This window comes from Pseudoclavibacter helvolus, assembly GCF_014191305.1.
Classification (GTDB): domain Bacteria; phylum Actinomycetota; class Actinomycetes; order Actinomycetales; family Microbacteriaceae; genus Pseudoclavibacter; species Pseudoclavibacter helvolus.
Genome location: NZ_JACHWJ010000001.1, coordinates 800,753 through 1,024,563, shown reverse-complemented (window position 1 = coordinate 1,024,563; position 223,811 = coordinate 800,753). Strand labels below are relative to the sequence as shown.

Below are 223,811 nucleotides of genomic sequence, written 5' to 3'. Positions count from 1 at the left end.
CTATGCTCTTTCGGTTGCCGTGAAACGGCCGCGGATGAAGAGAGCTCGCACGCTGTGTGCCGAGCGCCGCGCAACGAAAGAGAAGGGGGTCTGTCAATGGCACTAAGCGCTGAGGGCAAGAAGGCCATCATCGAAGAGTACGCAACGCACCCGGGTGACACTGGCTCCCCTGAAGTTCAGGTTGCCATCCTCACCACGCGAATCAAGGAGCTCACCGAGCACCTCAAGGAGCACAAGCACGACCACCACTCGCGTCGTGGTCTCCTCCTGCTTGTGGGTCAGCGTCGTCGTCTGCTCGGCTACCTCGCCGACGTCGACATCGCGCGTTACCGTTCGCTCATCGAGCGACTCGGCCTTCGCCGCTAAGCACTTTCTGCGAAGAGCCCCTGCCATCGGCAGGGGCTCTTTTCGTGCGCGAAACGGCACGAACTGCTCCGAGAACTCCCTCTCGCGGTGCTTGGCCGCCGCTAGGCTGTTGGCATGGCAGCCCCTAGAACTCCAGCGAAGCAGCAGACCGAAACCAAGGGCCAGGCGAAGGCCGCGACCGAGGGCGACGATGCTCTCGTCGATGCGGGCAAGTCGGTCTCAGGCGCTTCGGGTCGCACTCGAAAGCCGGCCGCGGCAACACAGACGGCGTACCGGCTCAACCGCGCCGGCATCCCCGACATGACCCCAGAGGTCGACGAGCTCGCCGAGCTGCGAGACGAAGATCCGCTCGGGGAAGCTTGGCGCCACGGCTACCCCTACGACACGAAGCTCCCTCGCAAGGACTACGAGAAGCAGAAACGTGCGTTGCAGATCGAGCTGCTGAAGCTCCAGACCTGGGTCAAGGAGACGGGCCAGAAGGTCGTCATCATCTTCGAGGGACGTGACGCGGCGGGCAAGGGCGGCGCCATCAAGCGGTTCATGGAGCACCTCAATCCCCGTGGCGCACGCACTGTGGCGCTCGAGAAGCCGACGGAGAAGGAGCAGACGCAGTGGTACTTCCAGCGCTACGTCGAACACTTGCCGTCCGGCGGTGAGATCGTGCTGCTCGACCGCTCCTGGTACAACCGCGCGGGCGTCGAGCGAGTCATGGGCTACTGCACTCCAACGGAATACCTCGAGTTCACGCGCTCGGCGCCGGAGTTCGAGCGGATGCTCGTCAACTCGGGCACCACGATCATCAAGTTCTGGTTCTCCGTCGGGCGGGCCGAGCAGCTCGCGCGCTTCGCTGCTCGCCGCGATGACCCGGTTCGCCAGTGGAAGCTCAGTCCGACCGACCTCGCCTCGCTGGACAAGTGGGACGAGTACAGCGAAGCCAAAGAGGCCATGTTCTTCTACACGGACACGGCGGAGTCCCCGTGGACCGTTGTCAAGTCCAACGACAAGAAGCGAGCCAGGCTCGAGGCCATGCGTTACGTGCTCTCGCAGTTCGATTACCCGTCGAAGGACGAGAGCGTCGCCCACGAAGCTGACAGGAAGATCGTCGGCTCACCGAGCAAGCTCTACGACGAGGGGGAGAAGCCGACCGGCGAGTTCCCGCTCGTGAAGGAGCTCCCACGCGCGTCACGCAAGAAGTAGGAGCAACCCGTTCGGCAAACGCCGAACGGGTTCCAGCTGCTCGTCGTCCTCCGCTGGTAGAGTCGATGTCGCAATCACTCAAGATACGCGGGGCGGCGAGTAGCTGGTCCTCGGTGGTGGGTTCCTGTCGTGGCTTCGCGGTGAAGCGCGAACAAGACAGAGGTCTTCTACTGACGATCAGCCCGGGATGACCCGGTCGCGCTTTCCCTTCGCGTGCACACGCAAAAGGAGGAGACCTCTTGGAAGGTCCCGAAATCAAGTTCTCTGAAGTCGTTCTCGACAACGGCAAGCACGGACAACGCAAGATCCGCTTCGAGGCCGGGCGTCTCGCCCAGCAGGCGCAGGGCTCTGCCGTCGCCTACCTCGACGACGAGACCATGCTGCTCTCCGCCACGAGCATCTCGAAGAACCCGAAGGAAAACTTCGACTTCTTCCCGCTGACGATCGACGTTGAAGAGCGCAGCTACGCCGCCGGAAAGATCCCCGGATCCTTCTTCCGTCGCGAGGGTCGCCCCTCGACCGAGGCCATCCTCGTCTGCCGCCTCATCGACCGCCCCCTGCGCCCGTCCTTCGTCAAGGGCCTGCGCAACGAGGTCCAGGTCGTCGTCACGGTGCTCTCCATCGCTCCCGGCGAGTTCTACGACGCTCTCGCGATCAACGCAGCATCGCTCTCTTCGCAGCTCAGCGGTGTGCCGTTCTCCGGCCCGATCGCCGGTGTGCGCCTCGCGCTCATCGACGGCCAGTGGGTTGCATTCCCGAAGTTCGAGCAGCTCGCTGACGCGGTCTTCGACCTCACCGTCGCAGGCCGTATCGTGACGAAGGCTGACGGCACCGAAGACATCGCCATCATGATGGTCGAGGCCGAGGCCACCGAGCACGCGTGGGGCCTCATCCAGGCCGGCGCCCAGAAGCCGGACGAAGCGGTTGTCGCGCAGGGCCTCGAGGCCGCGAAGCCGTTCCTCACGCAGCTCGTGAAGGCACAGCAGGAGCTCGCAGACCAGGCCGCGAAGCCTGTCGTCGAGTACCCGGTCTTCCTCCCGTACACGCAGGAGGCGCTCGACGCCGTCACCGCGCTCGCGCACGACGGACTCGTCGACGTCTACCAGATCGCTGGCAAGATCGAGCGGCAGGACGCCGACGACGCCCTCAAAGCGACCGTCAAGGAGCAGATCGCTGCCAAGATCGAGAGCGGCGAGCTCGACGCTTCCGTTGCCGGTCAGGTCTCGGCCGCGTACAAGTCCGTCACGAAGGACGTCGTCCGCGGGCGCATCCTCCGTGAGGGCAAGCGCATGGACGGACGCGGCGTCGCCGACATCCGCCAGCTCGATGCAGAGGTCGACGTCGTGCCACGCGTGCACGGCTCGGCGATCTTCCAGCGCGGCGAGACGCAGATCCTCGGCGTCACCACGCTGAACATGCTCAAGCTCGAGCAGCAGATCGACTCGCTCTCGCCGATCACGTCGAAGCGCTACCTGCACCACTACAACTTCCCGCCGTACTCGACGGGTGAGACCGGACGCGTCGGTTCGCCGAAGCGTCGCGAGATCGGGCACGGCTTCCTCGCCGAGCGCGCAATCGTTCCGGTTCTCCCGAGCCGCGAGGAGTTCCCCTACGCGATCCGTCAGGTGTCTGAGGCTCTCAGCTCCAACGGCTCGACGTCGATGGGCTCCGTCTGCGCATCCACTCTCTCGCTCCTCAACGCCGGTGTGCCCCTGCGTGCACCTGTCGCAGGTATCGCTATGGGCCTCGTCTCCGACGAGATCGATGGCGAGACGCGCTACGCGGCGCTCACCGACATCCTCGGTGCAGAAGACGCGCTCGGCGACATGGACTTCAAGGTCGCAGGTACCGCTGAGTTCGTGACGGCTATCCAGCTCGACACGAAGCTCGACGGCATCCCGACGTCGGTCCTCGATGGCGCACTGACCCAGGCTCGCGATGCTCGCATCCAGATCCTCGACAAGGCGATCAACGCGGTTATCGACACGCCGGATGAGCTCGCCGCCACGGCTCCGCGCATCATCTCGGTCCGAGTGCCGATCGACAAGATCGGCGAGGTGATCGGGCCAAAGGGCAAGGTCATCAACCAGATCCAGGACGACACCGGCGCCGACATCTCGATCGAGGACGACGGCACCGTGTACATCGGTGCAGTCGACGGCCCGTCCGCTGAGGCTGCCCGCGCGGCCGTCAACGCGATCGCCAACCCGACGAACCCAGAGGTCGGCGAACAGTACCTGGGCACGGTCGTCAAGATCGCGTCGTTCGGTGCTTTCGTCTCCCTGCTCCCGGGCAAGGACGGCCTCCTGCACATCTCCGAGGTGCGCAAGCTCGCCGGTGGCAAGCGTGTCGAGAACGTCGAAGACGTGCTCGGAGTCGGCCAGAAGATCCTCGTTGAGATCACGAAGGTCGACGACCGTGGCAAGCTGTCGCTCGCTCCCGTGATCGAGGAAGCAGCTGCTGAAGAGGGCGTCGCTCTCGAGGCAAGCGCCGAGTAATTCGACTTCTTCACCAACAGGCTGGCCCCGTGCGTTCTTCGCGCGGGGCCAGCCTGCGTTGTGCGGGAGGTCTCCGTGACGCTGGGAGTTCTCACGTCGCTGACGCCCGTGCCGCCAACACGCTCTAGGCTTGACTAGTTATGCGCGATGCCATTGAACTGCCCCTTGACCTGCCCGAGATCGAAGCACGTGTATCGAACGGCGGACTCTTCCGCCGTTCCGTGCTGCCAAGTGGGGTGCGCCTGCTGACCGAGGAAGTGGTCGGCGCGGCCAGCACCAGCATCGGGCTGTGGGTACCTGTGGGTTCACGCGACGAGCTTCCACACGAGTACGGTTCCACGCACTTCCTCGAGCACCTGCTCTTCAAGGGAACGCCTTCCCGTACGGCCTTCGAGGTATCTGCCGCGTTCGAGCGCGTCGGCGGCGAGGTCAACGCGCAGACGGCCAAGGAACACACGCTCTACCACGCCAAGGTTCGCGACGCCGACCTGCCGATGGCGGTCGAGGTGCTCAGCGACATGATCACATCGAGCACGATCGACGCCGCGGAGTTCGAGATCGAGCGCGGTGTCATCATCGAAGAGCTCGCCATGGCTGACGATGACCCCAACGACGTCGTGTGGGAGCGCTTCTACGAGACGCTTCTCGGTACGCACCCCCTCGCAAGGCCGATCGGCGGGACTCCTGCCTCGATCAGGGCGGCGGAGCGGGACGCCGTCTGGAGCTCCTACAGGCAGCACTACCGTCCAGAAGAGCTTGTCGTGACGATCGCGGGTGCCGTCAAGCACGACGAGGTCCGTGAGCAGCTCGAGCGCCACCTCCGCGCCGGGGGATGGGACCTCGACGCGAATGCGGCCCCGGTCGCTCGTCGACAGACGGCGCTCCAGCTTGGATCTGCCGTCCCGACGGGCCCACTCTCTGCCATCGATCGGCCCCTTGAGCAGCTGGCTCTGGTCATCGGCGGGCAGGGCATCACGCAACTCGACCCGCGCCGGGAGGCGTTCGGGCTCATGCACCGGATCTTCGGCGGGGGTATGTCGTCGCGCCTCTTCCAGGAGATTCGCGAGAAGCGGGGCCTCGCCTATTCCGTGTACTCCTTCGGCGGAAGTCACTCCGACCTCGGGGTAACCGGAATGTACGCCGGTTGCGCACCGGACAACGTTCTCGAGACTGTTCGAGTGCTCCGTCAGGAGGCGGAGAAGCTTGTGCAGGACGGAGTGACCGCGACCGAGCTCGCCGACGCGAAGAGCGCAAGCGCCGGGGGATCCGCGCTGGCAATCGAGGACGCGGACACGCGGATGTCCCGCCTCGGCCGCGCCGAGATCCACACGGGGCGCTTCTACGACCTGGAGGCCGCTCTCTCTCGTGTCGACGCGGTGACCCTTGACGAAGTCCAGTCCGTTGCGGCGGACATGTTCAGCGGCGAGCTAGTCGCCTCGGCGGTCGGTAAGCTCTCTTCTGAAGCAAGGACCGAACTGGAGCGCCGCTGATGTCGCACTACCTCTACCTCGTGAGACATGGCGAGCAGGAGAACGCAGAGCACGGTATCAACGACGGTCCGCTCTCCGAGCGCGGACGTGCGCAGTCGCACCTGATCGGGCGCCGCCTCGCCGCTGTCCCGCTGAGCGAGAGCTACACGTCCCCGCTAGACCGTGCTGTCGAGACGAGCGCGGTCATCGATCAGTACACGAGCGGGCCGGCGGCCCTCGAGTCCACGCTCTTGTTCGATTGCATTCCCACGGGCCAGGATGGGGCACCGTCGATCTATGACGGATTCTTCGGCGGCATCGGTGACGAGGTCGTCGAGGCAGGCATGGCGCAGATGAGCGACGCCTACGACACGTTCTTCAGCAAGAGCCGTGAGGACCGGCACACTCTGCTCGTGACCCACAACTTCGTGATCGGCGAGTTCGTACGGCGGGTCGTCGAGGCCCCTGAGTGGCGCTGGCTCGGGCTCAACTCGGTGAACACGGGCCTCACGGTGGTGCGCGTACGCACGAGGAAGCCGGCGGAACTGCTGCTCTTCAACGACCAGTCTCACCTGACCCCCGACCTTCGCACGGGGGTCAGCACCGCAGTTGCTGTCTGACGACGCCCGAATGCCGGCGTTCGAGGCAGACGCGAGCGCGCACGGAGCGTCGGCGGTTGGCCGTACGCTTGTTGGCATGGAAACTCAGGTCGCCGTGCTCGGCGCATCCGGTCGCATGGGGACCCTCCTCGCACGCATCATCGACTCGACGGAAGGCCTCGTCCTCCACGCGGGGCTGACAAGCTCGTCGGCGCTCGAAGAGATGCTCGGCGCCGACGTGCTGGTCGACGTGTCGCGGATAGAGGCGTCTGAGGTGGCCGTGCCCTTCGCCCTCGAGCACGGACTCGATGTGGTCGTCGGAACAAGCGGGTGGGACGAGCAGCGCGTCGAGCGCGTCTCAGGACTTGTACCCGCCGAGCGTGCTCTGGTGTTCGTTCCGAACTTCTCGCTCGGCTCCGTGCTCGGCACAGCGCTGGCGAGCGTTGCCGGTCAGTTCTTCGACTCGATCGAGATCCTCGAGGCCCACCATGACAAGAAGGTGGACTCCCCGTCTGGCACTGCCGTTCGCACTGCCGAGCGGATCGCTGAGGCGCGAGAGCATCCGCTGGCCGCGCCCAACTCCGACCAGGAGGCGAGGGGGCAGCTCGTCGCCGGCGTGCCGATCCACAGCATGCGGCTGCGGGGCGTCGTCGCCGACCAGCAGGTCATCTTCGGGGGAGCCGGCGAGGTGCTCACGATTCGACACGAGACGATCTCCCCGGAAGCCTATGTCCAGGGCATCAAGCTGGCGATCGCGCACGCGACGTCGTCGCAGGGCACGACGGTTGGCCTCGACGGCGTGCTTGGCCTCGGCGACCTGGTCGGTCGCGCGTGAAGAGCAACCTTGCGACGAAGCTGGGCGTCGCCGCAGTCACCGTGCTGCTCCTGCTGTACGTCGTCTTCGTGGCAGGGATGGCCGTCTCACTCTTCGCGGGCGACCTCGTCGCGAAGATCATGGGGGCCGCGCTCATCGTCTTCCCGATCCTCGCTGTTGTCTTCGTCGCGCGAGAACTGCTGTTCGGCCTGCAGACGGAGCGGCTGCTGAAGCGACTCGCAGATGCGGGGGAGCTGCCGGAGGACGACCTCCCGAAGCGACCGAGCGGGCGCGTTGTCCGCGAAGCGGCCGATGAGGATTTCCCCAGGTGGAAGGCCGAAGCCGAGGCAGCACCCGGAGACTGGCGCACGTGGATGCGTCTTGGCCTGGCTTACTCGGCCTCGGGGGACCGCAAGAGGGCGCGAGCGGCACTCCGGGAGGGGATCCGCCTGGAGAAGACTTCTCCAGGCGCGCGTAGCTAGCCCGCTCGCCGCTTAGACACCCGCGCCTGGCTCCGGCACGAACTCCGGTGATTTCAACGCGAGCTCCACGGCGTGACCGGCCGTGCGCTCCTTGAAGGTGAACCCGGCGTCGAGGAGCCGCTTCGGCTGGATCTCCTGGTCGGCGAGGAAGAGCTCTCGGCCAGCCTTCTGCAACGTGAGGTCGATGAGGGTCGACGGCGTCTTGAGCTTGTACGGTCGCCCGAGTTCGGTGGCGAGCTGCTGTTGGATCTCGTCTGCGGTCGCTGGCGTTGGACCAACCAGGTTGTATGCGCCCTCCGCGTCGTCGGACTCTAGCAGGAATCGCAGCGCACGGACCTCATCTCGAAGGCTGACCCACGGCCAGTGCTGAGTGCCGTCGCCGAGCTGAGAAAGCAGCCCGACGCTCGCGAGCGTCTTGAGGACGGTGAGGACACCACCGCGGCCGAGGACAAGTCCGGTGCGGGCGAGCACAACTCGGGTTCCCTCCGGCGCAGTCTGCGCCGCACGCTCCCAACGGTCGACGACGCGGGGCAGGAACTCGTCGGTCTCCGGAAGCTCGGAATTCTCGTCAAGGACCTGACCGGGACGATCTCCGTAGGCGCCAGAGGCAGAGCCGTTGATGAGGAGAGCAGGCGGGTTCGCTGCGGCGGCCATTGCTCCCGTGATCGTGAGGGTCGCGTTTACTCGCGACCGAAGGATCTCCTTCTTGACGTTGTAGGTCCAAGGAAGCTTGCTGAGGGATGAACCAGAGAGGTTCACGACTGCGTCGACTCCGTCGAGCACCTTCGCGTCCAGGGTGCGCTGCGCGGGGTTCCACCTGAACTCGCTTCGATCCTTCGGCTCGCGCCGAACGAGCCTCGTGACGCGATGGCCATGCGAGTGGAGTTCCTCGATGAGGCTGCGGCCGATCATGCCGGATGCTCCGGAGACGAGGACGTGCTTTGGGGAGGTCGCCTGGGTGCTCATGACTCTGACGCTAGTCCCATCAGTTGGGCGTGAGCGCAACGCCAAGCGGTGCCAGGCGGACCCGACACTGGATTGCGCCTAGGCTGTGCGGGTGCATCACGTGACTCGCGCCCCGAACTGGGCCAAGCAGACTGGCCACCGTGGCGCCTAGCGCTCTTCCGCTCGGCGAACCCGTGCCCCCGAGCGGCGAGCTCCCCGAACAGGCCCTGGTGGGGGCCCAGGCGCGAGACTTCGGCGTGTACATCCACGTTCCGTTCTGCCGGGTCAGGTGCGGGTACTGCGACTTCAACACCTACACCGCCGAGGAGCTTGGCGGGGTCTCCCGGTCGAGCTATGCCGGCGAGGTCGAGAAGGAGATGGAAATCGCCGAGCGAGTCCTGAGCGGGTCTCCCCGTCGCGTTTCGACGGTGTTCTTCGGAGGGGGAACGCCGACGCTGCTCCCGGTCAGCGACCTCGCTGCCATGCTCGAGGGCGTTCGCAGTCGTTGGGGGCTCGCGGCGAACGCTGAGGTCACCGTGGAGGCCAACCCGGACTCAGTCGGCGAACGCGAGCTCGCTGAGCTCCGCGAGGCCGGCGTGACGCGAGTCAGCTTCGGGATGCAGTCAGCAGTCCCTCACGTGCTCGCCGTTCTCGAGCGAACGCACGACCCGGCGCGCATCCCGATCGTCGTGGCAGCCGCGAAGCGGGTCGGCCTCGAGCCGAGCCTCGACCTCATCTACGGAACGCCGGGGGAGTCGCTCGACGACTGGCGTCGCTCGCTCGACATGGCCCTGGCCCAGGAGCCGCTGCACGTCAGCGCCTACGCGCTCATCATCGAAGACGGAACGAAGCTCGCGAGGCAGATTCGCCGCGGGGAGGTGCCAGCTGTCGACGACGACCTGCAGGCTGACATGTACGAGCTGGCCGAGGAGCGTCTCGCCGACGCGGGGTTCGAGTGGTACGAGGTCAGCAACTGGTCGCTGCGAGGCGAGCATCCCTCTCGTCACAACCTGTCCTACTGGCGCGACGCCGACTGGTGGGGCTTCGGCCCAGGCGCCCACAGCCACGTCGGTGGCGTGCGGTGGTGGAACGCCAAGCACCCGAGCGCCTACGCGTCGAGGCTCGCGGCAGGTGAGACCCCTGCGATGGGCCGTGAGGTCCTGGACGAGGATACGAAGCGGTTCGAGCGCATCATGCTCGGCTCACGGCTCAGGGAGGGACTCGCCATCTCCGAGCTGGAAGACTCGAGTGTCGTCGCCGAGCTGATCGCTGAGTCCTTGGTTGACGGCCGGGAGGCGCTCAAGGGGAGGCTGGTCCCGACGCTGCGCGGGCGCCTGATGGCGGACGCGATCGTCAGGCGGATAGCCGCCTGAGTCGGCGGTACTGTCTGAGCCGCCTGAGCCGCTTCACGTGACGAAGCGGAACGTGACCGGATAGCGGTAGGGGCGGCCCTGATTCGCCTGCACTGCGCCGAGGATGGCGTAGACCACGATGGCGACCCAGAGAAGCGGGTACAGCATCGAGACGAGCAGCGCCAATGGTCCGCCGAACAGCGAGAGCAGCGAGAGGACGCCGATCCCGACATAGACGATCGCCGCCGTGATGCCGAAGTTGAGCGCCTCGCGTCCCTCGCTGTTCGCGAGTGGTCCGCGCCTCCTCGTGATGAGCCAGAGGACGAGGGGCCCTACCGCAGGAGCGACGATGTTAAGGAGGTGATCGAACATCGCGACGAGACGGTCACCGTCCGCGGTCAGCGGTGGTTCGCCAGAAGCTTGGGGCGGCGTGCCCTGGTATTGCCCAGGTTGCTGCTGACTGTATGGCGCCTGCTGCCCGAACTGCGCTTGCTGTCCGAACGGCGGCTGCTGCCCGAAGGGTGCCTGCTGCCCGTCCTGTCCGGGCTGACTGTACGGCTGCCGTCGAGCGGAGTCCTCTGGGTCTGGCTGCGGGGTCGGCGCGAAGGGATCTGACACGGAGTTCCTCTCGATGGTTTCGCGTCAGGCTAATGCGGTTCGTCGGGGAAGGGCTGGGCGTTCCGCTAGTGCGAGGGGCCGAACGCGGTAGGATTGGCAGTCTCAGGTTCGGAGTGCCAACAGGGCTCTCGGAGGTCGGCAGGGGAGGAGCACCGTGGTTTCGGACAGAAGCATGCAGGTGCTCCGAGTCATAGTCACCGACTACGTCACGAGTCGTGAGCCGGTCGGCTCGAAGTCGATCGCCGACCGTCATGACTTCGGCGTCTCGGCCGCGACCATCCGCAACGACATGGCGCAGCTCGAGGATGCCGAGCTCATCATCGCCCCGCACACGTCGTCCGGGCGCATCCCGACGGACAAGGGCTACCGGCTCTTCGTCGACCGGCTCGCCGAGTTCAGGCCACTCTCGGGAGCGCAGCGGCGCGCCATCGAGACGTTCATCGAAGGCAGCGAGGACGTCGACGAGGTGCTCGGGCGGTCCGTCCGCCTGCTCGCTCAGCTCACGAACTCAGTGGCGATTGCGCAGTACCCGTCGCTCGCCAACGCCTCGATCCAGCACGTCGAGTTCGTGCTGCTCTCCAGCATGCGTGTCCTCACAGTACTCATCACCGATTCCGGCCGCGTCGAACAGCGAATCGGCCACCTTCGCGCAGAGGTGAGCTTCGAGCAGCTGCAGGTGCTTCGCGACCGGCTGGCGGGGCGCCTCGTCGGCAAGACCGTCGCGCAGGCATCGGTCGAGCTGAGGGACGTGAGCGGCATCATGGGGGAGCAGGATGCGGAACTCTTCGCCCCGGTCGTGGCGAACCTGCTCGAGCTTGTCCTCGCGCACCGACAGGAGCGGCTCGTCATGGCGGGCACCGCGAACCTCGCCCGAACGGAACGTGACTTCCCCTCGAGCATTCTCCCCGTGCTGGAAGCAATCGAGGAGCAGGTTGTGCTGCTTCGACTGCTCGACGAACTCCACTCGAGCACGGAGGCGTACTCGGTGAGCATCGGCCAGGAAAACGTCGACCTCGGGCTCGGAGAGACCGCGATCCTCACGAGCGGCTACAGAAGCTCAGGTAGCGATGCGCGCCTCGGCGTCGTCGGACCGACGAGAATGGACTATCCGAGGAATATCCAGGCCGTCCGGGTCGTTGCGAGTTACCTGTCGCGCGTCCTCGACGACAGACACCTGGACGACTGACCGACACCGTCCGGCTAGCCGGCGGTTGCACCCAGCGCCTGGGACTACAGGCGCGACATTACACAGATGCAAAGAAGGAGTCGCCACTCTTGGCAGACCACTACGACGTGCTCGGCGTGAGCCGCGAGGCTTCCCAGGACGAGATCAAGAAGGCCTACCGCAAGCTGGCACGCCAGCTGCACCCGGACGTCAACCCCTCCGAGGACGCGGCAGAGCGCTTCAAGTCCGTCACGCACGCCTACGACACGCTTATCGACCCTGAGCGCCGGAGGCAGTACGACCAGGGCGGACCGGACGGGCAGTCGTTCGGTGGCTTCGGCGACATCTTCGAGACGTTCTTCGGTCAACAGGGTTCCCGTGGCCCCCGCTCGCGCGCTGAGCGCGGCCAGGACGCGCTCGTGCGCGTCGAACTGGATCTCGACGAGGTCATGTTCGGCACCCACCGCGATCTCGAGGTCACCACGGCCATCGCCTGCGAGAACTGCCAGGGCACGTGCTGCGCTCCAGGCACGTCGCCGTCGACCTGCTCGGCCTGCGGCGGCGCGGGTTCGGTGCAGCGTCAGGTCCGCTCGATCCTCGGCATGGTCGTCACGAACCAGCCGTGCGCGCAGTGCCGCGGCTACGGCACCGTCATCGAGCACCCGTGCGACACCTGCCACGGTCAGGGGCGGGTCCGCGCCAACGTCAGCATCCCCGTCGACATCCCGTCCGGTGTCGACTCCGGCCTGCGAATCCACCTGCCAGGCCGCGGCGAAGCGGGCCCAGCAGGCGGAGCCAACGGCGACCTCTACCTCGAGATTCGTGTCCGTCCGCACGAGGTCTTCTCCCGCGACGGCGACGACCTCCAGTGCATCATCGAGGTGTCGATGGCCGACGCGATCCTCGGTACGTCGACGACCGTCGGCGCACTCGACGGCGACGTCGACCTGCAGATCCCCGCCGGCGTCCAGTCTGGGGAGGTACTCACGGTTCGTGGTCGCGGCATCACCCGGCTGCGCTCGACGCATCGCGGCGACCTCGACATCGCGGTGCAGGTCGTGACCCCCGCCAAGCTCGACGGCAAGTCGCGGAAGCTGATCGAGGAGTTCGCTTCGCGTCACCGCCACGAGGCTCCTCGCCTCGCGCGTGAGAAGCAGGGCATGTTCTCCAAGCTCCGCGACCGATTCGGTCGCTGACGTGGCGTGGCTCTACCTCGCTGAGGACCTCGATGAGGGGCTTCGCGCTGGCGACGTCGCTGAGATTCACGGCGGGGAAGCCAAGCACATGGGCGTCGCCCGTATACGGGTCGGCGAGCGGGTGCAGCTCGGCAACGGGCGAGGGTTCGTCGTCGACGGTGAGCTTGTTGTCCTCGAGCGCGATCGTGCCGTCCTGAACGTCCACGATGCCAGGCGTCTGGCGGAGCCGGAACCCAGGGTCACCGTCGTCCAGGCTCTTGCCAAGGGCGGGCGGGACGACCTCGCCGTGCAAGTCGCGACCGAGCTCGGCGCCGCAGCTTTCGTGCCGTGGCAGGCGAAGCGGAGCGTGAGCCGTTGGGACCAGAAGGCCGACAGGGGTCGGGAGCGCTGGGCGTCAGTGGCCAGGGAAGCGAGCAAGCAGAGCCTGTCAGCGTGGGTCCCTGAGGTGGCTCCGCTGCACTCGACCGCTCAGGTCGCACAGCTCGCCGCGGACGGCCAGATGCTGGTGCTCGACCCGCTTGGCGACACGTCCCTGAGGCACGCGCTTGACGCTGGTCTGGTGCGAAACGCTGGCAGGATCACGCTTGTCGTCGGTCCGGAGGGCGGGATCGACGACAGCGAGTTCGAACAGTTCGAGGCCGCAGGCGCGAGGCGCGTGCATCTCGGCGCTTCTGTCCTCCGGACTTCGAGTGCCGCACCAGCGGCAATCGCCGCGATCCTCGCGCTCAGCGGCTCGTGGGACTCGCGGTTCCGCGACGGCACCGAGTCGTAGGCTGGGTGCATGTCGAGTTCAGAGCCGTCCATCTTCACGCGCATCATCAACCGCGAGATCCCAGCTGACATCGTGTTCGAGTCCGACCGGGTCATCGCGTTCAAGGACATCAGCCCGAAGGCACCGGTGCATCTCCTCGTGGTGCCCAAGACCGAGGCCTACGCGAACGTCGCGCAGCTGGCTGCCGGGGACCCCGAGCTTCTTGCCGAGGTCATCGCCGTCGCGCAGGGCCTCGCCGACCAGCACACGGACAGCGAGTTCCGTCTCATATTCAACTCGGGAGCGGCTGCGGGCCAGACCGTCTTCCACGTACACGCCCACGTCCTCGGCGGAGGACTCTCGGAAGGATCCCTTGCCTAGTCAAGACAGTTCAGCGCCAGGCGCCCCCGAGCACGCAGGGGCCGATGGCGACTTCGTAGAGCAGACCACGACGGTCGAGGGCGTCGCCATGGTGCGTCTTCTCGGCCCCGGCGACCGCCTGCTCAAGTCAGTGGAGCGAGAGCACCCGCGCGTCCGGGTACTGGCCCGAGGCAACGAGATCACGTTCAGCGGGCAGCGGAGCGACGTCGCGGCTGCAGAGGCGCTGCTCCGCGAGATCACGGCGATGGCCAGAAGCGGCGTCGACCTCGAACCGGCTCAGGTCGAGCGCTCGCAGCGCCTCATCGACCGCGGTGAGGAGACCCCGACCGACGTGCTCGGCCAGGCGATCGTGCAGTCCCGCGGGAAGATCATCCGCCCGAAGACGCTCGGCCAGAAGCAGTACGTGGATGCGATCGACGACAACACCATTGTCTTCGGCATCGGTCCTGCCGGCACCGGTAAGACCTACCTCGCGATGGCGAAGGCAGTGCAGGCCTTGCAGCGCAGGGAAGTCACGCGGATCATCCTGACGCGCCCCGCCGTCGAGGCAGGCGAGCGGCTCGGCTACCTGCCGGGAACGCTCAACGACAAGATTGACCCGTACCTGCGGCCACTGTTCGACGCGCTCAACGAGATGCTCGACCCCGAGGTGGTCGTCAAGCTCATGGCGAGTGGCACGATCGAGGTCGCGCCGCTTGCGTACATGCGCGGGCGCACGCTCAACGATGCGTTTGTTGTACTCGACGAAGCGCAGAACACGACCCCAGAGCAGATGAAGATGTTCCTCACGAGGCTCGGCTTCGGCTCGAAGATGGTCGTGACGGGTGACATCACGCAGCTCGACCTGCCCATGGGCGCCTCTGGGCTGAAGCTCGTCACGCACGTGCTCGGCGGCATCGACGAGGTGCATTTCTCTCACCTGACGAGCGACGACGTCGTCAGGCACACACTGGTGGCGCGCATTGTCGACGCCTACACCGAGTACGACCAGAAGAAGCAGGCGGACGATCACCGTCGCCAGGACAGGAACGCAAGCCGATGAGCATCGAGGTCAACAACGAGGCGAGCTACGAGGTCGACGAGGGAGCCCTGCAGCGCGTAGCGGCGTACGCGCTCGACCAGTTGCACGTGCACGCCGAGTCGGAGCTCGCGATCGTGCTCGTCGAGGTGGGCCCCATGGAGGAGCTGCACGTGCAGTGGATGGGGGAGCCGGGACCGACCGACGTGCTGAGCTTCCCGATGGACGAGCTCAGGCCGGGCAATGTCGACAGGCAGACGCCTCCCGGATTGCTCGGCGATATCGTGCTCTGCCCGCAGGTGGCAACCGACCAGGCGAAGGCCGCTGGCCACTCCATGATGGACGAGCTGCTGCTGCTCACAACGCACGGCGTCCTGCACCTCCTCGGCTTCGACCACGCTGAGCCAGAAGAGGAGAAGCAGATGTTCGGACTCCAGCGCGACATCCTCGTCGGCTTCCACCTTCAGGAGAGGAAGCGCGCCAGATGACGGCAGCTCTGCTTGTCGCCGCCATCGTCTTGATGGTGGCGATGAGCGGGTTGCTCGCCGCGACAGAAGCGGTCATCGCGCGTCTTTCCCGCCCAGAGCTCGAGCAGATCGCGGCCGAGAGTCGCGCGCGGCGCTCGATAGAGGCGATCGCCGCCGACCCCGGCGCGCACAGCAACGCCCTGACCTTCGCGCGTGTGCTCTTCGAGAGCATGTCGGCGGTCCTTGTCACGCTCATTCTGACCGATCTGTTCGACGTCAAGTGGCAGGCGTTCCTGGTGTCCGTGGCCATCATGATCCTGGTCTCGTTCATCATCGCCGGCACGAGCCCCCGAAGCGTCGCACGCGCGCACCCTCAGCAGGTCATGAGCTTCGCGGCGCCCATCGCTCGTGCCGTCAGGCTTGTCATCGGTCCGGTCGCGGACCTGCTGGTCGTGCTCGGTGACCGCGTGACGCCAGGCCGCCCGCAGCGCCTCGGCTCCGTCTCGAGCGAGGAGGAGCTGCTCAACATGGTCGACGAGGCCGCCGAGCTCAAGGTTCTCGAGCACGGGGATCGCGAGCTCATCCACTCCGTATTCGAGTTCTCCGACAGGCTCGTGCGTGAGGTCATGGTCGCCAGGACGGATATGGTCACGGTCGACGGCGACGAGGGCGTTCGGGATGCGCTCGAGCAGTTCCTCGAGACCGGGATCTCGCGAGCTCCCGTCATCGGCCGCGACAGCGACGACATCCTCGGGGTGCTCTACCTCAAGGACCTCGTCCGCCACTCGCTGCACGACGCGCAGGAGCCCAAGCCAGCCGTCGAGCTGGCGCGGCCAGCTGACTTCGTGCCGGAGTCGCTCAGAGCCGACCTGCTGCTACGACGCATGCAGGCGTCAGCAACCCACCTAGCTATGGTTGTCGACGAGTACGGCGGTATCGCGGGCCTCGTAACCCTCGAGGACCTCATCGAGGAGCTCGTCGGCGAGATCAGCGACGAGTACGATCGACCGAACGACGAGCCGCGAAAGCTGCTCGACGGAAGGTACCGGGTGTCGTCTCGCCTCGCGACCGGCGAACTCGGCGATCTGTTCGACATCGAGCTCGAGTTCGACGACGTCGATTCCGTGGGCGGCCTGCTCGCGAAATCACTGTCCAAGATCCCCGAGCGCGGGGACAGGGCGGTTGTTGACGGCATCGAGCTCGTCGCAGAGAGAGTCGGCCCTCGCAAGCGCATCCTCACCGTCCTGGCGCGTCGCCTGGAACCACTTCAAGAGTCAGGAATCGAAGCATGACGAACTACCGAGCAGGATTCGTGACCTTCGTTGGTCGCCCCAACGTGGGCAAGTCGACCCTGACAAACGCGCTTGTCGGCGAGAAGATCGCGATCATCTCAGACAAGCCACAGACGACCCGTCGTGCGGTGCGAGGCATCGTGCACCGCGAAGACGGGCAGATCATCATCGTCGACACACCTGGAATGCACCGTCCCCGTACGCTGCTCGGCGAGCGCCTCAACGACGTTGTGCACGCGACGCTGGCCGAGGTCGACGTCATCGGGTTCTGCGTGCCTGCGAACGAGCCGGTCGGCCCTGGAGACCGCTTCATCAATGAGCAGCTCGAGGAGGCGCCCAAGGCCCGCAAGATCGCCATCGTGACGAAGGCGGAGACCGTGAGCCGCGACGTGCTCGCATCGCGCCTCGTCGACGTGCAGGGGCTCCGCGAGTGGGACGACATCATCCCCGTCTCCGCCGCTGAGGACATTCAGCTCGACACGCTGACAGGGATCATCCTCGGGCTCCTCCCCGAGTCAGAGCAGCTCTACCCGAGCGATATGAAGACCGAGGAATCGTTCGAGCAGCGCGCGGCAGAGCTTGTCCGCGAGGCTGCGCTCGAGGGCGTCCACGACGAGCTCCCGCACTCGATTGCCGTCACCGTCGAGGAGGTCGTGACACGCGACGACGGCGTGACACGCGAGCTCTACGTCAACATCGTCGTCGAACGGGACAGCCAGAAGGGCATCATCATCGGCCGAGGCGGAGAGCGGCTGAAGCGCATCCGCGAGCGGGCGCAGCGAGAGATCTCGCAGATCACGGAGGGACGAGTCATCGTCTCGATCCGCGTGAAGGTGGCGAAGGAGTGGCAGCGTGACCCGAAGCAGCTCGGACGTCTCGGCTTCTGAGCTGGGCCAGACTCACCTCCCCGGGGGTGCACGGGGGCCTCGGGGAACGTTCCTCGTGGGCGTCGCCAGCCTCCGGCGAAACCACACCTATCGGCTGACGTGGCTCCAGTGGGTGACAGACATCATCCTCGGCCTGCTCTTCGCGATAACGTTCGGGCTGCCGCTCGACTACAACGCTGACGATGCGACGACGCTGACCTGGCTGCTCCTGCCCTCATGGGTGCTCTTCACGGTCGCCATCATCATCCGTCGCTACGCGCCGTGGCCGAGCTTCCTCATCGTCGTCCTCGCGGCCCTGCTGAAGTCGATCTTCGCCTTCGGGCCGCATCCGCAGGATGTGGCGATCTATCTCAGCATCTACGCGGCGGTCGCCTATGGAAACCGGGCCCTGCTTGTCACCTCGGGGCTGTACGGCATTGTTGCGCCGACGGTCACCGTCGCCCTCATCCCGCACTGGAACCCGAGCAGCTTCAGCTGGGACGCGATCGCCTCGAACGTCGAGGGAAGCCGGGACGAGTTCTTCGTTGTGGCGGCACTCATCTGGCTCCTGTTCGTGGGCGCGGGTGTCGTGGCCTGGTTGGCCGGCCTGCTGCGCCGCATGCATCTGCGCGCGCAGGAGGTCAAGAACCGGGCGGCGATCGTCGAGCTCGAGCGCTTCCGCGCGAAGGAGCAGTTGACGGCGGAGCAGGAGCGAACTCAGATCGCTCGCGACATGCACGACGTGGTCGCGCATTCGCTTGCCGTCGTCGTCGCCCAGGCTGACGGTGCCAGGTACGCCATGAAGAGCAGCCCGGAGACAGCGGAGGCCGCACTCGTGACGATCTCGTCGACGGCTCGGAGCGCGCTTGTCGACGTGCGAGGACTCCTGGGGCAGCTGCGCCACAGCCAGGAGGCCGGGCCGGAGCCGGGCCTCGAGGAGCTGCCTGCCCTGTACTCGCGGATGCGCGCTGCCGGGCTCGATCTGCAGCTCGAGACGAAAGGCGAGCCTCGAGCGCTGACGACGCAGGCCCAGGGTGCAGTGTTCCGGTTGGTGCAGGAATCCCTCACGAACGTCCTCAAACACGGTGACGCGACGCAGCAGGTTGTCGTTCGGCTGAACTGGGGGCAGGTGTTCGAGGTCACGATCGTGAACGCCGTCGCCGATCCGCCCCGGGCACGCGGCGAGAGCGGACACGGCCTGATCGGAATGGCGGAGCGCATCGGGATAGCTGGGGGTAACGTGCAGGCTGAGAGACTCGGTGGGCAGTTCCGCGTCCATGCGTGGCTGCCGCTCGCCTCAGCGCAGCCGACCACCACTGAAGAGCACACGGGCGAACCCGCTCGCACGACAACCGAGAGGCAAGCACTGTGACCAGCAGTCAGATCACCGTCGCGCTCGTCGACGACCAGCCGCTGTTCCGCAGCGGAATCCGGATGCTCATCGACAGCCAGGATGACATGCGCTTCATCGGGGAAGCCAGCGACGGTGTCGCCGCGGTCTCACTCGCGAAGGCGTTGAAGCCGGACGTGATGCTCATGGATGTGCGCATGCCTGGCCAAGACGGCCTGGAGTCCACGAAGCAGATCGTCGCGAGCGGCTCCGCTACGCGAATCCTGGTGCTGACGACCTTCGATCTTGACGAGGCTGTTGCGAAGGCCGTCGGTGCGGGGGCCAGTGGTTTCCTGCTGAAGGATGCCGACCCAGAGTTCCTCTTGGCGGCAGTGCGCACGGTAGCCACCGGCGCCGAGGTCTTCGCCGCCCAGGCCACGGCGGACCTCATCAGGAGGTACTCGGCCGCTGTGCCTGCAACGCGGGCCGTCCCGGAGCGATTCACGACCCTCACGGAACGCGAGCGGGAGATGTTCGCACTCGCTTCGCGTGGTCTGTCGAACGGCGAGATCGCCCGTCAGGAGTTTCTGAGCGAGGCGACGGTGAAGACCCACATCTCCCGCGTGCTCGCGAAACTCGGCTTGCGAGACCGCGTGCAGCTCGTCGTCTTCGCCTATGAACACGGGCTGAACTGACCGAGCAAGTGAACCCGCGCCTCGGTGTTACGCTGTGACCATGCTGTTCGGCACCCACCTTCTTCGCTGCCGCGGCGAGGCTTCGCTCTAAGCCCCCCTCGCCGCGGAGTCTGCTGTCGGCTTAGCACGTCTCGAAGCCAATCTCGGAGCCAAAAATGAAGAACATGCAGCAGCCGTCGTCCATGCCAGCGCACCGCTACATCCCGCACCACGAGCAAATCACCGTGGAACTGCCGGACCGCACCTGGCCGTCAAAACGCATCGAACGGGCACCACGCTGGTGCGCCGTCGACCTGCGCGACGGGAACCAGGCCCTGATCGATCCCATGTCCCCTGAGCGCAAGCGAGCGCTCTTCGATCTACTGGTCCGCATGGGCTACAAGGAGATCGAGGTCGGCTTCCCGTCTGCAAGCCAGACGGACTTCGACTTCGTGCGTTCGCTCATCGAAGAGGACGTCATCCCGGACGACGTGACGATCCAGGTGCTGACGCAGGCTCGTGGGCACCTCATCACACGCACCTTCGAGTCCCTGAAGGGGGCGAAGAGGGCGATCGTGCACCTCTACAACTCGACGAGCGTCCTGCAGCGCGAAGTCGTCTTCCGCAAGGACCGCCAGGGCATCATCGATATCGCGCTCGAGGGAGTGCGCCTGTGCCGCGAGGCTGAGGCGGTCGTGCCAGACACGCAGATCTTCTACGAGTACTCCCCGGAGAGCTACACGGGCACGGAACTCGACTTCGCCGTCGACATCTGCAACCAGGTCATCGAGGGTTTCGATGCCACCCCAGAGCGGCCCGTCATCATCAACCTGCCCGCGACCGTCGAGATGTCGACGCCGAACATCTACGCGGACTCGATCGAGTGGATGCACCGCAACCTGACGCGCCGCGAAAGTGTCGTCATCTCGCTGCACCCGCACAACGACCGCGGCACCGGCGTCGCTGCTGCCGAGCTGGGATACCTGGCTGGCGCAGACCGCATCGAAGGGTGCCTCTTCGGCAACGGCGAGCGCACTGGCAACGTCGACCTGGTGACACTCGGCGTCAACATGTTCACGCAGGGCATCGACCCGCAGATCGACTTCTCGGACATCGACGGCATCCGCCGCACGGTTGAGTACTGCACGCAGCTGCCGGTCGGAGAGCGTGCGCCGTGGGGCGGAGACCTGGTCTACACGGCCTTCTCCGGTTCGCACCAGGACGCCATCAAGAAGGGCTTCGAGGCCATGGCCGCGAAGGCCGAAGCGCTCGGTGTCTCCGTCGACGAGCTGACCTGGGAAGTCCCGTACCTGCCCGTGGACCCGCGCGACCTCGGCCGAAGCTACGAGGCGGTCATCCGTGTCAACTCGCAGTCGGGCAAGGGCGGCGTCGCGTACCTGCTGAAGGAGCACCACAACCTGGACCTGCCGCGTCGCCTGCAGATCGAGTTCTCCGGCGTCGTGCAGAACAAGACCGACTCCGAGGGTGGCGAGGTCTCGACCGACGCGATCTGGCGGATCTTCAACGACGAGTACCTGCCTGCCGAGAGTGAGCAGCACAAGTGGGGCCGCTTCGAGCTGTTCCGTACAGCAACCAGCTCAGCCCTCGACGGAGCCGTCGACCTCAGCGTCTCGCTGCGCGACGGGACGGCCGTCGCGGAGCATGCTTCGAAGGGCAACGGTCCGCTCGACGCGTTCATGAAGCTACTGGGCGAGCAGGGCCTCCAGGTCGAGCTGCTCGACTACGTGGAGCACGCGCTCTCCGTTGGCGGCGACGCGCGCGCGGCGGCCTACATCGAGCTCGACGTGGCAGGCGTGCGCCTGTGGGGCGTCGGTATCGACAGTGACATCTCGACGGCATCGCTCAAGGCCATTGTCTCCGGCGTCAACCGCGCGCTGCGTGGGCAGACCGAAGCCGAGCTGGATGCACAGCTGACGACGGTCGCCTAGGCACGTTCGACGTCAACCGTCCGTACGAAGGATGAGGGCGGGCGCCCGACCGGTCACTCCGGTCTCGGGTCGCCCGTCCTCTTCTGTTCCAGGTTCGCTCGCTTCTCTTCGAGCACGGCGATGGGACGTGTGTCGAGGGCGTGGAAGCCGGACGCCTCAAGGATCTCCTGATCCGTGAAGGGCTGCTCACGCTCCTGCTTGCCCGTGCGGGCGGATCGTCGGAAGCGGGGCATCCTCAGGGCTATCTGCTCGGGGAGGCTGAGCCCGAACCACACGCTGGCCATGCGGACCGCGAACGTCACCGCAACGCAGATCACGATGCCGATGATCTGGGAGACCCCGAAGTAGTCGGCAAGCACAAACGCTGCGCTGCCAGCCGTCGCGGCTATGGCGTACAGGGAGCCGACGAACAGGATCCCGACGGGCATCCCAAGGAGCATGTCGCGCACGACCCCGCCGCCGGCCGCCGTCACCGTGCCGACGAGGAGTGTCGGCAGGATGGGGAGCTCGAAGTTCATGGCTTTGAGGGTGCCGACCGCGCAGAAGAATCCGAGGGCGGCGGCGTCAAGCACCGAGACGAGGCCGTCCATTCGGCGGAGCAGGCGCTGAAGGAGCATCCCGCCGAGCGCCGAAGCTCCGGCGGTGAAGAGGAACCACTCGGTCTCCATGCTGACCGGGCGGATGCCGAGGAGCAGGTCGCGGATGATGCCTCCGCCGAGCCCAACGGTGATGCCGATGATCACGACGCCGAGCCAGTCGAGCTTCTTGTCACGGAACTGCTCGGCGACCATAGCCGCCGTGACCGCGCCGATCGCGATGGCGGTCAGGTCCAGCCAGAGGGGGAGCGTCGTGGCGGGCGAATCCATGATCCCAATGCTCGCACAGCGCCGTGATCTGCCGGGTCACGCGTCGTTCACGGCTCCGGATGCTTGGAGGTCCATACTTGGTGGATGCCCACCTATCGTGACGAGGCGGTTGTCCTTCGCACTCAACGCCTTGGCGAAGCCGACCGTATCGTGACGCTGCTTGGCAAGGAACGTGGCAAGGTGCGGGCCGTGGCTCGCGGAGTGCGACGCACCTCGTCCAAGTTCGGTGCCAGGCTTGAGCCCTTCATGGTCATCGACGTGCAGTGCTACGCCGGCCGCAGCCTCGACACCGTCACGCAAGCCGTCACGCTGGCAGCGTACGGGCGCGACCTGGTTGAGGATTACTCGAGGTACTCGACGGCGTCCGTGATCGTCGAAGCGGCCGAGCGGATCGCTGAGGCGGAGCCCTCGCCCAAGCAGTACACGCTGGTCATCGGGGCCCTCCGCGCGCTCACGCTCGGCACGCGCGTGCCTCAGGACATCCTCGACTCGTACCTGCTCCGCTCGCTCTCGCTGGCAGGCTGGGCGCCCGCTCTCGACGACTGCGCGCGGTGCGGGGCACCAGGCCCTCACGAGCGCTTCAGCGTGCAGCTCGGGGGAGTCGTCTGTGCGCGGTGTACTCCAGCTGGGGTGATGAGAGTGGACGCCGAGACCTTAGAAGCGGTGCGGGCGCTTCTCTCGGGCGACTGGGAGACGCTCGACGCCATCGAAGCGGCACCAAGGGCACGGGCGAGCGGTATCGTCTCGGCGTACTCCCAGCAGTACCTCGACAAGAAGCTCCGGTCCATGCAGGTCCTCGAGCACGATCGCCTGCTTGGCAGGCTGGAACCGGCCAGGACGAGTGCATCGGTGAGTGAACAGGGCGCGGAGCCCGGCAGTGAGGAGAAGGCATGAGCCGCAGCAGGCAGGCGCAGGAATTCAAACCGGTCGACTGGACGGGCGTCTACCCGCCGGAGTTCGAGGCGTCGGAGATCCCGTCGCACGTCGCCGTCGTCATGGACGGCAACGGGAGGTGGGCGAACCAGCGAGGACTCCCGAGGATCGAGGGCCACAGAGCAGGCGAAGCTGCGCTGCTCGACGTCGTCGCCGGTGCACTTCAGATCGGTGTAAAGCACCTCAGCGCCTACGCCTTCTCGACGGAGAACTGGAAGCGCTCGCCTGAGGAGGTGCGCTTCCTCATGGGTTTCAACCGGGACGTGCTGCACAGGCAACGCGACCAGCTGAACGACTGGGGAGTGCGCATCCGCTGGGCCGGCCGTGAACCGCGCCTGTGGAAGTCAGTGATCAAGGACCTGCAGCTGGCTGAGCGCCTGACGAAGGACAACACGAGGATGACGCTCACGATGTGCGTGAATTACGGGGGACGCCTCGAGATCGCGGATGCCGTGAAGAGCATCGCCGAGGAAGTGCGCGCAGGCAGGCTCCGCCCAGAGCGCGTCACCGAGCAGACGATCGCCAGGCACCTCTACGACCCGGAGATGCCAGACGTCGACCTCTTTGTGCGGTCGAGCGGCGAGCAGCGCACGAGCAATTTCCTGCTCTGGCAGGCGGCTTACGCGGAGATGTGCTTCCTCGATACGCTCTGGCCGGATTTCTCGCGCACCGACCTGTGGGAGGCGGTCGAGCGCTATGCGGGGCGTGACCGCCGATTCGGCGGGGCAGTGGACGCGCCCACCGGGCTCGCTGGCGCGGCCCCCGACGACGTCAAGTAGCTCGTCGCCGGGTTCGCTACCGACCCTCGCGTCAGCGGAACTCGACGGTGACGACGTCTCCGTCGACCGTGAACGAGCCGGTGCCCCAGATCGTGTCTGAACCGGTGATGGCCCGGCCGCGGTTCCCCGAGTACTCGTAGCTCGCCATCCCGTCCTCGACTTCGAAGGTGTTCGACGTCGTGCTCATCGACACTGTCGGGTAGCTGGCCACCGACCAGGACACGGCTGTGTTCGGGGTGGAGACGTACGTGCCGAAAGGGCAACCGTCAGTTGATGCCGCGGTCGATGCGGCGCATTCGTCGATCTTCTGCGTGACGGCTGTTTCGACGGCTGTTTCCAGTGCCTCAGTCGGCGTGTAGACGACGTTGCGGTCCGGCACGGTCTCCTCGACCGGCTGGCCGACCCGCACCGGCTCGGTCGACACCGAATAGAACTCCGACTCAGACCCGGCGACCGGGTAGATGCCAGGGTAGGCGGTGAACGGAACCCAGCTGACGGGCTGGTTGCCCTCCCAAGTGGAGGACTCGACGCGCCCGGGGGTGACAGGCACCGAGCCGATTGTCATATCGAAGGCATGGCTGCTGCCTGCGGCTGACTCGAAGACGAGCGGTGTGATGATCTGCCATCTCTCGAGCACCAGCAGTTCGTTCTCGACGCGCTCCGCAACCAGCACGGCCGTCTCTGTGAGGCCCCCGAGCCGGTAGGTGACCTGCACATTCTGCGTCTGGCGTCCCGTCGCGGCCGTCGGCTCGACGGCGGCACCGAACCAGTTGGCATCCGAATCTGCTGGGCTCAGCTCCGTCTCGGTGACGTCCAGGACGGTGATGCGTTCGGTGGCGGAGGCAAGCATCTCGTCGCTGACGTAGCCACGCTGTGAGGTCTCCATGTTCGGATCGACAAGCTCGTTCGCGCGGCTCGCCTGCCCAGCGGCGATGGCGTCCAGGTACTCGCGTGCCTGAGCCACCGCGCCTCGCTGCGTGTTCACTGTCGTGACGGCGATGGCCGCGCCGGTGACGACAAGGACTGCGATCACGGTCATGATGCCCGCAAGCCTGAGACGCTTCTTCGCCTGGGAGCTCAGCCGTCGAGCCTCGGCCGCTGGGGGCTGAGACGGCTGGGACGGCTGAGACGGTTGAGCCGGCTGAGCCGGCTGAAGATACGGGCGCGTTGCGGTGCTGTGTACTCCCCAGGTCAGGCGCTCGACTTTCTCGACGGAGCCGATGCGAGCGCGGATTCGGACTGCGCTGGCGTGGACTCTTGGCGAGAGGACTGCAAGGTGTCCTGGCAGGATCCAGGCTCCGAGTTCGACCGCGATGGCCCAGAGCGCAAAGAGCGCGGGGGTCCAGAAGGCCGGTCGGACTCCGAACCCGACATCGCCGACAGACAGACCGAGGACCGAAGCTGATCCGTGCAACGTGATGGGCATAAACAGTGAGGAGGTCAGGACCCACAGGAGCAGGACAAGAGCGGGGAGTCGCCAGATTCTCGACCATTGCGGGAACCGCGTCGGCGACCGGCCGACTCCGATGATGAGGGACGCACCCAGCGAGCTCAGCACAATCGGCAGCAGTGCGAGCCAGGCGAAGGGGAGCTCAGGCGAGAAGACGGAGATGGCCTCGCTGGCGACATATGGGACGTTGATGGTGATGGCGCCGAGATGTCCAAGAACGAGGGCTGTTAGAGCGAGATGGGGTGCGGATGCCAGCAGCGCGGGGAGCATTGCCCCCTGGCTTCCCGATTGGACGAAGAGCACAACAAGGGCGATCACGCCGAGGAGAGAACCCGCCACAGCGAGGCAGCCGGTGTAGATACCGAACTCCGTGAACAAGCTGGCGAGGCCCCTTGTTGTCGGCGAGGAGTGCGAAGGCGTCATGCCGTTCGGCGTCTCCCTACCGGGAACTCGGGAGCGCCCCAGCCAGCCACTTGCGAAGACCACCGTGAATGCGACGAGCGCGAGCGACGGAGTCAGCGCCGAAACCGTGAAGACGGACCCCATCGAATCGATGCGCATCCCGGGGATCGCTACGACCACCATGAGAAGCGTGAAGGCTCCGGCTGCCGCCGCGGCGGCACCGGCACGGCGTGCGCGGGTCTGCAGTGGGGTGCGCCGCTCGAGGATGTACGCGGCCACAAAACTCGAGATCGCAACAAGCGCCAGAGAGGCGAGCGGCCACACACCAAGCCTGAAACCCTGGTCGCCGGTAGTGAAGAACCCTCCGACCGTCTCGAAACCTGCGTGAAGCTGCCCGCTGAAGGGAAGCGCCGTCAGCACCAGGAAGAACTGCCAGAGCACTTCGGAGATTTCGGTGCCGCTCGTGGAGAGCGATGACGCGTCAGACGCGCCGGCATTCATGAGAATCACGACCGCCGCGAGCAGGGCTGCCCCACTCATGAAGCTGGCACCCGCCGCGATCCCGGCGTGAAGGGCGCTTGTCCTGATCAAGCTCGTGTCGACCGGGGAAGGACGAGTTACCGATTGTGTTTGCGCCGCGTCGCCGGGATGGGCCGAAGGGCCAGGCATCGGCGCCTGTTCGGAAGCTGGAGCGGGAGGAGTGCAGTCCTCACCACGCGTTGACGGTTGTTGCCCTGGCTGCTGCGACTGATTCGCGTCTCGGCTTGAGTGGTGCGTCACTGAGTGTCCTTCGGATGACCGACGTCCTGGGGGACTACGTCATTCGAGTGTTGGGGTGATTCGCGTCATGGTTGCAGATCGAGTACTCGCTGATGCGGCGCGGTCCGGATTCTGTGGATAACTTGCCAGGCGCGCCTTCGGCCATGAGCCAGCCACGAGGGCGACGGCTGACTAGACTGGCGACTTGCGGCGAGCACGACCCTGGGTTCGCCTTCGACACCCTCAGCAGGAGTTTTTCTTAATGGTGCAATCCACGCTCGATAAGGTCATCGCTCTCGCGAAGCGACGCGGCTTCGTCTTCCAGGCGGGCGAGATCTACGGAGGCACCCGCGCCTCGTGGGACTACGGCCCCCTCGGTGTTGAGCTCAAGGAGAACATCAAGAAGCAGTGGTGGCAGACGTTCGTCCGGGGACGCGCCGACATGGTGGGGCTCGACTCGTCGATCATCCTGCCCAAGGCGGTCTGGGAGGCCTCCGGCCACGTCGCGACCTTTACCGACCCACTGGTCGAATGCCTCAGCTGCCACAAGCGCCATCGTCAGGACCACCTCATCGAGGCGTTCGAGGCGAAGAAGAACCGCGCTCCTGAGGGCATGTCGGAGATCGTGTGCCCCGACTGCGGCACCAAGGGTCAGTGGACCGAACCGCAGCTGTTCTCCGGCCTGGTCAAGACCTATCTCGGTCCGGTCGACAACGAGGCTGGCCTGCACTACATGCGCCCTGAGACCGCTCAGGGTATTTTCGTGAACTTCAACAACGTCCTCACGACGTCGCGTAAGAAGCCGCCGTTCGGCATCGGGCAGGTCGGCAAGGCGTTCCGCAACGAGATCACTCCAGGCAACTTCATCTTCCGCACTCGCGAGTTCGAGCAGATGGAGATCGAGTTCTTCGTGCATCCAGACGAGGCCCAGAAGTGGTTCGAGGACTGGGTCGAGGCGTGCTGGACCTGGTTCACCGATCTCGGTCTCAACCCGGACAACATGCGTCGCTTCGACGTCCCCAAAGAGGAGCGCGCGCACTACTCGGCCGGCACGATCGACTTCGAGTACCAGTTCGGCTTCAAGGGAACCGGTTGGGGCGAGCTGATGGGCGTCGCGAACCGAACGGACTACGACCTCACGTCGCACTCGACGGCTTCCGGCACTGGTCTCAACTACTTCGACCAGGCCTCTGGCGAGCGCTACACGCCGTTCGTGATCGAGCCGAGCTTCGGCCTGACGCGCTCCATGATGGCGTTCCTCGTCGACTCCTACGTCGAGGAAGAGGCTCCGAACGCGAAGGGCGGCGTTGATATCCGCACGGTGCTTCGCCTCGACCCGCGCCTTGCGCCCATCAAGGTCGCCGTGCTGCCTCTGAGCCGCGACGAGCGCCTCAGCCCGGTCGCACGCGAGCTTGGCGACAAGCTGCGCAAGCACTGGAACATCGACGTGGACGATGCGGGCCAGATCGGCCGCCGGTACCGTCGCCAGGACGAGATCGGCACGCCGTTCTGCGTCACGGTCGACTTCGACACACTCGACGACAACGCAGTGACGGTGCGTGAGCGTGACTCGATGGTGCAGGAGCGGGTCGCGCTCGACCAGCTCGAGGGCTACCTCGCGGGTCGTCTCCTCGGAGCCTGATCGCAACGCGGACGTGAGCCCGAGCAAGCACGACGGCCTTGAGCGCCCGCCCGCGAGTTCGCGGGCGGGCCGTTCCTGGCGGGTCGGCATGCTTGTCGTCGCCTCGATAGGCGTCGCGCTTGCCGTTTTGGGCTACGTCCAGGTGTCAACGCGGGCTACTGACCGAGGCGGTGACACGCTCGGTGCGGACGAGGCGACCCCGTCATGGCGAGGTCCTGACACCGAGCTGAGGGCAAGAGGCTCGGTCGAGGTCGACGGCGTGGAGCTGACGGCCGGCGAGGTGCAGTGCGGACTGCCGAGACACGACTGGCAGGGGGGTAGCGCGCCTGCATCCGGGCAGTTCTGCGTCATGGAAATCCTGCTCGACAACAGCAGCGGGTCCCCGCTGGCGATCGCCCCGAGCGTCTTCGAGCTGCTTGATGGCGACGGCGTGACCACGGTCGCGCACGAGCAACTCACGGCCTACGGCACTGACCTGCCAGCCGGACCGCCGAGTCAGGCCCAGCTCGCTGGTGATGCGGCCACGCGCATCCATCTCGTCTTCGATGTGCCCGCGGCTGCCACCGGGCCCATGGAGCTGCACTTCACGCCAACGGCTCAGCTCGAGATCACCATCTGACCCGGCCTAGCGCGACTCATCCCCAGCCCGCCGCGGTTGGCGTGCGAAAGTCGCCTCGACCTGCGAGAATTAGTCGGTTATGACCTTGACTGAACTCGACTCGAAGCCGCTGCGCATCGGCCCCCTGGTTCTCGACGTTCCAGTGGTGCTCGCGCCCATGGCAGGAATCACGAACTCCGCCTTCCGGCGTCTCTGCCGCGAGTACGGTGCCGGCCTCTACGTCTCGGAGATGATCACGTCGCGTGCGCTCGTCGAGCGGACCCCCGTGACGATGCGACTTATCGAGCACCACGAATCGGAAGACGTCAGGAGCATCCAGCTCTACGGCGTCGACCCGAAGACCGTGCGGGAAGCCGTCACGATGCTGGTGGCGGAAGACCGAGCAGATCACATCGACCTCAACTTCGGCTGCCCTGTGCCGAAGGTCACGAAGCGAGGGGGAGGGGCAGCTCTTCCCTGGAAGACCTCGCTCTTCCGGTCCATCGTCGAGGGCGCTGCCGAGGCGGCGGGCGACATTCCGCTGACCATCAAGATGCGCAAGGGCATCGACGATGAGCACCTCACCTACCTCGAGGCCGGGCGGATCGCGGAGGGTGCAGGCGTTGCGGCCGTTGCGCTTCACGGGCGCACCGCTTCGCAGTTCTACTCGGGGCAGGCAGACTGGGACGCAATCGGGAAGCTCAAGGAGACGGTCACGAGCATCCCGGTCCTGGGCAACGGCGACATCTGGGCCGGCGAGGACGCCCTGCGGATGATGGAGCAGACGGGATGCGACGGCGTTGTGGTCGGTCGTGGCTGCCTCGGGCGTCCGTGGCTCTTCGGCGACCTCATGGCCGCGTTCCGAGGCGACTCCGCGCGCATCCAGCCCACGCTCGGGGGTGTGGCGGACGCGATTCGTCGGCACACGGAGCTGCTCGCAGAGTTCCACGAGGAGGAGGCGCGTGCCTGCCGCGAGATGCGTAAGCACATGGCCTGGTACTTGAAGGGCTACCCGGTAGGCTCCGACGTCCGCTCAGGACTGGCGCTCATGTCGACCCTAGAAGAACTCGACGGGCTGTTGGCGCAGCTCGACCGCGACCAGCCGTACCCCGGGCACGACGCGGAGGGCCCGCGAGGACGCGCCGGCACGCCCAAGCGGCCTGCGCTGCCAGATCGCTGGCTCGAGTCGCGTGAGCTCAACGAGGACCAGCAGGCGAACATCGCCGCTGCTGAGCTTTCTCATTCGGGAGGCTGAGGGTGGTCCTTCCCCCCGAGCCGATCGACCGCAGCCCGTACGGCGACCACGATCGGGAGCGGTTCCTTCCTGAGCACCACGAGAACCGGCGACGTTCGACCTTCGCTCGCGACCGAGCTCGTCTTGTCCACTCCAGCGCGCTGCGCCGCCTAGCCGCCAAGACGCAGGTACTTTCGCCGACCGCGGGTATTGACGCTGCGCGAAACCGCCTGACGCACTCACTCGAGGTCGCACAGGTTGGGCGCGAGATCGCCGGGACGCTCGAGCTCGACCCCGACATCGTGGACACGGCGTGCCTCGCGCATGACCTCGGCCACCCGCCGTTCGGGCACAACGGCGAGAAGGCGCTCAACGAGTGGGCGCAGGACATCGGCGGGTTCGAGGGCAACGCGCAGACGCTCCGTATCGTCGCCCGCCTCGAGCCGAAGGTCTTCGGCCCTGATGGCCAGCACTACGGCCTCAATCTGACCCGCGCGAGCCTCGACGCGAGCTGCAAGTACCCGTGGACCCGCGAGGTGGGCGCCGAGCGCGGCACCGGCAAGTTCGGCGTCTACGCCGACGACCGCCCGGTCTTCGACTGGGTACGGCAGGGGGCGCCAGAGGGACAGACGAGCATCGAAGCCCAGGTCATGGACCTGAGCGACGACATCGCCTACTCCGTGCACGACCTGGAGGACGCCATCGTGGAGTCCTTCGTGTCGCTCCCTGAACTCGACGACCTCGCAAACAGGCCGGCTATCCTGTACGCCGCCGCCGACTGGTCGGGCTCGAAGTTCTCGGAGGACGAGCTCGACGAGGCATTCAGCAGGTTGCAGCTGCAGCCCTACTGGATGCGGGAGTACGACGGATCGCGGGTCGCGCAGGCGGGCCTCAAGAACCTCACGTCGCAGCTCATCGGACGGTTCGCCAAGGCCGCGACGGCCGCGACCTGGGCCGCGCAGCCGGGTGAGTCGCTTATCCGCTATCGCGCCTCTCTTGTTGTGCCGCGCGAGATTCGCGCCGAGATCGCCCTGCTGAAGGGCATCGTTGCCGGTTTCGTTATGTCGCTTGACGCGAGACGCCCCATCTACGAGCACCAGCGCAAGATCCTGGTCGAGCTCTCCGAGATGTTCTGGCAGACAGGCGACCAGCACCTCGACGCCGCATTCGCGGCAGACTTCCGTGCCGCGGACGACGACACCGCTCGCAAGCGTGTTGTCGTCGACCAGGTTGCCAACCTCACCGACAAGGGGGCGCTCGTCTGGCACGACCGGCTCGCTGCAGCGTCGGAGGTGCCGTCTAGGGTGGCTTCATGGCACTGATCCGCAAGAGCGATATCGAAGAGGTTCGCTCTCGCACGGATATCTCTGAGATCGTGAGCGACCACGTCACGCTCAAGAACGCGGGGATCGGGTCGAAGAAGGGGCTGTGCCCGTTCCACGACGAGCGCACGCCGAGCTTCCACGTGCGTCCGCAGCTGGGCTACTACCACTGCTTCGGCTGCGGCGAATCGGGCGACGTGTTCACGTTCCTGCAGAAGATCGACCACGTCACGTTCTCGGAAGCCGTCGAGCGGCTGGCCGGTCGCCTCGGGTTCGCGCTCACGTACGAGGACGGCGGGCACGCCCCTGATCATTCGAAGCGCCTCAGGCTCCTCCAGGCGCACACCGCCGCGGAGACCTACTATCGCGAACAGCTGCAGGCTCCAGGAGCGGAGGCAGCTCGGGAGTTCCTCGGTGGACGGGGCTTCGACCCGAACGCCGCGGCGATGTTCGGCGTCGGCTACGCCCCGCAAGGGTGGGACTCGCTTTCGAAGCACCTCACCGGGTTGGGCTTCACTATGCCGGAGCTCAAGGAGTCCGGTCTCCTCTCGACGAACGAGCGCGGGTCGAGCTACGACCGGTTCCGCGGTCGCGTGATGTGGCCCATCCGCGACACTTCTGGTCAGACGATCGGGTTCGGTGCCAGGAAGCTCTACGACGACGACAAGGGGCCGAAGTACCTGAACACACCCGAGTCGCCGATCTACCACAAGGCCCAGGTGCTCTACGGGCTGGACGTCGCGAAGCGCGAGATCGCCAAGCAGCGCAAGGTCGTCGTCGTTGAGGGCTATACGGATGTCATGGCCGCCCACTTGGCTGGGGTGCAGACTGCTGTCGCGACGTGCGGCACCTCGTTCGGCGTCGATCACATCAAGGTGCTGCGCCGCATCATGGACGACGAGTCGGCTGGCGGGCAGGTCATCTTCACCTTCGACCCTGACGAGGCAGGCAAGAAGGCCGCGATGCGCGCGTTCGCCGAAGAGCAGCGCTTCGTTGCGCAGACCTTCGTTGCAGTTGCCCGCGACGGGCTCGACCCCTGCGATCTGCGCCTTGCGCGCGGCGACGCGGCGGTGCGCGACCTCATCGACCACCCCACGCCGATGTACGAGTTCGTCATCTCCCAGCAGCTCCTCGGGCACGACCTTGACACGGTCGAGGGGCGGGTCGCGGCGCTCCGCCAGGCAGCGCCTGTCGTCGCCGGCATTCGCGACCCAGCCATGCGACCCGGCTACTCGAGACGTCTCGCCGGGATGCTCGGCATCGACCTTGTGCAGGTTGAGCAGGCCGTGCGTGCGGCTCGTGGAACGAGCAAGAACGCGCCTCGGCGTCAGTCGGAGAGGCGTCCTCAGGCACGAGTCCTTGATCAGCGTTCCCGTGTGCCCGCGGGACAGGCGCCCGCGCGCGGACACTTCGAGGAGGAGCCGCCGTTCCCGGACGGCGAGGGCTACGACTTCCCGCCAGACACCAGCGATTTCGGCGGTGGGGCCGTGCGCGCGGTTCGCATGAGCGATTTGCCGAACGACCCGGTCACACGGCTCGAACGAGACACGCTCATGGCCGTCCTGCAGCATCCTCGTCGCCTCTCGGATGAGCGCTTCCAACAGGTCATGGCAGCCGGCTTCACGAACGCCTCCCTTTCGACGGTGCGTGACGGGATCGTCGCGACCCGCGACTCTCTTGGCTCGATGGAGTGGCTCACCCGCATCGGTGAGGAGGTCCCGCAGGCGTTCACGACGCTCGTCACTGAGCTGGCGATGGCGTCGATTCCCGCGGGCAACAAGGACGAGCAGATCGATCTCTACGTGCGCTCGCTGAGCGCCTCGCTGGTCGAGCGTGACCTGCTGCGCAGGAAGGCTGAGCTGCTCGGAGCGCTGCAGCGCACTGACGGGAGGACGGAGCCCGACCGGTTCCGCTCGCTCAACGAGCAGCTCATGTCCATCGAGAATCAGAAGCGCGAGCTGCGCGAAGGCTAGGCTCGCACGGTGGGCTCGGAACTGCGGAGGATGAACTTCGCGAGCAATTCGGTGGGCTCGAAGAACAAAAGGGGAGACCAGGCATGGCAACCAGTGCAGATCATCAGCGGGCCGTCGTCGCCGACGACCTGTCGATCTCCTACATCGAGCACGGGTCGAATCGCAAGCACGAGGCAGTGAGCGGCATCTCGTTCGAGCTGGAGCCTGGTGAGATCCTCGGGGTTGTCGGCACCGCTGGGTCGGGCAAGTCTGCGCTCGGGCGCATCCTCTCCGGTCGCCGCAGGCCAGGCAAAGGGGAGTGGCCGTTCATCACGGGCGGCACGCTCGAAGTGGTCGGCATGGACCTGCGCCACCCGTCTCGTCTCGACCGCCGTCGCATCGACCTGGACATCGGCTACCTCGCTCAGGATTCGGGCGACCAGCTCCGCAACGACCTGACGGTCGCAGAGAACATCGCTGAGCCGATCCTGTCGCGTGACCGCACGTTCGACAGGAAGCGACTCGGGCGGGCCGCCGCGATGCTCATCGACGCCGTCGACTTGGAGCTCGGCATGCTCGGGAAGTTCCCGTTCGAGCTCTCCCGCGGTCAGCGCCAGCGCGTCGCCTTCGCCCAGGCGCTCATCGTCGAACCGAGCGTCCTCGTTGTCGACGAGCCTGCCCAAGGCGTCGACATCATCGCGAGACCCGCTCTGTTCAGCCTGCTCGAGCGCATCAACGTCGCGCGCAACTGCACCATGATCCTGTTGAGCCACGACCTTCGCGCCATCGAGCGCCTCACGAAGAACGTGCTGGTGCTCGACCGCGGTTTCGTGCTCGCGCGCGGCACGATCGACGAGGTGCTCGCAGATCCGCACCACGCCTACCTGAAGCGGATGCGCGAGGCCCGCGAGTACGCGCTCACGCCGCTGCCTGGCCTTGTGGAGCGCGAGACGCTCGCGGCCATGGATCTTGTGGCCGACGGGCTATTCGGCGACCCCGACCCTGACCGGCTCGACGCCGACGCCGAACGCTCGGCGCGCGAGCAGCTCGTTTCCCAGCGCGCCGAGTTCGCGCGCTTCCACACCGACGAAGATGGCAGCGAGAAGGAGTAGCAGCGGATGAGCGCGAGTAGCGGGCAGGTTCAGCACCAGGCGAGACTGGCGGAGGAATCGACGCTGCTCCAGGGGGAGGCGCGGCCTGAAGCCGGCGGCGTGACCCTGTTGCCGGCGAGCCATGCCCAGCCCTTCGAGGACGCGGTGCGGTCGAGCGGCGGTCAGATTGTCGACCTCGGGCCGCAGACGCGCGGTATCGTCTACCTCTCCGCATCCAAGGTGCAAGGTCTCATCGACGCGCTTGAGGCGAACCCGCAGGTCACCTGGGTTCAACTTCCTTTCGCTGGGATCGACAACTTCGCCGCCAAACTCAGGCCGTACGCCGCACGAGGAGTGGTCTTCACCTCGGCCAAGGGTGCTTACGCCGAGCCAGTTGCCGAACACGCGTTGGCCCTGACGCTCGCGCTGCTCCGCGAGTTCCCGCGGCGCCTTGCCGCCCGCACTTGGGAAAAGAGCTCCGGCACCTCGCTCTACGGCAGGCACGTCGTGATCGTCGGGGCGGGCGGTATCGCTCTTGAACTGCTCGACCTGCTGCGTCCCTTCCGCGTGACGACGACTGTGGTTCGGGCCAGCAATCAGCCTGTAGACGGAGCAGATCGAACCGTCACGGCCGACAAGTTCGACGAGGTGCTCCCGGGAGCCGACGTCGTCGTGCTGGCTGCAGCGGCGACGGACAAAACGCGGGGGCTCATCAACGAGACACGCTTGCGTGCCATGAAGGAGTCTGCCGTGCTCGTGAATATCGCCAGGGGGCCGCTGGTCGACCCTGAGGCGCTGCAGGTCGCTCTTGAGCAGTCCTGGATTGCCGGGGCGGGTATCGACGTCACGTCGCCCGAGCCCCTCCCAGACGGGCACCCACTGTGGACTACACCCCGACTCATCGTCACGCCGCACACGGCTGACACTCCTGAGATGGTGCAGCCACTGCTCCAGGAGCGCGTGCGACGCAACGTTGAGGCGTTCGTCTCAACGGGCCGGTTCGTCGGCGTTGCGGACCCGATCAAGGGTTACTGAGCCCCCATCCGGGAGGCGATCTCGGAGGTCGCGCGACACGCCAGCCACTCGATTTCGCATTCGGGCGAAGGTGTTGCTATTCTCTTCGAGTTGCCAATCCCTGATAGCTCAATTGGCAGAGCAGCCGGCTGTTAACCGGCAGGTTGATGGTTCGAGTCCATCTCAGGGAGCTCTTCGAAAAGCCGTGCCACCTTCACATTCAGAAGGTGGGCGGCTTTTTCCATGTCGTCCGGTGACCAGTCGGTCGTGCCGTTGATGCGACGGCTCATTGCGCCCTGAGTCACGCCGAGCGCAGCAGCCATCTGCTTCTGCGTGATCCGCCGCATCCGCATGATGATGCTTGCGTTCATACCTACTCGACGGTTGACGGGCTTAGAACTCTCGTCAACTGGTTGAGGTTCCGGGAAGATGCTGGCGACGTTCGACATGTGTGCCATCGTATGCCAAACGATGACAACCGCGCAAGCGTATGAGAAAAATGGCACAGCATGACGTGGATGTGTGTTAGCGTCCTGCGGTATGACGAAAGCTCAACAGGTTGAGGCGGATGAAAACCTGACCGCCGCCGAAGCGATGGATGTGCTCAACATCAGTCGCCGCACGCTCGACCGCTACGTCGAGGACGGCCGTCTCGAGGCATCCAAGCTCCCAACTGGCCACCGCCGCTTCAAGCGCCGCGACGTCGCGGCGCTCCTGACGCCAAGCGACGCATCCCCAGTAGAGGCCCAGCGGGTCTAGCTCACAAAGAAGTGAGCCCCCGCGACTGGTACTCGCGAGGGCTCTGAACGAAAGGCAAGGCAAAATGTCTCTCTCGAAGCAGAATAGCCGAGGTGTCGCCGTTCTGGCGGTTCTCGGCAACATCGCGGGAGGTGCTCTCGCGCTCGCGGTGTTGATCCCGCTCGTCTGGGTGCTCGACGCGGTGCGCCGCGATGCGCCGGCGGGCCCGCTCGTCGGTGGTCAGGTCCGACTCTCGCCCCCGCCGGGGTTCTGCTCGGAGCATCCGTCGGGGACGGCCGTGCCGTGCCTCCCCTGCTACGCGGCTGCCGTTTCGCGCGCGGCGTGGATTGAAGCTCACGAGGAGGTGTCCTCGTGATCGAGCTCGACCGTCGCCGGAAGCGGCACGCCGTTGCGTGGACGCTGGTTCGTCGCGCCTCGGATCTCGTGCGGGGGTGCCTCGCATGATCGTCGTCGGCATCCTGCACGCGCTCCTGCAGCTGAGTCTCCTGGCTCTGCTCGTGCTCGTCACTCGTCGCGCCGTGCAGCTCTTGCGTGCTCGAGCAGCGCGCCGTCGGGCTGTGCGCCTGGTTGACTGGTCCACCTTCGAGCTCGGTGAGCCGAGACAGGAGCCGTCCGGTATCTGGATGGTTCGCGTCGCTCCCGACATGGTCGTCTTCGGCACGTCGCGTGAGGACGTGCTCCGCGAGGCGTTCGCTCGCATGGGTGCGGGGGTGACGGCATGACGAAGGCAGCCGAGCCGCGCGCGGCCGCAGATCAGGTAGCGGTGTTCTTCACGCGGGATGAGATCCAGGCGCTCGCGAAGCAGGGTCGCCCTCGTGACGGGTTTCCGTCCGCGGAGGAGCTGGCCCTGCAGCAGGACGCGTGGAAGCGCATCCTCAAGGCCGAGTCGGTCGACCGCAACGCGCAGGCCAAGGTGGCGGGCAAGTGATCGCGCCGACGTCGGATGTTCGCACGGAGGTCTACTTCCGTGACGGCAACCAGTGCGCCTCGTGCGGCACGCACACGCTGCTGACGTTCCAGCATCGGGGTGCGGTGGGCATGGGCGGATCAAAGATCATGCCGCTCGTGGATGAGGGGCTGACGCTTTGCCTCGAGTGCAACGACCGCACCGAGCGCGACCTGCAGACGAAGGCACTGCTCTATGGGTGGAAGGTTCGCCGCTGGGTTCAGCAACAGGGTCGGTGCCAGGACGTGCCGGTGTTCTACGAGCACGTCGGCATCTGGTTCCGCCTCGATGACCTCGAGCGCATCCGAATCACTGAGGAGGATGCGCTCGCCATGATGCATGCGGTCTATGGCCGCGTCGAGTACGAGAAGTGGGGGCTCGCCGCATGAGCGACCAGAAGACTGACCATGAGGCCGCGGCGGAGGCGTTGGAGCTTGCCGCTTGGCGTCTCGGGGACACGGAGCTCGACACGGTGTGGGAGGCCGTCGCCTGGTTGAACGGTCAGGCGAGTGCGATCCGGGCGACGGGTGACTTCGCTGAGGATGGCGTGGAGGCCTTGCCGGCTTCTGCTGAGCAGATCACCCGCGCGGCTCGGGCGATGTACGACGCGAACCGCTCGACGTACTTGAACCGTGACCAGCATGATGCCGCTTGGACGGGCCCCGTGCGAGAGGCCTATGAGCAGCTGGCGATCGCTGCTTTGTCGGCGGCGGGTCGGGTGCGTCATGTCGGCGCCTGATCTTCGGACGACGTACGTGGCGTGGTGGCCGGAGTCGGGCGTGCTGAAGGTGGGCCGCGCGGTGCCGAGCGGGTCGCGCATCCGTGAGCTCGTGGAGCACGGCGCGCGCATCCTCTTCGCGTTCCGGCGCACGCCGGCGTCGTGGGAGGCCGCTGCTCTTGCCGAGCTGCGTCGTGTCTTCGAGCCGGCGTTCCGCGACAACCTCGACGCGTGGGAGCACATGCCTCGCGGTCATGGCTGGTCGGAGTGCGTTCGCGTGTCCGCTCGGCAGATTGATCGCGCTATCGACTTGATCTTGAAGGGAACGCAGGCATATGCAGATGCGGAGGCAGAGGACGGTGAAGCCGTCATTCTTCCGCGATCCGCGGGTGACGGCGGTGCCGATGGGGATGCGGTTCTTCGCGACCGCGTTGATGGCGTGGGCGGACGATCACGGGCGGGGGGAGGTGCTGCCTCGTCGGATGCAGCGGGAGATGTTGTCGGACGACGACGTCGTGTCGCCGGAGCGGATCGAGGAGGTCATGTTGTACCTCGCCGAGTCCGGGTTCCTGCTGTTGTGGGCGGACGAGGACGGTCGTTCGTTGTTCCAGATCGCCCCGGATCTGTTGGGCACGGTGGATCGCCGCAATCCGTCGACGTACCCGGAGCCCCCGTTCGCGAATTCGTTCGCGAATTCATTCGCGAATCGTGTCGCGAATCGTGGCTTAGGGGAGAGGGAGAGCGCGCGGGTCGAGTTCGGGAGCGCGAGCGGGCGGGAGCGCGAGAGCGTGAGGCTCCCACCAGAGCCCTTCTGTCATCGTCACCCCGCTGGGGCCGAGTACGACTGCAGGCATTGCGGCACTGCTCGCTCGAAGAACCGCCAATGGGAGTTGCTCCGCCGCGCAGGGAAAGACAACTCGCACCTGGAGGGGCCAGCTGATGCCTTCGATGACGACTTCTCAGATGTCCCCGCGTTCTAGCTCCGCTGACCACCACGTGAAGTTCTCTGGTGACACCTGGGCGAAGCTCGCTGCTCTCGGTGCTGGTCGTGGCCTCTCGGTGCCTCAGGTCATCGTCCAGGGTGCTCGTGCCGCGTTGGCTGGTGTCGATCCGGATGCGGTGGCTGAACGAATTGTTGTGCTCACGGTGTCGCCGCTGCAGGAGTCCAACATCCGTCACCTGCTTCGAGTGCCGAAGATCACGGACGTAGAGATCTCTGAGTGGGTGCATGTCGAGCCGGCCGTTGTCGCGCACTTCCGCGCCGAGGTCGCTACCTCGAAGCCTCTTGACCATGCCGCCATCGCATTGGCGCTCGCTGGTGACCCGGTTCGTCTCATGCCTGCCGAGCGCCGTGAATGCGTCCGCCTCCTCACCGAGCGCGACTGGAGCGCCGAACAGATCGCGGAACACCTGGGGTGCGCGTCTCGCACGGTCGTCCGCATCCGCACCGACTTGAACAAGACAGCAAACAAGACCACGCCGGCGGAGCGCCGGCACAACGAAGGGAAACGATCATGACCGGAACACCTGAGGGCGTGCTCGAGCACGTCGCACCGACCGCCCTGATCCTCGAGGAGAACGTCCGACCATCGGCGCCGCTCACTCCGGACTTCATCCGAAGCGTCAAGGAGAACGGCGTGCTCACTCCGGTGCTCGCGCACCGCATGGAGGACGGATCGGTGGTTGTTCGTGCCGGTCAGCGCCGCACCCTTGCTGCCCGTGAGGCCGAACTGACCTCGATGCCGGTCTACATCGTCACTGCCGACGAGGCTACGACGCAGCGCATCGTGCAGCAGCTGGTGGAGAACGACCAGCGGGAAGAGCTCACGACATCGGAGCGCGTCGAGGCCTTCAAGCAGCTGTCGTTCGAGGGCATGAACCTCCGGGAGATCACGAAGCGCACGGGCGAGAAGCCAGCTGTCGTGAAGTCCGCGCTCGCGGTGGGTAAGTCGTCGGCGGCGTCGTCGGCGGCGCGCGAGCACCAGCTAACGCTCGAGCAGGCCGACGCGCTGGTGGAGTTTGAGGCGGACGCGGCGGCGTTCGCGCGTCTTGTGGAGACTGCGCAGTCGAACCCCGCTCGTCTCGACCACGTCGCGCAGGAGCTCCGTGATCAGCGTGCCCGCGAGGAGGCGGTGGAGTCGCTGCGCGCCGACTACCTTTCCCGCGGCTGGAACGTGCTGCAGGAGCACCCAGGGTGGCGCGACGACAAGTTCATCCAGGTCGGGTCGGTCCTCACATCTGATGGGGAGTCGGTCACCGAGTCGAACCTCGCGGAGGTTCCAGAGCGCACTGTGTACATGCAACGTCGTTACAACTCCGCCCCGCACCCTGAGCTCTACCTTCCCGTGCCACTCCCGGCGGGGTTCCGCAAGCGTTGGGGCGCCCCGGAAGTGTCCGCCGAAGAGAAGGCGGAGCGGAAGGCAGCGGAGGAAGCCGAGAAGGCGGAGCGTGAGGCTGCGCTCGAGGCTTGGAAGTCCGCGACGACGGTCCGTCGCGCTTGGCTGACGGAGTTCCTGCAGCGCAAGAAGCTTCCGACGGATGCCGTCACGGTTGTCGCGCGGGGGCTCACGGCCTCGCGTTCCGCGCTCGAGCAGACCCTGTACGACAACGAGCTCGCGCATGTGCTCATGCAGCTTCCCGTGCCGGACATGCGCGACCCGGACGACGACGATCACCTGTCGAAGCTGATCACCACCCGGCCGGCGTCGGCGCTGCAGGTAGCGCTCGCGGTGGTCCTCGCTGCCGCTGAGGAGTACATGGGGCAGGCGCACCAGGCTCAGCATGGCGCGACGTCGGAGGGGGCGGAGTACTTGCAGCTGCTGCAGGCGTGGGGTTACTCGCTGTCGGAGGTGGAGACAGCTCGTGTCGAACGCGCGGCAGCTGCAGCCGTCGCGGCGGCTGAGCGTGCGGCTGAACTTGCTGCTCTCGAAGCCGCAGAGGTTGCCGACGACGAGCCAGAGGAGCAGTCGGCATGACATCGCCGACGCACCTGCAACTGGTCCAAGCGGCTTCCAACGTCGTCACGGCGACCCATCCCATCAACCCTGTCTTGAAGGCTGCTCGCGACTTCACGCTCGCGGAGCTTCGCCAGGGCGAGCACGAGCTCACGAACGGTCGCGCGCCTAAGCCGCGGCTCATGCACCTGGCCAAGACCATCACCCGAGGAGAGATCGATGACTGAGAACGTCTATCCAACGCGCACCCCCGATGTCGCGGTGGTGTCGACTGATCTGGCTTCCGCGCTCGCGGACTTCCAGAGCGCTATAGCGAGGTCTGAGCGCGCCGCTGAGGGTGACAGCAACGATGCGGAGTTCGAGGCGCTCGCGGAGGTGCGCGAAGCAGGGGAGCGCTTTGTGGCGTTGTCGCAGTCGACGTTGGCGCATCACCCGCGGCCAGCGAATCTCGGCTATCTGTTTCGTCCGGTGCTCCCGGTGTTCCTGGTCCTGGGTACTCGTTTCCACGCGGCTGCGTTCCGTGATGCTCATGGCTTGAGGAACGCGGATGTGGTGTGTGCGTTGGTGACGCCGGAGTCGGGGGATTGGTTCCGGGCGCATGAGGTGCGTCGTGTGGAGCTGGTGTTCCCGGATGGGTGGGTGCCGATGGCGGCGAAGGATGTCGCGGCTGCGAATGCGTCGTTGGCTCGTGCGTCGGCGTTGAACGAGCGCAATGGGTGGCCTGTGTTGGGGGTGTCGGCGTGAGTGATTCGCTGGTGGAGGTGCCGGAGGGTTCGGCGGCGGTGGTGCTCACTGAGGACGAGTTGCTGGCGCTGGCGGCTGCGCTCGACGGCAGTGGTGCACCTGGGGTGTTGGGTGCGGCGATTGACAAGGTGTCGCGTGGCGCTCTGGACACGTTGCACGCGGCTCGTGCTGGCCGTAGGGCGGTGAAGCGGTGAACGGGGAGGAGTTCGAGCGCGTCGACCTCGACACATTGTTCGAGGGGTGGACTGTCGCCGTCGTGATGCGGGGGATGAAGCCGGGTCCGCGCGCGGATCGCGGTGAGGTTGCCCGTCATCAGGGTGAGCTCGTCGTGAGTATCGGTCCGGATCGATTTCCGGTGCCGCTCTCGGCTCTCGCTGACTCGTGGATCTATCGGGTGCACGCTCCGCTGCCGGCGGCGCTGGGCTACTACACGACTGAGGACCCGGATCACGAGGTGGTCGAGCGTACGTCGACGGGGTGGCGGGCGATCGACACGGTGGGGACGTCCCTGTCGAACGCTGAGGTGCGCGAGATGGGGGAGCTCGTGCACTACGTGCGGGCGTCGCTCTTGGAGGAGGTCCGGGCTGAGCGGTGGGAGTTCCGCACCTCCGTGATGGACGCGAACGTCGAGATCGCGTTGCTGCAGGGCGATTTGGCGGAGGCTCGCGCCTCGATCGCGCCGGCTCGCGCAGACGGGCGCCGGTTCGCGCTCATCCAGGTCAGGTCTCTGCTGCGCTCGCGGTGGTGGTTGTTGCCGGTTCGTGTGGCGCTCGGTCGCCGGTTTGGTGCCGAGCTGTTGGAGACGGGAGAGGGACGATGACGAAGAAGCAGGTGACGAACGCTCAGCTGGGCATCACGGTGCACGAACTGGGGGAGGACGGCGGCGCGTGGCTGGTGCTGGGCACGATGGATGTGCGGCTGGCTCGTGAGGCTGTGATCAGGTGGGCTCTGGATCTCGGTGTGGATGACGTGATGATCGCTGACGTCGTGCGTGAGGTCCTCGAGGTGACGACGCAGCCTGGCTGGGGCTGGTACTTCGAGACGTCTCCGAGCGGTGATGGCATCGTGCGTCACGCGGAGCGGGAGGCGGAGTCCTCGACGGCGGTGTCGGTGGGTGTCGCTTTCGGGGTTCCTCGCATCAAGCACGAGGGCCGCCCGGACCTGCTGCCGGCGGCTCGCCGCACTCGTCGTCGTTTCGCTCACGAGCTGTACCCGCATGGCGGCGAGCACGAGGTGCGTCCGCTGTCCGTTGAGGCGCCGTACCTGCTGTCGAGGGCGGTCGGCTTGGATACGTGGGACACGGGCTGGAAGCTGGCGACGATGGCGGAGTACAACGATCGGGTGCATCAGCTCATTGAGGCTCGCATGCTCGCGTTCGTGGCTGATGCTCTGCTGCAGGGCATGTCGGGCGATGAGGCGTGGGCGTGGGCGTCGCAGATGAACGAAGAGCCGTCCGGCGAGCTCCTCTACGACCGTGCCGTGCTTTACGGCGTCGAGCCCGAACACATCAAGCCGTACCCGTGCGGCCCGACTCCGCAGGACCACAAGCACGTGAGCTCGTCGGGCTACTCCGCCGGCAACGGCATCGTCACGATGATCAAGGGGCCAGAGGAAGAGTGCGAAGCCTGCACAGAGCCTCTCGCGCTCGCGGGTGGTGATGACCGTGGCTGAGGCGGCGTTCGGCGACTACGCGGAGACGCCTCGCGAGTTCATCCTCGATGCGCTGGTGTCGAAGGCGGGTTGGGGTGTCGAGGAAGCGGTGGCGATCATGGCGCAGTTCCTGTCGTCGGCGGTCGAGGCGGTCGAGGCGTCGCGGGGTCAGGATCGTTCGGTGGTGTTCGCCGGGGGTGCGCGCAACACGGGGTCGAGGTCTCGCCCTGACGGAGACGAGTTCACCGACGCGCAGTGGCACCAGTACGCGATCGGGGACAGCGGGACGTCGCACACGCTGCCTGGCCGCTTGTATGTCGTGCAGTGCGAGTGGTGCCCGCTGACGTTCGCGGCACCCACGAAGGTCGAAGCTATGGCGCTGTTCCGCGCGCACGAGGAGGAGGTGCTTAATGCCTGAGCAGGAGGCGATCGCGCCGAGCGTGGACGATCTGGCGGAGTTCATCTTGAACGGCCGCGAGGAATGGGAAATCGAGACGGGTCCTGACACCTCGCTCATAGGCGAGGACGACGCGGGCGGGCTGTGCGGGCCAAGCGACCGCGAAGGGCTGTGGGAGCCGTACGACCCGACCGTGCCGCGCCACGTCGCCGCAGCTCACCGGAGTCGGGAGACGGGTCTTCTCGTCGTGCTCGAGCTCGGAGGCGATGATGCCTGAGCCGGAGAGGGTGAAGTACGCCCGTCAGGTGGTAGCAGCGCAGATGCTCGCGGATCTCACCGCGAGCGCTCAGCAGGTGGGTGCTGTGTTGTGGGAGGACTATCCGGAGTTGCCTGAGGGGGAGTTTGCGGCGGTCGTGGAGTTGGCCCTGCAGGTGACGCCGCCGCCGGCGGTGCAGTACTTGGCCGCCCGAGACTTCCTGGCATCCCTCGCAGACACCGTTGGAGGCTCGCCCCGCGCTCGCGGTGGCTGGGTGGCCGTAGAGATTCCCACCGTTGAGGCGGTCAGCTGATGGCTGGGGACACGGTTATCACTGTCGTCGGGAATCTGACCGCCGACCCGGAGCTGCGCTACACGCAGAACGGTCTGGCGGTGGCGAACTTCACGGTCGCGTCGACGCCTCGCGTCTTCGACCGGCAGGCGAACGAGTGGAAGGACGGCGACCCGCTGTTCCTGCGCTGCTCGGTGTGGAGGGAGTTCGCGGAGCACGTCGCCTCGTCGCTCTCGAAGGGGTCTCGGGTCATCGTGCAGGGCCGTCTGAAGATGCGCCGCTACGAGACCGAGTCGGGTGAGAAGCGCACGTCGACGGAGCTCGAGATCGAGGAGATCGGGCCATCGCTTCGGTACGCCACAGCACAGCTCACGAGGACGAGCGGCCAGGGCAAGGGGCAGACCTCGGGCACGGCGTCGAGCGGGCAGGGCGAGCAGCAGCGGGGCTGGTATCAGCCGGACCAGCAGCCGCCGGCCGCATCCACGACTTCGGAGCAGCCCACGTTCAACGACTTCGACGAGCCCCCGTTCTGATGGGCGCCCCGATGTGGGCGCCTGAACCGCAGGCGCGCGAGACGAAGCAGGGCGCGTGTGGTCGCCGCTGCTGCTGGCGAGGCCCGCACGGCTCGTGTCAGCCCGTCGACCCGGCCCAGTGCAGGTGCCATGCGGCACCGCCGGAACCGACCGCGAGAGAGAACCTTTCTGCCCTCATGGCGGAAGCGACGCAACTACAGGAGCAGAGGGCATGAGCAGAGGACAGAAGGCGCGGACGCCCGAGAACTTCCCGCTGATGAACGATCGGGCGGGCCGCCGCCGCAAGCGCCGGGCGTGGCGGCTCCTCGCTCGTGAGGGCAACGGTGATCCGTTTGTCGGGTTCTGCACGCTCCTCGGGCAGCTGGTCGACACGGCGTTCGCTGTCTTCGAGAGCTTCGTCGAGGTCATCGCTGGGGCCTTCGCCTCGCAGAAGCGCGACGACTACGCGCTCGTTCCCGCCTCGCATGCTCCGATGGTGGCCCCGCCGATGCCGTTGCGGAACGACGCCCTGTGGAACACCTGCCCGCACGGGTACATCGCCGAGGCCTGCACAGGCCCGGACGGCACACACGAAGGAGACGCCAATGCCTGAGCAGGAGTACACGCCGACCGAGACGCGACTGAGGGAGCGCGTCAAGGGGTCGCTCGAAGCTTATGCGCACGAGTTCGGGATCGACGGCGAAGCCGCAATGGACGAGTGGATTGACCAGGCGCTCGCAGAACGTGACAACCGGGTCAGGGCCGACGAGCGCGCGAAGTTTGACGCGGAAGTCGCGATGTTGCGCCGATCCGCGAAGACACTGGGGACCCATCTCGAACGCTCAGGGCGGGCGATACAGGAGGCAGTCAACAGGCCAGACCTACTCAACGGCGATGGTGAAGGTGACTGGGAGTTGGTGTTTGAGCTGCTCGCGGGGCTTCGGCCTCATGCTGAGTCTGCCGAGCAAGCCCTTGCCGACGAGCGCGCGAAGCGACCCGACCGGGACGCCGTACCGATCATTGACTCCGAGTCGTGGGGCTGGGGCCACTGCATCGCCTGTGGAGGCGGGGCAGTCACCCACCGGGGCATGGTGCTCCTTAGCGTCCCGGACACCCCGACCCTGGCCCGCATCGCATGGTGCGAGGCCGAGGAGTGTATCGAGGACCGGAAGCTTACAGTGGCCTTTCCGGTCACGCCTCGACACGTCGAGTGGATCGACGCCGTGCTCGCTCTCGAACCCGAGGCCCGCGAGGAGGCTGGGCCAGCGTTGCGCATTGACGACGATGGAGCGCACATCTACTGGGCCGATCCTGTGGAAGGGTGCTGGGTCGCGTTCAGGCGCGTCGATTGCGTCGGGGAAGAGGAACTGCCAGAGCGGCGACTTCCCGCTCCCGAGGCCCGCGAGGTCACCGACGTGGAGGTCGAGGCGGCGGCACGTGTCCTGTTCGCCCGCGAAGAGCCGGACATGAATGACTGGCGCTGGTCGAGGCCGAACCCTCACACGCCGGATGCGCCGTTTGAGTGGCACAACTACTGGCTGGGCGCGGCTCGCGCTGCTCTCGAAGCCGCTCGGGAGGTGTCCCGTGGATGACGTCAAGGTGATGGCCGCGCCGGCGGGGACTCCGCTCACTGCTTCGACGGAGTGGGCCGAGATGCCGGTCGTCGACGGTGGCTTCGAGGTGGCTGCGGAGCCGTGGCACTACGAGGCTCCGTCGGCCCCGTATCGACCGAATCGCGCCACGCGGCGCAAGCGGGAACGAGAAGCGAGGAGGGCTCGGCGTGGCTGAAGTCGAAGTGGGTGGGGCGTTTGGTGCTCCGGAGCGTATCGATCTGGCGCCGGTGCGTCACGCTCTGTCGCAGGCTCCTGACCTGTTGCAGCACCTCGCGCATCTGGTGATCAAGGGTCGCTTCGAGGACGGTCAGCCGGTGGCTCGTGATGTGCAGTCGACGCCTGGCCGGATCGCTCCGATGGACCAGATCGATGCGACGTTCGCGTGGCTGTGGGTGCTGGCCGAGAAGTGGCAGCGCCCGGGGTTGACGTCGGTGGAGCACATGGTGCGTCGTGCTGATTCGGGGAAGGTGCTGGGCCCTCGCGGGGTGAAGGGCACCCCGGATGGCGGGGACGTGCTGCTGGTGTGGGCGCAGACCCTGGTGCATCGCATCGAGGCACAGTGGAGCATCCTCGAGGTCAGCATGGGCGACCCGAAGGCCTGGGGGCAGTACGAGGCTCGGGAGTTCGTGGAGTCCGCCGACGCGCACCTGTTGCGGCCGTTGGCGATGTGGCCCCTCGACGAGCGCGCCCCGGTGCCGGCGAAACCTCGGGAGTGCCCGACGTGCGGGGAGCGTGATGTGTGGGCGGATCTCGACTCGGTCACGGCTCTGTGCAAGTCGTGCCGGAAGACGGTCGTCGTGGAACGGTGGGTGTCGCTGGCTGAGGCGGCCAAGGTGCTCGGCGTGGACGTGACGACGGTGCGTCGATGGGTCGCGTCCGAGCAGCTCACGGCCCGCCCGCTTGGCAGGGGCAAGCAGGTGGAGCTCGGCGCGGCCAGGGAGGTTCAACGCCTCGCCGAGGCTCGCATGAAACTCGGCATCGGAAACGCACCCTTGCCCGCCTAAAAACGGTATGCTGTCCGCAGGATAGTTCTGTACCCATTGAAGCCCTGGCCAATCGGCCAGGGCTTCTTTGCGTCCTGCGTCAATGTCGACGTGGTGCTCAGGAGAAAGCCCCGCGCGGACTGTCATCCGCCGGGGCTATGGACGAACCGTTGAGGAGTTCGACATGGACAAGGGTAATCGCGAAACTTGGAGACCGGTCGTCGAATACGAGGGGTCATACGACGTCAGCGACGAAGGTCGAGTCAGATCACTGCCACGGACCACACCCCACGGGAAAACGCTCCGGGGAAGGTATCCCGTGGGGTCCAGAACTCGCAGACGGGCTACTTGCAAGTGAGCCTGAGCCGAGACGGGCGGTCGAAGACGTTCGCGGTCCATCGCCTGGTCTTGCTCGCCTTCGTGGGGCCAGCGCCAGACGCGGCCGTGACCTGCCACTCGGACGGCGATCGCACTCACAACAGCTTGTCGAACCTCCGCTGGGACACACAGGCCGCCAACTGCGCGGACCGCCTCGAACACGGCGTGTGGCTCGAAGCCATCCGTAAGCGCGTCACGGGCAACTGCAAGCGAGGGCATCCGCTGGTGGACATCAACTCGCAGTTGACCGACACCACCCAAGGCGTCATGCGCACGTGCCGGGCATGCGTGAAAGCGCGTCGGTATGCCCGGCAGCACCGGCTCCCGATCTCGCAGGCCATCATCGACGCCGCATGGCTGAGCGTCGTGTCCGGCCGCACGATCCGAGTAGACCGGGCGGCATAGCGCTACACCGATCGCCAGCCAGCTGTCCCGGCCCAGGCATCGGGAACAACACGTGCAGCCCCAGCTATGGGGTGTGTATCCGGTCACGCGCCCCGGGCACGAGAAGAGCGCGACAACTTCCGCCGCACCATCTGAGAATCCAGATGGCATGCAGGCATCCCAGAATCCTGATACCGAGAAGGTGCAACCATGGCGACCATCCAGACCGAGGCCAACGGCGATACCGCCAAGACCCTCGAGGCCTACGCCCGCGAAGTCGCCGGCCTCAACCCCGACGTCACCCTTCAAGGCCTCGCCTACACCAACACGTTCACCAAGCACCTCAGCTTCACCGTCACCCCGCCACTCACCGACGAGCAGGCAGCCGAACTCAACAAGCACCTCGGCATCGAGTAGCTATGGCATGGGCAGGCAGCACCAGACGCCAGCGACTGCCCGCCAACTGGACCACCATCCGCGCCCAGGTCAAAGCTCGAGCGCGAGGCAGATGTCAAGCCAAGCAGCACGAGCCGGAATGCAACGGCCGCGGGTCGGACGCGGATCACATCAGGGCAGGCGACGACCACTCACTCGCGAACCTGCAGTGGTTGTCGGAGCCCTGCCACAAGGCGAAGACAGCGCGCGAGACTGCGGCCCGCAACCGTGAGGCTGCGGCACTACGTCGCAGGCCTGCTGAGGGGCATCCAGGCAGGCTAAGATGATGCTCGAGCTCGTCGACGTCGACCCGATCGAGGGCCGCTCCGAGCTCGCACCGCCGGACCCAGGGGGGGTACCCCCTCGGCGGCGGATCGCGAAACCGTCGGATAGCAATTCTCGAACTGCATGCGCTTTCTCTGCGTTTTTCAGGCCCCTTCTAAGGGCCTCGAGGATCGATTCTGAGGCGGTTTCGCCCCTCTCGCGGGTCTCGAAGTCGCTGGCAGATCCTGTGCTCGCATCTGCGGGCGCGTTTCCGACGAGTGCGCTACTTCCGCATGATCACGGGGATTATCCGTAACAGGTGCTAGAATCGGGGCATGGAGACGAAGCGCTGCGCCGAATGCGGGACCACGATGGTCACCGTCCGCGCCGACGCCAAGTTCTGCACCACGAAATGCCGCGTCTACCACCACAGAAACCGTGCAAAACTCCCCGCCGAGCTCACCGAGCAGCCCCGCTGGGTGCGGTGGAAGCCGGTGCTGCGACGCGGCAAGGTGACGAAGGTGCCGCTGCGTCTCGATGGCTCCGCGGCGTCCTCCACCGACGCATCGACGTGGTCATCGCACGCTGATGCGGCCGGCGCGACGACCGGATCTGGTGTTGGGTTCGTCCTCGGCCTCGGCATCGGTTGCATCGACCTCGACCACTGCCTCGACGGCGACGTCGTCGCCCCCTGGGCTCAGCGCATCCTCGACGCGAACCCAAGCACCTACGTCGAGGTCAGCGTCTCCGGTACGGGCCTGCACGTCTTCGGCCTCCTCGAGGAGGCACCGGGCCGCAAGATCCGGGACGGACGCAACGTCGAGGTGTACTCGCGCGGTCGCTACATCGTGGTGACCGGGCAACGGCATGGTTCAGCGCCTCGGACTCTGGCTCCTCTGGTGGTGCCGAGCAAGTAGGCGCGCCCCGGTGGCGCTTCGAGCGCCCAGGAGGCACACCATGGCGGGAACGACCGCGCCCAAGCCTGTCGGCCTCAAGGTCGGCGGCAAGCGACTGTGGACCGAGACCCTCGAGGCGTACGAGCTTCGTCAGGACGAGCTCGTCGTGCTCAAGGCCGCGTGCTTCGAGGTCGACCTCATCGACCGCATGGAGAAAGAACTCAAGACGGAGACGCTCACCGTCAGGGGCTCGATGGGCCAGCTCGTCCCGCACCCGCTCGTCAGCGAGCTGCGCCAGCACCGCGCGACGCTCGCGACCATCTTGCGCGGGCTGAAGCTCCCGGACACAGACGCCTCGCCCGCGAACCAGCAGCGCAGCGCCGCGCAGAACCGCTGGAGTGCACATGGCCAGGCGTCGTAGCAGCCTGACGCTGCTCACGACTGCCGAGGACGAGTTCCAGCAGATCATCACTTGGTACGAGGGCCAGCTCGAGCGGGCATTCCCGCCGGCCGATCTTCAGTGGGAGCCCATCAAGCTCGGGCCGACATGGCAGTGGTCGAACGGATGGGTGTTGCCGCAGCACTCTCTGGGCTGGCGCATCCTCGCGTGGTGTGGGCACTGGCTCCGCGACCGCAAGGGTCACCCGTGGCAGTTCACCCCGGAGCAGACCCGGTTCATCCTCTGGTACTTCGCCGTCGACGAGACGGGCACCTTCCTCTACCACTCGGCCGTGCTGCAGCGGCTGAAGGGCTGGGGCAAGGACCCCGTCGCCGCGTGCCTATCCATCGCGGCCATGTTCGGCGAGGTCGTCTTCGACCACTTCGACGGTGACCGCGCTGTAGGGCGCGAGCAGCCGACCGCGTGGGTGCAGATCGTTGCGGTGTCGATCACGCAGACGCAGAACACGATGAAGCTGTTCCCGTCGCTCGTGTCGCGCGAAGCTCAGGCGCACTACGGGATCCAGATCGGCAAGCGAAACGTGTGGGGTCTCAACGACACCAGACAGATCGAAGCGGTCACCTCCTCGCCGATGGCGATCGAGGGCGGCCGCCCGACGCTGATCGTGCGCAACGAGACGCAGAACTGGAACTCGTCGAACTCCGGGCACGACATGGCCGGCGCGATCGAGGGCAACGCGGCGAAGGCCGAGGTCGACTCTCCTGCTCGCATGCTGGATCTCTGCAACGCGTACCGGCCGGGCGAGGATTCCGTCGGTCAGCGCACGCGTGAGGCGTGGGAATCCACGCAGGGCTCGAGTCCCGAGTTCGTGGACTACGGCCTCATGTACGACTCCCTCGAGGCCCCGCCGAAAGCTCCGCTCACGGTCGATGCCGTCGTCGACGTCGTCAAGGCAGTCCGCGGCGACGCCATCTGGCTCGACGCTGCCGGCCGAATCGCGAAGTCGATCGCCAACCCCCTGAACACGCCATCCGAGTCGCGCCGCAAGTGGTACAACCAGGTGCGCGCGGCCGAGGATGCGTGGACGGACACGGACGAGCTCGACCCGCTGAAGGCGCCCGACAAGGTCGTGGAGCCCGGCGAAGAGATCGTCATGTTCCTCGATTGCTCGAAGTCGGACGACGCGACCGGCCTCGTGGGCGTGCGCATGTCGGACGGACACGTCTTCACGATCGACATGTGGCAGCGCCCTCCCGGGAAGCGCGGCGACGGCTGGGTCGTGCCGCGCGAGCGGGTCGACGAGGCGGTGGAAGCCACGTTCTCGACCTACCGGGTCGTCGGGTTCTTCGGGGACCCGTCGCACTCGCTTGAGGACGAGTCGGCGTCGTCCTACTGGATGCCTCTGTTCGACAAGTGGCACCGTCTCTACAAGACGAGGCTGCGCATCTGGGCGTCCGGGTCTCGCAAGACCGGCACGGGGCACGCGGTCATGTTCGACATGGCTGACAGGTCCAACACGGTCGCGTTCGCGGAGGCCGTCGGCGTGACGCTGCAGGAGATGAAGGACGGCGCGTTCACCTTCGACGGTGACGCGCGCTTGCGCCGGCACATCCTCAACGCTCGCCGCTACCCGGTCGCCGGGTACGTGTCCATCGGCAAAGAGCACCGCGAATCGAAACGCAAGATCGACCTCGCTGTCTGCATGGTCGGCGCCCGCATGGTGCGTCGCCGCATCCTCAACACGAAAAAGAAGCGAGGTGGTCAGCTGTGGTGACTGGTTCCGGCACGTTGGAGCTCGCTCAGGACGTGCTGCTTCCGGCTTTCGAGACGGAGAAGATCCGTCTCGACGTGATCGACGAGTGGTCGCGGTGGAAGCCGGAGAACGACATCGCGGTCCGCTCGTCGAAGGAGCACCGGGAGCTGAAGGACATCGCGGACTCGCCATGGCTAGGTCTCGTCGTGACAACGGTGGCGCAGCAGCTGGTCGCGGAGCTCGTCCGTTCCAGCGAGGTCGAGGACATCTCGAAGATCTGGCTGCCGTGGCAGCGCAACCGCTGCCACTCGCGGCAGCGCGCGCTGCACCGCGCCGCGCTCACCTTCGGGTACGCGTACTCCGAAGTGCTCCCCGGCGACACTGGCGCGGTCATCCGCAACCACTCGCCGCGCAACGTCTACGCCGTGTACGCGGACCCCATCGTCGACGACTACCCGGCCTACTACCTCAAGAAGACCAGCAGCAACGGGTACACGCTCACCGACGACGTATACGTGCACACCCTCGTGCGAGAGCAGAACGGGAGCCTCGTCTACGTGACGCGCGAGGAGCACGGCGCCGGCGTTGCCCCGCTCATCCGCTACTCGAACTCGATCGACCTCGAGGCCCGCACGGTCGGCGAGGTGGAACCGTTCATCAAGAACGCTCGCCGCATCAACAAGACGGTGTACGACCGACTGGCCGTGCAGCACTTCAACTCGTGGAAGGTCCGCACTGCCACCGGACTCGATCTCGATGACATGACCGACGACGAGCGCGCCGCGGAGAAGCTCAAGCTGAGCAACGAGGACATCCTCACCGGCGGCGATGGCGTCCAGTTCGACACCCTCGACGAGACCTCGATGGAGGGATTCAACGCCGCCCACGAGTCCGACATCATGGACCTCGCCGCGATCAGCCAAACCCCCGCGCATGCCCTCACCGGGAACCTCGCGAACCTGGGGGCAGACACACTGGCCGAGGCCCGCTCGATGCTGGACCTCAAGGCGGGCGAACGGAAGGTTGGCTTCGGGGACTCCCACGCTCAGGTTCTTCGCCTCGCCGCGCACATCGAGGGGCGCTCGCGGGACGCGAACGACTTCTCGCTCGTGGTCTCCTGGGCGGATCTCGAATCGCGGTCCATGGCTCAGGCCGGGGACGCGCTCGGCAAGCTCGCGACGATGCTCAAGATCCCGCCCGAGCTGCTCTGGGACCGCATCCCCTCCGTCACCGCGGAGGAAGCGAAGTCCTGGATGGAGTACCGGGAGAAGCACCCGAGCGCGGACGAGCAGCTCGCGCGGACGCTCATCGAGCAGTCCAATGGCACGAACGGCTGACGGGCGGGCACTCACCGATGCGCACCGCCTCGCGCAGATTCGAGTCGGGGCCCGAGCAGAAGTCGCGGCTCGGGCGCTCTGGCCGCGCCTCGACGTCGACGATATCGACGCATCCGTCCCGATGTGGATGGCTGCGAATCTCGTCGTCGCCGAGCGTCAGCACGATGCCTCGGTGTCGCTGGCCGCGGCGTACCTCGAGGAGTACCAGCGCGCCGAGGTCGGAAGGCCGGTGATTCCGGCCGGCGCCGACTTCGACGCCGAGGAAGTCCGCGCGATGCTCCTCATCAACGGGCCGAACCGGGTGAAGGCACTCATCAATAAGGGCGTCACCGGGCCGGAGGCGCACGCGGCTGCCGTCACGAAGTACGGCGGCATCGTCCGCCGCGCCACGATGGCCGGGGGACGCCGCACAGTCGATGAGACCGCCCGCTCCGATCAGCGCGCGGTCGGCTGGCGTCGAGTCACCGACGGCAACCCGTGCACGTTCTGCGCGATGCTCGCCTCCCGGGGCCCGATCTACGGGACGCAAGCCTCGACCGCTGGGGACGTGATGCGTCCGACTCGTGGCGGAGGCGAGGGCCTGCGCTACCACGGGCACTGCGGATGCACCGCCGAGATCGTCTACGGGGCTTGGATCCCGAACGAGTCCGAGCTGTACGCGATCGACGAGTACCAGCGGGCCGCCGCTCAGGTGGATGCGCTGGGACTGCCGCGCACGGAGAAGAACATCCTGCCGCTGATGCGCGCGAACGGTGTCTTCAAGGACTCCCCAGTCGTGCGCAACAAGAACCTCGACTTCCTCACCGACGGTGAGGTCTAACGGCGCCCTGGCGGCGCCCTGAACCGCCCCGGGAGGGCAACACATCATGGAAACAGGCAACGAGAACCAGAACGACAGCACCGGCAACGACGACGCCGACATCGAGGAGCAGGACGCCAGCCAGGAGCAGGCCGAGGGCACCGAGAGCGACGACGCCAAGGGCGACAAGCAGGACGGCGCGGAAGCGACCGACCTGTCCAAGGTCCAGGAGAAGATCCGCAAGCTCAACTCCGAAGCCGCCACGCTCCGCAAGCGCGCCAAGGAAGCCGAGGCGAAGGCCAAGGACTCCGAGGGCAGCAGCGAGAAGGTCACCGCCCTGGAGGCGGAGAACCTTCGACTGCAGGTCGCTCTGGACACCGGACTCCCCGCGAACCTCGCCAAGCGCCTCGTCGGCGACACGAAGGAAGCGCTCCTGGAGGATGCCGAGCAGCTGCTCGAGCTCACTCAGGGCCGCACGCCCCCGACGAACCAGCCCAAGGTGAAGCTCCGCGGCGGTGGCGGTAACGATGCCGCCGACGACTCGGTCGTCGGCGACCTCGACAAGTTCGCGGCCGACATCTTCAAGTAGGCGTTTCCAACTCTGCTCGACCGCGTCACCAACGGGTGGCGCGTTTCGTCTTTATATCCATTGGAGGTGCCGCATGGCACATCTGCTGTTCAAGCCTGAGGAGGCGGCGAAGGGGACCATTGCCGCTCTCCGCCACCTCAGCAACCTGCCCCGCACGGTGCGTCAGGACTTCTCCACGGAGTTCGTCGCCGGTCGCGGCCAGACCGTCAACGTCCTCGCCCCCATCACTGCGGGTGAGGCGAAGGTCTACACCAAGGCCAAGCGCGATGCGCGCGAGGCCATCCAGTTCAACGAGCTGAACCAGAAGTGGGTCCCGGTCACGCTCGAGGATCAGATCTACAACGCCGTTCGACTTCCCGACGACTTCGCCACGTTCCGTCTCACGGACATGACGAAGCAGGTCCTCAGGCCTCAGGCTGAGTCGGTCGTGGATGGCCTCGCGCTGCCCCTGGTGACTCGCATGCAGGCAATCCAGCGCGCGGGGGCTACCGAGGCAGTCATCCCGGACATCCTCCCGGACGGTTCCAACTTCCGTCAGGTGCTCATCCAGACCCGTCGCGTCCTCAACGACCGCAAGGTCCCGACCACGGGCCGTACGTTCGCCGTCGGCTCGGCGGGTGAGGCCGCCGCGCTGAGCGACGAGCTCCTCCAGAAGGCGAACGAGTCGGGCACGACCGAGACGCTGCGCAACGCGACCATCGGTCGCCTGTTCGGCTTCGACATCGTCGCTGACCCGGCGCTCCCGGAGACGTTCGGCATCGCCTACCACAAGGACGCGTTCGCGTTCGTGACGCGCCCCTCAGCGCCTCCGAAGGGTGCCGCATTCTCGGGTACGGCGTCTGAGGGTGGGTTCGCGCTGCGCTGGATCCAGCACTACAACCCACTGCAGCTCGAGGACCAGTCGATCGTCGACACCTTCTACGGTGCCACGACGCTCGAGGCGAAGTTCGCGGTCTCCGTCGGCGTGGAGGAGTAATGGCCTCCCCGACTCCACTCGCAACGGTCACCGACCTCGCCGAATGGATCGGGGAGGACATCTCGGAGGAGGCGGACGCCAAGCGGGCACTTCGGTGTCTTCGTGCGGCGTCCGTCCTCGTCCGCAACGTGACGGGCAAGACCTGGCTCGATGAGGCCGGAGGGCTCCTCGCGAACCGTCCGGACGATGTCGAGATGGTCACGGTCTACTGTGCATCGCGGATCTACGACAACCGTGAGGCGCTGACTCAGGGGTCGCTCGACGATCACTCGGAGTCGTTCAAGGTCCAGGAGGCCGGCGCGTATCTCACGGCGACGGAGATTCGCACGCTCGAGGCGCTGACCGCGACGCGTAAGCACGGTGGCCTGGGCGTGGTGGCGACGACGCGTCGTCCTGCTCCGACGGTGTCGGGCTTGGTGCCGACGCCGGATGGTCAGCCGATCCCGTGGTATCCGGGCGGGTAGGGGGCGGCGATGTCGGTTCGAGGTCTGTTGAGTCGTGGACGCAAGCACGCGGCGCGGCTTCGTACGGAGACGGGGACGCTCGCTCGCGAGGGCGAGAAGGTGTGGAACGAGGCGACGGGCCTGTACGAGGAGGCCCTGGTCACGGTCTACACCGGTTCGGCTCGCGTGAAGGCGCCGACGGCTGAGGCTGACGCTCGCGACAGCCAGGGCCGTCTCGTGGTCATCACGGACCCCGTGCTGCACCTCCCGCCGAGTGTCCTCGATGTGCGTCCGGGTGACGAGTTCACGGTCGAGACGTCCGTCTACGACGGCAGCCTCGTCGGTCGGAAGTTCCGCATCAACGAGCCGTATGGCGGCTCACAGATCACAGCCCGCAAGTTCCGCACCACGGAGGTGATCGTGTGACGTCCACCTTCGACAACTCGCAGGTGCAACGCCTCGCCGCGAGCTTCGAGAACTTCGACGCCGTGTCCCGCGTGAACCTCAAGAAGGCCGGCACAGTCACGGCTCGCCGCGTCAAGGACGAGTCGAAGGCGCTAGCGCAGAGCGACTTCACCAGTGGCTCTGCAAGCGCGTACCCGCACGCGATCGGGTACGAAACTATTGACCGGGTCAATGACATCGCATGGGAGATCGGCCCCGACAAGGAACGCCGGCAGGGCCCACTCGGCAACCTCTTCGAGTACGGCTCACGCAACAACCCACCCTTCGCGCACCTCGAGACCGCACTCGAAGCGAACGAAGACGACTTCGTCCGCGGCATCGAGATCGCGGCCGCGCAAACGCTCGAAGACCTGCTCCGATGAAGCGCGAACTCGACGCCTTCAAGGCCGCCATCGCCACCGACGCGCTCGCGGACCGAGTCGACATCGGACGCACCAAGAAACCCGCCCCGCACGTGCTGATCAGTCCCGCCATCCCGGAGGACGAGCAGACACGCATGACCGGACCCTACTCGGCAGAGCAGCTGCTGTTTGCCGTGCGGTGCACCGGGACCGACCTCGCGCAGGCCATGTGGCACGCCGAGGAAGTCGACGAGCGGCTGCGGCCCGCGCCGATGAAGTTCGGCATCGAACTCGACGTCGAAGGCCGCGTCTGCTCGCAGATCGAACGAGGTCCGACCGAGACCTTCCCCGACGACGACACGCGCCCCACGGTGTGGGTCGTGCTCACCCTCTACCGATTCACCTCAGAACCCAGCTAGGAGCCGCTCCCATGAGCCAGGACACCGCAATCGCCGAAGGCCCGGAAGGGCGCCCGATCGAGGTCCCGGCCTCGTACCTGACGGACCTTCCGCAGTTCTTCAAGCCCTTCGAGGGCGAACCGGCGGAGCATCAGCGCAACGCTGACGCGCTTGACGCCACAGACACCGTGCTCGACGCCGGCCGCCACGCGCTGTCAGCAGCTGAGCCGAACGCATCCGTGGACTCGACACCCGTCGAGCCCGAAGACGAGCCGCCCGTGCGGCCCGACACCGAAAGGTAAGCCGCATGATCACGAAGACCCCTCCCGAGAAGGCCGTCAGGGGCCTCGGGAACCTCCTCATCCTCTGGATTCCTGCCGACGGGATCGCGTCCGCAGACATGAAGCCCACCAAGGCTGAACTCGAGGACGAGACTTCCGTCGACATCACCTACAGCCACGTCCCCGATGGATTCGTCGCGACACCGGGCTTCGAGATGATCCCCGACGACCGACTCACGTTCCCGCAGCGGCGCGAAGAGAAGGGCCTCGCGACCGACACGGCCGTGTCCACGATCGTCTACGGAGGCCCCGAACCCGTCGCGGATCCACTCCTCCTCGAGGGCGCCGAGGGATTCCTCGCAGTCCGCGACGCGGTCCCGCACAACCAGGAAATCGCCGCGACCGACGAGTGGGATATCCACCCAGTCGAGGTCAAGACGAAGGTCAAGTCCCCTCACACCAACGCGATCCGATCCAAGGTCGTCACCTACGGCTACCGCTCCGAAGTCCTTAAGGACATCACCGCGACGGCCTAGCCACACAGAACCTCGGGGCGGGCGTCTCCCATCCGCCCGCCCCGAGCACCACCCCCGATGGGAACCGATGGGAGACACAGACATGAGCAAGCTCAGCGAGAAAGCCAAGGCCGCGACCCGCGAACACAAGGACGTCGATGTCCTCTTCGACCGAGAGCTCCTCGGCGAGCAGAAGCGGCTCGCGCACGCCGCCCTCACGGCACAGAAGGCCTACCAGGCGAGCACGGAGGAAGGCTTCGACGGCGACCCCCGGTTCGCGCTGCACGCCTACCAGGAAGCCAGCACACGCCTCGAGGAGTTCCTCGCGACGATTCGCGACGAGTTCGTCGTGATCCGCGTCGTCGAGGTCCCCGACCACGAGTGGCGAGCGGTCAAGGCCCGCAACCCGCTCCCCGAGGACAAGGACTCCTGGAACACGCTCGATCGCCAGTACGGCCTCAACGCGATCGCGAGCACCAAAGCCGCGCTCGAGCTCACCGCCCTCGAGGTGGAACGCGACGAGGACGGCCACGAGACCACAGAGAAGCCCTCAGCGGAGGTTTGGGCCGAGGTGTTCCAGAACCTCTCTTCCGGCGATCTCACATCGCTCGTGCTTGCTCAGATCGAACTCAACGAGACGGTCTACGTCGGCGGGTACGCAGCGGCAAAAAAAGGCTAGAGGCCGACCCGCTCCTGCGCCGCGACGTGCTCCTCGCCATCGACCTCGGACGCTCGCCCCGCGTCCTCTGGGGTTGGGTACCCGAGGACGGCGAGTCGGAGTTCTCCCGCGAGGACCTGCAGCTGATGCACGCGGCCCGCGAGCTCCAGGCCAGCTACTCACCCCGCGGCTACAAGTTTGCCGACGAGATGGACCCCGAAGGCGACCCCGAGAACGGCTACGGCTCGTTCGAGTGGCAGGTGTCGACCAGCACCAACTACGCCATGAAGGCGCTCGAGTCGGCGCGCGCTGACGTCGACGAGGCCTTCACCAAGGGCGAGTACAAGGACCTGCCCGAAGAGACGAAGCGCAAAGCGCGGGCGGGCCTCATCTTCACGGTGGCGAAAGTCCCCAGATAACTGCATAGCGAGGGGGCCTCATGGGCAAGAGTGTGCTCGTCACCCTCGGGATGAACAACGCCGGCTACCTGGCCGGCGCGAAGTCCGCGCATCAGGCGACCCTCGACCTCGAGTCGGCCCAGGCGGCGCTCGGCGACCGGCTGATGACGCAAGAGCAGGCCATGAACCAGCTCGGCGGCGTCCTCACCGGGTTCGGTGCCGTGTTCACCGGGTTCGTGACCGCCTCAGTTGTTGCGGCCTCCCAGTTCGAGACGGCCATGTCGTCCGTGCAGTCCGCGACGATGGCGCCCGTCGAGCAGATGGGCGTCCTCCGTGACGCTGCCCTCGAAGCGGGCCAGGCGACGTCGTTCACCGCGACCGAAGCGGCCGGCGGCATCGAGGAGCTCGGCAAGGCTGGACTCGCGACCGCCGACATCCTCGGCGGCGGCCTGTCCGGTGCGCTGGATCTCGCGGCTGCCGGTCAGCTGTCCGTCGCGGACGCGGCTGAGCAGACCGCGACGACCCTGTCGCAGTTCAAGCTCGCGGGAGACGAAGCCACTCACGTCGCTGACCTCCTCGCCGCTGGTGCTGGGAAGGCGCAGGGCGGGGTCGCTGACCTCGGCCAGGCGCTCAACCAGTCCGGTCTTGTCGCCTCCCAGATGGGCCTCTCCGTGGAGGAGACGGTCGGCTCGCTGACCGCGTTCGCTGGCGCTGGCCTCCTCGGTTCAGACGCCGGCACCTCGTTCCGCACGATGCTCATGCGGCTCACGAACCCGACAGGGGAAGCGGCGGCGAAGCTCGAAGAGCTCGGCATCAAGACGCGCGACTCGCAGGGCGAGTTCATCGGCATGGCCGGCCTCGCCGGTCAGCTGCAGGGCAGCATGGAAGGCCTCACCCCGGCCGCCCGTGACGCCGCCATGGCGATCATCTTCGGCCAGGACGCGATCCGCGCCGCGAACGTCCTCTACGCCGAAGGCGAAGACGGCATCAACGACTGGATCACGAAGGTCGACGACTCCGGGTACGCGGCGGAGGTCGCGGCCGCTCGACTCGACAACCTCGGTGGCGACGTTGAGGAGCTCGGTGGGGCGTGGGAAACCGCGATGATCCGTATCGGGTCTGGCGCGCAGGGGCCGCTCCGTGAGGTTGTGCAGGCCATCACCGAAGTGGTGAACGCTGTTGGTGACGCTGACCCGGTCATGCAGGGCCTCATCTTCACTTCTGCGGCCCTCGCGGGTGGCATCCTGCTCGTGGGTGGCGCGGGGCTCCTCATCATCCCGCAGATCGCCGCCACGCAGGCCGCGCTCGTGTCCCTCGGGGTCACGGCGACCACCGTCAAGGCTGCGGTCGCGGCCGTGTTCACGAACCCCGTCACGTGGGGCATCCTCGCCGCCGCGTCCGCCGTGGCGATCTTCGCGACGAACCTCTCCGACGCGCAACTCAGCGCCGACGAAATGTCGGCCGCGATGAAGAACTCCACCGGCAACATGGACCTCTTCGAGGCCGCCTCCAAGCGCTCCAAGGGCGTGTTCGGTGACCTCCTCGAGTTCATCTCCGGCGCGGACGTCGACATGGGCAAGGGTGTCGAGCAGCTCAAGGACCTCCCGGGCACGCTCGACGCGATCTCCGCTGCACAGGGGAACGTGGACTGGGGAACGGCGGAGATGCGCGGCGCGTCGATGGTTCTCAAGGACCTCGGCGCCGAGTTCGCGAACCTCGACCCCGAAGCGGGTGCCGAGATGTTCCAAGGTATGGCCGAAGAGGCTGGCCTGTCGCGGGATCAGCTAGTGACGCTCCTCGACACGATGCCCGCATACCGGGACGCGCTGCTCGAGCAGTCGGCTGGCCTCGGCCTCGTCGACGGAGCGCTCGACACGCATCAGGAGAAGTTGAACCTGGTCGACTTCGCGATGCAGGACGGCGCGGAAGTCGTCGCCGACTATTCGGAAGCGCTGACGGGGCAGGCGACCAACGCAGAGGACGCGGCAGGCGCCATCGCTGGACTCGCCGAGGAACTGTCGAACTACAACAGCATCCTCTACGACTCCCTCAACGCGGAGATGGACTACTACGCGTCCGTCGAGCAAGCGAAGGAAGGCCTCGAGGGGCTGAACGAGAAGCTCGAGGAGGGGCAGACGCTCGTCGATGGCATGACGGGTGAGCTGAACCTGCAGTCGGAGGCTGGCCGGGAGGCCATGCAGTCGCTCATGGACGTGGGCCAGTCCACGCGTGACTACGCCGCCGACCTGTGGGAGACCACGGGCAGCGCGGAGGAGATGCAAACCGCCCTGCAGAACGGGTGGAACGAGGTCTACAACCTCGGCGTGCAGATGGGGCTGTCGGAAGAGCAGGCGAAGGCCTACGCCGACCAGCTCGTCGGCGTTCCCGACGAAGTTGCGACGCAGATCTACAACACCGCAGCGGAAGCCGCGGCTGGTGTCGACGGCTACAACCACTTGCTCGGGCAGATCCCCGACAGCGTCATGACGCGCATCTCGTCCGACACGGTGGGCGCGCAGGCCACGATCGACACGTTCATCAACGCGAACAACGGCCGCACGATCACGATCTACACGAACTCGGAGTCCGGGACGCAGGAGATTCGCTCCTCGAACGGCATGACGGGCAAGGCGGGTGGTGGCGAGATCATCGCGCCCGGCCCGAAGGGTGTCGACTCGAAGCCGTTCATGCTCGCCCACGGCGAGCACGTGTGGACGGCCAACGAGGTCGACATGGTTGGCGGTCAGCCGGCCATGTACCGGATGCGTGAGCTTGCACGCCAGGGCGCGTTCCGTGGCCTCGCGAACGGCGGCGACCCATACGGGGACTGGTCGCAGGTCGCGTCGCAGTCGAACGTGTCCTACTCGTCACCGTCGTACGCGCAATCCGCGTACACGGACGCTCGGCAGATGCACGCATCCATGAACGTCCAGGACGGCAACCAACTGTTCGACGTGCGCGACATGTTCGACGAGTTCAAGCGATTCCTGCGGGAAGAAGCGGAGGCCTCATCTTGGAGATGAACGACTTCGCCGTGCACATCGAACGCGCCGACGGTGCCAGGCTGACGCTCTTCACGGGCGCCACGTACGGCGGCTCCAAGCACGGGCTCGGCATCCGCGCCGGCGGCTTCACCGGGTGGAGTCGCCGCAAGATGCGCGGCAACGCCACGTCCCGCCCGTTCCAGCACGGCGACATCCTCGGGAAGCGCCACCGGGATGGGCAGAAGATCACCCTCGAGGCGATCGCGTCGACGGCCACGCAGTTCGAGATGGACGCCCTCGATGAGGAAGTCACCGGCTTCCTCACCGAGGGCGAGGAGTGCCGGCTGATCGTCGACAAACCCGGCGAGCAACGCTGGGTCGATGCGGTCCTCGACGAGGTCGACTTCGACCAGCTGCACTACCAGCCGCGCGCGAACGTCCTCATGTCGTTCATCGCTCCCGACGCTGTCCGCTACGGCAAGGAGCACCGCAACGTGCCCGTGCCGGTCGGCGCGACGGTGGAGTTGGACAACTGGGGGAGCCTCCCCGCGTGGCCGTCCATGGTCGTCACTGCCGCGTCATCCACGCCCAACGGGTACGCGTTGCGGTTGCTCAGCGCGACCGACGAAACCCTCGGGTATTGGCGCATCGGTGCCGCCCTCACGTCCCCGCACACGCTCGACTTCAAGCGCGCCCAGGTGCGTTGGGGTGGGGTTGTGCGGTGGGGTGCCGTCCACTCGGGCACGCCGTTCCAGATTCCCCGCAGTGGGGTGTCGAAGCTGCGCCTCGAGTACCCCGGCGTGGGGTCGGCGTCCGCGACGATCACCTACGCCGACTCGTACTAACCAGAGGGGGGGGACGGGTGGGCCACGAACGCCATTGGATCGCTCGCGCGTCCACTCACCGCGTCATGCAGGAAGTGTTCCCCCTCGACGGGGGCACCGCTGAGGAGTCGTTCTCGAAAGTCGGCGCGGGCACGTTCACGTTCCCGATCGGCCGCACGGCCATGGACTTCACGTACGAGCAGGGCCGGGACCTCACGACTCCCAACTCGCGGTTCGTGACACAAGGCACCGAGTCCCGCATCGAATACACGGGCCTCATCAAGAAACGCCGGTGGAGTGAGGACCTCGAGGCGTGGGTTGTGCAGTGCAAGGAGGTGCGAAGCCTGTTCTCGCAGCGCTTCCCGCACTATGTGGGCGAGTACGGCACGCCCATGTCGACGGTGACGATCACGAACAAGTCACTCCGGCATGCCGTGTCGCAGCTCATCGACCTCGGCGCGAACCGTGGCCGCGAACGCTGGGACCTGCGACTCACACCTGGTATCAACCAGGCCGGGTCGTTCTCGGATGTGCTCGAGCGCGCGAAGATGACGAAACTCGAGCATGCCCTCACCAGGTACGAGCGCATGCCCGACGGCCCCAACTGGCATTTGAAGCCGACGTGGGAAGAGCCGGGGCTGATCCTCTTCGACCGCCGCATCGGCGCTCCCCGCCTCGACCGGGGCACGTTCGATTTCGACCTCGACGCCCCCGACTGTCCCGTCATCGTCGGAGACTATGAGGAGGACGGCGAGGAGCAGAGCACGGGCCTCATGGTCCAGGCCGACGGCATCGGTGAGGGCAAGATCATCGCGCAGGTCGTCGAGGGTGACCTCGCCGACGACGGCGGCGGGTACGACGGGTTCTTCCTCGACGACGCGCTCCGCGACGATGCGCTCACGGACGAGCTCGCGTTCGAACGTGGCCTCGCCTACCTGACCGCGCACCAACGACCGGCCGCGTCCCTGCCCATCAGGGTTCGGTTGCGGCGTGACGGCACGGACCCTGTCCTCGACCCGGGCGCGCGGCTCACGCTGCGCACCGCGACATCCCGAGGGTTGCCGCCGACGTCCACTTGGTACGTGACGGGCGTGAAGTACCGCGTCGGCTCCGACTTCGTGGACGTCGACTCGATCCCCCTACCGGCGTGACGAGGAGGCCTGATGCCCGCTGAGGCGTACATCTCCTCGAACGCGTGGGACGAAGTGCAGGAAATGCTGTGGGTCCTCTGGAACCGCGACCTGCGCAACGTCGTCATCAAAGAGGGCGGCATCAAGATCATGAACGGCGGCGCCCTCGTCGGCACCGTCGGGATGATCGGCGAAACGGTGGGCCTCGGCTACCAGTACGACGGGGCCGTCACCTCAGCTGCTGCCGTCGCCGCGATCCACAAGGCCACCCTCGAGGGGCACACCACCGATCTCGCGTCGCAACTCGGCAGCATCAATTACCTGAACGAGCAGAAGAACCTGCACGCGGCGACCCTCGCTGCGCACGGCTCGGAACTCTCGTCGCAGGCCGGGTCCATTGGATACCTTGCCGGCATCGCGACGGGGCATTCCGGCCAAATCAGCACGTTGCAATCGCAGATGTCCGGCGTTCAGTCGGGAGTCAGCAGCTTGCAGGGCGCACTCGGTGCGTTGCAGTCCACCGTCGGTGGCATGCCCGACTACGGGTCGATCATCAGCACGCTCGTCGGCAAGGTGTCCTTCCTTGAAGGCAAGGTCCAGCACATCGAGAACTACTTGAGCGGTGGCGGTACGGGCCCGTTCAACCCAGGATCATAGGAGGCCACTTTGGCAGTAACAGTCACCGGCACGCTCACCAGCTTCGGTGGCGTTGCGATCCCTGCGGGGCTCAGGCCGGAGTTGTGGTTCGTCCCCACCGGCACCGGCCGTCGAGGAGGTCAGCTGCTCACGGCGGAACATGTGCGAGCAGCGCTTACTGGAGCAGCGTGGAGCGCGCAACTCGAAGTCACCGCAGGCGTGGTCCCCCCTCGCAAGTACCGGCCCCTTGTGAAGCACTTCCGCGAGGACGGGAAGTTCGCCGCCCAGTATTTCGTCGACTTCGAGTTCCCCGTCCCGTTCGGCGGCGGCGACATCTCGACATTCCCGGACGTCGAGCTCGGCCCGTGGACGATCCTCACGCAGCTCGAAGACCCTGAGCCGTCCGGCTACAAGGGCTACTGGCGGCACGCCGCTCCCGGCGATCCCGACGACGGTACTCGAACGGGCACGGGCGACGTGTTCCTCATCTACTAGGAGAGAAGCATGGGCAAGCGACTGCTCTGGAACGACAAGGGCCTCATGGGCAACGGGGTTCAGAATCCCGACATCGAAGGCGACCACTGGGTCATCGAAGAGGTCCGCCTTGGCGTTGTCACGAAGAAAGCCCTAGGACCTGCTCGCGGTCGAAAGGGCGAGGACGGCGCGAACGTTCTGCCCACGCGCACGGCCGTCGAGAACGCGACCGCGTCTCTCACTGTGTCAGAGCCGGCGGACACCTTCGGGCCTCACCACGCGCATCTGCAGGCGGCGGTCAACGACGCGCACGCGCGAGGAATCAAGCGGCTGCGGGTTCCGCCCCTACTGGCATCGGACCCTTCCCTGCCATGGCGGTGCGAAGAGTCAATCACGCTTCCAGCAGGCATGACCGTGGACGCGTCCGACGCGGACTTCCGTCATGCGCCAGCGCAACCTAACCGGCCGCTTTGGTACGTACCGGAAGCCTCCAACAGCGTCACGGTGCACGTCCGCCACGCGTACACGCCCGCCGGCGTCCCTGGCGGACCAGCACGCCCCACTGCAGCTGAGTACCCGGCAGGAAATGTCTACGGCGCCCCCGCGCGCGCCGCGTATTCAGGAGTCCTGACGTACGCGAGTAACGGCCACTTCACAGGCGAGTACTCGGGGTTCCGGAACGGCGCCAGAGCAGGCATCCTCGGAGCAACAAGAGCTTCCGGCAACCGCTTCGACCTGAAAGTCGCCAAGGTCGACTTCGGGCTCGTCTACTTCGGACAGTCGGGCATGGTCGCCAACGTCGAGGGCAGCTACGAAACGACCTCCGGATCAGAGGAACCCGCTCACCTCGTATACGGCACATGGCACGCGGTCAGTTCCACGGACTGCACCGTCGACGGAAAGGCCTTCGATGGGATCGGAGGGATTGCGTTTCTCCATAAAGGCAGCTCCGGCCTAAAGAGCAATCGTATGGAAGCGACACGATGCGCAGGTGTTCTAGCGCTCAGCAGTAGCCGTTCGCCGGCGAACCTTGGCGACGTGATCGGCACTGCGCTGACAGGTGGCTACCAACGTCCAGATGAGTCTTGGTACTACACAGATGCGGTGCGCACTGAGGTTGCGTCCGAGGACCCGGGCGGGGTTGATCGAAGTGCGCCGACAGCTACGCGTGTGATCATCGATTTGGCCGACACTATTCCGATGGGCGAGCTCAGAGCCATGTCGCTCTCGGCGGGATGGACAATCGGGACAGCATCAGTCACTTACGGCACCAACGAGTACTCCTCGTTCGTGCGTCTTATCGAGGTCTATGGCAACGCCTCCAACATCGGCGTGCTGCAGGTCACAAACCGCGGCACGGGAGGCGTCCGTGGCATTCGCTACGCGACGAACACGAAGGGTCACGTCCTCGGTTCTGCGCCTGTCATGTCGGGGGTGACTAACGGAGTCACTGTTGAGACAGGCGCATCCGGTGTGTTCAACGTCGACGAGGCGCTAATCACGTCGACACGGAGTGTTGACGTGCCTGTCGTCATGCTTGCGTCTCGGGACGTTGTGGTGCGAGGAATGCGTAACCCGCGGCGCCGCAATCGCTGGTACTCCGTCCCGAACGCATCTGCGACCGAGCCTGCGCGCACGAATCTCAACAATCTGCACGCTATCCCCGTATCGTTCGAAGCTCTCACTGTCATTTCAGACTTGGCCGTGTCGGTCATCACTGCCCAGCCCGGCGGTTCTGTTCGGCTCGGCGTCTACGCTGACGATGCCGGGGCCCCGGGCGCGAGACTCGTGGATGCCGGGTCTGTTGCGGTCACGTCCGAGGGAGAGAAGACCGTCGCTCTCGCTGCGCCGCTGCGCCTCGTGGCCGGTGACTACTGGCTCTGCTACGTCGTCCAAGGGGCGGCAAACGTCGCTCTCGTTGGCGCACCAGGCATGTCCATGGGAGTTCCTGCTCAGACGGCAACTGGTGCTCTTAACGGCGCGACCGTGGTCGTGACGGGTGTGAGCGGCGCGCTCCCAGCGACTTTCGGGACGCTGGTGTCGTCGTCAACGACCACGGCGCGGGTTGCGTATCGAGTCCCCTCGTAGCGGCTGCTACTTGCGGCCTCGCTTGGCGAAGGCTCGCACCATGTCCTTGACGTCCCGCGGGGCGAACTTGTAGAAGTCCAGGAGTCCGGTTCCGCCGATCTTCCGCAGGAAGATGATGTTGAGGTTCGAGGAGATGAGGTTGCCGACGAGGGTCGCAATCGCGGCCCCCATGGCGCCGAGTGTCGGGACGAGGGCGATCATGATCGCGAGGTTGACCAGGCAGGCGATGAGCAGTGAGATGCTTCGCAGGCCTGGTCGGCCGAGCGCGCTCAGCCCTGCGCCGGCAACCGATCCCGGATTGCCGAGTACGACTGCTGCGAGCAGGATGAGGGCCACGGGGATGGCGGGGCTGAACTCTTCTCCGAAGAGGATGGGCAGCCAGAGCCACATGCTGGCCGCAATTGTCAGTGCGATGAAGAACGCGGCGATGGTCGAGACGCGCGATGCGCGTTCGACGCGTCGCCGATCGAAGCCTGCTGATTCGGAGGCGAACGTGACGTCGCGGATCGCGCCGTTGACGATGAGCGGTACTTCGCTGACGGCGACGGCCACCACGTAGAAGCCGAGCTCGATGGCTCCCGCGAGGGGGTTCATCAGGGTCTGGTCGAGGCGCATGAGCAGGATGCCGCTGATGGCCCCGATCCACACGCGCAGACCGAAGCTGAGGAGCTCAGGCAGGGTCGCTTTCACGCGCGCGGGAGGTTCCGGGAGTTGCTTCGCACGCTTCCAGATCACGAGGTAGGTGAGACCACCGACGACTGGGGTGAGCGCGAGCGTCAACGCCGCCGTGGTCACGGTCAGGTGACCGGTGAGCATCAGCACGAGGAGCGCTGCAAGGCGAGCCCCGGAGTTCACGGCACGTTCGGTCGCGACCATCCGCCATTCGTGCAGGCCCGAAGCGGCCCCGCGTGCGACGCCCACAAGCACTGTAGGGATGAGCGCGAACGCGACGAGGACGATGAGCTGCGACAGGTCACCGTTGCCGGCGCTTAGCCATTCGCTGGACGCGACGATCACTCCGATCGCGACGATGGCTGAAAGGAGCGTGGCGATCGACGCGCGGAGCATGGCTGAGTTCATGCTGCTGCGGTTGCGAGCTACCGCGTGCGTGACAGCTTCGGGTAGCCCGAGAGTCGCTGCGGACGTCGCGAGGAGTAGGGGTGCGACTGCTGCCGCTGCGAGTCCTCGACCGTCCGCGCCGAGAGCCTGAGCGAGGATCGGCTGGGAGGCGAGCGCGGCGAGGGGAGGGAACGCGTTCCCGAAGACAGCTGACTTGATGCGGGTCGCGTACGGCGTGAAGTCGCGCTTCACGGGGGTGTTCTGCTTCGCTCCCACGGTCAGCGCAGGTGCATTCTGTTGCGGCATCCGCAGGTGCCTTCGTTCCACCCCGACACGCTGGTGTTGTGCGCGCGGCAGCCACGATCCCGGGAGAAGGCGAGAAGCAACCACGCCCAGAACGGCGCCCGCTCAGGCGCTTCCGGTAGCTGCTCCATCGGAGCGTTCGTGTGTCCACATTCCCGGCAGCGTTGCCGGTCGGTCTCTGAATCGAACGCTGGGGCGTGCATGATGTGTCGCTTTCGTCGTTCTCGCCGGTCGGTGTTCGCTTGCTGTGCGGCGAGTATCCGAGCACTCTAACTGGGGGCGGGGAGTTCTGCCCTACCCGGGGAATCTAGAGATTGGTGCCCTCTGCCTAGGATGCAGGGTGACTTACCCCGCCACGAATCGTTCCCCTTCCATTGACTTGCTGCGCGTCCTTGTCGTAGTGCTCGTCGTGTTCCGGCACTCTTATCCAGCTGGGGAAGAGCAGGCGCTGATCGCCACGGTGTCCGTGCCGTTCTTCTTCTTCCTCACTGGGTGGCTGTGGAGACCGGGCCGGCGCACGCTTGCTGGCGAAGTGGCGTCTCGGTGGCGGTCACTCGGCATCCCCTACGTGGCTTGGTTCACGGTTCTCTACGCGGTTTGGGCTCCGTGGTACGTGCTGACTCAGAGGCTCAGCTTCGGCGCGCTGGCAGGGCCGGTGTTGGGTGGGGAATGGGCGCAGCGCCCGTTCACCACGTTCTGGTTCATCTCGACGTTGTTCTTCGTCGCAGTCGGGATGCGGGTGCTGGATGGCTTGCCGACGGTGATGTTGGCCGTGGTCTCGGTCGGATGTCTTCTCCTGGGTGGAGTCTTCGGGAACGTGCTTGCTCTCGTGCCGTTGGGGGCGGGCATTGCCGTGCCCGCACTGGGGTTCGCTCTGGCGGCTCGCTTACTGCGCGCCATCCCTCGCGATTCGGGCTGGGCGGTCGCAGTCGCGGCGTCCCTCATCCCTGTTCTCGTGGTCGCGTCCTGGCCGCTTGGCTTCATCGATATGAAGTACGGGATTCTCGGCACGCCGGTGCTGAGTGGCTTAGTCGCGATCGCGTTGGCTTGGTCCTCGATCGTGGTCTTGGACTGGCTGTTCGAGAAGGTGAACCTGTCTCGACGTGTGACGTCTTGGATCAGCTCAATGACGAGCGTCGCTCTTGTCCCTGTGCTTCTGCATCCGGTGGTGCTGTGGGTGTTCGACGCGCCACCCATAGGCGCACCTTGGTGGGTATTCGTTCTCGCTGTTGTTCTGCCTTGGACTGCAGCGCTCCTCATCCAACGGTCTCCTCTGTCGAGATGGTTCGTCGGCGCACGCTGACCAGATGTCATCAATCACTCGAACCCCCGCCCTGTGCGGGGGTTTCGTCTTTCCTGCTCCCTCTTGGGACATGTCTTCGTCAGGAGTTGCCATGGCTCGCGCAATCGTTTCCGAAACCGTCACGCTCCTCGCTGGTGACCGTGTCGACCCGATCAGCATCCCCGTGACAACCAGCGAGGGCACCGCGGTAGACCTCTCGGAGTGGACCGGCTGGCGGTGCTGGTGGAAGGCGGGGACGAAGCATGAGAAGCGCGCGCATGCGTCAGGTGCCCCTCGACATCGCCGCATCCGCGAAGCGGTTCGTAGAGGATGGCGGCGACCCGGAGGAGATCCGGGCCGCGCTCATCGAGACGCTTCCAGTGGGCTCGACGAGCTAGGCGCGCTTGTGTGAGTCGGTGATGGCGTACCAAACGCGCCGCCACCGGATGCGCCACTCGGTCCGTCCGGATCGGTACGTGTAGCTGTAGGTACGCAGCGAGCCGGGTCGCCTCCACTGAATGCGGAGCCCTTCGATCGCGGAGAAGTTCTCGATCTCGTGGGTGTCGTCCGGCGCCACGGTCGGTGTGCCCCAGAGCTTCGCTGTTCCGTCGGGTGTTGTCACGCCGACAAGGGTGGCGGAGTCACGCGTGACGTTTGTGATCGTGAGGTGGGGTTGGGTCGCGCCGGCCTGGGGTGGCCCGACTGGTCGCATCTCCCAGTCCACGAGCCATGCCTTCCGGAACCCTGCGTCTCGACGTGCTCGAAGGGCTACGACGGTCGCGAAGAGTCCTAGTACTAGGGCGGCACGTGCTGCCCACTCGTCGAAGATTGCGATCAGATCCACGGCGCAACTCTACTGTCGCCAAGCCTCGTCTCTCGGCGGGGCTTTTCTAATGCAACCCAGGAGGCAACACATGTCTGAAGCTCTCGCGCTGCTCCCCGAGGGACAGCACCTCAGCGGCCTGCTCGACGTCCTCGAGCAGGACGCCGACGGTCAGTTCACCGCCGTCACCATCACCACCGAAGACGGCCGCATCCGCATCCCCTTCGACCACAACGACCTCGCACGCGAGGCGAATCAGGAGCTCGCTGCGTACTTCGACCGGCACCCCGAGTCGGAGCACCCGGGCATCACTGTCGCGCACGATGTGCCCGGCGCCGCTCGAATCGGCGACCTCGATCCGGAGGACTCCTGCGAAGTCGCGTGGGTGTTCGTCATCCGCTGGGAAGGGCCCCGCTTCGAGGGCAAGCCCATCGAGGCGCTCCCGTACGTCGAGATCCCCGAGGAGGACCGCCTTGTCTAGATCGATGCTCTACACCAGCACGCACCCCACGCACCAGAAGTCCTCGCGCTTCGGGTCGCGCATCATTGAGATCCAGCTCCACCACACCGCGAACGGTTCCGCCTCGCAGACCATCAACATGATGACGAGCGGATCCCGCCAGGTGTCCGCAAACGCCGTCGTCGGCCCCCGCGGCCAGCTGTACGAGGTCGTCGAGGAAGAGTCGCGCGCCTGGACCTCCGGGTCCGCGTCGCGTGATTCTCAGGCCTTCACGATGGAGTGCGTCAACTCCGCCCTCGGCGACGCATCCGGGTGGCCGCAGTCGCCCGAGAACGTCGAGGGGATCGCCTCTCTCGCCGCGGACGTCGCCTTCCGCAACGGCTTCACGATCAGCCGCTCCAACCTCTACGGCCACCGCGAGATGCTCGGCCGCTGGGGAGTCTCCTACTCGACCGCTTGCCCGGGCGGGATGCCGCTCGACTACATCGGGAACGAGGCCGAGCGGAAGCGTCAGGCGCTTGTTGCCGGCACACCATCACCCAACCAGCAGCTGGAGGAAATCATGTCCGTTCCCGTCCTCATCCAGAGCGCCCAGAACGGTGCGCTCTACGTCTACGAAGGCGGCGTCGCGCACGTCGCCTCGATGGCTCGCGTCGCGTCCATCCAGACGATGCGCGCGCAGCTCGGCCTCGAGGTCAAGCCCGTCCGCATGAACGACGCCGACATCTCCGCTGTGTCGGAGCTCGCCCGCGAGGCGAATGGCTCGTACATCGTGCGCGGTGTGATCAACGACCTGAGCGACGAGAAGAAGGGCGGCATCCTCCACAGGATTGCCGCGAAGCTCGGCGCCTGATGAGCGCTGCTGTGCGTGCGGTGCGGTGGCTGTGGGGTGAAATCACCGCCCCTCCGCACATCAAGGGCGTCATGGCGCTCGCCTACGTCATCGCGACCCTCACGGGGCTCGCGACGCTTACGAACCCGCCGCAGTCCATCGCGGGCGAGGTGGGACCGGTGCTGGCCGCCGTGTGGGCGTGGTCGTTCATCGCTGGCGGCGTGCTGGGCCTCGCCACGGTCTTCACGCCGTGGTGGTGGGCCGAACGCACTGCGCTGATATTCGCGGGCACGGGCGTCGCCGTGTACGCGTTCGTGGTGCTGAACCTGCACCTCCTCGCGCCGCCCGGATCGTCGAGGCTCACACAGGTCGGCATCATCGGCCTCGCCGTCTGCCTCCTCGTGCTGCGCTGGCATCTGATCCGCGTCTACTCGTACCAGCCCCTATCCCGAGAGCGGTGACCTATGGACAACCCCGCAGCGTGGGTCACCGCGATCCTCGGCGCAGGAGGCTTCACCGCACTCCTCGCGTTCGGAAAGCAGCTCGTCGGCATCTTCACAGGACGGTCCCGCCGGAAGCGTGACGAGGTCGATGAGGCGTATCGGGAACGCGACCGCGAGGCGTCCAAGCGTCGCGTGATCGAGGAGCACGCCTCCGCGGTGCGCCGCATCGCGATCGAAGCGCCCTGCGTGCCGACCGAGAGCATCCCACCCTGGCCCGCCTACCGAGGCGACACCGGCCAAATCCCGACCCAGAAGGAGTAACCGTATGTCCCTCATCTCTGAACCCGAGACGCACGGCGAGCACGTCGAGCGCACCACGAAGCTGGCAGCCGAGCAGTCCGGCTCGACGATCTGGACGGCCCCCTTCTGGCGCGGAGCTGCCGAGCGCGCTGTGAAGACCGCCGCTCAGGTGTTCGTCGCCGCGATCGCAGTGTCGACCGGTGCTGACCTCATCCCCGCTGTGGGCGTGGAAGGCATCGACTGGCTCGCCGTCGCCTCTGTCACGGGAGTCGCGACGGTCCTCTCCGTTGTCACGTCGATTGGCAACGCCGACTTCACCGCCGGTCGCTGACCAAAGATGCGAGAACGGCTCGTGATCCCCGACTCGGTCCGTCACGACCGCGACCGCGATGAACCTCGCGTAGTTGCCGAACGAGCCGAGCGTCGACGTGAGCTTGAGCAGCTCGTGCGCGACGAAGAACGCCGCCGAACAGCGCGCAGACTCGGTAAACCCTGGCCACCCCGCTGAGTACGACTTCGCCCCCTCTCGCTGAAGCGATCCCGGACACCCGGGACGACGCTTCGCGGGAGGGGGCGGTTTCGTGCGTCTCTGGTCAGGTGCTGACGGGCAGCGCGTGGCGGATCAGCACCTCGAGGCACCCGCACGTTTCGGTGGTGTCGTGGTGGTGGCCGGCGCATCGGTCGTCGGGGCATCCGCAGGCATCGCCGCGCCAGTCGGTGGCGGTGGTGCCGCCGTGGAGCTTCGACCAGGCGGTCGGGCCGAGGCCTGCGTTACGGAGCGTGGTGCGGGCGGCAGCGTTGAGTCGGGGCATGAGGTGTCCGATCTACGCGACGAGGCGGAGCGACGTGCCGTGCGCGACGGCGCGGCGAGCTCGGTCGTTGAGGTGGAGGTACCGCTGTGTGGTGGCGATTGACGAGTGACCGAGCATCTCTTGCACGGCACGCAGGTCGCCCGTGGCTTGGTAGGCGGCGGTCGCCCCGGCGTGGCGGAGTGCGTGCGGGTTGTAGCCGGTGGTCTCGCGGATCAGCTTGTACACGAACGAGGTGCTCGCGTGTCCGCCGTAACGGCCCGGGAAGAAGTAGCCGCGCCCTTGCATGGCCTGCAAACCGCGGAGCGCGCCGTCGAGGTCGGGGTGCAGGTACACGATGCGCTCGCGTCCACCCTTGCCCTCGAAGCGGATCGAGTCGCCGTCGCGGTGGTCGGTGCGCAGCGTGGTGATCTCGGCGAGGCGAAGGCAGCCGAGGCGGGCGAGTGTGACGGCGGCGCGAGCTTCCATCGACATTGGCCGGTTGAGTACGCGGGCGAGCTCGTAGTCTTTCGCGACGCGGGCGATCGAGTAGGGGATGCTGACGGGGTCGAGGTCGGCAGCTGGGTTGGTAGGTAGGTGGCCTCGCTTGTGGGCCCACGCGTAGAAGCTGCGAGCCGCCGTGCGGACGCTCTTCTTGGTCTGCGCACCCGTCTGCGCGGAGATGAACACCTCGAGCGACTGGGCAGTGACGGCCTCGAGCGGTCCGCAGGCTCGCCGGATGCGGTCGAGCCAGTACATGTACAGCTCGATCGTCCGCTCGCGGCGGTTCATGGCGTGGAGGTGGTGACGGTAGTCGCGGATCATGAGGCACTCCTTGGTGTCTGGTGTGCTCTCGATCCTGTTACCAGTGTTGCCAAAGTGAATAGGGATTTGGCGCGGCTCCCGCGAGGCATTCCCCGAATCGCCGAGGGGAATCAACGGTTCACTACCAGACTCGAGATGACGGCCTCGTGGATCTCCTCGACGTCGTCGCGGCGCGGGTGTAGCTCGGTGACGGATGCGAGCTCGCGCGCTTCTGCGGCACTCTCACTATCGGCAGGTTGATGGTTCGAGTCCATCTCAGGGAGCAATCGGAACCCCAGCGCTTCGGCGCTGGGGTTCTTTCGTTCCGGCGACCGTCCCAAGGATCGCGACAGTAACGGGGACGGATCAGCGCGGCGGTGTTCCTTTGGCGAGACGGCGGCGCTTTCGGGCCACGCTCGTCAAGAGCCACGCGCCCACGGCAGTCGTGATCGCAGCCAGTATCTGGCCGCGTCTGCTGCTGTCACGAGGCCGTCGCTGTTCCCGCCGCCTCGGCCTGGCATTCGGACAAGTGCGTCCGCTCCGACGTTCATGGTGTAGACCGTGAAACCGACGCCAACCGTCGCGAAGATGAGGACCGGAATCGCCAGCGAGAACGCCAGCAACCACGGGAATGACCGTACGCGCTCGGAATCCGTCATAAGCACCGAGGATACTGCGAGTCGTGTCAGGGGCACCGGGGTTCTCGGCCCGGGTTGCCGACTGAGCGCCGGACGTGGTCCTCTTGAGAGGCTAACTCCGAGGACACACAAGGGCGTGCAGTCGATGACGATGAATGATTCCGATGAGCGTCGGACGAACTGGGCGCATTCGCTGACGTACTCCGCACGAGAACAGGCCAGGCCGCGCTCTATCGACGAGCTGTCGAGCATCGTGGCAAGCTCCGACCTGGTGCACGCACTCGGCACTCGGCACACGACACTCCTTCAGCGACGTCGCGGACACGGCCGGCGTGCTCGTGGACATCAGCGGGCTTCCGTCCGAGATTGACATCGATGAGTCATCAGGAACCGTGGCGGTCAACGCTGCGGCCACGTATGGCAAAGTTGCGCCCAGAGCTCGACCTGGCGGGCTTCGCCCTCCACAACGAGGGTTCGTTGCCGCATATCTCCGTCGCGGGGGCCACCGCCACGGGGACGCACGGGTCTGGGTCGGGGCTCGGGTCCCTGTGCACGGTTGTGCGGGCATTGGAGATTCTCGGTTCCGACGGAGCGGTCCGCACGCTCAACCATCATTCCGTGGAGTTTCCCGGCGCTGTTATCCACCTGGGACTGCTTGGGGTCGTAACTCGGGTCACGCTGGAACTCGAGCCGAGCTACAGAATGCGCCAGGATGTTTACGGCCCGATGCCATGGAATACTTATGTCGACAATCTCGAAGAAATCCACGCCGCCGGCTACTCGGTGAGCGCTTTCACGAGATTTGGAGAAACCGTGCACGAGATCCTCGTGAAATCACGAATTCCTGACGGCGCCCGGGACATCGACATCGTGAAGGACCTGTCGGGCGCGCCACGGCTTCCGGGCGATCCGGGTGGAGCCTCGGTCACCGAGCGAGACGGATCTGTCGGGCCCTGGTGGGATCGCCTCCCGCACTTTCCTGGCTCTTCGGACATTGGGTGGGGGTCATGAAGTGAGGCCTCCTGCGGCGAGGAGCATGCGGAGTCGGTAGTTGTGTCGATTGCGGTAGCCGCGGGCGGGGCGTCGGTGGAGCTCGATGATGCCGTTCACGGCTTCGGTGCCGCCGTTGTTCGCGCGGTTGGTGGTGAAGTACGCGAGGAACGCTGACCGCCACCGGCGCAGGGTCCGGCCGAGGCGGGCGATCTCGGGGATCGGGCAGGTATGGAACCGGTCGGTGACGTGCTCGGCCATTCTGCGCCCCTCGGTGAGATGCTTCTGGCGGTACGCGGAGCGTAGTTGCTGCGCGCACTGCCAGGCGATGAACACTTCATCGTGGGCGGGGTCGGCATCGATCGCCGCGGTCAGGCGGGTGTGTTGCTTGTCGGTGAGGTTCTCCGCTCCGGCGCGGAGGATGGTCTGGATGCCGTAGAGCGGGTCGCCCTTGCGGCCGCGGTGTCCGAGGGTGTCTTGCTGGACGCGGCGTCGGACCTCGTCCACGGCCGCGGTGCCGAGCTTCACGACGTGGAACGCGTCGAGCACCGCGACGGCATCGTCGAGCTGGTCATCGATCGCGGTCTTGTAGCCCGCGAACGGATCCAACGCCGCGACTTCCACGGTTTTCCGGAAGGCGTCGCCTCGCTCACCCAGCCAGGTTGCGTAGACCTTCCCCGATCGGCCGGGCACGAGGTCGAGGAGTCTGGCCTTGGTGTTCCCGTGCACGTCGCGGGTCAGATCGACCATGCCGGTCAGCTCTTTCGGGCCCCGCTTGCGGGCATCGACGTGGTGCCAGACATGCTCATCGACACCGAGGGTGGTGACGTTCTCGAACCGGGACTCATCGGCGGCGAGCGTGATGAGTCGGGGTTCGATGGCCCGCCATACCGTTTTCCACGACGTGCCCAGCTGCCGGGCAAGCCCCGAAATCGTGGCGTGTTCGCGGCGCAGCTGCCAGAGCGCCCAGTCGATGCCGCGCTTCGTGATCGATCCTCGCGGCGCGACAAGGGTCGGCAGTTGCTCCACGAACGTCTTCCGCGCGCAGTCTTCCTCGTCACAGCGCCACACGCGCTGCCGCCACCAGATGCGCACTCGCGTCGCGCCGGGCACATCATGAAGTACTCGTCGTCGACGCCCTCGTCCAGTCGCGATGACACCGCACGACGGGCACCCGGCCGGCGTCGCGGGGCTCGAGACCGTCACCACCAACACGTCATCACGGCGGTCGACATGCTCGACATGCACACCATCGATGCCGAGCAACAGATCACAGCGGGAACACGGACAGGAAGAGCGCACGTCAGGGCGCACGGAAGTAGGGTGAAGCACGTTGAGGTCCTCGTGAAGATCAGTGAGTTAGCGCTTCTGATCCTCGGGGACCTCGACCCCGACCGCCACACCTCACCCGGCGAGCCTCACCCCACCGGATGTCCCAAGAGCCCCCAAAGGGCAGACCCAACGCAATGCCAATACCCACCGCGTTGACGGAGTTCTTGCCCGAGCCTTCTGCGCTTGTGGTGCCTTCGGATTCAGCCATTTGACCACGCTACGCAGAGCCCCTGGGCGGCCCCTTCGTCCCTATCGCCCACATTTCGCAGAGCGGCGCCGGAGGAGTGTCGGCGTGACCAACTTCCGGGACGAGATCAACGGGACGCGCAGGAAGCGCAGCCCGTGCAGTGTCTCGTCCCGGAAGTTGGTCACCGCCCGCCAGCGTTCGGTCAGTCGGCGAGCCAGGAGTCTGGGCCGAAGATCTCGTAGTGGATGCTCCCAGCGGGCACTCCTGCGTTGATCGCTTGGTTGCGGATCGCCTTCATGAAGGGCATCGGCCCGCACAAGTACATGGTGGCTTGTGCTGGCAGTTCCACGTCGTCGAGGTTCATGAACCCTTCTCGCACCTTATGGACCCCAGCCAGTTCGTGGCCGGTGGATGCGTCCTCGAGCCAGACGTGGGCGTTGGCGGTGCCGAGGCGGGAGAGGTCGGCGCGCATCTGCTCGGAGAGCGCCCACGCGTCGTGGCTGCGGTCGGCGTGGAGGAGGAGGACCTCGCGCTCTGACCCCGCGTTGACTAACGCGCGGAGCATGGAAGCCGAAGGGGTACATCCAATGCCCGCCGACGCGAGGATCACAGGCCCTTCGCTGTCATCGAGCACCACCTCGCCGTAGGGGTTCGAGATTTCGAGCACGTCGCCAACCTGGATGCGGTTGTGGAGCACGGGAGACACCTCACCGAGCTCATCGAGTTTGCTCGTAAAGACGCGCGAGAGGCCGGCGTCGCCCATGAGCGAGTACTGGCGGGCCTGGTGGAGGCCGTCTTCGAGTTCAACTTTCACGCTGACGTACTGGCCCGGCAGTGCGGGCGTGACGGGGGTCTCATCGGCTGGTTCGAGCACAAACGTGATTGCGTCGGCCCCTGCGGGCCGCTTCTCGGCGACTCGCCACGGCATCCACATTTTGTCGTTCGCTTGGGATGCGTAGAGGTCACGTTCGATAGAGATGAGGGCGTCGGCCATGAGCCAGTACACCTCCGTCCAAGCTTCCGCGATCTCCGGGGTGATGACTTCGGCGAGGTCGTCGGCGATGGCGGAGAACAGGTTGTCGTAGACGATCTGGTACTGGTCGGCGGTGATGCCGAGCGACGTGTGACGGTGGGCGATGCGGGCGAGCATGCGCTCTGGCAGCGCATCTGGGTTCTGGATGAGGTACGTCGCGAACACACCGATGCTGCCGGCGAGGGCCTGCGGCTGTTCTCCGCTGCTCTGGTTGGCGCGGTTGAAGACACCGTCGAGCAGCTCGGGGTGGGCCGCGAACATGCGCTGGTAGAAGACGGGGGTGATGTGCGAGATGCGCTCAGCCACGAGGGGCAGCGTCGCTTCGATCACGGGGCGGGACTTCTCTGACAGCACAGCGTCTCCAAACTTTGAGCGTGTGCCTCGGCGCACACGCCACTGTTCTACTCTTCGTGGAAGACCGGATGCAAGTTAGGTGAACCGTTCCAGAGTGATCGCGCGGGGCCCACCTCGGGCCCGAAACACGGCGGGGCTGTGGGCAACTGCGAAGAGTTCCCTCGACCGTGCGACCATTTTGTCCAGAGCCTCGACTTGAAGGAGACCGTTCCATGCACGAGATCACCTGCCCCCACTGCCACAAGGCGTTCACGATCGACGAGGCCGGATACGCCGACATCGTGAAGCAGGTCCGCGACGGTGAGTTCGAGAAGGATCTCCACGAGCGGCTCGAGCTTGCCGAGGCCACGAAACGCGCCGAGATCGAACTGGCGCAGGCGAAGGTCTCGCAGGAGTTTGAGGCCGCCGCGGCGAAAAAGAACGCGGAACTCCAGGAACTGAAGGCGAGACTCGACGCGGGTGACGTCACGCAGAAGCTCGCGATCGCCGAGGCGCTGCAGAAGGTCGAGAAGGAACGCGACTCCCTGACGAGCGAGCTCGCGACCACGAAGCAGGAGCGCAAAGCGGCCGAAGCACTCGCCGAAGCAAAGCGGACAAGCGAACTGCAGCAGGCCGCATCCGCTAAGGAAGCCGAAATTCAGAGCCTCAAAGCCAAACTTGAGTCGCTGGAAACGGCAAAGAAGCTCGCCGTCAACGAAGCCGTGGGTGCCGTCGAGAAGGAACGCGACGAACTGAAGAGCGGGCTCGAGCGGGCCGCCCTCGAGAAGAAGCTTGTCGAGAGTTCACTGAAGGACAAGTACGAGACGCAGCTCAAAGATCGCGACGACGCTATCGAGCGCCTCAAGGACATGAAGGCGCGCCTCTCCACGAAGATGCTCGGTGAAACCCTCGAGATTCACTGCGAGACGCTCTTCAACCAGATCCGCGCTACCGCCTTCCCGAACGCCTACTTCGAGAAGGACAACGACGCGCGAAGCGGCAGCAAGGGCGACTACATTTTCCGGGACTCCGACAACAACGGCACCGAAATCGTGTCGATCATGTTCGAAATGAAAAACGAGGCTGACGGCACCGCCACGAAGAAGCGCAACGAGGACTTCCTCAAGGAGCTCGACAAAGACCGCACGGAAAAGGGATGCGAATACGCCGTCCTCGTGTCCCTCCTCGAACCAGACAGCGAGCTGTACAACACGGGCATCGTCGACGTGTCCCACCGCTACCCGAAGATGTACGTCGTTCGACCACAGTTCTTCATCCCCCTCATCAGCCTGCTTCGCACCGCCGCGAGTGGGGCGCTGCAGTACAAGGCGGAACTTGCGTCGGTGAAAGCGCAGAACGTCGACGTCACGCATTTCGAGGAGCACCTCACCACGTTCCAGCAGTCGTTCGCGAGGAACTGGGAACTGCACACCCGCAAATCGCAGGAAGCCATCGACGAGATCGACAAGGCAATAGTCCGACTCAACAAGGTGAAAGAAGCTCTCATCAGCTCGGACCGCAACCTCCGCATCGCCAACGACAAAGCGCAAGACGTGACCATCAAGAAGCTCACTCGCGGCAACCCCACGATGACACGTAAGTTCGCGGAGCTCGCGAGTGGCGAGCTGGAGCCGCCCACAACATCCGCTTCGGCACCCGGAATCGAATCGAACGACAGCTCCGCCTCGGAGTAACCAGCTCCATCAAGCCGGAAAGGCAGGGGCCATGCCAGTCATCACCGTCGCCGCGCAAGACCACATCGGCCGCGCCACGCCCGCCGGAAAAGAAAATCAGCCCGAGCCGTGAGGCGAGCGGGCCGATCATGATGAGGTCAAGGTAGCACCCCAAGGACCGGAGACGGTGGTGCTCTGCCACGGCCCGCCCCACGCTCACCAGGCAGCAGCGCGACTTATCCACAGTCGACAGGAGACCCCACTTCCTGGAGTGAGTAAGCGACAGACTGGGCTTCCAGAAACAGTGGCAGGCGGAGACGCCTCGCACAGACAGGGGGCACGTCATGTCAGAAGTCGCAGTACTTGCAAAGCGGTGGCAAGGCGGATGGGAGTTCCACCTTGGGCCAGACGACGTGACCCAATGATGGCGCTCATCGAAATTCCCCAGAGTTGCTCATCGGAATTCCTCAGGTCGCGTGGTCAGGTTAGCGCAGGTTCGTGCCGGTCGTGACGCGGCGGAGTTCGTCTGCGGCGGTGGCGTGGTGGCGGAGCCGGTAAGAGGCTCCATCGAGGGTGATCACGACGGATCGGTGCAAGAGCCGGTCGAGCATGGCTGCGGCGACGGTGGTGTCGCCGAGGATCTCGCCCCAGGCTCCGACCGGCCGGTTCGTGGTGATCACGATGGAGGTCTTCAGGTAGCGCTGGTTGATGACCTGGAACAAGGCTGAGGCGGCCTCGCCGGGTAGTGGCAGGTAGCCAAGCTCGTCGATGATGAGCAGGGTCGGACCGGCGAAGAAACGCATCATCGTCGACCACTTGCCTTCGATCGCGGCGCGGTGGCAGCGGGCGGCGAGGTCGGCGGCGGAGGTGAAGTAGACGCGGTAGCCGGCGGTGACGGCGGCGTGGCCGAGGCCGGTGGCGATGTGGGTCTTCCCGACGCCGGGCGGGCCGATCAGGAGCACGTTGGTGGCGGTGTCGATGAACCGGCAGGTGCCGAGCTCGGCCAGCAGCGACCGGTCGATGCCGGATGCGGCGTCGTGATCGAAGTCGTCCAGGGTCTGCCCGGTGGGGAGGTTCGCGAAACGGAACCGGCCAGCCAAGCGGCGGGCGTCGGTGGCGGTGACCTCGACTCGCAGTAGGTGCTCGAGGGCCTGCGTCAGGGTCCATCCTTCGGCTTGCGCCTGGTCGAGGACGGCGGGGAGGGCGTCCGCGGCGTCGGCGAGTTTCAGGTCGGTGAGGTGGCCGCGCAGCTATTGATAGACGCTCGCTGCCGTCGTGGTGGCTGTGGTTGTGGTCATCGGAGGGTGTTCCTGTTCTTCGCGGCCTGCTCGTAAACGGCCAGGCTGATCACGGTCGAAGGCTGCGCTGCAGCGCTGGTGAGGGCTGCGGCAGCGCGCAGCGCGGCCCTGCCGGGTGGGATGCGTTCTTTGCGGCGGTGCGGGCGTCCTGGTGTCGCTGACGCCATCGCGATGGCCTCCAGTGCGGTGACATGGCCGCTGTCGCGGATCGTGACGCCGAGGCCGGGTTCGGCGACCTGGTGGCGGGCGACGACCGTCCCCGATGCGGTGGCGATGTCGATGATGTCCGCGCCGAGCCGCTGCCGGACCTCGACTTTCGCGGCGGCGAGTTCGGGCGGGACGGAGTAGCGATTCCCGCGCCAGTCGATCAGCGCTTGCCGGGTCGCGGTGCGCTCCTCTGTGATGATCACAGGGAACACAACCGCAGGTAGCGGTCTGAGCCGCTCGTTCACGAACAGGGCGGACGCTGTCGTCGTCCCGAGCTCGCCCTCACGCCGCCGGTCGTCCTGCCCTGCGGCGAACGTGTTCAGGCTGGCCTGCGCTTGCTCGAGGGTGAGGTCGTCGGGCAAGGTCCGCCACCAGCGTTGCGCGGCGGTGTGATTGTTCTTCTCGACCACGCCCTTCCTGTTCCCCGACCTCGGCCGGCAGACCACCGCGGTGACGCCGTGGTGCTTCGCGAACGCGGCGAACTGCGGGACCAGGTCGCCGGTGCGGTGGTCCAGGACCGTCCGCATCCGGTCGAACCGCCAGGTCTTCGTGAGCCCGCCCAGCAGGGCGAGCAGGGTCGTCATCGCGGCGAGCAGGTGCGGGGTGTCCATCGACGGGGAGATCACGCCCCGCCAGACACCCGAGTGCGCGAGCGACCCGACCAGGACATACGCGGTCTTGCGTCCGAACCCCCAATGCGCGGGCGGGTCGGGCATCTCGACCCAGTCGAACTGGGTCTCCTCCCCGGGCGGGTGCTCGATGACCGCGTATGCGCGCTTGGTGACGTGCGCGCACGCGGTGCACGCCGGACGCAGCCCGCGGGCACGAATCTGCCGCGTCAGCGTCGGATACGACCCCTCGTAACCGAGCGGTCGCAGCTCGTCGAGCAGCGCCACCGCCCACAGGTGCGGGTCCTCGGTCAGTCTCGCGGTGGCGTAGTCGACGAACGCGTCGAACGAGTCCGGGATGGTGCGCTCACGCATCCCGGGCTGGCGTTCACCGTTCAGATACGCGCGGATGGTCTTGCGGTCATGGTTAGTGCGGCGGGCGATCTCGCTGATCGTCATCCCCTGCCGTTTCAGAGCGTGGATGTCCACGCTGCTCCTCTCTGAGAGCATGAGAACAGGGCCTTCCTCGGGCTGGTGTGTGGTCAGAGACCACCAGCATCGAGGAAGGCCCGCCTCATGCGGCGGAGCAACCCAGAGTGGGGAATTTCGATGAGCAGAACCGAGGAATTTCAGTGAGCGCCGTCACCAAGGGGCGACGCTTGGTGACGCTGCGCGACAGGTCCTCGACTACCTCGAGACGCGCCATCCTGGCCTCGACCACAGTGCGACCAGCCTCTCCGTCTCGTTCGACTTCGGCGCTCTCAACGAAACGATTGCCGCGGCGAAGACTGCGTCTGAGGGAGCGGAGCATGCGCAGCTTGTGGCCGACACACGCCTCACGACTGCAGTGGCAGCGATGCACCGTGAGGGCTACGCCAGCAGCGACATCGCCCTCATTCTCGAGATCGACCGCGCGCGCGTGGATGAACTGCTCCGAAGCAGCGGCTCCCGCTGACCGGCGTCCGGGCCAACCAATCAGGCTCTTCGGACATTGGGTGGGGGTCATGAAGTGAGGCCTCCTGCGGCGAGGAGCATGCGGAGTCGGTAGTTGTGTCGATTGCGGTAGCCGCGGGCGGGGCGTCGGTGGAGCTCGATGATGCCGTTCACGGCTTCGGTGCCGCCGTTGTTCGCGCGGTTGGTGGTGAAGTACGCGAGGAACGCTGACCGCCACCGGCGCAGGGTCCGGCCGAGGCGGGCGATCTCGGGGATCGGGCAGGTATGGAACCGGTCGGTGACGTGCTCGGCCATTCTGCGCCCCTCGGTGAGATGCTTCTGGCGGTACGCGGAGCGTAGTTGCTGCGCGCACTGCCAGGCGATGAACACTTCATCGTGGGCGGGGTCGGCATCGATCGCCGCGGTCAGGCGGGTGTGTTGCTTGTCGGTGAGGTTCTCCGCTCCGGCGCGGAGGATGGTCTGGATGCCGTAGAGCGGGTCGCCCTTGCGGCCGCGGTGTCCGAGGGTGTCTTGCTGGACGCGGCGTCGGACCTCGTCCACGGCCGCGGTGCCGAGCTTCACGACGTGGAACGCGTCGAGCACCGCGACGGCATCGTCGAGCTGGTCATCGATCGCGGTCTTGTAGCCCGCGAACGGATCCAACGCCGCGACTTCCACGGTTTTCCGGAAGGCGTCGCCTCGCTCACCCAGCCAGGTTGCGTAGACCTTCCCCGATCGGCCGGGCACGAGGTCGAGGAGTCTGGCCTTGGTGTTCCCGTGCACGTCGCGGGTCAGATCGACCATGCCGGTCAGCTCTTTCGGGCCCCGCTTGCGGGCATCGACGTGGTGCCAGACATGCTCATCGACACCGAGGGTGGTGACGTTCTCGAACCGGGACTCATCGGCGGCGAGCGTGATGAGTCGGGGTTCGATGGCCCGCCATACCGTTTTCCACGACGTGCCCAGCTGCCGGGCAAGCCCCGAAATCGTGGCGTGTTCGCGGCGCAGCTGCCAGAGCGCCCAGTCGATGCCGCGCTTCGTGATCGATCCTCGCGGCGCGACAAGGGTCGGCAGTTGCTCCACGAACGTCTTCCGCGCGCAGTCTTCCTCGTCACAGCGCCACACGCGCTGCCGCCACCAGATGCGCACTCGCGTCGCGCCGGGCACATCATGAAGTACTCGTCGTCGACGCCCTCGTCCAGTCGCGATGACACCGCACGACGGGCACCCGGCCGGCGTCGCGGGGCTCGAGACCGTCACCACCAACACGTCATCACGGCGGTCGACATGCTCGACATGCACACCATCGATGCCGAGCAACAGATCACAGCGGGAACACGGACAGGAAGAGCGCACGTCAGGGCGCACGGAAGTAGGGTGAAGCACGTTGAGGTCCTCGTGAAGATCAGTGAGTTAGCGCTTCTGATCCTCGGGGACCTCGACCCCGACCGCCACACCTCACCCGGCGAGCCTCACCCCACCGGATGTCCCAAGAGCCACTTTCCTATCGCCTCAACGCCCAGTGTCGGCTCGGAACTGCAGAGCGAACACTTCGTGCCTCTCCGGCACGCGGGAGCAACCCTCGAGGCGGTCCGCGCTCACGCTCCGCGACTCCTGACTTTGCTACACGTCAGCGAGCTCAGGACAATAGCGGGCGATGGTCTCTGGCTGAGCCCGACGCAGGGCGAGGACGTGCTCTGCATCGCCTTCACCTGGAAGAAGGTCCCAGGTGCCGTAGCTGAACTGCTCGTCGATATCGAGAGGAGCCTCACGACGTTCAGCGCCCGCCCGCACTGGGGCAAACTCAGCTCCCTTGATCGCGACGCGATCAGCGACCTCTATCCGCGCCTTCCGGAATTCTGCCGTCTCGTGACGGAGTTCGATCCCGACCGAAAATTTGCGTCACCGTTCAGCGAGCGTGTGCTTGATATCTGACGTGAGCGGAACCGAGGCTGGCCGCTCCCGGATCGCGCAGTTCTCGAGGCCGTTTCTCTCCTGCCTTTCAAAATCGACTCTTCCGCATTCGCAAAGTGCTCTTTAGACTCGGACACGTTGCCCTTGAAGCACCAACCGCAGGAGACTCCTTTGCCGAAGTCATCCACCGCTCAGCCCGTCACCCACCTCGATTTCCCTGGCCGCCGTGCCCGCCGCGCGAAAGAGCGCCGCCGCGCCAGGCTTCTCGCCGTGCCGGTCGTCGCCGCGACGCTCGGACTGATCGCTGCCGCGACGATTGGTGCCGCAGCGGTGACGGGGGCCGTGGACGACGGTCAGTCGACGGTGCCTGTCGTGAGCTCCAAGGAAGCGGATGGCGTCACCTACACGGTTTCGGGCACGGTGCCGGAACAGCTCATCGGAGCCCGGGACGTACCGGTCGTGCAGAACGTCGCCGCCGGTGCCACAGGCGGCAGCGTAGCTCCAGGTGTCCAGTGGCCCGTCAACATGAGCCTCGTGCGCATCTCCGACGGCTTCGGACCGCGCAATGCTCCCTGCTCTGGCTGCTCTTCGAACCATCGTGGTCTCGATATGGCCGGCCCGCAGGGCACGCGAGTCGGAAGCATCGCCAACGGCATCGTCATCGAGTCCGATCCTACCGACGGCGGGGGGCTCGGTGCTCACGTCGTTGTCGAGCACCGGATCGACGGCCTGCAGGTTCGGTCCGTTTACGGGCACCTGATCGCCGGATCGCCCGCAGCCAAGGTCGGGGACGAGGTGAAGACGGGGCAGCTCGTTGGCCTGCTCGGCAATACCGGCGCATCCACGGGGCCGCACCTGCACCTGGAGACGATCGTCGACGGAACTCATGTCGACCCGCAGAAGTTCCTCAACAAGTACGCAGACGGTGTCGCAGTCGACATCTTCGGCGAGGCACCGACTTGGAGCCCGCCATCTGGCGACCCGCAGAAGGACGACGGGTGGGTGCCTCCGGCGGACGTGTACGTTCCGCCCGCGGCAGCAGTGCCGGACACAGCCACGCCGTCTCCGAGCGCGCAGCCTTCGACGCCTCCGGGGAACACGACGACGCCGAACCCGGCGCCCTCGACCTCGCCGAGCACGTCGCCCAACCCGACCCCGTCGGCACCAGGGAGCACCGAGCCGGAACCCGAGTCCCCGAAGCCAGTGCCGTCGGAGTCGGCCGAGCCCGCCCCTTAGGCGTCAACCGCCACCTCAAGCTCGGTCGCCCCGGGCGAGACCCCCGAGTCCTGATACTCGGATCAGCCGCGCAAATCCCTGATCGGTGAGCTCCCCGGGGAATCGAGGCGAGCGATTGCCTGCTAACTTCTCCTCTGGCGCGGTCCAGCTCTGAGAGACTCTCGCGCCGCTGGGGGATCGATCAGGGGGATCGCAGGGCTCACTTCTGATTTGGTGACCGCATGCTCACAAGCGTGCCGTCCGCCCGATCTTCCGCGCCGGCATTGCCGCCGAGCTTCGTCCTGCTGCCTTTCCAGCACGACGATAGGAATCCCGGATGCGGTCCGCAGCGAAGCAAGTACTCACGGTTCTTGTGCTCAGCCTTGCCCTCTTGGTTGCGCCTCTCACACCGGCTGTGGCGAGTCCGACGTCCACTCCGCCAGTCTCGGACCCGTCCCTCGATGGTCAGCTGACCGACGGTGCTGTTCAATCCCCGCAGCAGACGGCCACGACGCCGCCCACGGGCACGGCGGCCCCGACCGCGGCCCCCACAGCTGTCGCGCCTTCGCCGTCTCCCCAACCCTCCGAAACGGATGATGCGGAGGTTCCGCCGGCGTCGACAGGTCCGAGTGCGAATGAGGACCTGCAGCAGCCGACGACGGCGGGCCCCGCCTCTCCAACCGCGCCGAGCACGCCTCCGACGGCCACCGCACCGCCTGTGCCGAGTGCGACCCCTGAGTCGCGTCAGTCCAGTCCGACGACCGTGCAGTGCTACGGCTCTTCGTCGATCGACTACCTGTGCGGCGGCGGCCATCTTGGTACGTACCTGCCCGGATGGAACGTCCGGAACTACGGGGTTGGGTCGATCGGTCCGGTCGCCATCGGCACGATCGCGGGCGTCTACCAGACGAGCCTTTCGAAGACGATCCTCGTGCCGGGCTCCGGTTCAGTGAACCTCGGGGATGTTGTTGGTCTGCCCATGGACTCGAGGTACCTGGGGCGGATCACGTTCGACGTCGAGATCGGCGGAATCCGCGGGAAGATCACGCACTTCCCTGACCTCGCGGACGCGAGCCTGCACTGGAAGTTCACCCGCAGCGGGTCGGGCAGTCCCTTGTGGGTGGCCGCCGGCACGCGGATCAATTCGCTCGAGACGCCGCTTCCCGGATCGTCGAGTGTGCTCTGGATCGGTGCCAACGGCATCGAAGACACTGCGCGAGTCAAGGAGGTCATCGCCAAGGTGGTCGAGGCGCACACCGCCGTCGGCGCCAAGGCGTACGTGATCCAGCTTCCGCCTCGCTGGGACTACTCGAACCCGCTCAACAACAACCGCAACCAGGTGAACGCCTGGATTCGACAGACGTATGGCGAGCGGGCCATCCCTCTCTCCGACTACCTCTTGAACGGCGCGCTCACCGATGCTGGACGCGTGCCCACAGCCGCCGACTACGGTTCCATGGGCGTCGGGCTCATGCCGAAGTCGTTCTGGATGGCGCCGGACGACTCCACCCACATGAACCCGCTTGGGATGACGACCGCCGGCCGCTACCTCTCGAGGTGGGTCAAGGATGGCTACACGTACTCGGAGGCAGTGAAGCGCTTCGACGTGAACTCAACTGCGAATGTGAGGGTCTCAGGCACCAGTGTCACGGTCTCCGGCCACGCGTTCGATCTTTCGGACATGTACACGACGATCCCCGTCGGCATCACGGTCGACGGCAAATGGCACGCGACGAGCGCGGATCGGGCATCCTCGAACCTGCACGCGTACGGTATTCCTGGTGCTCATGGGTACTCGATGACCTTCGAGCTGAGCCTGGGCGACCACTTCATCTGCACCGTCGGGGTTGGTTTCGGTGCAGGTAACAACAGCCTTCCGCCGTGTCAGACGGTCACCGTCGTAAAGCAGGCCGCACCGCTTGGGCAGATGGCTCTCGCGGATGCGTCCGGTCGAGTGAAGGTTTTCTACGGTTGGGCGCTCGCCCCAAGCACTCCGAGCAGATCCATCTCGGTGGCCATTCTCATCGACGGCAGTTGGCATCATGCGGTGTCTGCTGACCTGCCATCGCCCGGCCTCGGTGTCGCCGGCAAGCACGGGTTCTGGGCGGCGGCGTCGCTCTCACCCGGCAGGCACTCGGCCTGCGCGGTCGCAATCGAGTCGGCGTCGAACATGACGAACCTCGGCTGTCAGGAATTCACGATCAGGTAGGTGACGCGGGGGAAGTTCTCCGGGGAATCACGGTGCAGGGGCTCTAGTGTTTGCTGGGGAGCCGCCGGGTGGCGCCCGGCAGCGAATCGAGAGAAGCAGGGATGGGCCAAAATTGATCCGCACGTACAGTGCTCCGCGGGCCGACTGGCGCGCGAGGTTTGACTCCATCGGCTTCACGTTCTACGACATGGAGTCTGAGGGCGGTCGCCCGTACTGGCAGGAGGAAGCCGCCTACGGGTTCTCGAGCCACGAGATCGACGACTTCGAGCGTGCGACGGCCGAGCTCTTCAGGCTCTGCATGGAGGCGTGCGAGCGTGTTGTGCGCGACCGCCGCTTCGCGGAGTTTGGCATCCCCGTGGAGCTCTGGGACCTCGTCGAGAAGTCCTGGGATGAAGACGACCCGACCGTTTACGGTCGATTCGACCTCGCCTACGACGGCGCGGGCACCATCAAATTGCTCGAGTTCAACGCGGATACCCCGACGTCGCTCGTGGAGTCTGCCGCGGCGCAGTGGCAGTGGCTTGTAGAGACACGCGGCGAGGCTGCCGATCAGTTCAATCTGCTGCACGAACTGCTCGTGGAGCAGTGGGTGCACATCCGCGTGCAGCGATGGTTCCTGCCCCAGGGGGCACGGCTGCACCTGGCATCCCTCCACGACGACGGCGACGGCGAGCTCATCGTCGAAGACGCCGACACGGTGAGCTACATGGCGGAGACGGCGCGTCTCGCCGGCTTCGAAGTGAAGCAGATCTTCATGGAGGACGTCCAGTTCGATGAGGCTTCCCACGGCTTCGTCGACGCTGACGGCGAGCGGATCGACCGCATCTTCAAGCTGTACCCATGGGAGTGGATGGTGCGCGAGGAGTTCGCGCAGTACTTCCCTACGACGCGCGCGACAACGGCCTGGGTCGAGCCGATCTGGAAGATGTTGCTTTCGAACAAGCAGCTCCTCGTCGTCCTGTGGGAGCTCTTCCCCGAGCATCCGCTGCTCTTGGCCGCCTACGCAACCCCTGAGCGTCTCCGCGGCAAGGCCTATGTCGAGAAGCCGAAGCTGGGCCGGGAGGGCGCGAACGTCACGATCTACGACCTCGTCGGGCGCAAGACTGCCGAGAACGGCGGCGACTATGGTGAGGAAGGGTTCGTGTACCAGGAGCGCGCCCAGCTCGCCAATATCGATGGCAAGACCGTCATCGTCGGCTCCTGGGTCGTGGGGGAGGCCCCGGCAGGGATCGATGTCCGGGAGACGAGCGGTCCGATCACGGGCGACCTTGCCGAGTTCGTGCCGCACTACATCACCGACCGGGAGGAGCGGCCATGACCTACGAACCGAAGCTTCGCCGCAGCAGCGGCATCAGCTTGACCGGCATCACACGGCCCTCCGCGCCCAAGACGGTGGGCGCGATGGGAATCGCCGCCGCGATGATGTTCCTCGCCGGCTGTAGCACTGTCCCAGACGAGGGGATCGTCGTCGAGGGTGCAGACGGCGAGAACTACGTACTCCCCGAAGGCGCCGAGCGCCCGACCTACAAGTCCAAAGAGGACTGCCTTGCGGACGTGAATGAGCAGATCCAGCTCCTCGAGCAGCAGGGTGAGCAGGTCGAGGGCGACGCGGAGTCGCTCTGCGAGTCGTCGAGCAGCTACGGCACGCACTACAGCTCCGCGCTCTGGCTTGGACCGGTGCTCTTCGCCTCGTCTCGTTGGAACAGCACTCGGGTGAGCTCGTGGGCTCCCGTCACATCCGGCGGCTTCGCGGCCTCCGGTTCTTCCGCTCACTCGGACGTTGCGCAGAAGGCCCCGGCCGGCGCTACGGTCGGCTCGCGCGCACCCCTCAAGAGCGGGTTCGGCTCAACCGGCAAGTCGGGTTTTGGGTCGAGCGTCAAGGGCAAGAGCGGTGGGGGCGGCAGCTCGACGGGTGGTTGAGAGGCTTACTCGGGTGTCCAGTGCGTGAAAATGGGTGCATGACGACCGCGAGAGTCATCCGCTACGCCGACCTCGAGGCGAAGCCCTGGCGCAACGGCTTGGGGATGACGCGCACCATCCAGTCCGTGCAAGACGGAGCTGGCTGGGCGCTGAGCATTGCCACGATCGAGCGGCAGGCCGAGTTCTCTGTCATTCCAGACACTCAGCGAGTGCAGCTCGCTATCGAGCCAGTGCAACTTGTGATCGACGGCGACGAGGTTGGTCTCGGTCATGGGGAGCAGGTGCGGTTCTCGGGTGAACAGCGTGTGAAAGGCGCATCGACTGCGGCGTCGTCACGGGTCCTGAACCTGATCTACCCGGTGGGGGCACGGAAACTCGAGCTGACTGCCGTCCGCAGCTCGGGGGAACTACCGAAGGCGACCATGGCCGCCGTAGTCCTGAGCGGATCTCTGGATGCCGCCGGATCGATACTCGGCCCTCTCGACACGGTGCTTCTCCCGGCTGGTGCAGACGTCCAAGGTTTCACCGGGATGGGCTTGCTCGCCGTCGTTCACGAGGTCGGCTGACCGGGGCCATCCGATTGCTTGGAGTCGAAAGGACCACGCAGTGGCCACTGCTTGCCATTCAGTGGCAAATGCGTTCTACTGTGTGGAGGTAGGCTCGGCCTTCTATCTCGTCTCTTCCCCGCGGAGCTTGCCTGCAACGAAGGAGGTAAGTTGACCGAATCATCGACCCGCACAGTCGAGCGAGCGCTGTCCCTGCTCGCGTTCGTCTGCGAACGCGGCAGCCTGAGTCTCGCCGAGAGCGCGCGCCTCGCTGATCTCTCCGCGAGCACTTCCCTGCGACTCCTCCGCACGCTTGAATCCGCTGGATTTGTGCGGCGCGACGAGGCGGGCGACTTCCATGCCGGCAGTCGCATCGTGCAGCTCGGTGCGCAGGCGCTATCCAAGGACAATCTCGTGCTGATGTGTGCGCCTGTCATGCGCGAGATCACTGAAGCGACGGGGGAGTCGGTCTACCTCTGCGTTGAAGGCCACGCGGACCAGGCGCTCTACATCGCAATCCACGAGGGGAGCCAATCTGTTCGCCACACGAACTGGGTCGGTCGGACCATTCCGCTCGAAGGCTCGGCGTCTGGACAGGTGCTTCGCGGGGGGACCCCGTCAGGAGGCTACGTGACGATCGAACGGGGTATCGAGAAGGATGTCACCGCCATCGCCGCCCCGATCGCACTGCAGCAACGTGTCATCGCTTCGCTCAGCTTGCTCGTCCCGAGCTACCGCATCAACAAGACCGAGATCACGCGCTACGGGCGGCTCCTCGTCGCAGCGACAGCCAGTGTCGAAAGCGGCCTGGGCGCAGAGCCAGCTGTTGAGTTCGCCACACCCAGCTGAGCAAGCAGTACCGAGACTTCACCTCATCCGAGAGCAGCAAGGGAATTGCAGATGAACACGCACGAGAACATCAGGGCGGCACGCGGGACGAAGCTGACGGCGAAGAGCTGGCAGACCGAGGCGCCGTTGCGAATGCTCATGAACAACCTCGACCCTGAAGTGGCCGAGCACCCGGAGAGCCTCGTCGTTTACGGCGGCACAGGCAAAGCGGCCCGCAGCTGGGAGGCGTACGACGCGATCGTCCGCACCTTGACGACGCTCGAAGACGACGAGACGCTGCTTGTCCAGTCAGGGAAACCGGTGGGCGTCTTCCGCACGCACGAGTGGGCTCCCCGAGTGCTGATCGCCAACTCGAACCTCGTCGGGGACTGGGCCAACTGGCCGGAGTTCCGGCGCCTCGAGGCTGCCGGACTCACGATGTACGGCCAGATGACGGCGGGCTCCTGGATCTACATCGGAACGCAGGGAATCCTTCAGGGCACCTACGAGACGTTTGCGGCCGCAGCTGACAAGCGCTTCGGCGGAACGCTCGAGGGAACGCTCACCCTCACGGGTGGAGCTGGCGGCATGGGCGGCGCCCAGCCGCTCGCCGTCACGATGAACGAGGGTGTCGTCCTGATCGTCGACGTCGACGCGAGCCGCCTCGAGCGTCGCGTTCAGCATGGGTACCTCGACGAGATGACGCACGACCTCGACGATGCGATCGCGCGAGTGCTCGCAGCGAAGGAGGCCCGCGAGCCCCGATCGGTTGGCGTCGTTGGCAACGCCGCGACGATCTTCCCGCTGCTCCTCGAGCGTGGCGTCCCCATCGACATGGTCACGGACCAGACGAGCGCACACGACCCGCTCGCCTACCTGCCAGAGGGCGTGAGCGTCGAGGACTGGAAGGCGGAGGCCGAGCGCGACCCGGTCGGCTTCACCGAGCGCGCACGCGCATCCATGGCGAAGCAGGTGAAGGCGATGGTCGAGTTCCAGGACGCTGGTGCCGAGGTCTTCGACTACGGCAACTCGATTCGCGCTGAGGCGGTGCTCGGTGGCTACGAGCGTGCCTTCGATTTCCCGGGGTTCGTGCCAGCGCACATCCGCCCCCAATTCGAGGAAGGGCGCGGCCCGTTCCGCTGGGCGGCGCTCTCTGGCGATCCGGCCGACATCGCCGCGACCGACCGAGCGATCCTCGAGCTGTTCCCCGATGACGAGCGACTGCACCGGTGGGTGAAGGCTGCGGGGGAGAAGGTGCACTTCGAGGGCCTACCAGCGCGTATCTGCTGGCTCGGCTACAAGGAACGCCATCTTGCGGGTCTCAAGTTCAACGAGATGGTGGCCTCGGGCGAGCTCTCCGCGCCCATCGTGATCGGTCGAGACCACCTGGACTCGGGGTCCGTTGCCTCCCCCTACCGGGAGACGGAGTCGATGAAGGACGGCTCGGACGCGATCGCCGACTGGCCTCTCCTGAACGCACTCCTCAACACCGCCTCCGGCGCAACCTGGGTCTCCTTGCACCACGGCGGCGGCGTCGGAATCGGCAGGTCCATCCACTCCGGGCAGGTCATCGTGGCCGACGGCACCGAGCTCGCGGCGCGGAAGATCGAGCGCGTGCTCACCAACGACCCGGGAACGGGAGTCATGCGCCACGTCGATGCCGGCTACGAGCACGCAGCCGACATCGCGAGGGAGCGTGGGCTGCGCGTCCCGATGTGGGAGGGCGAGTGACCGAGCGGCGCACCACGCTCCAGCTCCTCGACGAGATCTCCGACGTCGGCGTCGACGAAAAGCGGGGCGGCTTCTCGAGGCACGTGTTCGACGACGCCGAGCGCGCGCTGCGCGACTGGTTCACGGAGCGCGCGCTGGGGCTGGGGCTCGACCTCGAGGTCGATAGGAACGGCAACATCTGGGCGTGGTGGGGTAAAGCCGGGCCGGATGCGGTTGTGACGGGAAGCCACCTCGACTCGGTTCCCGGCGGTGGCGCGCTCGATGGACCGTTGGGCGTCGCGACGGCTCTGGACGCGGTGGCTCTGCTGCAGACGGAGGGCTACCGACCCACTCGCCCCTTCGCGATCGTCGTCTTCGCGGAGGAGGAGGGTGCCCGCTTCGGGGTCGCGTGCCTCGGCTCCCGCCTCATGACGGGCCAGCTCTCGCCAGAGCGTGCCCTCGCCCTGAGCGACGGTGATGGCCTGACGTTCGGGGAAGCTGCAGCAGCCTTCGGGCTCGACGTCCAGCACATCGGCCAGGACAGCGAGGCGCTGGGGCGCATCGGCCTGTTCATCGAGCTCCACGTGGAACAGGGGCGTGCACTCGAACCTCTCGGGCAGGCGATCGCGGTGGCGTCGAGCATCCTGGAGCACGGACGTTGGCGCATTGACGTTCGCGGCGAGGGCAATCACGCCGGCAGCACGGCGATGGCCGACCGGCACGATCCGCTGGTCCCCGTCGCCGCCGGGATACTCGCGGCCAGGCGCTCCGCCGCGAGCAGGGAAGGCGCGCGTGCCACGGTCGGCAAGCTCGTTCCGGTGCCAGGCGGTTCGAATGCCATCGCCTCGCGAGTCGCTGCCTGGCTCGACGTGCGCTCCGAACGCGACGAGGACACGCGCGAGATCGTGGGGGAGATTGAGGCCGAACTGAGGGAGGCCGCTGCGGCAGAAGGATGCGAACTCTCGATCACTGAGGAGTCGTACAGCGACGAGGTACGGTTCGATCCTGCGCTTCGTGACAGGCTCGCCGCCGAGCTCGGAGGAGTGCCGGCGCTGCCAACAGGTGCTGGACACGACGCCGGAGTGCTTGCAGCGCACGTTCCGACGGCGATGCTCTTCGTGCGCAACCCGACCGGCGTCTCCCACGCGCCGAGCGAAGGAGCCAGCGACGCCGATATCGTCGCGGGCGTCGAGGCGCTCCTGACCACGCTGAGGGCTGTGCTGCGATGAGCGTCGGATGGGTCTGGATCGACACGCTCGTGCGCGGTGGCCACACGCTTCGGTCCGTTCGGCTCAGGAACGAAGCAGGCGTGGTCGCCGAGGAGCAGGTGGGCGTACCTGCTCGCGAGCGCGACCTCGTGCTCGGCACGGTCTTCCCCGCCTTCGGCAACGCACACTCGCACGTCTTCCACCGATTGCTGCGCGGGCGGACACACGCGGACGGTGGCACGTTCTGGTCGTGGCGCGACAAGATGTACGCCATCGCGGGCGCCCTGTCTCCGGAGGGCCTCGAGCGGATCGCCACCGCGAGCTTCACCGAGATGGTTTCGAGCGGATGGGGCGCCGTCGGAGAGTTCCATTACGTCCACCATCACGCTGATGGCGAGCCGTATCCCGATCACGACATGGAACTGGCGCTCGCGCGAGCTGCCAGCGCGGCGGGAATTCGCCTGACGCTGCTCGATACCTGCTACCTCACGGGCTCCATCGGCGAGGAGCTCGCGCCGGAGCAGCGGAGGTTCGGGGACGTCGACGTCGGGCGTTGGCTCGAGCGGTGGACCGCGTTGCGGGAACGCCTTGCTGCTGAGCACCCGAACGTCGTGCTCGGTGCCGCCATCCACTCGGTGCGAGCCGTGCCTGCCACGGCGATCACCGAAATCGTCCTCGGCCTGCCAGCCGACGTGCCGCTCCATATTCACCTGTCAGAGCAGGTCGCCGAGAACGAGCAGAGCCTGGCGGCTTACGGGCGGACCCCAACTGAGGTGCTCGCCGCATCCGGTGCCCTCTCGAGCAGGCTGAGCGTCGTGCATGCCACTCACCTGAGCGAAGATGACATCCTGTTGCTCGGCGAGGCCGGCGTGCACGCCGTCTTCTGTCCGACCACGGAAGCGGACCTCGGTGACGGAATAGGCCCCGCCAAGGAACTCGTCGAGGCAGGCGCTCGCTTGGCGGTCGGCTCCGACCAGAACGCAGTTGTCGACCCGCTGCTGGAACTCCGCGGCCTCGAAGCGGGGGAGAGGCTCCGTTCGCAGACGCGAGGCCGCTTCTCGCCGCAGGAGCTCCTGCGCATCGGTACGACGGCCGGCTACTCGTCGCTTGGGCTGCAGGCGCCCGCTGTTGTCGGCGGCCTGCTCGACCTGGTCGAGGTGGACGCGGCCTCCGTTCGCACAGCGGGGGCGCTGCCTGCGCAGCTCGTGCTTGCCGGGACAGGGAGCGATGTGCTCCGTACGATCGTTGCGGGACGCGTTGTCTACGAACGCACGAGTGACGCAGCGCGGCTCGCGCACGCCGCAGCTGAGCTGGCTGGTTTCGCCGGCGATCCCGCGCCACGACCAGAGGGGACCTCATGAGCTCGACCGTCTTCACGAACATCGGGGAACTCACGACCAACGGTGGTGAGGGAGTGCTGCACGACGCCGCACTCGTCGTGGACGGTGAACGGATTGCGTGGATCGGCCCGAGCGCGCGCGCCCCCGCCGCGGACGAGCGAGTCGACGTCGACGGCCGCGCCGTGTTGCCTGGGTGGGTCGACTCGCACACCCACCTCGCGTTCGCGGGAGACCGGTCCGCCGAGTTCGCGGCGCGCATGGCAGGAGAGTCGTACGCGGCCGGCGGCATCAAGGTGTCGGTCGAGCGCACCCGTGCCGCGAGCAGCGAGGAACTGCGAGGGCTCATGGCCGAGCGTGTCCGCGCAGCGAACCGCGGGGGTACGACGTGGCTGGAAACGAAGACCGGGTACGGGCTCAATGTCGAGACCGAAGAGCGATCGGCCCGCCTCGCGGCTGAGGTATCGCAGGACGTGACGTACCTCGGCGCCCATGTCGTGCCAGACGGCTGGGACGCCGATGACTACGTGGGGCTCGTCACGGGCAAGATGCTCGATGCCGTGCGCCCCCACGTGACCTGGATCGATGTGTTCTGTGAGCGGGGAGCATTCGATGAGGACCAGTCGCGAGCAGTGCTGCAGGCCGGCCTCGACGCGGGCCTGGGTCTGCGCGTCCACGGCAACCAGCTCGGTCCGGGGCCCGGGGTGAAGCTCGCCGTGGAGCTCGGTGCAGCCAGTGTCGACCACTGCAATTTCCTTGATGCTGATGACATCGAACGCCTCGGAGCATCCACGACCGTGGCGACGCTGCTGCCAGCTTGCGATCTGTCGACGCGACAGCCTTTCCCACCCGCGAGGGCCCTGATCGATGCCGGCGCGACCGTCGCACTCGCCAGCAACTGCAACCCAGGGACCTCGTACACAACCTCGATGGGCTTCTGCGTAGCCACCGCCGTGCTGCAGATGCACATGACCGTGCAGGAAGCCGTCTGGTCGGCGACGATGGGTGGCGCGCGAGCCCTGGGTAGGCACGAGGGTGCGCTCCCGATCGGAGCCCTGGCTCCCGGTTTCCGTGCGGACCTGCAGGTGCTCGACGCGCCTTCGGTCACCCACCTCGCGTACCGGCCCGGCATGCAGCTCACCCAGGCCGTCTGGCAGGCGGGGGCGCCCATCGCCTGATTCCCGTTCAGCGCTGCTGGGAGCCCGTCACTCCCACCTGAGCACGAGTCGCCAGCCGTCAGGATCCCGCCGGAGGTCGTACAGGCACTCCTCGCCGTCATGCCCGTCTCGGCTCGCACTGACTCGCCAGAACTCGGTGTCGAGCCTGGACGGGTCTCCTTCGCCGGCCCACCAACGCTGCTGCACCCGCCGGTAGAAGGCTTGCGGCAGCCCGTGCACGACGTAGGCGAAGCGCTCCCACCAGAAGACGGAAGGGAGCTCGTCGACGAGTTCGACCTCGATGGGGTCGTCAAGCGCTGTGGTCATGTCGGAACCCTCGCAGGGGCCACCGACGTTGATGCTTATAGGGCCTCGTTTTGGTCTGACTCTGCCACCGACTGACTTCGTGTCTTTGCTTTGATCCGTCGGCTGGGACGGGGCGCTTTGTGAGTGCGCCGACCAGGCGGACATGACCTCATAGGAGCCTGGTCGAAGAGGCCCCATCAACGTCCTGTCTGCCCGCCCGGTCGGCTGCCGATCCGATCAAGAAGGGCAGGACCATCATGACAACAAGACTCGAGAAAATCTTCGCGGGTGTCGATACGCACGCGGACACGCATCATGCCGCGGTGATCGATTCCAACGGGAAACAACTCGGTGATGCGCAGTTCCCGACCACACCGGCCGGCTACGCGGCGCTGGCCGCGTTCATGGCCGCGTTCGGGACGGTCGTCCGCGTCGGGGTCGAGGGGACCGGTTCCTACGGGGCTGGGCTGGCGCGTCATCTTGGGGAGGCTGGGTTCGGGGTCGCTGAGGTGTTGCGCCCGAATCGACAGGTCCGTCGCACGCGCGGGAAGTCCGACCCGTTGGATGCTTACGCCGCTGCCCGCACGGCGCTCGCCCAGGAGGAGCATGCGACACCGAAAGCGGGGGCCGGGCAGGTCGAGGCGATCCGGTATCTGCTGGTCGCGCGTCGCAGCGCCGTCAAGGCGCGCACCGCCGCGATAGTCCAGATCAAGTCTCTCCTGGTCACGGCTCCGGACCTGATCCGGGAGCGTTACCGGTCGCTGGGCGACAAGGCACTGATCGCGGCGCTGGCCCGGTTGCGGCTCTCGACCGATCCGTTACTCGCCGCGGTCGGGCAGGGCCTGCGATCGCTCGCGAGGCGTCACCAGCTGTTGGGCGAGGAGGTCAGCGACCTCGATCAAGCGCTGGCGGCGTTGACTGCGGCCGCGAACCCGGCTCTTGTCGCGGCGAAAGGCATCGGCACGATCACGGCTGCGCAGTTGTTGGTCACCGCGGGCGACAATCCGGACCGGCTCCGCAGCGAGGCCTCATTCGCGGCTCTCGCCGGGGTCAGCCCGATCCCCGCCTCGTCCGGCAAGACGAACCGGCACCGGTTGAATCGAGGCGGGGACCGGCAAGCGAACGCCGCGCTGCACCGGATCGCGTTGGTTCGTATGTCGTACGAGCCCCGCACGCGCGACTACGTCGCTCGTAAACGCGCGCTGGGCCACAGCAACAAGGAGATCATCCGTTGCCTGAAGCGAGCGCTCGCGCGCGAGGTGTTCACCCTGCTCACCACGATCGTCGAGGTCCCAGTGACCGATGACCTTCGCCCGCTGCGACAGGCACGGAAACTGAGCCTCACGACCGTCGCGGAACACTTCAACGTCTGGCCCGCCACGATCTCGAAACTCGAGCGCGGCACGCACCGCGACGACGACCTCGCGAACACCTACCGAGAATGGCTCACCGCGGCTTGACAACCAATAGGAGCATCATTGACCGGTCGCGGTCAGCCCTCGAGGTCGTCCACGCCGGGCAGCCAGCTCTTGCCCGGCCCGCCCCAGCTGCGCTTCCGCATGACCTTGAACGCGTCCTTGTACCAGGGGTGCTCGAGCCGGTCGGCGTAGATGATGCCGTTAAGGTGGTCGAACTCGTGCTGCAGGATGCGCGCGAACCAGCCCTCCGCTTCGATTTCGTACTGCTCGCCCTCAAGATCGGTGGCGCGCAGCAGGGCACGCTCGGATCGGCGCAACGGGTAGCGCTCGCCAGGGAACGACAGGCACCCCTCTGACTCGAGCTCGTCGTCGAGCTCCAGGAGCGACTCGGGCTCAGCGGGCGTCACGTACAACTCCGGGTTGATGGCCACGCCACGGCGGATTGTGCCGTCCGTCTCCTCGTAGGAGTAGACGAAGAGTCGCTTGCCGACGCCGACCTGGGGGCCAGCGAGGCCGACGCCCGGTGCCGCATCCATGGTCTGGAACATGTCGGCGACGAGCTCGCGGATCTCGTCCGTGACCCCGTCGACCGGTACTGCGGGTTCATGGAGGACGGGCTCGCCGTAGATGCGAATTGGGAGAGTTGTCATCCCATCAGCGTATCTTCGCGTCAACATCCCTTCACGACGCGCGCCGCACAATAGGATTGCCCATCATGACCATCGCACCCCTCAGTGATCTGGCAGTGCTCCCAGGGCTCACTCCGGTCCAGATGATCGGCATCCCACTCGCCTTGATCGGTGCTGTCTTCATGTCACTCGGTGCCATGTACCAGCATCGCGGCGTGAGCAAGGTGGAAGCCGCAAGCGGCACAAGCGGCGCAGCCGGACTGAACCTGAAGCACCTGCTCGCGCTGGTGAGTCGACCCTCCTGGGTCATCGGCACGGTCATGCTCGGACTTGCCGTCGTCATGCAACTCGCATCGTTCGTCTTCACGCCGATCATCGTCGTGCAGCCGCTCGGAGTGGTCTCGCTGCTCCTGACAACGCTGCTGACAGCGCGGGCCATCAGGCAGCGACTCCCGAACGTGAAGATCTTCGCAGTGGCCCTCTGCATCATCGGCGTCGGCGCGTTTGTCACCGTCGCGGCGCTCTTCGCCAAGGAAAAGGCGATCTCCGACGAGCAGGTCGCAACAGTGCTCGTCGTGCTCGCAGTTGTCGTCGTTGTCTTCGGAACCGGCTTCTTCCTGCTGCGCAAGCGATTCAAGGCACTCATCTACGTACTCGGGGCCGGTGTCATCTACGGCTTCGTCGCGACGCTCGCGAAGATCACCATCAACCGCATCCAGCACGACAACTTCGAGTGGCTCACCCTTATCTGCCTCGTCGCGCTGCTCGTCGCAACGGGGGTCGGTGGCTACTTCGTGCAGAACGCCTACGCGTCGGGCCCGCCGGACATGGTCATCGCAGGACTGACGGTGATCGACCCGATCATCGCGGTCGCCATTGCCATCGCCGTCCTCGGGGAAGCGAGCGCAGCCCCCTGGTACGCCTACCTCATGTTCATCGTGTCTGGCGCCATCGCCGTCACGGGCGTCTTCGTGCTCGAGCGCGGGCAGACGGACGCCGAGGTCGAAGCCGTTCGACGGAACGCGGTCGAGGGGCGCGGAGCCCTCGACCTCGAGGGACGTCACAGCGACGCAGAGGCGCGAGTCACCGAGCAATAGCAGCTGTCCAGCGTGTGCTGAAGCCGCACCTCAGGGCGCGGCGAGTACCATGACGTGAGATTCCGCGAGCGACGACCACAATCTGTCGCGAGCCCCCGAAACGAGATCGAGGTCACCACCCCGTGCCGAATGAAGGTCATTCAACAAGCACCACCGCTGTCGCAGCTGACGGCGAGCGGCCGCTCAAGATCCTGATCGCGGGGGACACCTTCACACCGAACGTCAACGGCGCCGCTAAGTTCACGGAGCACCTCGCTTCCGGCATGGCCGCGCGTGGGCACGACGTGCACGTCATCGTCCCGGCAGCCAGTCGGCGTCATGGCACCTGGATGGAAGAGTACGACGGGCAGAAGATTACCGCCCACCGACTCAAGTCTCACCGTTGGTGGGCGCACGACTGGCTGCGCTACGCACCCCCGTGGCACATCCGCTCCGAGTCGCAGCGCGTGGTCGACGAGGTCCGTCCCGACGTCGTGCACTTCCAGTCGGCGGTCATCATCGGCCGCGGAGTCGCGATCGAAGCCGAGAAGCGCGGCATCCGCATCATCGGCACGAACCACCTCATGATCGAGAACCTCGTCGACCACTCGCTGCTGCCGCAGGCGCTCCGTGGTCTCGCGGCGAGCATCTGGTGGAAAGATGCGCGCTCGACGCTCGGCCGAGCATCCGCGATCACGACCCCGACGCGCCGCGCAGCCGACTTTCTCGAGGCGAACGGCGGCATTTCAGACGTGCTCGCGATCTCGTGCGGCATCCGAACGTCCGACTACACATTCGACTTCTCGCCACGCGAGCCCAAGCGCATTCTCTTCGTGGGTCGGGTCACCGGAGAGAAGAAGATCGATGTGCTGCTCAGAGCCCTCACGCTGCTCCCGTCCGACGTGCAGCTCGACATCGTCGGCGGGGGAGACCAGAAGAAGAACCTGCAGTCGCTCGCCAAGCAGCTCGGTCTCGCCGATCGAGTGACCTTCCACGGGTACCTGAGCGATCAGGAACTTCGTCGCATGTACACGCGAGCTTCCGTGTTCGCGATGCCATCGATCGCGGAACTGCAGTCGATCGCCACGATGGAGGCTATGGCCTCGGGGCAGCCAGTCGTCGCAGCCGATGCGATGGCGCTGCCACACCTCGTGCACGACGGCGAGAACGGGTTCCTCTTCGAGCCGAACAACGAACGCGACCTCGCAGACAAGCTCTCGAAGGCGCTTGCTCTCTCGACCTCCGAGCGTGAGGAGATGGCTCGCGCGGGTCTCGACCTCGTGCGCATGCACGACATCGATCGCACGCTCGAGCTCTTCGAGCGCCTCTACCGGGGCGCCTCGGTGAAGGAAGTCGCGCGGGACTCGATCAACGAGCAGGACCACTCGCTCGACTGACCAGCGCCCGCCTGCTTCAGGTCGTCGGCGACGCCGGCAGGGTCAGGACGCGCGCCCCGTCTTCCACGATCGCGATCGTGTGCTCGGTGTGGGCTGTCCGGCATCCCGTCGCGCTACGCAGGGTCCAGCCGTCCTCGTCGGTGACGAGTCGGTTTGTGTCGGCCATGACCCACGGTTCGATCGCGAGCAGCATCCCGCTGCGAAGACGCACGCCGCGGCCAGGGCGACCGTCGTTGGCGACGTGCGGGTCCTGGTGCATCGTCGAGCCGATCCCGTGCCCGTCGAACTCCATGTTGATCTCGTAGCCAGCTTCGGCGAGCACGCTGCCGATCGCGTGAGAGAGGTCGCCGATTCGTGCACCTGGACGCGCTGCGGCGATCGCGGCGGCGAGCGCGCGCTCGGTGGAATCGATGAGCGCGTCGTCAGCGGGGTCCCGTGTCGAGCCCACGATGAAGCTGATCGCCGCGTCGGCAGCCACGCCGCCCTTGACTACCGCGAGGTCGAGCGTGAGGAGGTCGCCGTCTGCAAGCTGATAGTCGTGAGGCTTCCCGTGGAGGACGGCATCGTTCACGCCGACGCAGATGTAGTACCCGAACGGACCGCGTCCGAAGGAAGGCTCGTAGTCGATGTAGCACGAGGTCGCATCGGCTTCGAGGATCATGGCCTTCGCCCAACGGTCGACCTCCAGCAGGTTGGTGCCGACTCTGATCCTCGACTTCAAGTCGTGCAGGATCGTCCCGACGAGCTGCCCGGTGACTGCTGCTCGTGAGAGTTCTGCTTCGTTGAGGATCTCGATCATGCGGTGCCTTTCGCCGGGAGGCCACGACGTGCCCCAATAAGTATCCCGGTAAAGATATACCGGATTAGTATCGGGTCATGGTCAGACTTCCGCTCAGCCCCGAGGAGATCGAGCGCGGGGAGCGCCTCGGCGAGTTCCTGCGCCGTGCGCGTGGCGAGCGCTCCATGCTTCGGGTAGCGCTCGATGCCGGAGTGTCGCCTGAGACGCTTCGCAAGATCGAGTCGGGCCGAGTCGCGACGCCTGCGTTCTCGACGATCGCCGCGATTGCCGGGGTCCTGTCGATTTCGCTCGACGAGATCTGGTCCCAGATTAGCGAGCCTGAGGGCCAAGCCGAGGCTGCGACGGGCACCGGGATGCGCGCCGCCGGCTGACGCCGTCTAGCTGGACTGCTCCTCGCGAGCCTCCAGTGCGGCTTCCAGGCGCTCGACCTTGCCGTCGAGCTCGCCGGTGTGCCCCGGCCGGATGTCTGCCTTCAACACCAGGGAGACGCGGCTCCCGAACTGCCCGACAGCCTCCGTCGCCGCCTTGACGACCGCGAAGACCTCATCCCAGTCACCCTCGATCGTCGTGAACATCGAGTCGGTGCGGTTCGGGAGCCCTGATGCGCGCACGACGGCGACCGCAGCGGCGACGGCGTTGTGGAGCGACGCGTCGCCCTCCCCTGGAGACGGGGCTGAGGGGCTCGGAGTTCCGCTGGGGGCGACAGAGAAGGCAACGATCATGCCCACCATCGTGCCACGCCGGTGGGCCCTCGTGCAGAGACCTGAGTAGGGCGGGTGGGACTCGAACCCACGCATCGTCCAGTTATGAGCCGGATGCCTTAACCAGCTTGGCTACCGCCCCAAGCGCTGTCGATTCTAGCCAGATTTCACTCCTGCGTGCGCCAGGCGACCCGGCGAACGCTCTCAGGTCTAGACTGAGGCCCCACAGGCGGGGTCGACGTCGATTCCGCATGCACGAAAAGCAGGGGATGATGAAGCGAGCTGAACAGCGAGCGCAGACGAGGCAGGCGCTTCTCGAAGCGGCGTCGCTCGAGTTCGAGGCCAACGGCTATGCCGCCACGGTACTCAGCGATATTTCCGACCGCCTTGGCATGACCAAGGGCACGGTCTACTTCCACTTTCCGACGAAAGCGCTCCTCGCGCAGGCGGTGACGGCGAACTGGTCGGTGATGTGGGAGGAGGAGATCGCGGCGTCCCGCGCACGCGGACTTTCGCTGGATGAGCTCGAGTCGCTCATGATCAGAATCGCGGAGCGCTTCCAGTCCGATGCGCTCATTCGCGCGACCATCAGGCTCGTCCGGGAACGTGAACTCATCGAGGAAGAGCTGCCTCGCCCGTTCGACCTCTGGCTCGAAGTGACCAAGGAAGCGTTGCAGGCTTCTCGTGAGTCTGGCGCCCTCCGCGACGACATCGACGTGGATGCGGCTGCCTGGCAGGTTTTGGCGAACCTCGTCGGAATTCAGTTGCTCATCGATGATCTGAACGATGGCAGGAGCATTGCCGATCGCGTTCGGGAGATGTGGGCGGTCCACCGTGTGACGCTCGCGACCCCGGGGCGGGCGGCCGCGCAGTCCTGATCCGAGGTGCCGCCCCATTATCAGAGGGGCGGTGTCTGCGTTGCTCGCGTCCGGGTCTTCGGACAAAGATCAGTCTCAAGTAGGGCATGAGCGACGAGGAACCCGTCCTTTCGGGTGATTCCGAGGAAGTTCATGGGCGACAAGATTGAGTGGCGCCAGGTCATCGCTCGGCGTCGTGTCGCGTCGAAAGGGCCCTCTGTGTCTGTGCTCACCCGTCTGAGTCTCAAGTATCGAATTCTGATCGGACTGCTCACCGCGGCGATCGCTGCGGCAGGGATCATCTCGACGGCACAGCTCAAGCAGGAGCTCATGCCGTCCATGGAGATTCCGCAGGGCTTCGTCACCGCGACTCTCGACGGCGCGTCTCCGGACGTGATGGTCTCCGAGGTCACCGAACCCATCGAGAATGCTCTTCGCGCGGTCTCGGAAGTGCAGTCGGTGACGTCGACGACCTCCGAGGGGTTTGCGCAGATCATCGTCGCGTGGAGCTTCGACGCCGACAAGTCGCAGGTTGAGGCGGATCTTCGCGCAGCAGTCGAGTCGACCGAGGCCGTCCGTCCGGAGTCATCGACAGCCGAGCTCATGACGTTCTCGCTCGACGCGCTACCCGTCCTGACGCTCGGCGCGTCGTCCGACACGGATACGGCCACGCTCTCGAAGACGCTCACGGACACCGTGGTCCCCGCCCTCTCGCAGGTTGACGGCGTGCAGAACGTCCAGGTTTCCGGCGCGCGTGAGGAACGAGTCGAGATCAGTCTGCGCCAGGCTGACGTCGACGCACTGAAGATCGACACGGCGATGATCGAGCCGACGCTCACAGCGGCGGGTCTTGTGCTGCCCGCCGGCGACGTGACGGGAGGCAGCGGTGAGATCTCCGTGCAGGTCGGCTCCCAGCTCGACACCCTCGACGCCATCCGCGCGCTTCCCTTCACGACCGAGGACTCCACTGTGCTCCTCTCTCAGTTCGCGGACGTTGACCTCAAGGAGGTACCGCCGACCTCCCTCTCCCGCGTGAATGGCGCCGAGACCCTGACGCTCAGCATCACCAAGGCCGCTGACGCGAGCACGGTGTCCGTCGCCCACGGTGTGACGGAGAAGCTGACCGAGATCACCCCGACTCTTCCCTCGAACGTGGTGTTCACGGAGATCGAGAATCAGGCCCCATACATCGAGCAGTCCATCCACGACCTCTCAGTCGAGGGCGGGCTTGGCCTCCTCTTCGCAGTGCTCGTCATCTTCCTGTTCCTCGCCTCGTTCCGCTCCACCATCGTCGCGGCCATCTCCATCCCGATGTCGCTGCTCATCACGATGGTCGGCCTGAATGTTGGCGAGTATTCGCTCAACATCCTGACGCTCGGTGCGCTCACGATCGCCGTCGGGCGTGTGGTTGACGACTCGATCGTGGTGATCGAGAACATCAAGCGACGGCAGGGGGACGGCGCGCTCACTATCGAGGGCATCGTGGGCTCTGTCGGACAGGTTGCGGGTGCGATTACGGCGTCGACCCTGACGACGGTCGCGGTCTTCCTCCCCATCGCGTTTGTCGGCGACATCGTCGGCCAGCTCTTCCGGCCGTTCGCGGTGACGGTTTCGATCGCGCTGATCGCCTCGCTTGTTGTCGCGCTCACCATCGTTCCGGTGTTCGCCTACTGGATGCTGCGTCGTCCGTCCAAGCCCATGAAGCGCGAGCGGTTCATCAGGGCGCGTGCGGCACAGACCGCCTGGGCGGCTCGCCAGGAGGCGTCGGCAGAGCGCCGTTGGGCACGTCAGGCCGAGAAGCTCGAGGCGAAGAACGCGAAGCGAGAGCAGCGCGGGAAGTCGCTGCTGCCTGTCCCCGCATCCGCATCCGGAGTTGTCCATGCGCGTGGCGACGGCGAGGAGGGTTCGTCGTACGACGGCCTGCAGCGGGTGTTCGTCCCGATTCTCGACGCGACGCTGCGTCACCCGCGCCGCACGATCGCCGCCGCGCTGGCGCTGCTCTTGTTGACCGGAGTCGGCGCGACGGCTCTCCGCAGCGACTTCCTGGGAAGCATGGGCGACGAGACCATCGTCGTGGAGCAGAAGCTCGCGCAGGGAACCACGATCGAGCAGAGCCTGGCGAGCGCGGAGAAGCTCGAGGCGGTGCTCGCGACCAAGGACAGCGTGGAGACGTTCGTGAGCTCGATCGGGGCGAGCGGGGCGAGCGCCTTCGCCGGTGGCGGGGGAGACACGTCGATCACGGTCATCCCAGTCGAGGGACAGGATGCAGAGACCGTCGCCAACAGCCTTCGGGCGGACTTCGGCGGGCTCAGCGACGTCGGCGAGGTGACCGTCACGACGGCGGCGTCCTCGGCGCTCGCGAGCGACGTGCAGCTCGCCATCCAGGGCAACGACGCCGATGCGCTGAGCCAGGCCGCAACACAGCTCAGCGATGCGGTCAAGGATCTCCCTGGTGTGACTGCCGTCACCAACGATCTCAGTACTGGTGGCAACGTCGTTGTCGTAGATGTCGACCGCAGCAAGGCCGCCGGCTTCGGCTACACGCAGGCGACGGTCGGCCAGGCCGTCTCCGCCGCCCTCAATGGCACTCCGCTCGGATCGGTGCGGCTCGAGGGTGTCGACCGTGACATCGTGATCGCTCCGACCCAGGGACCAGTCGCGCTTGATCAGCTTGCGCTTATGCAGTTGCCCGTGACCGCGGTCCAGCAACAGCGTGCCATCCAGGACGCGACGGATGCGTTCACGGACGAGCAGGAGGCGAAGGCAGAAGAACAGCAGGCAGAGGCCACCGAGCAGATGCAGCAGACGGTCAATGACGCTGTTGAGGCGCGTGACACGGTCTCGTCCCAGCTCTCTGAGTTGCAGACCCAGCTGGAGACGCTCCAGACTGCCCCGCTGACTCCGGCGGTTCCTGACGCGGGGTCCGCCATGACGCCAGAGCAGGCTGCCCAGGCCGAGCGGGATGCCCAGATCGCGGCGTTGACCGACGCGATCACGCAGGCCGAGTCGGGCATCGAACAGGCGAACGCCGGTGTCGATGCGGCAGTGAAGGCTCAGGAGGATATGGCGGCTCAGACGCTCGAGGCGCAGGAGACGCAGGCAAGGCAGGAGGGACTCGTCGATACGAAGGCGACTCCGATCCGACTCGGTGACATCGCCGCAGTCCGGGAGGAGACGACGCCGAGCGCGATCACGCGCAACGACGGAGCCCGTCAGGTCACAGTCTCGATCACGCCTGCCGATGGGCAGCTCGGAACCGTCACCGAGTCCGTCTACGCGGCAACCGACAGTCTCACGCTGCCTGCCGGAGTGACGTTTGTCGTCGGCGGCGCCTCGGCCGATCAGAATGAGTCGTTCGAGCAGCTCGGCATGGCGATGCTGCTGGCGATCGTCTTGGTGTTCCTGATCATGGTGGCGACGTTCCGCAGCCTCATGCAGCCACTGATCCTGCTCGTCTCTGTGCCGTTCGCGGCCACGGGAGCGGTCGCGCTGCTGCTGTTGACGGACACGCCGCTCGGTCTGCCCTCGCTCATCGGTCTGCTGATGCTCATCGGAATCGTGGTCACCAACGCGATCGTGCTGATCGACCTCATCAACCACATCAGAGAACGCGGCGCGAGCGTGCACGATGCGATTGTGCACGGAACACGACTGCGACTACGGCCGATCCTCATGACGGCTGCCGCGACGATCTTCGCGCTGGTGCCGATGTCACTGGGGCTGACCGGTGGTGGAGTCTTCATCTCACGGCCGCTCGCCATCGTCGTGATCGGCGGTCTCATGAGCTCGACTCTGCTTACTCTCGTGCTTGTGCCCGTCCTGTACTCGAGCGTGGAGCGGCGTGCAGACCGCCGAGCCGCGAAGCGCGCAGCACGTGCTGAGAGGAAGGCCGAGGCCGCTGCACGGAAGAAGGCGCTGACTGCATCACCTGCAGCCAGCTGAGCCTGACGGCGTCGCGCGAGAGCGCGGCGCCGTCTTGCTGTCGGCCGTGAGGCGTCAAGTCGGCGTTCGAGATGTGCCGAGGATGGGGAGAGAATAGACGGATGCATCCGATCGCCGCCCGTGCTCAGCTCTTGACCGCCCACCGCATCGTGGTCAAGATCGGTTCCTCGTCGCTGACCGGCGCCGACGGACACCTGAACCTCGAGGCGCTGCGCTCGCTCGTGCAGGTCATCGCCGATCGGCATGACCTGGGCCTTCAGACTCTGCTCGTGACCTCTGGCGCTGTTGCAGCGGGCATCGGCCCGCTCGGGCTGCCATCAAGGCCCCGTGACGTGGCGACCGCCCAGGCGGCCGCGTCCGTCGGTCAGGGGATGCTCGTGGCCCGCTACGCCGAGGCGTTCGCCGACAGGGCGATCACGGTCGGGCAGATTCTCCTGACGGCCGAGGACACGGTTCGCCGCACGCGCTACAAGAACGCGCAGCGCTCGCTCGAGCGCCTGTTCCGACTCGGCGTCGTGCCGATCGTGAACGAGAACGACGCCGTCGTGACCGACGAACTGCGGTTCGGCGACAACGACCGCCTTGCCGCGCTCGTCGCTCAGCTTGTCGGCGCCGACGCGCTTGTGCTGCTCACGGACGTCGACGGGCTCTACGACGGGCCGCCCAGCCGGGAGGGCACCAGGCGTATTACTGAGGTGCTCGGTCCGAGCGACCTCGAGGGCATCGAGGTGTCCGGCAGGGGGAGCGACGTCGGTACCGGTGGCATGCTCACGAAGCTTGAATCGGTCTCCATCGCCACCGGATCCGGCATCCCGGTTGTGCTCACTAAGGCCGACAACGCACGGCCGGCGATTGCCGGCGAGCGAGTCGGCACGTGGTTCGCGCCGACCGGCAAGCGCTCTTCGCGCAAGCGCCTCTGGATCGCGCATGCGGCGCGAGTCCAGGGCAAGGTCGTCCTCGACGACGGTGCGGTTGATGCGGTCCTCGGCGGGCGCGCATCGCTGCTCGCGGCGGGAATCGTCGACGTCGAAGGCGAGTTCGTGGCGGGCGACCCCGTCGAGCTCGTCTCGAAGAGCGGCGCCGTGATCGCGCGAGGGCTCAGCGGCTTCGACTCCGTGGAGATCCCCGAGATGCTCGGCCAATCGTCGAGCGCCCTGCGCGAGTCCCTCGGCTCCGGCTACGACCGGGAGGTCATTCACCGCGACGACCTCGTGCTGGTCCGCCCGAAGGGCCTCCGCGTCAACTGAGCGACGACCCGCGCGGCGTAGAATTCTCTGTCATGACGATCTTGCAGGGTGAGCGCGCGGAAACGGTCGACGAGGGCAACGCGGACGAGGCGGCGAGCGCCGCCATCATCGAATTCGCCGGACGGGCCCGCGCATCGTCGCGAGTGCTGGCGCGGTCGACGCGTGCGCAGAAAGACGGCGCGCTCCTCGCGCTCGCCGACGCCCTCGAGGCAGCAGCACCGGAGATCCTCGCTGGGAACGCCCAGGACCTCGAGCGTGGGCGATCCTCTGGAATGTCGGGCGGCCTGCTGGATCGCCTCGCGCTCGACGAGACCCGCATCAGAGGCATCGCAGACTCTCTCCGCGAAGTTGCCGCGCTTCCCGACCCCGTCGGTGCAGTCGTTCGAGGGTCGACGCTCGCGAACGGCCTCCGACTGCGTCAGCTGCGCGTGCCGATGGGCGTCATCGGTGTTATCTACGAAGCGCGCCCGAACGTGACGGTCGACGTCGCGGGACTCGCGCTGAAGAGCGGTAACGCGGTGCTGCTCCGCGGTGGGTCCGCCGCCGAGTCGTCGAACCAAGCCATCATCGGAACGCTGCGCGACGCGCTCGAGTCCTACGGGCTCCCCGCCGATCTTGTGCAGTCGATCGACGAGTACGGTCGTGCGGGGGCGCGCGCCCTCATGCGTGCCCGAGGCCACGTAGATCTCGTCGTGCCTCGGGGCGGCGCTGGCCTGATTCAGACTGTCGTCCGTGAGTCACGTGTGCCTGTCATCGAGACGGGTGTCGGCAACTGTCACGTCTATGTCGACAGCACGGCCGAACTGGACATGGCCCTTGAGATCATCATCAACTCCAAGACGCACCGTGTCGGTGTCTGCAACGCGGCTGAGACCCTGCTGGTCCACGCGGATGCCGCAGGCGACTTCCTGCCGTCGGCCCTCTCGGAGCTCAGCAGCCGCGGTGTTCGGCTGCACGGTGACAACCGGACGCGTGCCGCCGCGCCTGACGGCATCGAGGTACTCGAAGCCACGCACGAGGACTGGGCCACGGAGTACCTCGACTACGAGATCGCCGTGCGCGTCGTCGATGACTTCGATCAGGCGCTCGAGCACATCCGCGAATTCTCCACCGGCCACACAGAGGCCATCGTCACGAGCTCGTTGCAGGCCGCCGAGCGGTTCACGGCTGAAGTCGACGCGGCGGCCGTGATCGTCAACGCATCCACTCGCTTCACCGACGGTGGCCAGTTCGGGCTCGGCGCCGAGCTTGGTATCTCGACGCAGAAACTGCACGCCCGCGGGCCTATGGGTCTCGAGGAGCTCACGACGACGAAATGGGTCGTCACGGGCGACGGTCAGATCCGTTCCTGAGCAGCCACCGGGCGCACCGGTGGAAGATCAGACCAGGTGATGACGCGCTTGGTCAGGCGCGCCCCGTAGCCTTCTGGAAGACGAGAAGGGACGATCATGACCAGCACCCCACTGCCCATCGAGAACCAGCCGCAAACCCTCGACCGAGTGTTTCTCGGTGAGCTCGAGGTGTCGCGAGACCGCATTGCTGGTCCGTATGGTTCGCTGCCGACCGCCGGCTCGACGGTCTTCGTCACGAACATGTCGCGCGTCGAGCGAGCGATCCCGACCTGGGCCATCATCGTCGCCATCGCGGGCTTCTTTGTCCTGACGATCTTCAGCCTGCTCTTCCTGCTCGTCAAGGAGGATCGGGTCGTCGGTGGCTACGAGGTGCGGGTCTCGAATCCGGCCGGAACGCTGACGAGCTTCGTGCCCGTGGACGCGCGTTCAGCAGCGTGGATCTGGCAGGACCTACAGGGGCGTGCCGCTGCCGCCCGCGAGATCATCGCGACGGTCACTTCTTCCGTCCGCTGACGTTCATCCGCGCGACGCAGCGAGGCCGCATTTCGGGACTACGCTGTACGGCGTGAAGGCCTACGACTCGCTGTCCGTATCCACCGTTCTCCCCGCAGAGCTCGCTTCTCTGCGTACCCTCGCCAAGAACCTGCGATGGTCCTGGCACCCAAGCGCCGAGCGCCTGTTCGCAGGCATCGACGAGCAGCTCTGGCGTTCCTGCGGCCGTAACCCGGTCGTGATGCTCCGCTCACTTTCGGCAACGCGAGTCGCGGAGCTCGCAGCCGACGACGACTTCCTCGCTCGTCTTGCCGAGGAGACCCAGGACCTCTCGGCGTACCTCGAGAGCGAGCGTTGGTTCCGCAAGCACACGAGAGACACGGAAGACGCGGCCACGAGCGTCGCCTACTTCTCGATGGAGTTCGGCATCACCGAGTCCCTGCCGGTCTACTCAGGCGGCCTCGGTGTCCTTGCCGGCGACCATCTCAAGAGCGCTAGCGACCTCGGGGCACCGATCATCGGCATCGGGCTCCTGTACACCTACGGCTACTTCTCGCAGACGCTCTCCCGTGAGGGATGGCAGCAGGAGGCCTACACAGAACACCCGCCGACCGACCTCGCCGTCGACCCGGTTCTCGACGCCGATGGTGTGCAGCTCCACGTCTCGCTCGGCTTCCCCGATGGGCGCGCCCTGGACATCGCCGTGTGGGAAGCGCAGGTCGGCAGCATCCCGCTGCTGCTGCTCGACACGAACCTGCCGACCAACCCGGAAGACTTCCGAGCGATCACCGACCGCCTCTATGGGGGCGACGCAGAGCACCGTATCCGGCAGGAGCTTGTGCTCGGCGTTGGAGGCGTGCGCGCGGTCCAGGCGTACACCAAGCTCCGTGGGCGGGCCCAACCGACGGTCTTCCACCTCAACGAGGGTCACGCCGGCTTCTCCGGCATCGAGCGCATCGGCCAGCTCATGGAGAGCGGTGAGAACTTCGAGACAGCTCTCGCGACCGTACGGTCGAGCACCGTCTTCACGACTCACACGCCCGTCCCTGCGGGTATCGACCGTTTCGACTCGCATGTCGTCCAGCGTTACCTGGGATCCTCCGGCGGCCACACCCTGGTCCCCGCCGTCCCGTCCCCGCGCATCATGGAACTCGGCGCCGAAGACGACCCGGGCCTCTTCAACATGGCGCACCTCGGCCTCAGGCTCGCTCAGTACGCCAACGGTGTCGCGAAGCTCCACGGGGTCGTGTCGCGGGGGATGTTCGCCAAGCTCTACCCGGGAGTGGAGGCTGAGGAGGTCCCGATCGGCTCCGTCACGAACGGTGTGCACATCCCGAGCTGGACGCGCCCGTCGATGATGCCGGTCATCGAGGCGATGAACGGTGGCAGGGACCTCGCCACCTCCAACACGTGGGATCACCCGGACGCGGTTGGTGCTGAGGAGCTGTGGCGCATCCGCGGCGAGCTCCGCGCGGAGCTCGTGAAGCGAGCGCGGGACTCCGTGCGGGCGTCCTGGAAGGCGCGTGGAGCACAGGATGCGGAACTCGGCTGGATCCGAGACGTGCTTGACCCCGAGCGGCTCACGATCGGCTTCGCGCGACGCGTCTCGACCTACAAGCGGCTCACGCTCATGCTGCAGGACCGCGAGCGGCTGGCGCGCATTCTGAACAACGCGGAGCGTCCCGTGCAGTTCGTGATCGCAGGCAAGGCGCACCCGGCCGACATGGGCGGCAAGCAGCTCCTGCAGCAGCTCGTGAACTTCGCTGACGAGGCCGGAGTGCGCGACCGCATCGTGTTCCTGCCCGACTACAACGTCACGATCGCCAAGCACCTCGTGGCGGGGAGCGACGTCTGGCTCAACAACCCCGTGCGCCCGCAGGAAGCATCGGGCACGTCTGGCATGAAGGCCGTCATGAACGGGTGCCTGACGTTCTCGATCTCTGACGGCTGGTGGGACGAGATGGCCGATGACTCCGTCGGCTGGACGATCCCAGACATGCATGGAGTCGACGAGCGCACGCGTGACGCGCTCGAGGCCGGTGCGCTGTACGACATCCTGGAGCACGAGATCGCACCGCTCTTCTACGAGCGCGACGAGCGCGGCCTCCCGACCGAGTGGGTCGAGAAGGTACGCCGCTCGATCGCCGTCGTGGGGCCGAAGGTTGCGGCTGAACGCATGGTCCGCGACTACGTCAACGACCTGTATCTGCCCGCCGGTCGCTCGGCTCGAGTCGCGTCGGAGGTCGCGGCGACGCGTGCGTTCGCCGCGTGGCTCGGCGATGTGCGCGCGGCATGGCCCAGCGTGCGGGTCGAGTCGGTCGTCGCCGAGAATCCGGAGCCGAAGACAGGGGAGGGGCTCCGCCTCTCCGCACGTCTCGCGCTCGGCCAGTTGACGTCCGACGACGTGCTGGTCGAGGCCGTTGTGGGGGCGCCGGACGAAGACGGCGAGCTGCTTGGTGCCCGCATCGCCGAGATGCGGCCGGTCGCTGACGGGTCGTCCGACTTCGTCGTCGAGGTGCCCATCGACGCGCCAGGGCGCCTCGGCTTCACGGTTCGGGTGCAGCCTCAGCACGCGTTCCTGCAGGCACCGGCCGAGCTCGGACTGGTTCGCCTCCCTTCCTGAGGGCCCACTGAAGGACGGCGGCGTCGAAACTAATGACAGGCTTGTCATTCGACGCCGCCGTCGGGCATAATTCAAGAGACGACAGAAATGTCGACGTCTGGTAAACGATGCAGTTCGCATCCATTCATCACGTGATCGTTGGGGAAGACGAATCACCAAACGAATGGAGGAGAACTCATGGTTGCACCGAACGCAGGAGGGGTGCTCTACGTGCACTCCTCTCCTAAGGCGCTTTGCCAGCACGTCGAGTGGGGTGTCGGTCGCGCCCTCGGGTACGCCGTCAACCTTCCTTGGATTGACCAGCCGGTCATTCCTGGGCAGTTGCGCGCTGAATTCACCTGGGAAGGCGAGCCTGGTGCGGGGGCGGCCATTGCGTCGCATCTGCGAGGCTGGGCTCACCTTCGCTTCGAAGTCACCGAGGACGCGCGTCCTGGCGTCGATGGCGGTCGTTGGATGCACACGCCTGAGCTTGGTATCTACTACGCCCAGACGGATGCCTCTGGCGGCGTCGCGGTTCCGGAAGAACGCGTTCGGTACGCGATGGAGATCGCGGGCGGTAACGCCTCTGAGCTCCACCGCGAACTGCGCCTCGCGCTTGGGCAGGCATGGGACGACGAGCTGGAGCCTTTCCGCATCGCCGGCGACGAAAGTCCCGTCGTGTGGATGCACCACCGAGTCGGCTAGGTCCGCCACGCTGAAGGCCAGCCGAAAGGCTTGCTGGTAGCGGTTCTGATACTCCAAAGACTGTGGCCCCTCAGGTTCTCACCTGAGGGGCCACAGTTCTGTCTGGGCCCTGGAGAGGCCGAACGGCGAGGTCTCTAGACGCCGCGGAACGCGACGACGGCGTTGTGCCCGCCGAAGCCGAACGAGGTCGAGATTGCGACCTTGCCGGAGGCCTCGAAGAGCCGGGGCTTGGTGACGACGTCGAGGTGGATCGCCGGGTCCTGCTCGTTGAGGTTGATCGTCGGAGGCAGTGTGCCTTCGGAGAGCGCCAGCACCGTGAACATCGCTTCGATGGCACCGGCACCGCCAAGCAGGTGGCCCGTGGAGGCCTTCGTCGCGGAGACGGGGATCGATGCGAGGTGGTCGCCGAACACGGACTTGAGGGCCGTGAACTCCGCGATGTCTCCGACGGGCGTCGACGTGGCGTGCGCGTTGATGTGTGTAACATCCTCGACGGCAACGCCAGCCTGGCCAAGCGCTGCCCTGATGGCGCGCGCTGCTCCGGTGCCTTCGGGATCCGGTGCCGTGATGTGGTGCGCATCCGCCGTGACGCCGCCGCCGATGAGTTCGGCGTAGATGCGGGCGCCGCGCGCGAGCGCGTGCTCTTCGGTCTCGAGCACAAGCGCCGCTGCGCCTTCACCGAGCACGAACCCGTCTCGGCTCACGTCGTAGGGGCGGGAGGCGTGCGAGGGGTCGTCGTTGCGCTTCGAGAGCGCCTGCATGGCTGCGAAGGAAGCGACGGGGAGGGGGTGGATAGCCGCTTCGGAGCCGCCGGCGACCACGACATCCGCGAGGCCCTGCTGCAGGTGCTCGTAGGCGTCCGTGATGGCCTCGGTGCTCGACGCGCACGCGGAGACGACGGTGCGGACTCCGGCGCGAGCCTGGATGTCCATCCCGATCGCGGCTCCGGGTCCGTTTGGCATGAGCATGGGAACCGTGAGCGGCATGACGCGGCGCGGTCCCTTCTCGCGAAGGGTGTCCCAGGCGTCAAGCAGCGTCCACACGCCGCCGATGCCCGTTGCCCAGTCGACGAGGAGACGCTCGGCGGGGATATCGCCAACCGCGAGGCCGGCGTCGGCAAATGCCTCACGACCCGCGATGAGCGCGAACTGGCTTGAGGGGTCAAGGCGCTTCGCCTCGTGGCGAGGGAGCACCTCGCTTGCTGGAACCTTGGCGGTCGCGGCGAATTCGATGGGGATCTGGTACTTCGCGACCCATTCGGCCTCGAGCGTCCGAGCTCCTGACTCACCTGCGAGGAGCGCTTCCCACGTGCTGCGGGCGTCTCCGCCGAGCGGGGAGGTCGCTCCGATTCCGGTGACGACAATTTTCTTGGTCATGACAACTGCTCCTGAATGAACTGGGGCGAAGGTGAAACAGTCACTAAGAGTGGGCGGCGCAAGCCGCCCACTCTTAATGGAGGAGCGTACTTAGGACGCTGCGACGATGAAGTTGACGGCGTCGCCCACGGTCTTGAGGTTTGCGACCTCGTCGTCCGGGATCTTGACGTCGAACTTCTCTTCGGCGTTGACGACGATCGTCATCATGGAGATCGAATCGATGTCGAGGTCGTCGGTGAAGGACTTCTCAACCGTGACCGTGTCAGCCGCGATTCCGGTCTCGTCGTTTACGAGTTCAGCGAGTCCCGCGAGAACTTCGTCGTTGGTAAGTGCCATGGTGTTTCTCCTTGATTGTCAATGACCGAGCCAAGTGTATTGGTCGGCGGGTGTGCGTGGTGGAGGCGTGCGGGGACTTCTTTTGCCCGTTATGGGAGTACGACGACCTGGGCGCCGTAGACGAGGCCCGCGCCGAAGCCGATCTGCAGGGCGAGCCCACCCGAGAGTTCGGGGTTCTCCTCGAGCAGACGGTGCGTCGCCAGCGGCACGGATGCGGCCGACGTGTTGCCGGTCGTCGCGATGTCGCGGGCGATGACAACGTGGTCCGGCAGTGCCAGCTGCTTCGCGAACTCGTCGACGATGCGCATGTTCGCCTGGTGTGGGATGAAGGCGGAGAGCTGGTCGGCGGTGATGCCGGCCTCCTCCAGCGCGCGACGCGCGACCTTGGCCATGTCCCAGACGGCCCAGCGGAACACGCTCGGGCCATCCTGGCGCAGCGTCGGCCACTCGGAGCCACCCTGGCGGTACTCCTGCAGGCTGGCGTTCATCGAGACGGCTTCCCAACGCGATCCGTCGGAGCCGAGGATCGACTTGGAGATGCCGGGAGTCTCGCTCGGCCCGATGATCGCGGCCCCGGCGCCGTCCCCGAGGAGGAACGAGATCGTGCGGTCGGTCGGGTCGATGAGGTCGGAGAGCTTCTCCGTACCGACGACAAGAACGTGCTCGGCGACGCCGGTGCGCACGAGTGCATCCGCCTGGGCCACCGCGTAGCAGTAGCCGGCGCATGCGGCGTTGAGGTCGTACGCCGCGGCGGGAGTCGTCCCGACGAGGTCAGCAAGGCGAGCAGCGAGCGACGGCGTCTGCATCCCGTTGCTGATCGTCGCGACGATGACGGCTCCGATGCGGCTCGGGTCGATGCCAGAGCGCTCGATGGCCTCGCGGGAGGCGTCTACCGCGAGGTCGAGTGCGCTCGTGTCCTCGTTCGCGCGGACCCGCGTGATGACGCCGGTGCGTTGGCGGATCCACTCATCCGACGAGTTGATCGGTTCGATGATCTCCGAGTTCGGTACGACGCGCTCGCCGCGGGCTGCGCCCATTGCGAGGATGCGCGTGAACTGCGCGCCCGTCGACTGCACGAGGGTTGGTGTTGCTGTGGTCATGCGAGTCCTCTCGAGGATGCCCAGGCTGTTCAGGGCGGTGCAGGGCAGTTCTGGGTCAGGCGTCGGCGCTGATGCGCTCGCGCGCTGCGTCGAGGTCGGCTGGGGTGGAGAGCGCAAGCGTCGGAGTGCCCCTGAGCGCGCGCTTCGCGAGGCCGCTCAGGGTTCCTGCTGGCGCGAGTTCGATGAGCGAGGAGACCCCCGCTTCCGCGAAGGAGCGCATGCAGGCATCCCACCGGACCGGTTGCGCGAGCTGGCGGATAAGGGAGGCCCGGAACTCGACGCCGTCCGTTACGGTCTCGCCGGTCTCGTTCGACCAGATCGTGCGTACGGGGTCGCGGACCTCGAACAGCTCGGCGTCAGCGCCGAGTGCGGTGCGAGCCTGCTCCATGTAGCGCGTGTGGAACGCGCCGGCGACCTTGAGCGGGATCACTCGGGTGCCGGCGGCCGGCTCGCTGCGGAGAGCGTCGAGTGCATCCGGGGCTCCTGCGGCGACGATCTGTCCGCCGCCGTTGAAGTTTGCTGGAGTGAGGTCGAGCTCGGCGAGTCGCGCGAGGACAACCTGCTCGTCACCGCCGAGGACGGCGCTCATGCTGGTTGGTGTCGCAGCTGCGTCCTGGGCCATGAGCTGGGAGCGGCGGGCGACGAAGCGCATCGCGGTGTCTGCGTCGAAGATGCCGGCTGCGTATGCTGCCGTGATCTCGCCGACGGAGTGACCAGCAACCCCGCGCACAGCGGAAGCTGCGCCAGGGAGGTCCATGAGTGAGTTCCACGCGAGGATTCCGGCAGCCACGATGAGCGGTTGGGCGATAGCGGTGTCGCGGATGGTGTCGGCGTCCGACTCCGTGCCGTGCTTGACGAGGTCGATGCCGGAGGACGTGGACAGCTGGTCGAGCGTGTCCCGGTTCCTCGTGTCCTCGATCCACGGAAGCAGGAATCCTGGAGTCTGTGAACCCTGGCCTGGGCAGGTGACGACAATCATGAATTCCATCATGACAGCACCTGAGCCCTCAGCCCTGTAGCAACAGCCCCAAGAACTCGAAAGATCATTAGAGGTTTCCTAGTGCGTGGGGCGGCGGCCGCGTCGGGCCACGTTCGTCGCGGGAGCGGTTCCCGAGTGTCGACGCGTGTCTGGCTGCTTGGGTTCGGCGATGTTGCCGAGGATGAGCGCGCACTGCAGGATGAGCGCCTCGCGCGGACCAGTGGCGTCCCACCCGATGACTTCGCTGACTCGCTTGAGGCGGTAGCGCACGGTGTTGGGATGCACGAAGAGTTCACGAGCGGTTGCTTCGAGGGAGCGTCCGTTGTCGAGGTAGCACCACAGAGTGGTGAGGAGGTCGCTCTGGTGGTCGGCGAGCGGCCGGAAGACGCGTGCGACGAGCGTCTGCCGTGCGAGTGGGTCGCCAGCGAGTGCTCGCTCTGGCAGGAGCTCGTCAGCGAGCATGGGGCGCTGTGCCTTGCGCCAGGCTCCGGCTACGGCGAATCCGGCGAGTGCAGCGCGGGCGCTCCGCGATGCCTCGACGACGCTCGGCACGGGTGGGCCGAGCACGAGACGGCCGTCGCCGAAGCTCGGCTCGAGCCGTTCAGCGATCTCCATGAACGGCACCTGTTCGGCCTCGTCGCCCTCCCCGTTAGGGTGGGCTCGCCCGATGACAAGCACGAGGCGACCGCCCTGGACCCCGACGAGGAGGTCGACCTTGTTGTGACGGGCAGTGCGGCGGATCTGGTCGACCTCGAGGATCCTCGGGGTCGTTCCCACGAGCACGCTCACCTCGCCGTGCCCGTGCCAGCCGAGGGCGGCGATGCGGCTCGGGAGCTCATCGTCGTGCTCGCCCGTGAGGATCGAGTCGACAACAAGTGCCTCGAGGCGCGCATCCCATAGCCCTCTTGCCTCCGCAGCGCGGGCGTAGACGTCCGCCGCCGCGAAGGCGATGTCGCGTGAGTACTTCAGCACCGCTTCGCGCACGTCGCCATCCGTCGACTTGGTGCGCTCCTCGACGACCTCCACGACAACTCGGATGAGCTGCAGTGTCTGCTGCAGGCTCACCGAGCGCAGGAGCTCACGTGGCGCCGAATCGAAGACGTCCGCCGCCACCCACGGGGTGGCGGTGGGGTCTTCGAACCAGGCGATGAAAGAGGAGATACCCGACTGGGCGACGAGGCCAACGGCGCTTCGTCGCCCAGGGGGCATGTCCCCGAACCAGGGAAGGGTCTCTTCCAATCGCTTCACTGTTGCGGTCGAGAGCTCTCCCGAGATCGACCGTAGCCAGTTGAGTGTCTGGTCCTTAGTGCGTGGAGCGGGCATGATTCCGAACTGTGAGTAGGCGAGCAGGGGAGGGCGCTTTTAAGCGTCTCCGCCCGCGCTGCCGCTCGTGCCGGCCTTCGGGTTGTGCAGGTCGTACTTGTCGATAGCCTCCTGCACGACCGAGCGGTCGAGCTTGCCCTGCGTCGCGAGGCGCTCGAGAGCGCGGACGACAACGGAGTGGCTGTCGATCAGGTAGTAGCGACGAGCTGCCGGACGCGTGTCGGAGATTCCGAAGTCGTCGGCACCGAGCGTCGTGAAGTCGTTCTTCACGAACGGACGGATCTGGTCCTGCACGGCGTGCGAGAAGTCGCTCACCGCGATGACAGGGCCCTCGGATGCCTGGAGCTTGTCCGTGACGAACGGAACCTTCGGCTCCTCGTTCGGGTGCGTCCAATTGTACTCCTCGGCACGGAGGCCGTCTCGACGGAGTTCGTTCCAGGACGTGACCGACCAAACCTCGGCTGCGACTCCCCAGTCCTTCTCGAGGATCTCCTGAGCCTCGAGAACCCACGGCACGCCAACACCCGACGCGAGCAGCTGCACGCGCGGGCCGGAAGCTTCGGTTCCCTTGAGGTAGTAGATGCCCTTGAGGATGCCCTCGACGTCGACGTTCTCCGGCTCGGCTGGCTGCACCATCGGCTCGTTGTACACCGTGAGGTAGTACATGACGTTCGGGTCCTGCTTCGGGTTCTCCGACTGGGAGTCCGGGCCGAACATCCGCTCGATTCCGGCCTGCATGATGTGTGCCAGCTCGTACGAGTACGCGGGGTCGTAGGTGACGACTGCCGGGTTGGTCGCGGCGATGATCGGCGAGTGGCCGTCCATGTGCTGCAGTCCTTCGCCGGCGAGCGTCGTGCGCCCTGCGGTGGCTCCGATGAGGAAGCCACGCGAGAGCTGGTCGGCCGCCGCCCACATGGCGTCTGCCGTGCGCTGGAAGCCGAACATCGAGTAGTACATGTAGATCGGGATCATGGCTTCGCCGTGCGTCGAGTACGACGTGGCTGCTGCCGTGAACGCGCCCATGGCGCCGGCCTCGTTGATGCCGACGTGGTTGATCTGACCCTGCTCGCTCTCGCGGTAGGCGAGGAGCAACTCACGGTCGACCGACATGTAGTGCTGGCCGTTGGGGTTGTAGATCTTCGCGGTCGGGAAGAACGCGTCGACGCCGAACGTGCGGGCCTCGTCCGGGATGATCGGGACGATGCGTGCGCCGAAGTCCTTCGAGCGCATGAGGTCCTTGAGGAGGCGGACAAACGCCATCGTCGAAGCGATCTCCTGCGTTCCGGAGCCCTTCTTGATGGACGAGTACGTCTTGTCTTCAGGAACCGCGATCTGCGTGAACTTCGAGCGACGCTCCGGTACGAAGCCGCCGAGCTCGCGGCGTCGCTCCTGCATGTACTGGATCGCCTCGTTGTCGGGGCCCGGGTTGTAGTACGGCGGCTGGTAGACGTCAGCCTCGAGCGCTGCATCCGAGATCGGGATGTGCAACTGGTCGCGGAACGCCTTCAAGTCGGGAAGCGTGAGCTTCTTCATCTGGTGCGTCGCGTTACGGCCCTCGAAGTGCGGTCCGAGGCCATAGCCCTTGATCGTGTGGGCGAGGATGACGGTCGGCTGGCCCTTGTGCTCGGTGGCCGCCTTGTACGCCGCGTACACCTTGCGGTAGTCGTGGCCGCCTCGCTTGAGGCCCCAGATCTCGTCGTCGCTGTAGTTTTCGACGAGCTTGAGCGCCTCGGGGTCACGCCCGAAGAAGTTCTCGCGGACGAATCCACCAGACTCGGTCTTGTACGTCTGGAAGTCGCCGTCTGGCGTCTCGTTCATGAGCGTGCGGAGCGCACCCTTGTTGTCGCGCTCGAGCAGCGAGTCCCACTCGCGACCCCAGACGACCTTGATGACGTGCCAGCCGGCGCCACGGAAGAAGCTCTCGAGCTCCTGGATGATCTTGCCGTTTCCGCGAACTGGGCCGTCAAGGCGCTGCAGGTTGCAGTTCACGACGAAGGTGAGGTTGTCGAGGTTCTGGTTGGCGGCGACCTGCAGCTGACCGCGCGACTCGACCTCATCCATCTCGCCGTCGCCCAGGTAAGCCCAGACGCGCGAACCGGAGGCGTCCTTGATGCCGCGGTTGGTGAGGTACTTGTTGAACTGTGCCTGCCAGATCGCGTTGAGCGGTCCGATACCCATCGAGACCGTCGGGAACTGCCAGAAGTCCTTCATGAGGCGCGGGTGCGGGTACGAGGGCATGCCGAACGGAGCAGCGGACTGCTCCTGGCGGAAGCCGTCGAGCTGCTCGGCGCTGATCTGGCCCTGGAGGAAGGCGCGCGAGTAGTTGCCGGGGGAGGCGTGGCCCTGGAAGAAGACCTGGTCGGGCCCCTCCGCGTGGTCGTAGCCCTTGAAGAAGTGGTTCAGACCCACTTCGTAGAGCGTCGCCTGCGAAGCGTATGAGGAGATGTGGCCGCCGACGGCGACACCTTCGCGCTGCGCGCGCTGCACCGTCATGGCCGCGTTCCAGCGGATCCACGAGCGGTAAGTGCGCTCCAGCGACTCGTCACCTGGGAACTCTGGCTCGTCCTCGGGCGCAATCGAGTTCACGTAATCGGTGATTGGAACCATGGGAACGCCGAGGTGGCGCTCCCGAGACCGCTCAAGAAGGCTGAGCATAATGTCTCGTCCGCGCTGGTGTCCCTGAGCGTCTACGACCGCATCGAGCGATTCGCGCCATTCGGCGGTCTCCTCGGGGTCGCTGTCAACGTAATGCTCTGAGTACGGATCCTGGTTGTTAACAGCCACCGTCGACCTCATTTCGTTCCGGGTTCGTCACGTCTATGGCGCACGCCAGTTTATGACGCGCAGTCCACCCGCTAGCCTATCTATGGTTTGTGCGATGCACACGCAGGTTGAGGGGAATCCTTGTCGAAGCGCGCACAACCGAACATCGTCACCGGAGAGGGCCTGATCGTGAGCGAATTCGCGCAGCCACTCGAATCGATTTCTCTTGTCGATCATCGAGGCGGGATGCGTCTTGTAGCGGGTGCGGCGGCGTCCGCACGGCTTGTCATGTTCGTTCCGATGGCGTTCACGCCAGTGTGCGCCGACGAGATCGGGACGCTCGTTCAGCTGGTTGCCGAGGCTCGGGAGGCGGCATCGGCTCCTCCCTCGTTTGTGCAGCCGGAAGTTCTGGTGGTGTCGACCGACACCTCCGCGACGCTGCGCGTCTGGCTGCATGAGCTCGGGGTCGCCTCGGTCGTCAGCGGATGCAGCGACTTCTGGCCGCACGGGCGCGCGGCTCGTGCGTACGACGCGTTCGACGAGTCCGCCGGGACAGCTACGCGCAAATCGTTCCTCGTGCGACCTGACGGGAGTTACTGTCTCGTCGCATCCGCTCGCCCCGGCGAGGCCCGTGGTCGATCGGAGCACGCGGCCGCGCTACACTTGCTGGCTGAGGGCCTGTAGCTCAGCTGGTAGAGCGCCACGTTTACACCGTGGATGTCGTCGGTTCGATCCCGGCCGGGCCCACCACTCTTCGCCTGTCTTGTGTTGGCCTCGCTGAAACGCCTCCGGCGGATCATCCAAGCGGCGCGTTGATACCCGCCGCCCAGTCTCGGATGGCCTGACGTTCGTTATCGCCGCAGATGTACCCGTAGCCGCTCTCCGTGACCCCGTCGCTGAGGGTCCACTCGTTGAAGTACGTGAGTGCGTAGCAGTCGGCCATCGCCTCTTCGCTTCCCTGGAACAGTCCCTGCGCCAGGAGGACCTCGTAGCCACCGTTGTCGTCCGGATACCGGACGTCGTCTGCCCGTTGGAACACGTGCGCGAGCTCGTGCACGGTGTTGATCTTGCTGTGCCACTCGGTGAGCTCGCCTGCCGGCAGGAGGTGCACGACCAGCGGGCTTCCGCCATTGACGCATCCAGTCGTCCGGTAGCCCTGGTCTGCGTTCGCATGGGTGTCGCAGGCCGTCGCGGCGTCAAACTGTACGTCGATGAAGCCATTCCCCGCCGCATCGACGAGGCCTTCGCTCAACGACCCACTCGCATTCCCGCGGCGGGCTTCCGCATCAGCGATGCTCTGCTCGAGGTCCGCGCGGAAGGTGCTCATCTGGGCGGCGATGCTCTCCGCGGAGCACACCGTGACGTTCGGCTCCGCCATCTTGGCATCCTGGTCCTCCATCCAGTCGAACAGCGCCACGAGGGGCTTGACGGGGTTTCCGTCGAGCGCGACCGACAGCTCGTCGATCCTCGTCCGTTCCTGTTCGTAGAGCTCGAGGTGCTCGGTGAGGTCCGCGGCGTCGTCACTCTCCGGGGTGGTCTCCACCGACGGGCTCGGTGCGGACTCCGAGTCACTCAGCCCAAGAACTCCGCCAAGACCGGCGAACGCGAAGAGCCCGATGAAGGCGACGACGACCAGATAGCCGCATCCGGCGAACCAGCCGCCCACTTTCCCCTTCTTCGGAACGGCGAAGGGCGCGTTCTGCGGATGGCGCCAGTGGGTACTCCCGCTGGGTGGCTCATAAGAGGCGTTGCGCGGATTGGGGTACTGCGCACCACTCGGACGCTGCGTCAGCTGGGGAGCCCGTGGTTGCGGTCGGCGGGTCGGCCGCACGCCGTTGATCCACCGGATCAGCTCCGGTGTTGCTCCTGGGTTCAGCGATGTTGGCGTGCAAGTCCGGGCGGCGCAGGGCGATGTCGGTCAGCACTTCGGGTGGTGTACCGACGGTCCTCGCCGCGATCCGATCCCGATCCGCGTCCGTCATGAATCCCCTCGTCGTGTGATTCCGGTTCTGAGCGCCGGACGGTCCTGAAATGCCGTGGAGCACACTCGGCCCGACCGCTGCGGCTTCTAACCTATGGGGGTGACGTCTCCGCTGCCCCTCCCTCGAGCGATCTTCTCCGGTGCCCTCAGTACCCCCGACGGAGGATACGTGCCCGCGAATGCCGAAGTCAGCGACGGTTGGGTGACGCTCTGGGCCTTGGCTCCGGTCGGGTGGAGGCTCGTGTTCCGCGCGCCGGCGCAGGACGTAATAGTGAGATCAAGCGCGCAGAACATCCGTCTCTCCGTTGGAGGCCAGAAGCACCTGCTCCTCGCTGACCCGAGTGCCGTGACCCGGGCACTGGGATACAGCACGGCAGGGGCTGTCGCAGGGATTCTGGATCGTCCGGGTGCGGGGGCTGCAGCAGATTTCGGGGCGCTCCGGAACCAAATCTCAGCCGCGAACTCCTAGAGCGCAGGAGGTGGCCCACTCTTTCTCGAAGCATCACGCCAGTCAGGAGCGCGCGTGTCACGCCTCGGCTACGGCGCGATTGCAGCCATCGGCTGCGGCGCCGGCATCGCCGTAGTTGTACTCGTGACGGTGGTCACTGTCGTCATCACCACGCTTTGATTGAGCGCCACCCGACAGCGGAGATGACCGTGCCGAACCGAGCACATCGCGCCGAGGAAGACTCTCTTGAGCACTTTCTCGCCGACTACACGGCCGACGAGGCAAGGTTCTCGCTGTCCAAGGGCGACACTCCACTCCTGCGAGCCATGTTGATTCCGGATCTGACGGCCCGCTACGGCATCGCCGAACGTCTCCTCGACGACGGCGCGGGTGCATCAGTCGCGCTGGCTCCGGACTCAACGCCCTGCACCTGCTGTTCTCGAACCGAGAGCACGATCTCAACCGAGCAGGGCTGCTCACAGCACATCTCATCGAGGGCGGCGCTAACGTGAACGCGTGCTCAAAGCGGCGGGGGCCACCTTTGCTGGTCATGATCGAATCGGGCATGGCTTCACTGGCGGGCGTCGGCACCGTGATCGAGGCGATCACCACATCAGCGAGCATCGATCTCGAGGTGCCTGTCAACCGCAGAGGGAGGCCGCGGAAGACATTGCGACAGGAAGTCGCGACGACTCCGTGGCACATTCCAGAGGTGAGGGCGCGTCTGGGGATCCCGCACCAGCTTTAGAGATCCTGACTAGACACAGGGCCGGACTCATGCACTGCGTTCGTCCCGGGTTATCAGCGCTTCGAGGTACCGCCGGGTCATCCGTGTCTGCACGAGCCGCGCGATCGGTCCGCCGAGGCGTGTGAACCAGCGCGCCGGGGCCGAGAAAGCGACGATGCTGAACACGACCTCGCCCGAGTCGGCGAGGCGAAGTTCGAAACGCTCCTCGCCGCGCTCCGGATGGCCGGGCAGCGTCCCGTAGGCAAACCCACACATGGTCGGGGTGCGTTCCGCCCAGACCACGAGGCAGGGGATCCGGAAGAGCAGCGGCCCGAGTCGGAGCCGCATGAGCACATGTGAACCTTCACGGAGCGGGACTTCCGACAGCTCGACGCTGGCGCCGGCCCGGGCCTGCGCGCGCCCCGCGAGCAATTCTGTGGCTGCTCGCTCGAACGTGTCTTGCCCGTGCCCGATGATCAGCGATTCGCGCACGTGGTGGTAGCCGCTCGGCAGCTGACCGGCGGTCGCTCCGACCTCGGAGTACGTGAGCTTCGACATCCGCCCACGGTAGACGCCCTCGCTGACGTGGCGGCTAGGAACTTCCGTAGGCGCGCATCGACGCTACCGGCCTTCCAAGGAGTGGGCCGCGCCTACAGTGACGCGGACGACGCGCCTACAGTGGCGCGTCGTCCGCGTCATCGCTGCGTGGGCGAGACCGCGTCGTCTGCCCGCTTTGGTGTCCGTGCCGGCCAGACGACGAGGAGGAACACCGCGATCGGGCCGGTCAAGAGGGTGAGCAGGAACCAGGTCCAGGCGGAGCGGCCGCGAGATCGCGCGTATCCAGCCGCGAGCAACGCGATGCTGAACCAGATGGCGGAGAGGGTCGACTGCTCAGGTGTCATCGTGCCAACACTACGTCACGGTCATCGTCGCGTGCCGTTGCCAGCGCGCGCATCATGTCGACGAGCTCGTGCGACACGACTTCGAGCTGACTTCGGCTGCCGATGATCGGCCGCGGGTAGGGCAGTCGCGGGTCGGGGTCAGCCCGGCCGTTCAGTGCAGGATGCGGCGTGCGACGGAGTGCAGCAGCTCAGCGTCGTTCACTGGCTCACCCGAACTGAAGAGCCGGAGACTGCACTCCATCGAGTTCAGCCCGCGTCCAAGCTGGACGGCCAGGGCGCACTCCTCATCGCCCGCACCGACCTTCACCGTGAAGGACCGGTTTCGCCCGCTCGTGAACCAGGATCCCTTGGAGACCGTGGCCCCGGCATCCCTGAACGCGTCCATGAACTCCGCGAGAGACAGCGCGTCGTAGCCCCCTCTGGTGGTCGTGAGGTCGTCGCCCTCGAAAGGCCGCGTCGACTCGGCTGACCAGTCGCGCTTGGCGTCGCACCAGCGATACCAGGCATCGCCGAGGTCCAGGCGTGCGAGGTCGACGGTGAGACGAGATGCGCCAGCGGCGGAGGTGGTCGGCATGAGCCTAGAACCTCTCCTGCTCGTCGACGGCTGCGGGAGACACGACGGCGGCAATCTGAGGGCTCCCGACCAGGTCTGAGCAGGCCGCGATCACATCGCTGGCATCCGCATCGGGATCGACGAACGGGAGTGCGACACGGGCAGGCTCAGGCTCCTCGTTCTTCACCTCAGCGACCCACGCGTCGAAGGGGTCCGGTTCGGGAACCGCCCAGCGCGGCGGCACCTCGACGCCGAACTCCGCCTCAACCCAGGCCCGGAAGGGCGCGAGGGCTACGACCGACTCCTCGTCTTCTTCCGCAGGCTCCTCCGGAAGCGCGTAGGTGTTGAGCTCCAAGTAGCCGATCGCGAGGAGGCGGAGGAAGTCGACCGCATCGTCGGCGAGGTAAAGACGCTCACCCTCAGAGCCGAGCACGACGAAGCGGATGGTGTCCGACGGGTCCAGCCAAAGTGCCGCGAAGCTGCCGGTTCCGTCGCTCTGTCCAAGCGGGAGCAAGCGATCGTGACCTGGCTCGCCCGGTTCGAACCAGCCTGTGAGCGACTCGGTGGGGGAGAAGACGGTGCCGAGCTCAGCCGTGCCCGCGTATGGCGTCAGGAAGTATCCATTGCGGTTCTCGAAACCCCAGCCCTGCGCCTCCATCCATAGCCAGGCGCGTTCGAGGGGATCGGGGATGGCCAGTCCGGCTGGGAGCTTCGGGGTCAGGAGCTGCGACAGGTGCGACATTTCCCCAGAATGCCCGGCGCAGTTGAGCGGGCCCAGGGAGAATCACCAACGAGCGAGTCCCGCCCCGCGCGCAGCGGGGGCGGGACTCTCGAGAACCCGGTTGCTCGGCCGGATTACGGGCGGAGGAGCACCTTGCCCACGCGACCGGCGGTCATGCTCGCCTCGACGGCGTCCGTGATCTGCTCGAACGGGAACACGCCGGCAACGGGAAGCGTCAGCTGGCCCGAGCCGATGTGCTGGAGCAGCTCCCCGAAAAGCCGCTGCTTGAGGCCGGCGTCGATGGACTGGCTGACCTTGCTGCCCCAGAACCCTCGAACGGTCGCCTGCTTGAAGATCACGTCGCCCGAGGAGAGCTCGAGCGTCGGCGAGGCCATCGCGCCGAAGACGACAAGCTCGCCATTCTCGGCAAGGAGCGACAGCACCTCGCCGGCGGACTTCCCGCCAACGGACTCGACGCCGACCTTGATCGGTGCGCCGCCCGTAAGCGCGGCGACCTCGTCGCGCCAGCCATCGACGCTCGTGGCAACAACACGCTCGATGCCCTGCGAACGGAGCTCCTCGACGCCCTCGGCACGGCGCACGAGGCCGATGACGTTCACGCCACGTGCGCCGGCAAGCTGCGCCACCATGCGGCCGACCGCACCGTTCGCGGCGTTCTGCACGAGCCAGTCACCGGCTTCGAGGTGGAGCGACTCGAGCAGGCTGATGGCGCTGAACGGCATGGCAACAAGCTGCGCCGCGGCCTCGTCCGACACGCTGTCCGGCACGGGGATGAGTCCCGCTGCTGGGGTCGTGACGTATTCAGCCCAGGCGCCGAACGAGCCGCCAGTGGCGACGCGCTGGCCGACTTCCAGGCCCTCGACGTCGGGGCCAAGTGCATCCACGACACCGACGGCCTCGGTTCCGGCGCGGGCTGGGAGCTCCGGCTTGAAACCGTAGGTGCCGCGTACGGTCCACAAGTCGTGGTTGTGGATGGGGGAGAGCAGGATACGCAGGCGCACCTGGCCTGCACCGGGTTGCGGCAGCTCGTGCTCTTCGACCGTCAGGACGTCCTGTGGTTCGCCGAAAGTGGTGTGGGTGATGGTGCGCATGTTCAGTCCTCCGAGACCGTGATCGTGACGTCGATGTTGCCGCGAGTGGCGTTCGAGTAGGGGCAGACCTTGTGTGCGGCGTCTGCGAGTGCCTGAGCTTCGTCGTACCCGAGGTTCGGGATGACGACCTCGAGGAGAACAGCGAGCTGGAAGCCGCCCTCGCCGTTCGGCCCGATCTGCACGCGCCCGCCGACGCTGGAGTCGCCGACGTCGACTTTCTGCGCCCGCGCCACGGCGTTGAGCGCCGAATGCAAGCAGGCTGCGTAGCCAGCTGCGAAGAGCTGCTCTGGATTCGCGCCCGAGCCGGACCCTCCCATCTCCTTCGGGATTGCCATCGTGAGGTCGAGAGTCCCGTCGCTCGTGACGACGCGACCGTCTCATCCCTGGCCGGTTGAGAGCGCTTCGGCGGTGTAGAGCACGTCCACAGCTAGTCCTTCTTTCCTTGTGTGTCCGCCTGTGCGGCGGTGGCCTGCATGGTCTCGGTCAGGTGCTGGAGAGTGCGCAGCAGTGCGGCACCCGATTCCTCACCCCCGAGGCCGGTTCCCGCCGCGATGCGGGACGGGATGTGGGAGAGCTCTGCGCGGAGCGCGACGGCCCGCTCAGTGAGGGTGACGTACACGACTCTCTCGTCGCCGGTGCGGCGTTCGCGGCCGATCAGACCCGCTTCCTCCATGCGCTTCAGGAGCGGCGAGAGCGTGCCGGAATCGAGCTGCAGGACGTCGCCAAGCGACCGCACCGACTGCTCGCCGTCATTCCAGAGGACAACGAGGACGAGGTACTGCGGGTATGTCAGCCCGAACGGTTCGAGCAGTTTGCGGTACGCCTGGGTCGTTGCTCGGCTCGCCGCGTAGAGCGAGAAGCAGATCATGTCGTCGGTCACTGGCATACCCAAAGACTTGCACACAATTCAGTTGTGCACAACAGAAGTCTCATGAGTCGTCTCCATCGAAGAGCCCACCGTCGAGCAGCCAGTTGTAGCGGAGCCGGAGCGCGCGCTCGCTGCTCGCAACCAAGCTCGCTACGAGCAGCGAGATATTGAGCCAGGAGGGCAGATGGATGGGTGACGCGAACGTTCCGACGCGCTCAGCCACCAGCTGGATGTTCGTCAGCTGCTCAATGATCTGCGGTACGCCCAGCACAAGCGCGACCACGAGGACGCTGACGGATGCAGCGCCGATGAGGCGGCTCACCCCCGGCCTGTCGCGTTGGAGGCGGGCTCGCCGCCCCTCGGCGGACGCCGGTTCCGGGACAAGCTGCCGCTCGCGCCCGTCCGCTGCGACGAAGTGGCATCGCTTGAGTCCTTAGCCGCTGTTGACGACCTCGAATCGCCCGCCAGGGACCTCGAAGATGGTCGGCAGTTTCGACTGCGACACGTGGCGCCCGTCTCGGTAGAGCCCTGCGACGATCTCGCCGTCAGAGTCACCCCAGAGCTGCACATCCACCGACCACAGGTGCTGGAGCCCGTCATTCTCGGGGAGCCGCAGATGGAAGAGGGCCCTCGAGAACGGCTGCCACCACCGGTAGCGTTTGAGTTCGTGGCCGTCGCTCGGACGCACCCGACTGGCGGCGCGCTTTCGCTTCCGGTCCGAGAACATCGCGGCCAAGCTAACAAGCCTCTCTGTGCGGGCGTCCAGACCGTGACGCGAACGTAGCCTTGTGGCGTACCGCGAGCGGCTACATTTGGGGAACCCCCATCACGTAGGAGCGCCCGTGACTCGCCCGTCGCCCAAGAAGCGTCACAGCGCAAGCAAGAGCCACGCCAAGCGCAAGCCAGCGGCCCCGACCGCGCGAACGTCTCGGGCGTCGTCGCGAAGTGGCGCAACTCCCGCACGGAAGCGCCAGCCCGCGGGCGCAGCTGCCGCGCGGACGGGAGGGCGGCTGGCGACGTCAAAACGACCGAGCCGAGCCGCGGCCAGCAGGCGCGCGCCCGTCTGGTGGATGCAGCCCAAACCGGTGACCTCCTCGGTGCGTTACCCGCGTCTCGCGGCGGCCGGCTTCCTGCTCGCGGTCACCGTCGTGACACTCGCCGCTACCCTCGGCGTCCTCTGCATCTTCGTGCCCGAGGTTGCGGCGCGAACAGTTCAGCAGGCGGTTGGGGTCGCCGAGCAGGCCGTTGCAGTCTGCCGCTGGGCGGTCGCGAGGCTGGCCCCCGCGGGCTAGCTCGGTGTGCAGCGGCCTCGAACCGGCACAAAATCTGCGCATTCGGGACGCCTCGTCGGTGTCTGACTACTCACGGATGCGCTCGGCACGAAGCAGAAGGCCCGGAGCGCGGGTTGCGCTCCAGACGAGCGCGGCGGCAGCCAGGAGCGCGGCGAGTAATCCGACGACGTGCAGTGAGAGGGACGTGAGCCCGTGCTCAGGCAGCAGGAACCCGTATGGCACCCACCCGTCCGTAGCGCCACGCACGAGAACTACCAGCATCCACAGCAGCGGGTAGGGCAGCACAAGCCAGAGCCGCCGCCACGGGAGACGGGGATGATCGCCGACCAGCAGCCAGTCCAGGACCACGTAGGCCGGGAACACGACGTGCAGGATGGCGCTCACCCACGGAGGGGCGGAGCCTGTCCCTGGCACAAGCGTGTTGTAGATGACGCCGACGATGATCATGCAGCTTGTGGCGACGCCGCGGAGAGCAGCGAGCCAAGGAGGAGCGTCGCGACCGAGGAGGGCGATCACCCCGGCGGCGATGAGGAGGATGCTCGTGATGAGGCTCGTCTGGTTCGTGAAGTAGCCGAAGAAGTCGAAGGGGTTTCCGTCGCCGACCTCGATGCGCCCGGCGTAGGTGAAGCCCAGCAGGGCGATGATGGCCAGCCCGACGCCGATGCGCAGAACCCCCACTGCTCCGCGCGCCGTCGCGGTCTCGTCTGGTCGTGTCGCTGTGCCCGTCATCTGCGTCAGCCTAGGACCGCGAGGCTGACACGCGCTCCTAGTGCTGCGTGTCGTTAGTTCCTAAACGGTTTGTGTTTGGGAGAATGTGGAATGGCGAATTCTCCTGCTGCGGCTCTGCTACTCCCTGACGTGGATCGTGTTGAGTTGGTGTCGTGGGCTCGGTCGACGAGTATTCGTGCGGGCCTGTCGATGCGAGCGCGGATCGTGCTGCTCGCCTCGGAAGGTGTCGCGAACTCGCGGATCGCGGCCGAGGTTGGGACTACGACGACCTCGGTGTGGAAGTGGCGGAAACGGTATGCCGAGGCCGGAATTGCGGGGCTCTCCGATGCGCCGCGCTCTGGCCGGCCGAAGCATCTCGATCATGCCGAGATCGTGGCAGCGACCTTGACGGCCCCGCCGAAGAAGTACGGCGTGACACATTGGTCCTCGCGCCTGCTCGCGCAGCGCCTGGGGGTTGGGAACGCGACGGTGGCCAGGGCGTGGCGGGAGTACGGGGTGCAGCCATGGAAGTCGGAGACGTTCAAGTTCTCGACCGACCCGGAGCTCGTCGGGAAGGTCACCGACGTTGTCGGCTTGTATCTCGCGCCGCCCGAGAACGCGATCGTGCTCTGCGTGGACGAGAAGTCCCAGATCCAGGCCCTTGACCGGACCGCACCCATGCTGCCGATGCGGATCGGGGACACCGAGAAGCGCACGCATGATTACAAGCGCCACGGCACGACCACACTGTTCGCTGCATTAGACGTCGCGACCGGACACGTCACCGGAGCGGTCAAACCCAAGCATCGCCGGCAAGAGTTCCTCTCGTTCCTCCGGCAACTCGACCGCGCCTACCCGGAACGGGACCTGCACCTCGTGATGGACAACTACGCCACCCACAAAACGCCAGAGGTCAAGACCTGGCTCGAGAAACGACCCCGCTTCCACGTTCATTTCACGCCGACGTCCGGGTCGTGGTTGAACTTGGTCGAGGTGTGGTTCGGGATCATCGACCGGCAAGCGATCCGTCGCGGGATTTTCACCTCGGTGAAAGACCTCAACGCGAAGATCCGGCAGTTCATCACTGGCTGGAACGACCGAAAGCACCCATTCGTCTGGACCAAGACCAGCGACGAGATCCTCGCGAAAGCGAACCGTCAACCAACTTCAGAAACGCGACACTAGGATCGGGACCGTGACCGACGATTCCCTCCTTCGCGACCGCAGTAATCCCCCTTCCGCCGAGTCAGGGCTCGCCGAGGCTATCGACGAGGTGCTCGAGGCGGCGACCGCGCTGCTCCTTGAACGCGGCGACGCCGCCATAGATGACGGCGAGCTCGACCCGGTGTTCCGCACGCACGTCGTGGGAATTCTCACAGAGGCCTGGACCAGGCTGGCGGGGCTGCGCGACTTCGGGCACCTCCAGGCCCGCGCCGCGATGGATCTCGGGCTCATGCAGGCCACGGCCGACGTGCTCCTCACGCAGGGTCTGCACCCGGCGCAGCCGATCGTGTCCGCGAACGTGCTGTTCGAGGCAGCGCTTCCCGCGTTCGCCGCGCGGCTTCCGGTCTCGACGGTGACCACCGCGCAGGTGCTCCACGCCAGCATCTTCGGCAGATTCGTGCCTGGCGCGCTCGCCTACGCGGAGACCCTTCGCACGCAGCTGTCGAGCGTGGAGCGCGTAGCTCAGTACCGACTCGCGCGTCAGCTGCGCGAGACGGTCCTCCCGGAACTGTCCGGCCCGGAATCCGCTCGGGCGTCCGCGCGCGTTCAGGCGATGAGCTGGGATCTGGAACAGGCGGCGCCCGCCGGCTTCCCGGATGCTCTGATCGCGTACGCCGCCCACTCGCAGCCGGTCCTGACTCCCGTCGAGGTCACGGAGATCGGGGACCGCGGCCACGTCTCGGCCGCGGCCGGTGATGAGCTGCACGCCATAGCGCTCGAGGCCGTCCGGAACGCGAGGCGCCACGCCGACGCGAACCGGATCAACGTCGTGCTTCTCTGGCGCACGTCGACGATTGTGCTCACGATCAGCGACGACGGAGCCGGCGCATCCGCGCCGCTCGAGGAGCTGTCGGCAAGCACCTTTGGGGTCGCGTCGATGCGGCAGCGGGCCGCGCTGGTGCACGCGCGCATCCGCTTCCAGACGGACGAGACAGGGACGACGGTCACGGTCACCTGCCCGACGCGCTCCGGGGAAACTACGGAGACGCACACGGTCGCCAGGGTCTGAGGCCCGGGCGTTCGTCGGCGCGGCGCGACGTGGCTGCTACGGCGTGGGCATACCGCCGTTCACGTTGAGCGTCTCGCCGAGCACATAGCTCGACTCAGGCGAGGCCAGGAAGACATAAGCGGGAGCGAGCTCCGCGGGCTGACCCATGCGCCCGAGCGGCGTGTCCTCGCCGAAGTGCTCGACCTTCTCCGGCGGCTGGCCGTCCGTCACCTGCAAGGGGGTCCAGATGGGGCCAGGGGCGACCGCGTTCACGCGGATGCCCTTCGGCGCCAGCTGCTGAGCAAGCGCCTTCGTGAACGCGTTGATCGTCGCCTTGGTAGACGCATAGTCGACGAGGATCGCCGCAGGGGAGTACGCCTGGATCGAGGTCGTGTTGATGATCGTCGATCCCGGCGGGAGGTGCGGGATGGCGGCCTTCGAGATCTCGAACATCGCGTACACGTTCACCTTGAACGTCTCATCGAACTGCTCGCTCGTGAGCGTCGTCAGATCCTCGTTGTAGATCTGCTTGCCCGCGTTGTTGACGAGGATGTCGAGGCCACCCAGCTTTGCGACCGCAGCATCCGCGAGCCCCTTGACGTACTTCTCATCCGTCAAGTCGCCGGGGAGCTGCACGACGTTCACGCCGGCATCCTGCGCGATCGCGGTCACGCGGTCCGCATCCTCCTGCTCTTCTGGCAGATAGGCGATGGCGACGTCGGCGCCCTCGCGGGCAAACGCGATGACCGTCGCCGCGCCGATGCCGGAGTCGCCACCGGTCACCAGCGCGCGGCGGCCCTGGAGGCGACCGGTGCCCTCGTAGGTGCTCTCGCCGAGGTCGGCGGTGTCACGCAGCTTGGAGTCGAGGCCCGGCTCTGTCTGGTCGTCGGAGTTAGGCTCGATCTCGCTGTAGAGCTTGGTCGGGTCGGTGAAGGTGTACTGATTTGCCATGGTGAGACTCCTTGGGGGTTGGGTCTTCGAGGTGGGGGGATGCAGGATGCGGGATGCTGGCAACGGCTCGGCTGTCCGCTCCTAGATGGTCGCGACCGAGCCGGAGTCGACTCGGTAGTTCGAGCCGTTCACGAACGAGGCTCGGTCGGAGCAGAGGAACGTGATGACGGAGGCGACCTCGCTGGGCTCGCCGCGGCGACCGAGTTCCATGTAGGGACGCTCCTCGTCGAGGAACGACTCGATGGCCTCATCGACGCTCGTGCCGAGCTCCTTGGCGCGCTTTTCCATCATGGCGTCGGTCATGGGCGTCGATATGAACGCCGGGGAGACGGCGTTGACGAGCAGCCCCTCGGAGGCGTAGCTGCGCGAGAGCCCCTTGGAGAGCGCGAGGATGCCGGCCTTCGCCGCGCAGTACGGGAGCTCGTCGTCGTAGGGCTGCACGGCGTCCTCTGACGCGAGGAACACGATGCGCCCCCAGCCGCCCTTGCGGAGGGACGGCAGGAACTGGCGCACGAGGCGCACCGGCCCGAGGAGGTCGATCTCGACGGTCTTGGTCCAGCCATCGTCGTCGATCTCGTGGAAGAGGCCCTGTGCGCCGGTGATGCCGGCGGACTGGACGAGGATGTCGATGTCGCCGACGTGTTCCTGCACGAAACCGTGCAGCTCGGCGAGCTCGTCGAGCTTCGTGATGTCGGCGGCGTGGGCGAAGAGCTTGCCCTCCGGGGCGTCGAGCTTGGCCGCGGCCTCGGCGAGCGAGTCCGCGTCCTGGTCGCTGAGGACGACGATCGCACCCTCTTCGAGGAGCTGCTTGGCGGTCTCCCAGCCGATGCCTGAGTCGCCACCCGTGATGAGCGCCTTCTTGCCGGTGATGCCTAGGTCCATGTTCCTGTCTCCCGTCGCGGTGCTGCGAAATGTGGCGTGTTGGTCGGTGAAGTAGTGATTGGTGAGGTGGCGACTTCGGGTTACCGCTGGCCCGCAGCGGCGCCGAACTCGTAAGCCGCTCGTCCGCGCCCTGCGGCCTCGAAGCCGAAGATCGAGCCGCTGAGCGGAGCGTCTACGAGGTCACTCTCGGTGAGGTTCTCACGCGCCGTCCCGACGAAGAGCGTCGAGAGGTTGCCACCCCCAAACGCGACCGAGGTCACGTTCGGGGCTGGCAGGGCGAGATCCTCGAGCGGGTTCCCGTCGGAGCTCCAGTGAGCCACGCGCCCGGCTCCGTAGATGCCGTTCCAGAACGTGCCATCCACGCCAAGAGCCAGGCCATCGGAGTTTCTACCCCGGATGAACGGCTCGAGCTCCCCGAGATCGTCCGGCTCAGGTCCGTATGGCGCTCTGTAGATGGTCTGCGTCGAGGTGTCGGTGACGTACATCGTGTCGCCCGACTCGCTCCATTCCAGGCCGTTGGTCGTGTGGAAACCGCCGAGCAGCATCCGCACCGTGCCATCGGCGTCAAACGTGTAGAGGGCACCGTCGGCCGCTGGCGAGGTCGTGTTCATCGACCCGACCACGAACCGCCCGAACGGGTCGACCTTGCCCTCGTTGAAGCGGACGCCGCCGTGCGAGTGCTCGACGGAAGCGATGGTCTTCGTCAGCATGCCGTCGGCGTCGAGCTCGACGATGCGGTCCTGCAGCGAGGCGACGAAACCGCCGCCCGCGGCTGGCTGCACCGCGCTGACCGGTGCGGGCAGCGCAGCGACGCGGTCGCACGAACCGTCTCGGGGGCCGTCGAGGCTGCCACGGTGGAAGGTGCCCTCGGTGATGTCCACCCACGCGAGCTCCTCGGTGCGGGCGTCCCACCAGATGCTCTCGACCAAGATCGAGCGGAGTTCGCGGAAGACTGTGGGTTCACTTACCATCGGTGGTCTCCTCCGGTGCGAGTTCCTTGATCGTGAGGGCCGCGCTGACGAGCGCAAGGTGGCTGAGTCCCTGCGGCAGGTTGCCCCAGAAGGCGCCGTCGCTGGCAGCAACCATCTCGGCGAGCAGCCCGACGTCGTTGGCCTGGGTGACGAGCTCGTCCATGGCGGAGACTGCCTCTTCGTGGCGGCCGACGCAGGCGAGTGCGGAGACCCGCCAGAAGGCGCACGCGACAAACGTGTGCTCCTCGGAGGCAACGCCCGAATAGCGGTAGAGCAGCGAGCCTTCGCCGAGCTCCGCGGTGAGGGCGTCGATCGTGGATGACATCCGCGCACCACGGTCGAACCCGCTCGGCGCGTGCAGGAGCACGGACGCGTCGAGCCGCGCTGAGCCCGGGTACATGACGTAGCTGCCCAGTTCCTCCGACCAGCAGTGCTCGAGGGTCCACTTGCGGATGCGGTCGCGCTCGGCTCGCCAGCGAATGACGTCGCCCTCGATGTGGGCGCCTTCCGCGAGCGCGACGGCGTCGGTGAGCGCCTGCCAGCAGCCCATCTTCGAGGAGGTGTAGTGCTCGTCTTCGCCGAGCTCCCACATGCCGGCGTCGCGCTTGCGCCAGTCATCGCAGGCCTTGTCTGCGACCTTCGCGAGGAGCCGCGCCGTCTCGACGTCGAGCAGGTTGCCGTCGTCGACGTACGTTCGGCTGATCGCGATGAGGTCGCCGTAGATGCCGAGCTGGAGTTGGCCCTGCGCAGGGTTGCCGGTCACCACCGGGCTGCTGCCACGCCAGCCGGGCACGTCGTACTTCTCTACGCCCGCACAGGTCGCCCCGTCGAGCGTGTACATGACGTAGATGTCGGGGCTCTGCTCCCGGATCGTGCGCAGCAGCCAGGAGATCGCGGCGTGCGTCTCCTCTCGGAGCCCGAACCAGACGAGGGCGTGCGCCGTGTAGGCGAGGTCGCGGATCCAGGCGAAGCGGTAGTCCCAGTTCTTGCCGCCTGCCGGGTTCTCGGGGAGCGAGGTCGTCGCGGCGGCCGCTATCGCCCCGGTGGGGCTGAAGATGAGGAGCTTCAGGGCGAGCGCGCTGCGCTGCACCTGTTCCGCCCACGGGCCGTCGTAGGAGAACTCCTCTGACCAGCTGAGCCAGCTCGCGATGGTCCGGTCGATACCCGTGTCGACCCGTCGCGGATCAGGGACGCGCAGCGGTTCACCCTCGGTGGCGGTGAGAACAATCAGGTGGCGTGAATCGGCGGAGGCGGTGAATCGACCGTGCAGCTGGGCTGGGCCCGAGCTGGTCGGATCGGCGGTCGCGGGGCTGTGATCGGTGCCGACCACTGCCATGGACAGCTCCCCACAGCGGATGATCGTATGGTCGCCAACTCGATCGAGCCATGGGGATCTCGTGCCGAGCATCGTTCCTGGCGTGACGCGCCAGGTGAACTCGACAGACCCCTCGATGCCGTCGACTCGGCGCGCGAGCTCTGCCCAGGGGAGCCGACCCGCGACACCGGTGACCATCGCGTCCGTGACCCGGGCGACGCCGTTCTTAGTCGTGAAGATGGTTTCGAGCACGTTGGTGCGTTCGATGTAGCGCCTCGACGAGTCGAAGTCGTCGACGGGCTGCAGCTCGACGCATCCACCGGTTTTTTCGTCGAGGAGTCGGGCGAAGACGGGGAGGGAGTCGAGGTTCGGCAGCGGCAGCCAGTCGACGCGGCCATTTTGCGCGATGAGGGCGACGGTGCGGCCATCGCCGATGGCGGCGTAGTCGCGAAGGGGAAGTCCGGGGGGAGTCTTCGTCATGAGGGTGACGACCCTACGGGACTGCCCGGGCGACTCCGTGGGAGTTTGCTCCGCGTGCCTGAGCGTCGGCGGCTACTCGTGAGCGCGCGCAGGTACCGGGTTGATCAGGCCATGTCAACCCTCCCGGATCCTCCCTCTCGAGGTGCGTAGCGTGCTGGGATCCGGGTGTGCGCCGCCCGCGGTACAGAGGCTTCCGGGAAGGAGGGCACATGTCTGAGCTCCTGGGCCCGACCGACGTCGAGGCTGAGTTCTGGGACGGTGCCGTTGACCTCCTCGAGGTGGCAGCGACGTGCGACGGTGATGCCGCGCCCGTTCTCGGCATCCTGAGCAAGCTGCCGCCGCCACCAGTTCCCGGACGAGGCAGCACACGTCCGCTCCTGGGACTGCTCGCGCGTCTCGGCGGGCTTGACCTCACCGCGGCCCGCGTCGTCGAGCCGCACTTCGACGCGGCGGCGATCATCGAGCAGTCCGGTGCCTCCGTGGAGTCAGGGGCCACCTGGGGCGTCTTCGCCTCTGCATCGCCAGTCTCGATCCGGTGGGTACCGGCGGAGGCCCCGCACTCGCGCGCCAGCGATCGCGACGCTGCGCTGTCGGGGACAAAGCGCTGGTGCTCGCTTGCCGCGCACCTCGACCGGGCCCTCGTGACGGCTTCGGATGACCAGGGCGAGTGGATGTTTGTGCTCGACCTCGGGCAGGACTCGGTCGCACCGAGGGAGGGCGGTGCGCCGATCACGGGACTCCGCGGTGTTCCAAGCGGCCCCGTCGACCTCACGCGAGCGCGGGCGCACGTCATCGGCGACGGACCCGACTGGTACACGTCACGGCCAGGCTTCGCGTGGGGCGGCATCGGCGTCGCTGCCGTGTGGTTCGGCGCGACGGTCTCTCTCGGGCGAACCCTGCTGAGGGCAGCCGAGACTCGAGAGCCCGACCAGCTCGGGTTCGCCTGGCTCGGCGAGACTGATCGCTTGCTCCGCGGGCTGCGTGTCCAGCTCGATGACGCGGCCGACCGGATCGACGCCGGCACGTCAGATTGGGCGCTCGCGCAGAGCGTCAGGGGCAACACCGCCAACACCTGCTGGCGCATCCTCGAGATCTGCGGGGAGGCGCTCGGCCCGGGCCCGCTTGCCTTCGACGCCGAGCACGCCCGACGGGTCGCCGACCTCACCATGTACCTCAGGCAGCACCACGGTGCACGGGACGACGCAGCTCACGGCACCGATCTCCTCGCCGCGGCGCGTGGTGCCCACCGGCCGCCAACTCGCGAGGGCGGAGACTCATGATCGGTGCGGCGCATCCCGGATTCACGCACCTGCAGACGGGGACTGCCGAGGCGGACTGGCGTCGTGCGGACCTCGAGGGCTTGCCCGTCCTGGATGCCGAGGCTCCTGAAATCAGTTTCGGTCCTGGCAGAGTGCTCCTCGTCGGTGCCGCCCATCCCGACGACGAGTGCCTGGGCGCTGCCGGCCTCATCGTGACGGCGCTCGCCGCTGGTGCCGACGTGATGGTGCTGTTGTGCACCCGCGGTGAGGCATCGCATCCTGAGTCGCCCAGTGTCAGCGCCGAGCAGCTGGCGGGGACCCGCCGAGCCGAGTTCGACGCTGCCCTACGAGAGCTGCGCAGCGGCGCGGGACGGATCGCCGGCACGGTAGGCGTCCGACCCGGGCGCGCTGAGGCCGTGGAGCTGGGGCTACGGGATGGTTCGCTCTCGGATTCCGTCGCCGAGATCGCGGCAGCGGCGGACAAGCTCATCCGGGATTCTGACCGCAAGCGAGTGATCGTCGCTGCCCCCTATCGGCGTGACGGCCACCCCGACCACGCGGCCGTTGGCGAGGCCCTCGCACGCACAGCGCTCGACGCGGGCGCGCTCCTGCTCGAGTTCCCGATCTGGTTCTGGCATTGGGCAGAGCCGGACGTCGACACGGAATGGCGACACTGGAATCGACTGCCTCTCGCGTCCGGAGCTGTTGGGAGCAAGTCCGACGCGCTCGGAGCGCACGCGTCACAGGTCAAGCCACTCACGGACGCCGCGGGCGACGAGCCGGTGCTGGGCCAGGCTCAGCTCGAGCACTTCCAGCGAGACTTCGAGGTCTTCCGAGTAACGGCACCTGCCACGCGCGACTCCACCTCGGCGAGCAGCGAGTTCGACGGTGTCCACGCAGACGCCGACGACCCGTGGGCCCTCCGGACAAGCTGGTATGAGCGACGAAAGCTCGCCATGCTGCTGGCCATGCTGCCGGACTCGCACGCTCCGAACGCTCTCGAGATCGGCTGCTCGATCGGCGAGAGCACCGCGGCACTGGCTGAGAGGTCCTCCCGCCTCATCGCTGTTGATGCCAGCGCGGCCGCGCTCCGGCTCGCCGAGGCCAAACTCGCGGGCAACCCGTCCGTCGAGCTGGTGCTCGCGACGCTTCCGCACGAGTGGGACATGCTCGACGTCCCAGACGGGACTCTGGACCTCGTAGTGCTCTCCGAGACGGGCTACTACCTCGCCGAGGATGAGCTCTGCGAGCTCGTCAGCAGGTCGTGCCGGGCGCTCGCGCCGTCGGGCGCGCTCGTGCTCTGCCATTGGCGCGGGCCTATCGTCGGTTGGCCCCTCGACGGCGACCGCGTGCACGCTCTCGCGGCGAGGCTCGGGATGCGGCGCCTCGCCGCGTTCGTGCAGGACGACACCCTCATCGACGTCTACGAGAACGGGGATCCGGGGTCCCGCAAGAGCTGCTTCGCGCAGTGGTGCGGAGAGCCGAACCAGGAGCACGCGCCGCGGCCGACGGCGAAGTCGCCGCAGCCAGCAAAACCGACTGAGCCGACGGTGAAACTGTGACTGAGCTCCGGATGCGACGACCGCCCATCCGAGATGTGCGAGTCGTGGTGCCCGCTCGCGACGAAGAACAGACGCTCGGCGCTTGCCTCAGCGCCCTCACCGACGCTATGGACGCCCTGGAGCGCGCCGACAATGGCTCGGGCGCTCAAGTCCGTATCCGCACGGTGCTCGTGCTCGACACCTGCCGCGACAAGAGCGCCCGCATCGCCTCGGACGCGGCGGCCCGCGACGCGCGCATCCACGTGATCGAGCGGACAGACGGTTCCGTCGGCGTCGCCAGGCGTGACGGCGTTCGTGTCGCGCTCTCGCTCGAAGCTCCTCACGGTGCACCTGCCCTCGACACCCGCGCGACTTGGATCGCGTCGACGGACGCAGACTCGACGGTGCCCACGGACTGGCTCACCAAGCAGCTCGAGGCCGCCGACGACGGTGTCGACCTGCTCCTCGGCTCGGTGATTCTGGCGCCGGATCCCGAGGACCTGGAGACGAGCGCGAGGTGGCTCGAGGGATACGAGAGCGTCGAAGGCCACCCGCACGTGCACGGCGCGAATCTCGGCGTCCGAGCATCCACGTACTTCAACGCCGGAGAGTTCCCCTCCTCGAACGAGCACGAAGACGTCGGCCTCGTAGCGGCGATAGCCGCCATCGGGGGAGTCATCCGATCGAGCGCGAGGCTCCCCGTCACGACATCCGCGCGCCGGGTCGGCCGCACCCCTGGAGGCTTTGCGAGCTTCCTCAGTGACCTTTGTGGTCCAGAACTTCGGCCACGGGACAATCGAGACACGACAAGCGTCAGGAGCTTTGGATGACAACAGCACGAGGATTCGACCACGAGGTCTACGCGGGCTACCTCAACGCCCATCTCCTGGCCTCAGAGGCCGGACTCCGGGCGTTCAAGTCCGCGACCGCAACCTGGCACGGCACCCCGCACGAGAAGACCATGCGGCTGCTCGTCACGCACATTGCGGCCGACCGCCGAGACCTGCTGGCCCTCATCGAGGCGCTCGGCTACCGCGAGTCCGTCCTCAAGCTGTGGCTGACCAACGCGGCATGGGTCGCTGGCACCTTCAACCCCGTGAACATCCTTCGCCTCCGCAAGCGGCCAAGCACGCAACTCGAGCTCGACACGCTCACCGGCATGGTGCGCGCCAAGCTCTCCATGTGGGAGGCACTCATCGCCGTGCAGCCGAGCGATCCGCGGCTAGTCCTCTCGGGGCTCGAGGCGCTCGAGTCGCGCGCGCGAACGCAGATCGACCTCATCCAGAGCATTAGCCGCGACTCCGTCGAGGAGCGATTCCTCGAACAGGAACCGCAGGCCGGCGCCACGCAGTGAGCCGCCGGGCCATCGTCGTCGGTGGTGGACCAAACGGGCTCACCGCCGCGGCGCTCCTCGCGAAGCGAGGCGTCGAGGTGACCGTCTACGAGCGCGACCCGCAGGTTGGGGGAGCAGCCAGGTCCGCCGAGCTCTTCGGCCCCGGCTACGTGAGCGACCTCGGCGCCGCCGCTCACCCGTTCGGCATCGCAAGCCCCGCGTTTCGCGAGCTCGAACTCGAGCAGAACGGGCTCGAGTGGGTGCATCCGGTCATCCCGATGGCACACCCGTTGCCGGGCGGGCGCGCCGCGATGCTGCACCGGGACATCGAGCTGACGGTTGGGGAGCTGGGTGTCGATGGGCCCGCGTGGCGTCGGCTGCACGAGCACTTCTCGCGTCACCCGATCGAGACCGTCGAGAACGCCATGGGGCCGCTCCTGCGCATCCCGCCGCATCCCATCGACATGGTGCGGCTCGGTCTTCCGGGCGCTCTTCCGGCAGCGACCTTGGCTGGGCTCCTGTTCAGGAGCGGCGCGGCCAAGGCCCTCTTCGCTGGCTCCTCGGCGCACCCCACCCTGCCGCTGACCCGACCTCTGACGGCCGCTTTTGGCATCGCCTTCGGCGCGCTGGGACACAGCACTGGCTGGCCCGTCGCGCGGGGAGGCTCCTCGGCCATCGTCGAGGCTCTCGCCAAGGTCTTGGTCGACAACGGCGGGCGCATCGAGACGAACTCGGAGATCTTGGATCTCCGTGACCTCCCGTCAGCTGACGCAGTGCTCCTCGACCTCACCCCGAAGCAGATCCTTAAGATCGCCCCGGACCAGCTTGAGTCGAGATACGCGGCCCACCTCGCGCGGTGGAAGTACGGGGTTGGCGTGCACAAGATCGACTACCTGCTCGACGGCTCCGTGCCGTGGGCCGACGCTCGGGTCTCCGGCGCGGGGACCGTGCACGTCGGCGGAACGATGGGGGAGATCGTCGCCGCCGAACGGGCGGTGAACCGAGGTCGCATGCCGGACCGTCCGTTTGTCATGGTGACGCAGCAGTCAAACGCCGACCCGAGCCGCACGCGAGCCGGCAAGCAGGTGCTCTGGACCTACGCGCACGTCCCAAACGGGACGGCGCATGACGTTCGGCCCCTGCTCGAAGCGCAGATCGAGCGCTTCGCCCCAGGTTTCGGCGACGTCATCCTCGAACGCCGAGAGTGGTCGCCGAGCGCGCTCGAGACGTGGAACCCCAACCTCGTCGGCGGCGACATCGGGGGAGGGACGCTCGCGGGAACGCAGCAACTGTTCAGGCCAGCACCAACGCTCCACCCGTACCGAGCGGGCCGCCGCGGGCTGTACGTGTGCTCCTCTTCGACCCCGCCCGGCGGCGGTGTCCACGGCATGCCAGGGATGCACGCGGCACGCGCGGTGCTCCGCGATTGGTCCCGCAGCACGTAGACGACGGCGCCGGCCGCTACGGTGGATCCATGCATCCACCCGTCACCGGAACCCGTCACGAGCTCGAGAACGACGGCGTCCGCGTCGCGGTCGGCGCGGTCGCCGGCGTCCTGCGCTCGCTCGAAGTCGACGGCATTCAGCTCGTCGAGGACTTCGGGGACGACGTCCTCCCGCCGTTCGGCGCCGGCATCACGCTCTTCCCGTGGCCCAACCGAGTGCGCGACGGCAATTGGAGCCTCGACGGCAAGACCCAGCAGCTCGACATCACTGAGCCCAGCAAGGGCAACGCCTCGCACGGGCTCCTCCGAAACACCGAGTACGCGGTACTCGAGAAGGACGGCTCGAGCATCGAGCTCGGCGCCACCGTATTTCCGCAACACGGGTGGCCGTTCACGCTCCGCCACTGCGTGAAGTACCGGGCAATCGAGGATGGGCTCGAGGTCACCCATACGGTCACCAACCTCGGGACTCGTGAGGCCGTGTTCGCCCTTGGCGCGCATCCGTACTTCCGGATCGGCGAAGAACCCATCGCCGAACTCGTCGTGACCTCGGACCTCCTCGAGCGCGTCCTTCTGGACGACCGGCTGCTTCCCATCGGCACGGAGCCAATCGAGCCCGGGGGCGCATTCGACTTGACCAGAGGACGCGAGGTCGGTCAGCTCGACCTCAACTACGCGTTCCGCGTCCGCCCAAGCGGTGATCGGGTACTGCTCGCGCTCGAGTCTCGAACCGGCGCGCGACTCGAGGTCTGGGGAGACGAGGCCTTCCGTCACCTGCAGCTCTACACGCCGAGCGACTTCCCGCGTCCAGACGGGCACCACGGGGGCACCGGTCTCGCCTTCGCCGCGGAGCCCATGACGGCTCCGCCTGACGCCCTCAACTCGGGCACCGACCTCATCGGAATCGGCTCAGGCGAGACGTGGAGCGCCGCCTGGGGTGTCAGGTTCAGTAGCTAGCAGGGCTCACCAGCTAGCTAGGAGGGCTCGCCCACTCGGAGGGCTCGGGCCTCGGCGGGCCCCGAAAGACCAGCGCGAGCAGCCGTGTCGCGCAGGCTTCGGCTCAGATGCCCTTGCCGGATGAGCGCCGGACCACGAGACGCGGCTCCACGAGCAGCTCGCTCGGGAGCGAGTCCTTGCCGGCCTCGGCTTCGATGAGCCAACGCGCGGCCTCGCGACCGATGACGGCGTTGTGCGGATCGACGGAGGTCAACGAGACTCCCGCGATCGACGCCAGGAACGAGTTGTCGTAACCGGTGAGTGCGACGTCGTCCGGCGTGAGCCCGCGTTCGTCGAGGGCACGCTGCACCCCGAGGGCGGCGAGGTCGTTGGAAGCGATGATGGCCGTCGGCCTTGTCGCGCGAGCCAGCACGCTCGTTGCGGCCATGTAGCCACCGAGCTCCGTGAAGTCGCTGTCCTGGACGTGCACGTAGCTTCCGAGGCCATGCTTCGTCATTGCGTCCTCGTACGCGTCAGCTCTGCTCCGACCGACGGCCGTCAGGCCGCCGAGGTGAACGATGTCGCTGTGCCCGAGAGACGCGAGGTGTTCGACCAGGAGAGCGAGGCCCTTCCGGTCATCGGTCCGGACGCTGCCGGCATTCGGGAGGCCCTCCGTGAGGCCTGAGGCCACGACCACGGGGCGATCTTCTGCGAGCGAGCCGAGTGACGCGACGTCGGGAAGGGAGCCTGCGATGAGGACACTCCTCGGGCGAAGATCGCTGAGTGTAGCTATCGTCTCCTCGTTGAGACGACGCACGGTCCCTGCCTGCGGCAACACTGCCGTTGTCATGAGACCACGCCGGCCAGCGCGATCGAACTCGAGGCTCGCCGCCTCGATGATCTCGGCGAAGACCGGGTTCACGGGGTCGGCGACGAGAATGCCGATGAAGTCGCTCATGTTCGTAGCGAGCGAGCGAGCGAGCAGGTTCGGGCGGAAGCCCAACTCCTCGGCGGCCGCGAGCACTCGACTCTTCCTGGCTTCGCTGACCTTCTCCGGGTCGCTGTACACGAGCGAGACAAGAGATTTGGATACGCCGGCCACCGCTGCCACGTCGCGAATAGTTGGACGCTTTACGGAATTCGGGACAGCATTGCGCTGATGTTCTGACAAGAGGTCTCCTGGGGGAAACTCTGATAGAAGGACTCCCGGGGGAAGGAGCAATGAAGTGCTCACTCTACGCGGAAAGTCCGGCGGATTCCCCCAACGCCGCAACTAGGATCGCCCTATGGTGACCCGACTTCGCGACGTGCTCGAATTTGTAGAGAACAAGTGGCCATTGTCAGGGGCGGAGTCCTGGGATTCGGTCGGCCTTGTCTCGGGCGCTCCCGACGCGGAAATCCGCCGCATCCTTGTTGCGGTCGATGCGGCTCAGCTGACGGTGCAGGAAGCCGTGGAGACCTCGGCGGATCTGCTCCTCGTCCACCACCCGCTGCTCCTCCGGGGGATCACGACCGTGGCAGAGAGCACCGGGAAGGGCTCACTGCTTGCACAGCTCATTCGAGCCGATGTCGCTCTTGTCGCCGCGCATACCAATGCCGACGTCGTCGAGACGGGCACTTCGGCTGCGCTCGCCACGGCGCTTGGCCTCGCGGGGTCGACACCGATCGTCCCCGCAGCCACAGATCCGGGTCGAGGTCTCGGCCGAATCGGCGTCCTTCCTGAACCGATGACGCTCGGTGCGCTCGCCCGCAGGCTCGCGGGCATACTTCCCGCGACCGCAACGGGCATTCGAGCTGCTGGGTCATTCGACCGGGTCGTCAAGACCGTTGCGCTCTGTGGGGGAGCAGGCGACTCGCTCCTCGATAACCCTGCCGTCGTCGGCGCCGATGTCTACATCACGAGCGATCTCCGCCACCACCCAGCCTCTGAGTCCCTCGAGCAGTCGATCGCCCGCGGAACCGGCCCCGCCCTGATCGACACCTCGCATTGGGCGAGCGAATGGCTGTGGCTGGGCTACGCCGCCCAGGAGCTCCAATCTGCATTCCCGCAGCTCCAGATCGAGGTATCCGAGCTTCGGACTGATCCATGGGACTTCGCTATTCCACAGTGACGCCACGGCGGGCGGAGCGCGCGCCCTGTGCCGGCGCAACAAGACTTCACGACAGAATGAGGACACTATGAACGCCATCCAAGACATGAACACGGGCCGAGCATGAAGGCCAGCGAGGCGGACCAGCGTCGTCTGCTCGAACTCGCCGATATCGACACGAAACGGCGGCGAGTGCAGCACGTCGCGAAGAACCTGCCGGAACAGCACCACCTGAACGCCCTCGACGAGGAGCGAACTCAGCACCGTGCCGAGGTCGTGCAGCTACTCGGGCAGCTTGAAGACTCGCGCAGCGAGCTCAGGAAGATCGAGTCAGACGTGGAGACGGTCGAGGCCCGCCTCAAGCGCGACAATGAGCGCCTCCAGGGGGCGTCGAGCCGCAAGGACATCGAAGCCCTGCAGCGGGAGATCGAAGTCCTTCAGCGACGCCGTACGATCCTTGAAGACGGCGAGCTAGAAGTCATGCAGCGCGTCGAAGAGCAGACGGCCGCCCACGAGGGCGCGCTCGAGTCGCAGCGGGGCGTGGAGGATCGCGCCAGTGAGCTCACGGTGCTGCGTGACGCAGCCCGCGACAACTTGAAGGGCGAGTACCGTGTGCTTGCCGAGCAGCGAGCGAGCGTACTCGGCCCGCTCCCCGCGGACCTCGTCGCGCTCTACGAGAAGCAGCGCGAACGCTACGGTGTCGGAGCTGCCGAGCTCATCGGCATCATCACGACGGGCACGAACGTCGCCCTCGACCGGCCGGAACTCGAGAAGATCCGGCGAGCCGCGCCAGACGACGTTGTCATCTGCCCGGACTCCGGGGCGATTCTCGTGCGCACGGAGAAATCCTCACTCTGATGCAAAAGAAGTCGCGCGCTCGCCGCTGAGTTCTGACATACTCAGTGGCGGAGCGCCGACGGCGTCGCTTGAAGTGAAACGCATCGTTGCTCCTCACCTATTACTACGGATCGTCCGGCACGTACCTGCCGGTAATGAGGGAGTACTCCTATGGCAACTGTGACCTTTGAAAGCGCATCGCGCATCTACACCGAGGGCGCTCGCCCAGCGGTGGACAGCCTGGACCTCGAGATCGACGATGGAGAATTCCTCGTCCTCGTCGGCCCGTCCGGCTGCGGCAAGTCCACGTCGCTCCGCATGCTTGCGGGCCTCGAAGAGGTGAACCGCGGCCGCATCCTGATCGGCGACCGCGACGTCACGCACCTCCCGCCCAAGGACCGCGACATCGCCATGGTGTTCCAGAGCTACGCGCTCTACCCGCACATGACAGTCGGCGAGAACATGGGCTTCGCGCTCAAGATCGCTGGTATCAACAAGGAAGAGCGCGCCAAGCGCGTGCTCGAGGCCGCCAAGATCCTCGACCTCGAGCCCTACCTCGACCGGAAGCCGAAGGCGCTCTCCGGCGGTCAGCGTCAGCGTGTCGCAATGGGCCGCGCCATCGTGCGTAGCCCCCAGGTCTTCCTCATGGATGAGCCGCTCTCGAACCTCGACGCCAAGCTGCGCGTGCAGACCCGCACGCAGATCGCGAGCCTCACGCGCCGTCTCGGCGTCACCACCGTGTACGTGACGCACGACCAGACCGAGGCCCTCACGATGGGTGACCGCATCGCTGTCCTCAAGGATGGCGTCCTGCAGCAGGTCGGAACGCCGCGTGAACTGTACGCGAAGCCCAAGAACGTCTTCGTTGCAGGCTTCATCGGCAGCCCGTCAATGAACATCTTCGGCGCCGACCTCACTTCAGAGGGTGTGCGTTTTGGGACCGACGTCATTCCACTCGAGCGTGCAACGCTGGCGAAGCTCAAGACGGGCACCGCAACTGTCGGCGTTCGCCCGGATGACATCATCATTTCGCGCGAGGAGAAGCCTGGACTCAAGGTTGAGGTCGACCTCGTCGAGGAGCTCGGCGCCGAGGGCTACCTGTATGGTCACTCGATGATCGACGGGAAGCGCACGGACATCGTCGCCCGTGTCGACGGTCGCAGCCACCCCGAGGTCGGCGAGACGATCTACGTCACGACCGACAACGACCACATCCACATCTTCGGCCCGGAGACCGAGCAGCGCATCAGCGGTGCCCTCACCGAAGCTATCCGCGTCCAGGAGGCGAACGACGCTCTCGCAAGCGGCGCAGCTAGCTAGGAACTCCTCCGAGGAGATCGGAACGCCCTCCGCAGATCACACGATCTGCGGAGGGCGTTCTGCTGTCCGCGCTGTCTGCGGCTTCTGGTCCGCATTGCTGTCCGCTCCGCACGCACCTGGCACAGGCTTCTCACGACGTCAACGGGCGGTGCCGCTGTGGACGCAGCGAGCGGAGACACGAATGAGGGGGAGCCTTTCGGCTCCCCCTCAAAAGTAGTGCTGGCACGTGGTGGTGCCGGCCTTGGCCTAGCCCTTCGTGGAGCCCGCCAGGAGGCCTCGCACGAAGTAGCGCTGCAGCGAGAAGAACACGATGAGCGGGACCAGGATGGACAGGAACGCGCCAGCCGTGAGCAGCGGCCATTCCTGACCACGGGAGCCCGTGATCTCAGCGAGCAGCTTCGTCATCGGCGCAACAGCACCGTCGGCGAACACAAGCGCGACGAGCAGGTCGTTCCAGACCCAGAGGAACTGGAAGATACCGAACGATGCCACGGCGGGAAGCGTCAGCGGGACAATGATGCGGAAGAAGATCTGGCCGTGGCTGGCGCCGTCGACCCGAGCTGCTTCAATGACCTCGCGCGGGATCTCCGCGATGAAGTTGTGCAGCAGGAAGATCGCGAGTGGCATGGCGAAGATCGAGTGAGCGATCCATACCTGCGCGAATCCAGCATCCGCCCCGAAAGCGGCGATTACCGGGACACCGAAGATCTCGCCGCGAGCGAAAAGCTGAAGCAGCGGAACGAGCGCCATCTGGATCGGCACGACCTGCAGTGCGAAGACCAGGATGAACAGCCAGTTCTTTCCCTTGAAGTCCATCCACGCGAAGCCGTAGGCAGCGAGGAGGGCGATCGCGAGCGGGATGACCGTCGCTGGGAGGGCGATCACGATCGAGTTGAGGAAGGCCTGGGCCATCGTCAGCTGCGTGTTGCCTGAGGCGAGCACTTCGACGTAGTTGTCGAAGGTGAAGCCCCAGTTCTCGAAGATCGTCCACCATCCGGTGCTGACGACCTCCGCCTTGGGGCGGAACGAGGAGACGAAGAGTCCGAAGGTCGGGATGGTCCAGACAACGGCGATCGCAATCGCCGCAACGGTGGCCCAGCGGCTGGTGAGGTTCTTCTTCACCTTGCCGCTTGTGGTCTTCTCGCCTCGCGCGAGCTGCTCCGCCGTCTTGGTGTCGACGGGAAGTTCAACTGGAACGATGGCGCTCATCGGATCTCCCTCTGCTTCTTCATCTGGTTCGCGTTGTAGATGATGATCGGCAGCACGAGGATGAACAGCACAACCGCGAAGGCGGCCGATCGTCCGGTCTCGAAGGTCTTGAACTGCGTGTACATCTCGTTGGCGATAACGCTCGTGTCGTTGGCGCCTGCGGTCATCGTGCGAACGATGTCGAAGACCTTCAGCGACGCGATCGAGATCGTCGTCACGACGACCACCAGCGACGAGCGGATTCCGGGGACAGTCACGTTGATGAAACGCTGCCACGGGTTCGCGCCGTCAAGCGACGCAGCCTCGATCTGGTCCATCGGTACACCCTTGATGGCTGCGGACAGCACGACCATGGCGAAACCGGTCTGCACCCAGATGAGGACGATGATGAGGAAGAACGTGTTGAGCGGCGACTCGGCGAGGAAGTCGTATGGCTGCCCGCCGAACCAGACGATGATCTGGTTGAGGAGGCCGATCTGGTCCTGGTCGGCCGGGCGGGCCGTGTACATGAACCTGAAGATGATCGACGCGCCGACGAACGAGATGGCCATCGGCATGAAGACGAGCGCCTTGAGGAACTTCTCGCCGCGTGACTTGTCGATGAACACGGCGTAGGCGAGGCCTGCGATCGTGGACAGGATCGGCGTGACGACGACCCAGATGATCGTGTTGAGGACCGTCCGGATGCCGCTTGGCTGGGTGAAGATCCAGATGAAGTTCTCGAGGCCTACGAAGTCGCCAGCCTTGTTGGTGAACGCCTGACCAGTGGTCTGGATGCTCGGCACGATCAGACCGATGATGACGAGGACCAGCGCTGGTGCGAGGAAGCCGATGAGGCCGATCAGGTAGCCGGCGCCTTCGCGCGACCGGTGATCGAGCCAGAAGAGCAGGGCACCGAGCACGATGGCGACGATGGCCGCCCATGTGTAGGTGCCGAGGATGAAGACGAGCGCAACCGGGACTGCGATGCAGACTACGAGGCGCAGGACCGTGTACTTGGTACCGGGCCTTGGCGCGAGCTCAACGAAGTAGACGATGAGCGCGACCACCGCGAGAAACGCGATGATGACGATCGGGACTTGCAGAAGTGGCGGCAGTTGGGCCAGCCACGTGAAGAAACTTGCCATTGTGACCTTCCGGGGTGGCAGAAAAGCACGTTCGCGGGGGACGACGTCGTCCGTGCGGTGGAATGCGTGTGGAGCATCCGTCGACTGCCGGATGCTCCACACGGGTGCTTAGCTGGAGGGCCAGCCGGAGTCGATCTGGGTCGTCACGGTGTTGACGTCCGTGCCGTTGATCCAGTCGATGATTCCCTTCCAGAACGTGCCTGCGCCCACTGCCGAAGGCATGAGGTCAGAACCGTCGAAGCGGAAGGTCGTCTCGGGGTCCTGGAGGATCTGGATGGACTCCTGCAGGATCGGGCTCTTCGCGTTGGCCGGGTCGAGACCCGTGTTGGCGCTGATGACGCCGCCGAGGGCGACGCGGCTGTTGGCCCACTCCGGGCTGGACAGGTACTCGAGCACCTTGACCGTGTCTTCGTCCGAGTTGAACGAGCCGACGATCTCGCCGCCGCCGGTGACTGCCTGTTCCTTACCCTCAGCAGGAGGGGTCATGAAGGCCCAGACGTCGCCGTCTTCGCCCACGGTTCCGCCGGCCTCTGTAATGAAGCCGTCGTAGAAGGAAGCCTGGTGGTGGAGCGCGCACGTGCCGTCGACGAGCTTGGGGGCCACGTCGCCGAATGCGGTCGAGTTGATGGAGCGCACGTCGCCGAAGCCAGCGTTGACGTAGTCAGGATTGGTGAGGATCTTGCCGGCTTCTTCGAACGACGCCTGGATGCGCTCGTCGGTGAAGGGGATCTCGTTGGCGACCCACTGGTCGTAGACCTCCGGACCGTGCATGCGGATGACGAGGTCTTCGATCCAGTCAGTTCCTGGCCAGCCGGTGGCGGCGTCGGAGCCGAAGCCGGCGCACCAGGGTGCGGTTCCGGTCTTGCTCTGGATCTCGCCCGTCAGTGTGACGAGCTCTTCCCAGGTCTTCGGTACTTCGTAGCCGTTGTCCTTGAAGAACTTCGGGGAGTACCAGACGAAGCCCTTGAGGTTCGCCATGAGTGGCGCGCCGTAGACGGTTCCGTCGTGCGAGGAGTACGTCTTCCAGTCTTCCGACCAGTACTCTTCCAGGTTGCTGACGACGCCCTCTGGCGCTTCGGTGAGAAGCCCAGTGCTGGCGAGGTCGCCCATGAGCCCAGGCTGCGGGAAGATCGCGACGTCGGGCGGGGTACCGCCCTGCGCGCGGACCGAGATTTGGGTCTCGAACTCCTTGGAGCCCTCGTAGACGATCTCGATGCCGTTTTCTTCTGCCCAGCCTGCCCACGACTGCTCGAGGAGCTCTGCCTCGGCGTCGACGATCGTGCCGTAGATGGTGACCTTGTTATCGCTGGGGCCGCCCTCGTTTGTCTGCACACCGGGACCACCGGAACAGGCTGTCAGCCCGAGACCGGCGACTGCGAGTGCGGCAACCGCTGTTGCGGCGCGCCGCTTCGTGGATGTTGTCATTGAACTCCTCCTTAAGTCCTTGACTGCGAGCGAACCGTCGTTCCGGGCAGTCATTGCCCGGGAAGCGTTGCTGGAACGCAACGGTTCGAGCACTGCATTCCTGAGATCTGCGTGTGGAAATGCCGTGCGCTTTTGGAGCGTACACGAACACATGAGTTCCTTCACGCCGTTCACTAAGTCGTTATCAGGCTCATCCCAATCGGGGTGTAGGAGTTGGGGTCTGAAGCCGCCGGTCTCGAGCAGGCTTCGGGCGATGTAGTTGGTCAGGTTGCGGAACCCGAGTGCGGAGCCGCGCAGGTGTTCGAGCCGTCCGTTGAGTGCCTCGGTCGGCCCGTTGCTGGTGCCGGGTCGTTCGAAGTAGGCGAGCACGTCGGCGGCTCGCTTCTTCAGGGTCCGGCCCAGGGTGGTGAGCTCGGTGAGGACCTTGGGGACGCCGGCGCTGAGGTCGGTGATCAGCTTCTCCATGAGCTCGCGGCCACGTTGCCGGTCCTCGTGGCGATAGGCGGCGATCATCTGCTGGTAGACACCCCAGGTCGCCTCGACCTCGACGTGAGCGTCATCAACGAACAGCGCGCGTAGCCTGTCGCTCTGCTTGTCGGTGAGCAGGTTCGCGCCGGTGTGCAGCGTGCGCCGCGACTTGTAGAGCGGATCGTCCCTGAACCCACGGTGCCCGTGGATCGCGAGTTGGACCCGGCGCCGGCACCTGTCGAGGGCGTCACCGGCCAGGCGCACGACGTGGAAGGGATCCATCACCGTGACCGCGTCCGGGATCTCCTCCGCAGCGGCGGTCTTGAACCCGGTGAAGCCGTCCATCGCGACCACCTCGACGGCGTCACGGAAGGCGTCGTCGCGGTCGGCGAGCCAGGTCTTGAACGCCGCCTTCGATCGGCCCTCGACCATGTCCAGCAGCCTTGCTGGGCCGGCGCCATCGCGGACCGGGGTGAGGTCGATGATCACGGTGACGTACTTGTCGCCACGCCTGGTGTGGCGCCAGACGTGCTCATCGACGCCAATGACCTTCACGCCCTCGAACCGCGTGGGGTCGTTGATCAGCAGCCGCTTGCCTTCGGCCAGGACCGCGTTGTTGGCGGTGTCCCACGCGACCCCGAGTCCCTCGGCGACACGGGCGACGGTGAGGTGTGCGACCACGATCCCTTCCAGCGCCCACCGCCGCCCGGTGCGCGAGAGCTTCGCGCGTGGCTCCGCCGCGGCGCTGGTGTCTTGGCGACACACGTGTCCGCAGTCGGCACAGCGGTAGCGGCGCACTACAACCTCCAGCACGGTCGGTCGCCAGCCCAGCGGCTCGTGGGCCAACCGCCGGATCACGGTGTCACGAGCGGCGCCTTCGCTGCCGCACCGTCGGCACCACTGATCTGGTTCCACCACGCGGCACGCGAGGACCGCACGATCCGGTTCAAGTCGTTGCCCGATCACGCTCAGACCGAGGCCGTCGAGTCGAGCGAAGGCGGTCAGGTCAGGGCGGCCGAAGCCGGCCGGCGGGGTAGCGTCGGACACGTCGAGGTCTTTCGGATGGATGGCGTAGGAACCTCCATCGTCGGGAGACCTCGACGTCTATCTGCGGACCGACTCGGCGGGGCGCGATCGTCGCGTGCGTTGGCGGACTACGGGAGCTTGGACGCGAGGACGTCGGCCGCCAGGATCTCGGGTGCTGCGCTGAGGAGGTGCTGGTTGGCCATCAGGGCTGCGACGATGGCGCCGTTGGCGTGGGCGTCGCGAGCGGCCTCGTCGGGGAATGCATCGAAGATCCAGAAGGTGTCGGCGTGGGTCCTGACCGCGAACCAGACAATCGTTCCTACTTCTTCGTTGGCGAGCGCGACAGCGCCGGCGAGCAGATCGGCGAGCGCGTCGTGCTGTCCATCGGCCGCGACGATCTTGGCGACGAAGGCATACGGAAGTGATGCGGGTATGGACATAAGGGGGTTCTCCTTGAAGTCGGGGTTCTTTGTGGGGCGAGTTCAGTGTATGACGAGCGAGGGCCGGTGGGGAGTGGCGTATACGGCAGTATTGCTATTGTTTACGTCATGCGTATCGGACTGATCGCGATCGACGGCTGCTTCGGTTCGGCTATCGCGTCGATCATCGACATCGTGCGGGTGGCCGACGGAGCCCGCGGCGATGTCGACCCGCGGATCGACCCGATCGAACTCGCCATCCTCGGACCGAAACGGCGAGTGACCACGACGGCATCGATGACCCTGTCGGTGGACCACCCGCTGTCGGAGTCCGGAGAGTTCGACGTGGTCGTCGTCCCTGCGCTTGGAACCCTTACGGCCGCCGCGACCCACGACGCCCTCCAGAGCCGAGATGCTCGTTCGGTCATCGCCTCGCTCGGGCGCCTCGACGAGGCGACCACCCGGATCGCCGCGGCGTGTACCGGCGTGTTCGCTGTCGCCGAGACCGGACGGATGCATCATCGGAGGGCGACGACCAGCTGGTTCCTGGGGCCGGAGTTCCTGAAGCGCTATCCGACCGTCGCCCTCGATCTCGACACCATGGTCGTGGTCGACGGGAACCTCGTCACCGCCGGCGCCGCCTTCGCCCACATCGACCTCGCGCTCTCACTCGTGCGATCGATCAGCCCCGACCTGGCCCAACATGTCGCCAAGCTCCTCATCATCGACGAGCGCCCGTCGCAGGCGGCTTTCGTCGCCTACGAACATCTCCGGCACGAGGACCCGATCGTCGTCGAGTTCGAACGCTTCGTGCGCGCCCGCCTGGACGAACCGTTCAACGTCGCCTTCGTCGCGCAGTCGCTCGGCACCAGCCGGCGTACCCTCGAACGACGAGTCCGTGCGGCGCTCAACCTCACTCCGCTCGGCTTCGTCCAACGGCTTCGCATCGAACGAGCTCGGCACCTCTCAGCAACCACGGACTTCACCTCCGCCGAGATCGCGCTACGGGTCGGCTACGCGAACGCCGAGACTCTGCGCTCCCTCCTGCGCAGGGAGCGACGCCGTTCCTGACCTATCGCCATGCCTGTAGCCGGTGTCCTAGCGCTCGACTGGAACCACCTCTCAGCACGTCGCGTCGACGCTCCTGCGTCGCCCCTGGACTACCCACTCGACACGCCCGCAGCACAGCCCATGTGACGTGTCCCGGCTTCCCGGACGGTCGGGGTTGGGTGGCTGTGATGTCGCTGCGTTCTCATCGAGGGGGTCAGCAGACCCGATCAGGGTCGACTGGGATGAGCCGCGAAGGCGGTCAGGTCAGGGCGGCCGAAGCCAGCCGGCGGGGTAGCGTCGGTCACGTCGAGATCTTTCGGACGGATGGCGCAGGAACCTCCATCGTCGGGAGACCTCGACGTCTATCTGCGGACCGACTCGCCCGGCCGACCTACACCCTCATCTGGGAAGAGCCCGTTATCAATTGATGTCCCGCGCGGTGAGAAGCGACGGTATCTGAGGCGAATATGTTGTTTCGCAGGACAACGGCACGCGCTCGCTCGAGCGTCATGGTGCTCTCGCAAGCAACGATGCGTGTCGAGCGCGATACGATGGGAGAAGAGCAGGTCGACTAGGCGGTCGCGTCATGGGAAACCATGCCGAGGAACGTCCGGGCTCCATAGGGCAGGACGGTGGGTAACGCCCACCCGGGGAAACCCGCGAGACAGTGCCACAGAAAGCAGACCGCCCCGCCGCTTCTCTTGAGAAACGGTGACGCCCTTCGGGGTGCACGGGTAAGGGTGAAAGGGTGGGGTAAGAGCCCACCGGGCGCCTGGTGACAGGCGCCGCACGGTAAACCTCGTCCGGAGCAAGGCCATACAGGGGATGATGACGCGGCTCGCCGAGTCCCCGGGTAGGCCGCTAGATTCGCGCGGCAACGTGCGAGCGAGAGAGATGGCCGCCCCCGACCCAGGTCGGGACAGAACCCGGCGTATCGGTCGGCCTGCTCGTCTTCGTCAGACAACGCGGGAGGCCGGGAGCGACAATCGCCCCCGGCCTCCCGCGTCTTGCTCTGCCTGCTTCTAGACCCAGTGCTCTGCCGCGAGGCAGGCAGATCCGACGATGCCCGCGTTGTTCATGAACTCCGCGACGACGATGGGCGTCTCCACGTCGATGTAGTGAAGGAACTCATCGGCCTGCTTGGAGATTCCCCCGGAAACGATGAACACATCCGGGGAGAAGAGGGCTTCGAGCTGTCGGTAGTACGGCGTGAGCCTGGCGCCCCACTCTGCGAACGCGAGTTCTTCCCGTTCGCGGACCTTCGAGGACGCGAACTTCTCGTAATCGCTGTGCTCGCCGATGCTGATGTGGCCGAGCTCGCTGTTAGGGAACAGGTGGCCGCCGTAGAACATCGCGGTACCGATACCGGTGCCGAGCGTGGTCATGATGACGCTGTCGAGCCGACCGTGTGCGACTCCGAAGCGGACCTCGGCGATACCGGCAGCGTCGGCGTCGTTCGCGAGCGCGACCTCACGCCCGACTGCTTCCGAGAACGCCGCGCGTGCGGCGAAGTCGATCCAGAGCGGGGAGATGTTCGCGGCGGACCGCGTCACACCGTGCTTGACGATCGCGGGGACGCTGATGCCGACGGGCACGTCCGAGTCGCCGTCGAGGTCCTTGTCCCAGATCTTCCGGACGATCTCCATGGTCGCTTCGATGACCTCGCGCGGGTCGCCGCCAACAGGCGTCGGAACCTTCCGGCGCTTGGAGAGGAGCTCCCCAGTGCGCAGGTCGACGAGTGCTCCCTTGATGCCGGTCCCGCCGATGTCGATGCCGATGGCCTTCGTGGCTCTGCTCTTCCCCATGCGAGTGAGCATATCCGGCACGAGGGCTCGGCTCGATTCGGGGAGGAGCTCAGGCGCTCGGGACGGTGAGCAGCTCCGCGCCGTTCGCCATCACGACGACGGTGTGCTCCCACTGCGCGCATCGGGATCCGTCGGCGGTAACAACCGTCCAACCGTCCTCCCAGAGCCGCCAGTCTGAAGTGCCGAGCGTGAGCATCGGCTCCACCGTGAAGACCATGCCCTCTTCGATGATCGTGCTGTACTGCGGCGCGTCATAGTGAGGGACGATCAGGCCGGAGTGGAAGGCGCTGCCAACACCGTGCCCCGTGTAGTCGCGTACTACTCCGTAGCCGAACCGACCCGCGTACTTCTCGATGACCCGGCCGATGATGTTCACCTGACGCCCCGGTTTCGCTGCGGCTATCCCTCGCATCATCGCCTCGTGGGTGCGCTCGACAAGCAGCCGCGACTCCTCGTCGACCTCACCGACGAGGTACATGCGGTTGGTGTCGCCGTGCATCCCCTCGAAGTAGGCGGTGATGTCGACGTTGAGGATGTCGCCAGATTCGAGCACGGTGTCGTCAGGGATGCCGTGACAGATGACCTCGTTGAGCGAGGTGCAGCTCGACTTCGGGAATCCGCGGTAGCCCAGCGTTGAGGGGTAGGCACCCCGGGCAATCACGAAGTCATGGGCGATGCTGTCGAGCTCGTCCGTCGTGACCCCGGGGACCGCGTACTGCTCGAGGTGCTGCAGGGCATCGGCGGCGATCGCGGATGCGCGCGCGATGCGCGCGACCTCCTCTGGCGTGTAGACGTCCCCACCCGTCCACTTGTCAGGGGCAGGCTTTCCAACGTACGGCGGCCGGGCGATGGCGCTTGGGACAGTTCGGATCGGCGCACTTCGTCCGGGCGTGAGGAGTCCGGTTCTCGGGTCTTTCGGCATACGCTTGAGCCTATGACCGATACGCATGCACAGGAATTCTGGTACAACTCCCGCACAGGTGAGGTCGAGGTCGGAAAGCAGTCCCTCGCTTCCGATCTCGTCGGCCCGTTCACGTCGGAGGCGGAAGCGAAGCGCGCCCCCGAAAAGCTTCAGGAGCGCGCAAAGGCTTGGGCAGAGGAAGAAGCTGAAGAGAACCGCTGATCTCGCGGCCCTCTCGAAGCTTCGACGCCTTCTCAGCTGGTCAGGTCCTCGAAGCTCTCTGCCTCAGACGGGAACGCACCTGACTTGACCTCATCGCGGTAGGCGGATGCTGCGTCGAGAAGGGTCGTGCGCAGGTCTGCGTACTTGCGGACGAAGCGAGGCACTCGCCCGGTGCCGAGGCCCATGGCGTCAGTCCACACGAGGATCTGACCGTCGCACTCGGCACCGGCGCCGATGCCGATCGTGGGGATCACGAGCTCGCGCGTGATCTCGGCCGCGAGCACGGCGGGCACCATCTCGAGGACAACGCTGAAGGCTCCGGCTTCCTGCACGGCCCGTGCATCCGCTCGCACGCGATCGGCGGAGTCGCCCCTGCCCTGCACTACGTGACCGCCGAGCCCGTGCTCGCTCTGCGGCGTGTAGCCGATGTGCGCCATGACTGGGATGCCAGCCTCGACGATGCGCTTAATGGTCGCCTGCGACCGCACGCCGCCCTCGAGCTTGACCGCCTGCACGCCTGCCTCCTTCATGAAACGCACGGCGGTGTCGAGCGCCTGGTCCGGCCCGCGCTCGTAGCTGCCGAAGGGCAGATCGGCGACGACGAGGGCTCGCGACACGCCGCGCGCGACGGAGCGAGCCATGGGAATCAGCTCGTCGACGGTGACGGGGAGTGTCGACGTCTCTCCGAGCACCGTGGTGGCCGCTGAGTCGCCCACGAGGAGCACGTCGATGCCGGCCTCGTCAAACACCGCAGCGGTCATGGCGTCATAGCTCGTCAGAGCGGTGATGCGCTCACCGGCGGCCTTGGCCGTCTGAAAGTGTCGAATTCGGACTCGCTTCGGTGCACTGGCCTGAGACATGCTGGCCATCATACGGCGGGGCGGCCTCAGGCCCAGTAGCCTAGGGGGAGGCGCACAACAAGAATTGGAGCCCGAGTGGACAAGCAGCAGGACTTCGTACTCCGCCAGATTGAAGAGCGCGGGATCAAGTTCATCCGCCTGTGGTTCACGGACGTTCTCGGAACACTGAAGTCCGTGGCGATCGCACCGGCGGAGGTCGAGGGTGCCTTCAACGAAGGCATCGGTCTCGACGGCTCGGCCGTCGAGGGCTTTACGAGGCGTTCTGAAGCCGACATGCTCCTTCACCCGGACCCCTCGACGTTCCAGATGCTTCCGTGGCGCGGCGATATCGACCCGACGGCTCGCATGTTCTGCGACATCTCGACTCCGGATGGTCAGCCTTCCGTGACCGACCCGCGCCGGGTACTCCGCCGCGCTCTCGACGTAGCCTCTGCGCAGGGCTTCACGTTCTACGTGCACCCCGAGATCGAGTTCTACCTCCTGAAGTCAGATGAGGCGCTCGGCGGCGAGCCCGTACCCGCCGACAACGCCGGCTACTTCGACAACGTTCCGGGAGGCACCGCGCACGACTTCCGTCGCCGCGCGGTCCGCATCCTGGAGGACCTCGGCATCTCCGTCGAGTACAGCCACCACGAGGCGGGTCCAGGCCAGAACGAGATCGACCTCCGCTTCTCCGACGCGCTCAACACGGCAGACAACGTCATGACGTTCCGCACGGTCGTTAAGGAAGTCGCCATCGAGCAGGGCGTCTACGCGACGTTCATGCCGAAGCCCATGTGGCAGCACCCGGGCAGCGGAATGCACACGCACGTCTCGCTCTTCGAGGGCGACACCAACGTCTTCCACGAGCCAGGTGCCGAGTACCAGCTCTCCAAGATCGGCAGGCACTTCGTCGCCGGCCTACTCAAGCACGCGCCGGAGATCACCGCGGTGACCAACCAGTTCGTGAACTCCTACAAGCGGATCTGGGGCGGGGACGAGGCCCCGAGCTACGCTTGCTGGGGTCACAACAACAGCTCGGCGCTCGTCCGCATCCCGACCTACAAGCCCAACAAGGGCGGCTCAGCTCGTGTCGAGTACCGCGGCATCGACTCTGCTGCCAACCCGTACCTCGCGTACGCGGTCCTGCTTTCCGCCGGGCTCAAGGGCGTGGCGGAGGAGTACGAGCTTCCGGCCGAGATCGAGGGGGACATCTGGGAGATGTCGCCGCGCGAGCGCAGTGTGCTCGGCTTCGCCCCGCTGCCTTCCAGCCTCAACGAGGCGATCTCCATCATGGAGAACTCGGAGCTTGTCGCCGAGACGCTCGGTGAGCAGGTCTTCGCCTACTTCCTGGCGAACAAGCGCGCCGAATGGAAGCAGTACCGGGCCCAGGTCACGCCGTTCGAGCTCGCCTCGAATCTGCACGCCTTGTAGACCGTGCGCTCAGACGGACTCCGGACGCGCCTCGCGAGGGCGGGCTTTGCCGCGCCAAGCGAGGCCGAGCCGCGTCTTACGGAGCTCGCCGAGCTGACCGGGGTGCGCGCCGACGACGTCTTCTCGGTGGTCGACGAGCGTGTCGCCGACCCCGACCAGGCGCTGCAGTGGCTGGTCTACCTCGCAAGGCAGCACCCGAGCGCCGTCGACTCGCTGTTCGCCGAGCGTCCCAACGCGAAGACCGTAGTGCGCCTCCTCGGAGCCTCGACGGGGCTCGCTGAGTTCTTCCTGCGGCACCCGCGCACGATGGAAGTGGTGCAGTCCGGTGAGGCCGAGCTGCCGACTCGCGACGAACTGCAGCGGCGCATGGCGGCGAGCGTGGGCGTCGACGCCGAACGCGCCGACGCAGACGGTGGATTCGGCATGGCGGTTGCTCAACTGACCGGATCGGAGGCCGCTAGGTCGCTGCGCATCCGGTACCGAACAGAGCTGGCCCGCATCACGGCTTTCGACCTCGCGCAGGACGATCAGCGCGGTTGCGTCAGAGAGGTGAGCCGCGCGCTTGCCGACCTCGCAGGCGAGACGTTGGATGCGGCGATCATGGTCGCGCGCGCCGAGACCCAGGCGCCTCCGAGCGGATTCGGACGCTTCCCCGCGGAGCAGGTCGAATGCGTCCGTCTTGCGGTCATCGGCATGGGCAAGGCCGGTGCCGAGGAGCTCAACTACATCAGCGATGTCGACATCATGTTCGTCGCGGAGTCGTCGGACCCGGACTGCGTCGCCGTCCCAAGGGCCGTCGAGATCGGCACGAGGCTCGCGAGCCTCACCATGCGAGTCATCGACTCGACCGACGTCGAACCCGCGCTCTGGGAGGTAGACGCCAACCTTCGCCCCGAGGGCAAAGATGGCGCCCTGGTCCGCACGATCGACTCGTACGCGAAGTACTACGAGCGGTGGGCGAAGAACTGGGAGTTCCAGGCGCTCATCAAGTCGAGGGCCATGGCAGGAGACCTGCGTCTCGGGGCCGAGTTCGAGCGTCGCGTCGAGCCGCTCATCTGGGCGAGCGCGAGCCGGGCCGATTTCGTCGACCAGGTGCGGGCGATGCGTGAGCGCGTGACGGACCACATCCCGGCCGAGGAAGTCGATCTGCAGATCAAGCTGGGCCCAGGCGGGTTGCGCGATATCGAGTTCACCGTCCAGTTGCTCCAGCTTGTGCACGGACAGCACGACGAGAGCGTGCGTGAGCGTTCGACGCTCGCCGCGCTCGAGGCGCTCAGTGAGGGTGGGTACATCGGACGCGACGACGCGAACCAGTTCTCCTCCGACTATGAGTTCCTGAGGCTGCTGGAGCACCGCATCCAGCTTCGCGCGCTGCGTCGCACGCATCTCATGCCGACGAGCGACATCGAGCGGGCCGTGCTGGCGAGGTCCGCCAGCTTCGCAAACTCGCGTGAGCTCACCGACGAGTGGCAGCGAGTCAAGCTGCGTGTCAGGGGCCTCCACGAGAAGGTCTTCTACCGGCCGCTGCTCTCTGCAGTCGCTGCGCTGCCCACCGAGGGGTTCGCGCTGAGCTCCGACCAGGCGGAGGCCCGCCTGCGAGCGATCGGCTTCCTCGACCCGAAGGGCGCGCTCGCACACATCACGGCGCTCGTGAAGGGAGTCTCGCGGCGCGCCATCATGCAGCGCACGTTGCTTCCGGTGCTCATCGACTGGTTTTCGCAGGGGAGCGACCCTGACAGCGGTTTCCTGGCCTTCCGGAAGCTCTCCGAGCGGCTCGGCGACACCGCCTGGTACCTGCGGCTGCTACGGGACAGCTCGGCAGCGGCGAAGCGACTCACGCAGTTGCTGTCAGGCTCAAAGTTTGCGGCGGAGTTCTTCGAGCTTTACCCGGAAGCGGTGAAGTGGCTCGATGACGACGCACAGCTGAAGCCCCGCTCGCTCAGCGCCCTGCTCGACGAGGTAGCCACGACTATCCGTCGTCACGACGACGAGGTTGCGCTGCGGCGTGCGCTCCGCACCTTCCGCCGGCGTGAGGTGCTGCGCCTCGCGATCGGCGGCCTCCTGAGCCTCATCGACATCAAGCAGACGGGGTCTGGGCTCTCGGACATCGCGACGGCGACTCTCCAGGGCGCCTACGACGCGGTGCGCAGAATCGACAAGGTCGAGTACCCGCCGTTCGCGATCATCGCGATGGGTCGCTATGGGGGCCGCGAGCTCGGCTTCGGCTCGGACCTCGACGTGCTCTACGTGTTCGAGCCAGGCGACTTCTCGAACCCCGACCTCGCGAGCAGGCGGGCCCTCTCGCTTGTGCACCGCATCGTCGAGTTCACCGCTGACCCGCGTATGCCCATCGACCTGGATGCTGGGCTCCGCCCCGAGGGCAAGTCCGGCCCGCTCGTGCGTTCCCTATCCGCCTACCGCAGCTACTACGCTCGCTGGTCGCTCGGGTGGGAGACTCAGGCGCTCCTGCGCGCGCAGGACGTCGTCGGCGATCCCAACGTGCGTGACCGTTTCATGGACCTCGTCGATGACGTCCGCTACGGCAAGGAGCTTTCCGAGGACGGCCTGCGCGAGGTGCGTCGCATCAAGGCTCGCGTCGAGAACGAGCGCCTGCCGCAGGGCGCAGACCCGAAACGGCACTTGAAGCTTGGCCGCGGCTCGCTGAGCGACGTCGAGTGGCTAGCTCAGACGTTGCAGCTGCAGCACGCAATGCACGTGCCCTCGCTGCGCACGACCTCGACGCTCGGAACGCTCGACGCCGCGCAGGCCGAGGAGCTGCTTACTCCTGCAGATGCGAACCAACTGCGGGATGCCTGGCTGCTGGCGTCGCGGGTGCGCTCGGCGCTCTACCTCGCGACGAACAAGCAGTCCGACCTCCTACCGCAGGACGGGCCGACTCTCGACGCCGTCGCGCGGGCGCTCGGCTACGCGCCAGGCTCCGGTCCGCACCTCGAGGACGACTACCTGGGGGAGACTCGGCGCTCACGCCGTGTCTTCGAGCGCCTCTTCTACGGCGAGTAGCTCAGCGACGTCAGCAGGGCCTGCTGGTTACACAGTTCAGGAGGTCAGGCTTTCGTCGCCTGCTGATCGAGAATGGCGCGCTCGAGGCTGTTGGCGATAAGGACCGCATCGAGGCCTGACTGTCTGCCGATGCCGACAGCGTGTTGCGCCTCGTGCGAGGCGAGGGCCTGCAATGCCGACTTCGCCGTCGTGAACTCGTGGGCGAGCAACTCGTCGATGAAGCGGTCGACGTCTTCGTTGTGTCGCTGCCATTCTTCGCTCTGCGGTTCCGACGAGAGCCGGCGGACAGCGGCTGCGTGGATGCTGGCCGCGAGGCGCTTGTGGTGGTCGATGGCGGCCAGGGCCTGCGCGCGGAGCTCTGCTTCTTCCATCTGCCAAGCCTGACACGTGCTGCCCTGCGTTCCTGGGAGGGAACAGAAGAGCCCGCTTGGCCTCCCTCGGCGAGGAAGACCAGGCGGGCTCAGCGTCGATCTCTGCGTTACACACGCAGGAGCTCAGCGGACGATTAGACGCCGTAGTAGAGCTCGAACTCGTACGGGTGCGGGCGCTGTGCGAGCGGCTGCACTTCGTTGATCGTCTTGTAGTTGATCCAGTTCTCGATGAGCTCCGGCGTGAAGACGTTGCCCTTCGTGAGGTACTCGTGGTCAGCTTCGAGAGCTGCGAGCGCCTCTGGCAGCGAGGTCGCGAGCTGCGGGATGCTCTTCGCCTCTTCCGGGGGAAGCTCGTAGAGGTCCTTGTCGACCGGCTCGTGCGGCTCGATGCGGTTCTGGATTCCGTCGAGGCCAGCCATGAGCTGAGCGGCGAACGCGAGGTACGGGTTCGCGGAAGCATCCGGAGCGCGGAACTCGATGCGCTTCGCCTTCGGGTTGGAGCCCGTGATCGGGATGCGGATGGCAGCCGAGCGGTTACCAGCCGAGTAGACGAGGTTGATGGGAGCCTCGAAGCCCTTCACCAGACGGTGGTAGGAGTTCGTGGTCGGGTTGGTGAACGCCGCGAGCGAGTTGGCGTGCGCGAGCAGGCCGCCTATGTACCAGCGAGCGGTGTCGGAGAGCGAGCCGTAGCCTGCCTCGTCGTAGAACAGCGGCTCGCCGTCCTTCCAGAGCGACTGGTGCGTGTGCATGCCCGAGCCGTTGTCGTTGTAGAGCGGCTTCGGCATGAACGTGGCCGACTTGCCCCACTGCTCTGCCGTGTTCTTGACGATGTACTTGAACTTCAGGATGTCGTCCGCCGCGCTGACCATCGTGTCGAATCGGTAGTTGATCTCCTGCTGGCCGCCCGTGCCGACTTCGTGGTGCGAGCGCTCGAGGATGAATCCGGCCTCGATGAGCTTGAGCGTGATGTCGTCACGAAGGTCGGCCGTCTTGTCGACGGGGGAGACGGGGAAGTAGCCGCCCTTGAACGGCGTCTTGTTGCCCAGGTTGCCGCCCTCTTCTTCGCGGCCCGAGTTCCAGGCGCCCTCTTCGGAATCGACCGAGTAGAAGCTCTGGTTCGACGTCACGGAGTAGCGCACGTCGTCGAAGATGTAGAACTCGGCCTCTGGTGCGAAGAACGCGGTGTCGGCGATTCCGGTCGAGGACAGGTAGTCGACTGCCTTCTTCGCGACCTGGCGCGGGTCGCGGTGGTAGATCTCACCCGTGCGCGGGTTGTAGATGTCGAAGACCATGATGAGCGTCTTCGCGTCGCGGAACGGGTCGAGGTAGGCCGTCGTGACGTCGGGGATGAGCTGCATGTCCGACTCGTGGATCGACGCGAAGCCGCGGATCGAGGAGCCATCGAAGAGCTGGCCGACGGAGAAGAACTCCTCGTCAACGGTCGACGCGGGGATGTTGAAGTGCTGCTGCACACCAGGGAGGTCGGTGAAGCGGATGTCGAGGAACTTGACATCGTTATCGGCGATATAGGCGAGGACTTCAGACGGTTCTTTGAACATGGCTTCTCCGGGTCGTGTCGAAGGTGTTGGCGGACGGGGTCCTGTCACAAGCTAACCACTCGCTGTTGCCCCGTGGTCACTGTTATGTTTCGCGCACGTTACGCCGAGCGTGATATTGACGTGCGGCTGACCCAGTTTTCGGGGCATTCGCCAACGGTAAGCTTTCCGGATGCCCGCACAGTCAAGCAGTCCGGAGTTCGCAAAGCCGGAGAACAATCGCTACCCGGGCTATCGCCTCGGCTACCCAGAAGAGGGCCGCGGCTCGATGGCGCCCATGCGTCGCCGCATCCCCGCCCTCATCGTCGACTACGCGGTCGCTGCGGGGCTCGCCTTCCTCTTTTTCGACTACGACTCGATCGCGATCCTGCTGCTCTTCTTCGCGATGACGACCGTGGGGATCATGCTGTTCGGCGGTTCGCTCGGTCACCTGCTGTTCCGGATGCGTGTGACGAGGCTCGATGGCTCAGCCCCGGGCTATGTGCGTCCCCTCATCCGCCAGCTCCTGGTCACGCTCGTGCTCCCCATGCTCGTGTGGGACAGCGACCAGCGCGGCGGGCACGACATCATGACAAAACTCGCCCTGCGGCTCGTGTAGAGCGACAGGGCGAGTCTCTGGCGGGGATGCTGCAGGTCAGCGCATCTGCGAACGCGACGAGCGCATCCGCATTGGGTCAATGCCCTTGGGGATCGGGAGCGCGTTGCTGCCAAGAGCCTTGAGTCGGCTCGTCACAGCGACGATCTCCGGCTTGGTGAGCTTCTTGGGGAGCTTGTTGAGGGTCTTGCGGATCTTGACGAGCTTCACGTCGTCGGCCCCGGTCCCCACGTGGAAGTGGTGGATCGGCACGTTCGGCAGGATGCGCGCGGTCTTGCGGCGCTCGTCGTCGAGCAGGCGCTTCGTGCCAGCCTTGCTGCCCTCGGTGAGGATGACAACGCCGGGCTTGCCGATGGCACGGTAGACGGCGTCCTGCGTCTTCGCGTTGAAGGCAACAGGCATCTCGCTCGTCTGCCAGGTTCCGCGCAGAGCACTGGTGAGCACTTGGCCCGCCGCACCGGCACGTCCTTCGAGCTGCCCGAAGGCGACCCGCTCTGCGCGCCAGTTCAGCGTGAACATGAAGAGAAGCACGCCGACCATGAGGCCGAGGATCATCGTGAGGATCCAGATGAGCGCGTTCGATCCGGGCAGGAAGATGCTCACGAGCGCTGCGATGATCAGGGGGACGAGCACGGCAGCGACCATGATCCAAGGTGCGGTCTTGTCGTACTTGACCGTCATCTTGAGGACTTGCCAGATCTGCTTGAAGCGACCCGGTTCTTTTTCCGCTGCTGCGCCAGCTTGTGGAGAGTTCGCCATAGTGCATCCAGAATACCGGCACTTCACCCCGTATTCACATTCGGACTCGTGACGACTTCTCCACAGACGATGAAGCTCGTCCGCTCCTGCAAGGCAAGCGCCGTCAGACTCCCGGTGTGCAAGCCAGAAATCAGCGGAGAAGCGACCAAAGCGATCGTCTCGACTACCTCGACATCGTGGGGTGGCGCGTCGTCGAGATGCTCGCAGACGCGGGCCCATGGCGCCGGTACCTCGCAGTGGCGCGGGAGCGGGCAGTGCCCGACGACGGCGATTGGCTGGCCGGAACCGCCCATGCGGCTTCGCATGCTGCAGCGCTGACAGCCCCCGTGAGCGCCGTCGAGCTACTCGTGGAGGCATCGCCCGGGCTCGGCCTCACCCTGTCGGAACTCTGCGAGCTCTTCGATGAGATCGAGGCGCCAAGCGTTCCCGAGATCCTCGACGTGGGCATGACCGAGGAACAGGAAGCGGTCGCCGTGCTCGAAGCGACGCTCGGATCGAGCGTCGACGAACTCCTCGACCGGCCGAACCCGCTCACCGCTGGTGAGATCGTCACGATCCTGGCCCCCGTCGTTGAGACTCTTGTCGAGCTGCACGAGCATGGGGTCTCACTCGGCGCGTTGCGCTGCCAGGACGTGCGGCTCACCGCGGCTGGGCGGCCGGTACTCAAGGACTGGCACGCGGTTGCTCGACTCCCCGAGGTCGATGGGCGAGCGCGCGCGAGTGTCGCTCGTGACTGGAAGTCGCTCGAGTCGATGGCCGACCTCGTGCTGGCCCAGCTACCCAGCCAGACCGAGCTGCCCGCCGCGCTGGAGCGGGAACTCGACCGCTGCCTTTCCGGAGAAGTGGATGCACAGATCGGCCACCGCCTGCTCGACGCGCTCTTTTCCTGGCAGGATGCCAGGGAAGTGCTCGACCCCGCGGCGGGCGAGCGGGCGCCACGAAACGCGATCCTCGTCGAACGGGACCCCGAGACCGCCTCCCTCGGGCGGCTGGAGCATCCTCGCCCCACGGACAACCGCAACCGCGCCGACTCCCTCCTCGCGGATGACTCAGCCGAGGAGGTCGTAGACCCCCGGCGCGCCATCAGTACACGCGATGCGGAGAGCAGGAGGGCGCAGCGCGCTCAGCGGCGACCTGACACCGGGCAACGCGTACTCTCCGGAATCCGGCTGCCCTACCGGATAGCTGCTGCAGCTGCCGTCGTCATGTGCGTGTGTGCCGTGATGATCGGCCTCCTCGGCGGAGGGCGGGGCGGGGGAGCCCAACAAGGGGCAGGACCGTTGAACCCCAGCGTCCCGGAGTCCAGCGCCGTCGAGCTCACGGAGCCTGAGGCGGAGACGCAGGGGAAGACTGCTCCGCTGCCTGGCGAGGTCCTGCCAACGCCAGAGAATGCGGAACCGGTCGCTCAGGAGTCGACAGCGTCGGATTGGCGAGCTGCGGCGACGCTCGAGGATCCGACTGCCGCCGCCATGGCCCTCGTCGCACGGAGAGCGGAGTGCCTTGCGAGCTCGCCAGACGGTTGCCTCGAGGAGGTGTACCAGAGTGACGCGCCTGGCCTCCACGTAGACCTCGCACGTGCGGAAGAAACCGGCGACGAGCTTGCGGGGCTCACGACGGCGACGCTCCGCGATCGCTACGGCGACTTCGCCGTCGTCGACCTCTGGCCAGCAGACGCGGTACAGGCCTCGGAAACACCACCGGCCTCCCTCACGATCGCTCGTGGGGAGGCCGGATGGCGTCTACGTGATGTGCGAGTGGCCTAGGCCGATCGCGAGGCGTTGCTAGAGCCCGAGGTTGCCCTCGAATGCGCCCTCTTCGAGACGGTTCTTGATCTGCGAGAGGAAGCGAGCTGCATCCGCACCGTCGATGATGCGGTGGTCGTAGCTCAGCGCCAGGAAGACCAGCGAGCGGAACGCAATGGACTCCTGTCCGTCGGCCGTCTTGACGACCGCGGGACGCTTAGCGACGATTCCCGTGCCGAGGATGGCGCTCTGCGGGAGGAACACGACGGGCGTGTCGAACAGCGCGCCACGCGAGCCCGTGTTCGTGACGGTGAACGTGCCACCTGCAAGCTCGTCAGGGAGGAGCTTGTTGTCGCGCGTACGCCCGGCGAGATCAGCGATCTGCCCTGCGAGACCCGCGATGTCGAACTCAGACGCCTTCTTGATGACTGGCGTGAGCAGACCGCGCTCGGTGTCGACCGCCATCGCGATGTTCTCTGACTCCGGGTAGACGATGGAGTCTCCGTCGACCGTCGCGTTGATGATCGGGAAGCTCTGGAGCGCCTCGGCCGCAGCGAGCGTGAAGAACGGAAGGAACGAGAGCTTGTTGCCCGTCTTCGCGTGGAAGTCGCCCTTGACGCGATCGCGCAGCTGCGCGATGCGAGTCACGTCGACCTCGACGACCGTCGTGAGCTGAGCCGTCGAGTTCATCGACGCGACCGCGCGCTCGGCAACGACCTTGCGGAGACGTGACATCTTCGCGGTCGTGCCACGCAGCTCGGAGACCTCGAACGGCGTCGGCTCGCCCGGCGTACCGGCGGAGGCCGCCGGAGCTGCGCTCTTGCTCGACTCGGCGAAGGCGACGACGTCTTCCTTGCGGATGCGTCCGCCGACTCCAGTGCCCTGGACCTTCGTGAGGTCGACGCCGGCGTCTGCAGCAAGCTTGCGGACGAGAGGAGTCACATAGCGGGGGTCGGAGCTGGAGGCAGCCTGCGCCGACTCGCCACCCTGCTTCGGCTGTGACGGCTGCTTGGGCTGGGCAGGGGGCCTCGGAGCGGAAGCAGACTGCTGGGCGGTCTGCGCAGCAGGAGTTGCGGCCTGCTTCGCCGGAGCCTCCGAGGTTGTCTCCTTCTCGGGAGCAGGCTCCGCGTAGCCCTCGTCTTCCTTCGCTGCCGGAGCGTCTTCGGCTGCGGGAGCCGCGGCTTCCTCGACCTCAGGCTCAGCTGCTGCCTCTTCCTCGGCCGGGGCGCTGTCGCCGGATGATGCGGCACCGGAGCCGTCGCCGAGGCGAGCCAGGACCGCACCGACCTCGACGGTCTCGTCTTCGCCGACGAGGATCTCCTCGAGCACGCCCGCGATCGGCGATGGGATCTCGGTGTCGACCTTGTCGGTCGAGACCTCGAGCAGCGGCTCGTCGACCTCGACGGTGTCGCCGACGCTCTTCAGCCAACGAGTGACAGTTCCTTCGGTGACACTCTCGCCGAGTGCCGGGAGCGTTACGTCTTCGCTCATGATGTGGGTTCTCCTTGCGTGGTTCTGGCGGGTCAGAGTGCGTGCAGCGGGACGCCGGCGAGCAGACGTGCTGCCTCGCCGATCGTCTCACCCTGCGTCGGGTGGGCGTGGATGAGGTGCGCGACGTCCTCTGGGTAGGCCTCCCAGTTGACGATGAGCTGGGCTTCGCTCACAAGCTCGCCCACGCGGCCGCCGATCATGTGGACGCCGACGATCGGGCCGTCGTTGACACGCACGAGCTTGACGGTGCCGCTCGTGCCGAGGATCGAGCTCTTCGCGTTGCCAGCGAGGTTGTACTCGGCGGTGGAGATGGCGTCAGCGCCGAACTTCTCCTTGGCCTTGACCTCGGAGTAGCCGACCGAGGCGATCTCGGGGTCGGAGTACGTGATCTTCGGGATGTTGATGTCCTCGACCTGCACGGGATTGAGGCCGGCGATCTGCTCAGCGACGAAGATGCCGTGCTGGTAGCTGCGGTGCGCGAGCTGCAGACCTGGAACGATGTCGCCGATCGCGTAGACGCCAGGCACGTTGGTCTGGAGCGCCTCATCTACGGGGACAAATCCGCGGTCCGTCGTGACGCCGACCTCTTCGAGGCCGATGCCTTCGGTAACCGGACCGCGGCCGACTGCGACGAGCAGCAGATCTGCGTCGAGCACGTCACCGGACTCGAGCTCCACGTGAATGCCGTAGTCGTCCTGCGTCACGGCCTTGAATCGCACACCGAGCTTGAAGTCGATGCCGCGCTTCTTGTACGCGCGCTCGAGCTGCTTGGAGACTGATTCCTCTTCGGCGGGTGCGAGGTGCTTGAGCCCCTCAACGATCGTGACCTCGACGCCGAACGAACGCCAAACGCTGGCGAACTCCAGGCCGATGACACCGCCACCGAGGATGACGACGCGGTTCGGCAGCCACTCGAGCTCGAGTGCCTGCTCGCTCGTGATGACGTTGCCCGAGATCTCGAGCCCCGGAAGCGAACGGGAGAACGATCCCGTCGCAAGCACGACGTTCTTGCCCGTGAGCGTGTCGTCTCCGACCTGGACGGTCGTGGGGGAGACCAGCTTGCCCTCACCCTGGAAGACGGTGACGCCCTTGGCCTTCAGGAGCCCCTGCAGACCCTTGAACTTGCTGGCGACGATGCCCTCGCGGAAGGCGTTGACCTTCACGATGTCGACGCCCTGGAACTCCGTCAGCACGCCGACGGATGCGGCTTCGTGTGCGTTGTCGGCAAGCTCTGCCGCGTGGAGCATGGCCTTGGTAGGCACGCAGCCACGGTGGAGGCACGTGCCTCCGAGCTTGTCCTTCTCAACCAGAGCGACGGTTGAGCCCAGCTGAACGGCGCGGATAGCTGCGGCGTATCCCGCACTTCCTCCGCCAAGGACGACGAGGTCGAAATTGTGTTCTGACACCCGGAAAACTCCCTCAATGGAATTCATAGAGAAGCGGCGGCCGGTTTGTGGTCGCCACGCGCGGCGAAATTACCCCTCAGGGAAGCCTACACGCGTCGTACTGGCAGGAATAACCAGCTCAGGAGCGGGACTCGAGAAGCGCGATGAGTGTTCGCACCATCACGCCGGTCGCGCCCTTGGGTACGTACCCGTAAGGAGCGGACTCATTGTTCGAAGGTCCCGCGATATCGAGGTGTACCCACGGGATCGCTCCGCTTCCGTCTGCGCGGTCTCCAACAAATCGTTCGAGGAACGCGGCAGCGACGAGCATGCCGGCCGAGCGGTTGCCGGATCGCATGTTCGCGAGGTCCGCGACGGGGGACTTGAGCGTGTCGCCGACCTCCTCGGGAATCGGCATCGCCCAGGAAGGCTCGCCGATGGATTTGGAAGCCTCGACGACGCTGGAGATCCACGCCTCGTCGTTCCCCATGACCGCAGTGGTGCGGTCGCCGAGCGCGACGACCTGGGCGCCCGTAAGCGTCGCGATGTCGATGATCAGGTGGGGGTGCTCTTCGCTCGCCGCCGCGATGCCGTCCGCCATGACGATGCGGCCCTCCGCGTCGGTGTTCGTGATCTCCACGGTCTTGCCTCCGTAGATGGTCACGACGTCATCCGGGCGGGTAGCGGTGCTCGATGGCATGTTCTCCGCAATGCAGAGCCACCCGGTGATCGCGACCTTGATCCCGAGCTCCGCGGCCGCCTGCAGGACGCCGACGATTGTCGCGGCGCCAGCCATATCGAACTTCATGCCGACCATCGAGCCTGCGGGCTTGAGCGAGAGTCCACCGGTGTCGAAGGTGATGCCCTTGCCAACAAGTGCGATGTGCAGTTCCGCCCCGTCGGGGCGGTAGTCGAGGCGGACCAGGCGCGGGCCGCGAGACGACCCCTGGCCTACGGCCGTCAGCCCGCCGAACCCGCCGGCGCGGAGTTCCTGCTCGTCCCAGACGCGCGCCTCGATGCCGTTCTCCTTAGCGACCCGAAGTGCGATGTCCGCGAGGGCTGCAGGAGGCAAGTCGTTCGGTGGAGTGTTGACCGCGTCCTGGACGAGGGCGACCGCCTGAGCGATGGTCGTGGCCCTCGCATTCTCGGAGGTTGCGCGAGCCACGTCCGACGTCACGACGGTGATCTTGGCGAGCGCCGACGCATCCGCCTCTGACTTGTATTCGGTGAAGCGATAGGTGGCGAGGAGCGCGCCGAGCAGAACGGCCTGGCGCACGGTGGGCTCGAGCGCATCCGCGTCGATGGCGATCTCCGAAGTCCCAGCGGCCCGAGCGAGGGCACCGCCCGCGCGGCGCGCCTGCTCGTCGTCGCTCCCGTCGCCGAGCCCGAGCGCGATGGCGGCCCGGACGCCGCCGTCGAGCGGGATCGCGATCTTCTGCGTCTCGCCGCTCTTCCCGCGGAAGCCGGTCGCATCCAAGTAGGGCTCGAGGTTCGGGAATCCAGGAGGTGCAGAGATCGTGAGCGACTCCTCGAGTCGGAGCACGGGGAGCACCAGGAGCTGTGCGTCGGGGGCGGATTCGGCGAGGTCCAGGATGGCGAGCGTCATGCATGCCAGCATATTGCGGCCGTGTCGGTCCAGCTGGTGACCTCGTGCGCCAAGCGCGAACGCCCGCGTGAACGTCAGCCTTCGGACCTAGCATTGAGCTCATGAGCGAGACTGAGCGCATCTTCCGAGTGGCTGCCGCCTGGCACGACGTCCCTGCCGGCCTGCCCCTCATTGTGGCGCTGCGCGGCGGGCATGACGCGGGGGCCGTAGCCGCACAAGTTTCCGACGAGATCATCGACCTCGATGCGGACGCACGAATCGTCGCCGAGTTCGACGTCGATGAGCTGTACGACTACCGGGCGCGTCGCCCGATCGTCTCCGTGGCAAACGGGCGCGTGAAGTCCGTTTCGGAGCCGCGGCTCGATCTCCGCCTCGTCACTGACGAGCTCGGTCAGGAGTTCCTGTTCTTGTCCGGCTTCGAGCCGGACTATCGCTGGCGCCTCTTCAGCGAGGCCCTCGTGAGCGCCGTCGATGCACTCGAAGTGTCCTCGACAACGTGGGTCCACGCGGTGCCGATGCCGGTTCCGCACACGCGCCCGATCCGCATCGCAGCGACGGGGAACCGAGAGGAGCTCGTCGACACCCTCTCCGTTTGGAACCCGACGACAGAGGCGCCCGCCCACGTCATGCAGTACTTCCAGGTCAGGGCAGAGGAGCTCGGGCATCCCGTGCTGAGCCTCGCGATGCTCATCCCGCACTATGTCGCGGACTCGTCCGTGCCGGCCGGAGCCGTCGCCGCCCTTTCTGCGCTCGGCAGCGCGACGGGGCGCATGATCGCAACCGAGGCGCTGCGCGAGCGCGACCGCACGTTCCGCGCTGGTGTTGATGCCGAACTCGAGTCGAACCCGGACGGGCAGAAGCTCATCCATGCGCTCGAGACTCAGCACGACGCGTACCTACAGAATCTTGCGGTGACCAACGACTTCGAGGATGCTGCGGGCGAACTTCCCTCGGCCGACCAGCTGGCAGCGGAGATCGAGCGGTATCTGGCTCTTGGGCGTGACGACGACGCCTAAGTCGTAGGGGTCGAGCCGGCTTGTCTCCTCAGGTGGGGGACAATGGCGAGGATGAATCGTCGTCTTGCCCCCGCGATGTTCGCCATAACGGCGTTCGCTTATATGGTCGCTGTCACGCAGCGCTCTTCACTTGGGGTCGCCGGCGTGCTCGCGAGCGAGCGCTTCGACGTGGGTGCGACTGCGCTCTCCACGCTGGCGGTCGCACAGCTCGCGGTCTACGCGGCCCTGCAGATTCCCGTCGGGATGCTCCTCGACAGGTTCGGGCCCGCGAGGCTCATCCTCGTCGGCGCGCTGCTCATGTCCGGCGGGCAGCTGATCGTCGCGCTGGCGCCGGAGCTCAGCGTCGCGGTCGTCGGCAGGATGCTCGTCGGAGCGGGGGATGCGACGACCTTCGTCTCTGGGCTGCGCATCATCGCGGCCTGGTTCCCGCCGCGCCGCGTGCCGATCTTCGTCCAGTGGTACGGGAACCTCGGTCAGCTCGGGCAGGTGCTCTCCGCAGTGCCGTTCGGGTTCCTGCTCCGCTCAACCTCGTGGACTCCGGCGTTCCTCTCAGTGGCGAGCCTCGCTTTCATCACGGCGATCGCCGTCGCCGTCTTCCTGCGAGACAGCCCCGATCTGCGCCGAGCCGGCGAGGCGATCAGCGTCCGCGGGGTGCTCGTGAAGGTCGGACAGGCCGCGCGACGGCCAGGCACTCGCCTCGGATTCTGGGCGCACTTCTCCACGCAGTTCCCCGGCACGGTCTTCGGGCTGCTCTGGGGGTACCCGCTCATGACGCAGGGCCTTGGCCTCGAACCGGCCGTCGCGTCATCGTTGCTGCCGGTCATTGTCCTCGCGGGGATGGTCCTCGGCCCCTTCCTCGGGGTACTCACGGGGCGCTATCCGCTCCGCCGCTCGAATCTTGTGCTCATCTGCGTGCTCCTGATCCTGTCCGTCTGGGTCGCAATGCTGCTGTGGCCGGGCCAACCGCCCCTCTGGCTACTGATCGTCCTCCTCATCGTCATGGGCATCGGCGGCTCAGGATCGGCGATCGGCTTCGACTACGCGCGAACGTTCAACCCGGCGTCAAGCCTCGGCTCAGCCTCTGGCATCGTGAACGTAGGCGGCTTCGTCGCCAGCTTCACGACGATGTTCCTCATCGGCATCTCGCTCGACGCGCTGGGGATCGGCGTTGCAGGGGCTGTGGACTGGCAGCAGTACAAGCTCGCGTTCTGGGTTATCCCGGGTGTCATGCTTGTCGGGCTCAGCGGTCTGCTGCTCAGTCGTCGACGCACGCGAGGTCGCATGGCTCGCGACGAGGGAATAATTATCGACCCGATCTGGGTTGCAATAGGCAGGAAATGGTTCGGGTCAGGCAGACGCGGGATGTGAATCCACGGCGTCAATCCAGGGTTTCGTCTGAAACCGTGCCATAATCAACGGATGGACCCTGCGGGTCTGCCTTCGCGCAGACTTGACAAGGGCCTTCCTTATGCCCGCACCGTGACGAGAGGGGTCTGAACATGGCGACACGCACGGGAGCTACCACGGCTACTGCAGAAGCAACCGAGGACATCAAGAAGGCGCCAGCGCGCAAGCGCGCGACGCCGGCGAAGAAGGCGAGCGCTGACTCAAGCGCAGCCGTCGACACCGAGAGCACTACTGACGACGCTGCGACGGCGAAGAAGCCCGCCGCGAAGCGCGCACCGGCAAAGCGCAAGACAGCAGCTGCGGACGAGGGCGCGACGGCCAAAGCCGCGCCGCGCAAGCGGGCCGCCGCGAAGAAGAAGGTCGAGGGCGACGAGCCCGAAGACGGCGCAGATGAAGGCGAGATCGAAGAGATCGATGTCGACGCGGACGCGTCAGACAGCGGTGACTCCGACGACGACTCCATCAAGCCAGCCGACCCGAAGGACGCCAAGGCAGACGCCGAGAAGGCCCGCGTGCAGGGCGCCATTGTCCTCACCCCCAGTGACGACGAGGAAGAGACTCCCGTCTACTCCGCGGCGATCACGGGTGCGACGGCTGACCCTGTCAAGGACTACCTGAAGCAGATCGGAAAGGTCGCGCTGCTGAACGCGGCCGAAGAGGTCGACCTGGCCATGCGCATCGAGGCTGGCCTGTTCGCCGCCGACAAGCTCAAGGAGCAGGAGGGTGAGCTCGACAAGCAGCTCGTCCGAGAGCTCAAGTGGGTGTCTCGCGACGGAGACCGGGCCAAGAGTCACCTCCTCGGGGCGAACCTCCGCCTCGTCGTGAGCCTCGCGAAGCGCTACACGGGCCGCGGAATGCAGTTCCTGGATCTCATCCAGGAGGGCAACATGGGCCTCATCCGTGCAGTCGAGAAGTTCGACTACACCAAGGGCTTTAAGTTCTCGACGTACGCCACCTGGTGGATCCGTCAGGCGATCACGCGTGCCATGGCGGACCAGGCCCGCACGATCCGCATCCCCGTGCACATGGTCGAGGTCATCAACAAGCTCGCCCGCGTCCAGCGTCAGATGCTGCAGGATCTCGGCCGCGAGCCCACGCCTGAGGAGCTCGCCAAGGAGCTCGACATGACGCCTGAGAAGGTCGTCGAGGTGCAGAAGTACGGTCGCGAGCCCATCTCGCTGCATACGCCGCTCGGTGAAGACGGAGACAGCGAGTTCGGTGACCTCATCGAGGATACCGAGGCCGTGGTCCCTGCGGATGCGGTGAGCTTCACGATGCTCCAGCGCCAGCTCGAGTCGCTGCTTGACTCGCTTGCCGAGCGCGAAGCCGGCGTCATCCGCATGCGCTTCGGTCTTGGAGATGGCATGCCGAAGACGCTCGACCAGATCGGCGACACGTTCGGTGTGACTCGCGAGCGTATTCGCCAGATCGAGTCCAAGACGATGGCGAAGCTGCGCCACCCGTCACGCTCGCAGTCGCTGCGCGACTACCTCGAGTAGCGAGAACGGCCGAGCGGGCTCAGGCTGACGACGTCACCCGGCCCGCTACGACGAAGGCCCGGATGCATTTGCATCCGGGCCTTCGTCGTACACGGCGCGGGCAGCGACGTGATTCGTGGTTCGGTTACTCCGCGGGCTGTCCGGCTGCAGCCTTCTCGCCGTGCAGGCGCGAAGTCTCGTCGTGCCAAGCCACCGCCTGCTGGCGGAGCTTCTCTTCGTGGCGCGTCGCGTGGTGGGCGCAGAAGAGGAGCTCTCCCGCGCTCAGCTGCACGCGTACGTACGCCTGAGCTCCACACGCGTCGCAACGGTCTGTTGCGGCGATGGGCGCCGAGTCGGTGCGCAGGGCCGTTGTGCTCTCCGTCATGATGCCTCCAAAGCTTCGGTGATCTTGCGATCACGACAATTAGAGCACGGGCGCCGGAATCCCGGGTGATTTGAGGGGTCAGGTTCGCCCTGCGCGTAGCAGTGGCTCCGCCGCGTGAGGTCCGTGGCCGCGACACGGGCCCGTGAGATACTTGCGGCGGTCAGCGAGGCGAGGTTTCTCGCCGTTGTGACAGATGCGCAGGCACTGCGCGGGAACGGGAGTGTGCATGGGTGGCAAGCTGCGGCGAATGATCGCCGTCGGTCTCGGACGGAGCGCGCGAGGAGCCATGCGCCTCCGCGGCGGTGGCTCCGCTGTGCCAGGCAGGGTGGCACTCGCCATCTCCCCGGACTTCCTCGAGACGGCAGTGGCGAAGCTTCCGCTCGGCGTCATCTTTGTGTCTGGGTCCAACGGCAAGTCGACCACCACCCACTTCCTCACGAGGATGCTCCGTCGCCACGGACTGCGAGTCTTCACGAACTCCTCCGGTGGCAACCTGCCGCAGGGCATTGCCTCTTCGATGCTCCCCGACGTTGACGTCAACGGCAACCTTCGCGCTGACATCGCGGTGCTGGAAGTCGACGAGGCCTACGGTCCTCGTCTCCTCGGGCACCTGCACCCGCGCGGCGTGCTCCTGCTCAACGTGCAGGTCGACCAGCTCAACCGCTTCTACGACCCGTCCAGGGTGACGGAGTTCCTCCGCACGATCGCGGCGGCGTGCGGCGACTTCAGCGTGCTCAACGCCGACGACGCGTCGCTCCGGAGCCTGCCGCTGTCGCTCGAAGCTCCGGTCACGTGGTTCGGAGTCGCTCCCGAGCTCATCGAGCAGTCCCCGAACGGTCTCTCGAACTTCGATGACATCTCGGCCGCGAGCGTCGAGGTGGCAGCTGGTGATCGAGCTGTACAGGTCGTCGCGCTCTCTGGGCGTGACGCGACCCTCCGCATCGGCGACGAAGAGCTTGCCATCAAGCTTCCTGCTCGCGGCCTTCACTACGCACTCGACGCCGCAGGTGCGGCGGCGACCGCGCAGCGCATCCTCGGTGACTCCTTTGTGCCAGCCCTCGTCGCTGAGGCACTCGGCGAGTCCCAGACCGTCTACGGTCGCGGCGAGGTCATGAGCGTGCGTGGCGAAGACATCGAGATCATCATGATGAAGAACCCGCCGAGTCTCCAGATGAACCTGGATGCGCTCGAAGAAGCACCAGAGCAGGTCTTCGTCTCAGTCGACGAGGGCACGCCCGATCCGTCGTGGATCTTCGGGGCCGACCTGAGCCGACTGGACCACGTCGACGTGGTCTCCGGCACAAAGGCATGGCAGATCGCAGCGAGGCTCGGCTACGGCGACATCCCGGTCGGGCTCGTGGAGCCGAGCCTCGGTGAGGCGCTCGATAAGTTCCTCGCACTGCCCAAGCCCAGCCGAGGAATGAAGACGATGATCGTGAACTACGAGCAGATGATGTCTATCCGCCGCCGACTCGGGCAATCGGGCATCGAGGGGAAGGTCAACTCATGAAGTTGCGTATCGCGCACCTCTACCCGGTCGAGCTCGGTATCAACGGCGACGTTGGCAACGTGACGGTCCTCGCCAAGCGTGCGAGAGCCCGCGGCTTCGAGGTCGAGGTAGTCAACGTCGGCCGTGGTGCCACCGCGCTGCCGGATGACGTCGATCTCCTCCACGTCGGTTCGGGGCCGCTCGCCGCCGTGCAGACGGTCCAGGCTGACGCGTTGCGGCACGCAGCGCAGCTCCGCGAACTTGTGGCGGCCGGCATGCCCCTTCTCGCGATCGGCGGTGGCTGGGAGCTGCTCGGCTCCAGCATCACGCACGACGACGGAGAGCTGGACGGTCTCGGAGTGTTCGCCTCCACCGCCGTCCGGGAGCCGTCACAGAGCGTCGCCGAGACGGTCGTGCGCACCGAAGGCGGTCTTCTCGCCGGGTTTGCCAACCACAACGCGGTGACGACGCTTGACGCAGCCGCGGAAGCCCTCGGCGAGGTCGTCCGAGGGTTCGGCAACGGCGGAGCTGCAGCTGAGAACGCGGGCGCAGAAGGAATCCGCCAGCTCTCGGCCATCGGTACGCACCTCCACGGCCCGATCCTCGCCCTGAACCCCTCCCTGGCGGATCAGCTCCTCGAGCAGGCGGTGCACCGCCGCGACGCCGACCGCAGCCTCGGCGACGGGGGAGAGGAACTCGCACGCCTCGATCTTTGGTCGCAGAACGCGCGGCTCGCGCTCATGCGGCGGATCGGCGTGTCCGCACCGACGTCCTGAGCCGAGCGCTGGGGTGCGCTGGACGCACCCCAGCGCTACTGCTCTGGAACTCGGTCAGCTGCTTTGGGATTCGGTCAGGCGCCGGAGAAGTCCCGGCGCACACGGCCGGTGAGCCCCGTCACGATCTCGTCGCCGACCGTCTCACCCCAGACGGCCCACTGCTCAGCCGTTGCTTCGCCGTGTGCGCCATCGCCGAACACGATGCACACACTGTCGGCACCCACCTGCCCAGCGCTCTCGGGGAGCGCGACGACGGTCTCGTCGACTCCGACCTCGATGACGGGCGCCACGAAGCCGTCGATGATGACATAGGCGCCTGCGTCAGGGTCTGACTGAATTCCGTCGCCGTAGCCGACCGCAATGCTGGCCAGCCCGTGGCGTGCATCCAAGACCGGGGCGCTCAGTCGCATCGCCGGCCGTAGCCCGAGATCGGCGGCGCTCCGATCGCCGAACGGCGAGATGCCGTAGGCCGCAATGCCCACCCGCACGAGGTCGAAGTGCGCCTCGGGGAGGTCGATCACGGCGGCACTCGCGCCGAGATGCAGCAGCTCGAACTCGGCGCCAAGCGCCTTAGCCTCTTCCACCGCAGCGCCGAACAGAGCGGTCGATTCGAGGTCGGCGCTGTGCGAGGTGTCGGACAGGTGGCTCCAGGCGGCCACGACCTCGAGCCTGCCGAGCGCCTGCAACCGCAGCGCCTCGGTCACGAACTCCGCCCAGCGAGGCTGGTCGGCACCGCCGCGGTGCAGGCCGGTGTCGATCTTGAGGTGCACGCGCGGCACAACACGCGCGCCACTCGCGGCGATCGCTTCGAGCTGCCAGAAGGTCTGCACGCCAAGGTCGATGCGTTCCTCGGCAGCCGCCGCGAAATCGGTGTCCTGCCCGTGCATCCAGGCGAAGAGCGGCACGTCGACGCCAGCTTTGCGAAGCTCGATCCCCGCCGTCGATTCGAGGACGCCGAAGGAGGACACTCCAGCGTCCAGCCCCGTGCGCACGACTTCGTGGAGGCCGTGGCCATAGGCATTCGACTTTACGGCGAGCATGAACTGCGACCGCGGCGCGAGGGCACCAAGCGCCTGGATGTTGTGGCTGATGGCCCCAAGATCGACGTGCGCGGTTGCGCGGCTCATGTGTAGCTCCGTTCGAATCGCGGACTCATCCGGCTTGCGATCGCTGCGGCTCGCAGACCCGTTGCGCGCTGCCAGTCGAGGATGCTCGGCTCGCCGAGCGCCGGATCCCCGAACAAGATGGCCAGGTCACCGGGGGCAACCTCGGCGCCGAGCAGGTCGACTGAGAACTGGTCCATGGAGATCGCGCCCACGATAGTGCGCGTCTCCCCGCCGATGAGGACAGAGGCGGTGTTCGATGCGCGCCGGACGACGCCGTGCGCGTAGCCGACGCCAACAAGCGCGAGCTGGGTCTGCTGCGTCGTCACATAGCTGTAGCCATAGGAGACGCCCTCGCCAGCTCCGACGTCCTTCACTGCGAGGACCTCCGCGCTGACGCGCATCGCGGGCCGATAGGCGCGGTCGGTGAGCCCGTAGAGCGAGCCACCCGTGATTCTGTCCGAATTGACGACGTCGGCCTCGAGCAGCGGGGTGTTCAACTGCGATAAGGACGAGCGGTCCAGGTCGGGAGAGACGATGAACCCCTCGTACCCTTCGACGTCGAGAGCATCGGCCACTCGGAGCGCGCCGTGGCCGTAGGCATCGGCGCGAAGGTCGGCGTAGCTGGCGGTCTCTGATCCCAGAAGACGGGTCGAGTTCTCGCGGATCGCACGAAGGTCGATGTGGATGCGTCTGCGCACCGGCTCGGGAGTCTGCACGTTGTGCCCTCTCTGGTCGTCGCTGGGCGTGGTCAGGCTAGCACCGGCGGTTCCGGGCTCGGCTGAGGCGCGCGTGCGGCCGTCCTGGTGTGGGAGGCGCCCGATTCTCCGCATCCGGTCTACGCTCTAAGGTGGCCTGCCGCTGCCCTGCGGTTCGGCCGAGATCGAACGCATGATGACGCAGAAGAAGGACGTGGACCTCGGTGGCGAATTCCGGAGACGCATACTCAGCCAGACACCTCTCGGTGCTCGACGGGCTCGATGCGGTTCGGAAGAGGCCCGGCATGTACATCGGGTCGACCGATTCCCGCGGTCTCATGCACTGCCTGTGGGAGATTATCGACAACTCCGTCGACGAGGCGCTCGCTGGTCACGGGTCTCGCATCCGCGTACAGCTGCACAGCGACGGCTCCGTCAGCGTCGATGATGATGGGCGAGGCGTTCCGGTCGATATCGAGCCGAAGACCGGGCTGAGCGGCGTCGAGGTCGTCTTCACGAAACTGCATGCAGGCGGCAAGTTCGGCGCGAGCAACTACGGGTCCGCCGGTGGACTGCACGGCGTTGGCGCATCCGTCGTCAACGCGCTGTCCGCCCGCCTCGACGTCGAGGTCGACCGCGGCGGCAAGACGTACGCCATGAGCTTCCGCAGAGGCGAGCCGGGCATCTTCGAGGACGGAGCCGGCGGGCCGAGCCCGACTTCGAACTTCGTTCCCTTCACCAGCACGAGCGAGCTGCGCGTCGTCGGCAAGGCGAAGCGTGGCGTCACGGGTACCCGCGTGCGCTACTGGGCCGACCCTCAGGTGTTCATCAAGGAGGCGAGCTTCCAGACGAACGACCTCGCCGAGCGCGCGAGGCAGACCGCGTTCCTCGTGCCAGGGCTCGAGATGGTCATCGAGGATGCGCGCGACGAGTCGGCCGAGCCCACGACGCAACAGTTCCGCTTCGACGGAGGCATCACCGAGTTCGCCGATTTCCTGGCACCGGATGCTCCCACGACCGACACGTGGCGAATCGAGGGGAGCGGGGAGTTCACGGAGACCATCCCCGTGCTGGACGACGAGGGCCTCCAGCTCGTGACGAAGGAAGTCGCTCGGACGATGCACGTCGACCTCGCGCTGCGCTGGGGCACGGGCTACGAGACGAACGTGAAGAGCTTCGTCAACATCATCTCCACGCCCAAGGGCGGCTCGCACCTCGCGGGCTTCGAGCAGGGGATGCTCCGGTTCTTCCGCGCAGAGGTCGAGAAGAACGCCAGGCGCCTCAAAGTCGGCAACGACAAGCTCGACAAGGACGATGTGCTGGCGGGTCTCACGGCCGTCGTGACGGTGCGCATCCCTGAGCCCCAGTTCGAGGGGCAGACGAAGGAAGTGCTCGGCACGCCGGCAGCGCGCGCGATCGTCCAGAAGGCAGTGACGGCCGGGCTTACCGAGAAGTTCACGTCGACCAAGCGCCAGGACAAGGCGGAGTCGAACCTCCTGCTCGACAAGGTCGTGCAGGAAATGAAGTCGCGCCTCTCCGCACGCGCCCACAAGGAGACCCAGCGTCGGAAGAACGCGCTCGAGAGCTCATCGCTGCCGACGAAGCTCGTCGACTGCCGCTCGAATGACGTCGCGCAGAGCGAGCTGTTCATCGTCGAGGGGGACTCCGCGCTCGGCACGGCCAAGCCCGCCCGTAACTCGGAGTTCCAGGCCTTGCTCCCGATCCGCGGCAAGATCCTCAATGTGCAGAAGGCGTCTATCTCTGACATGCTCTCGAACTCCGAGTGCGCATCGATCATCCAGGTGGTGGGCGCTGGCTCCGGTCGCAGCTTCGACATCGGCCAGGCACGCTACGGCAAGGTGATTCTGATGAGCGACGCCGACGTCGACGGCGCCCACATCCGCACCCTGCTGCTCACGCTGTTCTTCCGCTACATGCGGCCGATGCTCGATGCTGGCCGGGTCTACGCGGCCGTCCCGCCGTTGCACCGCGTCGTCATCATGCACGCCGGCCGCAAGCCGAACGAGACGGTCTACACCTATTCCGAGAAGGAGCTGCACACGTTGCTCTCGAAGCTCGAGAAGCAGGGCAAGCGCTATCAGGACCCCATCCAGCGCTACAAGGGCCTCGGCGAGATGGACGAGGACCAGCTCTGGAACACGACGATGGACCCGAGTGCGCGCCTCCTGAGGCGAGTCACGAACGCTGACGCGCACAACGCGGAGCGCGTCTTCGACCTGCTGATGGGCAGTGATGTGGCGCCTCGCAAGGAGTTCATCATCGAAGGCTCCGAGCAGGTCGCGCGGGCAGACATCGACGTGTAGCAGCGCTCGACTCGCACGACGGGAGCGCCTGCCGCTCAGGAGCGCTCGTGACACAGAGAGAAGGCAGGCTCCCACGGGAGTCTGCCTTCGTCGTACTGGCGGGGTTGATCGCTCAGTCGGCGACGGATGCGGCCGTCGCTTCTTCGGAGCCGTGCGCGGCTTCCTCACCCTCGACGACGGGCAACGGCGTTGGGTCGCCGATGCCGCGGCCGATGAGCTCAACCACCTGTTCGAGCGGAGTTCCGGATGCGTCGCGCTTCGCGCCGCCGGTGGGCAAAGCCCGCACGGCACCGTCGCGCGCGTTCCCGAATGGGGTACCTGGGCCGACCCAGGCCGCGCTGAGACGTCGCTCACCGCGGAGGAGGCGCTGCGCCCTGACCCCGCCAGTCGCGCGTCCCTTTGCGGGGAACTCGCTGAGGCTGGAGACCTTGGCCGTCCCCGAGTCTGTGCCCTCGAGCGCGTCCTCGTTGCGCGCCACGCTCGCGACCTCTGCGATCTCGATGTTCGAGGCAGCCACGACTGCGAATGAGAGCACGGCCGCCCCGTCGGACAGCTTCATGCCGGCCATTCCCGCTGCAGACCGGCCCTGCGGCCTGACCAGCTTGCCGGAGAAGCGAAGCAACTGCGCGTCGTCCGTGACGAAGATGAGCTCATCCTCGTCGGAGGCGAGGGCGGCGCCGACAACCTCGTCCCCGGCCTTGAGGGTCATGATCTCGAGCTCGCGGTTCTTCCCGAAGTCGATGCCCGTCACGCGCTTCACGACTCCGAGCTTGGTGCCGAGGGCGATCGGCGTCTCCTGATCGATGGGCACCAGGGCGACGACCTGCTCCTTGGGGGTCGTCAACCCAACGAAGTCGTGCGCCTTCACACCAGCCGAGAGCAGCACCGATCCCTGCGGGCTCGACGGGAGGGCAACGACAGGGACCCGAAGTAGCCGACCGAGGTTGGTGACGGCCCCGAGCTCGCCCTGGACGGTCGTCGTCACGTGCGAGCGGACGGCGTCATGCTTGCTGCGCCGCGACGGCTGCTGCAGGCGCGCGTCCGCCTCTGGCGTGTCGATCCTCAGCAGGCGGCCCGTTGTCGAGAGCAGAACCTGCGTCGGGGAATCGGCGAGCTGCAGTTGCGTGGTCTCGATCGCCTTTCCGCGCTTCGGGGGAGTGCCCTGTCCTTCCGTGAGCAGCGTGCGTCGCGGAGTCGCGAAGCGGTCGCTCGTCTCTTGGAGCTCGGCACCGACTCGCGCACGGAGCAGTTTCTCGTCACCGAGCAGCCTTTCGAGCTCTGCGATCTCCTGCTTGAGCTGATCCCGCTCCGACTCGAGTTCGATCCGCGAGAACTTCGTGAGGCGACGAAGTCGGAGCTCGAGGATGTAGTCGGACTGCAACTCCGACAGGTCGAACACGATGCGCAGGCGCTCGCCGGCAGCCGAGGCGTCGTCACTCGAGCGGATGATCTGGATGACTTCGTCGATGTCGAGGATCGCGACGAGCAGTCCCTCGACGAGATGAAGGCGCTCGAGCCGTCGCGCGAGACGGAAGGCGCTTCGCCTGCGGACGACCTGGATGCGGTGGTCGAGGTAGACGCGAAGGAGCTCGATGAGTCCGAGCGTCTGCGGTCCGCCGTTGACAAGCGCCACGTTGTTGATGTGGAACATGTCCTCGAGCGGCGTGTGCCTATAGAGCTGCTCGAGTACTGCTTCGGGATCGAACCCCGTCTTGATCTCGATGACGAGCCGAAGGCCGTGCTTGCGGTCGGTGAGGTCGGCGACGTCGCTGATGCCGGCGAGCTTCTTCGCCTGCACGCCGTCCTTGATCTTCTCGATGACCTTCTCCGGGCCGACCATGTACGGCAGCTCGGTGACGACGATGCCGGACTTGCGCGCAGTGACCCGCTCGACGCTCGCCGTGGCACGTGTCCGGAAGGATCCTCGCCCACGGGCGTACGCATCCCTGATGCCGTCGAGGCCCGTGATGCGCGCGCCAGACGGGAGATCCGGACCCGGGATGAACTGCATGATCTCTTCGAGGGTCGCACCCGGGTTCTCGAGCAGGTGCAGGGCGCCGGCGATCACCTCGCCGAGGTTGTGCGGCGCCATGTTCGTGGCCATGCCGACGGCGATGCCGCTCGCCCCGTTCACGAGCAGGTGCGGCCAGGCCGCCGGGAGCACCTCTGGCTGGGTCGTCGAGTTGTCGTAGTTGGGGACGAAATCGACGACGTCCTCGTCGAGCTCGGCCGTCAGCGCGAGGGCGGCGGCGTCGAGCCTCGCTTCGGTGTAGCGAGGGGCCGCTGGCCCGTCGTCGAGTGACCCGAAGTTGCCGTGGCCATCGATCGTGGGAACACGTTGCACGAACCCCTGCGCCATGCGGACAAGCGCGTCGTAGATCGCGGTGTCGCCGTGCGGGTGAAGACGCCCCATCACCTCTCCGACGACGCGCGCAGACTTCACGTGCCCGCGGTCGGGCCGAAGGCCCATCTCAGCCATCTGGTAGAGGATGCGGCGCTGCACTGGCTTCAGGCCGTCGCGCGCATCCGGAAGCGCTCTCGCATAGATGACCGAGTAGGCGTACTCGAGGAAGGAGGACTGCATCTCGGTCGAGACGTCGATGTCCTCGATGCGCTGCTCGCTCATCGAGGAGGCGTCGTCGTTGCGTGTTGTGCTCATGTCACCTGTCGGAAGGCCGTGTCTTGTTGGGAGTTCAGCGCGTAAGCGCCCCTGTGGGAGACTGGGACGGATGTCGTCCATGCTATTCAGCGCGGCGAGCGGTCGCCCGACGCTCTCCGACGTGTTGCCGAATTCGCTCACCTCTCTGCGGGGTGAAACCGGTGCGCTTGGCCTCCCTGAGGCACGTTCCATCGTTGTCATGCTCGTCGACGGGCTCGGCGCGTCCATGCTGCGCTCTCGAACCGGTCACGCGAGACACCTGACCGCCGACTGGCGCAAGAAGGACACTGCGTTCTCGTTCCCCTCGACGACGGTCGCGGGCATCACCTCGCTCACGACCGCCACGCGCGCGGGTGAGCACGGTCTTCTCGGCTATTCGCTCTTCGACCGCGAGTCCGGCGTCATCCGCAATCAGCTGTCTGGCTGGGGGGACGGTATGGACCCGGCGACCTGGCAGCTGCAGCGCACGGTCTTCGAGGAGCTCCGCGATGGGACCCCCGAGGTGCAGAGCATCGTCGTCGGCATGCCGCAGTACCGCGACTCAGGGCTCACGCACGCCTCGCTCCGCGGAGCCCTGTACCTCGAGGGCGGGAGTATGCAGGAGCGAGTCGAGGTGACCCTCGCTGCCCTCGACGAGCATCCGCGCGCGCTCATCTACCTCTACAACGCCGAGCTCGACCAGGCCGGCCACGCGCACGGCTGGGAATCGGACCCCTGGCTTGCGCGACTCGAGGAACTCGACGCAGCCTTCGACTCGCTCAACCGAGGTGTAGATGCTGGCACGGGGATCCTCGTGACGGCAGACCACGGCATGATCGACATCCCGAGGCATCGGCAGATCGACGTCGACGATGACGACCCGCTGTTCGATGGGGTCGTCGCGATGGCGGGCGAGCCCCGACTTCGGCATCTCTACCTCGCGGACGACGCATCGGTCGACGCCGCGGGCGAGCTGCGGGACAGGTGGCTCGAGTCGCAAGGAACCCGCGCGACCGTCCTCACTCGGGCTGAAGCTGTCGAGGGTGGCTGGTACGGGCCGATCGTCGCGCCCGCCGCTGCAGAACGCATAGGGGATGTCATCGTCGCGGCGACCAAGGGGGTCACCTACTACGCCTCGTCTATGCAGTCAGGGGCCAGGCTCGTCGTCGGTCAGCACGGCTCGATCACTCCTGAGGAGACGATCGTGCCGCTCATCCGAGCGGGCGCTTTCACCCACTGACAACGTGCCGGGCGCGCGCCCGGTGCCGGTTACTCGTCGCTGCGAGTGCCGAAAACGATCTCGTCCCAGCTTGGCATCGCTGCGCGACCAGAGCGCTTGGGTGCATTCTTCGTACTCTGAGCTGGTTCATCGGCTTCGCGCTTCGGCTCGTCGAGCCCGTCGAGGGGCACATCCACCGCGCGGACGCCGCCCGTGCCCAGGTCGCTCGGCTCGATCGTCTCCGTCTCGAAGCGATCCTCGTCTCGGGCGCGGGGGGTGAAGAGCTTCACGGGCGAGGGCTCGATCTCGGGCGAAGTGGCGTCGTCGTGGGCTCCCTCCGAAGGGGACTCACCACTCTCGTCGCCGTCGCTGTCGTCCTCGAAAGACTGCGGAACGCGCTCGCCGCGGCGCCGACGGAGCGCCTCGAGCAGGTCGGCCGTCTCGTGGTGCTGCTGCTCCGTGGCTCGCTCGAGACGCGAGGCCGCTGCGCCGATCCAGGAGACCGGCTCCTTTGCGGCCGGTTCAACGTGAGCGACAGACTGCACCTCGCGTTGTGGTGCCTCGACGACTGCCCGCAGCCGCGGGCTGCCGAGCGAGGTGGGCTCTCCCTGCTGCGAGAGCATCGTCGCCGTCGGGTTCAGCGGAGTGAGCGCTTGCGTCTTGGGCTCGAACCCCCAGAGGGCCTCCCGAGAAATCTCGTCCACTGCGAAGGACAGGCCTACCCGCCAGCCTTCTTCCTCGTCTTTCCAGGCGTCCCAGATGATGGCCGTCGCGACGGAAGCCTCAAGGCGGTCGTCGATGACCTCTCCGAAGCTCGTGCCTTCCTGTCCCAGCGGATCAGTGTCGGTCTTCAGACGGACGGTGACTGCTCGGGCCTGGCGCACGACGTAGTCGCGCTCTGCACGCACCGGCCCCTCGAAGCGCACGACGTCCGCGCGCGCGGCGCCGGTGAGTTCGATCACCTCGTCGATCGTCTTCCCGGCGCGGATGAGCTGCTGGATGGCGCGCGGGGGCACCTTGGGTGCATCCACGCGCGTGGAGATGCGCGGCCGTAGGGCATCGCGCAGCGCTTCGTCGATCACGACTCGGAAGCGCTGGCCGTCATCTCCGGACACGACGAGGGCACCTTCATCCAGGTCGATGAATCTGAGCTCTTGCATGCTCGTACTCCTTGGCGTTGCCGATTCCTGGGGCACAGCATCACACGCGGCGGCGACGGAATCGGTGAGCTCCGGGGCGCGCCGCCCAAGTCAACTGCGCATTTGATCTCGCTCCGCGCGAACACTGCTCACTTCGGTTTGAGTTTCACCCGTGAGTCGTGCACAATTGCCGCGCCTGGGGGAGTTCCCCTCGTTGAAGAGATTTGGATAGGTATGGCGACCGACTACGACGCACCTCGCAAGACCGACGATGACGCAGAGTCCATCGAGGCGCTGAAGGAGCGAGTGCCGGATCGTCTCTCCGGCAGCGTTGACGCCGAGGATGCCGACAACCCCGGCAGCTTCGACCTCTCAGCGGCAGACCTCGCAGACGTTGAGCTCGAGACCGTGGTGATCCCGCCGCAGGCCGACGAGTTCACCTGCGTCGAGTGCTTCCTCGTCAAGCACCGCTCGCAGCTCGAGAAGACCTCGGCCCTTGGGTCCGTCTGCCACGACTGCGCGACGGCCTGACCGACAGCATCACCCACGAGCGAAGCCGCATCCGATCGGATGCGGCTTCGCTCTTTTCGGCTTCGTTGCTGCTTTTGGGTTCGCTACGGATCTCTCCGCGAGATCAGCTGGTCTGGCGAAATCAGTTGGTCTGGCGCTTGTTTACGGCTCGCGCCTCCGTGATGGCGGCGGCGAGTTCCGTCGGCCGACGAGTTGAGACCAGCCAATAGGGCACCGGGTCGGCATCATCCGTGATCTCGATCGTGATCGAGGTGGGGATCCAGCCGCGGATGCACAACCACGCGCGCAGGTCGAGCTGCGGACCGGCTGCCAGTCGCGCACGCTCGCGTGTGGTGTGGGGGAGGCACTGTCCTGTGAAGCTCAGCGGCACGTGCGCGCCGGCAACGCGCACCTGTGTCGCCGTGACCTCGATGATGGGGGAGTAAGCCAGGACAAGCGTCAAGAAGGCCGCATAGAGTGTGACCGCGATCGCGGCCCCGATCCAGAAGTTGATGGGTGTGAAGACGAGGATGACGGCGGGCACCATGAGGAAGCCGACGGCGTAGACCCAGGCGGCTGGCCACAGGCGCTCGTGGAAAACTGGCATAGCGATATTGCATCACGCTTTGGCTGGCACCGCTGTCAGATCACGATCCGGTCACGCCTCGGCTACGCTCGTACGGTGAGCTTTGTCATAGATGTGCCCGTCTCGGGCGTCCTCCCCACGTATGCCCAGCCGGGCGACGCTGGTGCCGACCTGATCGCCACCGAGTCCGTGAGTCTCGCTCCTGGTCAGCGCGCCATCGTCGGCACCGGTGTTCGGCTCGAGCTTCCGGAAGGCACCGTCGGCTTCGTCATGCCGCGCTCCGGCCTCGCCGCCAAGCACGGGATCACCCTCGTGAACGCTCCTGGCACGATCGACTCTGGCTATCGCGGCGAGATCAAGGTGATCCTTCTCAATACAGACTCCAGCGAGACTTACTCGATCGCCGCCGGCGACCGCATCGCACAGCTCGTCGTCATGCAGCTGGCACCAGTGCACTTCATCCAGACCGAGCAGCTCTCCGCTTCGCAGCGCGGTGAGGGCGGTTTCGGCTCCACCGGCTATTCATCTGACCAGGAGGCCCAAGATGGGACTGTTTGATTTCCTCAAGAAAGAGGAAGAGAAGCCCGAGAAGGCCGTCAAGCTCACGGTCGATGACGAGCAGATCGAAGAGGAAGACTTCGAAGACGACCTCGACGAGATCGAGGACGAAGACGCGAAGTCCGCCCCGGAAGATCGCGAATCGCGTGGACCGTTCGACATCAGCGAGGCGAGTCCTGCCAAGCGCTACGTGGACCTCGGCGCGCTGCGCATCCCGGCGCGTGAGGGCCTTGGGCTCCGCCTCGAGGTCGAAGAGAAGACGAAGCGGCTCGTCGCCGTCGCTCTCGACTACAAAGAGTCGACGATGCAGATCCAGGCGTTCGCTGCTCCGAGGTCGACGGGTCTCTGGCACTCGATCATGGGGCAGCTCGCGGAGCAGGTTCGCAAGCAGGGCGGCACGGCAGAAGAGGTCGACGGCATTCTTGGTCCCGTGCTCGACACGAAGATCCCTGTCGTCGTGAAGGGCGCGGCCTCCTCCCAGACCAGGTCGGCGCGCTTCTTCGGCGTCGATGGCCCCCGCTGGTTCCTTCGCGGAGTCCTGACAGGAAAGGCCCTTCGCGACGAGGCGACGCGCGTCGAGCTTGTCGAGCTCTTCAGGAGCGTCGTCGTTGTTCGCGGCGATGCGCCACTCCCGCCGCGCGAGCTTCTGACGCTCGTCGTGCCGAAGGCTATGGCAGACCCTACGTCGAAGACGGCCACGGAAGACGCCGCGTCCGGGGAGACCGAGAAGGCATGACGCTCCCCGCAGGCGAGGGGCCCGAGCAGGGCAAGGGCACTTCCGATGCACCGAACATGCGCAAGCTGGAGGACGTCGCGAAGTCTTCTTCGCTCGGGCGTCTCACTGAGGGAGGCATCAGCGGCGCCTCGCTGCTCGCGGCAATGGGAGGCGTGCGCGGACTCGTCGAGACGCTCCTCCCCGGCATCGTGTTCCTTGTCCTCTTCACGCTCGGGACCGAGCTCTGGGTCGCCGTCCTCGCCCCTGCGGTCCTCGGCGTGCTGTTCATCCTCGTGCGTGCTCTCCAGAAGGAACCGGTTGTCCCGGCGATCTCCGGGCTCGTCGCGCTCCTGATCTCCGGCGTCCTCGCCATGACAACCGGCCGAGGCGAGAACTTCTACCTCGTCGGCTTCTACACGAACGCCGCCTACGGGGCAGCGCTGCTGGTCTCCGTCCTCGTGCGTTGGCCGGTGATCGGACTCGTCACCGGGCTCATCACGGGTCAGGGCTCGAGCTGGCGCAAAGATCGTTCGATTCTGCGCTGGATGTCCGTCATCACGCTCGTGTGGGTCGGGTTCTTCGCGCTGCGCCTCGTCGTTCAGCTTCCGCTCTACTTCGCCGGGAACGTCGAGGCACTCGGCCTCGCGCGGCTGCTCATGGGCACGCCCATGTACGCGGTTGTCCTGGTCGTCACCGTGCTCTTCGTCCGGGCGCTTTTGAGTGCGTCGCGGTCAGGGGAGCAGAGTGAAGCAGGTAAAGTATCTTGATGTCAAGATAAAAGCGTCTCGATCAACTCAGGATCACCTTCGAGGCAAGCCACGGCGAGACGCGAGATGATTGCTGGGCGCGGGCCGCGCACCCAGAGTTGCAAAGAAGGAGCCGAGACGTGACCGCAGTCAACAGCTTCGGAGCCAAAGACACCCTCAGTGTCGACGGCACCGAGTACGAGATCTTCCGCATCGACAAGGTTGAGGGCTTCGAAAAGCTTCCTTTCAGCCTCAAGGTTCTCCTCGAGAACCTCCTCCGCACCGAAGACGGTGCCAACGTGACCTCCGAGCAGATTCAGAAGCTCGGCTCTTGGGTTCCAACCGCAGATCCAGACACTGAGATCCAGTTCTCCCCGGCGCGCGTTGTCCTCCAGGACTTTACGGGCGTTCCCTGCATCGTCGACCTCGCCACGATGCGCGAGGCCGTCACCCAGCTCGGTGGCGACCCGGAAAAGGTCAACCCGCTGGCTCCTGCAGAGCTCGTCATCGACCACTCCGTCATCGCCGACCTCTTCGGCCAGGCCGACGCGCTCGAGCGCAACGTCGAGATCGAGTACCAGCGCAACGGCGAGCGCTACCAGTTCCTCCGCTGGGGCCAGACGGCCTTCGAGGACTTCAAGGTCGTTCCCCCTGGAACCGGCATCGTCCACCAGGTCAACATCGAGTACCTGGCTCGAGTGACGTTCGTCCGCGAGGTTGCCGGCGTACTGCAGGCCTACCCTGACACGCTCGTTGGAACCGACTCCCACACCACGATGGTCAACGGACTCGGCGTGCTCGGCTGGGGCGTCGGCGGCATCGAGGCAGAGGCTGCCATGCTCGGCCAGCCCGTCTCGATGCTCATCCCCAAGGTCGTCGGCTTCAAGCTCAAGGGCCAGATCCCCATGGGCGTCACGGCGACCGACGTCGTCCTCACGATCACCGACCTGCTTCGCAAGCACGGAGTTGTCGGCAAGTTCGTCGAGTTCTACGGAGAGGGCGTCGGCGCAGTCCCGCTCGCCAACCGCGCCACCATCGGCAACATGAGCCCCGAGTTCGGCTCGACGGCCGCCATGTTCCCGATCGACGACGAGACGCTCAACTACCTGCGTCTCACGGGGCGCAGCGAGGAGCAGGTCAAGCTCGTCGAGGCTTACGCCAAGGAGCAGCACCTCTGGCACGACCCCAGCAAGGAGCTCTCCTACTCGGAGTACCTCGAGCTCGACCTCTCGACGGTCGTCCCGTCGATCGCCGGCCCCCGACGGCCGCAGGACCGCATCGAGCTGTCGAAGGCCAAGGGCCAGTTCGGCGCTGACCTGAACGACTACACGGCCGAGGACTTCGGTCTCGTCGACGTCGCAGGCGAGGACAGCTTCCCGGCATCCGACCCGGCGAAGCTCACCCCGACCTCCGAGGACTCGGACGTCCGCGAGAAGCAGACGGCTCCGACCTTCTCGCACGACCGCAAGCCTGTTCAGGTGCAGGGTGCCGACGGCCAGAGCTACACGATCGACCACGGATCCGTGGCCATCGCAGCCATCACGAGCTGCACGAACACCTCGAACCCCTCCGTCATGCTCGCTGCAGGCCTCCTCGCCAAGAAGGCGAGCGAGCGCGGCCTCAAGGCCAAGCCGTGGGTCAAGACCACGCTCGCCCCCGGCTCGAAGGTCGTCACGAACTACTACGAGAAGGCCGGTCTCACCGACTCGCTCGAAGCCCTTGGCTTCTACACCGTCGGCTACGGCTGCACGACCTGCATCGGTAACTCGGGTCCGCTGAACGAGGAGATCTCCGAGGCGATCAACGACAACGACCTCGCTGTCACGGCCGTCCTCTCGGGAAACCGCAACTTCGAGGGTCGCATCAACCCCGACGTGAAGATGAACTACCTCGCGTCCCCGCCGCTTGTCATCGCCTACGCGCTGGCCGGCACGATGGACTTCGACTTCGAGTCCCAGCCGCTCGGCCAGGACTCGGACGGCAAGGACGTCTTCCTCAGTGAGATCTGGCCGACCGCGGACGAGGTGCAGTCCACGATCGACACGTCGATCGACACTGACATGTTCACGCGCGAGTACGGCGCCGTCTTCGACGGTGACGAGCGCTGGCGTTCGCTGCCGACGCCGACCGGTGCCACGTTCGAGTGGGATGACCAGTCGACGTACGTCCGCAAGCCCCCGTACTTCGACGGCATGGTCATGGAGCTCACCCCTGTCACTGACATCAAGGGCGCTCGTGTGCTCGCGAAGCTCGGCGACTCGGTCACGACCGACCACATCAGCCCGGCAGGTTCGATCAAGGCTGACAGCCCGGCTGGTCGCTACCTCACGGAGCACGGCGTCGGCCGCAAGGACTTCAACTCCTACGGCTCGCGTCGCGGCAACCACGAGATCATGATCCGTGGCACCTTTGCGAACATCCGCCTCAAGAACCAGCTCCTCGACGGCGTCGAGGGCGGCTACACGCGTGACTTCACGCAGGCAGACGGACCGCAGTCGTTCATCTACGATGCGGCTCAGAACTACGCGGAGGCCGGCACCCCGCTGGTTGTCCTCGGCGGCAAGGAGTATGGCTCCGGATCGTCGCGTGACTGGGCGGCCAAGGGCACGAGCCTCCTCGGCGTTCGCGCCGTCATCGTCGAGAGCTTCGAGCGCATCCACCGCTCGAACCTCATCGGAATGGGCGTCGTCCCGCTGCAGTTCCCCGCCGGCGAGACCTGGGCCTCGCTCGGACTCGACGGGACGGAGTCCATCTCCATCCAGGGCATCGAGCAGCTCAACGAGGGCTTCACGCCCAAGACGGTCCACGTCATCGCCGAGCCCACGTCCGACTCGCCAGAGGGGAAGCAGACGATCGAGTTCGACGCGGTCGTTCGCATCGACACGCCCGGTGAAGCCGACTACTACCGCAACGGCGGAATCCTGCAGTACGTCCTGCGCCAGCTCGCCACGGCGTAGCAAGGCAGGGAAACAAGTCCGAAGGGCGGAGCCGAAAGGCTCCGCCCTTCGGCGTTGGTACACCCTCGCTGTTCTCCGTGACTGAGAAGACCCGGAGTCAGCACCCATCCGCGGTCGCTAGCGTTGGGGCGATTTCCGACTACGAAGGAGTTCCCCATGAGCAGTGAAATCCCGATCCGCACAGTGCTGAGCCCTGGCCGATACGTGCAGGGCAAGGGCGCGCTCGCGCGTCTGGGCGAGTTCGTCGCTCAGATCGGCGAGTCGCCCCTCCTCCTCGCCGATGACTTCGTATGGGACCTGCTCGGCGAGCGCCTCACGACCTCGTTCACTGGAGTCGAGGTCGAGGTTCCGCGCGAACGCTTCAACGGCGTCGCCTCGTCTGGGGAGATCGACCGACTCGTCGAGGTCATCAAGACGAGCGGCAGCGACGTCATCGTCGCTGTCGGCGGCGGGAGCACGATCGACGCGGCCAAAGCAGCCGGCTTCCTGGCTGGTATCCGCTGGGTGAGCGTGCCGACCGTCGCCTCCACGGATGCGCCGACGTCAGCGCTCGCCGTCGTGTACACCGAGGCTGGAGAGTTCGAGGAGTACCGCTTCTTCCCGCGCAACCCGGACCTGGTGTTGATCGACTCGCAGCTTGTCGCGGATGCGCCGGCACGGTTCCTCGTGGCAGGCTTCGGCGACGCGCTCGCCACCTGGCTTGAGGCGCGCGCGACGAGCCGGTCGAACTCCACCACGATGGCGGGAGGCCTGCCGACGCAGACCGGGACGGCGCTTGCCAAACTCAGCTGGGACGTCCTCTGGGAGAACGCTCCGACGGCGCTCGACGCGGTCGAGGATGGCGTCGTGACTCCAGCTCTCGACCGGGCCATCGAGGCCAACACTCTCCTCTCCGGCCTTGGCTTCGAGTCAGGCGGGCTCGCCGCCGCCCATGCCATCCACAACGGTCTGACCGCAGCTCCGCAGACCCACGGCCTCCAGCACGGCGAGAAGGTCAACATCGGGTCGATCGCCCAGCTCATTCTCGAGGGAGCGCCCGAGGAGGAGATCAGGGACTTCATCGTCTTCACCACGAAGCTCGGGCTGCCCACGACGCTCACGGAGATCGGTCTCGGAACTGACGATAAGCACGAGCTTCGCCTCATCGCCGAGGCGGCGACGGTGCCGGGGGAGACCATCCACAACATGCCGTTCGCCGTGACGGCCGACGACGTGATCGCCGCGCTCACGTCCTTGGAGCGCCTGTCCCGGCGCATCCGATCCGAGGCCGGGCTCCCGGAGCCCATCAAATACCACGCGAAGCACTAGCATCACGAAGCAAGGCGCCTCCTCACCCGCTATCGGGGGAGGAGGCGCCTTGTTGTCTCAGTACTACGGTTAGCGCGAGGCTGCGCCGCGGATGGGCGGCGTGTGGAAGGTGCCTCCGAAGGCCTTCTCAGAGGCGCCGATTCGGTCGAGGTACGGTGTGATGCCGCCGGCCTGGAACGGGTAGCCGGCACCGAGGATGAGGCACAGGTCGATGTCCTCGGCTGCCGCGACGACCTGGTCGTCGAGCATCCTCTTGATCTCGTCCGCGAGGCCGACCTCGACGCGCTCCGCGAACGACGCCGCGGTCATCGGCGTCTTCCCGCCCGCGACGATCTGCACTGCCTTCTTATCGAAGCCCTTGGCACGGCCCTTGCCGTCGCGGTCGTAGAGCTTGCCGTAGTCGGCGAGCCTGTGCAGGTTCTCCGACTCGAAGAACCGTTCAGGGAACGCCTTGTGGTGGGTGTCGAGGACGTGGGCGCCGACCTTGAGGCCAACCAGCTCGAGGAGCTCGAAGGGGGTCATCGGCAGGCCGATCCGGTCGAGCGCGTGGTCGACCGTCTCGAACGTCGTGCCGGTGTCCACGGCGTTCATGGCTTCGCCGAGCACCTTCGCGAGCACCCGGTTTACGACGAACCCGGGCGTGTCCCTCGTGATGACGGCCGTCTTCTTCAGGATCTTTGCCGTTGCCATCGCGGTCGCGAGCGTCGCGTCATCGGTGCTGTCCGTCTTGACGACTTCGATGAGCGGCATCTGTGCGACAGGGTTGAAGAAGTGGAAGCCGACAAGGCGCTCGGGGTGCTCGAGTTGAGCGCCGATCTCCGCCACAGAGAGCGAGGAGGTGTTCGTTGCCAGCACGGTCTCCGGGCCGACGATCTTCTCGAAGTCCCCGAACACCTGCTGCTTGACGCCGAGCTCTTCGAAGACAGCCTCGATGACCCAGTCGCAGTCTGCGAACTCGCTCCTGTCGGTTGTCCCGTGGACGAGCCCGATCAGGCGCCCGTACTCGTCGCCGTCGATCCGGCCCTTCTCGTGAAGCTTCTCGAGTTCCCGGCGGATGGCCGCGACTCCCGTGTCGACGCGTGCCTGATCCAGGTCTGTGATGACGACGGGAACCTTGAGTCGACGGACGAAGAGCGTCGCGAACTGCGTCGCCATGAGTCCAGCGCCGATGACCCCAACCTTGTTGACGGGACGCGCCAGCGCCTTGTCTGGGGCACCGGCGGGACGCTTTGCTCGCTTCTGGACCAGGTTGAACGCGTAGATCGATGCGACGAACTGGTCGCCGGAGATGAGGTCTGCAAGTGCCTCGTCTTCTGCCGCGAACCCCTTGGCACGGTCGTCACCCTTCGCCAGCTTGAGCAGGTCGAGGGCGCGATACGGGGCAAGCGCGACCGTGCCGAGCTTCTCCTCGAGCGTCTTCCGGGCGATACCGATCGCCAGGTCCCATTTTGCGAGGCGTTCGAGGCGCCCCGGGGCGTGCGGTCGCTTGACCTCGATGTCTCCGCCGATGACCCTGTCCGCCCACGCGAGCGAATCCTCGAGGAAGTTCAGGCTTGGGAAGATCGCGTCTGCGATTCCGAGCTCGGCGACCTGCGGGCCCTTGAGCATCCGATTTTGCTTGAGCGGATTCTCGATGATGACCTTGAGCGCGTTTTCGATGCCGATGATGTTGGGCAGGATGCTCGTGCCTCCCCAGCCAGGGACAAGCCCAAGGAAGGTCTCTGGCAGGGCGAATGCGGGGACAGTCGCATCGACCGTGCGGTAGTCGGAGTTGAGGCCGATCTCCACTCCGCCTCCCAGAGCCAGGCCGTTGTAGAACGTGAAGCTCGGGACGCCGAGGCTCCCGAGGGAACCGAGTACCTCATGCCCAAGCTTCGCGAGGAGCAGCGCGACATCGCGACTCGGGATAGACCCGACGTTGGAGAGATCGGCGCCCGCAGCGAAGTTGAAGCGCTTGCCGGTGATGGCGATCGCATCGATGTCGTGCGAAGAGGCACGCGCGCGCAAGCCAGAAAGCACCTCGCCGAGCTCGGCCAGCGTCTCGGGCCCGAGGGTGTTCGGACGCGTGTAGTCGTGGCCGTTGTCCAAGGTGATCAGGGCTAGCGTGCGACCGCTTGGGAGCGTGACGTCGCGAACGAGCGAGTGGGTCACGACCTCGTCGGTGCTCATGGCCAGCAGGGGAGCGTAGCGTGCTCGAAGATCGGTTGCCATGGTGCTCAGCGTCCCTTCTTGCCGAAGCCTCGGCGTGCGTGCGACTTACCGTTCCAGTTCGGGTTCTCCCAGATGACCGTGCCGCCCTGGCCGAGGCCGACGCACATCGCGGTCAGGCCGAAGCGCACCTCTGGGTGCTCTTCGAACTGCTTCGCGAGCTGGGTCATGAGGCGAACCCCGGATGAAGCGAGCGGGTGTCCGATCGCGATTGCCCCACCGTAGGGGTTCACGGATGGGTCGTCGTCGTCGATGCCGTAGTGGTCGAGGAACGAGAGCACCTGCACGGCAAAAGCCTCATTGAGCTCGAAGAGCCCGATGTCGTCGATCGTCATGCCGGCCCGGGCGAGGGCCTTCTCCGTCGAGGGGACGGGGCCGAGGCCCATGACCTCCGGCTGGACGCCAGCGAAGGCGAATGTGACCATGCGCATCTTCGGCTTGAGGCCGAACTCCTTGGCGGCGTCGCTCGAGGCCAGGATGGCTGCAGTGGCGCCGTCGTTGAGGCCGCTGGCATTCCCGGCTGTCACCCGCCCGTGCGGACGGAAGGGAGTCTTGAGGGTGGAGAGCGTCTCCATGTTCGTCTCGGGCCTGAGAGTTTCGTCGCGCGTCGCGAGACCCCATCCGGCCTCCGACTCGATCGCGACCGGCACGAGGTCTGGCTGCAGCTGGCCGTTCTCGTAGGCCGCCGCGGCCTTCTGCTGACTGCGCATCGCGTAGCGGTCGCTGCGCTCTCGCGTGAGCTGCGGGAAACGGTCATGGAGACGTTCAGCGGTCTTGCCCATGTTCAGAGCGTCACCGCTCACGAGCTGCTCGGCGACGAACCGAGGGTTCGGGTCTGCCCCGATTCCGAGCGGGTGCCTGCCCATGTGCTCGACGCCGCCCGCGATGGTCAGGTCGTAGGCACCGAAGCCGATGCCGGACCCCATAGTCGTGACCGCCGTCATGGCGCCCGCGCACATGCGATCGATCGCCAGACCAGGCACGGTGTTGGGGAGGCCGGCGAGGATCGCCGTCGACCGACCAAGCGTCAGCCCCTGGTCGCCTTGCTGAGTGGTCGCGGCGATGGCGACGTCGTCGTACCGGTCGTGCGGGATCTGCGGATTCCGGTCGAGGAGCCCCTTGATCGCTTTGACCGCGAGGTCGTCTGCACGGGTCTTCCAGTACATGCCCTTCTCGCCCGCACGTCCGAAGGGGGTTCGAACGCCGTCGATGAACAACACTTCTCGATTGGCCACACTGCCTCCAAGCATCTATTGACTCGGTCATCTTATGGATGACTGCCTGGTGGGACGCTTATGCGTCGTGTGAAGCTACGAACCCTCGACGGTCGGGGCGGAAGTCAATTGGTCAGCTTCTACAAAAGCGACAGCAATTCCCTGTGCAACCTCGCTGGTCTGCCAGGCACGCGCACCGAGTTCGCGGAGGTGCTCGGCAACCGCTTCGGCCGAAACCGGCTGGCGCGGCTTCCACGCCGCCCGTCGCAGGAGCTCGGGCGTCAGCAGGTTCTCAACCGGCATCTGCAGGGACTCGGCGTGCGCGACAAGGAACTCCCGAGCGAGCTTGAGGCGTCGATCCGCCTCTGGAGCCCGCTGCTCCCACTGCCGGTGGTGCGGCATGCGCTCAGGGTCCCTCGGAGCCTGTGGTGGCAGATCCTCAGTGGTGAGCCCGCGTTCGATGGCGGCCCACCAGCGGTCGAGCTGCGTCCGTGACGCGCGGCCGGTGAATTCCTTGAGGCGCGCAAGCTCGCCTCGCGAACGCGGCATCGCCGTGGCGACGGCCGCGAGTGCGCGGTCGGGGAAGAGGCGACCCGGCGCGGTGTCCGTGCTCCTTGCGGCCTCGTCGCGGGACAGCCACAGCTCCCTCGCGACGGCAAGCGCCCGAGGGCTACGCAGCCTGCTGATACCGCCGATGCGTCGCCACGCGTCTGGCTTCTTGGCGCCGAGCTCTCTCGTGAGGATGTCGGCGAACTCTTCCCTGGCAGCGTCGAGCTTGTCCGCATCCTGTAGCTCCTGATTGAGCTGATCTCGGACGTCGATGAGCAGCTCCACGTCGAGCGCGGCGTAGGCGAGCCAGGTCTCAGGCAGGGGGCGCGTGGACCAGTCGGCCGCAGAGTGCGCCTTCTCGAGCGTGATCCCGAGCAGGCGCTCGATGACGGCGCCCAGACCCACGCGCTCGTAGCCGAGGAGCCTCGCAGCGAGCTCGGTGTCGAAGATGAGACTCGGGTCGAGGTCGAGCTCACGCAGACACGTGAGGTCTTGCGTGGCGGCGTGGAAGATCCATTCCTCATCGCCGATGACGTCTTGAAGTCGGGCGAGCGAGCCTGTCGCGATGGGATCTATGAGGAGCGTGCCGCTCCCGCGTCGGTACAGCTGTACGAGGTACGCGCGTTCTGAGTATCGGTAGCCGGATGCTCGCTCCGCATCGACGGCCACCGGCCCGGTACCTGCTGCGAGACGCTGAAGTGCTTCCTGCAGCTGCTCTTCGGTCTCGATGACCTCCAGCCCGCCTGCCTTCAGACGGTCAGCGTCAAGCCCCATCTTTTGCCTTTCTCAGGTGACGGAGTACCTCGACCCCGTCGTCGGCCTCACTCTCTGGCGGCATACCAGCCAGGAGGCAGAGGAGTTCGCCCCACGCTTCAGCGTGTGCGGCGAGGTCTGTCTCGCGCGGGGTCCAGGATGCTCGGAGCTCGATCTGCGCGCCCTCACCCTGATCCTCGAGTTCGCCGAAGCCGCGACCGTTAATGGTCGTCGCCGTTCCAGAGGGGTGCTCAAACGCGGCCCCTCGCGATTCGAGCGCGTCCATGAGCCATGACCACGCGACTGGCGCGAGGAATGGGTCGACCCCGATCTCTGGCTCGAGCGGAGCCTGCGCGAAGCAGACGACGCGGAACGCGCCGCGCCAGGCTTCTGGCTCGCTCTCGTCGTGAAGCAGGATGAATCTGCCGGTGCCAAGTTCTGAATCGCGGGCGTGGGCAGTAGGTCGCACGTCTCCGGAGAGCGCGAGCGATTCGGGGGCCAGGTTCGCTGGGGGTCGGATCTCGCTCACCGTGAGGGCAGAGCGGAACTCGGCCGCACGGACCGCCTCTACGGCGGCCTCGAACTCCGGGGCAGATCGATGCAACGGGACAACCACGCGACGAGACTAGGCCTGGCGGCAGACAACGCAGATCAGGCGCGCCGTAGCGGCACGCCGCTCGTTCGGCGTGTTCACGGGCGAGTTGCGCGATCATCGACGTGATGTGTGCCGCCAAACGTGCCTCAGCCGGTTCGAGCTCGTCCGCCGTGAAGATCGCGGCGGTCTCGGTCGGTGCCATTGCCGTCGGACTCGGAGCAGTGGTCGCAACTGCGGCGACCATGATCGCGCGTGCCGTCGTCACACCGCCTCGCCGTCGCAGGGACCCGGTGCGCCTGCTGGCCGTCGACAAGCAGGCCGGCACCGTCACGCTCGCGCGAACGCCTGAGACGGCGGCGCCCGGCCACTACAGCTTGGTCTTCGCGGCCGAGACCGGCAGGGCAAACGTCGGAGCTGTCGTGGGGGAGTCCGAGCGCACGGTGACACGGCGCTTCTGGGGTGAAGAGGGAGCGCGACTGGAACGCGTCAGGTCGGTTCGCCTTGCGTCTGCCCCGCAGCTCTGGGTCCGCGATCTCGATCTCCCTTGGAGATGGGTGGATGTGCAGACCCCGCTTGGGGCGATGCCTGCCTGGCTGATTCCTGCGGCGCAGGCAAGTGATTCCTGGGCGATCCACGTGCACGGCCGGGGAGCCGTCATGACCGAGCCGCTTCGGGCTGTGCCCCTCTTCCGGGGTCGCGGGTGGAACTCGCTGGTTGTCAGCTACCGCAACGATGCGCTCGCGCCGCGGTCGCCGGACGGGAAGTTCGGGCTGGGAGCGACGGAGTGGCGCGATGTTGAATCGGCCATGGATTGGGCGGCGGCACGTGGGGCCAAGCGCATCATCCTCGTCGGGTGGTCAATGGGTGGCGGGACCGTTTTGCAAGCGGCCCTCAACGCGCGGCACCGTGAGCTCGTCGTCGGCGTCTTTCTCGAGTCGCCCGCTCTGAGCTGGCGATCGATCCTGCGCTACCAGGGCGCAGCTATGAAGCTCCCCGGCTTCGTGACCGGGCTCGGCATCTGGCTCATCGGCAGCCAACTCGCCCGCCCGCTTCTCGGTCTCGCGGCACCCATACCGCTTGGGGAGCTCGAGATCCCGGATCGGCTCGCTGAGCTGACGGTGCCCATCCTCCTGTTCCACTCGAGCGGCGACACCGTGGTTCCCGTCGATGCCAGCCGTGAGGTGGCCAGACGCCGACCGGACCTCGTGACCTATCGCGAGTTCGAGCGTGCGCTGCACACGCGCCTCTGGAACGTGGACAGCGGGCGTTGGGAGCACTCGCTGGACGAGTGGCTCGCGAAGTTCTGACGAGCAGAGAGCTTCTGACGAGCAGGGAGCCCTAGGAGCGGGCCGCGGCTACGATTCGCTCGAGCAGCTGCCGCTTGGCACGAGCTTGAAGGGAGACCATGCCGCTGCGGCGGAGCGGAGACACGAGGTCGGACAACCCGAGAACGCTGGGGAGGTCCTCCGGGAGGCCCAGGAGTGCATCGGGCTCGAGTCCGTCGACTCCCTGCACGAGTGCAGCCGCGAACCCACGCGTCATGGGAGCGCCCGGCGGGACCGAGATGCGCAGCCGGATGCGCGCCTCCGGTGTGAGGGCCACGTCGAAGAAGACCGGCGACTGGCACTCGATGACGCGCTCGAATCCGGCAATATCTGCGGGGTCGACCGTGGGGAGCTCGGCGCCGATCTCAGCGAGAAGCTCGAGGCGATCTCGGGACGACACCTCGAGGAGTTCCTCGCGAAGCAGCTCGAGCGATTCCGACAGCGTGACGTCGTGCATGCGACAACGGTACCGTCCGGATTGCTCGCGACGCTCGAAGGGGCGCCTGACGGTAGGATCTTGAGAGCCCGTTCCGGGCATCTGTCACTGGAAAGTACGAGGACTCCGTGGGCGAAGGCCGCTTGCTGCACTTGACCGAACTCTCACCGACCGTCACGGCGGCAGAGATGGTGAAGGACCTCGTTCCTCCTCGACAGTTCGACGGTGCGCAGTTCGCCACCTACCGGCCCGACCCGGAGTACCCCTCGCAGGCCGCCGCCGTGGAAGCGGGGGAGCGCTTCGCCGGGGTAAAAGTCGCTGCGAGCTCCGGGAGCAAGGGGCTTTTCGGCTTCCGCAAGAAGGCCCCGCCCGTCAAGCCAGGCATCTACCTCGATGGCGGGTTCGGAGTCGGCAAGACGCACCTGCTCGCCTCCATCTGGCACGCGCACCCGGGGCGGAAGTACTTCGGCACGTTTATCGAGTACACGGCCCTCGTCGGCGCCCTCGGCTACGCGGAGGCCGTCCGCTCCCTCAAGGGCACGAGCCTCATCGCGATTGACGAGTTCGAGCTCGACGACCCAGGCGACACGATGGTCATGTCGCGCCTCCTCGGCGAGCTCGTGGACTCTGGCACGAGCATCGCCGCGACGAGCAACACTCCACCGAATGCGCTTGGCGAAGGACGCTTCGCGGCATCCGACTTCCTCCGCGAGATCACGAAGCTGGCTGGGGTCTTCGACACCCTCCGGATCGACGGCACCGACTATCGTCGCCGCGACATGTCCGGTCACGCGACCGTGACGCCGCCGGAACGCCTCGCCTCGCTTGCCGACGAGGCAGTAGCAGGGGGCAGGACCGTCGCCTACGACGGCTTCGATGACCTCGTGCAACACCTTGCGACCGTGCATCCGTCCAAGTACGTGCGTCTCGTCGAGGACGTTGACCTGCTCGCCCTTCGCGACGTGCACGAACTCACCGATCAGGCGGAGGCGCTTCGCTTCGTCGCCTTCATCGACCGCGTCTACGACGCACAGATTCCGATTGCGGCCTCTGGTGTGGCGCTCGACCAGATCTTCGGCGGCGGCATGATCGACGGCGGCTACCGGAAGAAGTACCTTCGCTGCGTTTCGCGCCTCATCGCCTCCACGGCTCAGGAGCAGACCGCCTCGGTCTGAGCACCTCCGCGGAGCGCGGCTTGGACGTTCCCGACACAGACTCGTAACACGCCGGGCCGCTCTGAAACATGATGGAAACGGCACCGCCCCATCAGCGACACGCGCCCCCAGCAGACTCATTGCATCTCCCCACCTCGTGTCACGACGACGCGTCCTCCAGGCCGCAGCACGGGTGGCGAAAGCGAGGATGCAATGGATACCGGTGGAACCGCGTGGCTGATGATCAGCGCAGCGCTTGTGCTCTTCATGACACCAGGACTCGCCCTCTTCTACGGCGGCATGGTCAAGGAGAAGAGCGTCGTGAGCATGATGATGCTCTCGTTCGGGGCGCTCGGCCTCGTCGCGGTGCTGTGGATTCTCTACGGCTACAACATGTCCGCCGTCTCGGGCGACTCCTTCTTCCAGTTCGCGGGCGACCCGTTCTCTGACTTCGCACTGACGAACCTCATCCAGGACAGCAACGCGACTGCCGGCGCGGCCTACGGCGGAACGTTCGCCATCATCACGACGGCCCTCATCTCCGGTGCGATTGCCGACCGCGCCAAGTTCGGCTCGTGGATGCTCTTCGCCGGTATCTTCGCGACCTTCGTGTACTTCCCGGTCGCGGCATGGGTCTGGGGTGGCGGCTGGATCATGCAGCTCGGCACGCAGCTCGGCTTCGAGGGCGTCGAGGTCATCGACTACGCCGGTGGTACCGCCGTCCACATCAACGCCGGTGCTGCTGCCCTCGCGCTTGCACTTGTCCTCGGCAAGCGAGTCGGCTTCGCCAAGGGCATCACGCAGCCGCACAACGTGCCGCTTGTTCTGCTCGGTACCGCGATCCTCTGGTTTGGGTGGTTCGGCTTCAACGTCGGCGCCGCCTGGGGTGACCTTGAAGGCACTGAGTTCCCCGGTCCCGGCCTCCTCTTCATCAACACCATCGCGGCCCCAGCCGCCGGTATCCTCGGCTGGATCATCGTCGAGAAGCTGCGCAACGGCAAAGCAACCTCGATCGGTGCCGCATCCGGTGCAATCGCTGGTCTTGTCGCCATCACGCCCGCCTGTGCAGTGTTGACGCCAGGCTGGGCACTCCTCCTCGGCTTCGTCTCCGGTGCGCTCTGCGCCTTCGCCATCGAGCTGAAGTTCAAGCTCGGTTTCGACGACTCGCTCGACGTCGTCGGCCTGCACCTCGTCGGCGGCCTCGTCGGCTCCATCTGGCCTGGACTCTTCGCCTTCGACACCGGACTCTTCACCGGTGGCGGATTCGAGCAGCTCATCGTCCAGCTCATCGCTTCCCTTGGCGTCCTCCTCTACTCGTTCGCCGTGAGCTTCCTCGTGGCTTGGGCCATCCAGAAGACCATCGGCTTCCGGGTGCGCCACGAGGACGAAGTGGCCGGCGTCGACGTGGTCGTGCACGGCGAGACCGGCTACGCGCTGTCCCGCTGATCACGCGGACAGCCTTCGGGGGCCGTGCATCCACTCTCGTGGATGCACGGCCCCCGTTCTCGTCTGCCGCTCCCAGCCGTGCTCGGCGGGCCCACCCAGTCCGGTCGGTCCTCGACCCAGTACGGTTGAGGCATGAGCGCACCCGTGATCGCAGCCATCGTCGCCATGGTCCTCGCCATCGTCGGGATTATCGGGATCATCGTCCCCGTACTGCCGGGCAGCATCACGATCGTCGTCGGCTTCCTCGTCTGGGCGATCTTCGCGGGCAACTGGCCAGTGTGGGTGGCCTTCGGGATCGGGGCAGCGCTCCTCATCACGGGCATGATCATCGGCTGGGTCCTCACGGGTCGAGGCCTGCGGAAGAAGCAGGTCCCGAATCGCTCGGTGCTCATCGGACTCGGCGTCGGCATCGTCGGGCTCTTAGTGCTCCCTGCGTTCGGGCTCCCGATCGGCTTCGCGGTGGGACTTGTCGCATCCGAGTACTACAGAGTCCGAGAGTTCCATGCCGCGCTCGACTCGAGCTGGACGGCGGTCAAGGCCCTCGGCCTCGGCATGGTGATCGAGCTCATGTGCGCGATTGTCGCCACCACGATCCTCGCCGTCTCCATCTTCGTGCACTTCGTGTGGCTCTGAGTTTCCTGAGCGCCTGGGCAGTTCTGACTTCGACATTCGCCCTGATCGCCCTACCCTTGAGAGAGCTGTGCGCTTCAGCGCGTCCCAGCAGCACGTCTTAGAGGAGCCGTATGTCGAACGGGGAGACCTCGAACGCCATACTGGCGTTCGTCAAGAAGCGCCCAGGTGAGCTTGCCGCAGCGACGATGAGCGTCATCGCCGTGGGTGCAGTCGTCGCGGCCCTGACCGTCACGAACGGCCACGGTGGAGACGTCGCGTCTCCCATCGATACCGTCGCGGTTCCCGAGACTGCTGGTGCGACGACCAGCGCGAGCTCGAGCGACGTCGTGAACCTGCACATGCTCGCGCAGCCGCTCGCGAGCCTGCCTGCCGAGCGGGTGGGCAGCACGCAGAAGACAGCTCTCGAGGACGCCCTCCGGCAGGTCAAGGACGCGCTGAGCGCGACGTCGACCGAGCCGGATGCGCTCCAAACCTCCTACACGGCCTTGCAGAACGCGGTAGGGGGGATGGCGACGAGCACGCTCTCGCTTGGGCGTGAGCACCGCCTGCAAGTCACGCTCGCGGCTGCGGACATCCTCACCGCCTACGACGCCGCGCTCATCGAGCTGGCGGATGCCGGCGACGACCGGGAGCGCACGAGCGGCATCTCCGCCCTGGTGCGCCAGGCGACCGCCGCGCAGAGCTCGCACAGCGCGGCTGTGGACTCGCAGCAGGATGACGACACCACCCTGCCTGAGCAGCCCGTCGACAACTCGGGCGACGACACCGCGACGCAGGCCCCCCAGCCATCGACGCCCGTTCCGCCCGCGTTCACTGGCCAGCCGGTCCCCGACGGCTCTGGTGGTGCGGCCACCACGACACCCGGCGAGACGACACCTCCGACGCAGCCTCCGATTCCTGAGCCGACCGATGAGCCCACGGACCCGCAGCCGACGGGGGAGCCGACGCCCTCCGAGGGGTCAGACAGCGACTCGGGTACCTGACGCTCAAGGCCAGCCCCGAACGTAGATGACCGGCCGTGGTGCGCTTGCGCACCACGGCCGGTCATCTTACTCGGGGCGAGTCAGGTACTCGGGGCGAGTCAGGTACTCGGGGCGAGTCAGGTACTCGGGGCGAGTCAGGGCTCGCTCCGCGCGATCAGCTCAGGCCTGGTCCGCGCGTCGCTTCACGAGGAGGGCGAGCGTGCCCGCGAGCAGAAGCGCTGCGCCGCCGAACGGCAGGAGCAGACCGAGCTCGGCGCCCGTGGTCGCGAGCATTCCACCATCAGCTCCCGGGACGCCAGTTGGGGTGCCGCTTGGCTCGCCCGCGGCTGGCGGGGTTGCGCTCATGGTCGGCGACACGCCGGGCCCAGCTCCCTCGGTCGAGGTCGGGGTTGGCTCCGGTGCTGAGGTCTCCGTTGGGGCCGGTTCGAGCGGCGGAGTCGACGTGGGAGTTGGCGTCGGCTCGCCCGTGAAGTCGAGTCCGATGAGGAACGGGTTGTGGTCAGAGGAACGGGAGACGTCCACTGAGTACAGCTGCGTGACGTTGTAGTTGTTTCGGCTGTACTCGATGCCCACCTGCTCGTAGGCGTTGATCGTCCACACGTCAGCGCCCGTGACCTGATCGGCCGCCGCCCCGCTGGCCAGGATGTGGTCGAGGGAGCCGACGGCGCCGTCGAAGTTGTACGAGTACTCGGTGCCGACGACCCCCGGCTCACCCGCGGTCCGGTTACGCGCATCCCCGAGGTTCTCGAAGCCGGCGTCGGCGAGGACACGCATGGGGTCCTCCTGCGAGTAGCTGTTGAAATCGCCGGTCAGGAACACCAGGTCGGTTGCGTGCGCTTCGCGCTGCGCGTCGGTGAAGCCGACAAGAGCCTGCGCCTGGCGCGTCCGGTCGCCGTTCCAGCCCCCGACAGCCCCGGCTGGGCCCACCGTGTCGTCGTTGTCAGCGTTGTCGCCGTCCCCGGATCCACCCTTCGACTTGAAGTGGTTCGCGACGACAATGAACTCAGAACCCGTCGTCGGGTCGGCGAATGTCTGGGCGAGCGGCGCACGCCCGTTGATGAACGCGGGATCATCGAGGATGGTCGACGAGCCCACCACCTCGACGTTCGCCTGCTGGTAGATGAACGCCGTCCGGATGACGTCGTCGCCGGTTGATGGCACCTCGGCGGGCGATGGCACGTGGGCCCATCGCAGCGTGCCCGCGGACTCGTTGAGCGCTGCGACGAGGTCGATGAGTGCCGCGTCGCGGTCCTTGCCGAAGTCTGACGAGTCCTCGATCTCCTCGAGGGCGACGATGTCAGCGTCGAGCTGGCTGATGGCGGCGACGATCTTCGCCTCCTGCCTGGCGAGGTTCTCCTCGTCCCAGGCTCCGCGCGGGAGGCACCCGTTGGCGCTGATCGGGTTGCCGTCTCTGTCCGTGTAGCTCTGGTCTGGGGCGCAGTAGTCGACGCCGAGGCTCGTGAAGTAGTTGAGGACGTTGAAGGTGCCGAGCTGCAGGTTTCCGCCGACGGGTTCGGGTTCCGTCTCCCTGGCATCCGAGAACCTGACGGGTGCCGTGTCTGAGCCCGTGAGTGTCGTCGCGGGCTGGAATCGGTAGCTGTCGAACGAGTAGTGGACAACAACGGGCTCGGTGAAGGTAGCCGTCGCGCCAACGGTGACGGGGGTCTCGATGCTCAGGTAGGGAAGTGGGATGTCCGCGTTGATCATGCTCCCGCCCTCGCGGCGCAGGAAGTCGGTCGACGCACCGTCATCGAGGATGACGCTGTGCGCCTCGTTGTACTCAGCCTGAGCGACCGCCTCGGCGCTGCCGGGTTCGCCCACCTCGGTGGGCGTCACGAGCAGACGCTCGCCCACCGACAGACCGACCTCCCCGTACTGGTTGAGGGCGTAGTTCTCCGAGACCCGGTAAGTGCCTGCCGGCGCGAGGAGCATCCCCTCGTAGCGCTCACGCTCCTCGTCCGTCTCCGGCCACGCGACCGACACCGGCTCGACGACGTGCTCGGGGCCGCCAGCAAGCTGCTCGACGCTGCTCGCGCTGATCTGCGTCGACTCGAATCGCTCGCTGACGCGTCCGGTCACCGCCACTCGGTCGCCGACGCTGACCGGCGCCGCGGCCGCGGGGCCGTACACGAAGACCCCAGTCGACGCCCTGTGCGTGCTCGGGTCCACCGAACCGGGAGTCTGGATGTTGAAACCGCCGAGTCCGCCCTCGGCATACACGGCGGTGACGACGCCCTCAGTAGTGACGGTCTGGTCCACGAGCGGCGACGCAGAGCCGGAGCCCTGGATCTCCGCGATCGAGACGAGCTCGGTCGCCGGAAGCACCGTCGGGGTCGACGTTGTGGTCGGCTCGGGTGCTGTGGTCGGTCCACCTGACGAATTCTCCGGAGTCGGTGTAGCGGCGACGAAGTCGGCGGAGTTCTCATCGCTGTCGAGCCCGGTGGTGGAACGCTGCGCGCTGAGAGAGTTGTTGAGCTCGGGAGCAGGAGCAGAGCCTTCGAACGCGCTCGCGCCGCCGTAGCCGACGAGGTCTACGAGGCCGTCTGTGGCCACGCCGCCCGCCCCTGGCAGCGTCAGCGTGTCGGTTGTGCTCGCGAGGGCAACGATTCCACCTCGCGCGCCCATAGAGATCTCACCAGTCGCATCCGGGGCCGGGAGTGCACCGGTAACGCTGCTCCCCGCCGCGAGGGAAACGAGGTAGTGCGTATTCGGCGCAACAGACCCTGTGAGTTCCGCCATGCCGCCAAGGTTGCCGCCCGCCGAGAAGTACTGGACAGACCAGCCTTCGACGCTGATCTCCGCGGAGCTCGGGTTGAAGAGCTCTACGAAGTCGTTCGTGTACAGCGAGCCTGCGTTGCCACCTCCGCCGTACGCTTCGTTGATGACCAGCTCGGTGCCGCTCGGAGCTGCGAAGGTCGGGGGCGCTGCGGCGACCAGCAGGCCGCCTCCGGCAAGCGTCGTCGCGGTTCCCACCGCGAGGAGCTTCTGCCAAGTTCGAGTCACGTGTGTCCTCCTGGGGCGTGCGTGGCTAACGGGATCGCCGTCACCGTACCGTCCGGGTGTCGCCCAGGGACTGCCTCCGCGTAAACACCCGGTGAACGGGTGAACCGCTCACGCGCTCTTGGCGCTCTTCGTCGCTGATGCCTTCTTGGCGGGTGACTTCTTCGACTTGGGTTTGGTCGCGCTGGTCGTCTCGGAGTCCGTCTTCTTGGAGCTCGTCTTCTTGACGCTCGTCTTCTTCGAGCTGGTCTTCTCTGCGCCGGTTTTCTCTGCGCCGGTTTTCTTCGCACCGGTCTTCTTCGTGCTCGGCTCGGCAGCACTCGACCTCTTACCGCTTTCGATGCTCCGGCGAAGCGCCTCCATGAGGTCGATCACCTCGCCTCCGGCCTCTTCGTCGTCTCCCGACTCGCCGAACGTCGCTGCCGTGTCCAGGGCGTCACCCTCCGCGAGCTTCGCGTCGATGAGCTGCTGCAGCTGCTCCTGGTAGTCGTCGGTGAAACGGTCCGGCGCGAAGTCGGCTGCGAACGAGTCGACAAGCGACGCCGACATTTTCAGCTCTTTCGCGGAGATTCGGACGCGCTCGTCGAGTGCCGGGAAGCTCGCCTCGCGAACCTCGTCGTCCCACAGCAGCGACTGCAGCATGAGCACGTCGCCGCGCGTTCGAAGCGCCCCGAGGCGCGACTTTTGGCGGAGCGAGAAGTGCACGATCGCGGTCCTGTCGGTCTTCTCGAGCGTTCGCCTGAGCAGGACGTAGGCCTTCGCCGACGTCGAGTCGGGTTCGAGGAAGTAGCTTCGGTCGAACATGATCGGGTCCAGTTGGTCACTCGGCACGAACTCGACGACGTCGATCTCGCGACTGCGTTCCTCTGGGAGCGAGCTCAGGTCCTCGTCGGTCAGCACCACGGTCCTGTCGTCGTCCGCGTACGCCTTGTCGATGTGCTCGTAGTCGACCACCTTGCCGCACACCTCACAGCGGCGTTGGTAGCGGATCCTCCCACCGTCCTTGTCGTGAACCTGATGCAGGTGCACGTCGTGGTCCTCGGTCGCGCTGTACAGCTTGACGGGCACGTTCACGAGCCGGAACGCGATGGAGCCCTTCCAGATGGATCTCATGCACCAAGTACAGCCGAGACGGCGGTCGCCGGGCCGATTCGTCGCTGAGTGTTCGCCGCTCATTGCCTCAGGCGTGAGGTGCATCCTTGGCCGATGGCGACCTCGAAGCAGACGGTGACGGTTGATGGTCACCGCGTGACGCTCACGAACCTCGACAAGGTGCTGTACCCAGAGACCCGCACGACCAAGGCGGATGTGCTCGCCTACTACGCGGAGATCGCGCGGTTCCTGATCCCGCACCTGGAGCAGCGCCCGGTCACACGCAAGCGGTGGGTCGACGGAGTCGGGACGATGGAGCACCCGGGGAAGGCCTTCTTCCAGAAGAACCTCGAGGCGAGTGCACCCGAGTGGGTGCCGCGGCAGAGGATCGAGCACCGCGACCACACGAATGAGTATCCGCTCGTGCGAGACCTCGCCGCTTTGACGTGGCTCGCCCAGGTCGCGGCTCTGGAACTGCACGTCCCGCAATGGCGCTTCGGATCGGACGGAGTCCCGCGGAACCCCGACAGGCTTGTACTCGATCTCGACCCGGGCGACGGCGTCGGGCTCACGGAATGCGCCGAGGTCGCGCGACTGGCCCGCAGCATCCTGCAGGGCATGGGCTTGACCCGGTGCCAGTGACGAGTGGGAGCAAGGGCATCCACCTCTATGCCGCCCTCGACGGAACGCACACGTCCGACCAGGTCGCTCGTGTCGCGCACGAACTCGCGCGGTCGCTCGAGGCCGACCACCCCGACCTCGTAGTGAGCGAGATGAAGATGTCGATCAGAGCAGGCAAGGTGCTTGTTGACTGGAGCCAGAACAACGCAGCGAAGACGACGATCGCGCCGTACTCGCTGCGTGGCCGGGTGCGCCCGACAGTGGCGGTGCCGCGCACCTGGCACGAGCTCGCCTCCGCCAGGCTCCGTCACCTCGAATACGAGGAGGTGCTCAAGCGAATGCGCACTCGGCCAGACCCGTTGGCCGCTGTCGCGGACGCCGCACGCGAGGACAGGCTGGCGCGCTACCGGTCGATGCGAGATTCTGCGAGGACGACCGAGCCCGTTCCTGCCGGTGCCCCGTTGTCCTCCTCAGGGCGGAGCTTCGTGATCCAGGAGCACCACGCGCGTCGCCTGCACTACGATTTCAGGCTCGAGCACGACGGAGTCCTCGTCTCCTGGGCGGTACCCAAGGGCATCCCCACGGATGTGAAGAAGAACCATCTCGCCATCCAGACTGAGGACCACCCGTTCGAGTACCGCTCCTTCGAGGGAACGATCCCAAAGGGGGAGTACGGGGCAGGCGAGGTCTACATCTGGGACTCCGGCTCCTACGAGCTCGAGAAGTGGCGCGATGGCGAGGAAGTCATCGTCACCCTCCACGGTGCTGAATCCGGCGGGCTCGGTGGGCCGACGCGCCTGGCGCTCATCCGCACGCGGGGGAGCGGCGACAAGAAGAGCACCTGGCTGCTGCACCGGATGGACGTCGCGACCTCGACGGTGAAGACGACAACCTCGCCACGGGGCGAATCGCAGCGGCCCACGCACCACAGCGCCTCGGTTGCGCCGATGCTCGCGACGACGCGCGAGACGAATGTGTTCGAGGAGGAGGACGCCTGGTCCTTCGAGATGAAGTGGGACGGCATCCGCATCGTGGCGTCGCTCGATGCGCACCGAGCGCGACTCGTCACGAGGAACGGCACCGATGTGACGGTGGCCTATCCGGAGGTCGCGGATGCGCTCCGCGCCAGTATGCCCGGACGCTCGGCGGTGCTCGACGGAGAGGTCGTAGCCCTCGACGGCAGTTCCCGGCCCGACTTCGGTCGGCTGCAGACGAGGATGGGTCTGCGCTCGAACCGGGACGTCGAGCGAGGCGTCCAGGACGTGCCTGTGCACTACTTCGCCTTTGACCTGCTGGAGGTGGACGGCGAGAGCCTGCTGGCGCGACCGTACGCGGAGCGACGTGCGCTGCTCCTCGAGACCGTCAACGAGCAGGAGCGGCTTCGCGTCCCACCGACGATCAGCGGGGACGCCCAACTTGCGCTCAGGAGCAGCGCTGATCTCGGGCTCGAAGGCATTGTTGCCAAACGGCTCGAGAGCACCTACCGCCCCGGTCGGCGTTCGGAGAGCTGGGTCAAGATCAAGCACCACAGGTCCCAGGAAGTGGTGGTCGGTGGGTGGCGCCCGGGGCGAGGACGGCGGTCGCACGGTATCGGGTCCCTGCTCCTTGGAATTCCCGGTCCCGAGGGGCTCCGCTACGTCGGTCGTGTCGGGACAGGCTTCAGCAACCGCGACCTCGAACGCGCGTCGACCCGCCTCGAGCCGCTGACCCGCGACTCCTCACCGTTCGTGGACGTCCCAGCGGCCGATGCGCGTGGCGCCGTCTGGGTCGAACCTGAACTCGTCGGCGAGGTTGAGTTCGCGGAGTGGACGGCCGGTTACCGACTGCGGCACCCGAGCTGGCGTGGGTGGCGGCCGGACAAGTCACCGGCTGATGTCGTGCCCGAGGGCAGCTGACATGACGCCTCGCAGAAGCGTCTGATCGTACGGCACGCGCGCCTAGCACGACGAAGGCCGGGCCCGACGTAGCGAACCCGGCCCGTTCGTCCGCTCAGCCGTTGACGCCCGCGGGCGGAATCGTGTCGTCACGGTGCTGCGCCGCGTCGTCGCGAACCTGGGTCGGTGGCTGGTCCGGCCGCTCCTGGTTCGGCTCGCCGGTGCCGAGGCCCTGGATCGATTCGGCTTCCAGTCGCTTGTTCGTGTCTTCGAGGGTGGTGTCGTTCTCGTGCTCTGGGGTCGCTCGCTGATCTGACATGCTCCGACCGTACGCAGATCAGCCGAGACAAACTTGAGTGCCTCCCCGCTGGAGGTCGCAACGGCGATGCATCCATTCACACGCAGCCCATAAGGTGCTGTTGGAGAATCTGATTCGCCCGACCACGAGGAGACCTCTGTCTATGACGAGCACCCGGCCCGCGCCGCCAGCCCACGCCCGAGCTGCGACGAGGCCACGCCGTCGACGTTCGGTCGGGAACGTCCTCCTTGGCGTGTTCGGGACGACCCTAATCCTGGGTGGTGCCATCGTCCTCGCGATGTCGCTCTTCGCGCCCACGGCCGTCGAGCGCGGATACGGGCAGGTCAAGGCCGCGGTCAACGACGTTGCGGCTGAGGTGCAACTGCCCTCCGTCCGCCTCGGTGCCGAGGGCGGGACGACGGAGCTCGACGCGTGCGACGGCTCGTTCATCGAGATGGCGAGCTACCGCAACACCGTCGGCGTTCCCGCGGTGTATGCGGCACACAACAACTGCGGCGGAGACGTCGTCCTGAACTGGGAGATCGGCACCCAGTTCGAGGTTGAGGGCCAGCCGGGCACATTCGAGGTCGTCGATGTGCGCAACACGGCCAAGCATTGGGAGACAACCGAGGCGCTTGTCGGGCTCCAAGGCGATTTTGCACTCCAGTCGTGTTTCTACGGCGAAGACCGGATGCAGTTCGTCGGCATCCGCCCAGTGGCCGGCTGACCCGTACTCCGCCATCCCACTACAGAGTCGGAAGTCCAAAATCAAGACTTCTGCGACTCATTATGTCCTCACCTACTCTGCAGAGATGATCAACGCACGAGCAAGGGCGCTCCTGGAGTTCGAGGCCGCCAATCCCGGCCGCGACCTTCCGAAGCTCGACAAGATCCGCAGGCTCGGCCTCACCCCAGAGGGATACGAGTCTCGACTCGAGCAGCTTGTCGCTGACGTCGACGTGATGGCCGAGTACCCGGAGCTCGTCTACCGGTACTGGAATCAGCGACGCGAGAACGGGTCCAGGAGGTAGGTCAGCAGGCTCACCTCGAGACGCACATGGCCCGGTTGCTACCGCGAGTCGGAGACTGCGTCCCAGCTTGCGAGGTCCGCCGCGGCACGGTACGTGGCGGCCAGGAAGCTCTGCACCAGCGCATCTGGGTCAGCGGCCAGCCGGACGGTCTCGTACGGCAGGAGGAACTCACCGAGCGCAGCATCCCAGTAGGCACCCTCCGGAGCCCTCGCGTCGGCAAACCCTTCTGGAACGGGCTACGCGTACGAGTAGTAGGCGCCCTCGGCGCCGCCACCCGGCCAGAACCCCGCGCTCGAGATCTCGTGCGAGTACCCCTCCACCATGACCTCGTGCGGACAGTTCGGTGCCCCACCGGGATGCAGGGGCGCCTCGCGCCCGGAGAATCGGGTCACGGCGAGGTCCATGGCGCCCCAGAAGAAGTGAACGGGACTCACCCTTCCAGTGAAGCCCGAGCGGAACGTCGTGAGTGCCCGATCCGCGTCCACGAGCTGGCGCCAGAAGGCGTGCGCCGCATCCGCGTCTTAACTGGCGTGCGTTGTGTCCTCAGCAAACGGGATCGCGAGTTCCACCTCATTCGGTGCCCCGTGGATGCGCGGGTTGAGTCCGAGCTCACTGAGCTGCTCGAAGAGCCTCGCCGCGAAGTCCGCGACCGTCATGGGCACGAGCGGGAGCACACGCTGACCGCCGTCGCTGTGCCTAATCACCAGCTTGTGCTCTACGAAATCGAACTCGATGTCGAAGATAGCGTCGCCGTCCACCTGAGGCCCGGCCCCGAGGCCTCGGGGTGTGACGTGCAGCGTGACGTTCCACCAGTGGTTCACGTGGGGCGTGCTCACCATGCGGATCTTGCCAACGATCTGCAGCCAACGGTGCAGCGTATCGCGGGTGTCGGTCTAGCTGTCCACGGCAAGGATGGGGCGAGTCGTCACAGCCCCGACGTTAGCCGGGCGAACCAGGCGGCGGCGAAGCGACACTCAAGACCTGCGTCAGTGCGCAATCTTCGCGACATCTGGCGGGTACTCGTAAGCATCATTCACACGTACTGCGGTGCTTCCACTCGCATACTGAGCATGCCGGATCGACCACCACAGGGCAGTGGTGGCCGCGGCGTCTATCGAGGAGCATCTAATGAGCGAACGAGATTTGTCTCGGTCCATCATGAGGCGGAAGCCGATCGATGACATGGAGGAGGAGAGCAAGGCAGCGGCCTTTTCAAATCTCTCGGGCTGTGGCAACTGACGGCGATCGGCGTCGGCGGCATCATCGGCGTCGGCATCTTCTCCCTTGCCGGACTCGTGGCGGCAGGCAGCGAAGGAACACCAGGAGCAGGGCCTGCGGTCCTGATCTCCTTCCTGATCGCCGGCCTCGCGTCGGCCGCCGCAGCCCTGTCCTACGCCGAATTCGCCGGCATGATCCCGCGAGCCGGCTCGGCGTACACCTACGGATACGTGGCGCTCGGCGAAGTCATCGGCTGGTTCATCGGCTGGGACCTCCTCCTTGAGTACATCGCCATCGTGGCCGTCGTCGCGATCGGCATCTCCGGCTACTTCGACGCGTTCCTCTCCGGGATCGGCATCCACATGCCGGTCTGGATGACCTCCACGGCCGACGAGGGCAAGGGTGGCATCGTCAACATCCCGGCAATCGCAGTCTGCCTGCTCGTGACGTGGATCCTGTCGCGCGGCACCAAGGCCTTCGGGCGCTTCGAGCTCGTCGCGGTTGCCATCAAGGTTCTCTTGATTCTGTTCTTCATCGGCCTCGGGGTCTTCTACATCGACGCCAACAACTACAACCCGTTCATGCCAAGTGGGTTCGGCGCCGTCCTCGCCGGGTCAGCCACCGTCTTCTTCGCGGTCTTCGGCTGTGACGCCATGAGTACCGCCGCCGAAGAGGCGAAGGACGGCAAGAAGCACATGCCGAAGGCCATCATCCTGTCGTTGATCATCGCGATGCTGCTCTACGTCGCCGCGACATTGGTCCTGACCGGAATGCAGAACTGGGAGGAGATCGACCCTAAGGCCGGGTTCGCCTGAGCGTTCAACAGCGTCGGCCTGCCGGTGATCGCAACCATCATCTCCGTCTTCGCGGTCCTCTCGATCCTCACCGTGATGCTGACCTTCCTCCTCGGCGTCACCCGGGTCTGGTTCTCGATGAGCCGTGATGGGCTACTCCCCGGCTGGTTCGCCAAGACCGACAAGAGCGGCACCCCACAGCGTGTCACCTGGATCGCCGGCGTCGCCTCGGCGCTGCTTGCTGGCGTATTCCCGATCAAGGCCGTCGCGGACCTCACCAACATCGGCATCCTCGCCGCGTTTGTCGTCGTGTGCCTGTCCGTCATTATCTTCAGGTACAAGCGACCGGACGCTCCGCGCACCTTCCGTCTGCCGCTCATGCCGTTGGTGCCCGCGTTCGGCATGCTTGCATCGGGCTTCCTGATGCTCCAGCTGCATTGGGAGACGTGGCTGCGCTTCGGCGGCTGGCTCGTGATCGGCCTGATCATCTACTTCACCTACGGCCGCAGGCACTCACTGATGAACCCGGACAGCCCGCGGCATCTTGCCTCGCAGTCACCGGACGCCGCGAAGTCGGACTAGCAGGAACCCCCGGTTGGCGACGCTCAAGCTTCGCCAACCGGGCCCCTCACGCGCGCCACATGTGCCACCCTTTGCGTCAGCTTTTGGCGAAGCCCTCGGATGCCAACATGCGGCCTGGATCGAGTCTTGTCTGATGATGCGTTCTGGCGCGACGGGAGCCGGCCAGAGCATCAGCTCGTAGCTGTCGGGCGACGGATCTCCGAACTCGACGTCCGCATCCGCCGCCCCTTCGTCCATCGCGCGGCTATTCCATCGGACTCGGTAGCTCTCCGCTGGCAATGGAAACTCGACAACAGGGGTCTCGCCCCAGGGCCAGAGGCCCCCATCCCCGTGTGGAATCGGCGATGCTTCGACGATCTCGGGCCAGTCTCCGAGGTCCGGCTCGCTGTCCCAGAGAGAGACGCGCACTGGGATCGAGCCAGTGTGCGTGCCCGTTACAAGGAACAGCATTCCGGGATCCCCAGCCCCGCAGAGGCCGTGCACCTGCCTCAGAAAGGCGTGATCGAGGTCAATCGATCTCGGAGCAGTTTGGAAGTAGATCTGCCCCTAGCTGGTGAAGGCGAGGTCGTCGAAAAGGAAGCGCACGCACCAAGATGCAACTCCGTGCCTTCGGCTGATGCGGCGGCGTCTCCGGACCAGGAAGATGCGCTGTGTCCCTGTTCGGGGCTTGTCCCACGTTTGTCCCAGTGGCAACCGAGAAAGAGTGAAGGCCCGGAGCCAGCTTTGCGACGGGACCAGGCCTTTCTCGCGGTGGGTGATGCGGGACTCGAACCCACGACCTCTTCCGTGTGAAGGAAGCGCGCTACCAACTGCGCCAATCACCCGCGACGAGAAGTAATCATGCCATAGATCCAGGAACTCCATGAGCACCCCTGGATGCGAGACGCGGTCGCGTCGGTGAATCGAGGTGCCGAACTCGAATGCCTGGTATCCGGATGCCCACCGCGGGCGGGGTGGGCGCGCCTGAGTCGTTGCATTGGGCCTAGATGCGGGGAGGGACCCGATTGCCCGTCGGCGACTTGCCGTTCTGACCGGGACTTTCATCGAATTACACCGGTGGATTTTGTATCGCGACCCGAGTTCCTATAGAGTCATTCTCGCGCTGGTCAAGCCGGAACGGAAGTTCACGAGACAAGCGCAATGCGGATGTGGCGCAGTGGTAGCGCATCACCTTGCCAAGGTGAGGGTCGCGAGTTCGAATCTCGTCATCCGCTCGAGTGTGAGTCAGTCTGGTGGTAAACACCAAACGGAGTTTGCACGGGTTTCAACCCAAAACACGGTGACGTGGCCGAGAGGCGAGGCAGCGGCCTGCAAAGCCGTCCACACGGGTTCGAATCCCGTCGTCACCTCGCAATGGGCGATTGGCGCAGCGGTAGCGCGCTTCCCTGACACGGAAGAGGTCACTGGTTCGATCCCAGTATCGCCCACTAGAAAAACCCCTGGTCCTCCAGGGGTTTTTTGCTGTCCAAAACACGGCGTGCAATATACGTGCAATATGGAAAACAGCACCGGGGCGTGCATCTACACACGGAAACGGCCCCGAGAGCATCTCTCGGGGCCGTTCTTGTCTCTCGCGCGTGTCGAAGTTCAGCGGTCCATCGGATCAACGTACTGCAACTCCCGTGGCGCCTTGTTCAAGCTGGCCGCATCCACTCTGACCAGCCGGGGCCCGAACCGAACACCGCGAATCGTTCCATCGGAGATGCGCCGTCGAATGGTCTTGACTGCGCACTGCATCCGTTCAGCAGCCTGCTGCAGAGAGATCCACTCGGTCTCCGCAGTCGCGGTCATGGTTGGAGCTGGCTTCGAAGCGGGCATACTGTCCTCCGGGAACTCGTGTCCAGACGTGTCGCTGGCACTACTCCTATGCGCGAACCTGTCCGCTAGTGGCCCTTAGAGCTCCATCGGCTCTCGTTCCTCCTCGCGTCCTCTCCATTCGAATGTCCGCAGGAGCGAGTTGGCGTCAACCATCCGTCGGTCGACGTCGCCCTCCAATTCCGCCGACTGGTCGTCCCAGATCTCGGCGCCGGAGGAGTCCTCGACGCTACGGATGAACCCGTCCTCGTAGAAGTGGATGCGAGCGGCCGTGGGCAGGGCATCTTTCACGAGCCGGCCAGCCATTGACCGGGTCTCAGCGTCCTCGGCTTCCCGGACTCGCGCAGCTCGACCGCGGTTCGCGGCGAAGCGCTGGACCTGCTCCCGCGTCGGCAACGTCTTCCGGTCGTCGTACTCGTTGGCCAGCCAGGTGAGGTCGTAGGTGCCCTCCAGCGGAATGCCGTGGTAGCTGGTGGCGTCCGCGATCTTCGCGTTGAACTCGAGGCTGTCTTCGTCGATGTCGTACTCGGGCCCCTGCGCGATGACGTCGCCGTTGGCGTCCATGATCCGGTCGAACTGGGCGTAGCTGCCGCCGTCGTTGTCGTAGGTGAGTGCGACCCGGTCGGCCGTCGGGTAGTGAACTGCGGCGGCCGCGGCGATCGCTTCGCGAGTGAGCTCAGCCTTCCGCGCAGGGTCCGCGATTTCGCCGAGGTTGTCGAGCGCGCGCAGCTGATCCATCGCCGCCTCGTACCGGTGCTCTGCGGCTCGCGAGGACGCGGACGGAACTGCGGCGAACTGCCCCGGGCCGGGAGCAGAGTGCTGCTGGTGCCCGAACTGGCCGCCGGTGGTGCCGTTCCCTCGGACGGCTTCCCGGCGGTCGCGGGCGTCGTTGCTGATGGTCATGGGGTCATCGTCCTCTGGTGGTGGGCGGGGTGCGGAGGTAACCGTTCGCGATGCCGTGCTCAGTGAGGAGCCGGAATCGATGCAGGGTGCCGGGGTCTGGTCTGCCGCGATGTTTTCGGGCTCTTGGGACATTCGGTGGGGGTCAGGGGGTGAGGCCGCCGGCGGCGAGGAGCATGCGTAGTCGGTAGTTGTGGCGGTTGCGGTAGCCGCGGGCGAGTCGGCGGTGGAGTTCGATGATCCCGTTGATCGCTTCGGTGCCGCCGTTGTTCGCGCGTGCGGTGTGGTCTGCCGCGATGTTTTCGGACTGTCCCCAGCCTGAATGCGATGACTTTTATGCTGCCAACGTGAGTGGCCCGTGATGGACCTGATTCGGCGTTTGATACCCTAACCCCGAATGGCGACGCCGACTGTTATAGAACCCCTCGATATAGCGAACGATATCCTTCCGAGCATGCTTCTTGCTCGGATACGTCGTCCGATACACTCGCTCATTTTTCAAGGCAGCGAAGAATGATTCGGCCATCGCGTTATCCCAACATACACCAGTTCGCCCCATCGAGGAACGCATTCCGAGATCTTTCACCGACTTCCGAAAATCGCTGGACGTGTAGACACTTCCGCGATCGGAATGGAACACAGCGCCCTCCTCAATCGGTGTGCTCTCGGCGGCATTTCTGAGCGCCTGCTCGATCAACTCGGTCCGCATGTGGTCCTCAATGGCCCACCCAACGACTTTCTTTGAATAGCAATCGATGACGGTCGCGAGATACACGAAACCCTGCCAGGTGTGAATGTAGGTGATATCGCCGACGAATTTCCGACCCGGTCGGGTGGCCGTGAAGTCGCGCTCGACGAGATCCGGGAGGGCATGCTCCTCGCCATCCGTGGTTGTCGTGACTCGGAACGGTCGGGGCTGGCAGGCCACGAGCTTGTGCTCAGCCATCAGGCGGCGAACGAGCTCCGGGGAACAGTGCGTGCCAGCCTCGGCAAGGTCAGCGTGAATTCGCCGATACCCATACGTCCCGTCCGACGCTTCGAAGAACATTGTGATCTTCTCGACAAGTGCGTCTCGTCGCTCCTGCGTGCGAGTTGGCGTCGGGTCCCTCCAGGAATAGAAACCAGATTTCGAAACACCAAGCCAAGCGCACATTTTCGTGACGGAATGATTAACACTCGCGTCAATGGTCAGGGAGTCAATGTATTCATACTTGCTCACTACCGCTGCTCCCGCGCGAAGTAAGCCGTAGCTTTTTTCAGGAACGCGGTCTCCGCCCGTAGCTCCAGGACTTCCTTCTCGAGCTCACGGAGTCGCTCTCGCTCCGATCCACTCACAGGGAGTTCCGTGACCGGGTTGTCCGCCCGATACTTCGCGAGCCAATTCCGGAGAGTCTCCGCGCCCACACCATACGACGCTGCAACGTCCTTGATCGGTTTCGACGACGCGATCACCTCCTGACAGAGCTCGTCCTTAAATTCCTGCGTAAATCTTCTACGAGACATGAATTGCCCCTCCCGGCGACTTCCCTACCCAATTTACCGGGGAGCTACTGTCCGAGAACATAGCGGCAGCCCAGTGGTGAAGTAGTTGAGGAACGCGTCACGCCACCGTCGTAGTGTGCGCCCCAGGCGGGCGATCTCGGGGATCGGGCAGGTATGGAACGACTCGGCGACTTTCACGGCGATCCGCCGCCCCTCGGCCAGGTCCTTCGCGCGGTAGGCCGAGCGGAGTTCCTGCGCGCACTGCCACGCGATGAACACCTCGATGTGGGCGGGGTCGGCCCCGATCGCCGTGTCGAGGCGGGCTCGTTGCTTCTCGGTCAGGTTCTCCTCTCCCGCGCGGAGGATCGTCTGAATGCCGTAGAGCGGGTCTCCCTTTCTCCCGCGATGCCCGAGGGTGTCTTGCTGAACACGGCGGCGAACCTCGTCGACGGCGGCGGTGCCGAGCTTGACGACGTGGAACGCGTCAAGGACCGCGGTCGCATCTTCGAGCT

Annotated in this window: 216 protein-coding genes, 7 tRNA genes, 1 other RNA gene and 7 pseudogenes (1 of these 231 cut by a window edge); 153 read left to right on the top strand and 78 right to left on the bottom strand. The window is 66.2% G+C overall.

Annotation, left to right across the window (positions count from 1 at the left end; genetic code table 11):
* Nucleotides 1-96: 96 nt before the first annotated feature.
* The 7 genes from rpsO to FHX72_RS04745 all read left to right on the top strand — a co-directional run bounded on the left by rpsO (nucleotide 97) and on the right by FHX72_RS04745 (nucleotide 7,425).
* Nucleotides 97-366, top strand: a complete 270-nt coding sequence (gene rpsO / locus FHX72_RS04775; RefSeq protein ID WP_068480294.1) for a 30S ribosomal protein S15 — start codon at nucleotides 97-99, stop codon at nucleotides 364-366.
* A gap of 114 nt (nucleotides 367-480) precedes the next feature.
* On the top strand, nucleotides 481-1,563 hold the full coding sequence (ppk2, locus tag FHX72_RS04770) for a polyphosphate kinase 2 (protein WP_235812722.1): 1,083 nt from the start codon (nucleotides 481-483) through the stop codon (nucleotides 1,561-1,563).
* Between the two features lie 239 nt (nucleotides 1,564-1,802).
* A complete protein-coding gene (locus FHX72_RS04765; RefSeq protein WP_068480297.1) occupies nucleotides 1,803-4,061 on the top strand; it encodes a polyribonucleotide nucleotidyltransferase in 2,259 nt (752 codons plus the stop codon).
* Between the two features lie 140 nt (nucleotides 4,062-4,201).
* On the top strand, nucleotides 4,202-5,551 hold the full coding sequence (locus tag FHX72_RS04760) for a M16 family metallopeptidase (protein WP_068480301.1): 1,350 nt from the start codon (nucleotides 4,202-4,204) through the stop codon (nucleotides 5,549-5,551).
* Nucleotides 5,551-6,150 carry a histidine phosphatase family protein gene (locus FHX72_RS04755; protein WP_068480304.1) on the top strand — a complete coding sequence of 200 codons (600 nt, stop codon included), beginning with the start codon at nucleotides 5,551-5,553 and terminating at the stop codon, nucleotides 6,148-6,150. The genes FHX72_RS04760 and FHX72_RS04755 overlap by 1 nt, the downstream gene beginning before the upstream one ends.
* A gap of 76 nt (nucleotides 6,151-6,226) precedes the next feature.
* The gene (dapB, locus tag FHX72_RS04750) at nucleotides 6,227-6,964 is read left to right on the top strand and encodes a 4-hydroxy-tetrahydrodipicolinate reductase (RefSeq protein ID WP_068480433.1); all 738 of its coding nucleotides are present in this window, start codon (nucleotides 6,227-6,229) and stop codon (nucleotides 6,962-6,964) included.
* Nucleotides 6,961-7,425 (top strand): tetratricopeptide repeat protein, encoded by a 465-nt coding sequence (locus tag FHX72_RS04745; RefSeq protein ID WP_068493226.1) that lies wholly within the window; start codon nucleotides 6,961-6,963, stop codon nucleotides 7,423-7,425. Before dapB ends, FHX72_RS04745 begins: the two co-directional genes overlap by 4 nt.
* A gap of 12 nt (nucleotides 7,426-7,437) precedes the next feature.
* Here FHX72_RS04745 and FHX72_RS04740 read toward each other — a convergent pair whose 3' ends face one another.
* Nucleotides 7,438-8,391, bottom strand: a complete 954-nt coding sequence (locus FHX72_RS04740) for a TIGR01777 family oxidoreductase (protein ID WP_183623316.1) — start codon at nucleotides 8,389-8,391, stop codon at nucleotides 7,438-7,440.
* A 140-nt stretch (nucleotides 8,392-8,531) separates the two neighbouring features.
* Here FHX72_RS04740 and hemW point away from each other — a divergent pair, with 140 nt between their 5' ends.
* On the top strand, nucleotides 8,532-9,743 hold the full coding sequence (gene hemW / locus FHX72_RS04735; RefSeq protein WP_183623314.1) for a radical SAM family heme chaperone HemW: 1,212 nt from the start codon (nucleotides 8,532-8,534) through the stop codon (nucleotides 9,741-9,743).
* Between the two features lie 33 nt (nucleotides 9,744-9,776).
* Here hemW and FHX72_RS19600 read toward each other — a convergent pair whose 3' ends face one another.
* Nucleotides 9,777-10,340: a magnetosome magnetite crystal formation protein family gene (locus FHX72_RS19600; protein ID WP_183623312.1), complete on the bottom strand. Its 564-nt coding sequence runs from the start codon at nucleotides 10,338-10,340 to the stop codon at nucleotides 9,777-9,779.
* A gap of 154 nt (nucleotides 10,341-10,494) precedes the next feature.
* On the opposite strand from FHX72_RS19600, the gene hrcA reads away from it, so the two are divergent.
* The 11 genes from hrcA (at nucleotide 10,495) to leuA (ending at nucleotide 21,429) form a co-directional block, all read left to right on the top strand.
* Nucleotides 10,495-11,526 (top strand): heat-inducible transcriptional repressor HrcA, encoded by a 1,032-nt coding sequence (gene hrcA, locus FHX72_RS04725; protein WP_068480315.1) that lies wholly within the window; start codon nucleotides 10,495-10,497, stop codon nucleotides 11,524-11,526.
* 89 nt (nucleotides 11,527-11,615) lie between these two features.
* Complete coding sequence (dnaJ, locus tag FHX72_RS04720; protein ID WP_068480318.1) at nucleotides 11,616-12,701, top strand: molecular chaperone DnaJ; 1,086 nt, start codon at nucleotides 11,616-11,618, stop codon at nucleotides 12,699-12,701.
* A gap of 1 nt (nucleotide 12,702) precedes the next feature.
* On the top strand, nucleotides 12,703-13,473 hold the full coding sequence (locus FHX72_RS04715; protein ID WP_068480321.1) for a 16S rRNA (uracil(1498)-N(3))-methyltransferase: 771 nt from the start codon (nucleotides 12,703-12,705) through the stop codon (nucleotides 13,471-13,473).
* A 9-nt stretch (nucleotides 13,474-13,482) separates the two neighbouring features.
* A complete protein-coding gene (locus tag FHX72_RS04710; protein ID WP_068480324.1) occupies nucleotides 13,483-13,833 on the top strand; it encodes a histidine triad nucleotide-binding protein in 351 nt (116 codons plus the stop codon).
* A gap of 88 nt (nucleotides 13,834-13,921) precedes the next feature.
* Entirely contained in the window at nucleotides 13,922-14,875 is a 954-nt protein-coding gene (locus tag FHX72_RS04705) for a PhoH family protein (protein ID WP_082805604.1), read from the top strand.
* A complete protein-coding gene (ybeY, locus tag FHX72_RS04700) occupies nucleotides 14,872-15,339 on the top strand; it encodes an rRNA maturation RNase YbeY (RefSeq protein ID WP_068480328.1) in 468 nt (155 codons plus the stop codon). The genes FHX72_RS04705 and ybeY overlap by 4 nt, the downstream gene beginning before the upstream one ends.
* Nucleotides 15,336-16,610 carry a hemolysin family protein gene (locus FHX72_RS04695; protein ID WP_068480331.1) on the top strand — a complete coding sequence of 425 codons (1,275 nt, stop codon included), beginning with the start codon at nucleotides 15,336-15,338 and terminating at the stop codon, nucleotides 16,608-16,610. The genes ybeY and FHX72_RS04695 overlap by 4 nt, the downstream gene beginning before the upstream one ends.
* Entirely contained in the window at nucleotides 16,607-17,497 is an 891-nt protein-coding gene (gene era / locus FHX72_RS04690) for a GTPase Era (RefSeq protein WP_183623310.1), read from the top strand. Before FHX72_RS04695 ends, era begins: the two co-directional genes overlap by 4 nt.
* Entirely contained in the window at nucleotides 17,463-18,848 is a 1,386-nt protein-coding gene (locus FHX72_RS19595) for a histidine kinase (protein WP_183623308.1), read from the top strand. The genes era and FHX72_RS19595 overlap by 35 nt, the downstream gene beginning before the upstream one ends.
* On the top strand, nucleotides 18,845-19,501 hold the full coding sequence (locus FHX72_RS04680; RefSeq protein ID WP_082775323.1) for a response regulator: 657 nt from the start codon (nucleotides 18,845-18,847) through the stop codon (nucleotides 19,499-19,501). The genes FHX72_RS19595 and FHX72_RS04680 overlap by 4 nt, the downstream gene beginning before the upstream one ends.
* Nucleotides 19,502-19,656: 155 nt before the next feature.
* Nucleotides 19,657-21,429, top strand: a complete 1,773-nt coding sequence (gene leuA / locus FHX72_RS04675) for a 2-isopropylmalate synthase (protein ID WP_183623306.1) — start codon at nucleotides 19,657-19,659, stop codon at nucleotides 21,427-21,429.
* A 53-nt stretch (nucleotides 21,430-21,482) separates the two neighbouring features.
* Here the strand turns inward: leuA and FHX72_RS04670 are convergent, their stop codons facing one another.
* Nucleotides 21,483-22,295 (bottom strand): trimeric intracellular cation channel family protein, encoded by an 813-nt coding sequence (locus tag FHX72_RS04670; protein ID WP_068480343.1) that lies wholly within the window; start codon nucleotides 22,293-22,295, stop codon nucleotides 21,483-21,485.
* Nucleotides 22,296-22,379: 84 nt separating this feature from the next.
* Between FHX72_RS04670 and recO the strand changes: the two genes are divergently transcribed.
* Nucleotides 22,380-23,189: a DNA repair protein RecO gene (recO, locus tag FHX72_RS04665; protein WP_082805606.1), complete on the top strand. Its 810-nt coding sequence runs from the start codon at nucleotides 22,380-22,382 to the stop codon at nucleotides 23,187-23,189.
* Nucleotides 23,186-24,007, top strand: a complete 822-nt coding sequence (locus tag FHX72_RS04660; RefSeq protein ID WP_068480346.1) for an isoprenyl transferase — start codon at nucleotides 23,186-23,188, stop codon at nucleotides 24,005-24,007. Before recO ends, FHX72_RS04660 begins: the two co-directional genes overlap by 4 nt.
* Before the next feature lie 31 nt (nucleotides 24,008-24,038).
* Here the strand turns inward: FHX72_RS04660 and FHX72_RS04655 are convergent, their stop codons facing one another.
* Entirely contained in the window at nucleotides 24,039-26,399 is a 2,361-nt protein-coding gene (locus FHX72_RS04655; RefSeq protein ID WP_183623304.1) for a hypothetical protein, read from the bottom strand.
* Nucleotides 26,400-26,880: 481 nt separating this feature from the next.
* Here FHX72_RS04655 and FHX72_RS04650 point away from each other — a divergent pair, with 481 nt between their 5' ends.
* The 8 genes from FHX72_RS04650 to FHX72_RS04615 all read left to right on the top strand — a co-directional run bounded on the left by FHX72_RS04650 (nucleotide 26,881) and on the right by FHX72_RS04615 (nucleotide 35,662).
* Nucleotides 26,881-28,260, top strand: a complete 1,380-nt coding sequence (locus FHX72_RS04650) for a glycine--tRNA ligase (protein WP_068480353.1) — start codon at nucleotides 26,881-26,883, stop codon at nucleotides 28,258-28,260.
* 13 nt (nucleotides 28,261-28,273) lie between these two features.
* Nucleotides 28,274-28,879, top strand: coding sequence for a DUF4352 domain-containing protein (locus FHX72_RS04645; protein WP_183623301.1), 606 nt, complete (start codon nucleotides 28,274-28,276; stop codon nucleotides 28,877-28,879).
* 79 nt (nucleotides 28,880-28,958) lie between these two features.
* On the top strand, nucleotides 28,959-30,113 hold the full coding sequence (gene dusB, locus FHX72_RS04640) for a tRNA dihydrouridine synthase DusB (RefSeq protein ID WP_068480359.1): 1,155 nt from the start codon (nucleotides 28,959-28,961) through the stop codon (nucleotides 30,111-30,113).
* 2 nt (nucleotides 30,114-30,115) lie between these two features.
* The gene (locus FHX72_RS04635) at nucleotides 30,116-31,414 is read left to right on the top strand and encodes a deoxyguanosinetriphosphate triphosphohydrolase (protein ID WP_282859630.1); all 1,299 of its coding nucleotides are present in this window, start codon (nucleotides 30,116-30,118) and stop codon (nucleotides 31,412-31,414) included.
* Nucleotides 31,405-33,387 (top strand): DNA primase, encoded by a 1,983-nt coding sequence (dnaG, locus tag FHX72_RS04630; protein ID WP_183623299.1) that lies wholly within the window; start codon nucleotides 31,405-31,407, stop codon nucleotides 33,385-33,387. The genes FHX72_RS04635 and dnaG overlap by 10 nt, the downstream gene beginning before the upstream one ends.
* 83 nt (nucleotides 33,388-33,470) lie before the next feature.
* On the top strand, nucleotides 33,471-34,478 hold the full coding sequence (locus FHX72_RS04625) for an ATP-binding cassette domain-containing protein (protein WP_183623297.1): 1,008 nt from the start codon (nucleotides 33,471-33,473) through the stop codon (nucleotides 34,476-34,478).
* A 6-nt stretch (nucleotides 34,479-34,484) separates the two neighbouring features.
* Nucleotides 34,485-35,492, top strand: a complete 1,008-nt coding sequence (locus tag FHX72_RS04620) for an NAD(P)-dependent oxidoreductase (RefSeq protein ID WP_183623290.1) — start codon at nucleotides 34,485-34,487, stop codon at nucleotides 35,490-35,492.
* Nucleotides 35,493-35,589: 97 nt separating this feature from the next.
* A tRNA-Asn gene (locus FHX72_RS04615) sits at nucleotides 35,590-35,662 on the top strand.
* Here FHX72_RS04615 and FHX72_RS19890 read toward each other — a convergent pair.
* Nucleotides 35,624-35,818, bottom strand: coding sequence for a helix-turn-helix domain-containing protein (locus tag FHX72_RS19890; RefSeq protein WP_420892892.1), 195 nt, complete (start codon nucleotides 35,816-35,818; stop codon nucleotides 35,624-35,626). The two genes, FHX72_RS04615 and FHX72_RS19890, sit on opposite strands and share 39 nt — an antisense overlap.
* A 193-nt stretch (nucleotides 35,819-36,011) precedes the next feature.
* Here FHX72_RS19890 and FHX72_RS04605 point away from each other — a divergent pair, with 193 nt between their 5' ends.
* The 46 genes from FHX72_RS04605 to FHX72_RS04380 all read left to right on the top strand — a co-directional run bounded on the left by FHX72_RS04605 (nucleotide 36,012) and on the right by FHX72_RS04380 (nucleotide 67,141).
* Entirely contained in the window at nucleotides 36,012-36,230 is a 219-nt protein-coding gene (locus tag FHX72_RS04605) for a helix-turn-helix domain-containing protein (RefSeq protein ID WP_183623287.1), read from the top strand.
* A gap of 64 nt (nucleotides 36,231-36,294) precedes the next feature.
* Nucleotides 36,295-36,585, top strand: coding sequence for a hypothetical protein (locus FHX72_RS04600; protein ID WP_183623285.1), 291 nt, complete (start codon nucleotides 36,295-36,297; stop codon nucleotides 36,583-36,585).
* 85 nt (nucleotides 36,586-36,670) lie between these two features.
* Nucleotides 36,671-36,952 carry a hypothetical protein gene (locus FHX72_RS04595; RefSeq protein ID WP_183623283.1) on the top strand — a complete coding sequence of 94 codons (282 nt, stop codon included), beginning with the start codon at nucleotides 36,671-36,673 and terminating at the stop codon, nucleotides 36,950-36,952.
* Nucleotides 36,949-37,158 (top strand): hypothetical protein, encoded by a 210-nt coding sequence (locus FHX72_RS04590; RefSeq protein ID WP_183623281.1) that lies wholly within the window; start codon nucleotides 36,949-36,951, stop codon nucleotides 37,156-37,158. Before FHX72_RS04595 ends, FHX72_RS04590 begins: the two co-directional genes overlap by 4 nt.
* Nucleotides 37,155-37,565 carry a hypothetical protein gene (locus FHX72_RS04585; protein WP_183623279.1) on the top strand — a complete coding sequence of 137 codons (411 nt, stop codon included), beginning with the start codon at nucleotides 37,155-37,157 and terminating at the stop codon, nucleotides 37,563-37,565. The genes FHX72_RS04590 and FHX72_RS04585 overlap by 4 nt, the downstream gene beginning before the upstream one ends.
* Complete coding sequence (locus FHX72_RS04580) at nucleotides 37,562-37,915, top strand: hypothetical protein (RefSeq protein WP_183623277.1); 354 nt, start codon at nucleotides 37,562-37,564, stop codon at nucleotides 37,913-37,915. The genes FHX72_RS04585 and FHX72_RS04580 overlap by 4 nt, the downstream gene beginning before the upstream one ends.
* 338 nt (nucleotides 37,916-38,253) lie before the next feature.
* The gene (locus FHX72_RS04575; protein WP_183623275.1) at nucleotides 38,254-38,874 is read left to right on the top strand and encodes a hypothetical protein; all 621 of its coding nucleotides are present in this window, start codon (nucleotides 38,254-38,256) and stop codon (nucleotides 38,872-38,874) included.
* Nucleotides 38,858-39,412 carry a helix-turn-helix domain-containing protein gene (locus tag FHX72_RS04570; RefSeq protein ID WP_183623273.1) on the top strand — a complete coding sequence of 185 codons (555 nt, stop codon included), beginning with the start codon at nucleotides 38,858-38,860 and terminating at the stop codon, nucleotides 39,410-39,412. The genes FHX72_RS04575 and FHX72_RS04570 overlap by 17 nt, the downstream gene beginning before the upstream one ends.
* A complete protein-coding gene (locus FHX72_RS04565) occupies nucleotides 39,409-40,869 on the top strand; it encodes a ParB/RepB/Spo0J family partition protein (RefSeq protein ID WP_183623271.1) in 1,461 nt (486 codons plus the stop codon). Before FHX72_RS04570 ends, FHX72_RS04565 begins: the two co-directional genes overlap by 4 nt.
* Nucleotides 40,866-41,075, top strand: coding sequence for a hypothetical protein (locus tag FHX72_RS04560; protein WP_183623269.1), 210 nt, complete (start codon nucleotides 40,866-40,868; stop codon nucleotides 41,073-41,075). Before FHX72_RS04565 ends, FHX72_RS04560 begins: the two co-directional genes overlap by 4 nt.
* Nucleotides 41,068-41,592, top strand: coding sequence for a hypothetical protein (locus FHX72_RS04555; RefSeq protein ID WP_183623267.1), 525 nt, complete (start codon nucleotides 41,068-41,070; stop codon nucleotides 41,590-41,592). Before FHX72_RS04560 ends, FHX72_RS04555 begins: the two co-directional genes overlap by 8 nt.
* Nucleotides 41,589-41,786, top strand: coding sequence for a hypothetical protein (locus tag FHX72_RS04550; protein WP_183623260.1), 198 nt, complete (start codon nucleotides 41,589-41,591; stop codon nucleotides 41,784-41,786). The genes FHX72_RS04555 and FHX72_RS04550 overlap by 4 nt, the downstream gene beginning before the upstream one ends.
* On the top strand, nucleotides 41,783-42,412 hold the full coding sequence (locus FHX72_RS04545; RefSeq protein ID WP_183623258.1) for a hypothetical protein: 630 nt from the start codon (nucleotides 41,783-41,785) through the stop codon (nucleotides 42,410-42,412). The genes FHX72_RS04550 and FHX72_RS04545 overlap by 4 nt, the downstream gene beginning before the upstream one ends.
* A complete protein-coding gene (locus FHX72_RS04540) occupies nucleotides 42,409-43,263 on the top strand; it encodes a hypothetical protein (protein ID WP_183623256.1) in 855 nt (284 codons plus the stop codon). Before FHX72_RS04545 ends, FHX72_RS04540 begins: the two co-directional genes overlap by 4 nt.
* The gene (locus FHX72_RS04535; protein ID WP_183623254.1) at nucleotides 43,256-43,660 is read left to right on the top strand and encodes a hypothetical protein; all 405 of its coding nucleotides are present in this window, start codon (nucleotides 43,256-43,258) and stop codon (nucleotides 43,658-43,660) included. Before FHX72_RS04540 ends, FHX72_RS04535 begins: the two co-directional genes overlap by 8 nt.
* Nucleotides 43,653-43,916: a hypothetical protein gene (locus FHX72_RS04530; protein WP_183623252.1), complete on the top strand. Its 264-nt coding sequence runs from the start codon at nucleotides 43,653-43,655 to the stop codon at nucleotides 43,914-43,916. The genes FHX72_RS04535 and FHX72_RS04530 overlap by 8 nt, the downstream gene beginning before the upstream one ends.
* Nucleotides 43,909-44,208, top strand: coding sequence for a hypothetical protein (locus FHX72_RS04525; RefSeq protein WP_183623250.1), 300 nt, complete (start codon nucleotides 43,909-43,911; stop codon nucleotides 44,206-44,208). Before FHX72_RS04530 ends, FHX72_RS04525 begins: the two co-directional genes overlap by 8 nt.
* Nucleotides 44,208-44,720 carry a single-stranded DNA-binding protein gene (locus tag FHX72_RS04520; protein ID WP_183623248.1) on the top strand — a complete coding sequence of 171 codons (513 nt, stop codon included), beginning with the start codon at nucleotides 44,208-44,210 and terminating at the stop codon, nucleotides 44,718-44,720. The genes FHX72_RS04525 and FHX72_RS04520 overlap by 1 nt, the downstream gene beginning before the upstream one ends.
* Before the next feature lie 211 nt (nucleotides 44,721-44,931).
* Entirely contained in the window at nucleotides 44,932-45,312 is a 381-nt protein-coding gene (locus tag FHX72_RS04515) for a hypothetical protein (RefSeq protein ID WP_183623246.1), read from the top strand.
* Nucleotides 45,305-46,291 carry a hypothetical protein gene (locus FHX72_RS04510; protein WP_183623244.1) on the top strand — a complete coding sequence of 329 codons (987 nt, stop codon included), beginning with the start codon at nucleotides 45,305-45,307 and terminating at the stop codon, nucleotides 46,289-46,291. The genes FHX72_RS04515 and FHX72_RS04510 overlap by 8 nt, the downstream gene beginning before the upstream one ends.
* The gene (locus tag FHX72_RS04505; protein ID WP_183623242.1) at nucleotides 46,284-46,487 is read left to right on the top strand and encodes a hypothetical protein; all 204 of its coding nucleotides are present in this window, start codon (nucleotides 46,284-46,286) and stop codon (nucleotides 46,485-46,487) included. Before FHX72_RS04510 ends, FHX72_RS04505 begins: the two co-directional genes overlap by 8 nt.
* Complete coding sequence (locus FHX72_RS04500) at nucleotides 46,480-47,316, top strand: helix-turn-helix domain-containing protein (RefSeq protein ID WP_183623240.1); 837 nt, start codon at nucleotides 46,480-46,482, stop codon at nucleotides 47,314-47,316. Before FHX72_RS04505 ends, FHX72_RS04500 begins: the two co-directional genes overlap by 8 nt.
* 82 nt (nucleotides 47,317-47,398) lie before the next feature.
* Nucleotides 47,399-47,653, top strand: a complete 255-nt coding sequence (locus FHX72_RS19885) for an NUMOD4 domain-containing protein (RefSeq protein ID WP_420892890.1) — start codon at nucleotides 47,399-47,401, stop codon at nucleotides 47,651-47,653.
* A complete protein-coding gene (locus tag FHX72_RS04490) occupies nucleotides 47,650-48,078 on the top strand; it encodes an HNH endonuclease signature motif containing protein (RefSeq protein ID WP_338110072.1) in 429 nt (142 codons plus the stop codon). Before FHX72_RS19885 ends, FHX72_RS04490 begins: the two co-directional genes overlap by 4 nt.
* Before the next feature lie 189 nt (nucleotides 48,079-48,267).
* Nucleotides 48,268-48,474: a hypothetical protein gene (locus FHX72_RS04485; protein WP_183623235.1), complete on the top strand. Its 207-nt coding sequence runs from the start codon at nucleotides 48,268-48,270 to the stop codon at nucleotides 48,472-48,474.
* Between the two features lie 617 nt (nucleotides 48,475-49,091).
* Entirely contained in the window at nucleotides 49,092-49,673 is a 582-nt protein-coding gene (locus FHX72_RS04480; RefSeq protein ID WP_183623233.1) for a bifunctional DNA primase/polymerase, read from the top strand.
* Nucleotides 49,674-49,713: 40 nt separating this feature from the next.
* Nucleotides 49,714-50,073, top strand: coding sequence for a hypothetical protein (locus FHX72_RS04475; RefSeq protein ID WP_183623231.1), 360 nt, complete (start codon nucleotides 49,714-49,716; stop codon nucleotides 50,071-50,073).
* Nucleotides 50,057-51,826: a terminase gene (locus FHX72_RS04470; RefSeq protein WP_183623229.1), complete on the top strand. Its 1,770-nt coding sequence runs from the start codon at nucleotides 50,057-50,059 to the stop codon at nucleotides 51,824-51,826. Before FHX72_RS04475 ends, FHX72_RS04470 begins: the two co-directional genes overlap by 17 nt.
* The gene (locus FHX72_RS04465) at nucleotides 51,820-53,142 is read left to right on the top strand and encodes a phage portal protein (protein ID WP_183623227.1); all 1,323 of its coding nucleotides are present in this window, start codon (nucleotides 51,820-51,822) and stop codon (nucleotides 53,140-53,142) included. Before FHX72_RS04470 ends, FHX72_RS04465 begins: the two co-directional genes overlap by 7 nt.
* Entirely contained in the window at nucleotides 53,126-53,962 is an 837-nt protein-coding gene (locus FHX72_RS04460; protein ID WP_183623225.1) for a VG15 protein, read from the top strand. Before FHX72_RS04465 ends, FHX72_RS04460 begins: the two co-directional genes overlap by 17 nt.
* 46 nt (nucleotides 53,963-54,008) lie before the next feature.
* Entirely contained in the window at nucleotides 54,009-54,530 is a 522-nt protein-coding gene (locus FHX72_RS04455; RefSeq protein ID WP_183623223.1) for a hypothetical protein, read from the top strand.
* Nucleotides 54,531-54,603: 73 nt separating this feature from the next.
* Nucleotides 54,604-55,506 carry a major capsid protein gene (locus FHX72_RS04450; protein ID WP_183623221.1) on the top strand — a complete coding sequence of 301 codons (903 nt, stop codon included), beginning with the start codon at nucleotides 54,604-54,606 and terminating at the stop codon, nucleotides 55,504-55,506.
* Nucleotides 55,506-55,970 (top strand): hypothetical protein, encoded by a 465-nt coding sequence (locus tag FHX72_RS04445; RefSeq protein WP_183623220.1) that lies wholly within the window; start codon nucleotides 55,506-55,508, stop codon nucleotides 55,968-55,970. The genes FHX72_RS04450 and FHX72_RS04445 overlap by 1 nt, the downstream gene beginning before the upstream one ends.
* 9 nt (nucleotides 55,971-55,979) lie before the next feature.
* Nucleotides 55,980-56,375: a DUF6093 family protein gene (locus FHX72_RS04440; protein ID WP_183623218.1), complete on the top strand. Its 396-nt coding sequence runs from the start codon at nucleotides 55,980-55,982 to the stop codon at nucleotides 56,373-56,375.
* Entirely contained in the window at nucleotides 56,372-56,776 is a 405-nt protein-coding gene (locus FHX72_RS04435; protein WP_183623216.1) for a hypothetical protein, read from the top strand. The genes FHX72_RS04440 and FHX72_RS04435 overlap by 4 nt, the downstream gene beginning before the upstream one ends.
* On the top strand, nucleotides 56,773-57,174 hold the full coding sequence (locus FHX72_RS04430) for a hypothetical protein (protein ID WP_183623214.1): 402 nt from the start codon (nucleotides 56,773-56,775) through the stop codon (nucleotides 57,172-57,174). The genes FHX72_RS04435 and FHX72_RS04430 overlap by 4 nt, the downstream gene beginning before the upstream one ends.
* Before the next feature lie 11 nt (nucleotides 57,175-57,185).
* Entirely contained in the window at nucleotides 57,186-57,455 is a 270-nt protein-coding gene (locus tag FHX72_RS04425; RefSeq protein WP_183623212.1) for a hypothetical protein, read from the top strand.
* Nucleotides 57,456-57,460: 5 nt separating this feature from the next.
* Nucleotides 57,461-57,970, top strand: coding sequence for a phage tail tube protein (locus tag FHX72_RS04420; RefSeq protein ID WP_183623210.1), 510 nt, complete (start codon nucleotides 57,461-57,463; stop codon nucleotides 57,968-57,970).
* 82 nt (nucleotides 57,971-58,052) lie between these two features.
* On the top strand, nucleotides 58,053-58,628 hold the full coding sequence (locus FHX72_RS04415; RefSeq protein ID WP_183623208.1) for a hypothetical protein: 576 nt from the start codon (nucleotides 58,053-58,055) through the stop codon (nucleotides 58,626-58,628).
* Nucleotides 58,629-58,654: 26 nt separating this feature from the next.
* Nucleotides 58,655-59,026 (top strand): hypothetical protein, encoded by a 372-nt coding sequence (locus FHX72_RS04410; protein ID WP_183623206.1) that lies wholly within the window; start codon nucleotides 58,655-58,657, stop codon nucleotides 59,024-59,026.
* A gap of 20 nt (nucleotides 59,027-59,046) precedes the next feature.
* A complete protein-coding gene (locus FHX72_RS04405) occupies nucleotides 59,047-62,028 on the top strand; it encodes a phage tail tape measure protein (RefSeq protein ID WP_183623204.1) in 2,982 nt (993 codons plus the stop codon).
* Nucleotides 62,025-62,834, top strand: a complete 810-nt coding sequence (locus FHX72_RS04400; RefSeq protein ID WP_183623202.1) for a hypothetical protein — start codon at nucleotides 62,025-62,027, stop codon at nucleotides 62,832-62,834. Before FHX72_RS04405 ends, FHX72_RS04400 begins: the two co-directional genes overlap by 4 nt.
* Before the next feature lie 65 nt (nucleotides 62,835-62,899).
* On the top strand, nucleotides 62,900-63,964 hold the full coding sequence (locus FHX72_RS04395; RefSeq protein ID WP_183623200.1) for a hypothetical protein: 1,065 nt from the start codon (nucleotides 62,900-62,902) through the stop codon (nucleotides 63,962-63,964).
* A gap of 12 nt (nucleotides 63,965-63,976) precedes the next feature.
* A complete protein-coding gene (locus tag FHX72_RS04390; protein ID WP_183623198.1) occupies nucleotides 63,977-64,600 on the top strand; it encodes a hypothetical protein in 624 nt (207 codons plus the stop codon).
* 9 nt (nucleotides 64,601-64,609) lie between these two features.
* A complete protein-coding gene (locus FHX72_RS04385; RefSeq protein WP_183623196.1) occupies nucleotides 64,610-65,074 on the top strand; it encodes a hypothetical protein in 465 nt (154 codons plus the stop codon).
* A gap of 9 nt (nucleotides 65,075-65,083) precedes the next feature.
* Nucleotides 65,084-67,141, top strand: coding sequence for a hypothetical protein (locus tag FHX72_RS04380; RefSeq protein WP_183623194.1), 2,058 nt, complete (start codon nucleotides 65,084-65,086; stop codon nucleotides 67,139-67,141).
* A gap of 6 nt (nucleotides 67,142-67,147) precedes the next feature.
* Here FHX72_RS04380 and FHX72_RS04375 read toward each other — a convergent pair whose 3' ends face one another.
* Nucleotides 67,148-68,506 carry an oligosaccharide flippase family protein gene (locus tag FHX72_RS04375; RefSeq protein ID WP_183623192.1) on the bottom strand — a complete coding sequence of 453 codons (1,359 nt, stop codon included), beginning with the start codon at nucleotides 68,504-68,506 and terminating at the stop codon, nucleotides 67,148-67,150.
* Nucleotides 68,507-68,843: 337 nt separating this feature from the next.
* Here FHX72_RS04375 and FHX72_RS04370 point away from each other — a divergent pair, with 337 nt between their 5' ends.
* Nucleotides 68,844-69,806, top strand: coding sequence for an acyltransferase family protein (locus FHX72_RS04370; RefSeq protein WP_183623190.1), 963 nt, complete (start codon nucleotides 68,844-68,846; stop codon nucleotides 69,804-69,806).
* A gap of 373 nt (nucleotides 69,807-70,179) precedes the next feature.
* Here the strand turns inward: FHX72_RS04370 and FHX72_RS04365 are convergent, their stop codons facing one another.
* The gene (locus FHX72_RS04365) at nucleotides 70,180-70,629 is read right to left on the bottom strand and encodes a hypothetical protein (RefSeq protein ID WP_183623188.1); all 450 of its coding nucleotides are present in this window, start codon (nucleotides 70,627-70,629) and stop codon (nucleotides 70,180-70,182) included.
* A 70-nt stretch (nucleotides 70,630-70,699) separates the two neighbouring features.
* Between FHX72_RS04365 and FHX72_RS04360 the strand changes: the two genes are divergently transcribed.
* The 5 genes from FHX72_RS04360 to FHX72_RS04340 are packed head-to-tail and all read left to right on the top strand — an operon-like array spanning nucleotide 70,700 to nucleotide 72,974.
* A complete protein-coding gene (locus FHX72_RS04360) occupies nucleotides 70,700-71,089 on the top strand; it encodes a hypothetical protein (protein ID WP_183623187.1) in 390 nt (129 codons plus the stop codon).
* A complete protein-coding gene (locus FHX72_RS04355) occupies nucleotides 71,082-71,921 on the top strand; it encodes a peptidoglycan recognition protein family protein (RefSeq protein ID WP_183623186.1) in 840 nt (279 codons plus the stop codon). Before FHX72_RS04360 ends, FHX72_RS04355 begins: the two co-directional genes overlap by 8 nt.
* Nucleotides 71,921-72,361: a hypothetical protein gene (locus FHX72_RS04350; protein ID WP_183623181.1), complete on the top strand. Its 441-nt coding sequence runs from the start codon at nucleotides 71,921-71,923 to the stop codon at nucleotides 72,359-72,361. The genes FHX72_RS04355 and FHX72_RS04350 overlap by 1 nt, the downstream gene beginning before the upstream one ends.
* A 3-nt stretch (nucleotides 72,362-72,364) precedes the next feature.
* The gene (locus FHX72_RS04345) at nucleotides 72,365-72,664 is read left to right on the top strand and encodes a hypothetical protein (protein ID WP_183623179.1); all 300 of its coding nucleotides are present in this window, start codon (nucleotides 72,365-72,367) and stop codon (nucleotides 72,662-72,664) included.
* Nucleotides 72,665-72,668: 4 nt separating this feature from the next.
* Nucleotides 72,669-72,974, top strand: a complete 306-nt coding sequence (locus tag FHX72_RS04340) for a holin (RefSeq protein ID WP_221186709.1) — start codon at nucleotides 72,669-72,671, stop codon at nucleotides 72,972-72,974.
* A 262-nt stretch (nucleotides 72,975-73,236) separates the two neighbouring features.
* Here FHX72_RS04340 and FHX72_RS04335 read toward each other — a convergent pair whose 3' ends face one another.
* The 4 genes from FHX72_RS04335 to FHX72_RS04320 form a co-directional block, all read right to left on the bottom strand.
* Nucleotides 73,237-73,455, bottom strand: a complete 219-nt coding sequence (locus tag FHX72_RS04335) for a hypothetical protein (protein ID WP_183623177.1) — start codon at nucleotides 73,453-73,455, stop codon at nucleotides 73,237-73,239.
* 12 nt (nucleotides 73,456-73,467) lie between these two features.
* Nucleotides 73,468-74,256, bottom strand: coding sequence for a site-specific integrase (locus FHX72_RS04330; RefSeq protein ID WP_183623175.1), 789 nt, complete (start codon nucleotides 74,254-74,256; stop codon nucleotides 73,468-73,470).
* A 110-nt stretch (nucleotides 74,257-74,366) separates the two neighbouring features.
* Nucleotides 74,367-74,510, bottom strand: a complete 144-nt coding sequence (locus FHX72_RS04325; protein ID WP_183623173.1) for a hypothetical protein — start codon at nucleotides 74,508-74,510, stop codon at nucleotides 74,367-74,369.
* Nucleotides 74,511-74,654: 144 nt separating this feature from the next.
* The gene (locus tag FHX72_RS04320) at nucleotides 74,655-74,894 is read right to left on the bottom strand and encodes a hypothetical protein (protein WP_183623171.1); all 240 of its coding nucleotides are present in this window, start codon (nucleotides 74,892-74,894) and stop codon (nucleotides 74,655-74,657) included.
* A 597-nt stretch (nucleotides 74,895-75,491) separates the two neighbouring features.
* On the opposite strand from FHX72_RS04320, the gene FHX72_RS04315 reads away from it, so the two are divergent.
* Nucleotides 75,492-75,884 (top strand): hypothetical protein, encoded by a 393-nt coding sequence (locus tag FHX72_RS04315; protein ID WP_183623169.1) that lies wholly within the window; start codon nucleotides 75,492-75,494, stop codon nucleotides 75,882-75,884.
* Here the strand turns inward: FHX72_RS04315 and FHX72_RS04310 are convergent.
* Nucleotides 75,879-77,195 (bottom strand): ISL3 family transposase, encoded by a 1,317-nt coding sequence (locus FHX72_RS04310; protein ID WP_420892889.1) that lies wholly within the window; start codon nucleotides 77,193-77,195, stop codon nucleotides 75,879-75,881. The two genes, FHX72_RS04315 and FHX72_RS04310, sit on opposite strands and share 6 nt — an antisense overlap.
* Nucleotides 77,196-77,584: 389 nt before the next feature.
* A complete protein-coding gene (locus tag FHX72_RS04305; RefSeq protein ID WP_068477142.1) occupies nucleotides 77,585-78,769 on the bottom strand; it encodes a globin domain-containing protein in 1,185 nt (394 codons plus the stop codon).
* Nucleotides 78,770-78,981: 212 nt separating this feature from the next.
* Here FHX72_RS04305 and FHX72_RS04300 point away from each other — a divergent pair, with 212 nt between their 5' ends.
* Nucleotides 78,982-80,442, top strand: coding sequence for a DUF2130 domain-containing protein (locus FHX72_RS04300; RefSeq protein WP_068493544.1), 1,461 nt, complete (start codon nucleotides 78,982-78,984; stop codon nucleotides 80,440-80,442).
* Nucleotides 80,443-80,906: 464 nt separating this feature from the next.
* On the opposite strand, the gene istB is transcribed toward FHX72_RS04300, so the two are convergent.
* Together istB and istA are read right to left on the bottom strand one after the other, a co-directional pair.
* On the bottom strand, nucleotides 80,907-81,671 hold the full coding sequence (gene istB, locus FHX72_RS04295; protein ID WP_478219666.1) for an IS21-like element helper ATPase IstB: 765 nt from the start codon (nucleotides 81,669-81,671) through the stop codon (nucleotides 80,907-80,909).
* A gap of 44 nt (nucleotides 81,672-81,715) precedes the next feature.
* Complete coding sequence (gene istA, locus FHX72_RS04290; protein ID WP_478219665.1) at nucleotides 81,716-83,023, bottom strand: IS21 family transposase; 1,308 nt, start codon at nucleotides 83,021-83,023, stop codon at nucleotides 81,716-81,718.
* Between the two features lie 331 nt (nucleotides 83,024-83,354).
* Here istA and FHX72_RS19330 point away from each other — a divergent pair, with 331 nt between their 5' ends.
* Nucleotides 83,355-83,489 carry a hypothetical protein gene (locus FHX72_RS19330; RefSeq protein WP_276510446.1) on the top strand — a complete coding sequence of 45 codons (135 nt, stop codon included), beginning with the start codon at nucleotides 83,355-83,357 and terminating at the stop codon, nucleotides 83,487-83,489.
* Between the two features lie 47 nt (nucleotides 83,490-83,536).
* Here FHX72_RS19330 and FHX72_RS04285 read toward each other — a convergent pair whose 3' ends face one another.
* A complete protein-coding gene (locus FHX72_RS04285) occupies nucleotides 83,537-84,853 on the bottom strand; it encodes an ISL3 family transposase (RefSeq protein ID WP_420892889.1) in 1,317 nt (438 codons plus the stop codon).
* Between FHX72_RS04285 and FHX72_RS04280 the strand changes: the two genes are divergently transcribed.
* The 11 genes from FHX72_RS04280 to hutI all read left to right on the top strand — a co-directional run bounded on the left by FHX72_RS04280 (nucleotide 84,755) and on the right by hutI (nucleotide 97,531).
* On the top strand, nucleotides 84,755-85,402 hold the full coding sequence (locus FHX72_RS04280; protein ID WP_244963972.1) for a D-arabinono-1,4-lactone oxidase: 648 nt from the start codon (nucleotides 84,755-84,757) through the stop codon (nucleotides 85,400-85,402). The genes FHX72_RS04285 and FHX72_RS04280 overlap by 99 nt on opposite strands.
* A 150-nt stretch (nucleotides 85,403-85,552) precedes the next feature.
* Entirely contained in the window at nucleotides 85,553-86,617 is a 1,065-nt protein-coding gene (locus FHX72_RS04275) for a M23 family metallopeptidase (protein ID WP_183623163.1), read from the top strand.
* A 697-nt stretch (nucleotides 86,618-87,314) separates the two neighbouring features.
* Nucleotides 87,315-88,805 carry an SGNH/GDSL hydrolase family protein gene (locus FHX72_RS04270; RefSeq protein WP_183623161.1) on the top strand — a complete coding sequence of 497 codons (1,491 nt, stop codon included), beginning with the start codon at nucleotides 87,315-87,317 and terminating at the stop codon, nucleotides 88,803-88,805.
* A gap of 112 nt (nucleotides 88,806-88,917) precedes the next feature.
* Nucleotides 88,918-90,123 carry a glutathionylspermidine synthase family protein gene (locus FHX72_RS04265; RefSeq protein WP_221186708.1) on the top strand — a complete coding sequence of 402 codons (1,206 nt, stop codon included), beginning with the start codon at nucleotides 88,918-88,920 and terminating at the stop codon, nucleotides 90,121-90,123.
* The gene (locus FHX72_RS04260; protein WP_068479165.1) at nucleotides 90,120-90,725 is read left to right on the top strand and encodes a hypothetical protein; all 606 of its coding nucleotides are present in this window, start codon (nucleotides 90,120-90,122) and stop codon (nucleotides 90,723-90,725) included. Before FHX72_RS04265 ends, FHX72_RS04260 begins: the two co-directional genes overlap by 4 nt.
* Nucleotides 90,726-90,763: 38 nt before the next feature.
* Nucleotides 90,764-91,291 (top strand): HutD family protein, encoded by a 528-nt coding sequence (locus FHX72_RS04255; protein ID WP_068493254.1) that lies wholly within the window; start codon nucleotides 90,764-90,766, stop codon nucleotides 91,289-91,291.
* Nucleotides 91,292-91,441: 150 nt separating this feature from the next.
* A complete protein-coding gene (locus FHX72_RS04250) occupies nucleotides 91,442-92,119 on the top strand; it encodes an IclR family transcriptional regulator (protein WP_183623159.1) in 678 nt (225 codons plus the stop codon).
* A gap of 51 nt (nucleotides 92,120-92,170) precedes the next feature.
* Nucleotides 92,171-93,829 (top strand): urocanate hydratase, encoded by a 1,659-nt coding sequence (gene hutU / locus FHX72_RS04245; RefSeq protein WP_183623157.1) that lies wholly within the window; start codon nucleotides 92,171-92,173, stop codon nucleotides 93,827-93,829.
* Nucleotides 93,826-95,037 carry an allantoate amidohydrolase gene (locus tag FHX72_RS04240; protein ID WP_183623155.1) on the top strand — a complete coding sequence of 404 codons (1,212 nt, stop codon included), beginning with the start codon at nucleotides 93,826-93,828 and terminating at the stop codon, nucleotides 95,035-95,037. The genes hutU and FHX72_RS04240 overlap by 4 nt, the downstream gene beginning before the upstream one ends.
* Nucleotides 95,034-96,377: a formimidoylglutamate deiminase gene (locus FHX72_RS04235; RefSeq protein WP_183623153.1), complete on the top strand. Its 1,344-nt coding sequence runs from the start codon at nucleotides 95,034-95,036 to the stop codon at nucleotides 96,375-96,377. Before FHX72_RS04240 ends, FHX72_RS04235 begins: the two co-directional genes overlap by 4 nt.
* Complete coding sequence (gene hutI, locus FHX72_RS04230; protein WP_068479149.1) at nucleotides 96,374-97,531, top strand: imidazolonepropionase; 1,158 nt, start codon at nucleotides 96,374-96,376, stop codon at nucleotides 97,529-97,531. Before FHX72_RS04235 ends, hutI begins: the two co-directional genes overlap by 4 nt.
* A gap of 27 nt (nucleotides 97,532-97,558) precedes the next feature.
* On the opposite strand, the gene FHX72_RS04225 is transcribed toward hutI, so the two are convergent.
* Nucleotides 97,559-97,837: a hypothetical protein gene (locus FHX72_RS04225; protein ID WP_068479146.1), complete on the bottom strand. Its 279-nt coding sequence runs from the start codon at nucleotides 97,835-97,837 to the stop codon at nucleotides 97,559-97,561.
* 236 nt (nucleotides 97,838-98,073) lie between these two features.
* Between FHX72_RS04225 and FHX72_RS04220 the strand changes: the two are divergent.
* A pseudogene (locus FHX72_RS04220) lies at nucleotides 98,074-99,093 on the top strand (IS110 family RNA-guided transposase); the annotation flags it as partial.
* 215 nt (nucleotides 99,094-99,308) lie between these two features.
* Here FHX72_RS04220 and def read toward each other — a convergent pair.
* Nucleotides 99,309-99,884 carry a peptide deformylase gene (gene def / locus FHX72_RS04215; RefSeq protein WP_068479144.1) on the bottom strand — a complete coding sequence of 192 codons (576 nt, stop codon included), beginning with the start codon at nucleotides 99,882-99,884 and terminating at the stop codon, nucleotides 99,309-99,311.
* A gap of 65 nt (nucleotides 99,885-99,949) precedes the next feature.
* On the opposite strand from def, the gene FHX72_RS04210 reads away from it, so the two are divergent.
* Nucleotides 99,950-100,960 carry a DMT family transporter gene (locus FHX72_RS04210; protein ID WP_082805608.1) on the top strand — a complete coding sequence of 337 codons (1,011 nt, stop codon included), beginning with the start codon at nucleotides 99,950-99,952 and terminating at the stop codon, nucleotides 100,958-100,960.
* 122 nt (nucleotides 100,961-101,082) lie between these two features.
* The gene (locus FHX72_RS04205) at nucleotides 101,083-102,336 is read left to right on the top strand and encodes a glycosyltransferase (RefSeq protein WP_338110043.1); all 1,254 of its coding nucleotides are present in this window, start codon (nucleotides 101,083-101,085) and stop codon (nucleotides 102,334-102,336) included.
* Nucleotides 102,337-102,352: 16 nt separating this feature from the next.
* On the opposite strand, the gene map (FHX72_RS04200) is transcribed toward FHX72_RS04205, so the two are convergent.
* Nucleotides 102,353-103,135, bottom strand: coding sequence for a type I methionyl aminopeptidase (map, locus tag FHX72_RS04200; RefSeq protein WP_183623149.1), 783 nt, complete (start codon nucleotides 103,133-103,135; stop codon nucleotides 102,353-102,355).
* A gap of 77 nt (nucleotides 103,136-103,212) precedes the next feature.
* Between map (FHX72_RS04200) and FHX72_RS04195 the strand changes: the two genes are divergently transcribed.
* A complete protein-coding gene (locus FHX72_RS04195; protein ID WP_183623147.1) occupies nucleotides 103,213-103,506 on the top strand; it encodes a helix-turn-helix domain-containing protein in 294 nt (97 codons plus the stop codon).
* Nucleotides 103,507-103,512: 6 nt separating this feature from the next.
* Here the strand turns inward: FHX72_RS04195 and FHX72_RS04190 are convergent, their stop codons facing one another.
* Both FHX72_RS04190 and FHX72_RS04185 read right to left on the bottom strand, forming a co-directional pair.
* On the bottom strand, nucleotides 103,513-103,857 hold the full coding sequence (locus FHX72_RS04190; RefSeq protein ID WP_068479182.1) for a thiamine-binding protein: 345 nt from the start codon (nucleotides 103,855-103,857) through the stop codon (nucleotides 103,513-103,515).
* Between the two features lie 46 nt (nucleotides 103,858-103,903).
* Nucleotides 103,904-103,978 (bottom strand) — tRNA-Ile (locus FHX72_RS04185).
* Nucleotides 103,979-104,105: 127 nt separating this feature from the next.
* Here FHX72_RS04185 and FHX72_RS04180 point away from each other — a divergent pair.
* The 7 genes from FHX72_RS04180 (at nucleotide 104,106) to FHX72_RS04150 (ending at nucleotide 115,033) form a co-directional block, all read left to right on the top strand.
* Nucleotides 104,106-104,714 carry a ScbR family autoregulator-binding transcription factor gene (locus tag FHX72_RS04180; RefSeq protein WP_068479132.1) on the top strand — a complete coding sequence of 203 codons (609 nt, stop codon included), beginning with the start codon at nucleotides 104,106-104,108 and terminating at the stop codon, nucleotides 104,712-104,714.
* Nucleotides 104,715-104,846: 132 nt separating this feature from the next.
* Nucleotides 104,847-108,635 carry an efflux RND transporter permease subunit gene (locus FHX72_RS04175; protein WP_183623145.1) on the top strand — a complete coding sequence of 1,263 codons (3,789 nt, stop codon included), beginning with the start codon at nucleotides 104,847-104,849 and terminating at the stop codon, nucleotides 108,633-108,635.
* 101 nt (nucleotides 108,636-108,736) lie between these two features.
* Entirely contained in the window at nucleotides 108,737-109,882 is a 1,146-nt protein-coding gene (proB, locus tag FHX72_RS04170; RefSeq protein WP_068479129.1) for a glutamate 5-kinase, read from the top strand.
* A gap of 32 nt (nucleotides 109,883-109,914) precedes the next feature.
* Nucleotides 109,915-111,234, top strand: coding sequence for a glutamate-5-semialdehyde dehydrogenase (locus FHX72_RS04165; RefSeq protein ID WP_183623143.1), 1,320 nt, complete (start codon nucleotides 109,915-109,917; stop codon nucleotides 111,232-111,234).
* Nucleotides 111,235-111,330: 96 nt separating this feature from the next.
* Complete coding sequence (locus tag FHX72_RS04160) at nucleotides 111,331-111,747, top strand: hypothetical protein (RefSeq protein ID WP_183623141.1); 417 nt, start codon at nucleotides 111,331-111,333, stop codon at nucleotides 111,745-111,747.
* Between the two features lie 52 nt (nucleotides 111,748-111,799).
* The gene (gene glgP, locus FHX72_RS04155) at nucleotides 111,800-114,349 is read left to right on the top strand and encodes an alpha-glucan family phosphorylase (protein ID WP_183623139.1); all 2,550 of its coding nucleotides are present in this window, start codon (nucleotides 111,800-111,802) and stop codon (nucleotides 114,347-114,349) included.
* Between the two features lie 177 nt (nucleotides 114,350-114,526).
* The gene (locus FHX72_RS04150; protein ID WP_068479120.1) at nucleotides 114,527-115,033 is read left to right on the top strand and encodes a DUF3145 domain-containing protein; all 507 of its coding nucleotides are present in this window, start codon (nucleotides 114,527-114,529) and stop codon (nucleotides 115,031-115,033) included.
* 134 nt (nucleotides 115,034-115,167) lie between these two features.
* Here the strand turns inward: FHX72_RS04150 and fabF are convergent, their stop codons facing one another.
* From fabF to aceE, 6 genes are all read right to left on the bottom strand, one after another.
* Nucleotides 115,168-116,409, bottom strand: coding sequence for a beta-ketoacyl-ACP synthase II (fabF, locus tag FHX72_RS04145; protein WP_068492507.1), 1,242 nt, complete (start codon nucleotides 116,407-116,409; stop codon nucleotides 115,168-115,170).
* Nucleotides 116,410-116,499: 90 nt separating this feature from the next.
* On the bottom strand, nucleotides 116,500-116,745 hold the full coding sequence (locus tag FHX72_RS04140; RefSeq protein ID WP_068479114.1) for an acyl carrier protein: 246 nt from the start codon (nucleotides 116,743-116,745) through the stop codon (nucleotides 116,500-116,502).
* A gap of 89 nt (nucleotides 116,746-116,834) precedes the next feature.
* Nucleotides 116,835-117,845, bottom strand: coding sequence for a beta-ketoacyl-ACP synthase III (locus FHX72_RS04135; protein ID WP_183623137.1), 1,011 nt, complete (start codon nucleotides 117,843-117,845; stop codon nucleotides 116,835-116,837).
* Between the two features lie 55 nt (nucleotides 117,846-117,900).
* Nucleotides 117,901-118,824, bottom strand: coding sequence for an ACP S-malonyltransferase (locus tag FHX72_RS04130; RefSeq protein ID WP_183624000.1), 924 nt, complete (start codon nucleotides 118,822-118,824; stop codon nucleotides 117,901-117,903).
* A 78-nt stretch (nucleotides 118,825-118,902) separates the two neighbouring features.
* Nucleotides 118,903-120,147, bottom strand: a complete 1,245-nt coding sequence (locus FHX72_RS04125; protein WP_082775211.1) for a PucR family transcriptional regulator — start codon at nucleotides 120,145-120,147, stop codon at nucleotides 118,903-118,905.
* A 39-nt stretch (nucleotides 120,148-120,186) separates the two neighbouring features.
* Nucleotides 120,187-122,931, bottom strand: a complete 2,745-nt coding sequence (gene aceE / locus FHX72_RS04120) for a pyruvate dehydrogenase (acetyl-transferring), homodimeric type (protein WP_068492577.1) — start codon at nucleotides 122,929-122,931, stop codon at nucleotides 120,187-120,189.
* A gap of 120 nt (nucleotides 122,932-123,051) precedes the next feature.
* Between aceE and FHX72_RS04115 the strand changes: the two genes are divergently transcribed.
* Nucleotides 123,052-123,594: a redoxin domain-containing protein gene (locus tag FHX72_RS04115; protein ID WP_183623135.1), complete on the top strand. Its 543-nt coding sequence runs from the start codon at nucleotides 123,052-123,054 to the stop codon at nucleotides 123,592-123,594.
* Nucleotides 123,585-123,660 (top strand) — tRNA-Val (locus FHX72_RS04110). Before FHX72_RS04115 ends, FHX72_RS04110 begins: the two co-directional genes overlap by 10 nt.
* A gap of 46 nt (nucleotides 123,661-123,706) precedes the next feature.
* Here FHX72_RS04110 and FHX72_RS04105 read toward each other — a convergent pair.
* A complete protein-coding gene (locus FHX72_RS04105; RefSeq protein WP_183623133.1) occupies nucleotides 123,707-124,576 on the bottom strand; it encodes a hypothetical protein in 870 nt (289 codons plus the stop codon).
* Nucleotides 124,577-125,548: 972 nt separating this feature from the next.
* Here FHX72_RS04105 and FHX72_RS04100 point away from each other — a divergent pair.
* The gene (locus tag FHX72_RS04100; RefSeq protein WP_183623131.1) at nucleotides 125,549-125,851 is read left to right on the top strand and encodes a hypothetical protein; all 303 of its coding nucleotides are present in this window, start codon (nucleotides 125,549-125,551) and stop codon (nucleotides 125,849-125,851) included.
* A 263-nt stretch (nucleotides 125,852-126,114) separates the two neighbouring features.
* On the opposite strand, the gene FHX72_RS04095 is transcribed toward FHX72_RS04100, so the two are convergent.
* The 9 genes and pseudogenes from FHX72_RS04095 to FHX72_RS18780 form a co-directional block, all read right to left on the bottom strand.
* Complete coding sequence (locus tag FHX72_RS04095; protein ID WP_068479061.1) at nucleotides 126,115-126,624, bottom strand: DUF1990 family protein; 510 nt, start codon at nucleotides 126,622-126,624, stop codon at nucleotides 126,115-126,117.
* Between the two features lie 137 nt (nucleotides 126,625-126,761).
* On the bottom strand, nucleotides 126,762-126,968 hold the full coding sequence (locus FHX72_RS04090) for a hypothetical protein (protein WP_068479058.1): 207 nt from the start codon (nucleotides 126,966-126,968) through the stop codon (nucleotides 126,762-126,764).
* Nucleotides 126,969-127,119: 151 nt separating this feature from the next.
* Nucleotides 127,120-127,542: a hypothetical protein gene (locus FHX72_RS04085; protein ID WP_068479055.1), complete on the bottom strand. Its 423-nt coding sequence runs from the start codon at nucleotides 127,540-127,542 to the stop codon at nucleotides 127,120-127,122.
* A 4-nt stretch (nucleotides 127,543-127,546) separates the two neighbouring features.
* Complete coding sequence (locus FHX72_RS04080) at nucleotides 127,547-128,263, bottom strand: hypothetical protein (RefSeq protein WP_183623129.1); 717 nt, start codon at nucleotides 128,261-128,263, stop codon at nucleotides 127,547-127,549.
* 113 nt (nucleotides 128,264-128,376) lie between these two features.
* Nucleotides 128,377-129,354 carry a zinc-binding dehydrogenase gene (locus FHX72_RS04075; protein ID WP_068479052.1) on the bottom strand — a complete coding sequence of 326 codons (978 nt, stop codon included), beginning with the start codon at nucleotides 129,352-129,354 and terminating at the stop codon, nucleotides 128,377-128,379.
* 2 nt (nucleotides 129,355-129,356) lie between these two features.
* A pseudogene (locus FHX72_RS04070) lies at nucleotides 129,357-129,779 on the bottom strand (organic hydroperoxide resistance protein).
* 2 nt (nucleotides 129,780-129,781) lie between these two features.
* Complete coding sequence (locus FHX72_RS04065; RefSeq protein WP_183623127.1) at nucleotides 129,782-130,240, bottom strand: MarR family winged helix-turn-helix transcriptional regulator; 459 nt, start codon at nucleotides 130,238-130,240, stop codon at nucleotides 129,782-129,784.
* Between the two features lie 43 nt (nucleotides 130,241-130,283).
* On the bottom strand, nucleotides 130,284-130,544 hold the full coding sequence (locus FHX72_RS18785) for a hypothetical protein (RefSeq protein WP_235812675.1): 261 nt from the start codon (nucleotides 130,542-130,544) through the stop codon (nucleotides 130,284-130,286).
* Nucleotides 130,545-130,655: 111 nt separating this feature from the next.
* Complete coding sequence (locus FHX72_RS18780) at nucleotides 130,656-130,949, bottom strand: hypothetical protein (RefSeq protein WP_244963971.1); 294 nt, start codon at nucleotides 130,947-130,949, stop codon at nucleotides 130,656-130,658.
* Nucleotides 130,950-131,307: 358 nt separating this feature from the next.
* On the opposite strand from FHX72_RS18780, the gene FHX72_RS04055 reads away from it, so the two are divergent.
* A complete protein-coding gene (locus FHX72_RS04055) occupies nucleotides 131,308-131,514 on the top strand; it encodes a hypothetical protein (RefSeq protein WP_068492521.1) in 207 nt (68 codons plus the stop codon).
* A 66-nt stretch (nucleotides 131,515-131,580) separates the two neighbouring features.
* On the opposite strand, the gene FHX72_RS04050 is transcribed toward FHX72_RS04055, so the two are convergent.
* The gene (locus FHX72_RS04050; RefSeq protein WP_068479046.1) at nucleotides 131,581-132,243 is read right to left on the bottom strand and encodes a Pr6Pr family membrane protein; all 663 of its coding nucleotides are present in this window, start codon (nucleotides 132,241-132,243) and stop codon (nucleotides 131,581-131,583) included.
* Nucleotides 132,244-132,333: 90 nt separating this feature from the next.
* Between FHX72_RS04050 and FHX72_RS04045 the strand changes: the two genes are divergently transcribed.
* Nucleotides 132,334-133,407, top strand: coding sequence for an IS630 family transposase (locus FHX72_RS04045; protein WP_183623125.1), 1,074 nt, complete (start codon nucleotides 132,334-132,336; stop codon nucleotides 133,405-133,407).
* A gap of 10 nt (nucleotides 133,408-133,417) precedes the next feature.
* Complete coding sequence (locus FHX72_RS04040; protein WP_183623123.1) at nucleotides 133,418-134,455, top strand: sensor histidine kinase; 1,038 nt, start codon at nucleotides 133,418-133,420, stop codon at nucleotides 134,453-134,455.
* Nucleotides 134,456-134,491: 36 nt separating this feature from the next.
* Here the strand turns inward: FHX72_RS04040 and FHX72_RS04035 are convergent, their stop codons facing one another.
* From FHX72_RS04035 to FHX72_RS04020, 4 genes are all read right to left on the bottom strand, one after another.
* Nucleotides 134,492-135,385, bottom strand: a complete 894-nt coding sequence (locus FHX72_RS04035; protein WP_183623121.1) for an SDR family oxidoreductase — start codon at nucleotides 135,383-135,385, stop codon at nucleotides 134,492-134,494.
* Between the two features lie 81 nt (nucleotides 135,386-135,466).
* Nucleotides 135,467-136,267 carry an SDR family NAD(P)-dependent oxidoreductase gene (locus FHX72_RS04030; protein ID WP_068479037.1) on the bottom strand — a complete coding sequence of 267 codons (801 nt, stop codon included), beginning with the start codon at nucleotides 136,265-136,267 and terminating at the stop codon, nucleotides 135,467-135,469.
* 80 nt (nucleotides 136,268-136,347) lie between these two features.
* Nucleotides 136,348-137,238, bottom strand: a complete 891-nt coding sequence (locus FHX72_RS04025) for an SMP-30/gluconolactonase/LRE family protein (protein WP_183623119.1) — start codon at nucleotides 137,236-137,238, stop codon at nucleotides 136,348-136,350.
* The gene (locus tag FHX72_RS04020) at nucleotides 137,228-139,033 is read right to left on the bottom strand and encodes a glycoside hydrolase family 15 protein (protein ID WP_183623117.1); all 1,806 of its coding nucleotides are present in this window, start codon (nucleotides 139,031-139,033) and stop codon (nucleotides 137,228-137,230) included. Before FHX72_RS04020 ends, FHX72_RS04025 begins: the two co-directional genes overlap by 11 nt.
* A 209-nt stretch (nucleotides 139,034-139,242) precedes the next feature.
* Between FHX72_RS04020 and FHX72_RS04015 the strand changes: the two genes are divergently transcribed.
* Genes FHX72_RS04015 through FHX72_RS03990 form a run of 6 tightly spaced genes read left to right on the top strand, consistent with a single transcriptional unit; the run spans nucleotide 139,243 to nucleotide 145,567 of the window.
* The gene (locus FHX72_RS04015) at nucleotides 139,243-140,313 is read left to right on the top strand and encodes an acyl-CoA dehydrogenase family protein (RefSeq protein WP_183623115.1); all 1,071 of its coding nucleotides are present in this window, start codon (nucleotides 139,243-139,245) and stop codon (nucleotides 140,311-140,313) included.
* Nucleotides 140,310-141,854 carry a bifunctional PIG-L family deacetylase/class I SAM-dependent methyltransferase gene (locus FHX72_RS04010; protein WP_183623113.1) on the top strand — a complete coding sequence of 515 codons (1,545 nt, stop codon included), beginning with the start codon at nucleotides 140,310-140,312 and terminating at the stop codon, nucleotides 141,852-141,854. The genes FHX72_RS04015 and FHX72_RS04010 overlap by 4 nt, the downstream gene beginning before the upstream one ends.
* Nucleotides 141,851-142,663 (top strand): glycosyltransferase, encoded by an 813-nt coding sequence (locus FHX72_RS04005; RefSeq protein WP_183623111.1) that lies wholly within the window; start codon nucleotides 141,851-141,853, stop codon nucleotides 142,661-142,663. Before FHX72_RS04010 ends, FHX72_RS04005 begins: the two co-directional genes overlap by 4 nt.
* Nucleotides 142,660-143,187 carry a hypothetical protein gene (locus tag FHX72_RS04000; RefSeq protein ID WP_183623109.1) on the top strand — a complete coding sequence of 176 codons (528 nt, stop codon included), beginning with the start codon at nucleotides 142,660-142,662 and terminating at the stop codon, nucleotides 143,185-143,187. Before FHX72_RS04005 ends, FHX72_RS04000 begins: the two co-directional genes overlap by 4 nt.
* On the top strand, nucleotides 143,184-144,611 hold the full coding sequence (locus tag FHX72_RS03995) for an FAD-dependent oxidoreductase (RefSeq protein WP_183623107.1): 1,428 nt from the start codon (nucleotides 143,184-143,186) through the stop codon (nucleotides 144,609-144,611). Before FHX72_RS04000 ends, FHX72_RS03995 begins: the two co-directional genes overlap by 4 nt.
* 29 nt (nucleotides 144,612-144,640) lie before the next feature.
* The gene (locus FHX72_RS03990) at nucleotides 144,641-145,567 is read left to right on the top strand and encodes an aldose 1-epimerase family protein (RefSeq protein WP_183623105.1); all 927 of its coding nucleotides are present in this window, start codon (nucleotides 144,641-144,643) and stop codon (nucleotides 145,565-145,567) included.
* A 103-nt stretch (nucleotides 145,568-145,670) separates the two neighbouring features.
* On the opposite strand, the gene FHX72_RS03985 is transcribed toward FHX72_RS03990, so the two are convergent.
* Nucleotides 145,671-146,657 carry a substrate-binding domain-containing protein gene (locus FHX72_RS03985; RefSeq protein ID WP_183623103.1) on the bottom strand — a complete coding sequence of 329 codons (987 nt, stop codon included), beginning with the start codon at nucleotides 146,655-146,657 and terminating at the stop codon, nucleotides 145,671-145,673.
* A 175-nt stretch (nucleotides 146,658-146,832) separates the two neighbouring features.
* On the opposite strand from FHX72_RS03985, the gene FHX72_RS03980 reads away from it, so the two are divergent.
* The 3 genes from FHX72_RS03980 to FHX72_RS03970 all read left to right on the top strand — a co-directional run bounded on the left by FHX72_RS03980 (nucleotide 146,833) and on the right by FHX72_RS03970 (nucleotide 149,793).
* On the top strand, nucleotides 146,833-147,657 hold the full coding sequence (locus FHX72_RS03980) for a Nif3-like dinuclear metal center hexameric protein (protein ID WP_068479012.1): 825 nt from the start codon (nucleotides 146,833-146,835) through the stop codon (nucleotides 147,655-147,657).
* Nucleotides 147,658-147,759: 102 nt separating this feature from the next.
* On the top strand, nucleotides 147,760-148,494 hold the full coding sequence (locus FHX72_RS03975; RefSeq protein WP_183623101.1) for a zinc ribbon domain-containing protein: 735 nt from the start codon (nucleotides 147,760-147,762) through the stop codon (nucleotides 148,492-148,494).
* 150 nt (nucleotides 148,495-148,644) lie between these two features.
* Complete coding sequence (locus FHX72_RS03970) at nucleotides 148,645-149,793, top strand: ABC transporter ATP-binding protein (protein WP_183623099.1); 1,149 nt, start codon at nucleotides 148,645-148,647, stop codon at nucleotides 149,791-149,793.
* A 246-nt stretch (nucleotides 149,794-150,039) separates the two neighbouring features.
* Here the strand turns inward: FHX72_RS03970 and FHX72_RS03965 are convergent, their stop codons facing one another.
* From FHX72_RS03965 to FHX72_RS03945, 5 genes and pseudogenes are all read right to left on the bottom strand, one after another.
* Complete coding sequence (locus FHX72_RS03965) at nucleotides 150,040-151,002, bottom strand: carbohydrate ABC transporter permease (protein WP_068479002.1); 963 nt, start codon at nucleotides 151,000-151,002, stop codon at nucleotides 150,040-150,042.
* A complete protein-coding gene (locus tag FHX72_RS03960) occupies nucleotides 150,999-152,129 on the bottom strand; it encodes a carbohydrate ABC transporter permease (protein WP_183623097.1) in 1,131 nt (376 codons plus the stop codon). The genes FHX72_RS03965 and FHX72_RS03960 overlap by 4 nt, the downstream gene beginning before the upstream one ends.
* Before the next feature lie 108 nt (nucleotides 152,130-152,237).
* Nucleotides 152,238-153,554 carry an ABC transporter substrate-binding protein gene (locus FHX72_RS03955; protein WP_183623998.1) on the bottom strand — a complete coding sequence of 439 codons (1,317 nt, stop codon included), beginning with the start codon at nucleotides 153,552-153,554 and terminating at the stop codon, nucleotides 152,238-152,240.
* Between the two features lie 201 nt (nucleotides 153,555-153,755).
* Nucleotides 153,756-155,069, bottom strand: a pseudogene (locus FHX72_RS03950) (ISL3-like element ISPfr2 family transposase); the annotation flags it as partial.
* A 107-nt stretch (nucleotides 155,070-155,176) separates the two neighbouring features.
* Nucleotides 155,177-155,488, bottom strand: a complete 312-nt coding sequence (locus tag FHX72_RS03945) for a putative quinol monooxygenase (protein ID WP_183623095.1) — start codon at nucleotides 155,486-155,488, stop codon at nucleotides 155,177-155,179.
* Nucleotides 155,489-155,596: 108 nt separating this feature from the next.
* Between FHX72_RS03945 and FHX72_RS03940 the strand changes: the two genes are divergently transcribed.
* Together FHX72_RS03940 and rnpB are read left to right on the top strand one after the other, a co-directional pair.
* On the top strand, nucleotides 155,597-156,538 hold the full coding sequence (locus tag FHX72_RS03940) for a GlxA family transcriptional regulator (protein WP_183623093.1): 942 nt from the start codon (nucleotides 155,597-155,599) through the stop codon (nucleotides 156,536-156,538).
* 542 nt (nucleotides 156,539-157,080) lie between these two features.
* Nucleotides 157,081-157,467: RNase P RNA component class A (gene rnpB / locus FHX72_RS03935), an RNA gene on the top strand.
* A 72-nt stretch (nucleotides 157,468-157,539) separates the two neighbouring features.
* Here the strand turns inward: rnpB and ppgK are convergent.
* Both ppgK and map (FHX72_RS03925) read right to left on the bottom strand, forming a co-directional pair.
* Nucleotides 157,540-158,322: a polyphosphate--glucose phosphotransferase gene (gene ppgK, locus FHX72_RS03930; RefSeq protein ID WP_183623091.1), complete on the bottom strand. Its 783-nt coding sequence runs from the start codon at nucleotides 158,320-158,322 to the stop codon at nucleotides 157,540-157,542.
* Nucleotides 158,323-158,371: 49 nt separating this feature from the next.
* Entirely contained in the window at nucleotides 158,372-159,244 is an 873-nt protein-coding gene (gene map / locus FHX72_RS03925; RefSeq protein ID WP_183623088.1) for a type I methionyl aminopeptidase, read from the bottom strand.
* Between the two features lie 12 nt (nucleotides 159,245-159,256).
* On the opposite strand from map (FHX72_RS03925), the gene FHX72_RS03920 reads away from it, so the two are divergent.
* Nucleotides 159,257-159,445: a hypothetical protein gene (locus tag FHX72_RS03920; protein WP_068483437.1), complete on the top strand. Its 189-nt coding sequence runs from the start codon at nucleotides 159,257-159,259 to the stop codon at nucleotides 159,443-159,445.
* A gap of 32 nt (nucleotides 159,446-159,477) precedes the next feature.
* Here FHX72_RS03920 and panB read toward each other — a convergent pair whose 3' ends face one another.
* Nucleotides 159,478-160,305: a 3-methyl-2-oxobutanoate hydroxymethyltransferase gene (gene panB / locus FHX72_RS03915; protein WP_244963969.1), complete on the bottom strand. Its 828-nt coding sequence runs from the start codon at nucleotides 160,303-160,305 to the stop codon at nucleotides 159,478-159,480.
* Between the two features lie 75 nt (nucleotides 160,306-160,380).
* Here panB and FHX72_RS03910 point away from each other — a divergent pair, with 75 nt between their 5' ends.
* On the top strand, nucleotides 160,381-161,718 hold the full coding sequence (locus FHX72_RS03910) for a glutamine synthetase family protein (protein WP_068483444.1): 1,338 nt from the start codon (nucleotides 160,381-160,383) through the stop codon (nucleotides 161,716-161,718).
* A 3-nt stretch (nucleotides 161,719-161,721) separates the two neighbouring features.
* Nucleotides 161,722-164,739 (top strand): bifunctional [glutamine synthetase] adenylyltransferase/[glutamine synthetase]-adenylyl-L-tyrosine phosphorylase, encoded by a 3,018-nt coding sequence (locus FHX72_RS03905; RefSeq protein WP_183623084.1) that lies wholly within the window; start codon nucleotides 161,722-161,724, stop codon nucleotides 164,737-164,739.
* Between the two features lie 44 nt (nucleotides 164,740-164,783).
* On the opposite strand, the gene FHX72_RS03900 is transcribed toward FHX72_RS03905, so the two are convergent.
* Entirely contained in the window at nucleotides 164,784-165,110 is a 327-nt protein-coding gene (locus FHX72_RS03900) for a hypothetical protein (RefSeq protein WP_068483451.1), read from the bottom strand.
* 134 nt (nucleotides 165,111-165,244) lie between these two features.
* Nucleotides 165,245-166,669 carry a type I glutamate--ammonia ligase gene (glnA, locus tag FHX72_RS03895; protein ID WP_183623082.1) on the bottom strand — a complete coding sequence of 475 codons (1,425 nt, stop codon included), beginning with the start codon at nucleotides 166,667-166,669 and terminating at the stop codon, nucleotides 165,245-165,247.
* A gap of 169 nt (nucleotides 166,670-166,838) precedes the next feature.
* On the opposite strand from glnA, the gene FHX72_RS03890 reads away from it, so the two are divergent.
* A complete protein-coding gene (locus tag FHX72_RS03890; protein ID WP_068483503.1) occupies nucleotides 166,839-167,264 on the top strand; it encodes an RDD family protein in 426 nt (141 codons plus the stop codon).
* A gap of 36 nt (nucleotides 167,265-167,300) precedes the next feature.
* Here FHX72_RS03890 and FHX72_RS03885 read toward each other — a convergent pair whose 3' ends face one another.
* Nucleotides 167,301-168,020, bottom strand: a complete 720-nt coding sequence (locus FHX72_RS03885) for a DUF4191 domain-containing protein (protein WP_183623080.1) — start codon at nucleotides 168,018-168,020, stop codon at nucleotides 167,301-167,303.
* Between the two features lie 116 nt (nucleotides 168,021-168,136).
* On the opposite strand from FHX72_RS03885, the gene FHX72_RS03880 reads away from it, so the two are divergent.
* On the top strand, nucleotides 168,137-169,783 hold the full coding sequence (locus tag FHX72_RS03880; protein WP_183623079.1) for a protein kinase family protein: 1,647 nt from the start codon (nucleotides 168,137-168,139) through the stop codon (nucleotides 169,781-169,783).
* Nucleotides 169,784-169,801: 18 nt separating this feature from the next.
* Here the strand turns inward: FHX72_RS03880 and sucB are convergent, their stop codons facing one another.
* From sucB to FHX72_RS03865, 3 genes are all read right to left on the bottom strand, one after another.
* Entirely contained in the window at nucleotides 169,802-171,256 is a 1,455-nt protein-coding gene (gene sucB, locus FHX72_RS03875; RefSeq protein WP_338110071.1) for a 2-oxoglutarate dehydrogenase, E2 component, dihydrolipoamide succinyltransferase, read from the bottom strand.
* A 29-nt stretch (nucleotides 171,257-171,285) separates the two neighbouring features.
* Nucleotides 171,286-172,659: a dihydrolipoyl dehydrogenase gene (gene lpdA / locus FHX72_RS03870; RefSeq protein WP_183623075.1), complete on the bottom strand. Its 1,374-nt coding sequence runs from the start codon at nucleotides 172,657-172,659 to the stop codon at nucleotides 171,286-171,288.
* Between the two features lie 118 nt (nucleotides 172,660-172,777).
* A complete protein-coding gene (locus FHX72_RS03865; protein ID WP_183623073.1) occupies nucleotides 172,778-174,244 on the bottom strand; it encodes a leucyl aminopeptidase in 1,467 nt (488 codons plus the stop codon).
* A 101-nt stretch (nucleotides 174,245-174,345) separates the two neighbouring features.
* Between FHX72_RS03865 and FHX72_RS03860 the strand changes: the two genes are divergently transcribed.
* From FHX72_RS03860 to FHX72_RS03850, 3 genes are all read left to right on the top strand, one after another.
* Nucleotides 174,346-175,260 carry a proteasome assembly chaperone family protein gene (locus FHX72_RS03860; protein ID WP_068483521.1) on the top strand — a complete coding sequence of 305 codons (915 nt, stop codon included), beginning with the start codon at nucleotides 174,346-174,348 and terminating at the stop codon, nucleotides 175,258-175,260.
* A 51-nt stretch (nucleotides 175,261-175,311) separates the two neighbouring features.
* Nucleotides 175,312-176,628 (top strand): MFS transporter, encoded by a 1,317-nt coding sequence (locus FHX72_RS03855; RefSeq protein WP_183623071.1) that lies wholly within the window; start codon nucleotides 175,312-175,314, stop codon nucleotides 176,626-176,628.
* Between the two features lie 131 nt (nucleotides 176,629-176,759).
* Nucleotides 176,760-178,166: an RNA polymerase sigma factor gene (locus FHX72_RS03850; protein ID WP_068483525.1), complete on the top strand. Its 1,407-nt coding sequence runs from the start codon at nucleotides 176,760-176,762 to the stop codon at nucleotides 178,164-178,166.
* Nucleotides 178,167-178,290: 124 nt separating this feature from the next.
* Here the strand turns inward: FHX72_RS03850 and FHX72_RS03845 are convergent, their stop codons facing one another.
* Nucleotides 178,291-178,530, bottom strand: coding sequence for a DUF7455 domain-containing protein (locus tag FHX72_RS03845; protein WP_068483529.1), 240 nt, complete (start codon nucleotides 178,528-178,530; stop codon nucleotides 178,291-178,293).
* A gap of 226 nt (nucleotides 178,531-178,756) precedes the next feature.
* Between FHX72_RS03845 and FHX72_RS03840 the strand changes: the two genes are divergently transcribed.
* Complete coding sequence (locus FHX72_RS03840; protein ID WP_235812804.1) at nucleotides 178,757-180,040, top strand: Mur ligase family protein; 1,284 nt, start codon at nucleotides 178,757-178,759, stop codon at nucleotides 180,038-180,040.
* On the top strand, nucleotides 180,037-180,795 hold the full coding sequence (locus tag FHX72_RS03835) for a type 1 glutamine amidotransferase (protein ID WP_183623069.1): 759 nt from the start codon (nucleotides 180,037-180,039) through the stop codon (nucleotides 180,793-180,795). Before FHX72_RS03840 ends, FHX72_RS03835 begins: the two co-directional genes overlap by 4 nt.
* 74 nt (nucleotides 180,796-180,869) lie before the next feature.
* Here the strand turns inward: FHX72_RS03835 and FHX72_RS03830 are convergent, their stop codons facing one another.
* Together FHX72_RS03830 and FHX72_RS19590 are read right to left on the bottom strand one after the other, a co-directional pair.
* Nucleotides 180,870-181,922: an alanine racemase gene (locus tag FHX72_RS03830; protein ID WP_068483535.1), complete on the bottom strand. Its 1,053-nt coding sequence runs from the start codon at nucleotides 181,920-181,922 to the stop codon at nucleotides 180,870-180,872.
* Nucleotides 181,919-182,617: an alanine racemase C-terminal domain-containing protein gene (locus FHX72_RS19590; RefSeq protein ID WP_183623067.1), complete on the bottom strand. Its 699-nt coding sequence runs from the start codon at nucleotides 182,615-182,617 to the stop codon at nucleotides 181,919-181,921. Before FHX72_RS19590 ends, FHX72_RS03830 begins: the two co-directional genes overlap by 4 nt.
* A gap of 203 nt (nucleotides 182,618-182,820) precedes the next feature.
* Here FHX72_RS19590 and FHX72_RS03820 point away from each other — a divergent pair, with 203 nt between their 5' ends.
* Nucleotides 182,821-184,920: a DNA gyrase subunit B gene (locus FHX72_RS03820; protein ID WP_183623065.1), complete on the top strand. Its 2,100-nt coding sequence runs from the start codon at nucleotides 182,821-182,823 to the stop codon at nucleotides 184,918-184,920.
* A gap of 112 nt (nucleotides 184,921-185,032) precedes the next feature.
* Here FHX72_RS03820 and FHX72_RS03815 read toward each other — a convergent pair whose 3' ends face one another.
* The gene (locus tag FHX72_RS03815; protein WP_244963968.1) at nucleotides 185,033-187,579 is read right to left on the bottom strand and encodes a DNA gyrase/topoisomerase IV subunit A; all 2,547 of its coding nucleotides are present in this window, start codon (nucleotides 187,577-187,579) and stop codon (nucleotides 185,033-185,035) included.
* A gap of 70 nt (nucleotides 187,580-187,649) precedes the next feature.
* On the opposite strand from FHX72_RS03815, the gene FHX72_RS03810 reads away from it, so the two are divergent.
* On the top strand, nucleotides 187,650-188,798 hold the full coding sequence (locus FHX72_RS03810) for an alkaline phosphatase family protein (RefSeq protein ID WP_068483544.1): 1,149 nt from the start codon (nucleotides 187,650-187,652) through the stop codon (nucleotides 188,796-188,798).
* Between the two features lie 29 nt (nucleotides 188,799-188,827).
* On the opposite strand, the gene sepH is transcribed toward FHX72_RS03810, so the two are convergent.
* On the bottom strand, nucleotides 188,828-189,937 hold the full coding sequence (gene sepH / locus FHX72_RS03805; protein WP_183623063.1) for a septation protein SepH: 1,110 nt from the start codon (nucleotides 189,935-189,937) through the stop codon (nucleotides 188,828-188,830).
* A 213-nt stretch (nucleotides 189,938-190,150) separates the two neighbouring features.
* Between sepH and FHX72_RS03800 the strand changes: the two genes are divergently transcribed.
* Nucleotides 190,151-190,447: a DUF4193 domain-containing protein gene (locus tag FHX72_RS03800; RefSeq protein WP_183623061.1), complete on the top strand. Its 297-nt coding sequence runs from the start codon at nucleotides 190,151-190,153 to the stop codon at nucleotides 190,445-190,447.
* 121 nt (nucleotides 190,448-190,568) lie between these two features.
* Here the strand turns inward: FHX72_RS03800 and FHX72_RS03795 are convergent, their stop codons facing one another.
* Nucleotides 190,569-191,033 (bottom strand): DUF3093 domain-containing protein, encoded by a 465-nt coding sequence (locus FHX72_RS03795; RefSeq protein ID WP_068483553.1) that lies wholly within the window; start codon nucleotides 191,031-191,033, stop codon nucleotides 190,569-190,571.
* A gap of 87 nt (nucleotides 191,034-191,120) precedes the next feature.
* Between FHX72_RS03795 and dut the strand changes: the two genes are divergently transcribed.
* The 5 genes from dut to FHX72_RS03770 all read left to right on the top strand — a co-directional run bounded on the left by dut (nucleotide 191,121) and on the right by FHX72_RS03770 (nucleotide 197,296).
* Nucleotides 191,121-191,570, top strand: coding sequence for a dUTP diphosphatase (dut, locus tag FHX72_RS03790; protein WP_068483620.1), 450 nt, complete (start codon nucleotides 191,121-191,123; stop codon nucleotides 191,568-191,570).
* On the top strand, nucleotides 191,557-192,306 hold the full coding sequence (locus tag FHX72_RS03785) for a DUF3710 domain-containing protein (protein WP_082775553.1): 750 nt from the start codon (nucleotides 191,557-191,559) through the stop codon (nucleotides 192,304-192,306). The genes dut and FHX72_RS03785 overlap by 14 nt, the downstream gene beginning before the upstream one ends.
* The gene (locus FHX72_RS03780) at nucleotides 192,303-193,052 is read left to right on the top strand and encodes a DUF3159 domain-containing protein (RefSeq protein ID WP_183623058.1); all 750 of its coding nucleotides are present in this window, start codon (nucleotides 192,303-192,305) and stop codon (nucleotides 193,050-193,052) included. Before FHX72_RS03785 ends, FHX72_RS03780 begins: the two co-directional genes overlap by 4 nt.
* Nucleotides 193,053-193,171: 119 nt before the next feature.
* Nucleotides 193,172-195,988, top strand: a complete 2,817-nt coding sequence (gene acnA, locus FHX72_RS03775; protein ID WP_068483555.1) for an aconitate hydratase AcnA — start codon at nucleotides 193,172-193,174, stop codon at nucleotides 195,986-195,988.
* Between the two features lie 156 nt (nucleotides 195,989-196,144).
* A complete protein-coding gene (locus tag FHX72_RS03770; protein WP_068483557.1) occupies nucleotides 196,145-197,296 on the top strand; it encodes a glycerol dehydrogenase in 1,152 nt (383 codons plus the stop codon).
* Nucleotides 197,297-197,365: 69 nt separating this feature from the next.
* Here the strand turns inward: FHX72_RS03770 and FHX72_RS03765 are convergent, their stop codons facing one another.
* From FHX72_RS03765 to FHX72_RS03750, 4 genes are all read right to left on the bottom strand, one after another.
* Nucleotides 197,366-199,507 carry a 3-hydroxyacyl-CoA dehydrogenase NAD-binding domain-containing protein gene (locus tag FHX72_RS03765; protein WP_068483560.1) on the bottom strand — a complete coding sequence of 714 codons (2,142 nt, stop codon included), beginning with the start codon at nucleotides 199,505-199,507 and terminating at the stop codon, nucleotides 197,366-197,368.
* Between the two features lie 5 nt (nucleotides 199,508-199,512).
* The gene (locus FHX72_RS03760; RefSeq protein WP_338110039.1) at nucleotides 199,513-200,739 is read right to left on the bottom strand and encodes a thiolase family protein; all 1,227 of its coding nucleotides are present in this window, start codon (nucleotides 200,737-200,739) and stop codon (nucleotides 199,513-199,515) included.
* 75 nt (nucleotides 200,740-200,814) lie between these two features.
* Entirely contained in the window at nucleotides 200,815-202,041 is a 1,227-nt protein-coding gene (locus tag FHX72_RS03755; RefSeq protein WP_183623055.1) for a ribonuclease D, read from the bottom strand.
* On the bottom strand, nucleotides 202,031-202,636 hold the full coding sequence (locus tag FHX72_RS03750; RefSeq protein ID WP_068483568.1) for a DUF3000 domain-containing protein: 606 nt from the start codon (nucleotides 202,634-202,636) through the stop codon (nucleotides 202,031-202,033). The genes FHX72_RS03755 and FHX72_RS03750 overlap by 11 nt, the downstream gene beginning before the upstream one ends.
* 104 nt (nucleotides 202,637-202,740) lie before the next feature.
* Between FHX72_RS03750 and FHX72_RS03745 the strand changes: the two genes are divergently transcribed.
* Nucleotides 202,741-203,922: an alpha/beta hydrolase family protein gene (locus tag FHX72_RS03745; protein WP_156475849.1), complete on the top strand. Its 1,182-nt coding sequence runs from the start codon at nucleotides 202,741-202,743 to the stop codon at nucleotides 203,920-203,922.
* Between the two features lie 31 nt (nucleotides 203,923-203,953).
* On the opposite strand, the gene FHX72_RS03740 is transcribed toward FHX72_RS03745, so the two are convergent.
* A complete protein-coding gene (locus tag FHX72_RS03740) occupies nucleotides 203,954-204,397 on the bottom strand; it encodes a SufE family protein (RefSeq protein WP_183623054.1) in 444 nt (147 codons plus the stop codon).
* A 167-nt stretch (nucleotides 204,398-204,564) separates the two neighbouring features.
* Here FHX72_RS03740 and zapE point away from each other — a divergent pair, with 167 nt between their 5' ends.
* From zapE to FHX72_RS03720, 4 genes are all read left to right on the top strand, one after another.
* A complete protein-coding gene (gene zapE, locus FHX72_RS03735) occupies nucleotides 204,565-205,551 on the top strand; it encodes a cell division protein ZapE (protein ID WP_082775556.1) in 987 nt (328 codons plus the stop codon).
* A 192-nt stretch (nucleotides 205,552-205,743) separates the two neighbouring features.
* Nucleotides 205,744-206,976: an ammonium transporter gene (locus tag FHX72_RS03730; protein WP_183623053.1), complete on the top strand. Its 1,233-nt coding sequence runs from the start codon at nucleotides 205,744-205,746 to the stop codon at nucleotides 206,974-206,976.
* A 132-nt stretch (nucleotides 206,977-207,108) separates the two neighbouring features.
* Entirely contained in the window at nucleotides 207,109-207,609 is a 501-nt protein-coding gene (locus tag FHX72_RS03725) for a DUF456 domain-containing protein (protein WP_183623051.1), read from the top strand.
* A 110-nt stretch (nucleotides 207,610-207,719) separates the two neighbouring features.
* Entirely contained in the window at nucleotides 207,720-208,592 is an 873-nt protein-coding gene (locus FHX72_RS03720) for a hypothetical protein (protein WP_183623049.1), read from the top strand.
* 159 nt (nucleotides 208,593-208,751) lie between these two features.
* Here FHX72_RS03720 and FHX72_RS03715 read toward each other — a convergent pair whose 3' ends face one another.
* Together FHX72_RS03715 and ku are read right to left on the bottom strand one after the other, a co-directional pair.
* On the bottom strand, nucleotides 208,752-211,595 hold the full coding sequence (locus FHX72_RS03715; protein ID WP_183623047.1) for an ExeM/NucH family extracellular endonuclease: 2,844 nt from the start codon (nucleotides 211,593-211,595) through the stop codon (nucleotides 208,752-208,754).
* Nucleotides 211,596-211,703: 108 nt separating this feature from the next.
* Nucleotides 211,704-212,705, bottom strand: a complete 1,002-nt coding sequence (ku, locus tag FHX72_RS03710; protein ID WP_183623046.1) for a non-homologous end joining protein Ku — start codon at nucleotides 212,703-212,705, stop codon at nucleotides 211,704-211,706.
* Between the two features lie 93 nt (nucleotides 212,706-212,798).
* Between ku and FHX72_RS03705 the strand changes: the two are divergent.
* Nucleotides 212,799-215,200, top strand: a pseudogene (locus FHX72_RS03705) (ATP-dependent DNA ligase).
* A 94-nt stretch (nucleotides 215,201-215,294) separates the two neighbouring features.
* Here the strand turns inward: FHX72_RS03705 and FHX72_RS03700 are convergent.
* Nucleotides 215,295-215,498 carry a hypothetical protein gene (locus FHX72_RS03700; RefSeq protein ID WP_068483594.1) on the bottom strand — a complete coding sequence of 68 codons (204 nt, stop codon included), beginning with the start codon at nucleotides 215,496-215,498 and terminating at the stop codon, nucleotides 215,295-215,297.
* Nucleotides 215,499-215,730: 232 nt separating this feature from the next.
* Here FHX72_RS03700 and FHX72_RS03695 point away from each other — a divergent pair, with 232 nt between their 5' ends.
* Together FHX72_RS03695 and FHX72_RS03690 are read left to right on the top strand one after the other, a co-directional pair.
* Nucleotides 215,731-216,204 (top strand): hypothetical protein, encoded by a 474-nt coding sequence (locus FHX72_RS03695; RefSeq protein WP_068483597.1) that lies wholly within the window; start codon nucleotides 215,731-215,733, stop codon nucleotides 216,202-216,204.
* An 85-nt stretch (nucleotides 216,205-216,289) separates the two neighbouring features.
* On the top strand, nucleotides 216,290-216,508 hold the full coding sequence (locus tag FHX72_RS03690; RefSeq protein WP_068483600.1) for a DUF3263 domain-containing protein: 219 nt from the start codon (nucleotides 216,290-216,292) through the stop codon (nucleotides 216,506-216,508).
* Nucleotides 216,509-216,546: 38 nt separating this feature from the next.
* On the opposite strand, the pseudogene FHX72_RS03685 reads toward FHX72_RS03690, so the two are convergent.
* Nucleotides 216,547-217,386, bottom strand: a pseudogene (locus tag FHX72_RS03685) (DUF5996 family protein); the annotation flags it as partial.
* Between the two features lie 250 nt (nucleotides 217,387-217,636).
* Between FHX72_RS03685 and FHX72_RS03680 the strand changes: the two are divergent.
* Nucleotides 217,637-219,102, top strand: a pseudogene (locus tag FHX72_RS03680) (amino acid permease).
* A gap of 751 nt (nucleotides 219,103-219,853) precedes the next feature.
* Here the strand turns inward: FHX72_RS03680 and FHX72_RS03675 are convergent.
* Nucleotides 219,854-219,926 (bottom strand) — tRNA-Val (locus FHX72_RS03675).
* Nucleotides 219,927-220,244: 318 nt separating this feature from the next.
* Here FHX72_RS03675 and FHX72_RS03670 point away from each other — a divergent pair.
* The 3 genes from FHX72_RS03670 (at nucleotide 220,245) to FHX72_RS03660 (ending at nucleotide 220,529) form a co-directional block, all read left to right on the top strand.
* Nucleotides 220,245-220,316, top strand: a tRNA-Gly gene (locus FHX72_RS03670).
* Nucleotides 220,317-220,380: 64 nt separating this feature from the next.
* Nucleotides 220,381-220,451: transfer RNA gene (locus FHX72_RS03665), tRNA-Cys, on the top strand.
* Nucleotides 220,452-220,457: 6 nt separating this feature from the next.
* Nucleotides 220,458-220,529 (top strand) — tRNA-Val (locus FHX72_RS03660).
* Between the two features lie 160 nt (nucleotides 220,530-220,689).
* On the opposite strand, the gene FHX72_RS03655 is transcribed toward FHX72_RS03660, so the two are convergent.
* The 5 genes and pseudogenes from FHX72_RS03655 to FHX72_RS03635 form a co-directional block, all read right to left on the bottom strand.
* Nucleotides 220,690-220,893: an excisionase family DNA-binding protein gene (locus FHX72_RS03655; protein ID WP_183623044.1), complete on the bottom strand. Its 204-nt coding sequence runs from the start codon at nucleotides 220,891-220,893 to the stop codon at nucleotides 220,690-220,692.
* Nucleotides 220,894-220,995: 102 nt separating this feature from the next.
* Complete coding sequence (locus tag FHX72_RS03650) at nucleotides 220,996-221,820, bottom strand: hypothetical protein (RefSeq protein WP_068483608.1); 825 nt, start codon at nucleotides 221,818-221,820, stop codon at nucleotides 220,996-220,998.
* A gap of 142 nt (nucleotides 221,821-221,962) precedes the next feature.
* Nucleotides 221,963-222,115 carry a transposase gene (locus tag FHX72_RS03645; protein ID WP_338110070.1) on the bottom strand — a complete coding sequence of 51 codons (153 nt, stop codon included), beginning with the start codon at nucleotides 222,113-222,115 and terminating at the stop codon, nucleotides 221,963-221,965.
* A 36-nt stretch (nucleotides 222,116-222,151) separates the two neighbouring features.
* Nucleotides 222,152-223,320, bottom strand: a protein-coding gene (locus FHX72_RS03640) for an IS3 family transposase (RefSeq protein WP_183623042.1) whose coding sequence is annotated in 2 segments (ribosomal slippage) — nucleotides 222,152-223,065 and nucleotides 223,065-223,320 — 1,170 coding nt in all. Because the reading frame shifts where the segments join, the coding sequence is not laid out codon by codon here.
* Nucleotides 223,321-223,392: 72 nt separating this feature from the next.
* Nucleotides 223,393-223,811: pseudogene (locus FHX72_RS03635) on the bottom strand (ISL3 family transposase) (its annotated part continues 766 nt past the right edge of the window); the annotation flags it as partial.

What these genes read in the sequence shown, in the direction of transcription:
- rpsO (WP_068480294.1), top strand. Translation starts at nt 97, where the DNA reads ATGGCACTAAGCGCTGAGGGCAAGAAGGCCATCATCGAAGAGTACGCA.
- ppk2 (WP_235812722.1), top strand. Translation starts at nt 481, where the DNA reads ATGGCAGCCCCTAGAACTCCAGCGAAGCAGCAGACCGAAACCAAGGGC.
- FHX72_RS04760 (WP_068480301.1), top strand. Translation starts at nt 4,202, where the DNA reads ATGCGCGATGCCATTGAACTGCCCCTTGACCTGCCCGAGATCGAAGCA.
- FHX72_RS04755 (WP_068480304.1), top strand. Translation starts at nt 5,551, where the DNA reads ATGTCGCACTACCTCTACCTCGTGAGACATGGCGAGCAGGAGAACGCA.
- dapB (WP_068480433.1), top strand. Translation starts at nt 6,227, where the DNA reads ATGGAAACTCAGGTCGCCGTGCTCGGCGCATCCGGTCGCATGGGGACC.
- FHX72_RS04740 (WP_183623316.1), bottom strand. Translation starts at nt 8,391, where the DNA reads ATGAGCACCCAGGCGACCTCCCCAAAGCACGTCCTCGTCTCCGGAGCA.
- FHX72_RS04710 (WP_068480324.1), top strand. Translation starts at nt 13,483, where the DNA reads ATGTCGAGTTCAGAGCCGTCCATCTTCACGCGCATCATCAACCGCGAG.
- FHX72_RS04705 (WP_082805604.1), top strand. Translation starts at nt 13,922, where the DNA reads ATGGTGCGTCTTCTCGGCCCCGGCGACCGCCTGCTCAAGTCAGTGGAG.
- ybeY (WP_068480328.1), top strand. Translation starts at nt 14,872, where the DNA reads ATGAGCATCGAGGTCAACAACGAGGCGAGCTACGAGGTCGACGAGGGA.
- FHX72_RS04695 (WP_068480331.1), top strand. Translation starts at nt 15,336, where the DNA reads ATGACGGCAGCTCTGCTTGTCGCCGCCATCGTCTTGATGGTGGCGATG.
- era (WP_183623310.1), top strand. Translation starts at nt 16,607, where the DNA reads ATGACGAACTACCGAGCAGGATTCGTGACCTTCGTTGGTCGCCCCAAC.
- leuA (WP_183623306.1), top strand. Translation starts at nt 19,657, where the DNA reads ATGAAGAACATGCAGCAGCCGTCGTCCATGCCAGCGCACCGCTACATC.
- FHX72_RS04670 (WP_068480343.1), bottom strand. Translation starts at nt 22,295, where the DNA reads ATGGATTCGCCCGCCACGACGCTCCCCCTCTGGCTGGACCTGACCGCC.
- recO (WP_082805606.1), top strand. Translation starts at nt 22,380, where the DNA reads ATGCCCACCTATCGTGACGAGGCGGTTGTCCTTCGCACTCAACGCCTT.
- FHX72_RS04660 (WP_068480346.1), top strand. Translation starts at nt 23,186, where the DNA reads ATGAGCCGCAGCAGGCAGGCGCAGGAATTCAAACCGGTCGACTGGACG.
- FHX72_RS04655 (WP_183623304.1), bottom strand. Translation starts at nt 26,399, where the DNA reads ATGAGTGGGGCAGCCCTGCTCGCGGCGGTCGTGATTCTCATGAATGCC.
- FHX72_RS04650 (WP_068480353.1), top strand. Translation starts at nt 26,881, where the DNA reads ATGGTGCAATCCACGCTCGATAAGGTCATCGCTCTCGCGAAGCGACGC.
- dusB (WP_068480359.1), top strand. Translation starts at nt 28,959, where the DNA reads ATGACCTTGACTGAACTCGACTCGAAGCCGCTGCGCATCGGCCCCCTG.
- dnaG (WP_183623299.1), top strand. Translation starts at nt 31,405, where the DNA reads ATGGCACTGATCCGCAAGAGCGATATCGAAGAGGTTCGCTCTCGCACG.
- FHX72_RS04625 (WP_183623297.1), top strand. Translation starts at nt 33,471, where the DNA reads ATGGCAACCAGTGCAGATCATCAGCGGGCCGTCGTCGCCGACGACCTG.
- FHX72_RS04620 (WP_183623290.1), top strand. Translation starts at nt 34,485, where the DNA reads ATGAGCGCGAGTAGCGGGCAGGTTCAGCACCAGGCGAGACTGGCGGAG.
- FHX72_RS19890 (WP_420892892.1), bottom strand. Translation starts at nt 35,818, where the DNA reads ATGCGGCGGATCACGCAGAAGCAGATGGCTGCTGCGCTCGGCGTGACT.
- FHX72_RS04605 (WP_183623287.1), top strand. Translation starts at nt 36,012, where the DNA reads ATGACGAAAGCTCAACAGGTTGAGGCGGATGAAAACCTGACCGCCGCC.
- FHX72_RS04600 (WP_183623285.1), top strand. Translation starts at nt 36,295, where the DNA reads ATGTCTCTCTCGAAGCAGAATAGCCGAGGTGTCGCCGTTCTGGCGGTT.
- FHX72_RS04595 (WP_183623283.1), top strand. Translation starts at nt 36,671, where the DNA reads ATGATCGTCGTCGGCATCCTGCACGCGCTCCTGCAGCTGAGTCTCCTG.
- FHX72_RS04590 (WP_183623281.1), top strand. Translation starts at nt 36,949, where the DNA reads ATGACGAAGGCAGCCGAGCCGCGCGCGGCCGCAGATCAGGTAGCGGTG.
- FHX72_RS04580 (WP_183623277.1), top strand. Translation starts at nt 37,562, where the DNA reads ATGAGCGACCAGAAGACTGACCATGAGGCCGCGGCGGAGGCGTTGGAG.
- FHX72_RS04570 (WP_183623273.1), top strand. Translation starts at nt 38,858, where the DNA reads ATGTCCCCGCGTTCTAGCTCCGCTGACCACCACGTGAAGTTCTCTGGT.
- FHX72_RS04565 (WP_183623271.1), top strand. Translation starts at nt 39,409, where the DNA reads ATGACCGGAACACCTGAGGGCGTGCTCGAGCACGTCGCACCGACCGCC.
- FHX72_RS04560 (WP_183623269.1), top strand. Translation starts at nt 40,866, where the DNA reads ATGACATCGCCGACGCACCTGCAACTGGTCCAAGCGGCTTCCAACGTC.
- FHX72_RS04555 (WP_183623267.1), top strand. Translation starts at nt 41,068, where the DNA reads ATGACTGAGAACGTCTATCCAACGCGCACCCCCGATGTCGCGGTGGTG.
- FHX72_RS04540 (WP_183623256.1), top strand. Translation starts at nt 42,409, where the DNA reads ATGACGAAGAAGCAGGTGACGAACGCTCAGCTGGGCATCACGGTGCAC.
- FHX72_RS04530 (WP_183623252.1), top strand. Translation starts at nt 43,653, where the DNA reads ATGCCTGAGCAGGAGGCGATCGCGCCGAGCGTGGACGATCTGGCGGAG.
- FHX72_RS04525 (WP_183623250.1), top strand. Translation starts at nt 43,909, where the DNA reads ATGCCTGAGCCGGAGAGGGTGAAGTACGCCCGTCAGGTGGTAGCAGCG.
- FHX72_RS04520 (WP_183623248.1), top strand. Translation starts at nt 44,208, where the DNA reads ATGGCTGGGGACACGGTTATCACTGTCGTCGGGAATCTGACCGCCGAC.
- FHX72_RS04515 (WP_183623246.1), top strand. Translation starts at nt 44,932, where the DNA reads ATGAGCAGAGGACAGAAGGCGCGGACGCCCGAGAACTTCCCGCTGATG.
- FHX72_RS04510 (WP_183623244.1), top strand. Translation starts at nt 45,305, where the DNA reads ATGCCTGAGCAGGAGTACACGCCGACCGAGACGCGACTGAGGGAGCGC.
- FHX72_RS19885 (WP_420892890.1), top strand. Translation starts at nt 47,399, where the DNA reads ATGTCGACGTGGTGCTCAGGAGAAAGCCCCGCGCGGACTGTCATCCGC.
- FHX72_RS04485 (WP_183623235.1), top strand. Translation starts at nt 48,268, where the DNA reads ATGGCGACCATCCAGACCGAGGCCAACGGCGATACCGCCAAGACCCTC.
- FHX72_RS04480 (WP_183623233.1), top strand. Translation starts at nt 49,092, where the DNA reads ATGGAGACGAAGCGCTGCGCCGAATGCGGGACCACGATGGTCACCGTC.
- FHX72_RS04475 (WP_183623231.1), top strand. Translation starts at nt 49,714, where the DNA reads ATGGCGGGAACGACCGCGCCCAAGCCTGTCGGCCTCAAGGTCGGCGGC.
- FHX72_RS04470 (WP_183623229.1), top strand. Translation starts at nt 50,057, where the DNA reads ATGGCCAGGCGTCGTAGCAGCCTGACGCTGCTCACGACTGCCGAGGAC.
- FHX72_RS04460 (WP_183623225.1), top strand. Translation starts at nt 53,126, where the DNA reads ATGGCACGAACGGCTGACGGGCGGGCACTCACCGATGCGCACCGCCTC.
- FHX72_RS04455 (WP_183623223.1), top strand. Translation starts at nt 54,009, where the DNA reads ATGGAAACAGGCAACGAGAACCAGAACGACAGCACCGGCAACGACGAC.
- FHX72_RS04450 (WP_183623221.1), top strand. Translation starts at nt 54,604, where the DNA reads ATGGCACATCTGCTGTTCAAGCCTGAGGAGGCGGCGAAGGGGACCATT.
- FHX72_RS04445 (WP_183623220.1), top strand. Translation starts at nt 55,506, where the DNA reads ATGGCCTCCCCGACTCCACTCGCAACGGTCACCGACCTCGCCGAATGG.
- FHX72_RS04440 (WP_183623218.1), top strand. Translation starts at nt 55,980, where the DNA reads ATGTCGGTTCGAGGTCTGTTGAGTCGTGGACGCAAGCACGCGGCGCGG.
- FHX72_RS04430 (WP_183623214.1), top strand. Translation starts at nt 56,773, where the DNA reads ATGAAGCGCGAACTCGACGCCTTCAAGGCCGCCATCGCCACCGACGCG.
- FHX72_RS04425 (WP_183623212.1), top strand. Translation starts at nt 57,186, where the DNA reads ATGAGCCAGGACACCGCAATCGCCGAAGGCCCGGAAGGGCGCCCGATC.
- FHX72_RS04420 (WP_183623210.1), top strand. Translation starts at nt 57,461, where the DNA reads ATGATCACGAAGACCCCTCCCGAGAAGGCCGTCAGGGGCCTCGGGAAC.
- FHX72_RS04415 (WP_183623208.1), top strand. Translation starts at nt 58,053, where the DNA reads ATGAGCAAGCTCAGCGAGAAAGCCAAGGCCGCGACCCGCGAACACAAG.
- FHX72_RS04405 (WP_183623204.1), top strand. Translation starts at nt 59,047, where the DNA reads ATGGGCAAGAGTGTGCTCGTCACCCTCGGGATGAACAACGCCGGCTAC.
- FHX72_RS04400 (WP_183623202.1), top strand. Translation starts at nt 62,025, where the DNA reads ATGAACGACTTCGCCGTGCACATCGAACGCGCCGACGGTGCCAGGCTG.
- FHX72_RS04395 (WP_183623200.1), top strand. Translation starts at nt 62,900, where the DNA reads ATGCAGGAAGTGTTCCCCCTCGACGGGGGCACCGCTGAGGAGTCGTTC.
- FHX72_RS04390 (WP_183623198.1), top strand. Translation starts at nt 63,977, where the DNA reads ATGCCCGCTGAGGCGTACATCTCCTCGAACGCGTGGGACGAAGTGCAG.
- FHX72_RS04380 (WP_183623194.1), top strand. Translation starts at nt 65,084, where the DNA reads ATGGGCAAGCGACTGCTCTGGAACGACAAGGGCCTCATGGGCAACGGG.
- FHX72_RS04375 (WP_183623192.1), bottom strand. Translation starts at nt 68,506, where the DNA reads ATGCCGCAACAGAATGCACCTGCGCTGACCGTGGGAGCGAAGCAGAAC.
- FHX72_RS04360 (WP_183623187.1), top strand. Translation starts at nt 70,700, where the DNA reads ATGTCTGAAGCTCTCGCGCTGCTCCCCGAGGGACAGCACCTCAGCGGC.
- FHX72_RS04350 (WP_183623181.1), top strand. Translation starts at nt 71,921, where the DNA reads ATGAGCGCTGCTGTGCGTGCGGTGCGGTGGCTGTGGGGTGAAATCACC.
- FHX72_RS04345 (WP_183623179.1), top strand. Translation starts at nt 72,365, where the DNA reads ATGGACAACCCCGCAGCGTGGGTCACCGCGATCCTCGGCGCAGGAGGC.
- FHX72_RS04340 (WP_221186709.1), top strand. Translation starts at nt 72,669, where the DNA reads ATGTCCCTCATCTCTGAACCCGAGACGCACGGCGAGCACGTCGAGCGC.
- FHX72_RS04335 (WP_183623177.1), bottom strand. Translation starts at nt 73,455, where the DNA reads ATGCCCCGACTCAACGCTGCCGCCCGCACCACGCTCCGTAACGCAGGC.
- FHX72_RS04330 (WP_183623175.1), bottom strand. Translation starts at nt 74,256, where the DNA reads ATGATCCGCGACTACCGTCACCACCTCCACGCCATGAACCGCCGCGAG.
- FHX72_RS04325 (WP_183623173.1), bottom strand. Translation starts at nt 74,510, where the DNA reads ATGGACTCGAACCATCAACCTGCCGATAGTGAGAGTGCCGCAGAAGCG.
- FHX72_RS04320 (WP_183623171.1), bottom strand. Translation starts at nt 74,894, where the DNA reads ATGACGGATTCCGAGCGCGTACGGTCATTCCCGTGGTTGCTGGCGTTC.
- FHX72_RS04300 (WP_068493544.1), top strand. Translation starts at nt 78,982, where the DNA reads ATGCACGAGATCACCTGCCCCCACTGCCACAAGGCGTTCACGATCGAC.
- FHX72_RS04280 (WP_244963972.1), top strand. Translation starts at nt 84,755, where the DNA reads ATGCTCGACATGCACACCATCGATGCCGAGCAACAGATCACAGCGGGA.
- FHX72_RS04260 (WP_068479165.1), top strand. Translation starts at nt 90,120, where the DNA reads ATGACCTACGAACCGAAGCTTCGCCGCAGCAGCGGCATCAGCTTGACC.
- FHX72_RS04255 (WP_068493254.1), top strand. Translation starts at nt 90,764, where the DNA reads ATGACGACCGCGAGAGTCATCCGCTACGCCGACCTCGAGGCGAAGCCC.
- hutU (WP_183623157.1), top strand. Translation starts at nt 92,171, where the DNA reads ATGAACACGCACGAGAACATCAGGGCGGCACGCGGGACGAAGCTGACG.
- FHX72_RS04235 (WP_183623153.1), top strand. Translation starts at nt 95,034, where the DNA reads ATGAGCGTCGGATGGGTCTGGATCGACACGCTCGTGCGCGGTGGCCAC.
- hutI (WP_068479149.1), top strand. Translation starts at nt 96,374, where the DNA reads ATGAGCTCGACCGTCTTCACGAACATCGGGGAACTCACGACCAACGGT.
- FHX72_RS04225 (WP_068479146.1), bottom strand. Translation starts at nt 97,837, where the DNA reads ATGACCACAGCGCTTGACGACCCCATCGAGGTCGAACTCGTCGACGAG.
- def (WP_068479144.1), bottom strand. Translation starts at nt 99,884, where the DNA reads ATGACAACTCTCCCAATTCGCATCTACGGCGAGCCCGTCCTCCATGAA.
- FHX72_RS04210 (WP_082805608.1), top strand. Translation starts at nt 99,950, where the DNA reads ATGACCATCGCACCCCTCAGTGATCTGGCAGTGCTCCCAGGGCTCACT.
- map (WP_183623149.1), bottom strand. Translation starts at nt 103,135, where the DNA reads ATGATCGAGATCCTCAACGAAGCAGAACTCTCACGAGCAGCAGTCACC.
- FHX72_RS04195 (WP_183623147.1), top strand. Translation starts at nt 103,213, where the DNA reads ATGGTCAGACTTCCGCTCAGCCCCGAGGAGATCGAGCGCGGGGAGCGC.
- FHX72_RS04190 (WP_068479182.1), bottom strand. Translation starts at nt 103,857, where the DNA reads ATGATCGTTGCCTTCTCTGTCGCCCCCAGCGGAACTCCGAGCCCCTCA.
- FHX72_RS04180 (WP_068479132.1), top strand. Translation starts at nt 104,106, where the DNA reads ATGATGAAGCGAGCTGAACAGCGAGCGCAGACGAGGCAGGCGCTTCTC.
- FHX72_RS04175 (WP_183623145.1), top strand. Translation starts at nt 104,847, where the DNA reads ATGGGCGACAAGATTGAGTGGCGCCAGGTCATCGCTCGGCGTCGTGTC.
- proB (WP_068479129.1), top strand. Translation starts at nt 108,737, where the DNA reads ATGCATCCGATCGCCGCCCGTGCTCAGCTCTTGACCGCCCACCGCATC.
- FHX72_RS04165 (WP_183623143.1), top strand. Translation starts at nt 109,915, where the DNA reads ATGACGATCTTGCAGGGTGAGCGCGCGGAAACGGTCGACGAGGGCAAC.
- FHX72_RS04160 (WP_183623141.1), top strand. Translation starts at nt 111,331, where the DNA reads ATGACCAGCACCCCACTGCCCATCGAGAACCAGCCGCAAACCCTCGAC.
- FHX72_RS04150 (WP_068479120.1), top strand. Translation starts at nt 114,527, where the DNA reads ATGGTTGCACCGAACGCAGGAGGGGTGCTCTACGTGCACTCCTCTCCT.
- fabF (WP_068492507.1), bottom strand. Translation starts at nt 116,409, where the DNA reads ATGACCAAGAAAATTGTCGTCACCGGAATCGGAGCGACCTCCCCGCTC.
- FHX72_RS04140 (WP_068479114.1), bottom strand. Translation starts at nt 116,745, where the DNA reads ATGGCACTTACCAACGACGAAGTTCTCGCGGGACTCGCTGAACTCGTA.
- FHX72_RS04135 (WP_183623137.1), bottom strand. Translation starts at nt 117,845, where the DNA reads ATGACCACAGCAACACCAACCCTCGTGCAGTCGACGGGCGCGCAGTTC.
- FHX72_RS04130 (WP_183624000.1), bottom strand. Translation starts at nt 118,824, where the DNA reads ATGATTGTCGTCACCTGCCCAGGCCAGGGTTCACAGACTCCAGGATTC.
- FHX72_RS04125 (WP_082775211.1), bottom strand. Translation starts at nt 120,147, where the DNA reads ATGCCCGCTCCACGCACTAAGGACCAGACACTCAACTGGCTACGGTCG.
- FHX72_RS04095 (WP_068479061.1), bottom strand. Translation starts at nt 126,624, where the DNA reads ATGTCGAAGCTCACGTACTCCGAGGTCGGAGCGACCGCCGGTCAGCTG.
- FHX72_RS04090 (WP_068479058.1), bottom strand. Translation starts at nt 126,968, where the DNA reads ATGACACCTGAGCAGTCGACCCTCTCCGCCATCTGGTTCAGCATCGCG.
- FHX72_RS04085 (WP_068479055.1), bottom strand. Translation starts at nt 127,542, where the DNA reads ATGCCGACCACCTCCGCCGCTGGCGCATCTCGTCTCACCGTCGACCTC.
- FHX72_RS04080 (WP_183623129.1), bottom strand. Translation starts at nt 128,263, where the DNA reads ATGTCGCACCTGTCGCAGCTCCTGACCCCGAAGCTCCCAGCCGGACTG.
- FHX72_RS04075 (WP_068479052.1), bottom strand. Translation starts at nt 129,354, where the DNA reads ATGCGCACCATCACCCACACCACTTTCGGCGAACCACAGGACGTCCTG.
- FHX72_RS04065 (WP_183623127.1), bottom strand. Translation starts at nt 130,240, where the DNA reads ATGCCAGTGACCGACGACATGATCTGCTTCTCGCTCTACGCGGCGAGC.
- FHX72_RS18780 (WP_244963971.1), bottom strand. Translation starts at nt 130,949, where the DNA reads ATGTTCTCGGACCGGAAGCGAAAGCGCGCCGCCAGTCGGGTGCGTCCG.
- FHX72_RS04050 (WP_068479046.1), bottom strand. Translation starts at nt 132,243, where the DNA reads ATGACGGGCACAGCGACACGACCAGACGAGACCGCGACGGCGCGCGGA.
- FHX72_RS04045 (WP_183623125.1), top strand. Translation starts at nt 132,334, where the DNA reads ATGGCGAATTCTCCTGCTGCGGCTCTGCTACTCCCTGACGTGGATCGT.
- FHX72_RS04035 (WP_183623121.1), bottom strand. Translation starts at nt 135,385, where the DNA reads ATGGCAAATCAGTACACCTTCACCGACCCGACCAAGCTCTACAGCGAG.
- FHX72_RS04030 (WP_068479037.1), bottom strand. Translation starts at nt 136,267, where the DNA reads ATGGACCTAGGCATCACCGGCAAGAAGGCGCTCATCACGGGTGGCGAC.
- FHX72_RS04025 (WP_183623119.1), bottom strand. Translation starts at nt 137,238, where the DNA reads ATGGTAAGTGAACCCACAGTCTTCCGCGAACTCCGCTCGATCTTGGTC.
- FHX72_RS04020 (WP_183623117.1), bottom strand. Translation starts at nt 139,033, where the DNA reads ATGACGAAGACTCCCCCCGGACTTCCCCTTCGCGACTACGCCGCCATC.
- FHX72_RS04015 (WP_183623115.1), top strand. Translation starts at nt 139,243, where the DNA reads ATGTCTGAGCTCCTGGGCCCGACCGACGTCGAGGCTGAGTTCTGGGAC.
- FHX72_RS04010 (WP_183623113.1), top strand. Translation starts at nt 140,310, where the DNA reads ATGATCGGTGCGGCGCATCCCGGATTCACGCACCTGCAGACGGGGACT.
- FHX72_RS04000 (WP_183623109.1), top strand. Translation starts at nt 142,660, where the DNA reads ATGACAACAGCACGAGGATTCGACCACGAGGTCTACGCGGGCTACCTC.
- FHX72_RS03990 (WP_183623105.1), top strand. Translation starts at nt 144,641, where the DNA reads ATGCATCCACCCGTCACCGGAACCCGTCACGAGCTCGAGAACGACGGC.
- FHX72_RS03980 (WP_068479012.1), top strand. Translation starts at nt 146,833, where the DNA reads ATGGTGACCCGACTTCGCGACGTGCTCGAATTTGTAGAGAACAAGTGG.
- FHX72_RS03975 (WP_183623101.1), top strand. Translation starts at nt 147,760, where the DNA reads ATGAAGGCCAGCGAGGCGGACCAGCGTCGTCTGCTCGAACTCGCCGAT.
- FHX72_RS03970 (WP_183623099.1), top strand. Translation starts at nt 148,645, where the DNA reads ATGGCAACTGTGACCTTTGAAAGCGCATCGCGCATCTACACCGAGGGC.
- FHX72_RS03965 (WP_068479002.1), bottom strand. Translation starts at nt 151,002, where the DNA reads ATGAGCGCCATCGTTCCAGTTGAACTTCCCGTCGACACCAAGACGGCG.
- FHX72_RS03960 (WP_183623097.1), bottom strand. Translation starts at nt 152,129, where the DNA reads ATGGCAAGTTTCTTCACGTGGCTGGCCCAACTGCCGCCACTTCTGCAA.
- FHX72_RS03955 (WP_183623998.1), bottom strand. Translation starts at nt 153,554, where the DNA reads ATGACAACATCCACGAAGCGGCGCGCCGCAACAGCGGTTGCCGCACTC.
- FHX72_RS03945 (WP_183623095.1), bottom strand. Translation starts at nt 155,488, where the DNA reads ATGTCCATACCCGCATCACTTCCGTATGCCTTCGTCGCCAAGATCGTC.
- FHX72_RS03940 (WP_183623093.1), top strand. Translation starts at nt 155,597, where the DNA reads ATGCGTATCGGACTGATCGCGATCGACGGCTGCTTCGGTTCGGCTATC.
- ppgK (WP_183623091.1), bottom strand. Translation starts at nt 158,322, where the DNA reads ATGGGGAAGAGCAGAGCCACGAAGGCCATCGGCATCGACATCGGCGGG.
- map (WP_183623088.1), bottom strand. Translation starts at nt 159,244, where the DNA reads ATGCCGAAAGACCCGAGAACCGGACTCCTCACGCCCGGACGAAGTGCG.
- FHX72_RS03920 (WP_068483437.1), top strand. Translation starts at nt 159,257, where the DNA reads ATGACCGATACGCATGCACAGGAATTCTGGTACAACTCCCGCACAGGT.
- panB (WP_244963969.1), bottom strand. Translation starts at nt 160,305, where the DNA reads ATGTCTCAGGCCAGTGCACCGAAGCGAGTCCGAATTCGACACTTTCAG.
- FHX72_RS03900 (WP_068483451.1), bottom strand. Translation starts at nt 165,110, where the DNA reads ATGGAAGAAGCAGAGCTCCGCGCGCAGGCCCTGGCCGCCATCGACCAC.
- glnA (WP_183623082.1), bottom strand. Translation starts at nt 166,669, where the DNA reads ATGTTCAAAGAACCGTCTGAAGTCCTCGCCTATATCGCCGATAACGAT.
- FHX72_RS03890 (WP_068483503.1), top strand. Translation starts at nt 166,839, where the DNA reads ATGCCCGCACAGTCAAGCAGTCCGGAGTTCGCAAAGCCGGAGAACAAT.
- FHX72_RS03885 (WP_183623080.1), bottom strand. Translation starts at nt 168,020, where the DNA reads ATGGCGAACTCTCCACAAGCTGGCGCAGCAGCGGAAAAAGAACCGGGT.
- FHX72_RS03865 (WP_183623073.1), bottom strand. Translation starts at nt 174,244, where the DNA reads ATGACGCTCGCCATCCTGGACCTCGCCGAATCCGCCCCCGACGCACAG.
- FHX72_RS03860 (WP_068483521.1), top strand. Translation starts at nt 174,346, where the DNA reads ATGAGCGAGACTGAGCGCATCTTCCGAGTGGCTGCCGCCTGGCACGAC.
- FHX72_RS03855 (WP_183623071.1), top strand. Translation starts at nt 175,312, where the DNA reads ATGAATCGTCGTCTTGCCCCCGCGATGTTCGCCATAACGGCGTTCGCT.
- FHX72_RS03850 (WP_068483525.1), top strand. Translation starts at nt 176,760, where the DNA reads ATGGCGACACGCACGGGAGCTACCACGGCTACTGCAGAAGCAACCGAG.
- FHX72_RS03845 (WP_068483529.1), bottom strand. Translation starts at nt 178,530, where the DNA reads ATGACGGAGAGCACAACGGCCCTGCGCACCGACTCGGCGCCCATCGCC.
- FHX72_RS03840 (WP_235812804.1), top strand. Translation starts at nt 178,757, where the DNA reads ATGGGTGGCAAGCTGCGGCGAATGATCGCCGTCGGTCTCGGACGGAGC.
- FHX72_RS03835 (WP_183623069.1), top strand. Translation starts at nt 180,037, where the DNA reads ATGAAGTTGCGTATCGCGCACCTCTACCCGGTCGAGCTCGGTATCAAC.
- FHX72_RS03830 (WP_068483535.1), bottom strand. Translation starts at nt 181,922, where the DNA reads ATGAGCCGCGCAACCGCGCACGTCGATCTTGGGGCCATCAGCCACAAC.
- FHX72_RS03815 (WP_244963968.1), bottom strand. Translation starts at nt 187,579, where the DNA reads ATGAGCACAACACGCAACGACGACGCCTCCTCGATGAGCGAGCAGCGC.
- FHX72_RS03810 (WP_068483544.1), top strand. Translation starts at nt 187,650, where the DNA reads ATGTCGTCCATGCTATTCAGCGCGGCGAGCGGTCGCCCGACGCTCTCC.
- sepH (WP_183623063.1), bottom strand. Translation starts at nt 189,937, where the DNA reads ATGCAAGAGCTCAGATTCATCGACCTGGATGAAGGTGCCCTCGTCGTG.
- FHX72_RS03800 (WP_183623061.1), top strand. Translation starts at nt 190,151, where the DNA reads ATGGCGACCGACTACGACGCACCTCGCAAGACCGACGATGACGCAGAG.
- FHX72_RS03795 (WP_068483553.1), bottom strand. Translation starts at nt 191,033, where the DNA reads ATGCCAGTTTTCCACGAGCGCCTGTGGCCAGCCGCCTGGGTCTACGCC.
- FHX72_RS03785 (WP_082775553.1), top strand. Translation starts at nt 191,557, where the DNA reads ATGGGACTGTTTGATTTCCTCAAGAAAGAGGAAGAGAAGCCCGAGAAG.
- FHX72_RS03780 (WP_183623058.1), top strand. Translation starts at nt 192,303, where the DNA reads ATGACGCTCCCCGCAGGCGAGGGGCCCGAGCAGGGCAAGGGCACTTCC.
- FHX72_RS03770 (WP_068483557.1), top strand. Translation starts at nt 196,145, where the DNA reads ATGAGCAGTGAAATCCCGATCCGCACAGTGCTGAGCCCTGGCCGATAC.
- FHX72_RS03765 (WP_068483560.1), bottom strand. Translation starts at nt 199,507, where the DNA reads ATGGCAACCGATCTTCGAGCACGCTACGCTCCCCTGCTGGCCATGAGC.
- FHX72_RS03755 (WP_183623055.1), bottom strand. Translation starts at nt 202,041, where the DNA reads ATGGGGCTTGACGCTGACCGTCTGAAGGCAGGCGGGCTGGAGGTCATC.
- FHX72_RS03745 (WP_156475849.1), top strand. Translation starts at nt 202,741, where the DNA reads ATGTGTGCCGCCAAACGTGCCTCAGCCGGTTCGAGCTCGTCCGCCGTG.
- FHX72_RS03740 (WP_183623054.1), bottom strand. Translation starts at nt 204,397, where the DNA reads ATGCACGACGTCACGCTGTCGGAATCGCTCGAGCTGCTTCGCGAGGAA.
- zapE (WP_082775556.1), top strand. Translation starts at nt 204,565, where the DNA reads ATGGTGAAGGACCTCGTTCCTCCTCGACAGTTCGACGGTGCGCAGTTC.
- FHX72_RS03730 (WP_183623053.1), top strand. Translation starts at nt 205,744, where the DNA reads ATGGATACCGGTGGAACCGCGTGGCTGATGATCAGCGCAGCGCTTGTG.
- FHX72_RS03725 (WP_183623051.1), top strand. Translation starts at nt 207,109, where the DNA reads ATGAGCGCACCCGTGATCGCAGCCATCGTCGCCATGGTCCTCGCCATC.
- FHX72_RS03720 (WP_183623049.1), top strand. Translation starts at nt 207,720, where the DNA reads ATGTCGAACGGGGAGACCTCGAACGCCATACTGGCGTTCGTCAAGAAG.
- ku (WP_183623046.1), bottom strand. Translation starts at nt 212,705, where the DNA reads ATGAGATCCATCTGGAAGGGCTCCATCGCGTTCCGGCTCGTGAACGTG.
- FHX72_RS03700 (WP_068483594.1), bottom strand. Translation starts at nt 215,498, where the DNA reads ATGTCAGATCAGCGAGCGACCCCAGAGCACGAGAACGACACCACCCTC.
- FHX72_RS03690 (WP_068483600.1), top strand. Translation starts at nt 216,290, where the DNA reads ATGATCAACGCACGAGCAAGGGCGCTCCTGGAGTTCGAGGCCGCCAAT.
- FHX72_RS03655 (WP_183623044.1), bottom strand. Translation starts at nt 220,893, where the DNA reads ATGACCGCGACTGCGGAGACCGAGTGGATCTCTCTGCAGCAGGCTGCT.
- FHX72_RS03650 (WP_068483608.1), bottom strand. Translation starts at nt 221,820, where the DNA reads ATGACCATCAGCAACGACGCCCGCGACCGCCGGGAAGCCGTCCGAGGG.